210 protein-coding genes and 1 pseudogene (2 of these 211 only partly in view) are annotated in these 229,694 nt (G+C 69.5%); 78 read left to right on the top strand and 133 right to left on the bottom strand.

Annotation, left to right across the window (positions count from 1 at the left end; translation table 11 throughout):
- The 9 genes from tatC to BOX37_RS11680 form a co-directional block, all read right to left on the bottom strand.
- Positions 1-628, bottom strand: partial view of a twin-arginine translocase subunit TatC gene (gene tatC, locus BOX37_RS11720; protein ID WP_071927669.1) — the 5' portion only. 326 nt of this gene lie to the left of the window's left edge; only the first 628 of its 954 coding nucleotides appear in the window; the start codon lies at positions 626-628; its stop codon lies beyond the left edge, outside the window.
- Between the two features lie 97 nt (positions 629-725).
- A complete protein-coding gene (tatA, locus tag BOX37_RS11715) occupies positions 726-998 on the bottom strand; it encodes a Sec-independent protein translocase subunit TatA (RefSeq protein ID WP_071927668.1) in 273 nt (90 codons plus the stop codon).
- A 92-nt stretch (positions 999-1,090) separates the two neighbouring features.
- Positions 1,091-2,119: a 2-dehydropantoate 2-reductase gene (locus tag BOX37_RS11710; RefSeq protein ID WP_071927667.1), complete on the bottom strand. Its 1,029-nt coding sequence runs from the start codon at positions 2,117-2,119 to the stop codon at positions 1,091-1,093.
- Positions 2,116-3,099 (bottom strand): helix-turn-helix transcriptional regulator, encoded by a 984-nt coding sequence (locus BOX37_RS11705; RefSeq protein ID WP_071927666.1) that lies wholly within the window; start codon positions 3,097-3,099, stop codon positions 2,116-2,118. Before BOX37_RS11705 ends, BOX37_RS11710 begins: the two co-directional genes overlap by 4 nt.
- A complete protein-coding gene (locus tag BOX37_RS11700) occupies positions 3,096-4,091 on the bottom strand; it encodes a helix-turn-helix transcriptional regulator (RefSeq protein WP_084759554.1) in 996 nt (331 codons plus the stop codon). The genes BOX37_RS11705 and BOX37_RS11700 overlap by 4 nt, the downstream gene beginning before the upstream one ends.
- A gap of 62 nt (positions 4,092-4,153) precedes the next feature.
- Positions 4,154-4,609 carry a MaoC family dehydratase gene (locus BOX37_RS11695; protein WP_071927664.1) on the bottom strand — a complete coding sequence of 152 codons (456 nt, stop codon included), beginning with the start codon at positions 4,607-4,609 and terminating at the stop codon, positions 4,154-4,156.
- 55 nt (positions 4,610-4,664) lie between these two features.
- On the bottom strand, positions 4,665-5,822 hold the full coding sequence (locus tag BOX37_RS11690; protein ID WP_071927663.1) for an acyl-CoA dehydrogenase family protein: 1,158 nt from the start codon (positions 5,820-5,822) through the stop codon (positions 4,665-4,667).
- Positions 5,823-5,836: 14 nt separating this feature from the next.
- The gene (locus tag BOX37_RS11685; RefSeq protein ID WP_071927662.1) at positions 5,837-6,589 is read right to left on the bottom strand and encodes an SDR family oxidoreductase; all 753 of its coding nucleotides are present in this window, start codon (positions 6,587-6,589) and stop codon (positions 5,837-5,839) included.
- A gap of 16 nt (positions 6,590-6,605) precedes the next feature.
- The gene (locus tag BOX37_RS11680; RefSeq protein ID WP_071927661.1) at positions 6,606-7,757 is read right to left on the bottom strand and encodes an acyl-CoA dehydrogenase family protein; all 1,152 of its coding nucleotides are present in this window, start codon (positions 7,755-7,757) and stop codon (positions 6,606-6,608) included.
- Positions 7,758-7,871: 114 nt separating this feature from the next.
- Between BOX37_RS11680 and BOX37_RS11675 the strand changes: the two genes are divergently transcribed.
- Entirely contained in the window at positions 7,872-8,504 is a 633-nt protein-coding gene (locus BOX37_RS11675; RefSeq protein WP_071927660.1) for a TetR/AcrR family transcriptional regulator, read from the top strand.
- A gap of 91 nt (positions 8,505-8,595) precedes the next feature.
- On the opposite strand, the gene pafA is transcribed toward BOX37_RS11675, so the two are convergent.
- The 5 genes from pafA to dop all read right to left on the bottom strand — a co-directional run bounded on the left by pafA (position 8,596) and on the right by dop (position 13,536).
- Positions 8,596-9,954 carry a Pup--protein ligase gene (gene pafA, locus BOX37_RS11670; protein ID WP_206045805.1) on the bottom strand — a complete coding sequence of 453 codons (1,359 nt, stop codon included), beginning with the start codon at positions 9,952-9,954 and terminating at the stop codon, positions 8,596-8,598.
- Between the two features lie 164 nt (positions 9,955-10,118).
- A complete protein-coding gene (gene prcA, locus BOX37_RS11665; protein ID WP_071927658.1) occupies positions 10,119-10,889 on the bottom strand; it encodes a proteasome subunit alpha in 771 nt (256 codons plus the stop codon).
- Positions 10,886-11,725 (bottom strand): proteasome subunit beta, encoded by an 840-nt coding sequence (gene prcB, locus BOX37_RS11660; protein WP_071927657.1) that lies wholly within the window; start codon positions 11,723-11,725, stop codon positions 10,886-10,888. Before prcB ends, prcA begins: the two co-directional genes overlap by 4 nt.
- The gene (locus BOX37_RS11655; RefSeq protein WP_019047503.1) at positions 11,722-11,916 is read right to left on the bottom strand and encodes a ubiquitin-like protein Pup; all 195 of its coding nucleotides are present in this window, start codon (positions 11,914-11,916) and stop codon (positions 11,722-11,724) included. Before BOX37_RS11655 ends, prcB begins: the two co-directional genes overlap by 4 nt.
- Before the next feature lie 120 nt (positions 11,917-12,036).
- Positions 12,037-13,536 (bottom strand): depupylase/deamidase Dop, encoded by a 1,500-nt coding sequence (dop, locus tag BOX37_RS11650; RefSeq protein WP_071927656.1) that lies wholly within the window; start codon positions 13,534-13,536, stop codon positions 12,037-12,039.
- Positions 13,537-13,673: 137 nt separating this feature from the next.
- On the opposite strand from dop, the gene BOX37_RS11645 reads away from it, so the two are divergent.
- On the top strand, positions 13,674-14,861 hold the full coding sequence (locus BOX37_RS11645; protein WP_084759553.1) for a DUF418 domain-containing protein: 1,188 nt from the start codon (positions 13,674-13,676) through the stop codon (positions 14,859-14,861).
- A 7-nt stretch (positions 14,862-14,868) separates the two neighbouring features.
- Here BOX37_RS11645 and BOX37_RS11640 read toward each other — a convergent pair whose 3' ends face one another.
- Positions 14,869-15,600: a TetR/AcrR family transcriptional regulator gene (locus tag BOX37_RS11640; RefSeq protein WP_240505309.1), complete on the bottom strand. Its 732-nt coding sequence runs from the start codon at positions 15,598-15,600 to the stop codon at positions 14,869-14,871.
- Between the two features lie 164 nt (positions 15,601-15,764).
- Here BOX37_RS11640 and BOX37_RS11635 point away from each other — a divergent pair, with 164 nt between their 5' ends.
- The 3 genes from BOX37_RS11635 (at position 15,765) to BOX37_RS11625 (ending at position 17,682) form a co-directional block, all read left to right on the top strand.
- Positions 15,765-16,064, top strand: a complete 300-nt coding sequence (locus tag BOX37_RS11635; RefSeq protein WP_071931405.1) for a DUF6412 domain-containing protein — start codon at positions 15,765-15,767, stop codon at positions 16,062-16,064.
- A gap of 91 nt (positions 16,065-16,155) precedes the next feature.
- Positions 16,156-17,037, top strand: coding sequence for a membrane protein insertase YidC (gene yidC, locus BOX37_RS11630; protein ID WP_071927655.1), 882 nt, complete (start codon positions 16,156-16,158; stop codon positions 17,035-17,037).
- A 102-nt stretch (positions 17,038-17,139) separates the two neighbouring features.
- Complete coding sequence (locus tag BOX37_RS11625; protein WP_071927654.1) at positions 17,140-17,682, top strand: NUDIX hydrolase; 543 nt, start codon at positions 17,140-17,142, stop codon at positions 17,680-17,682.
- A gap of 48 nt (positions 17,683-17,730) precedes the next feature.
- Here BOX37_RS11625 and BOX37_RS11620 read toward each other — a convergent pair whose 3' ends face one another.
- The 12 genes from BOX37_RS11620 to BOX37_RS11570 all read right to left on the bottom strand — a co-directional run bounded on the left by BOX37_RS11620 (position 17,731) and on the right by BOX37_RS11570 (position 27,023).
- A complete protein-coding gene (locus BOX37_RS11620) occupies positions 17,731-18,099 on the bottom strand; it encodes an arsenate reductase family protein (protein WP_071931404.1) in 369 nt (122 codons plus the stop codon).
- Positions 18,100-18,483: 384 nt separating this feature from the next.
- The gene (locus tag BOX37_RS11615) at positions 18,484-19,626 is read right to left on the bottom strand and encodes an ABC transporter substrate-binding protein (RefSeq protein ID WP_071927653.1); all 1,143 of its coding nucleotides are present in this window, start codon (positions 19,624-19,626) and stop codon (positions 18,484-18,486) included.
- A gap of 13 nt (positions 19,627-19,639) precedes the next feature.
- Positions 19,640-20,404, bottom strand: a complete 765-nt coding sequence (locus BOX37_RS11610; protein WP_071927652.1) for an ABC transporter permease — start codon at positions 20,402-20,404, stop codon at positions 19,640-19,642.
- Entirely contained in the window at positions 20,401-21,240 is an 840-nt protein-coding gene (locus BOX37_RS11605) for an ABC transporter ATP-binding protein (RefSeq protein WP_071927651.1), read from the bottom strand. Before BOX37_RS11605 ends, BOX37_RS11610 begins: the two co-directional genes overlap by 4 nt.
- 43 nt (positions 21,241-21,283) lie before the next feature.
- The gene (locus BOX37_RS11600; protein ID WP_240505308.1) at positions 21,284-22,228 is read right to left on the bottom strand and encodes an ABC transporter permease; all 945 of its coding nucleotides are present in this window, start codon (positions 22,226-22,228) and stop codon (positions 21,284-21,286) included.
- A complete protein-coding gene (locus tag BOX37_RS35775; protein WP_276207248.1) occupies positions 22,225-22,347 on the bottom strand; it encodes a hypothetical protein in 123 nt (40 codons plus the stop codon). Before BOX37_RS35775 ends, BOX37_RS11600 begins: the two co-directional genes overlap by 4 nt.
- Complete coding sequence (locus BOX37_RS11595) at positions 22,344-23,384, bottom strand: TIGR03842 family LLM class F420-dependent oxidoreductase (RefSeq protein ID WP_071927650.1); 1,041 nt, start codon at positions 23,382-23,384, stop codon at positions 22,344-22,346. The genes BOX37_RS35775 and BOX37_RS11595 overlap by 4 nt, the downstream gene beginning before the upstream one ends.
- A 28-nt stretch (positions 23,385-23,412) precedes the next feature.
- Positions 23,413-24,831 carry a dihydropyrimidinase gene (hydA, locus tag BOX37_RS11590; RefSeq protein ID WP_071927649.1) on the bottom strand — a complete coding sequence of 473 codons (1,419 nt, stop codon included), beginning with the start codon at positions 24,829-24,831 and terminating at the stop codon, positions 23,413-23,415.
- Positions 24,831-25,670: a nitrilase-related carbon-nitrogen hydrolase gene (locus tag BOX37_RS11585; RefSeq protein ID WP_071927648.1), complete on the bottom strand. Its 840-nt coding sequence runs from the start codon at positions 25,668-25,670 to the stop codon at positions 24,831-24,833. Before BOX37_RS11585 ends, hydA begins: the two co-directional genes overlap by 1 nt.
- A gap of 101 nt (positions 25,671-25,771) precedes the next feature.
- Complete coding sequence (locus tag BOX37_RS11580) at positions 25,772-26,083, bottom strand: hypothetical protein (protein ID WP_071927647.1); 312 nt, start codon at positions 26,081-26,083, stop codon at positions 25,772-25,774.
- Entirely contained in the window at positions 26,080-26,388 is a 309-nt protein-coding gene (locus tag BOX37_RS11575; protein ID WP_071927646.1) for a hypothetical protein, read from the bottom strand. Before BOX37_RS11575 ends, BOX37_RS11580 begins: the two co-directional genes overlap by 4 nt.
- A complete protein-coding gene (locus BOX37_RS11570) occupies positions 26,385-27,023 on the bottom strand; it encodes a TetR/AcrR family transcriptional regulator (RefSeq protein ID WP_071927645.1) in 639 nt (212 codons plus the stop codon). The genes BOX37_RS11575 and BOX37_RS11570 overlap by 4 nt, the downstream gene beginning before the upstream one ends.
- Before the next feature lie 113 nt (positions 27,024-27,136).
- Between BOX37_RS11570 and BOX37_RS11565 the strand changes: the two genes are divergently transcribed.
- The 3 genes from BOX37_RS11565 (at position 27,137) to BOX37_RS35770 (ending at position 30,514) form a co-directional block, all read left to right on the top strand.
- Positions 27,137-28,537: an aminotransferase-like domain-containing protein gene (locus BOX37_RS11565; protein ID WP_071931402.1), complete on the top strand. Its 1,401-nt coding sequence runs from the start codon at positions 27,137-27,139 to the stop codon at positions 28,535-28,537.
- 60 nt (positions 28,538-28,597) lie between these two features.
- Positions 28,598-29,713, top strand: a complete 1,116-nt coding sequence (locus tag BOX37_RS11560; protein WP_071927644.1) for a methyltransferase — start codon at positions 28,598-28,600, stop codon at positions 29,711-29,713.
- Between the two features lie 108 nt (positions 29,714-29,821).
- A complete protein-coding gene (locus BOX37_RS35770) occupies positions 29,822-30,514 on the top strand; it encodes a peptidylprolyl isomerase (RefSeq protein ID WP_071927643.1) in 693 nt (230 codons plus the stop codon).
- Positions 30,515-30,572: 58 nt separating this feature from the next.
- Here the strand turns inward: BOX37_RS35770 and BOX37_RS33885 are convergent, their stop codons facing one another.
- Positions 30,573-30,710, bottom strand: coding sequence for a hypothetical protein (locus tag BOX37_RS33885; RefSeq protein ID WP_156910364.1), 138 nt, complete (start codon positions 30,708-30,710; stop codon positions 30,573-30,575).
- Between the two features lie 106 nt (positions 30,711-30,816).
- Entirely contained in the window at positions 30,817-32,577 is a 1,761-nt protein-coding gene (gene arc, locus BOX37_RS11550; RefSeq protein WP_071927642.1) for a proteasome ATPase, read from the bottom strand.
- Between the two features lie 203 nt (positions 32,578-32,780).
- Here arc and BOX37_RS11545 point away from each other — a divergent pair, with 203 nt between their 5' ends.
- Positions 32,781-33,317, top strand: coding sequence for a WKL family lipoprotein (locus BOX37_RS11545; RefSeq protein ID WP_071927641.1), 537 nt, complete (start codon positions 32,781-32,783; stop codon positions 33,315-33,317).
- Between the two features lie 58 nt (positions 33,318-33,375).
- Here BOX37_RS11545 and BOX37_RS11540 read toward each other — a convergent pair whose 3' ends face one another.
- Positions 33,376-34,209 (bottom strand): tRNA (adenine-N1)-methyltransferase, encoded by an 834-nt coding sequence (locus BOX37_RS11540; protein ID WP_071927640.1) that lies wholly within the window; start codon positions 34,207-34,209, stop codon positions 33,376-33,378.
- 144 nt (positions 34,210-34,353) lie between these two features.
- Between BOX37_RS11540 and BOX37_RS11535 the strand changes: the two genes are divergently transcribed.
- Positions 34,354-35,259: a RecB family exonuclease gene (locus BOX37_RS11535; protein WP_071927639.1), complete on the top strand. Its 906-nt coding sequence runs from the start codon at positions 34,354-34,356 to the stop codon at positions 35,257-35,259.
- A gap of 212 nt (positions 35,260-35,471) precedes the next feature.
- On the opposite strand, the gene hisG is transcribed toward BOX37_RS11535, so the two are convergent.
- The 8 genes from hisG to metH all read right to left on the bottom strand — a co-directional run bounded on the left by hisG (position 35,472) and on the right by metH (position 46,938).
- Entirely contained in the window at positions 35,472-36,323 is an 852-nt protein-coding gene (gene hisG, locus BOX37_RS11530) for an ATP phosphoribosyltransferase (protein ID WP_071927638.1), read from the bottom strand.
- 53 nt (positions 36,324-36,376) lie between these two features.
- Positions 36,377-36,640, bottom strand: coding sequence for a phosphoribosyl-ATP diphosphatase (locus BOX37_RS11525; protein WP_071927637.1), 264 nt, complete (start codon positions 36,638-36,640; stop codon positions 36,377-36,379).
- Between the two features lie 203 nt (positions 36,641-36,843).
- Positions 36,844-38,658, bottom strand: coding sequence for a choline/carnitine O-acyltransferase (locus BOX37_RS11520; protein ID WP_071931401.1), 1,815 nt, complete (start codon positions 38,656-38,658; stop codon positions 36,844-36,846).
- 10 nt (positions 38,659-38,668) lie between these two features.
- Positions 38,669-39,484 (bottom strand): class I SAM-dependent methyltransferase, encoded by an 816-nt coding sequence (locus tag BOX37_RS11515; protein WP_071927636.1) that lies wholly within the window; start codon positions 39,482-39,484, stop codon positions 38,669-38,671.
- A gap of 12 nt (positions 39,485-39,496) precedes the next feature.
- Positions 39,497-40,360, bottom strand: a complete 864-nt coding sequence (locus BOX37_RS11510) for a HalD/BesD family halogenase (protein WP_071927635.1) — start codon at positions 40,358-40,360, stop codon at positions 39,497-39,499.
- Between the two features lie 180 nt (positions 40,361-40,540).
- Positions 40,541-41,179, bottom strand: a complete 639-nt coding sequence (locus tag BOX37_RS11505) for an HAD family hydrolase (protein WP_071931400.1) — start codon at positions 41,177-41,179, stop codon at positions 40,541-40,543.
- Positions 41,180-41,291: 112 nt separating this feature from the next.
- The gene (locus BOX37_RS11500; RefSeq protein ID WP_071927634.1) at positions 41,292-43,124 is read right to left on the bottom strand and encodes a serine/threonine-protein kinase; all 1,833 of its coding nucleotides are present in this window, start codon (positions 43,122-43,124) and stop codon (positions 41,292-41,294) included.
- A 217-nt stretch (positions 43,125-43,341) separates the two neighbouring features.
- Positions 43,342-46,938 (bottom strand): methionine synthase, encoded by a 3,597-nt coding sequence (gene metH / locus BOX37_RS11495; protein WP_071927633.1) that lies wholly within the window; start codon positions 46,936-46,938, stop codon positions 43,342-43,344.
- Positions 46,939-47,077: 139 nt separating this feature from the next.
- On the opposite strand from metH, the gene BOX37_RS11490 reads away from it, so the two are divergent.
- On the top strand, positions 47,078-47,962 hold the full coding sequence (locus BOX37_RS11490; protein ID WP_071931399.1) for a PAC2 family protein: 885 nt from the start codon (positions 47,078-47,080) through the stop codon (positions 47,960-47,962).
- Positions 47,963-48,065: 103 nt separating this feature from the next.
- Here the strand turns inward: BOX37_RS11490 and BOX37_RS11485 are convergent, their stop codons facing one another.
- A complete protein-coding gene (locus BOX37_RS11485; RefSeq protein ID WP_071927632.1) occupies positions 48,066-48,371 on the bottom strand; it encodes a hypothetical protein in 306 nt (101 codons plus the stop codon).
- A 277-nt stretch (positions 48,372-48,648) separates the two neighbouring features.
- Between BOX37_RS11485 and BOX37_RS11480 the strand changes: the two genes are divergently transcribed.
- The 6 genes from BOX37_RS11480 (at position 48,649) to BOX37_RS11455 (ending at position 59,195) form a co-directional block, all read left to right on the top strand.
- Entirely contained in the window at positions 48,649-49,842 is a 1,194-nt protein-coding gene (locus BOX37_RS11480) for an NsdA family TPR-like regulatory protein (RefSeq protein ID WP_240505307.1), read from the top strand.
- A gap of 131 nt (positions 49,843-49,973) precedes the next feature.
- The gene (locus BOX37_RS11475; protein ID WP_071931397.1) at positions 49,974-51,476 is read left to right on the top strand and encodes a TIGR02677 family protein; all 1,503 of its coding nucleotides are present in this window, start codon (positions 49,974-49,976) and stop codon (positions 51,474-51,476) included.
- Positions 51,473-52,846, top strand: a complete 1,374-nt coding sequence (locus BOX37_RS11470) for a TIGR02678 family protein (protein WP_071927631.1) — start codon at positions 51,473-51,475, stop codon at positions 52,844-52,846. The genes BOX37_RS11475 and BOX37_RS11470 overlap by 4 nt, the downstream gene beginning before the upstream one ends.
- Positions 52,847-52,850: 4 nt before the next feature.
- A complete protein-coding gene (locus tag BOX37_RS11465; protein ID WP_071927630.1) occupies positions 52,851-57,446 on the top strand; it encodes an SbcC/MukB-like Walker B domain-containing protein in 4,596 nt (1,531 codons plus the stop codon).
- 433 nt (positions 57,447-57,879) lie between these two features.
- A complete protein-coding gene (locus BOX37_RS11460; RefSeq protein ID WP_156910363.1) occupies positions 57,880-58,764 on the top strand; it encodes a DUF4388 domain-containing protein in 885 nt (294 codons plus the stop codon).
- Positions 58,761-59,195, top strand: a complete 435-nt coding sequence (locus tag BOX37_RS11455; protein ID WP_206045804.1) for a hypothetical protein — start codon at positions 58,761-58,763, stop codon at positions 59,193-59,195. Before BOX37_RS11460 ends, BOX37_RS11455 begins: the two co-directional genes overlap by 4 nt.
- A 154-nt stretch (positions 59,196-59,349) precedes the next feature.
- Here the strand turns inward: BOX37_RS11455 and BOX37_RS11450 are convergent, their stop codons facing one another.
- Positions 59,350-60,312 (bottom strand): helix-turn-helix transcriptional regulator, encoded by a 963-nt coding sequence (locus tag BOX37_RS11450; protein WP_071927628.1) that lies wholly within the window; start codon positions 60,310-60,312, stop codon positions 59,350-59,352.
- 94 nt (positions 60,313-60,406) lie between these two features.
- On the opposite strand from BOX37_RS11450, the gene BOX37_RS11445 reads away from it, so the two are divergent.
- Positions 60,407-61,543, top strand: a complete 1,137-nt coding sequence (locus BOX37_RS11445) for an epoxide hydrolase family protein (protein ID WP_071927627.1) — start codon at positions 60,407-60,409, stop codon at positions 61,541-61,543.
- A 114-nt stretch (positions 61,544-61,657) separates the two neighbouring features.
- On the opposite strand, the gene BOX37_RS11440 is transcribed toward BOX37_RS11445, so the two are convergent.
- From BOX37_RS11440 to BOX37_RS11415, 6 genes are all read right to left on the bottom strand, one after another.
- Positions 61,658-62,176, bottom strand: a complete 519-nt coding sequence (locus BOX37_RS11440) for a M15 family metallopeptidase (RefSeq protein WP_084759551.1) — start codon at positions 62,174-62,176, stop codon at positions 61,658-61,660.
- Positions 62,173-63,519 (bottom strand): MFS transporter, encoded by a 1,347-nt coding sequence (locus BOX37_RS11435; protein ID WP_084759550.1) that lies wholly within the window; start codon positions 63,517-63,519, stop codon positions 62,173-62,175. The genes BOX37_RS11440 and BOX37_RS11435 overlap by 4 nt, the downstream gene beginning before the upstream one ends.
- The gene (locus tag BOX37_RS11430) at positions 63,516-64,607 is read right to left on the bottom strand and encodes a PLP-dependent cysteine synthase family protein (RefSeq protein WP_071927626.1); all 1,092 of its coding nucleotides are present in this window, start codon (positions 64,605-64,607) and stop codon (positions 63,516-63,518) included. The genes BOX37_RS11435 and BOX37_RS11430 overlap by 4 nt, the downstream gene beginning before the upstream one ends.
- A 99-nt stretch (positions 64,608-64,706) precedes the next feature.
- Positions 64,707-65,087 carry a putative copper homeostasis (lipo)protein LpqS gene (gene lpqS, locus BOX37_RS11425; RefSeq protein ID WP_071927625.1) on the bottom strand — a complete coding sequence of 127 codons (381 nt, stop codon included), beginning with the start codon at positions 65,085-65,087 and terminating at the stop codon, positions 64,707-64,709.
- Between the two features lie 115 nt (positions 65,088-65,202).
- Positions 65,203-66,579: an AarF/UbiB family protein gene (locus BOX37_RS11420; RefSeq protein ID WP_071927624.1), complete on the bottom strand. Its 1,377-nt coding sequence runs from the start codon at positions 66,577-66,579 to the stop codon at positions 65,203-65,205.
- 105 nt (positions 66,580-66,684) lie between these two features.
- Positions 66,685-68,361: a fumarate hydratase gene (locus BOX37_RS11415; protein WP_071927623.1), complete on the bottom strand. Its 1,677-nt coding sequence runs from the start codon at positions 68,359-68,361 to the stop codon at positions 66,685-66,687.
- 257 nt (positions 68,362-68,618) lie between these two features.
- On the opposite strand from BOX37_RS11415, the gene BOX37_RS11410 reads away from it, so the two are divergent.
- Positions 68,619-69,206, top strand: coding sequence for a MarR family winged helix-turn-helix transcriptional regulator (locus BOX37_RS11410; protein WP_240505305.1), 588 nt, complete (start codon positions 68,619-68,621; stop codon positions 69,204-69,206).
- A gap of 12 nt (positions 69,207-69,218) precedes the next feature.
- On the opposite strand, the gene mftD is transcribed toward BOX37_RS11410, so the two are convergent.
- Both mftD and mftE read right to left on the bottom strand, forming a co-directional pair.
- Complete coding sequence (gene mftD, locus BOX37_RS11405) at positions 69,219-70,457, bottom strand: pre-mycofactocin synthase MftD (protein ID WP_240505304.1); 1,239 nt, start codon at positions 70,455-70,457, stop codon at positions 69,219-69,221.
- Positions 70,454-71,158 (bottom strand): mycofactocin biosynthesis peptidyl-dipeptidase MftE, encoded by a 705-nt coding sequence (gene mftE / locus BOX37_RS11400; RefSeq protein WP_071927622.1) that lies wholly within the window; start codon positions 71,156-71,158, stop codon positions 70,454-70,456. The genes mftD and mftE overlap by 4 nt, the downstream gene beginning before the upstream one ends.
- A gap of 63 nt (positions 71,159-71,221) precedes the next feature.
- Here mftE and mftR point away from each other — a divergent pair, with 63 nt between their 5' ends.
- The 6 genes from mftR (at position 71,222) to BOX37_RS11370 (ending at position 76,600) form a co-directional block, all read left to right on the top strand.
- Entirely contained in the window at positions 71,222-71,821 is a 600-nt protein-coding gene (mftR, locus tag BOX37_RS11395; protein ID WP_071927621.1) for a mycofactocin system transcriptional regulator, read from the top strand.
- Between the two features lie 110 nt (positions 71,822-71,931).
- Entirely contained in the window at positions 71,932-72,837 is a 906-nt protein-coding gene (locus BOX37_RS11390) for an STAS domain-containing protein (RefSeq protein WP_071927620.1), read from the top strand.
- Between the two features lie 10 nt (positions 72,838-72,847).
- The gene (locus tag BOX37_RS11385) at positions 72,848-73,231 is read left to right on the top strand and encodes an STAS domain-containing protein (RefSeq protein ID WP_071927619.1); all 384 of its coding nucleotides are present in this window, start codon (positions 72,848-72,850) and stop codon (positions 73,229-73,231) included.
- Complete coding sequence (locus BOX37_RS11380; protein ID WP_084759549.1) at positions 73,221-73,634, top strand: ATP-binding protein; 414 nt, start codon at positions 73,221-73,223, stop codon at positions 73,632-73,634. Before BOX37_RS11385 ends, BOX37_RS11380 begins: the two co-directional genes overlap by 11 nt.
- Entirely contained in the window at positions 73,627-74,250 is a 624-nt protein-coding gene (locus BOX37_RS11375; RefSeq protein ID WP_071927618.1) for a SpoIIE family protein phosphatase, read from the top strand. The genes BOX37_RS11380 and BOX37_RS11375 overlap by 8 nt, the downstream gene beginning before the upstream one ends.
- Before the next feature lie 10 nt (positions 74,251-74,260).
- Positions 74,261-76,600 carry a SpoIIE family protein phosphatase gene (locus tag BOX37_RS11370; protein WP_071927617.1) on the top strand — a complete coding sequence of 780 codons (2,340 nt, stop codon included), beginning with the start codon at positions 74,261-74,263 and terminating at the stop codon, positions 76,598-76,600.
- A gap of 9 nt (positions 76,601-76,609) precedes the next feature.
- On the opposite strand, the gene BOX37_RS11365 is transcribed toward BOX37_RS11370, so the two are convergent.
- The 5 genes from BOX37_RS11365 to BOX37_RS11345 all read right to left on the bottom strand — a co-directional run bounded on the left by BOX37_RS11365 (position 76,610) and on the right by BOX37_RS11345 (position 80,062).
- On the bottom strand, positions 76,610-77,209 hold the full coding sequence (locus tag BOX37_RS11365) for a hypothetical protein (protein WP_071927616.1): 600 nt from the start codon (positions 77,207-77,209) through the stop codon (positions 76,610-76,612).
- A gap of 10 nt (positions 77,210-77,219) precedes the next feature.
- Complete coding sequence (locus BOX37_RS11360) at positions 77,220-77,531, bottom strand: hypothetical protein (protein ID WP_156910362.1); 312 nt, start codon at positions 77,529-77,531, stop codon at positions 77,220-77,222.
- 303 nt (positions 77,532-77,834) lie between these two features.
- On the bottom strand, positions 77,835-79,031 hold the full coding sequence (locus tag BOX37_RS11355; protein ID WP_071927614.1) for a cation:proton antiporter: 1,197 nt from the start codon (positions 79,029-79,031) through the stop codon (positions 77,835-77,837).
- A 4-nt stretch (positions 79,032-79,035) separates the two neighbouring features.
- On the bottom strand, positions 79,036-79,518 hold the full coding sequence (locus BOX37_RS11350; protein WP_071927613.1) for a cation:proton antiporter regulatory subunit: 483 nt from the start codon (positions 79,516-79,518) through the stop codon (positions 79,036-79,038).
- 64 nt (positions 79,519-79,582) lie between these two features.
- Positions 79,583-80,062, bottom strand: a complete 480-nt coding sequence (locus tag BOX37_RS11345; protein ID WP_071927612.1) for a cation:proton antiporter regulatory subunit — start codon at positions 80,060-80,062, stop codon at positions 79,583-79,585.
- A 206-nt stretch (positions 80,063-80,268) separates the two neighbouring features.
- Between BOX37_RS11345 and BOX37_RS11340 the strand changes: the two genes are divergently transcribed.
- Positions 80,269-80,604, top strand: coding sequence for an STAS domain-containing protein (locus BOX37_RS11340; RefSeq protein WP_071927611.1), 336 nt, complete (start codon positions 80,269-80,271; stop codon positions 80,602-80,604).
- A gap of 61 nt (positions 80,605-80,665) precedes the next feature.
- Here BOX37_RS11340 and BOX37_RS11335 read toward each other — a convergent pair whose 3' ends face one another.
- Positions 80,666-81,703, bottom strand: coding sequence for an LLM class F420-dependent oxidoreductase (locus BOX37_RS11335; protein ID WP_071931393.1), 1,038 nt, complete (start codon positions 81,701-81,703; stop codon positions 80,666-80,668).
- 151 nt (positions 81,704-81,854) lie between these two features.
- Here BOX37_RS11335 and BOX37_RS11330 point away from each other — a divergent pair, with 151 nt between their 5' ends.
- The 3 genes from BOX37_RS11330 to BOX37_RS11320 all read left to right on the top strand — a co-directional run bounded on the left by BOX37_RS11330 (position 81,855) and on the right by BOX37_RS11320 (position 84,839).
- On the top strand, positions 81,855-82,514 hold the full coding sequence (locus tag BOX37_RS11330; protein ID WP_084759548.1) for a cyclodeaminase/cyclohydrolase family protein: 660 nt from the start codon (positions 81,855-81,857) through the stop codon (positions 82,512-82,514).
- A gap of 324 nt (positions 82,515-82,838) precedes the next feature.
- Positions 82,839-83,591 carry a L,D-transpeptidase gene (locus tag BOX37_RS11325; protein ID WP_071927610.1) on the top strand — a complete coding sequence of 251 codons (753 nt, stop codon included), beginning with the start codon at positions 82,839-82,841 and terminating at the stop codon, positions 83,589-83,591.
- Between the two features lie 117 nt (positions 83,592-83,708).
- Complete coding sequence (locus tag BOX37_RS11320; RefSeq protein ID WP_071927609.1) at positions 83,709-84,839, top strand: DUF8176 domain-containing protein; 1,131 nt, start codon at positions 83,709-83,711, stop codon at positions 84,837-84,839.
- Between the two features lie 27 nt (positions 84,840-84,866).
- Here the strand turns inward: BOX37_RS11320 and BOX37_RS11315 are convergent, their stop codons facing one another.
- Positions 84,867-85,718, bottom strand: coding sequence for a bifunctional 5,10-methylenetetrahydrofolate dehydrogenase/5,10-methenyltetrahydrofolate cyclohydrolase (locus BOX37_RS11315; protein WP_071927608.1), 852 nt, complete (start codon positions 85,716-85,718; stop codon positions 84,867-84,869).
- A 170-nt stretch (positions 85,719-85,888) separates the two neighbouring features.
- On the opposite strand from BOX37_RS11315, the gene BOX37_RS11310 reads away from it, so the two are divergent.
- Positions 85,889-86,761 (top strand): YdcF family protein, encoded by an 873-nt coding sequence (locus tag BOX37_RS11310; protein WP_084760780.1) that lies wholly within the window; start codon positions 85,889-85,891, stop codon positions 86,759-86,761.
- Positions 86,762-86,808: 47 nt separating this feature from the next.
- The gene (locus BOX37_RS11305) at positions 86,809-87,606 is read left to right on the top strand and encodes a putative protein N(5)-glutamine methyltransferase (protein ID WP_071927607.1); all 798 of its coding nucleotides are present in this window, start codon (positions 86,809-86,811) and stop codon (positions 87,604-87,606) included.
- A 192-nt stretch (positions 87,607-87,798) separates the two neighbouring features.
- Here BOX37_RS11305 and BOX37_RS11300 read toward each other — a convergent pair whose 3' ends face one another.
- Positions 87,799-88,626: an SDR family NAD(P)-dependent oxidoreductase gene (locus BOX37_RS11300; RefSeq protein ID WP_071927606.1), complete on the bottom strand. Its 828-nt coding sequence runs from the start codon at positions 88,624-88,626 to the stop codon at positions 87,799-87,801.
- A 30-nt stretch (positions 88,627-88,656) separates the two neighbouring features.
- The gene (locus BOX37_RS11295) at positions 88,657-90,231 is read right to left on the bottom strand and encodes a succinic semialdehyde dehydrogenase (RefSeq protein ID WP_071927605.1); all 1,575 of its coding nucleotides are present in this window, start codon (positions 90,229-90,231) and stop codon (positions 88,657-88,659) included.
- A 145-nt stretch (positions 90,232-90,376) separates the two neighbouring features.
- Here BOX37_RS11295 and BOX37_RS11290 point away from each other — a divergent pair, with 145 nt between their 5' ends.
- From BOX37_RS11290 to BOX37_RS11275, 4 genes are all read left to right on the top strand, one after another.
- A complete protein-coding gene (locus BOX37_RS11290) occupies positions 90,377-91,057 on the top strand; it encodes a TetR/AcrR family transcriptional regulator (RefSeq protein WP_071927604.1) in 681 nt (226 codons plus the stop codon).
- A gap of 69 nt (positions 91,058-91,126) precedes the next feature.
- The gene (locus BOX37_RS11285) at positions 91,127-91,828 is read left to right on the top strand and encodes a response regulator transcription factor (RefSeq protein ID WP_071927603.1); all 702 of its coding nucleotides are present in this window, start codon (positions 91,127-91,129) and stop codon (positions 91,826-91,828) included.
- Complete coding sequence (locus BOX37_RS11280) at positions 91,825-92,865, top strand: HAMP domain-containing sensor histidine kinase (protein WP_071927602.1); 1,041 nt, start codon at positions 91,825-91,827, stop codon at positions 92,863-92,865. The genes BOX37_RS11285 and BOX37_RS11280 overlap by 4 nt, the downstream gene beginning before the upstream one ends.
- A gap of 554 nt (positions 92,866-93,419) precedes the next feature.
- Positions 93,420-94,718 carry a DUF4153 domain-containing protein gene (locus BOX37_RS11275; RefSeq protein ID WP_240505303.1) on the top strand — a complete coding sequence of 433 codons (1,299 nt, stop codon included), beginning with the start codon at positions 93,420-93,422 and terminating at the stop codon, positions 94,716-94,718.
- Between the two features lie 80 nt (positions 94,719-94,798).
- Here BOX37_RS11275 and recD read toward each other — a convergent pair whose 3' ends face one another.
- The 3 genes from recD to recC are packed head-to-tail and all read right to left on the bottom strand — an operon-like array spanning position 94,799 to position 103,700.
- Positions 94,799-96,775, bottom strand: coding sequence for an exodeoxyribonuclease V subunit alpha (gene recD / locus BOX37_RS11270; protein ID WP_071927601.1), 1,977 nt, complete (start codon positions 96,773-96,775; stop codon positions 94,799-94,801).
- Entirely contained in the window at positions 96,772-100,131 is a 3,360-nt protein-coding gene (locus BOX37_RS11265) for a UvrD-helicase domain-containing protein (RefSeq protein WP_084759547.1), read from the bottom strand. Before BOX37_RS11265 ends, recD begins: the two co-directional genes overlap by 4 nt.
- Positions 100,132-100,139: 8 nt before the next feature.
- Positions 100,140-103,700, bottom strand: coding sequence for an exodeoxyribonuclease V subunit gamma (recC, locus tag BOX37_RS11260; RefSeq protein WP_071927599.1), 3,561 nt, complete (start codon positions 103,698-103,700; stop codon positions 100,140-100,142).
- A gap of 189 nt (positions 103,701-103,889) precedes the next feature.
- Here recC and BOX37_RS11255 point away from each other — a divergent pair, with 189 nt between their 5' ends.
- The 4 genes from BOX37_RS11255 to BOX37_RS11240 all read left to right on the top strand — a co-directional run bounded on the left by BOX37_RS11255 (position 103,890) and on the right by BOX37_RS11240 (position 107,606).
- Positions 103,890-104,096 carry a hypothetical protein gene (locus BOX37_RS11255; RefSeq protein ID WP_071927598.1) on the top strand — a complete coding sequence of 69 codons (207 nt, stop codon included), beginning with the start codon at positions 103,890-103,892 and terminating at the stop codon, positions 104,094-104,096.
- Positions 104,097-104,179: 83 nt separating this feature from the next.
- Positions 104,180-105,076, top strand: a complete 897-nt coding sequence (locus tag BOX37_RS11250; protein WP_084759546.1) for a serine hydrolase — start codon at positions 104,180-104,182, stop codon at positions 105,074-105,076.
- Positions 105,077-105,209: 133 nt separating this feature from the next.
- Positions 105,210-106,628, top strand: coding sequence for an NAD(P)/FAD-dependent oxidoreductase (locus BOX37_RS11245; protein ID WP_071927597.1), 1,419 nt, complete (start codon positions 105,210-105,212; stop codon positions 106,626-106,628).
- Positions 106,629-106,796: 168 nt separating this feature from the next.
- A complete protein-coding gene (locus BOX37_RS11240) occupies positions 106,797-107,606 on the top strand; it encodes a hypothetical protein (protein WP_071927596.1) in 810 nt (269 codons plus the stop codon).
- A 261-nt stretch (positions 107,607-107,867) separates the two neighbouring features.
- Here BOX37_RS11240 and BOX37_RS11235 read toward each other — a convergent pair whose 3' ends face one another.
- From BOX37_RS11235 to BOX37_RS11220, 4 genes are all read right to left on the bottom strand, one after another.
- Entirely contained in the window at positions 107,868-108,539 is a 672-nt protein-coding gene (locus BOX37_RS11235; RefSeq protein ID WP_071927595.1) for an urease accessory protein UreD, read from the bottom strand.
- Positions 108,529-109,236, bottom strand: a complete 708-nt coding sequence (ureG, locus tag BOX37_RS11230) for an urease accessory protein UreG (protein ID WP_071927594.1) — start codon at positions 109,234-109,236, stop codon at positions 108,529-108,531. Before ureG ends, BOX37_RS11235 begins: the two co-directional genes overlap by 11 nt.
- Positions 109,237-109,261: 25 nt before the next feature.
- On the bottom strand, positions 109,262-109,912 hold the full coding sequence (locus tag BOX37_RS11225) for an urease accessory protein UreF (protein WP_071927593.1): 651 nt from the start codon (positions 109,910-109,912) through the stop codon (positions 109,262-109,264).
- A gap of 181 nt (positions 109,913-110,093) precedes the next feature.
- Positions 110,094-111,578: an MFS transporter gene (locus tag BOX37_RS11220; protein WP_071927592.1), complete on the bottom strand. Its 1,485-nt coding sequence runs from the start codon at positions 111,576-111,578 to the stop codon at positions 110,094-110,096.
- A gap of 91 nt (positions 111,579-111,669) precedes the next feature.
- Here BOX37_RS11220 and BOX37_RS11215 point away from each other — a divergent pair, with 91 nt between their 5' ends.
- Together BOX37_RS11215 and BOX37_RS11210 are read left to right on the top strand one after the other, a co-directional pair.
- Positions 111,670-112,335 carry a TetR/AcrR family transcriptional regulator gene (locus BOX37_RS11215; protein WP_071927591.1) on the top strand — a complete coding sequence of 222 codons (666 nt, stop codon included), beginning with the start codon at positions 111,670-111,672 and terminating at the stop codon, positions 112,333-112,335.
- 83 nt (positions 112,336-112,418) lie between these two features.
- A complete protein-coding gene (locus BOX37_RS11210) occupies positions 112,419-113,093 on the top strand; it encodes a class I SAM-dependent methyltransferase (RefSeq protein WP_071931388.1) in 675 nt (224 codons plus the stop codon).
- 135 nt (positions 113,094-113,228) lie between these two features.
- Here BOX37_RS11210 and BOX37_RS11205 read toward each other — a convergent pair whose 3' ends face one another.
- Entirely contained in the window at positions 113,229-114,452 is a 1,224-nt protein-coding gene (locus BOX37_RS11205) for a DUF418 domain-containing protein (RefSeq protein WP_071927590.1), read from the bottom strand.
- Positions 114,453-114,713: 261 nt separating this feature from the next.
- Here BOX37_RS11205 and BOX37_RS11200 point away from each other — a divergent pair, with 261 nt between their 5' ends.
- From BOX37_RS11200 to BOX37_RS11170, 7 genes are all read left to right on the top strand, one after another.
- Positions 114,714-115,700, top strand: coding sequence for a zinc-binding dehydrogenase (locus tag BOX37_RS11200; RefSeq protein ID WP_071927589.1), 987 nt, complete (start codon positions 114,714-114,716; stop codon positions 115,698-115,700).
- A gap of 170 nt (positions 115,701-115,870) precedes the next feature.
- The gene (locus BOX37_RS11195) at positions 115,871-117,094 is read left to right on the top strand and encodes a cytochrome P450 family protein (protein ID WP_071927588.1); all 1,224 of its coding nucleotides are present in this window, start codon (positions 115,871-115,873) and stop codon (positions 117,092-117,094) included.
- A 125-nt stretch (positions 117,095-117,219) separates the two neighbouring features.
- A complete protein-coding gene (locus tag BOX37_RS11190) occupies positions 117,220-118,356 on the top strand; it encodes an ABC transporter ATP-binding protein (protein WP_071927587.1) in 1,137 nt (378 codons plus the stop codon).
- A 31-nt stretch (positions 118,357-118,387) separates the two neighbouring features.
- Positions 118,388-119,758 (top strand): ABC transporter substrate-binding protein, encoded by a 1,371-nt coding sequence (locus BOX37_RS11185; protein WP_206045803.1) that lies wholly within the window; start codon positions 118,388-118,390, stop codon positions 119,756-119,758.
- A complete protein-coding gene (locus BOX37_RS11180) occupies positions 119,755-120,621 on the top strand; it encodes a metallophosphoesterase (RefSeq protein ID WP_071927585.1) in 867 nt (288 codons plus the stop codon). The genes BOX37_RS11185 and BOX37_RS11180 overlap by 4 nt, the downstream gene beginning before the upstream one ends.
- 2 nt (positions 120,622-120,623) lie before the next feature.
- Positions 120,624-121,568, top strand: coding sequence for a carbohydrate ABC transporter permease (locus BOX37_RS11175; protein ID WP_156910727.1), 945 nt, complete (start codon positions 120,624-120,626; stop codon positions 121,566-121,568).
- Entirely contained in the window at positions 121,558-122,370 is an 813-nt protein-coding gene (locus BOX37_RS11170; RefSeq protein ID WP_071927584.1) for a carbohydrate ABC transporter permease, read from the top strand. The genes BOX37_RS11175 and BOX37_RS11170 overlap by 11 nt, the downstream gene beginning before the upstream one ends.
- 13 nt (positions 122,371-122,383) lie before the next feature.
- Here BOX37_RS11170 and BOX37_RS11165 read toward each other — a convergent pair whose 3' ends face one another.
- The 5 genes from BOX37_RS11165 to BOX37_RS11145 all read right to left on the bottom strand — a co-directional run bounded on the left by BOX37_RS11165 (position 122,384) and on the right by BOX37_RS11145 (position 126,130).
- Positions 122,384-123,301 carry a LysR family transcriptional regulator gene (locus tag BOX37_RS11165; RefSeq protein WP_071927583.1) on the bottom strand — a complete coding sequence of 306 codons (918 nt, stop codon included), beginning with the start codon at positions 123,299-123,301 and terminating at the stop codon, positions 122,384-122,386.
- A gap of 107 nt (positions 123,302-123,408) precedes the next feature.
- Positions 123,409-124,077, bottom strand: coding sequence for an O-methyltransferase (locus BOX37_RS11160; RefSeq protein ID WP_071927582.1), 669 nt, complete (start codon positions 124,075-124,077; stop codon positions 123,409-123,411).
- 63 nt (positions 124,078-124,140) lie between these two features.
- Positions 124,141-125,145, bottom strand: a complete 1,005-nt coding sequence (locus tag BOX37_RS11155) for a hypothetical protein (RefSeq protein ID WP_071927581.1) — start codon at positions 125,143-125,145, stop codon at positions 124,141-124,143.
- Complete coding sequence (locus BOX37_RS11150; RefSeq protein ID WP_071927580.1) at positions 125,142-125,474, bottom strand: type VII secretion target; 333 nt, start codon at positions 125,472-125,474, stop codon at positions 125,142-125,144. The genes BOX37_RS11155 and BOX37_RS11150 overlap by 4 nt, the downstream gene beginning before the upstream one ends.
- A 116-nt stretch (positions 125,475-125,590) precedes the next feature.
- Positions 125,591-126,130, bottom strand: a complete 540-nt coding sequence (locus tag BOX37_RS11145; RefSeq protein WP_071927579.1) for a YbaB/EbfC family nucleoid-associated protein — start codon at positions 126,128-126,130, stop codon at positions 125,591-125,593.
- A 261-nt stretch (positions 126,131-126,391) separates the two neighbouring features.
- Here BOX37_RS11145 and BOX37_RS11140 point away from each other — a divergent pair, with 261 nt between their 5' ends.
- Positions 126,392-127,702, top strand: a complete 1,311-nt coding sequence (locus BOX37_RS11140; RefSeq protein WP_084759544.1) for a lipase family protein — start codon at positions 126,392-126,394, stop codon at positions 127,700-127,702.
- A gap of 48 nt (positions 127,703-127,750) precedes the next feature.
- Here BOX37_RS11140 and BOX37_RS11135 read toward each other — a convergent pair whose 3' ends face one another.
- From BOX37_RS11135 to BOX37_RS11125, 3 genes are read right to left on the bottom strand one after another with little or no spacing between them, the layout of a single operon-like run.
- The gene (locus tag BOX37_RS11135) at positions 127,751-129,472 is read right to left on the bottom strand and encodes an urease subunit alpha (protein WP_071927577.1); all 1,722 of its coding nucleotides are present in this window, start codon (positions 129,470-129,472) and stop codon (positions 127,751-127,753) included.
- A 33-nt stretch (positions 129,473-129,505) separates the two neighbouring features.
- On the bottom strand, positions 129,506-129,817 hold the full coding sequence (locus BOX37_RS11130) for an urease subunit beta (RefSeq protein ID WP_071927576.1): 312 nt from the start codon (positions 129,815-129,817) through the stop codon (positions 129,506-129,508).
- 9 nt (positions 129,818-129,826) lie between these two features.
- Positions 129,827-130,129 (bottom strand): urease subunit gamma, encoded by a 303-nt coding sequence (locus tag BOX37_RS11125; protein ID WP_071927575.1) that lies wholly within the window; start codon positions 130,127-130,129, stop codon positions 129,827-129,829.
- Positions 130,130-130,366: 237 nt separating this feature from the next.
- Between BOX37_RS11125 and BOX37_RS11120 the strand changes: the two genes are divergently transcribed.
- Positions 130,367-130,957, top strand: coding sequence for a 3'-5' exonuclease (locus BOX37_RS11120; protein ID WP_071927574.1), 591 nt, complete (start codon positions 130,367-130,369; stop codon positions 130,955-130,957).
- A 354-nt stretch (positions 130,958-131,311) separates the two neighbouring features.
- On the opposite strand, the gene BOX37_RS11115 is transcribed toward BOX37_RS11120, so the two are convergent.
- From BOX37_RS11115 to BOX37_RS11045, 15 genes are all read right to left on the bottom strand, one after another.
- A complete protein-coding gene (locus tag BOX37_RS11115; RefSeq protein WP_071927573.1) occupies positions 131,312-132,628 on the bottom strand; it encodes a ferredoxin reductase family protein in 1,317 nt (438 codons plus the stop codon).
- Between the two features lie 219 nt (positions 132,629-132,847).
- Entirely contained in the window at positions 132,848-133,624 is a 777-nt protein-coding gene (locus BOX37_RS11110) for a tyrosine-protein phosphatase (protein WP_071927572.1), read from the bottom strand.
- A gap of 213 nt (positions 133,625-133,837) precedes the next feature.
- Entirely contained in the window at positions 133,838-134,668 is an 831-nt protein-coding gene (locus BOX37_RS11105) for an alpha/beta fold hydrolase (RefSeq protein ID WP_071927571.1), read from the bottom strand.
- Positions 134,669-134,670: 2 nt separating this feature from the next.
- On the bottom strand, positions 134,671-135,879 hold the full coding sequence (locus tag BOX37_RS11100) for a cytochrome P450 (RefSeq protein ID WP_071927570.1): 1,209 nt from the start codon (positions 135,877-135,879) through the stop codon (positions 134,671-134,673).
- A 3-nt stretch (positions 135,880-135,882) separates the two neighbouring features.
- Positions 135,883-138,063 carry an AMP-binding protein gene (locus BOX37_RS11095; RefSeq protein ID WP_240505302.1) on the bottom strand — a complete coding sequence of 727 codons (2,181 nt, stop codon included), beginning with the start codon at positions 138,061-138,063 and terminating at the stop codon, positions 135,883-135,885.
- An 8-nt stretch (positions 138,064-138,071) separates the two neighbouring features.
- Positions 138,072-138,809: a thioesterase II family protein gene (locus BOX37_RS11090; protein WP_206045802.1), complete on the bottom strand. Its 738-nt coding sequence runs from the start codon at positions 138,807-138,809 to the stop codon at positions 138,072-138,074.
- Positions 138,806-140,056, bottom strand: coding sequence for a cytochrome P450 (locus BOX37_RS11085; protein WP_071927568.1), 1,251 nt, complete (start codon positions 140,054-140,056; stop codon positions 138,806-138,808). Before BOX37_RS11085 ends, BOX37_RS11090 begins: the two co-directional genes overlap by 4 nt.
- Positions 140,053-140,946, bottom strand: coding sequence for an SAM-dependent methyltransferase (locus tag BOX37_RS11080; RefSeq protein WP_071927567.1), 894 nt, complete (start codon positions 140,944-140,946; stop codon positions 140,053-140,055). Before BOX37_RS11080 ends, BOX37_RS11085 begins: the two co-directional genes overlap by 4 nt.
- A 2-nt stretch (positions 140,947-140,948) precedes the next feature.
- Entirely contained in the window at positions 140,949-141,206 is a 258-nt protein-coding gene (locus BOX37_RS11075; protein WP_071927566.1) for an acyl carrier protein, read from the bottom strand.
- A 12-nt stretch (positions 141,207-141,218) separates the two neighbouring features.
- A complete protein-coding gene (locus BOX37_RS11070; protein WP_071927565.1) occupies positions 141,219-142,211 on the bottom strand; it encodes an acyl-CoA desaturase in 993 nt (330 codons plus the stop codon).
- Positions 142,212-142,339: 128 nt separating this feature from the next.
- Entirely contained in the window at positions 142,340-143,569 is a 1,230-nt protein-coding gene (locus tag BOX37_RS11065; protein WP_071927564.1) for an MFS transporter, read from the bottom strand.
- A complete protein-coding gene (locus BOX37_RS11060) occupies positions 143,547-145,811 on the bottom strand; it encodes a hotdog family protein (RefSeq protein WP_206045801.1) in 2,265 nt (754 codons plus the stop codon). The genes BOX37_RS11065 and BOX37_RS11060 overlap by 23 nt, the downstream gene beginning before the upstream one ends.
- Before the next feature lie 29 nt (positions 145,812-145,840).
- The gene (locus BOX37_RS11055; protein ID WP_071927562.1) at positions 145,841-152,947 is read right to left on the bottom strand and encodes a type I polyketide synthase; all 7,107 of its coding nucleotides are present in this window, start codon (positions 152,945-152,947) and stop codon (positions 145,841-145,843) included.
- Between the two features lie 79 nt (positions 152,948-153,026).
- A complete protein-coding gene (locus BOX37_RS11050; protein WP_071927561.1) occupies positions 153,027-153,641 on the bottom strand; it encodes a GDSL-type esterase/lipase family protein in 615 nt (204 codons plus the stop codon).
- A gap of 13 nt (positions 153,642-153,654) precedes the next feature.
- Complete coding sequence (locus BOX37_RS11045) at positions 153,655-154,863, bottom strand: NAD(P)/FAD-dependent oxidoreductase (protein ID WP_071927560.1); 1,209 nt, start codon at positions 154,861-154,863, stop codon at positions 153,655-153,657.
- Positions 154,864-155,076: 213 nt separating this feature from the next.
- Between BOX37_RS11045 and BOX37_RS11040 the strand changes: the two genes are divergently transcribed.
- Positions 155,077-155,607: a PaaI family thioesterase gene (locus BOX37_RS11040; protein ID WP_084759542.1), complete on the top strand. Its 531-nt coding sequence runs from the start codon at positions 155,077-155,079 to the stop codon at positions 155,605-155,607.
- 1 nt (position 155,608) lies between these two features.
- Here BOX37_RS11040 and BOX37_RS11035 read toward each other — a convergent pair whose 3' ends face one another.
- The 5 genes from BOX37_RS11035 to BOX37_RS11015 form a co-directional block, all read right to left on the bottom strand.
- Positions 155,609-157,375, bottom strand: coding sequence for an AMP-dependent synthetase/ligase (locus tag BOX37_RS11035; RefSeq protein ID WP_071927559.1), 1,767 nt, complete (start codon positions 157,373-157,375; stop codon positions 155,609-155,611).
- Positions 157,372-158,952, bottom strand: a complete 1,581-nt coding sequence (locus BOX37_RS11030) for a PfaD family polyunsaturated fatty acid/polyketide biosynthesis protein (protein ID WP_071927558.1) — start codon at positions 158,950-158,952, stop codon at positions 157,372-157,374. Before BOX37_RS11030 ends, BOX37_RS11035 begins: the two co-directional genes overlap by 4 nt.
- Positions 158,949-159,848 carry an alpha/beta hydrolase family protein gene (locus BOX37_RS11025; RefSeq protein ID WP_071927557.1) on the bottom strand — a complete coding sequence of 300 codons (900 nt, stop codon included), beginning with the start codon at positions 159,846-159,848 and terminating at the stop codon, positions 158,949-158,951. Before BOX37_RS11025 ends, BOX37_RS11030 begins: the two co-directional genes overlap by 4 nt.
- Positions 159,848-160,369 carry a DUF4442 domain-containing protein gene (locus tag BOX37_RS11020; protein ID WP_071927556.1) on the bottom strand — a complete coding sequence of 174 codons (522 nt, stop codon included), beginning with the start codon at positions 160,367-160,369 and terminating at the stop codon, positions 159,848-159,850. Before BOX37_RS11020 ends, BOX37_RS11025 begins: the two co-directional genes overlap by 1 nt.
- A 98-nt stretch (positions 160,370-160,467) precedes the next feature.
- Complete coding sequence (locus BOX37_RS11015; protein ID WP_071927555.1) at positions 160,468-161,406, bottom strand: LysR family transcriptional regulator; 939 nt, start codon at positions 161,404-161,406, stop codon at positions 160,468-160,470.
- A 349-nt stretch (positions 161,407-161,755) separates the two neighbouring features.
- Between BOX37_RS11015 and BOX37_RS11010 the strand changes: the two genes are divergently transcribed.
- From BOX37_RS11010 to surE, 7 genes are read left to right on the top strand one after another with little or no spacing between them, the layout of a single operon-like run.
- The gene (locus BOX37_RS11010; RefSeq protein ID WP_071927554.1) at positions 161,756-162,979 is read left to right on the top strand and encodes a cytochrome P450; all 1,224 of its coding nucleotides are present in this window, start codon (positions 161,756-161,758) and stop codon (positions 162,977-162,979) included.
- Between the two features lie 38 nt (positions 162,980-163,017).
- On the top strand, positions 163,018-164,307 hold the full coding sequence (locus BOX37_RS11005; protein WP_071927553.1) for an ABC transporter substrate-binding protein: 1,290 nt from the start codon (positions 163,018-163,020) through the stop codon (positions 164,305-164,307).
- Between the two features lie 27 nt (positions 164,308-164,334).
- Complete coding sequence (locus tag BOX37_RS11000) at positions 164,335-165,318, top strand: sugar phosphate isomerase/epimerase family protein (RefSeq protein WP_071927552.1); 984 nt, start codon at positions 164,335-164,337, stop codon at positions 165,316-165,318.
- Positions 165,315-166,229, top strand: a complete 915-nt coding sequence (locus tag BOX37_RS10995; RefSeq protein WP_071927551.1) for a carbohydrate ABC transporter permease — start codon at positions 165,315-165,317, stop codon at positions 166,227-166,229. Before BOX37_RS11000 ends, BOX37_RS10995 begins: the two co-directional genes overlap by 4 nt.
- A complete protein-coding gene (locus BOX37_RS10990) occupies positions 166,216-167,031 on the top strand; it encodes a carbohydrate ABC transporter permease (RefSeq protein WP_071927550.1) in 816 nt (271 codons plus the stop codon). Before BOX37_RS10995 ends, BOX37_RS10990 begins: the two co-directional genes overlap by 14 nt.
- Before the next feature lie 5 nt (positions 167,032-167,036).
- Positions 167,037-168,227, top strand: coding sequence for an ABC transporter ATP-binding protein (locus tag BOX37_RS10985; RefSeq protein WP_071927549.1), 1,191 nt, complete (start codon positions 167,037-167,039; stop codon positions 168,225-168,227).
- Positions 168,202-168,912, top strand: coding sequence for a 5'/3'-nucleotidase SurE (gene surE / locus BOX37_RS10980; RefSeq protein ID WP_071927548.1), 711 nt, complete (start codon positions 168,202-168,204; stop codon positions 168,910-168,912). Before BOX37_RS10985 ends, surE begins: the two co-directional genes overlap by 26 nt.
- A gap of 38 nt (positions 168,913-168,950) precedes the next feature.
- Here surE and BOX37_RS10975 read toward each other — a convergent pair whose 3' ends face one another.
- From BOX37_RS10975 to BOX37_RS10930, 8 genes are all read right to left on the bottom strand, one after another.
- Positions 168,951-170,462 (bottom strand): class I adenylate-forming enzyme family protein, encoded by a 1,512-nt coding sequence (locus BOX37_RS10975; protein ID WP_071927547.1) that lies wholly within the window; start codon positions 170,460-170,462, stop codon positions 168,951-168,953.
- Complete coding sequence (locus BOX37_RS10970) at positions 170,459-171,667, bottom strand: NAD(P)/FAD-dependent oxidoreductase (RefSeq protein ID WP_071927546.1); 1,209 nt, start codon at positions 171,665-171,667, stop codon at positions 170,459-170,461. The genes BOX37_RS10975 and BOX37_RS10970 overlap by 4 nt, the downstream gene beginning before the upstream one ends.
- A 30-nt stretch (positions 171,668-171,697) precedes the next feature.
- On the bottom strand, positions 171,698-172,627 hold the full coding sequence (locus BOX37_RS10965; protein ID WP_071927545.1) for a PDR/VanB family oxidoreductase: 930 nt from the start codon (positions 172,625-172,627) through the stop codon (positions 171,698-171,700).
- 327 nt (positions 172,628-172,954) lie between these two features.
- Positions 172,955-173,830 (bottom strand): siderophore-interacting protein, encoded by an 876-nt coding sequence (locus tag BOX37_RS10955; protein ID WP_240505301.1) that lies wholly within the window; start codon positions 173,828-173,830, stop codon positions 172,955-172,957.
- Between the two features lie 263 nt (positions 173,831-174,093).
- Positions 174,094-175,203, bottom strand: a complete 1,110-nt coding sequence (locus BOX37_RS10945; RefSeq protein ID WP_071927541.1) for a glutamate--cysteine ligase 2 — start codon at positions 175,201-175,203, stop codon at positions 174,094-174,096.
- A 127-nt stretch (positions 175,204-175,330) separates the two neighbouring features.
- A complete protein-coding gene (locus BOX37_RS10940) occupies positions 175,331-176,656 on the bottom strand; it encodes a hypothetical protein (RefSeq protein ID WP_071927540.1) in 1,326 nt (441 codons plus the stop codon).
- 59 nt (positions 176,657-176,715) lie between these two features.
- Positions 176,716-178,125 (bottom strand): hypothetical protein, encoded by a 1,410-nt coding sequence (locus BOX37_RS10935; RefSeq protein WP_240505300.1) that lies wholly within the window; start codon positions 178,123-178,125, stop codon positions 176,716-176,718.
- Entirely contained in the window at positions 178,125-179,402 is a 1,278-nt protein-coding gene (locus tag BOX37_RS10930; protein WP_071927539.1) for a glycosyltransferase, read from the bottom strand. The genes BOX37_RS10935 and BOX37_RS10930 overlap by 1 nt, the downstream gene beginning before the upstream one ends.
- A gap of 176 nt (positions 179,403-179,578) precedes the next feature.
- Here BOX37_RS10930 and BOX37_RS10925 point away from each other — a divergent pair, with 176 nt between their 5' ends.
- Positions 179,579-180,889 carry a glycosyltransferase gene (locus BOX37_RS10925; protein ID WP_071927538.1) on the top strand — a complete coding sequence of 437 codons (1,311 nt, stop codon included), beginning with the start codon at positions 179,579-179,581 and terminating at the stop codon, positions 180,887-180,889.
- On the top strand, positions 180,886-181,746 hold the full coding sequence (locus BOX37_RS10920; RefSeq protein WP_071927537.1) for a glycosyltransferase family 2 protein: 861 nt from the start codon (positions 180,886-180,888) through the stop codon (positions 181,744-181,746). Before BOX37_RS10925 ends, BOX37_RS10920 begins: the two co-directional genes overlap by 4 nt.
- A 6-nt stretch (positions 181,747-181,752) precedes the next feature.
- Here the strand turns inward: BOX37_RS10920 and BOX37_RS10915 are convergent, their stop codons facing one another.
- Together BOX37_RS10915 and BOX37_RS10910 are read right to left on the bottom strand one after the other, a co-directional pair.
- Complete coding sequence (locus BOX37_RS10915; protein ID WP_071927536.1) at positions 181,753-182,559, bottom strand: ABC transporter permease; 807 nt, start codon at positions 182,557-182,559, stop codon at positions 181,753-181,755.
- Positions 182,556-183,521 (bottom strand): ATP-binding cassette domain-containing protein, encoded by a 966-nt coding sequence (locus tag BOX37_RS10910; protein WP_071931383.1) that lies wholly within the window; start codon positions 183,519-183,521, stop codon positions 182,556-182,558. Before BOX37_RS10910 ends, BOX37_RS10915 begins: the two co-directional genes overlap by 4 nt.
- A 454-nt stretch (positions 183,522-183,975) precedes the next feature.
- On the opposite strand from BOX37_RS10910, the gene BOX37_RS10905 reads away from it, so the two are divergent.
- From BOX37_RS10905 to BOX37_RS10895, 3 genes are read left to right on the top strand one after another with little or no spacing between them, the layout of a single operon-like run.
- A complete protein-coding gene (locus BOX37_RS10905) occupies positions 183,976-185,409 on the top strand; it encodes a condensation domain-containing protein (RefSeq protein ID WP_071927535.1) in 1,434 nt (477 codons plus the stop codon).
- A 6-nt stretch (positions 185,410-185,415) separates the two neighbouring features.
- Positions 185,416-186,873: a condensation domain-containing protein gene (locus BOX37_RS10900; protein ID WP_071927534.1), complete on the top strand. Its 1,458-nt coding sequence runs from the start codon at positions 185,416-185,418 to the stop codon at positions 186,871-186,873.
- Positions 186,854-188,206: a condensation domain-containing protein gene (locus BOX37_RS10895; protein ID WP_071927533.1), complete on the top strand. Its 1,353-nt coding sequence runs from the start codon at positions 186,854-186,856 to the stop codon at positions 188,204-188,206. Before BOX37_RS10900 ends, BOX37_RS10895 begins: the two co-directional genes overlap by 20 nt.
- A gap of 52 nt (positions 188,207-188,258) precedes the next feature.
- Here BOX37_RS10895 and BOX37_RS10890 read toward each other — a convergent pair whose 3' ends face one another.
- Entirely contained in the window at positions 188,259-188,720 is a 462-nt protein-coding gene (locus tag BOX37_RS10890) for a VOC family protein (protein WP_071927532.1), read from the bottom strand.
- Positions 188,717-189,304 carry a DinB family protein gene (locus BOX37_RS10885; protein ID WP_071927531.1) on the bottom strand — a complete coding sequence of 196 codons (588 nt, stop codon included), beginning with the start codon at positions 189,302-189,304 and terminating at the stop codon, positions 188,717-188,719. Before BOX37_RS10885 ends, BOX37_RS10890 begins: the two co-directional genes overlap by 4 nt.
- Positions 189,305-189,365: 61 nt before the next feature.
- On the opposite strand from BOX37_RS10885, the gene BOX37_RS10880 reads away from it, so the two are divergent.
- Positions 189,366-190,337: a helix-turn-helix transcriptional regulator gene (locus BOX37_RS10880; RefSeq protein WP_071927530.1), complete on the top strand. Its 972-nt coding sequence runs from the start codon at positions 189,366-189,368 to the stop codon at positions 190,335-190,337.
- Between the two features lie 26 nt (positions 190,338-190,363).
- Here BOX37_RS10880 and BOX37_RS10875 read toward each other — a convergent pair whose 3' ends face one another.
- Positions 190,364-191,206 carry a TetR/AcrR family transcriptional regulator gene (locus BOX37_RS10875; protein ID WP_071927529.1) on the bottom strand — a complete coding sequence of 281 codons (843 nt, stop codon included), beginning with the start codon at positions 191,204-191,206 and terminating at the stop codon, positions 190,364-190,366.
- Positions 191,207-191,272: 66 nt separating this feature from the next.
- Between BOX37_RS10875 and BOX37_RS10870 the strand changes: the two genes are divergently transcribed.
- Together BOX37_RS10870 and BOX37_RS10865 are read left to right on the top strand one after the other, a co-directional pair.
- The gene (locus tag BOX37_RS10870) at positions 191,273-192,997 is read left to right on the top strand and encodes a right-handed parallel beta-helix repeat-containing protein (protein WP_071927528.1); all 1,725 of its coding nucleotides are present in this window, start codon (positions 191,273-191,275) and stop codon (positions 192,995-192,997) included.
- A gap of 30 nt (positions 192,998-193,027) precedes the next feature.
- Positions 193,028-193,480 carry a flavodoxin domain-containing protein gene (locus tag BOX37_RS10865; RefSeq protein ID WP_071927527.1) on the top strand — a complete coding sequence of 151 codons (453 nt, stop codon included), beginning with the start codon at positions 193,028-193,030 and terminating at the stop codon, positions 193,478-193,480.
- Between the two features lie 192 nt (positions 193,481-193,672).
- On the opposite strand, the gene BOX37_RS10860 is transcribed toward BOX37_RS10865, so the two are convergent.
- From BOX37_RS10860 to BOX37_RS10850, 3 genes are read right to left on the bottom strand one after another with little or no spacing between them, the layout of a single operon-like run.
- Positions 193,673-194,926, bottom strand: coding sequence for an amidohydrolase family protein (locus BOX37_RS10860; RefSeq protein ID WP_071927526.1), 1,254 nt, complete (start codon positions 194,924-194,926; stop codon positions 193,673-193,675).
- A gap of 43 nt (positions 194,927-194,969) precedes the next feature.
- On the bottom strand, positions 194,970-195,917 hold the full coding sequence (locus BOX37_RS10855; RefSeq protein WP_071927525.1) for a PDR/VanB family oxidoreductase: 948 nt from the start codon (positions 195,915-195,917) through the stop codon (positions 194,970-194,972).
- On the bottom strand, positions 195,917-196,624 hold the full coding sequence (locus BOX37_RS10850; RefSeq protein WP_084759539.1) for a helix-turn-helix domain-containing protein: 708 nt from the start codon (positions 196,622-196,624) through the stop codon (positions 195,917-195,919). The genes BOX37_RS10855 and BOX37_RS10850 overlap by 1 nt, the downstream gene beginning before the upstream one ends.
- Before the next feature lie 127 nt (positions 196,625-196,751).
- Here BOX37_RS10850 and BOX37_RS10845 point away from each other — a divergent pair, with 127 nt between their 5' ends.
- The 8 genes from BOX37_RS10845 to BOX37_RS10810 are packed head-to-tail and all read left to right on the top strand — an operon-like array spanning position 196,752 to position 204,906.
- Positions 196,752-198,008 carry an amidohydrolase family protein gene (locus BOX37_RS10845; RefSeq protein ID WP_071931381.1) on the top strand — a complete coding sequence of 419 codons (1,257 nt, stop codon included), beginning with the start codon at positions 196,752-196,754 and terminating at the stop codon, positions 198,006-198,008.
- Positions 198,009-198,022: 14 nt separating this feature from the next.
- Complete coding sequence (locus BOX37_RS10840) at positions 198,023-198,781, top strand: ABC transporter ATP-binding protein (RefSeq protein ID WP_071931379.1); 759 nt, start codon at positions 198,023-198,025, stop codon at positions 198,779-198,781.
- Positions 198,778-199,593: an ABC transporter permease gene (locus tag BOX37_RS10835; RefSeq protein WP_084759538.1), complete on the top strand. Its 816-nt coding sequence runs from the start codon at positions 198,778-198,780 to the stop codon at positions 199,591-199,593. Before BOX37_RS10840 ends, BOX37_RS10835 begins: the two co-directional genes overlap by 4 nt.
- A 37-nt stretch (positions 199,594-199,630) precedes the next feature.
- Positions 199,631-200,812 carry a substrate-binding domain-containing protein gene (locus BOX37_RS10830; protein WP_071927524.1) on the top strand — a complete coding sequence of 394 codons (1,182 nt, stop codon included), beginning with the start codon at positions 199,631-199,633 and terminating at the stop codon, positions 200,810-200,812.
- 11 nt (positions 200,813-200,823) lie between these two features.
- Positions 200,824-202,137: an FAD-binding oxidoreductase gene (locus BOX37_RS10825; protein WP_071931378.1), complete on the top strand. Its 1,314-nt coding sequence runs from the start codon at positions 200,824-200,826 to the stop codon at positions 202,135-202,137.
- Positions 202,134-202,907: a creatininase family protein gene (locus BOX37_RS10820; protein WP_071927523.1), complete on the top strand. Its 774-nt coding sequence runs from the start codon at positions 202,134-202,136 to the stop codon at positions 202,905-202,907. The genes BOX37_RS10825 and BOX37_RS10820 overlap by 4 nt, the downstream gene beginning before the upstream one ends.
- Positions 202,904-203,518 carry a pyridoxamine 5'-phosphate oxidase family protein gene (locus tag BOX37_RS10815; RefSeq protein WP_071927522.1) on the top strand — a complete coding sequence of 205 codons (615 nt, stop codon included), beginning with the start codon at positions 202,904-202,906 and terminating at the stop codon, positions 203,516-203,518. Before BOX37_RS10820 ends, BOX37_RS10815 begins: the two co-directional genes overlap by 4 nt.
- Positions 203,515-204,906, top strand: a complete 1,392-nt coding sequence (locus tag BOX37_RS10810) for an amidohydrolase family protein (RefSeq protein ID WP_071927521.1) — start codon at positions 203,515-203,517, stop codon at positions 204,904-204,906. The genes BOX37_RS10815 and BOX37_RS10810 overlap by 4 nt, the downstream gene beginning before the upstream one ends.
- Positions 204,907-205,110: 204 nt before the next feature.
- Here BOX37_RS10810 and BOX37_RS10805 read toward each other — a convergent pair whose 3' ends face one another.
- The 20 genes and pseudogenes from BOX37_RS10805 to BOX37_RS35225 form a co-directional block, all read right to left on the bottom strand.
- Positions 205,111-205,878 (bottom strand): DUF6390 family protein, encoded by a 768-nt coding sequence (locus BOX37_RS10805; RefSeq protein ID WP_206045880.1) that lies wholly within the window; start codon positions 205,876-205,878, stop codon positions 205,111-205,113.
- 29 nt (positions 205,879-205,907) lie between these two features.
- Positions 205,908-206,981, bottom strand: coding sequence for a hydrogenase expression/formation protein HypE (hypE, locus tag BOX37_RS10800; RefSeq protein WP_071927519.1), 1,074 nt, complete (start codon positions 206,979-206,981; stop codon positions 205,908-205,910).
- Positions 206,974-208,086, bottom strand: coding sequence for a hydrogenase formation protein HypD (gene hypD / locus BOX37_RS10795; protein WP_071927518.1), 1,113 nt, complete (start codon positions 208,084-208,086; stop codon positions 206,974-206,976). The genes hypE and hypD overlap by 8 nt, the downstream gene beginning before the upstream one ends.
- Positions 208,083-208,421 (bottom strand): HypC/HybG/HupF family hydrogenase formation chaperone, encoded by a 339-nt coding sequence (locus tag BOX37_RS10790; protein WP_071927517.1) that lies wholly within the window; start codon positions 208,419-208,421, stop codon positions 208,083-208,085. Before BOX37_RS10790 ends, hypD begins: the two co-directional genes overlap by 4 nt.
- Before the next feature lie 16 nt (positions 208,422-208,437).
- Complete coding sequence (locus BOX37_RS35235; RefSeq protein WP_084759537.1) at positions 208,438-211,107, bottom strand: carbamoyltransferase HypF; 2,670 nt, start codon at positions 211,105-211,107, stop codon at positions 208,438-208,440.
- On the bottom strand, positions 211,104-211,346 hold the full coding sequence (locus BOX37_RS10760) for a HypC/HybG/HupF family hydrogenase formation chaperone (RefSeq protein ID WP_071927516.1): 243 nt from the start codon (positions 211,344-211,346) through the stop codon (positions 211,104-211,106). Before BOX37_RS10760 ends, BOX37_RS35235 begins: the two co-directional genes overlap by 4 nt.
- Positions 211,347-211,349: 3 nt before the next feature.
- The gene (locus BOX37_RS10755) at positions 211,350-211,871 is read right to left on the bottom strand and encodes a hydrogenase maturation protease (protein ID WP_071927515.1); all 522 of its coding nucleotides are present in this window, start codon (positions 211,869-211,871) and stop codon (positions 211,350-211,352) included.
- Position 211,872: 1 nt separating this feature from the next.
- Complete coding sequence (locus BOX37_RS36080) at positions 211,873-211,992, bottom strand: DUF6893 family small protein (protein WP_387616454.1); 120 nt, start codon at positions 211,990-211,992, stop codon at positions 211,873-211,875.
- A gap of 17 nt (positions 211,993-212,009) precedes the next feature.
- Entirely contained in the window at positions 212,010-213,344 is a 1,335-nt protein-coding gene (locus BOX37_RS10750) for a hypothetical protein (RefSeq protein WP_071927514.1), read from the bottom strand.
- Positions 213,341-213,979, bottom strand: coding sequence for a DUF6084 family protein (locus BOX37_RS10745; protein ID WP_071931377.1), 639 nt, complete (start codon positions 213,977-213,979; stop codon positions 213,341-213,343). The genes BOX37_RS10750 and BOX37_RS10745 overlap by 4 nt, the downstream gene beginning before the upstream one ends.
- The gene (locus BOX37_RS10740; RefSeq protein WP_240505299.1) at positions 213,979-214,611 is read right to left on the bottom strand and encodes a DUF5947 family protein; all 633 of its coding nucleotides are present in this window, start codon (positions 214,609-214,611) and stop codon (positions 213,979-213,981) included. The genes BOX37_RS10745 and BOX37_RS10740 overlap by 1 nt, the downstream gene beginning before the upstream one ends.
- Positions 214,608-215,534 carry a NifU family protein gene (locus BOX37_RS10735; protein WP_071931375.1) on the bottom strand — a complete coding sequence of 309 codons (927 nt, stop codon included), beginning with the start codon at positions 215,532-215,534 and terminating at the stop codon, positions 214,608-214,610. Before BOX37_RS10735 ends, BOX37_RS10740 begins: the two co-directional genes overlap by 4 nt.
- Before the next feature lie 5 nt (positions 215,535-215,539).
- On the bottom strand, positions 215,540-217,336 hold the full coding sequence (locus BOX37_RS10730; RefSeq protein WP_071927513.1) for a nickel-dependent hydrogenase large subunit: 1,797 nt from the start codon (positions 217,334-217,336) through the stop codon (positions 215,540-215,542).
- Positions 217,337-217,348: 12 nt separating this feature from the next.
- Positions 217,349-218,404, bottom strand: a complete 1,056-nt coding sequence (locus tag BOX37_RS10725; protein ID WP_071927512.1) for an NADH-quinone oxidoreductase subunit B family protein — start codon at positions 218,402-218,404, stop codon at positions 217,349-217,351.
- A 53-nt stretch (positions 218,405-218,457) separates the two neighbouring features.
- The gene (gene hypB, locus BOX37_RS10720) at positions 218,458-219,246 is read right to left on the bottom strand and encodes a hydrogenase nickel incorporation protein HypB (protein WP_071927511.1); all 789 of its coding nucleotides are present in this window, start codon (positions 219,244-219,246) and stop codon (positions 218,458-218,460) included.
- Complete coding sequence (hypA, locus tag BOX37_RS10715) at positions 219,201-219,578, bottom strand: hydrogenase maturation nickel metallochaperone HypA (protein WP_071927510.1); 378 nt, start codon at positions 219,576-219,578, stop codon at positions 219,201-219,203. The genes hypB and hypA overlap by 46 nt, the downstream gene beginning before the upstream one ends.
- Positions 219,579-219,628: 50 nt before the next feature.
- A complete protein-coding gene (locus tag BOX37_RS10710) occupies positions 219,629-220,348 on the bottom strand; it encodes an energy-coupling factor ABC transporter ATP-binding protein (protein WP_071927509.1) in 720 nt (239 codons plus the stop codon).
- Positions 220,345-221,106, bottom strand: coding sequence for a cobalt ECF transporter T component CbiQ (gene cbiQ, locus BOX37_RS10705; RefSeq protein WP_071927508.1), 762 nt, complete (start codon positions 221,104-221,106; stop codon positions 220,345-220,347). The genes BOX37_RS10710 and cbiQ overlap by 4 nt, the downstream gene beginning before the upstream one ends.
- Positions 221,107-221,469 carry a PDGLE domain-containing protein gene (locus BOX37_RS35230; RefSeq protein WP_338039864.1) on the bottom strand — a complete coding sequence of 121 codons (363 nt, stop codon included), beginning with the start codon at positions 221,467-221,469 and terminating at the stop codon, positions 221,107-221,109.
- 39 nt (positions 221,470-221,508) lie between these two features.
- A pseudogene (locus tag BOX37_RS35225) lies at positions 221,509-222,162 on the bottom strand (energy-coupling factor ABC transporter permease); the annotation flags it as partial.
- A gap of 118 nt (positions 222,163-222,280) precedes the next feature.
- On the opposite strand from BOX37_RS35225, the gene BOX37_RS10690 reads away from it, so the two are divergent.
- A complete protein-coding gene (locus tag BOX37_RS10690) occupies positions 222,281-222,634 on the top strand; it encodes an ArsR/SmtB family transcription factor (protein ID WP_071927507.1) in 354 nt (117 codons plus the stop codon).
- A gap of 19 nt (positions 222,635-222,653) precedes the next feature.
- Here BOX37_RS10690 and BOX37_RS10685 read toward each other — a convergent pair whose 3' ends face one another.
- From BOX37_RS10685 to BOX37_RS10675, 3 genes are all read right to left on the bottom strand, one after another.
- Entirely contained in the window at positions 222,654-223,271 is a 618-nt protein-coding gene (locus BOX37_RS10685) for a YdcF family protein (protein WP_071927506.1), read from the bottom strand.
- A 142-nt stretch (positions 223,272-223,413) separates the two neighbouring features.
- On the bottom strand, positions 223,414-223,935 hold the full coding sequence (locus BOX37_RS10680; protein WP_071927505.1) for a hypothetical protein: 522 nt from the start codon (positions 223,933-223,935) through the stop codon (positions 223,414-223,416).
- Between the two features lie 407 nt (positions 223,936-224,342).
- A complete protein-coding gene (locus BOX37_RS10675) occupies positions 224,343-225,284 on the bottom strand; it encodes an acyl-ACP desaturase (protein ID WP_071931374.1) in 942 nt (313 codons plus the stop codon).
- 143 nt (positions 225,285-225,427) lie between these two features.
- Between BOX37_RS10675 and BOX37_RS10670 the strand changes: the two genes are divergently transcribed.
- Positions 225,428-226,696, top strand: coding sequence for a sensor domain-containing diguanylate cyclase (locus BOX37_RS10670; protein WP_071927504.1), 1,269 nt, complete (start codon positions 225,428-225,430; stop codon positions 226,694-226,696).
- A gap of 77 nt (positions 226,697-226,773) precedes the next feature.
- Positions 226,774-227,982 carry an MFS transporter gene (locus BOX37_RS10665; protein ID WP_071931373.1) on the top strand — a complete coding sequence of 403 codons (1,209 nt, stop codon included), beginning with the start codon at positions 226,774-226,776 and terminating at the stop codon, positions 227,980-227,982.
- A 39-nt stretch (positions 227,983-228,021) separates the two neighbouring features.
- Here the strand turns inward: BOX37_RS10665 and BOX37_RS10660 are convergent, their stop codons facing one another.
- Positions 228,022-228,390 carry an ArsR/SmtB family transcription factor gene (locus BOX37_RS10660; protein ID WP_071927503.1) on the bottom strand — a complete coding sequence of 123 codons (369 nt, stop codon included), beginning with the start codon at positions 228,388-228,390 and terminating at the stop codon, positions 228,022-228,024.
- Between the two features lie 87 nt (positions 228,391-228,477).
- Between BOX37_RS10660 and BOX37_RS10655 the strand changes: the two genes are divergently transcribed.
- On the top strand, positions 228,478-229,694 hold the 5' portion of the coding sequence (locus BOX37_RS10655) for a heavy metal translocating P-type ATPase (protein ID WP_071927502.1). The gene runs 763 nt beyond the window's last position; the window shows 1,217 of its 1,980 coding nt (coding positions 1-1,217); the start codon lies at positions 228,478-228,480; the stop codon falls past the right edge of the window.

The following is a 229,694-nucleotide window of genomic DNA, read 5'->3' as shown; positions in this document are numbered from 1 at the left end:
CCACCAGGTTCAGCCCGATGACCACCAGCGGCGTCTCGAAACTGACGCCGAAGATGATCAGCAACTGGACGATCATGCTGAAGTACTCGGAACCGCTCAGCGCGGTGATCTGCACGTTGTCACCGATGGTGAGCAGGAACTCCAACGCGTGCGAGACCACCGCGTACGCGAGTACGGCGCCGGCCACGAACAACACACTGCCCGAGGTCACGAATCCGACCGCGTACTTGCGCTCCTTGGCGTAGAGCCCCGGGGTGATGAAGGCCCACAACTGATACAGCCAGAACGGCGCGGCCATCACCACACCGGCGGTGAAGCCGACCTTCAACCGCAGCATGAACTGTTCGAACGGGCCGGTCGCCAGCAATCGGCAGGCCCCGTCGGGACTCAGACTCGCGCGGGCCGATTCGGGCAGCGCACAGTAGGGCCCGCGCAGGATCTCGCCCAGGCTCTCGAGGCCGAACAGCGATTGCGCGTACCAGACGAAACCGAAGATCGTGGTGACCGCGATCGCGGCCAGCGCGAGCAACAGCCGGGTGCGCAGTTCCTGCAGGTGCTGAACCAACGACATGGTGCCGTCGGGATTCGTCCTGCGCTTGCTGCGCCGGGGATCGAACGGAATGCGCATGGTGAGTGGTGGCCTCTAACCCTCGGTTCGGCGGATGCTCGGCAAAACAGCACTGCGCCCCGGAGCGGTCACAGCCACTCCGGGGTGAACTTCGAGGTCAGAGCGTCTTCTGGCCCTGCTGTGGTTCGGCGACCGGCGGCTGCGGCTGCGCGGCCGAGGCCGACAGCTGCTGCGGCGGGGCCGGGGTGGCGTCCTGCGCGGGGGTGGTGGTCGGGGTCGCCGACTCCGACTGCATCTGCCCGACCTCGCTCTTGAAGATGCGCAGCGACCGGCCGAGACCGCGCGCCGCGTCCGGAAGCCGCTTCGCGCCGAAGAGCAGGACGAACAGCAACGCGATGATCAGCAGGTGCGTCCAGCTGAACGTGCCCATTTTCAGATACCTCCCAAGACTGTGGTGGTTACCGATGCTACCCGTCCGCGAGCTGTCGCGAGTGCTCACCCGCAGCATTGTTCGCCACGCGTTCAACCCTGGACAGCGCTGGCGGCACCGGTCAGCTCGGCCAGCAGACGGCTTCCGGTGAACCGTCGACCGTCGCCGGACTCGGCGATCCTGATCAGTTCGGTGAGGCGGCGGTTGACCGGGGTCGGCTGCCCGACCATCTCGCCGAGGCGCACGATTTCCCCGCACAGCCACGCGATTTCGGTACGGCGTCCCAGGGCGAGGTCATCGGCCATCGACGAGCGGGCGAGCGGATCGATGGCCAGGACGCGGCCGAACACGCGGCGGAACACGCCGTCGGGCACCCGCAGCAGATGCACCATCAGTTCGGGTGGCACCGGGGTCAACTGCGCGGGCCGAATTCGTGCGGTGTTCATCACCGCGAGGGCTTCGGCCTGGGCCAGCGCGAGGCAGCGCCGGTAGTCGCGTTCGGCCAGTTCCTCGCGCAGCGGCCTGCCCGAGAGGGCGTTGATCGGGTTGTTCAGGTTGAGCAGGAGCTTGGCCCACTGCACCGGGCGCAGGTCACGGTGGCGGCGCAGCGGCAGCCCGGCGGCCCGGAACCGGTCGGCGAACCGGTCGACCACCGGATCGTCCTGGATCGCGACCCCGCCCTCGCTGGCCCGGTGGAACCGGCCGCGACCACGGTGCACGACATTGAACATCACCATCCCGGCCAGGACGATGGTGGTCGGCAGGATCTCCCGGATCAGGCTGGCGTTGCCGATCCCGTTCTGCAGGCTCACCACCGGGGTACCCGGACGCAGCCTGCCCGCGACCGCGCGGGCGGCCTCGGCGGTATCGGCCGATTTCACGGTGATCAGGACCAGATCGGCCAGTTCCGGTTCGTCGGGTTCCAGGGCCAGCCCGAACCGGTCCGCCGACACCTCGGTGGCGCCGCCGTCCAGGTCGGTCAGGCACAGGCCGTGCTCGGCGATGTCGTCGAGCACCCGCTGACGCCCGACGAAGATGACTTCCATGCCCGCGGCGGCCAGGTGACCGCCGATGAACACCCCGATGCTGCCCGCACCGAGGACCAGTACTCGCTGGCTCACGCCGACTCGGTCTCCCCCAGTAGTCCGGCGGCCGCATAGGCGGCCAAGGCGGCGTCGGCGCGGTCGCGCACCGCCGACACCAGGTCCGGTGGGCCGAGCACGCGCACGCCCGTCCCGAAACCGAGCAGCAGGCGCGCCATCCAGTCCGGCGAGGCGAAGCGCATGCCCGCCTCGATGCTGCCGTCGGGTCGCGATTCGATGCGGTGCATCGGGTACTGGTCGAGCACCCAGGCGTAGTCGGCGCGGATGCGCAGGCGGGCCAGCGGGACGTCGGGGTCGTCCTGGAAGAGGTCGAGCGCGGCCGCGTCGGCGGCGGCGTGACTGGGTGGGCGGGCCGGTTCGTCGAGTTCGGTGGCGTCCTCGATCCGGTCGAAGCGGAACAGGCGAACACCCTCGGCCTGCCTGCACCAGGCCTGCAGGTAGCTGTTGTTGTCGACCAGGACGACCCGGATCGGATCGACGGTGCGTTCGGACACCTCGTCCCGGCTGGCCGAGTAATAGACCAAGCGCAGGGCATTGCCGTCGGCGAGCGCTGCGCGCACGGTGGCCACGACCGGCGCCTCGGCGGGCACGGCGAGTGGTTTTCCGGTGACGACGGCGTCGCTGCTGGCGATCGCGGATTCGATCTTGGCGATCGCGGCGTGCGCGGCGGTCGGGTCGACCATGCCGGGCATCTCCACGATCGAGCGCAGGGCCACCAGCAGGGCGGTGGCCTCGGTGGAGGTCAGTCGCAGCGGCCGTTCGATCCCCGCGGAGAAGGTGACCTCGATGCTCTCCTCGGAGAACGACAGGTCGATCAGGTCGCCGGGCCCGTAACCCGGCAATCCGCACATCCACAGCTGGTTGAGGTCGCTCATCAGCTGTTTGGTGGTGACACCCAGTTCCGCAGCGGCCTCGGCCGCGCTGATCCCCGGGTGCGCGAGTAAGTACGGCACCATGTTCAACAGGCGCGAAAGACGTAGGGACAAGCGCGAACTCACGACGCCACCTCCGTGTGGTCGAGTACCGACCGTAGCCGGTTCATCACATCGGCGCGCAGTTGTGGTGGATCGAGCACGAGAACGTCGGGTCCGAGGCCGGTGATCAGCCGGGCCACCCAGTCGCGGGAGCGCACCGGGACCTCGAGCACAGACCCCGGTCTGCCGCCCAGGTCGCGGGTGCTCACCTCGGTGCCGATGCGGCGCAGTTCGCGGCCGCGGCCCTTGGCGACCCACACGGTGGCCGAACCGGTGACGGGCGCGTCGCCGGTGACCCGGTCGACGATGACCCGCAGGTCGGCGTCCTCGGGTTTGCGCACGGCGTTGACCGGCCCGTACGGAGTGACCTGTCCGCCGATGCGGGAGAGCCGGAAGGTACGCACGGCGTCGCGTTCGCGGTCGTGGCCGACCAGGTACCAGCGTCCGTGCCGGGTCACCACGCCCCACGGTTCGACATCGCGGGTGACGAACGGGTCGGTGACAGCGCTGTGGTGGCCGAACCGCACCGCCTGCCCGGCGTCGATCGCGGCGAGCAGCTCGCGCAGCACCGGTTCCGAGCCGCGGGTTCGGGCGGGGACGGCGGGCACCGAGACCCCGACATTGTCGGTTTCGACGGTGACCCCGGCGGCGCGCAGTTTCAACAGCGCGCCCTCGGCGGCACCGGCCAGCTCGGGTGAGGCCCACATCTGCACCGCGACGGCGACCGCGGCCGCCTCCTCACTGGACAGATCGATATCGGGCAGTTCGTAGGCATCGCGATTGATCCGGTAGCCCTCGAGGGTCGAGAACCGGCCGACCGGCCCTACTTCGAGGGGTATGCCCAGGTCACGTAGTTCGTTCTTGTCGCGCTCGAACATCCGGCTGAACGCCTCGTCGGTCGCGGAGTCCTCGTAACCGGCCACGCTGGCGCGAATACGTTCCGCACTCAGGAACTGCCTGGTCGACAGCAGCGCGATGACCAGATTCATCAGCCGCTCGACCTTCGATATCGCCACTCGATAGAGGGTAATGGTCGCGCCTGCCCGGCCGCGCGGCGGAGTCCGCGCCGCCGGCCGGTTCAGCGCAGGTAGCGCGCGATGGCGTCGGCGACGCAGGCAGGCCGCTCGGCGCCCTCGAGCTCGATGGTGACGAGGCGATGCGCCTGCACCCCGCCGCGTACCTCGGTGACCTCGGTCAGGGTGATCCGGCCTCGGATCCGGCTGCCGACCGGAACCGGCGTCAGGAACCGGACCTTGTCCAGGCCGTAGTTGATCGCCGCGCTCGCGGCACTCACGGTCATCAACTGCTGGGTGATCGGCACCATCAGCGACAGCGTGAGGAAGCCGTGCGCGATGGTCGTGCCGTACGGCCCGGCCGCCGCGCGCTCCGGATCGACGTGAATCCACTGGTGATCGCCGGTCGCCTCGGCGAACCGGTCGATGCGCTGCTGGTCGATGGTGATCCAGCCACTGGGTCCCAGTTCGGTCCCGACCGCGGCCCGCAGGGCATCGAAGTCGGCGAAATCGGTTGTCATGCGGCTCCTTCGAAAGCTCGGCGCGCGGTGTGCGCACGAGTTACACCGGTCATTCTCACAGGCCCATGTTCTTGGCGATGATCATCTTCATCACCTCACTGGTGCCACCGTAGATCCGGTTGACCCGGTTGTCGGCGTACAGGCGAGCCACGGGGTATTCGGTGATGTAGCCGTAGCCGCCGTGCAGTTGCAGGCAGCGATCGATCACCCGTGAGGCCATCTCGGTGCAGAACAGTTTGGCCGAGGCCGCGTCGGCAGGGGTCAGCTCGCCGCGGTCGAGTGCTTCCAGCGCCCGGTCGACGACCGCCTCGGCGGCGTCGACCTCGGCGCGACAGGCCGCCAGTTCGAACTTGGTGTTCTGGAAGTTGGCCACCGGCTGACCGAACACCGAACGGCCCCTGGTGTATTCGAGTGCGAACCGGATCGCCGATGCGGCCTGGGCGTAGGCGCCGACCGCGATGGACAGCCGTTCCTGTGGCAGGTTCTGGCCGAGATAGGTGAACCCCTGGTGCACCTCGCCGAGCAGGTCGGTCACCGGCACCCGGACATCGGTGAACGACAGTTCCGCGGTGTCGGAGACCTTCAGCCCGAGCTTGTCCAGCTTGCGGCCTACGCGGTAGCCGGCCAGTGCGGTGTCGACCACCAGCAGTGAGATGCCGTGGCGGCGATCGGATTCGGTGGCGGGCGCGGTGCGAGCGCACACGATCACCCGGTCTGCGTGCACCCCGCCGGTGATGAAAGTCTTGGCGCCGTTGAGCACGTAGTGCGTGCCGTCGTCGGAAAGCTTTGCGGTGGTGCGCATTCCGGCCAGGTCGGAGCCGGTGCCGGGTTCGGTCATCGCGATGGCGAACATCAGCTCACCGGAGACGAACCCAGGCAGCCAGCGCTGCTTCTGCTCCTCGGTGGCCAAGGTCTTCAGGTAGGGCAGGCACAGCCCGACGTGCACGCCCGAACCACCGAACGACACCCCCGCGCGGGCGGTCTCCTCGATCAGGACCGCCTGGAACTTGAACGAATCGATCCCGGCGCCGCCGTACTCCTCGGGCACCTCGATGCCGAACACGCCCAGCTCGGCCAGGGTGCGGTAGAACTCGCGCGGCACGATGCCCGCCTCGTACCACTGGTCGTACACGGGCACGACCTGCGATTCGACGAACGCGCGCACCGTCTCGCGGAACGCCTCGTGCTCGTCGGTGAAAACTGTTCGCTGCATGGGATTCTCCCGAGCTAGAGACGGCGTCCGCCGTCGACGTACACGGTCTGGCCGGTGACGAATCCGGCGTCGGCGGAAGCGAGGAAGGCCACCACCTTGGCGATGTCGGCGGGTTGGCCGACGCGGCGCAGCGGGGTGATCTCGGCGGTCTTGGCCTGGAGTTCCTCGGCGCCGACTCCGATCCGGGCCGCGGTGGCCGCGGTCATCTCGGTGGCGATGAAGCCCGGCGCCACGGCATTGACGCGAATACCGAAGGGGCCCAGTTCCATCGCGAGGGTGCGGGTCAAGCCCTGGATGCCCGCTTTGGCGGCGGCGTAGTTGGCCTGGCCACGGTTGCCCAGCGCCGACACGCTCGAGGTGTTGACGATGGCGCCGCCGCCGCGTTCGACCATGTGCTTCTGGGCGGCCCGGCAGCACAGGAACGCACCGCGCAGGTGCACCGACACGACGGTGTCCCAATCGTCGACCGACATCTTGAACAGCAGGTTGTCGCGCAGCACGCCCGCGTTGTTCACCAGCACATCGAGCGAACCGAGGTCGGCCACCGTCCTGGCGACCGCCGCCGCCACGGAGTCCTCGTCGGCCACATCGCACCCGATCCCGATCGCGGTGCCGCCCTCGGCGTTGATCCTGCCCGCGGCCTGGACCGCGGCATCGGCGTCGAGGTCGACGACCGCGACGGCCAGACCGTCGGCGGCGAGCCGCGCCGCGGTGGCCGCGCCGATGCCGCGGGCGGCGCCGGTGATGAACGCTGTCTTCGTGGTCATGAATCGAACTCCTGTGTCAGACGATGGCGTTCACGCCGGTGAGGGCGCGGCCGATCAGCAGTTTCTGGATCTGGGTGGTGCCCTCGTAGAGAGTCAGCACGCGGGCGTCGCGCAGGTATTTGGCAACCGGGTATTCGTCGATGTAGCCGTAGCCACCGAACACCTGGATGGCGTTGTTGGCCGCCTTGACCGCGGCCTCGGAGGCGAACAGTTTGGCCATCGATGCGGCGGTGCCGAACGGCTCACCCCGGTCGACGAGATCGGCGGTGCGCCACGCGAGTAGACGGGCGGCGTCGGTCTCCACCGCGATGTCGGCGAGCAGTTCCTGGACCAGCTGATAGCCCGCGATGGGTTTGCCGAACTGCTCGCGTTCCCCGGCGTACCGCACCGCCGCCTCGAGGCAGGCGCGCGCCAGTCCGACACAACCCGCCGCGACGCCCATGCGCCCCTTGTCCAGCGCCGCCATCGCGATGCGGAAACCCTGGCCTTCGGCCCCCAGGCGCGACGCGTCCGGTATCCGGACCCGGTCGAGGACCAGTTCGGCGGTGGCCTGGCCGCGCAGACCGAGCTTGCCCTTGATCTCGGTGCGGCCGAAACCCGGTGCGTCGGTGGGGACGAGGAACGCGGTGACCCCTTTCGGGCCCGACCCCCCGGTCCGCGCGAAGACCAGCGCGACATCGGCCCAGGTGCCGTTGGTGATGAAGATCTTGGTGCCGTCGATGATCCAGTCCGACCCGTCACGAGCGGCCCGGGCGATCAGGTTCGCGGCATCGGAGCCGGTACCCGGCTCGGTGAGGGCGAAGCACCCGAGCTGCTCCCCCGTGCACAATGGCGGCAGGAACCGATGCTTCTGCTCCTCGGTGCCGTACGCGGCGATCGACTTGGCGACCAATCCGAGGGAGACCGACACGATGCCGCGTACCGCGCTGTCGCCGCGGCCGAGCTCCTCGAGCAGCAGGCAGTAGTCGAGCGCGTCACCGCCGGAGCCGCCGTACTGCTCGTCGATCCCGAGCCCGAGGAAGCCCAGCGCGCCGAGCTTGCCCACGATCGCCGGATCGACCGATTCGTCTCGATCCCACTGCGCCGCGAACGGAACGACTTCCCGGTCCACCCAGGTGCGGGCGAGGTCGCGCAGATCGCTCTGCGCGGAGGTGAGTTGGAGATCCACGAAGCCACTCCTGAACCGAACGTCGTTAGGTTTACTCGGGCACCGTATCCTAACGGCGTTCGGTTTATCAAGAGCCGGTGATACCGTTCGAATCCCGACCGAGAGGAGTGGCGCATGGCGAGGCCGCGCGTACCGCTGTTGAGCCGCGAGCGCATTCGCGAGGCGGCGCTCGCCCTGATCGACCGCGACGGCCTGGCCGAGGTCTCCATGCGCAAGCTCGCCGCCGCACTCGGCGTCCAGGCGGCCTCACTGTATGGCCACTATCCGAACAAGGACGACCTGCTCGACGACATCGCCACCGGCATCATGAGCCACGTCGACACCTCGGCCTTCGACACCGCCGGGTGGGCCGAGGCGCTGGCCGCCTGGGCGCGCAGCTACCGGTCGGCACTGGTCGCGCACCCGAATTTCGTGCCCTACCTGGCCGCGGGGCCGGGCCGCCGGGCCGAGAACCTGCGTGCCGCCGACGCCGTGCACGGCGGCCTGGTCGGCGCGGGCTGGCCGCCGCGCTACGCCACCATGATCGGCGCGGCCACCCGCTACCTGGTGATGGGTTCCACGGTCGGCTCGTTCGCCGGTGGTTTCGCCGACGACGTGCAGGTCTACCGCGACCGCTACCCGCACCTGAACCAGGCGCACCTGCTGCGCGCGGTCGCCGAGGAGATCGACGACGACAGCTTCGAATTGGCCCTGACGTCGTTCATCGCCGGGCTCGACGCCACCTACGCGGCGGTGGTGGCCCACTGAGCGGCCCCACACGCGACGAAACCGGTGGCGCCTACGCGATCGCTCCCATGCGCCACCGGTCTCGTCGGATCCCCCCGTCCAGGGGGTACGCCTACATCGAGGCGATCAGCCGGTCGACGCGTTCGTCGACCGAGCGGAACGGATCCTTGCACAACACGGTGCGCTGCGCCTGATCGTTCAGCTTGAGATGCACCCAGTCGACGGTGAAGTCACGCCCCGCCTCCTGGGCGGCGGTGATGAAGTCACCGCGCAGCTTGGCGCGGGTGGTCTGCGGCGGGGTGTCCACCGCGGCGTCGACGGCGTCGTCCTCGGTGATCCGCTTGGCCAGGCCCTTGCGCTGCAGCAGGTCGAACACCCCGCGACCACGCTTGATGTCGTGGTAGGCCAGGTCTAGCTGGGCGATCTTGGGATCGGAGAGCTCCATGCTGTAGCGGTCCTGATAGCGCTGGAACAGCTTGCGCTTGATCACCCAGTCGATCTCGGTGTCGACCTTGGCGAAGTCCTGCGCCTCGACCGCGTCCAGAGTGCGGCCCCACAGGTCGACCACGGCGTCGACCTGCGGATCGCGGTCGCGATTGCGCAGGTGCTCGACGGCACGGGCGTAGTACTCGCGCTGGATCTCGAGCGCGCTGGCCTGGCGGCCACCGGCCAACCGGACCGGACGACGACCGGTCAGGTCGTGGCTGACCTCGCGGATCGCACGGATCGGATTGTCGAGGGCGAAATCGCGGAACGACACCCCCGCCTCGATCATCTCCAGCACCAGCGACGCCGTGCCCACCTTGAGCATCGTCGTCGGCTCGGCCATGTTCGAGTCACCCACGATCACGTGCAGGCGCCGGTACTTCTCGGCGTCGGCGTGCGGCTCGTCGCGGGTGTTGATGATCGGGCGCGAGCGGGTGGTCGCCGAGGAGACGCCCTCCCAGATGTGCTCGGCACGCTGCGAGAGGCAGAACGTGGCCGCCTTGGGCGTCTGCAACACCTTGCCCGCACCGCAGATGAGCTGGCGGGTGACCAGGAACGGGAGCAACACGTCCGAGATGCGGGAGAACTCGCCCGCGCGGACCACGAGGAAGTTCTCGTGGCAGCCGTAGGAGTTGCCCGCGGAGTCGGTGTTGTTCTTGAACAGATAGATGTCGCCGCCGATGCCTTCCTCGGCGAGACGCTGTTCGGCGTCTATGAGCAGGTCCTCCAGGACCCGTTCACCGGCCCGGTCGTGGGTGACCAACTGCACCAGGCTGTCGCACTCCGCGGTCGCGTACTCGGGATGCGATCCGACGTCGAGGTACAACCTGGCACCGTTGCGAAGGAAGACATTAGAGCTACGGCCCCAGGACACCACCCGGCGGAACAGGTACCGGGCCACCTCGTCGGGGGACAGCCGACGGTGACCGTGGAAGGTGCATGTCACACCGAACTCGGTCTCGATCCCCATGATTCGTCGCTGCACCTCATCGACACTACAGCCATGACCAGTACCCGCGCGGCGCTCCTGACATCGGATCTGCATACGTGTTCGCAACGATTCGGACAGCGAACGACCGGCAGGCACACGACGAGGTCGGGCCCGTGAACCGGAGCGGTTCGCGGGCCCGACCATGATCGTGACGGCGGCTACTCTCCCGCGTCGTCCTCGGGTTCGGGCAGCGTCGCCTCGGTCGTCGGTTTCACGGCCGCCGTGGCACCCAGTGCCTGCTCCAGGGCAAGCCCCTGCAACCGGCGGAACGCCCGTCGCGGACGCTCCTGCTCGAGCGTGGCCACCTCGAGCGAGGCGACCCCGAGCGAGCGCTTGTCCTTGTCGGCCTCCGGCTGACCGGCCTGCAACGCTCCGATGGCCACCTTCAACGCGTCGTCCAGGGACAGACCCGCGGTGTAGGTGGACTTGAGCGCGTTCAGGATCGGCTCGGTGGTCCCGCCCATCACGACGTACTCGCGTTCGTCGACGATGGACCCGTCGAAGGTGATCCGGTACAGCACCGAGGTCGGCGCCTGCTCCGGATAGCCCACCTCGGCCACGCAGATCTCGACCTCGAACGGCTTGAGCTGATCGGTGAAGATCGACCCGAGGTTCTGCGCGTAGAGGTTGGCCAGCCCACGTCCGGTGACATCGCGCCGGTCGTACTGGTAGCCCTTCAGGTCTGCCTGCAGGATGCCGCCCCGGCGCAGGGCCTCGAACTCGTTGTACTTACCGACCGAGGCGAAACCGATGCGGTCGTAGAGTTCGCTGACCTTGTGCAGGGTCGCCGACGGATTCTCGGCGACGAACAGCACGCCCTTGTCATACACCAGCACGATCACACTGCGACCTCGACCGATGCCCTTGCGGGCGAGCTCGGTCTTGTCGCGCATGATCTGCTCGGCAGACGCGTAGTACGGCAGCGTCATGCGTCGGCACCCCCATTCTGTTCGGTCTCGCGGTCGGCGAGGATCGCCGCGGCGATCTCACCGAGCCGCTCCTCGGTCACCTCGACCGCTCCTTCGGCATCGATGCGCACCACCGTCGGGTAGATCCCGCGCAGCACGTCGGGACCGCCGGTCGCGGTGTCGTCGTCAGCGGCGTCGACCAGCGACTCCACCGCGATCCGCAACGCCCGGTCCTGGTCGAGTCCGTGCCGGTAGAGCTTCTTGAGCGAGGACTTGGCGAAGGTCGAACCGGAACCGACCGCGGTGTAACCGAACCGTTCCTCGCTGCGCGAGCCGACCACGTCGTAGGACACGATCCGCCCGGCCCTGTCGGGGTCGGTGACCTGGTCGTCGAAGCCGACGAGCAGCGGAACGACAGCCAGCCCCTGCATGGCGGCGGGCAAGTTTTCGCGCACCATCCGCGACAGCTTGTTGGCCTTACCGTCGAAGGTCAGCGAGACGCCTTCGATCTTCTCGTAGTGCTCGAGTTCCACCGCGAACAACCGCACCATCTCGACCGCCAAGCCCGCGGTACCCGCGATGCCCGACGCGGAGAAGGTGTCGGTGATGTAGACCTTCTCCATGTCGCGCGAGGCCACCAGGTTGCCCTGGGTGGCGCGCCGATCGCCCGCGATCAGCACCCCGCCGCGGTAGCTGACCGCGACGATCGTGGTGCCGTGCGGCGCGAAATCGGCGGTCAACTCGGAGGCACCGAACCCGTTACCGGGCAACAGGTTCGGTGCGTGCATCCGCAGGTGTTCGGTGAAGGAGGAGAGAGCCTGCCCCGCGTGGAGGCGCAACGGATCACCTGGGGTCACTGGCCGCCCTTCTGCACATATGCCCGCACGAAGTCCTCGGCGTTCTCCTCGAGCACATCATCGATCTCGTCGAGGAGGTCGTCGGTCTCCTCCGCGAGCTTCTCGCGGCGCTCCTGCCCTGCCGCGTCGACGCCCTCGGGACCCTCGTCCTCGTCGCCACCCCCGGCGCGTTTGGTCTGCTCTTGTGCCATGGCAGCCGACCTCCTCTTTCCTCATCACGATGTTCGTGCTCGTCCCTCAACCCTACCGAGCGGATCCGACAAGGTGGTCTATTAGCGATCGGATTGTCGCCCGGTCGTGCCCGGACCCGGTCAGTGCGTGAGCTGTTCGACCAGCTCGGCGGCGGACTCCGCGGCGTCGAGCAGCTTGCCGACATGCGCTTTCGTGCCGCGACGGGGCTCGAGGGTGGGGATGCGAACCAGCGAATCACCACCCAGATCGAAGATCACCGAATCCCAACTGGCGGCGGCGATATCGGCGCCGAAACGGCGCAGACACTCTCCGCGGAAGTACGCGCGGGTGTCGGTGGGCGGATTGGTCATCGCGTCGAGCACATCCTGCTCGCTGACGAGCCGCTTCATCGACCCGCGCGCCACCAGGCGGTTGTAAAGGCCCTTGTCCAGGCGCACATCGGAGTACTGCAGATCCATCAGGTGCAGTTTCGGGGCGGCCCAGCCCAGGCCCTCGCGGCTGCGCATGCCCTCGAGCAGGCGCAGCTTGGCCGGCCAGTCGAGCAGGTTCGCGCATTCCATCGGGTCGCGCTCGAGCAGGTCGAGCACCATGCCCCAGTTGTCGACGATGTCACGCACGCGCGGGTCGTCGTTGCCTTCGCGGTGCACGAACTTGGCGACCCGCTCGTGGTAGAGCCGTTGCAGCGCAAGGCCGGTCAGCTCGCGGCCGTCGGCCAGCGCCACGGTGGCGCGCAGGGTCGGGTCGTGACTGATCTGGTGCACCGCGGTGACCGGACGGGCCAGCTGGAACTCCGAGAGGTCCTCACCGGCCTCGATCAGGTCCAGTACGAGCGCGGTGGTCCCGACCTTGAGGTAGGTCGACATCTCGGCCAGGTTGGCGTCGCCGATGATCACGTGCAGGCGCCGGTACTTGTCGGCGTCGGCGTGCGGTTCGTCGCGGGTGTTGATGATGCCCCGCTTGAGCGTGGTCTCCAGGCCGACCTCGACCTCGATGTAGTCGGCGCGCTGAGACAGCTGGAAGCCCGCGTGGTCACCGGACTGACCGATCCCGACCCGGCCGGACCCACAGATGACCTGGCGGGAGACGAAGAACGGCGTCAATCCGGCGATGATGTGGCTGAACGGCGTATCGCGGTTCATCAGGTAGTTCTCGTGAGTGCCGTAGGAGGCGCCCTTGCCGTCGACATTGTTCTTGTACAGCTGCAGGCGGGGTGCGCCGGGCACGCTGGAGGCGTGCCGGGCGGCGGCCTCCATCACCCGCTCGCCCGCTTTGTCCCAGATGACCGCGTCGAGCGGGTCGACGACCTCGGGCGCTGAGTACTCGGGGTGGGCGTGGTCGACGTAGAGCCGGGCACCGTTGGTGAGGATCATGTTCGCCGCGCCGACCTCGTCGGCGTCGATCACCGGGGCTGGCCCGCTCATCCGGCTCAGGTCGAAACCACGCGCGTCACGCAGCGGGGATTCCACCTCGTAGTCCCAGCGGGTGCGCTTGGCACGCGGTACGCCGGCGGCGGCCGCATAAGCGAGAACGGCCTGCGTGGAGGTGAGAATCGGGTTGGCCGTCGGCTCCGTGGGGGTCGAGATGCCGTACTCGACCTCGATTCCGATGATGCGCTGCATGTTGTCGAGCCTAGGCGACGCGCGGCGAACCGCACCGACATCTCGGCACAGCGGGGGTTCTCCTCCTCCGAGAGGAGGACCCCGCGTGGTCCTCGCGGTCGATCCGCGACCAGGACCGGGCCGCCGATACTCGGAGGATGACCGAAGCCGTCGCACCCGCCGTCAGCGCGAGCACCGGCCAGCGGCCGCCCAGGATGATCGCGCTGGACGTGCTGCGCGGCATCGCGATCCTGGGCACGCTGGGCACCAATATCTGGATCTTCACCGACCCCGAGGGGATCATCGGCTACCTCGACGGTGTCAGCGCGGCTGCCGAGACCGGCTGGGACTGGTCGGAACGGGTACTCCAGCAACTGGCCCAGGGCAAGTTCCTCGGGCTGCTCACGGTGATGTTCGGCATCGGGCTGGCCATCCAGCAGGGGTCGGCCCAGCGGGCGGGCAGGCGATGGCCGGGTGGATATCCGTGGCGGGCGGCGCTGCTGTTCCTCGACGGACTGCTGAACTTCCTGTTCATCGCCGAGTTCGACGTGCTGATGGGCTACGCACTGACCGGTCTGGTGGTGGCATACCTGTTGGCGACCAGTGAGCGAGCGCAGCGACGGTGGGTGATCGTCGCCGCCTCGATCCACGTGGCGATGCTGACGCTGATCGCCGTGGCCCTGGCGTTCGAACCCACCCGCCAACCCACGGCCGCCGAACCGCTCGACCCCAATCCCTACGCGGACGGCTCCTTCTGGGACCTGGTGCTGTTCCGGCTCGACCACGCCGCGATGTTCCGGCTGGAAGCGATCTTCGTGCTCCCGATGTCGGTGGCGCTGTTCCTCATCGGCGCCCGGCTCTATCGCGCCGGGGTGTTCCGACCCGAGGGCACGCGAATCCGCAAGCGGCTCATGGTGATCGGATTCGGCCTCGCGGCACCGGCGGATTTCGCACTCGGCGTCTTCGGTGGCGGCGATCTGATCCTGTTCGCCCGCTACGGCACCGCACCGTTCGTCGCACTGGCCATTCTGGCCGCGGTCGCGCAGTTCTACCTGGGCCGGTCGCGCGTCGGTTTCGCCGGTGCCCGGCTCACCGAGGTCGGCCGGGCCGCGCTCAGCTGCTACATCCTGCAGAACCTGATCGCCGGAATCCTCTGCTATGGCTGGGGTTTCGGACTGGCGGCACGGGTGTCGGAGTCGGCGCGGGTGCCCTTCACGATCGGCATCTACCTGATCGTCGTCGTCGCGATCACCGTGTTCGCCCACCTGTGGCTACGCCGCTTCGACCGTGGCCCGGTCGAGTGGCTGTGGCACCGCACCTACCAGCTGGTACGGCCGGGCGGTTGAGCGCTGATCAGCGCAGCCGCTCCGCAGGCGGTGGCGCGGCGTCGGGGGCGATGAGCAGGTCGGCGACCAGCGAGTCGCGTTGCAACGGGACACCGAGACTGCGCGCGTTGCCTTCGAACAGCGACAGCACCGATTCGGTCAGGATCCCCTGTACCTGCTCGGTGGTGAGCACCGGCTCGGGTTCGGCCCGCCAGCTGGCGACGACGCCGTCGACGAGGCCGACCATGCCGAATGCCATCGGCCGGGCGCGGGCGGGATCGATGCCGAAGCGGGCCAGGGTGGCGGCGAACATGTCGGCCAACTGCCCGCCGACCTCGCGCCCCGCCCCGGCCAGGGTGGCGGGCCCACCGTCCTGGGGCGCGGCATCGCCGAGGAAACGGTGCAGGTTGGGATGACGGTCGATCCAGCCGAGATAGGTGCCGACGGCGCCACGCACGGCGTCCTTGAGGGTGCCGTCGGGCTGCAGCGCGGGCAACAACTCGGCGAGCAGTAGTTCCAGGATGCGCCGGCGGGCCAGTGCGTCGAGTTCGGCGCGACCGCCCACATGCCGGTAGACCACCGGACGCGGCAGGGCGAGGTGTTCGGCGATGAGCTGCACGGAGATCTCGAGCCCGTGTTCCTCGATCACCTCGATGGCGGCATCGACCATCTCCGCGCGACGGCGGGCCTTGTGCCCGTGCCAGCGGGTGGCGCGCCCGTCACCGACGGGCTGCTCGGCCTGGGTGGAGGGTGCAGTCACGAGGTCAACGATACGCGTACCGGCGTTGACCGTGACTTCATGTCCCACCAACTTTGGTGTTACTTGAAGTAACAGTTAACGGGTGGGGCGGTCTCGACTGAGACGGTACATACGGTACCCCGCTCGCGCCTCGTTCGTCAGTGGTGACCGGTAGGCTGCACAGCATGCACTCACGGGCAGCCGTCTTGGCGTACGCGGTTCTCGCGTGCGTCCTGCCCGCCTTCGTGCTGCTGACCGCGCCGGGCGGGGAAACCGCCCGCATGCTCGCCTTCGGCGCCGTCGCGGCGGCCATGGTGTGCGCGCTCGCCGCGGTCACCACCCGCGCGCGGGTGCCTGTCCGGGTCGCCGTCGCGGGTCCACCGCGTTCCGCGCAACGACGCCTGCGTGGTTCCTTTCTGCCGCAGAGCAATCCGGACACCGCCGGTCGTCCACGTCCTCGAGCACCGGGAATCGATCACCGCTGACAGTCGCGCGCCCTCGGCGCCACCTGTCGGCATCGCGTGATCCCCTCCCTCTCGTGCGTCCGCGCACGCTCTACGGACAGGTCGTTCCGTCATGCTCGATTTCGTGTACTTCCCGGTGTCGGCCGTGCTCTGGTGCTGGCACCGATTGCTCGCCTATCCACTCGGCGCCGCCGACGGCCTCGCCTGGCTGCTCGCCGTCGTCGCCCTCGTCGTCACCGTCCGCGCCCTCCTGATCGTCCCCGCCGTTCGCCAGGCCCGGTCCCAGGCGACACTGCGTTCCCTGCAACCACAGATGGACGGCCTCCGCCGCAAGCATCGCGATGATCCCCGCGCCCAGGCCGAACAGATCAGGCTGCTGCACCGCGAACACGGCGTCAGCCTGTTCGCCGGCTTCGTCCCGCTGATCGCCCAGGCCCTGGTGTTCCTCGGCCTGTTCCATGTCCTGCGCTCCTTCGACCGCACCGGCGCGTACGCGGTCGGCCCGTTCACCTCGACCGACACTCCGCTCTCACCCGAGGTGAACAGCGCCACCGCCAACTATCTGTTCGGCGTGCCAGAGGTCCGCGCGTTCCTCGACGCCAGGCTCTTCGGTGCCCCGCTGTCGGCGACCTTGTCCGGGGCCGGCGAAACATTCGCCGCCGTAGCCCTCCTGGCGATCCCACTGGTGGTGATCGCGGCCCTCGCCACCCATTTCACGGCCCGCCTCACTCCGTCGGGGCAGGACGGCACCGCCGCGATCATGCGGAACCTGGCGCTGTGGGTGTTTCCCGCGGGCGCGCTCATCGGCGGGGCGATCCTGCCGGTGGTCGTCTTGGCGTACTTCGCCACCAACGCGGTGTGGACGTGCGCCCAGCAGTATCTGATCCATCGCTCGCTCAGCGCGAGGGCAGCCGCCGCGGCGACCCTGGCCACCGCGACCGCCCGAGCCGCCGCGCCGCGTCCCGGCGTGAAACCACAACGGCGGAAACGATGATTCGCCCCCGTGCCGATCCGCTCGCGGCGGGAGGTGACCGCGACACGGCCCCGCGGGAGCCGCTCCACACCGCGCTGACACCACTCGCGTTACCCTCGGGCGGTGTCAGCGCATCCGGAGTCCGAACTTCTCGCCGTCTACGACGCCGACCTTCAGGTGATCGGCACGGCCGATCGGGGCACCGTCTATCGCGACGGACTCTGGCACGCCAGTGCGGGTGTGCTGGTGCGCTCCACCGACGGCAACCGGATCTATGTGCACCGGCGCACCGACACCAAGCTCGTCTTCGCCGGAATGCACGACTGTCTGGCCGGTGGCGTGGTCGATGCGGGCGAGGACCCCGCCGACGCGGCGATCCGGGAACTGCGTGAAGAGCTCGGCATCGAACTGCCCACGGGCACCACACTGCCGTTGCTCGGCACCGTCTCCTGGGACGGCAGCTGGGCAGGTACGCCGATGCGTTGTCACCTGTTCGGCTACGAGGTGCGCTCCGACGGCCCGCTCCACCATCAGCCGTCGGAGATCGCGGACGGCTGGTGGTGGACCGATGCCGAACTGCGTGCGCACCTGGATGATCCGACGTGGCCGTTCGTTCCCGACACCAGGGTCCTGCTCGCGGATCTGCTCGTCGACGACGGCTCCTGATACCGGACCACCGGTGGGTCCGGCCGCGGCGCGGCGGCTCTCGGCGAATCAGTCGAGCGAGCGCAGTGATTCCTCGTCGCGCGCGACCACCGCACCGCCGTCCGCGGTGAGCACGATCGGGCGCTGGATCAGCTTGGGGTGTTCGGCCAACGCGGCCAGCCACCGCTCCCGGTCGGCCGGGGTGCGCCCCCACGCCGCCATCCCGAGGTCCTTCGCGATCTGCTCCCCGGTGCGGGTGATGTCCCACGGCTGTTTGCCCAGCCGATCCAGCACCGCACCCAATTCTTCGACCGTCGGCGGGTCGTCGAGGTAGCGGCGAACCGTGTATTGGATCCCGGCCGTATCCAGATACGCGGTCGCGTTGCGACTCTTCGTGCAGCGCGGGTTGTGCCAGATCTCGGTCTGTCCAGAAGTCATCCTCGCAGGGTAATGGGCACTCAGGTGCGCGAGCTGTTCGCCGTGATCGCCCGCGGCGACGAGCGGAACGCCGATCAGCACACGACGACGGCCCACCGGGGCTTTCCCGATGGGCCGTCGTGGTGTCGGCTCAGGCGGCGGCGCTTCCGCTCTGGATCGCGGTGAGGATCAGGTCGATGAGCACGGCGGCCAGCACTGCGGATGCGGATCCCATGGGCGTCTCCTAGGTCGAGTTCGAACAACGAGCCGAAGTCTCGGCCGCAGGCATGTCCGGCACGTGAACTCCGGTTACCAACAGCGACCCCGAACCATGATGGGACACCGAGCATTCCGCCGAACTGCGGTTATTCCGAACCGCACCGCGTGCGATCCCGCACACGGTGCCTACTTGCCACCCTCGGTCGGGGTCACCTGCACCGGCTGATACCCGGTCCCCGCGACATCGATGCCCTCGGCCTTCAACTGATCGAGCGCCTTGGTGACGTACTCGGTGGTGTAGGCGTCCGGACCCGGGTCCTTGGTGAGCACCGTGGCGCCCTCGGCGTTCTTGGTGTCACGGGCGATCTGCACCGTGGCGTCCCACGCGGCCTCGTCGATGGCCCCGATCCCGGCGGGCGAAGGCCAGATCAGCTTGTTCACCTCGTTGATCTGCCATTCCTGATGTCCCGCGCCGAGAGTGGCGCCCGCGGCAACAGTGAGGTCGCGGCACTTGTCGAGGTTGTCGCGGCAGAAGGCCCAGCCCTCGAGCGAGGCGACCAGGAACTTCACCGTCTGCTCCTGATAGGCGGTGTCGCCGAGTTTCTCGGTATTGGCCCACAGGGCGTCCTGCAGCATCGCGACGCCTTCGTCGTTCCAGTCGATGGTGCGGAAGTCCTCGGCGGTGTAGAGCTGGCCGGTGGCGGGGTTCTTCGTCTCGAGCAGCTGGGCGTACTCGTTGTAGGACATGGCCTGGGCGGCGTCGATGTCCCCGGCGAGGAAGGCGTTCATGTCGAACTGCTGCTGGACCAGAGTCACGTCCTCGGCCGGGTCGATCCCGGCCTCGGTCATCCCGGCGAAGAGCTCGAATTCGTTGCCGTAGCCCCAGTTGCCGACCGTCTTGCCGCGCAGGTCGGCGGGCCCGGCGATGTTGTCGGACGCGAACGACACCTGCAGGGTGCCCGAACGCTGGAACACCTGGGCGATCTGGGTGATCTGCGCACCCGCCTCCCGCGAGGCCAGCGCCTTGGGCACCCAGGCGACCGCGTAGTCGGCCTGCCCCTGGGCCAGCACCGTCTGCGGCACGATGTCGGTGCCACCGTCGAGGATCTCGACCGACAGGCCCTGCTTCTGGTAGAACCCCTGGTCGACGGCGGCCAGGTAGCCGGCGAACTGCCCCTGTTTGAACCACTGCAGCTGCAGTGTCACTTTCGTGAGCCCGTCGGCGGTCGTCTCCGAACCGCCGTCGGTGGTGCTGCAGCCGGTCAGCGCGGCAGCGGCGACGGCGGCCGCCACCAGACAACTGCGCAATCGAAATGCGGTCTTGCTCATGGATGGATCTCCCTCATCGGATCGTGGACAGCAGGGGGGTTCGGGGACGGCGGGCGAGCTGTTCGACGAGCAGGACCGCGGCGAGGAAGACCAGGCCGACGATCATGGCGCCCACGACATAGGCCCAGGCTCTGGGATAGGCGGTATTGGCCGCGGCGGAGGTGATCCGGCTGCCGAGGCCGTTCTGCAGCCCGCCGAAGTACTCGGCGATGATGGCGGCGATGACCGCGCCCGGTGCGGCGATCCGCAGTCCGGTGAACAGGTGTGGCAGGGCCGCCGGCAGCCGGACGGTGCGGGTGATCTGCCAGCCGGAGGCGGCGTAGGAGGTCATCAGATCCGACTGCACCTTCGGCACCTGACGCAGTCCGCGCGCGGTACTCACGAAGACCGGGAAGAACACCACGATGGTGACGACGAGTCGGCGCGGCGTCTCGGTGGTGGTGGAGTACATCGAGTTCAACAACGGCGCCAGCGCCACGATCGGCACCGCGGCCGCCGCGGCGGCGAGCGGGGTCAGCAGCCCGTCGACGACCTCGAACCGCACCGCGAGGATCGCGGCGGCGATGCCCAGCACCGTCCCGGCGACGAACCCGACCAGCGCGTTCGTGCCCGTGGCCACCGAGGCGTCGAAGATCCGACCCGCGTTCTCGGCGAACTGCGTGGCGATCGCACTGGGTGCGGGCAGCAGGAACGAGGGCACGCCCGCCACCACTGTCAGTACCTGCCACAACCCCAGCACGACGACACCCACCACGATCGGGGGCAACCACGTCCTCATGGCACATCCCGTCCAGCCACGGCCTGGTCGTCGTGCTCGCCGCGCAGGGCCGCGCGCACCGCGGCGACCGCGGCGAAGAACTCCTTCGACGACCGCACATCGGTGTCGGCATCCCGACCCCAGCCGCCGGTCGACACGATCTCGCTGATCCGGCCGGGCCGCGCGGAAAGCACCACCACCCGGTCCGACAGGTAGACCGCCTCGGGAATCGAGTGCGTCACGAACACGACCGCCGCGCCGGTCTCCCCCGCGATCCGCAGCAGTTCGCCCTGCATCCGCTCCCTGGTCATCTCGTCGAGCGCGCCGAAGGGCTCGTCCATGAGCAACAGCGACGGTTTGCGCGCCAGCGCGCGGGCGATGGCGACGCGCTGCTGCATGCCGCCCGACAGCTCGGCCGGATACCGGTCGGCGAACTCGGTGAGCCCGGCCATCTCCAGCAGTTCGGCACTGCGGGCGCGCCGCTGCGCCTTGGGTACCCGGTGCAGTTCCAGCGGCAGTTCCACATTGGCGGCGACGGTGCGCCAGTCCAGCAGTCCGGCCTGCTGGAACGCGATGCCGTAGTCCTGGTCGACGCGCGCCTGGCGGGCGGTCTTGCCGTGCACGGTCGCGGTCCCGCTGGTCGGGGTCTCCAGGTCGGCGATGATCCGCAGCAGGGTCGACTTGCCGCAGCCCGAGGGCCCGATGAGCGAGACGAACTCCCCCGCCGCGACGGTCAGCGAGACATCGGACAGTGCCGTCACCGATCCCGCGGCGAAGGTCTTGCCGATGTGGCTCAGGTCGACCGCGGCCGAGACCGCGGGCGCCGGGGTGTCGGGGTCGGTGACTGTCGTGGACATGCGTACTTCTTCCTGGATCGTTGTCGAAGGGGTGCCGCGGCCGTCATCGGCCGGTGGAGGCTCCGGTACCCGGCGGATGGCTGTAGCGGCGCAGTGCCAGTTCCACCAGCGCGACCAGCCCGGTCAGCACCACGCCGAGCAGCGCGGCGGCCAGGACCGCGGCGTAGAGCCGGGCCGCGTCGCCGGTGGCCTGCTGGGAGAACACGATGATCTGCCTGCCGATGCCACCGGCCGTGCCGGTGGAGATCTCGGCGACCACCGCACCGATCACCGCCGCGGCGGCGGCCAGCCGGAGGGCGGGCATCAGCGAGGGCACCGCCGCGGGGAAACGCAAGCGGGTCAGCGTCGCCCACCAGCCCGCCGAGCAGCTGCGCATCAGTTCCACCGAGGCCGCGGGTGGCGACTGCAGTCCGCGCAGCATGCCGATGGCGACCGGGAAGAAGGCCAGATAGGCCGCGATCACCACGATGGACATCCACGGCTGCCACGGCTGCCCGCCGATGGCGAGCCTGCCGCCCCAGCCCGCGACCAGCGGCGCGAGCGCGATCAACGGAACCGTCTGCGAGAGCACCACATACGGCAGCAGACCGCGTTCGAGCCAGCCGAAGCGCTGCATCGCCACCGCCAGCACGACACCGACGATGGTGCCGAGCAGCAGCGCCAGCAGCGACAGTCCGAGCGTGAACGTGCCGGTGCGCAGGAGGGTGGTCCCCACCGTGCCGGTGCCGTCGGCCTCGCCGAGTACGGTCACCACCGCCCAGACGTGCGGCAGGGCGCCGTCCCCGGTGCGCGGCAACACCCGGGTTCCCGCGATGCTCACCCCATCGGCGGGAACCAGCACCTTCACCAGCTCCCAGATCACCGCGACCAGCGCGAACGCACCGATCGTGTAGGCGGCGCGCACCAGCCGCGTCCCGGTGCGCGTGCGCCGCCGTACCCGCTGCGGCGCCGGCGTGGTGACCACTTCGTCGAGCGCTGTCACGGTCACTTCCGCTCTCCCACCGGGTCGTGGGTCCGGCGGATATGTCGGTGTCCGGCGAGTGCGGCGGTCACCGCCGCTGCGACAACGCCGACCGTGTACACCGACCACAGCGCGACGACGCTCATGATCGCGCCTCCTGCGTGGCGGTGACGGGCTCGTGCAGCCGGGGCAGAACCTGTTCGCCATAGGCCTGCAGAGTGGCCGTCTTGGCGTCGTGCTGCAGATACACCGCGAACTGGTCGACCCCGAGTCCTTCCAGTTCCCACAGCCGGGCGAGTTGTTCGTCCGGGGTGCCCAGCAGACAGAACCGGTCGACGATCTCGTCGGGCACGAAATCGGCGTGTGTATTGCCCGCGCGCCCGTGCTGGTTGTAGTCGTAGCCGTGCCGACCGGCGATGTAGTCGGTCAGCGCGGCCGGAACATCGCCGCCCGCACCGTATTTCGCGACGATGTCGGCGACGTGATTGCCCACCATGCCACCGAACCAGCGGCACTGCTCGCGCGCGTGCGCCAGCCCCGCCGCCGACCCGTCGGTGACATAGGCGGGCGCGGCCACACAGATCTTCACCGAGCGCGGATCGCGCCCCGCAGCCTCGGCCGCCCCGCGCACCGTGGCGATGGTCCACGCGGTGATGTCGGGATCGGCCAGCTGCAGGATGAACCCGTCGGCCACCTGACCGGTGAGCTCGAGTGCCTTGGGCCCGTACCCGGCCACCCACACCTCGAGACGGGAGTCGGCCGCCCACGGGAACCGCACCTCGGTATCGCCGATCCGGGCGCCGCGACCGTTGCCGAGTTCCCGGATCACCTCCACCGCGTCACGCAGCGTCGCCAAGGTGGTGGGCTTGCCGCCGAGGGTGCGCACCGCCGAGTCGCCGCGCCCGATCCCGCAGATCGTGCGGTTGCCGAACATCTCGTTGAGCGTGGCGAAGGTCGACGCGGTCACCGTCTGGTCCCTGGTCGCCGGATTGGTGACCATCGGACCGACCACCACCTTGCGGGTGGCGGCCAGGATCTGGCTGTAGATCACGTACGGCTCCTGCCACAGCAGATGCGAGTCGAACGTCCACACATGCGAGAACCCGTGCGTCTCGGCCACTCTGGCCAGTTCGATCACCCGCGAGGCGGGCGGGGTGCACTGCAGGACCACACCGATGTCCATGGGCACTCTCCGTTTCCGATAGCAGTTCTTACAGAAGGTTCTGCGACAGCCCGCGCCGCACGAAGCGGCCGTGTCCGGCCCGCCCGTGATAGGCGCCGTCGTCGACGATCACCCGGCCGCGCGAGAGCACGGTGTCGACGTGACCGTCGATCTCGAAGCCCTCCCAGGCCGAGTGGTCCATGTTCATGTGGTGGGTCTTGCCGAGGCCGATGCTGGTGTGCCCGTTCGGGTCGTAGATCACCACGTCGGCGTCGGCGCCCGGACTGATCACGCCCTTGCGCGGATACATCCCGAACATCCGCGCCGGGGTGGTGCAGCACACCTCCACCCAGCGTTCCAGCGAGATCCGTCCGTCCTTGACGCCCTGGAACAGCAGATCCATGCGGTGTTCCACACTGCCGATCCCGTTCGGGATCTTGCTGAAATCGCCCAGGCCGAGCTCTTTCTGGTCCTTCATGCAGAACGGACAGTGGTCGGTACTGACCGCGGTGACGTCGCCGGTGCGGATGTAGCGCCACAGTTCGTCCTGATGACCCTCCGACCGGGCGCGCAGCGGCGTCGAGCACACCCACTTGGCGCCCTCGAAGCCCGGTGCGCCCAGCTGCTCTTCGAGCGAGAGGTACAGATACTGCGGACAGGTTTCCGCGAAGACGTTCTGGCCCGCATCGCGTGCGGCCGCGATCTGGTCCATCGCCTGTTTGGCCGACACGTGCACCACATACAGCGGAGCGCCGGTCAGCTGCGCCAGCATGATCGCGCGGTGGGTGGCCTCCTCCTCCATCTGCCACGGGCGACTGGTCCCGTGGAAATAGGGAGCCGTGTCCCCCCGGGCCAGCGCCTGCTCCACCAGTACGTCGATGGCGATCCCGTTCTCGGCGTGCATCATCAGCAGCGCGCCGAGGTCACCGGCGGACTGCATGGCGCGCAGGATCTGCCCGTCGGTGGAATAGAAGACACCCGGATAGGCCATGAACAGCTTGAAGCTGGTGACCCCCTCGCTGACGAGTTCGGCCATGCCCTTCAGGGATTCGTCGTTGACGTCACCGACGATCTGGTGGAAGCCGTAGTCGATCGCGCACTGCCCGGCCGCCTTCTCGTGCCATTCGGCCAAGGTGTCCTGCACTCGCTGGCCGGGCTTCTGCACCGCGAAGTCGACGATGGTGGTGGTGCCGCCCCAGGCCGCGGCTCTGGTCCCGGTCTCGAAGGTGTCGCTGGCCTCGGTGCCGCCGAAGGGCAATTGCATATGGGTGTGCCCGTCGACACCGCCCGGAATCACATACTTGCCGGTCGCGTCGATCACCGTATCGGCGCCGGCGGCCAGATCGGCACCGAGGGCGGTCGAGCCCGGTTGCAGCACAGCGACGATCGTCTCGTCTTCGATCAGCACGTCGAGCAGCTGGGATCCGGTGGCGCTGACCACTGTCCCGCCGTGGATGAAGGTGCGCATCAGGGGTTCACCAACGGTCCGTAGGCCTCGGGGCGACGGTCGCGATAGAACGCCCACCGGTCGCGGACCGTTGTGATCAGATCCATATCGAGATCACGAACAACCAATTCCGGATCGGTGTCGGAGGCGACCTCGCCGACGAACTTGCCCTCGGGGTCGACGAAATAGCTGGTGCCGTAGAAATCGTCGTCGCCGTATTCGCTCTCGACACCGACCCGATTGATCGCGCCGATGTAATACTCGTTGGCCACCGCCGAGGCGGGCTGTTCGAGCTTCCACAGATAACTCGACAGCCCGCGCGAGGTCGCCGACGGATTGAAAACGATTTCCGCTCCCGCCAGTCCGAGCGCGCGCCAGCCCTCCGGGAAATGGCGGTCGTAACAGATGTAGACGCCGACCTTGCCGACCGCGGTGTCGAACACCGGCCAGCCCAGATTGCCCGGCCGGAAGTAGAACTTCTCCCAGAAGCCGTTCACCTGCGGGATGTGGTGCTTACGATATTTTCCCAGGTAGGTGCCGTCGGCGTCGATGACGGCCGCCGTGTTGTAGAGCAGACCGGCCTGCTCGCGCTCGTACACCGGCAGCACCATCACCAGGTTCAGCTCGGCGGCCAGCGCGGCGAAGCGCTCGGTCGTCGGGCCGGGCACCGATTCGGCGTAGTCGTAGAACTTGGTGTCCTGTAGCTGGCAGAAATACGGTCCGTAGAACAACTCCTGGAAGCAGATCACCTGCGCGCCCTGCGCGGCTGCCTGCCTGGCGTAGTCCTCGTGGGCTTTGATCATGGATTCTTTGTCGCCGGTCCATGAGGTCTGGACCAGGGCCGCTCTGACGATTCCCATGCTTTGTTATACTGCACCCACTCCTGATTCCGTTGTGTTACAAGACTGCGGAAACAGTTTCGGTACCGTAAACCTTCGCGCCACACCGGGATCGGCGGGTGCTAGAGGTGGCGAATCTCCGGCCAGAGCTGCGACCACGGGCGCACCGGCCGCTCACACCACCAGATCGTCACATCGCGGGTGGCCCCTTGGTAGCCGAGCCGGGAATCCGCTCGGCCGACCTCGGTCACCGCGTCGAAGTGCTTGCGCAACTCATCGGCCTGCCCACCCACGTAGTGCACCGCGCTCGCCGTGTCGGGCGGAGTACCGAAGTAGCCGTAGCCGCGACTCGGGCTGTAGACCGCAGGCCAGCCGTACCGATCGCGGTAGGTCTCCAGCGCCCCTGCCTGCCAATAGGATTCGGTGACGATCACCGCGTCCGTTCGCTCGGCGGGGTGCGTGAACAGTAGGCGAGGTCGGTGGACTCGGCCAGTTCCGGCCAGCCGAACTTGCCGTGCAACAGCAGGTCGACCAGTACGGGGCCCTGATCGGCATAGCTCACCGATAGGTGCTGCCCCGCGGCCAGGAAGGACAACTCGTCACCGAAGAAGCCGTACTGCCCGAGCACCGCGAACAGGGCCAGCCCCGACACCAGCGCGACGGCGCCGACCCAGCGGGTCGCGAACGGCGGAACGTCTTGTGTGACAGCCGGTTCGGGAATCGTGGTGGTCGTGCTCATCGCCCGTCGTTTTTCCTGGTCGCCGCGTCGTACACGCGGGTGAGATGAGAGATGTAGTGGCGCACATCGAAATCGGACTCGCGGACCGCGCGCTGGGCGACACCGTCGATCGAGTCCCGGATCAGTCGCGCCAGCATCGTCGGGTCGAAGTCGCCGAACACACCGGCGCGCTGCCCGTCGGCCAGCAATTCGACCAGGGGGGCGATGGCTTCGCGGTCGCCCTCGACCGTGCCGAGAGTCGGCGAACCGTCGGCGTTGCGCAGGTTCACCACGATGTCCGCGCACGCGGCCACGTAGCTCTTGTTGGCGTCGATGAAGCGCAGGTTCGACTCCAGATAGGCGTGCAGGGCGGCGCGCGGCCCCTGTTCGGCCGCGGCGACGATGGTCGGCACCATGAACTCGGCGCCGGCGACGAACAATTCGATGACGACCTGCGACATCAACTCGTCCTTGCCGTCGAAATGGTAGGAGATCACCCCCTTGGAGATCCCCGCGTGCTCGGCGATCCGTGCCAGCGACGCGTGACCATAGCCGACCTCGGAGATCACCTCCACGGTCGAGGCGATGATCTGCCGCCGCCGCGCCTCCTCGATGAACGACCGCCGTTGTCCATCTGGATTATTTTCTGGCCGCATGGTCAGAAAATAGCACAATCTCGTTGTGTAACAACTTGGCGGAAACAGTTTCCATGTCGTAAACCTTGGCGCTCGAGCAGCGCTGCGGGCCCTTCTACCCGCAGAATGGGCCGATGACCGAAGCCTCGCCGACCGCGCTGCCCGCGGACTTCGCCGGGGACCTCGACGACCGCACCGCCGCGGGCATCGCCGCCGCGGTCGGTCGCCGAATCCGCTCCGGCGCACTGGCGCCGGGCACTCGGCTGCCGACCGTGCGCGCGGTCGCCCGCGATCTGCGGGTGTCTCCCGCGACGGTCAGCCAGGCCTGGCGGGCACTCGCGGCGACCGGTGCCATCGTGGCCCGTGGGCGCGCGGGCACCTTCGTCGGCGAGTCGTTGCCACAGACACCACTGGGCCGCTACCAGCGGCTGCATTCCCCGTCCGACAACGCCTTTCGCATCGATTTGTCCCGTGGCACGCCCGATCCGGCGCTGTTGCCCGACCTGGCCGCCGCCCTGCACGCGCTGTCCCGCGACACCGCGCCGGGCGATCTGTCGGCGCACTATCTCGGCGAGGCGGTGCTGCCCGAGCTCGCCGAGACCCTGCGCGCGGAGTGGCCGTGGCGGTGCGAACGCCTCGCCGTGCTCGACGGCGCGCTCGACGCGGTCGACCGCCTGCTCGCCGCGCACGTGCGCTTCGGCGACCCGGTGATCGTGGAGGACCCCTGCTTCCCGCCGTTCCTCGACCTGCTGGCCCGCTTGGGCGCACGCCCGATCCCGGTGCCGCTCGACGAATCCGGTTTCCGCCCCGAGGAATTCGCGCGCGCGTTCGACGGTCCTGCACCGCGTGCGGTCATCCTGCAACCGCGCGCGAACAATCCGACCGGCGCCTCGCTCACCGCGATCCGCGTACGCGAACTCGCCGCGGTACTCGACACGCATCCCGCGCTGATCATCGAGGACGACCATTCCGCCGGGATCGCGGCCACCCCACTGCGCTCACTCGCGGCCTGCTTCCCCGACCGCGGTGTCTACATCCGGTCCTACTCCAAGTCGCACGGCGCCGATCTACGGCTGGCGGTGGCGGGTGGACCGGAGGCGCTGCTGGATCCGGTGGTCGAACGTCGGATGCTCGGTCCAGGGTGGTCCTCGCGCCTGCTGCAGCGGATCCTGTTGACGATGCTGCACGACGCCGACGCGGCCACCACCGTGGCCGGCGCCCGCCTCGAGTACCGCAGGCGGGCCACGGCGCTGCGCCAGGCACTGGCCGAGCACGGGATCGTCGTCGCGGCCGGTGACGGCATCAACCTGTGGCTGCCCGTGCACGACGAGAACGCCGCCATGATCAGCCTCGCCGCCGCGGGCATCAAGGTCGCCCCCGGTGGCCCGTTCGAGGTCGGCGCCCATCCCCCACGCGATCACCTGCGCCTGACCCTTGGCGCGCTCGAGGCCGGCACCGACCTCGGCTGGCTGGCCGCCGAGCTGGCCACCGCCACGGCCGCCACCCCCACCTACCGGCGGATCCGGCGGACCTGAGCGTCGTCACCGGTCGTCGATAGGGAAGAATGGGGCACCGTCGACCACCGGGAGATCCCCCTGTCCACCATCGCATGGACCGAAGACCACATCCAGCACACCGCCGACTGGCACTCCGAGAACGGCGCGCCCGCACCGCGCGCCGTCGCCGTCGTCGACGACCGGCTCGCGGCCGATCAGGCCTATCGCCGGATCCGGGCGGGCGAGGCGTTGCTGTGGCAGGGCGATTTCCACAACGGCCGTCAGCTCCTGCAGGCGTTGGGCCGTCGCGTCGACCGGAAAGCCACCATGCCGCCCACCGATGACCTCGGCGCCCTCTACGACCACGAGCGGACCAGGAAACGCACGCGCGCAAGCGTTCTCGGCAGCGTGCTGATCCGGCTCGACGACAACGAAATCGGCTTGCGCCGGGCGCCCGACGTGCGGGCCGCCTGCACCGCGGCCTACGGCCGGTCGACGAGCAGCCAGGTGGTCACCTTCCCGGAACTGCTCGGCGTGCTCGGCGCCCACCGCTGGCACGAGCAGGGCGTCGAGGTGCCCGCGCTGGGTGTCCGCATCCATCCCGCCTACGGCGTTTTCTCGCCCACCCGCAGCGAATACGTGGATCTGGTCGCCGACGCACCGCTCGATCCCGAGGTCCGCACCGCATTCGACCTGGGGACCGGCACCGGTGTGCTGGCCGTTCTGCTCGCCCAGCGCGGCGTCTCCCGGATCACCGCCACCGACATCAATCCGCGGGCACTGCGCTGCGCCGCGGACAACATCGCCCGCCTCGGCCACGCGGAGCGGATCACCGTCGAGGGTCCCACCCTGTACCCGCCGGGACGAGCCGATCTGGTGGTGTGCAACCCGCCCTGGCTCCCCGGGGTACCGACCTCGGACCTGGAACGCGGTGTCTACGACGAGGACCAGACGATGCTCACCGAGTTCGCGCACGGCCTGCGCGACCATCTCACCCCGCACGGCGAAGGCTGGCTGGTGCTCTCGGATCTGGCCGAACGCCTGGGTCTGCGCCCGGCCGAACACATTCCGCGCCTGCTCGACGACGCCGGACTGCACGTGCTCGGTCGACTCACCACCCGTCCGCGCCATCCCCGCGCGGCCGATCACGCCGATCCGCTCGCCGCGGCCCGCACCGCTGAGACCACCACGCTGTGGCGGCTGCGGGCGCGCTGAGGGTACAGGACGCGACGATCCGCTGGTCCTGGCCCGCGCGCCGGGCCCGGCTGGCAGGATGCGCGGTACATCGTCGCGCAGCATCCACCCCGAGGAGACACCGACAAGGTGAGCAGTCATCCGCAAGACCGTTCCATCGGCACCACCCGCCGCACCGCGTTCGCCCTCGGTGCCGCCGTCGCGACGCTGGTCGCGCTGGCACCGGCCGCCCAGGCGTTCCCGAACCCCTTCCAGCAGACGATTCCGGGCTGCACCCCGGCCGCCCCTGGCCTGCCCAACGGCAAACAGTGGCCCGTCGAGCCCGCCCTGACCATCGACACCGCGGCGACCCACACCGCCACGCTGGAGACCACCTGCGGCACCCTCGCGCTCGAGCTCGACGCCGCCGCGGCACCGCGCACGGTGAACTCGTTCGCCTTCCTCGCCGGCGAGGGCTACTTCGATCACACCCGCTGCCACCGGCTCACCACCGAGGGCATCTTTGTGCTGCAGTGCGGCGATCCCACCGCCACCGGCATGGGCGGGCCCGGCTACAAGTTCGACGACGAGAACCTGGCGGGCGCGGTCTACCCGGCGGGCACCGTGGCCATGGCCAACGCGGGCCCCGGCACCAACGGCAGCCAGTTCTTCCTGGTCTACCGCGACACCCAGCTGCCCCCGAACTACACCCCGTTCGGCCGGATCGCCGACGGCCTGGACGCGCTGACCAATGTCGCGAACGCGGGCGTGGCGGGCGGCGGCCCCGACGGCACCCCGGTCGCCGAGGTGGTCTTCAACGCGGTGCGCACCACCCAGTCCTGAGAAACAGCGAGGGCCGCGTCTCCGAGTGGAGACGCGGCCCTCGCCGTGGCTGGTGGGATCAGCCGGCGCTGATCGAGCTGAACAGGTTCTGGATGGTCAGCAAGATCACTTCGGTCAGGAAATCAGCGGCCGAACCGGTCATGGCAACACTCCTCGTTTTCGAGTCCTCATCAGGTGTGACGAACATCTGAAGCATGTCCTATCCACACTGCCCGGCGGAGCGTTTTCGGGAAAATAACCGACAGAACCTGAAGACGAGACAGGCCGCGTTCCTGACGGAACGCGGCCTGACCGGTGCTGACTTACAGGTACTGACCGGTGTTGGACTCGGTGTCGATCGCCCGGCTGGCCGAGGCGTTCTTGCCGGTGACCAAGGTCCGGATGTAGACGATCCGCTCGCCCTTCTTGCCCGAGATCCGGGCCCAGTCATCCGGATTCGTGGTGTTGGGCAGGTCCTCGTTCTCGGCGAACTCGTCGACGATCGAGTCGAACAGGTGCTGGATCCGCAGACCCGGGTTACCGGTGTCGAGAACCGACTTGATCGCGTACTTCTTCGCGCGGTCGACGATGTTCTGGATCATCGCGCCGGAGTTGAAGTCCTTGAAGTACAGGACTTCCTTGTCACCGTTGGCGTAGGTGACCTCCAGGAACCGGTTGTCGTCGCTCTCGGCGTACATCCGCTCGACGACCTTTTCGATCATCGCCTCCACGCACGCCTGCTTGTCGCCGTCGAACTCGCGCAGATCGCTCTCGTGCAGCGGCAGCGTCTCGGTGAGGTACTTCGAGAAGATGTCCTGCGCCGATTCCGCGTCCGGGCGCTCGATCTTGATCTTCACATCGAGACGACCGGGTCGCAGGATCGCGGGGTCGATCATGTCCTCGCGGTTGGACGCACCGATCACGATGACGTTCTCGAGACCCTCGACACCGTCGATCTCCGAAAGCAGCTGCGGCACAACGGTGGTCTCCACATCGGAGGAGACACCGGAGCCACGGGTGCGGAAGATCGAGTCCATCTCGTCGAAGAACACGATCACCGGGGTGCCCTCGGACGCCTTCTCGCGGGCCCGCTGGAAGATGATCCGGATATGACGCTCGGTCTCACCGACGAATTTGTTGAGCAGCTCGGGGCCCTTGATGTTGAGGAAGAAGGACTTGGCCTCCTTGGCATCCTGGCCCCGCGACTCGGCGATCTTCTTGGCGAGGGAGTTGGCGACCGCCTTGGCGATCAGGGTCTTACCGCAGCCGGGCGGACCGTAGAGCAGCACACCCTTGGGCGGGCGCAGCGCGTACTCACGGAACAGATCCTTGTGCAGGAAGGGCAATTCCACCGCGTCGCGGATCTGCTCGATCTGCCTGCCGAGGCCACCGATGTCGGTGTAGTCGACGTCGGGAACCTCTTCCAGCACAAGGTCTTCGACCTCGGCCTTGGGGATGCGCTCGAACGCGAAGCCCGCCTTGGTGTCGACCAGCAGTGAATCACCGGGACGCAGTTTGCGAATCGGGGCATCGGGATCGTCGAGGTCGTCGAACTCGGCGAGCTTGGACAGCGGACCCGAGAGCCAGACCACCCGCTCCTCGTCGGCGTGCCCGACCACGAGAGCACGGCGACTGTCGTCGAGAATCTCACGCAGCGTGCCGATTTCACCGATGGCGTCGAACTTGCCGGCCTCCACGACCGTGAGTGCCTCGTTGAGTCGCACGGTCTGGCCGTATTCGAGGGTGGCAGCATCAATGTTGGGCGAGCAGGTGAGGCGCATCTTGCGACCGGAGGTGAACACGTCGACCGTCTGGTCATCGTAGGTGTTGATCACGATGCCGTAGCCGCTGGGCGGCTGGCCGAGGCGATCGACCTCTTCCCGCAAGGCGATCAGTTGCTGGCGCGCTTCCTTGAGCGTGTCCATCAACTTACCGTTGCGGATGGTCAGCGAATCGATCCTGGCTTCCAATTCGCGTGCGCGATCCGGCGAGTCGGCGAGTTGCCTGCGGAGAGCAGCCGCCTCGGCGCGTACCGCCTCGAGCTCTCGCCAGGCCGCCGAATCCGAATTCTCGTTGGGGCTCATGATGCTGCTCCTCCCAGTCCCGGTCTATCAACGCTACCGGGCGCGGTCCGTTCTCGCTTTCCGACATGGTTTCGTCGTGATCACATCTTGTACGGGTTCACACGGCGATGGGCCCGTCCGTGCACATGTTAGGCTCCCCTAACACCCCATCTCCGGGGTCGTCGGCGAGCGCGCTCGCCATCGAGCCGAAAGGTTGCTGAGCCATGCTCCTTCCTCCCCGTACTCTCCGTGTCACCATCGCTACCGCTGCTGCGGCACTCGCCGTTACCGTCGGGCTGACCGGTTGCGGCGACTCCGACGATTCCTCGACGAACGCCACCAGCAGCAGTACCAGTATCGCCGCCGCTCCGTCCAGCGATTCGACCACACCGGCCGCGCCGTCCGGTGACAACGCCGACGCCCCCACCGCCGATTCCCTGACGGCGACCCTGGCCATGCTGTCGGATCCGGCCGTGTCCGCCGACGACAAGACGGCGCTGATCGTCAACGGCGAGGCCCGCCGGGCCAACATCGACCAGATGAACGGCCAGCTGGCCAACTACGGCGCCCTCACCTATGACGTCGCCAACGTCGCGACCAGCGGCGACACCACCACCGCGGATGTCACCATCACCTCGCCGCACGGTACCGCGCCCGCCTTCCCCGTCACCTTCGAGAAGGTCGACGGCGAGTGGCTGATCTCCGACAGCTCCGGCTGCCTGCTGCTGGGCTTCGCACAGGCCCCCTGCGTGCCTGCCTGACGACTCGTCCGCGCCCCGGGGTAGTTGCGTCACACCCCGGGCCAGCCCGGCTCCCCCGTCAGCCCTTGGAGGGGCGGCGCTGCGGCTTGGGGGTCACCGTGCCCTCGGCCAGGCGGCGAGCGCTCACCAGGAAGGCCGTGTGGCCCTGCATCCGGTGCTCGGGGCGCACCGCGAGACCGACCACGTGCCAGCCACGGACCATCGATTCCCAGGAGCGCGGTTCGGTCCAGCACTCCTGTTCGCGCAGCGCCTCGACGACCTTGGACAACTGGGTGACCGTCGCCACATAGACGATCAGCACGCCGCCGGGCACCAGCGCCTTGGACACCGCGGGCAGCGCGTCCCAGGGCGCGAGCATGTCGAGCACCACGCGATCGACCTGTTCGCCCTCGTACTGCGCGACATCGGCGACGGTCAGCGACCAGTTAGCCGGACGTTCGCCGAAGAAGGTCTCGACATTGCGCACGGCGTGCTCGGCGTGGTCGTCGCGGATCTCATAGGAGATCACTTCGCCCGCCGGACCGACCGCGCGCAGCAGCGAGCAGGTGAGCGCGCCGGAGCCCGCGCCTGCCTCCAACACGCGCGCGCCGGGGAACACATCGCCCTCGTGCACGATCTGCGCGGCGTCCTTGGGGTAGATCACGGCCGCGCCGCGCGGCATCGACAGCACGTAGTCGACGAGCAGTGGGCGCAGGGCCAGGTACGGGGTGCCGTTGGTCGACTTCACGACAGTGCCCTCGTCGGTGCCGAGGAGGTCGTCGTGCTTGATGCCGCCGCGGTGGGTGTGGAATTCCTTCCCCTCCTCCAGCACCACCGTGTAGAGGCGCCCCTTGGCATCGGTCAGCTGCACCCGGTCCCCGATGGCGAATGGACCGGTCCGTCTGGCCGTCATGGATCTCCGTTTCTTCTGCGAATGAAAGCCTCAGCCTGCCAGGTCGGCGCGATCACCCACCGCACGGGGTGACCGCACACGCTGATGCCGTCTGGCCCGAATCCTCAGCGATCGGTGTCGGTGGCGGCGGTTACCCTGCGGAGTATGTCAGTGCCCGTGCCCGTTTCCCTTGCCGACAACCCGACCGATCGACCGTCGCCTCGGTCGCGCCCGGCGCTGTCGCCTTCGCGGGCAAGCGATTTCAAGCAGTGTCCGTTGAAGTACCGGTTGCGGGCGATCGATCGGATCCCGGAGCCGCCGTCGCGGGCGGCGGTGCGCGGGACGGTCGTGCACGCGGTGCTGGAGGACCTGTTCGGACTGCCCGCCGCCGAGCGTGATCCGGCGCGGGCGGCGCTGCTGGTCCCCGACGCCTGGGAGCGGGTGCGTGGCGAGCGCGACGGGCTCGACGAACTGGTCGCCGAAGGCGGGCCCGAAGCGCTGTTCGAGGAGGTGCGGCGACTGGTCGCGAGCTACTACGAGCTCGAGGATCCCCGCCGCTTCGAACCGCACTCGCTCGAGGAACGCGTCGAGGTCGACCTCGACGGCGACATCCCGTTGCGCGGGTTCGTCGATCGCATCGACATCGCCCCCAACGGCATGCTCCGCGTGGTCGACTACAAGACCGGGCGCTCCCCCGGCCCGATGCACGAGGCGCGCGCGCTGTTCCAGCTCAAGTTCTACGCGCTGATGATCCTGCGAACCCGCGACATCGTGCCCGCCCAGCTGCGGCTGATCTACCTGGCCGACAAGATCCTGCTCACCTACACTCCCGACCGCGCGGAACTGGACCGCTTCGAGCGCATCCTCACCGCACTGTGGCGGGCCATCATCGACGCCGGTCGCACCGGCGACTTCCCGCCCACTCGCGGATCGATGTGCCGCTACTGCGACTTCCAGCACCTGTGCCCGGAGTTCGGCGGCACACCGCCACCGTATCCCGGCTGGCCACAACAGGATTCGGGCCCGGTGCCGGTGGGGATACCGGAGGTTCCCCCCACCGAGGACATCTGAACGACCGTGCCTCGGTCGAGGTGAGCGCAGGCGACTACTGCAGTCGGCGTTCTTCTTCCTCTTCCAGGCGGCGGCGTTCTTCCTCGCGCTCGACCTGTTCCTTTTCGATCTTCTCTTCGCGTTCGTTCTTGTTCGACATTTCCGCCCCAATCACCGATTGTTCGGACCTATCCGAGCTCGAGCCTACTCGGACAGGTCCGAACCGGATCGGGTCAGAAGGCTCGGCAGGAGCGGATGTCGGTGGCCAGAATCGCCTTGGCGCCCAGGTCGGCGAGGCGGTCCATCAGGTCGTTGCCCTGTTTGCGCGGGACCAGCGCGCGTACGGCGACCCAGTCGGGGTCGGTCAGTGGCGATACCGTCGGCGACTCCAGGCCGGGGGTGATCGCGGCGGCCTGGTCGAGCAGCGCCTTGGGGCAGTCGTAGTCGAGCATCAGGTACTGCTGGGCGAACACCACACCCTGGACGCGGGCGATGAGCTGGTTGCGGGTGCGGTCGTCGCGATCGGACCCGGTGCGCTCGATCAGCACGCCCTCGGAGTCGCACAGCGAGTCGCCGAAGGCCACCAGGTTGTGCTGGCGCAGGGTGCGCCCGGAGCCGACGACATCGGCGATCGCGTCGGCGACGCCGAGCTGGATCGAGATCTCCACGGCGCCGTCGAGGCGGATGACCTCGGCCTCGATGCCGAAGCGGGCCAGATCGGCGCGGACCAGGTTCGGATACGAGGTCGCGATCCGCTTGCCTGCCAGATCCTCGACCTTCCATTCCGTCCCGGCGGGCGCGGCGTAACGGAAGCTGGAGCGGCCGAAGCCGAGGGAAAGGCGCTCGCTGACCGGCGAGCCGGAGTCCAGGGCCAGATCGCGGCCGGTGATGCCGAGGTCGAGCTCGCCGGAGCCGACGTAGATGGCGATGTCCTTGGGCCGGAGGAAGAAGAACTCGACCTGGTTGACCGGGTCGAGAACGGTCAGCTCGCGGGAATCGGTGCGTTTGCGGTAGCCGGCCTCGCTCAGGATGGAGACGGCGGATTCCGACAGTGAGCCCTTGTTGGGAACTGCGACGCGCAACATGGGATGGGGTCCTTTCGGGGAAGCGGAGACGTGTCGACGGGACGGATCAGCCGTCACAGATGTCGGTACACGTCCTCGAGCTTCAGCCCGCGACCCACCATCATCACCTGGACCCAGTACAGCAACTGGGAGATCTCCTCGGCGAGGGCCTCGTCGCTCTCGTGCTCGGCGGCCAGCCAGATCTCGCCGGCCTCCTCGAGCACCTTCTTACCCTGGAAATGAACCCCGGCGTCCAACGCGGCCACGGTGCCCGACCCCTCGGGGCGGGTCTGGGCACGGTCGGTCAGCTCGGCGAACAGGGATTCGAAGTTCTTCACGGTGGATGATTCTTTCACACGCCTTCTCGGCGGCGCGGGCGCCGCGTGTTCGCGGCCGGGCCACCGCTCAGCACTCGAGACTCGCGCCTGCGGCGCATGCGCTTCGAGCGCTGAGCGGACCCGGCCGCGAACCGACCGCTTCGCGGCCGCCGCTCCTCGAGGTCGCGGGTGCGGGGCCGGTCAACGGCGGTCAGCCTACGGACTCAGTCGGCCAGGAGCTGACGCAGGTCGGCGACCGCGGTGCGCAGGTGGTCGGCGAAGGCGTACATCTCGTCGGAGACCGACTTGGGGGTGGCCAGGTAGATGTTCCAGCGGTCCGGCAGCAGCACGTAGGCGATGCCGATGCACTTCGGGCTGGTGGAGCCGAAGCCGAAGTAGCGGATGTACTGCGAGGGCGCCGAGCTGGTGCTCAGGTAGTCGTCGCGCATGATCGTCCAGCCGGGGCTGTCGAACAGTGCGATCCGCTCGTCGGCGACGCCGAGTTCCTCGCCGCGACGGCGCTGGATCCATTGCAGTTCCCACAGGTGCTGCTCGGGCGCCTGCCCGGCCTGGCACTCCTTGGCCCGGCCCACGTGCGCGGCCGCGGCGGTGCGAGCGGCGGCGAGCTCGGCCTCGCGATCGACCGACTCGTCGACCATGGCGTCGACGAAGGCCACCATCTCCGGGGTCACCACGCGCATGGCCTCGGTGCGGCCGTTGCGGAACTGCCGGGTCGCGATGGACTCGTAGGTGGCTCCGGTCAGCCCCTTGCTGCGCCGGTGGGCGAGCTGGTAGCTGAGCTGAGCGAAGGCGTCGGGTGAGATGCCGAGCTTCTTGGCGGCGCCGGTGCCGAAGTCGTCGAACGAGACCAGCGAGGTCGCGGTGTCGGCGGCGAAGCGGGCGAAGTCGGCGCCGGCCGCGGCGATGTCGGCGCGGGCGGCCGAGTCGAGGACGAACTCGATCGGCTCCACCGAGGGCAGTCCCTGGGCGCGCGCGCCGCTGGTCTCGGCGTGATCCTGGGCGGGCCGCTCGAGCAGGGCGTCGACGAACGAGAGCACGGTGGTGCCGTCGAGCCCGCAGTGCTCGATGTTGATCCCGGCCTGGCCGTCGGCGAAGACGATGAACGACACCGACTTGTCGAAGTAGCGATTGGCGCTGTCACCGTGCAGCAGCTGATCGCAGGCGTGCAGTTCGTCGCGCGGGGCGAAGTCCTCGAGACATACCGAGAACAGCGCCGTCTCGATCGTGTCGAAGGCGGCGACATTGGCGGCTTCGGTGCGCAGGGTGGCCCGGCTGCGCGCCCACTCGGCACGTGCCTTGGTGGTCAGGTGACCCACCGAGGTGTCGGTGGCCGCGGGCTTGGTACCGCCCTTGATCACCGCGCGCAGCCCGTCGACGACATCGTCGAAGGCGTACGGCGCGCCGTCGGCGCCGATCACCTCCATCCGGAAGATGTTGCCGCGGTAGAAGACCGCGATGTGGCGGGCATCGGAGGGGCCGGGCCATTCCGCGCTGTAGGGCTTGCGGACGGTGTCCTGCACCTCGCCCGGGATCCGGGTCTCGGAGAACAGGTACTCGTTCTGCCACATCGACAGCTGCTGCCCCCGCTGGGTGACCGGCGGGACCGTCTCGGTGTCCAGCGCCAGCTTGTAGTCGACGGCGGCGCCGATGATCGCCGCGGCCCGCTCGGCCTGCCCGGCCACCGTCGAGGCGGCCAGCGGGGTGTCATCGCGGAACAGGAACACGAAGTTGGCGTTCAGCGCGATTCGGTCACGACGACCGAGGTAGCGCGAGGGCCAGAACTCGTCGAGCCAGCTACCGACCCCGGGGGTGGCGTCGTAGTCGGCCAGCGCGGCGTGCAGGGTGCGCCCGGCCCCACCGGGGCGCAGCAGCTCGGCTACCGCGCCCTCGGTGGTGGCGTAGTCCTCGGCGCCGAGCAACGGCTGACACCACCGCAGGAACCGCGCGCAACTGTCCTCCAGTGTCGGCAGCGGCACCCGGGGCAGGGTGTCTTCGGCGGCGAACGTGGGTTGGTTCAAATCCAAGTCCTCAGGTTTCGATGGGATGCGGGCGGGACAGGAACAGGTTGGCGTAGAGCCAGCCCTCGGCTTCGTGATCGGTGGTGTCGATTCCCTTGGCCGCCAACGCATCCAGCACCTGTTGACGTTCCTGCGCGGAGGCGAAGCGACGCTGCTGGAACATACCGGGCCGCTGCTCACTGCGGTAGCCCAGCGCGGCGAGCTCGGCGGCGATCGGGTCGAAATCGAACATCCGCAACACGAAATGCGCCATCCACGGTCGCTTGCGCGGATCGGCCTGCGCGACCCTGGACAGGGTTTTCTCGGTGATGTAGCCGACGCACCCGGTGGAGATGACCAGATCGGCCGAGGCGAGCACACGGCGCTGCGCCTCGGTCGGCTCGGTGGCCTCGAGGTCGGCGTGCACGTAGTCGTGCAGGAATCCGGCGGCGTGGGCATAGGTCAGCGCCGGGCGTGCGGCGTCCATCCCGACGAAGCGTACGTCGGGAATCTGGTCGGCGCGCAACCGCTCCCGGTCCGCGGCGATCAGCCCGACCCGGTCGGTCTCGGCGTGATCGCGATAGTGCCCGGCGAGTTCCTCGACGGTCGTGTCCGTCCGCAACAGTGCCGCGTTCACCCCGTAGGAGCATCCGAGATCGAGGACGGTCGGAATCCGGCCCGGTCGCGCCGCCCGCAACTGCCGCAACTGCTCCTGGAACAACGGCTTGGCCAGTTCCGGAATCCGATAGTCCAGGTCGTTCATCCGGGCGAAGTACGCGCGCGGATCAGGGCTTTCGTAGATGTCGTCGAAGGATGCTTTGCCAGTGGTGTGCAACGGAACGGACATGGGCGGTTCCTCTCAGTCGAGCAGTCGGTCACCTCGGACGGCGTCGGCCGCGGCGGCCACATGGTCGGGCAGAACACGGCCGAACAGCTGCCTGGTGCGTTCGACAGTGCCGATCACCCCAGGCCGGTCCGTGTAGGCGAAGATCGCCGAATGTCGTTGACCCGCACCGGCCACCTCGGTGACGCGATGCAGGGAGAAGCGGCCCTTGAACAGCTGCAGGTCGCCGGGGCGCAGTGCCAGCGCGCGGATGAGCCGCCCGCCGTCCCCGGTGAGCACGGCACGCACGTCGTCGAGATGCTCGGCGTGCGGGTCGCGGATGTTGGGGCAGTACTCGAAGACGCCACCGGTGTCCGGGCGCCGGGTGAGCATGCTGACGGTGAATTCGTTGGTGTCGAAGTGCCAGGGATGCGACATGCCCGGCTCGACCACGTTCAGGCACAGCCCGGCCAGCGGATCGGCGAATTCGTGCAGTTCGTCGAGTTCGAAGCAGTCGGCCACGAAACGCTGGAACACCGGATCGGTGTAGAGGCGCTGGATCAGCGCCTCGGCGGGGATGCGGTCGCGGGCCACGAAGGCGTTGCCGCGGTCGAGCACGATCCGGGCCGGGTGATCGTCGGGGAGGTCGGTGTCGAGCGGGATGTTGTAGGCGTTGACCCGTTCGGACTTGTAGTGGGCGTGCGGGGCGATCCGCTCCCCCTCCACGCGGAGCGTGTCGAGCAGCTCCGGGCGGATGAACTCCCGCAGCACCGTACAGCCGTCCTCGGCCAGTTCGGCGCGGGCGGCCTCGACCGCGGCGCGCCGACCCGGACCACCGAGATCGGTGAGCGGATACCGTGCGATATCGACGATTTCGTCAAGCCCCCGCGTGCCTGTCATGGATTCATTTTGCGGGAAATTTCGATGACACGCCCGGGGTTTCGGTAAACAACTCGTATCCCGAACAGATCACAAGACTGCGAATTCAACTGTGCGGCAACAGTTTTCGCGAATGACACTACGGTTTCGGAATTATCACGGTAGGCTATTTCGCCCTATCGCGCTGCGCCGCCGATATGTTCAGACACGCGCGGCGAGGGCGACGCGCAGATCGGGGACCGACAAACCGACCAGCGACTCCCGGAATACCCGCCCCGGCGCCTCGGGAACCGCGATCTCGCACGGAATCACGATCAGACCGCAACCCGCGCCCTGTGCCGCGAGCGCGCCGGTGGGTGAGTCCTCGATCGCCACGCAGTCACGGGGATCGACGCCGAGCAGTTCGGCGGCCCGGCGATAGATGTGGGGTTCGGGCTTGCCGTGCGCCACCTCGTCACCGCAGACCGAGGTGTCGAAGAAGTCCCGGCCGAGGGTGTCGAGTCCGTACTCGGTCAGCGAACGCTTGGTGTTGGTCACCAGCGCGCAGCGCAGCCCGGCCTCGCGCACCATCGCCAGCGCGTCCTTGGCGCCCGGTCGCCACGGGATCGGACCGAGCATCAGTTCGGTGACCCGGCGCTCGAGGAACTCCCCCGCCGCGACCAGGATCTCCGGCGTGGTCTCGACGCCGATGCCGTCGAACAGCATGCGCAGCGCGTTCGGCCCGGAAGCGCCGATCAGGGCGTGGCGGACCGCGTCGGTGAGTTCACTGCCGTGTTCGCGGGCGAGTTCGCGCACCGCGATGTCCCACAGCTTCTCCGAATCGAGCAGCGTGCCGTCCATGTCCCACAACACCGCGGCCGGTCGCGCGCTCACCTGTCACTCGCCTCGTTCTCGTCTGCTCACCGAAGAAGCCCGGCGGTCGCCGGGCCCGGTCAAGGGTAACGGGTGCGCCTCAGACGCCCGATCCGGCGATCCGCAGGCCGCCCGCGTCGCCGGTGACCTCGATCCAGCGGTTCTCCGAGGTCACGGTGCCGTTGGTGAGGTGATAGGTCAGCGTGACCACCGCCCGGTTGCGGCCGTTGGGGGTGATCGAGCCGACACTCACCGACCGCACCGTCGACCAGAACGAGGAGTACTGACCGTAGCCGCCGGTCTGGGCCTGATAGCCGGGGGCCAGCTGAGCCCACGCCCCGCCGACATTGCCCGGCAACATGCCGTAATACCCGGCGATGAACTGGTTGATCCGGTCCGGCGAGGGAGGTCCGGCCGGGGTCGTGGTGGTGCTGGTGGCCGACGGTGTCGAGGTGGGGGCGCCGGAGGTACTGGTCGGCGTCGGTGAGGTGCTCGCCGGGGCGGCCGAGCCGTCGGGGGCGGGCGGGACGGGTGCCGGGACGGTGATGGTCTCCTGTTCGGGGACGATCACCACGGTGCTCACCTTGCCGTCGACCATCGTTGTCACGGTGACCGCGGGCGGCGGTGTCTGGGCCTGCTGGCCGGGGTCGGCGCCCCGTTCCCGGGTGACGACCAGGACGACCAGCATCACCGCGAACGCGGCGACGGCGGCGGCGAGCAGCAGGACGGCGCGGCTGTTGGTCGCCGAGTCGCTGCGCGCGGGCGGGGTGGGGAAGACGGGCGGGCGGCCCGATCCGGTGGGTGCGGCGTCGTGGTCGCGGTCGGATCCGGCGGTTGCCGTGTTCGCGCGCACCGCGGCATCCGAGCCTGGCGTCTGCGCGAGCTCGCCCGCGGATCCGGCCCCCGCACCGGCTCCGCCGGAACGCGGCGAGGACGATCCCCCGGTGATCGCCGAGCGGGCCGCCTTGGCGAAGGCGAGACCGCTGCCGAGCAGTGCGGCCGCTCCCGACTTCGCACCGTCGGTCCCAGCGCCCTGCCCCGGCCGTGGCAGCAGCGTGGTGGCCGCCTCGCTCACCGGAAGCACCTTGGTCAGCGAGGCGGGCAGCGACGGAACCCGCCCCGCCGCGACATCTTCCAGCGCCAGCCGGGCCGCAGCCATGGTCGGGCGGTGCTCCAGGTCCGCGGTCAGCAGCCACATCAGTACCGGGCCGAGCGGGCCCGCGTTCTTCGGCTCCGGCACCGTTCCGCGCGCCACGGCGTGCAGCACCGCCAGGGGGTTGTCGCCCTCGCCGAACGGCGGGGCGCCCTCGACGGCGGCGTAGAGCGTGGAGCCCAGGGCGAAGACGTCGGCGGCGGATTTGGGCCTGTCGCCGCGCGCGATCTCGGGCGCCAGGTAGGCGGGGGTACCCGCCAGGAACCCGGTCGCCGTCACGGTGACGTCGCCGGTGGCATGCGAGATGCCGAAGTCGGTGATCTTGACGGTGCCGTCGTCACCGACGAGCAGATTGGCCGGCTTCACGTCCCGGTGCATGATCCCGGCGTCGTGCGCGGCCGACAACGCCGCGGCGGCCTGGGCGCCGATGCCGGCCACCTCGATCGGCGGCAACGTCGCGCCACCGGCCAGCTTGGCGGCCAGGCTGGGTGCGTTCATGTATTCCATGACCAGCCAGGGCTGGCCGTCTTCCTCGGCCACGTCGAAGACGGTGATGGCGTTGGGATGATGCAGACGCGCGGCGATCCGGCCCTCGCGCATGGCGCGCAGCTTCGCCTCCAGCGCCTGCGAGCCGGTGAGGCCGGGTGCTAGCAGCACCTGCTTCACCGCGACGGTGCGGCGCAACCGCACGTCGGTGGCTCGCCACACCACCCCCATCGCGCCCGTGCCGATCGGGTCGGTGAGTCGATAGCGTCCCGCGATCAACCGATCCGATGTCATGACTTGCGCCCCTCCTGCTTACCGCCGAGTCGTCCAGCCCTCCGCGCCACAGCGGGATGAAACTTCGAAAATCCTACGTGCTGAACTGCTTTGCCCCGGTTCCAGGGCAGTCCGGGCGAAGGACACGCCGTCGCATCGTGACCAGACTCACAGGCCGCACAACGACGATCGGATCGGTCCCACCGGACCGATCCGATCTGCCGTCATGCGCAGTGTCTCAGGCGTTGAAGTATTTCGCCTCCGGATGCAACAGCACGAACGCGTCGGTCGACTGTTCCGGATGCAACTGCAGTTCTTCCGACAACTGCACCCCGACCCGGCCCGCGTCGAGCAGATCGACCAGTTTGGCGCGATCCTCGAGGTCCGGGCAGGCGCCGTAGCCGAAGGAATACCGCGCACCGCGATAACCGAGCTTGAAGAACTCCTGGATGTCGGCCGGATCGTCGGCGGCGACCGACTGCCCGTCGAGGGTGAGTTCCTCGCGGATCCGGCGGTGCCAGTACTCGGCCAGCGACTCGGTCAGCTGCACACCGATGCCGTGCACCTCGAGGTAGTCACGGTAGTTGTCGGCCGCGAACAACGCGTTGGCGAAGTCGGCGATCGGCTGGCCCATGGTGACCAGCTGGAACGGCAACACATCCACCTGCCCGGTCGCACGAGCCCGCTCCCGCGAGCGGATGAAGTCCGCGATGCACAGGAACCGGTCGCGCTGCTGGCGCGGGAAGGTGAACCGATACCGCTGCGGCGCATCGGGTTCGGGCTCGGTGAGCACGATGACCTCGTCGCCCTCCGACACCGCGGGGAAGTACCCGTACACCACGGCCGCGTGCTGCAGCACGTTCTCGGTCGCGAGCCGGTCGAGCCAGGCCCGCAGCCGCGGACGGCCCTCGGTCTCCACCAATTCCTCGTAGGAGGGACCGTCACCGGCACGCTGACCACGCAGCCCCCACTGCCCAAGGAACAGGGCGCGTTCGTCGAGCAGGCCCGAATACTCCTGCAGCGGCAGACCCTTGATCACGCGGGTGCCCCAGAACGGCGGGCTCGGCACCGGCAGGTCGGCCGCCACGTCGGACCGCTCGGGCACCACCACCGGCGCCTCGGCGGCCTTGCGCTCGGCGGCGATGCGCTGGGACCGCTCGTGACGGGCCTTGCGCTCGGCGGCCTTCTTCTTGGCCGCGATCGCCTCGGGGCTGTCGGGATCGAGGCCACCGCCACGCTTGACGGTCATGATCTCGTCCATCAACCGCAGACCCTCGAACGCGTCGCGGGCATAGCGCACATCGCCCTCGTAGACCGCGGTGAGGTCGTTCTCCACATAGGAGCGGGTCAGCGCGGCGCCACCGAGCAGCACCGGGTACTGCTCGGCCACACCCTTGGCGTTGAGTTCCTCGAGGTTCTCCTTCATCACCACCGTCGACTTCACCAGCAGCCCGGACATGCCGATCACGTCGGCTTTCTTGTCCTTGGCGGCGTCGAGGATGGTGGCGATCGGCTGCTTGATGCCGAGGTTGACCACCTCGTAGCCGTTGTTGGACAAGATGATGTCGACCAGGTTCTTGCCGATGTCGTGCACGTCGCCCTTGACCGTGGCCAGCACGATCCGGCCCTTGCCTGCGTCGTCGGTGGCCTCCATGTGCGGTTCCAGGTGCGCGACAGCGGTTTTCATGACCTCGGCCGACTGCAGCACGAACGGCAGCTGCATCTGACCCGAGCCGAACAGCTCGCCGACGGTCTTCATGCCCGAGAGCAGGGTCTCGTTGATGATCTGCAACGGCGGCACCGACTGCATCGCCTCGTCCAGATCGTCGCCGAGGCCGTTGCGCTCACCATCGACGATGCGCCGCTCGAGCCGCTCGAACAGCGGCAGCGCGGCCATCTCCTCGGCGCGCGAGGCCTTCGACGAGGCCGTCGAGACGCCCTCGAACAGCGCCATCAACTTCTGCAGCGGGTCGTAGTCCTCACTGCGACGGTCATAGATCAGGTCCAGCGCGGTCTGCCGGTGCTCCTCGGGAATCCGGCTCATCGGCAGGATCTTCGAGGCGTGCACGATGGCCGAGTCCAGCCCGGCCTCCACGCACTCGTGCATGAACACCGAGTTCAGCACCTGGCGGGCGGCCGGATTGAGACCGAAGGAGATATTGGACAAGCCCAGGGTGGTCTGCACCTGCGGGTGGCGGCGCTTGAGTTCGCGGATGGCCTTGATCGTCTCCTCGCCGTCCTTGCGCGACTCCTCCTGCCCGGTGCCCAGGGTGAAGGTCAGCGTGTCGACGATGATGTCGGACTCGAGCAGACCCCAGTTGGTCGTGATGTCTTCGATCAACCGTTCGGCGATGGCGACCTTGGCCTCGGCGGTGCGGGCCTGGCCCTCCTCGTCGATGGTCAGCGCCACCACCGCGGCGCCGTGCTCGGAGACCAGCCGCATGATCTGCTGGAACCGGGAATCCGGTCCGGCGCCGTCCTCGTAGTTCACCGAGTTCACCGCGCACCGTCCGCCCAGGTGCTGCAACCCCGCCTGCAGCACCGGCGGCTCGGTGGAGTCGAGCATGATCGGCAGCGTCGAGGAGGTCGCCAGGCGCGAGGCCAGCTCGTTCATGTCCACGGTGCCGTCGCGGCCGACGTAGTCCACGCACAGGTCGAGCATGTGCGCGCCGTCGCGGGTCTGATCCTTGGCGATCTCGAGGCAACGCTGCCAGTCCTGCGCCAGCATCGCGTCACGGAAAGCCTTGGAGCCGTTGGCATTCGTGCGCTCACCGATCATCATGATCGAGGCGTCCTGCTCGAACGGGACGGCGGTGTACATGCTCGACACGGCCGGTTCGTGCTCGGGTGTGCGACGTTCGTCGATCGCGGGCAGGCGGGTCTCCACCTCGCGCACCGCCTCGGCGACCTGGCGGATGTGTTCGGGCGTGGTGCCGCAGCAGCCGCCGACCAATGCCAGACCGAACTCCGAGACGAAGCCGCTCAGCGCGATCGCGAGTTCCTCGGGGGTGAGCGGGTATTCCGCGCCGTTGGCGCCGAGCACCGGCAGACCGGCGTTCGGCATCACCGACACCGGAATCTGGGCGTGCCGCGACAGGTGCCGCAGGTGCTCGCTCATCTCCTCGGGGCCGGTCGCGCAGTTCAGGCCGATCATGTCGATGCCCAGCGGTTCCAGCGCGGTCAGCGCCGCGCCGATCTCGCTGCCGACCAGCATGGTGCCGGTGGTCTCCACGGTGACGTGGGTGATGATCGGGATCCGGCGGCCTGCGGCGACCATGGCCCGCCTGCTGCCGGTGATCGCGGCCTTGACCTGCAGCAGGTCCTGGCAGGTCTCCACGAGGATGGCGTCGGCACCGCCGTCGAGCATGCCCAGCGCCGCCTCGGTGTAGGCGTCGCGCAGCTGGGCGAACGGCGCGTGGCCCAGGGTCGGCAGCTTGGTGCCAGGGCCCATCGACCCGAGGACGTAGCGCGGCGTGCCGTCGGCGGCGGGGCCCATCTCGTCGGCGACCTCGCGGGCGATGCGGGTGCCGCGCTCGGACAGATCGCGGATCCGGTTGGCGATGTCGTAGTCGGCGAGGTTGGGCAGGTTGCAGCCGAAGGTGTTGGTCTCCACCGCGTCCGCGCCCGCCGAGAAGTAGGCGCGGTGGATCTCGGCCAGCACGTCGGGGCGGGTGTCGTTGAGGATCTCGTTGCATCCCTCGAGGCCACGGAAATCGTCGAGCGTCAGGTCCGCGGCCTGCAACATCGTGCCCATCGCACCGTCGCCGATGACGACACGCCGTCGAAGCGTGTCGAGGAGCGTGGTATCGAACACGGTGGGCAAGGACGCAGACATGCATTCCAGACTAGAGGGCGCCACCGACGCGGCAGACCACTGTGGGTGAATCCAGTGGCCCCGGCCACAGCGCGCGACGCGTTCTGCCAACAGCGCCGGTCACCGCAAAACAATTCGCACGAGACACTAGGCTGACGTGGTGGATGCCAGTGACACCCCCGAGACGGAATTGCCGACGTTGCGTCATCCCGTGCTGGTTGCGGCCTTCGAGGGCTGGAACGACGCCGGTGACGCGGCCAGCGGCGCGGTCGAACACCTCGAGCTGATCTGGGATGCCGAACCGCTGGCCGAGCTCGATTCCGAGGAGTACTACGACTACCAGGTGAACCGTCCCACGGTCCGCCAGGTCGACGGGGTGACCAGAGAGATCCAGTGGCCCTCCACCATGCTGTCGGTGTGCTCGCCGCCCGGCAGCGACCGCGATGTGGTGCTGCTGCGCGGGATCGAACCGAACATGAAATGGCGCAGCTTCTGCGACGACCTGCTCGAGTTCATCGAGCAGCTGGGCGTGGAGACGGTGGTGATCCTCGGCGCGCTGCTGGCCGACACCCCGCACACCCGCCCGGTACCGGTGACCGGTTCGGCCTACAGTCCCGAGGCGGCCGAGCGGTTCAATCTGGAACAGACCCGCTACGAAGGCCCGACCGGGATCACCGGCGTGCTGCAGGACCAGTGCGTCAAGGCCGGTGTACCCGCGGTGTCGTTCTGGGCCGCGGTACCGCACTACGTGTCGCAGCCGCCGAATCCGAAGGCGACGATCGCGCTGCTGCACCGGGTCGAGGACGTGCTCGACATCGAGGTGCCGCTGGGCGAGCTGCCCAAGCAGGCCGAGGAGTGGGAGGCCGCGGTCAACGAGATGACCGAGGGCGACGAGGAGATCAGCGAGTACGTGCGCTCGCTCGAGGAGCGCGGTGACGCGGCGCTCGACCTGAGCGAGACGATGTCGAAGATCGACGGCGACGCCATCGCCGCGGAGTTCGAGAAGTACCTGCGCAGGCGAGGTCCCGGCAGTTTCGGTCTGTGAACCGATTCCGCCGGGACTGCTCGGATGTCGTTGTCGCAGGTGGACGGGCGCGGGGCGGGCCGTTACCGAGATGGCGGTTCGGCATCGGCGCCGGTGGCCACGGTCAACGCTCCAAGGTGAGCACCTGGGCGGCTGCCTCGTGCGCCAGCTTCGCGATCAGCAGGTCACGCGGAATCGTCTGGCCGGCAAGGTGATCCAAGGACGGCACCACCACGTGGTGCGCGTCGGCCCGCTTCAATTCCTGAGTGAGCTCGGCGAATGCCGCACCGTCACCCGCGGTCGATTCATGGAATGTCGCCGCAAAACACATCCCCGCGGTGCGCGCGAGGGTACGTAGCGCATCCTCCAATTGGTCGCCCTGGCCATCGGCCAGATCGTCCCGCAAGTATCCATAGATCAACGCTTCCACCCGAACCTCCGTTGGATTGGGATCGCTGTTCTGTTGTCGGATCCCCCCGCGCCGCGCGGTGCGCCGCGCGGGGGTACTGCGTTGCCCCGCAAGCTCTCCTGCGGGGCGGGTGTCCGGTCTGACCGAAGCACCTGCTTACAGCATGCGCATTTTCGGCCTCCGGCAGCAGATGTCACACCGATGACATCTACGTGCCCTATTCGAGACGCCGAACGTTAACTGGTGGAATACTACCGCCGTGACCGCAACTGATGATCGACCCGTCTGGGCTGTCCGGATGCGCTCGGAACGTGACGCGAGGGGGTGGTCGCAAGCCGATGCCGTTCGCGCCATGCGGGCCAAGTCCTCCCACAACCTGCCGACGGACAGTACCTTGCTACGCAACTGGCGCCGTTGGGAATCCGGGGAATCGCGCCCCGACGAGTTCTACGCCCCGATCATCGCGGCGGCGTTCGACACCGTCACCGCCGCGTTCTTCCCCAAGGCCCGACCCAACCGCGATGACGAGCTGTTATCCGCCACCGGCATGGACACCCTCGAATTCATCGGCAGGCTACGGATGTCCGATGTCAACAGCGCAACCCTGGACGCGGTGCGGATCACCGCCGAGCGGCTCTGCTGCGAATACGCCTACGCCGATCCGCACGATCTGCACGCCGAGGGGACGGCGTGGCTGCGCCGGATCACCTCGCTGCTCGACGGCAGACTCACCCTGAGCCAGCATCGGGAGATCCTCGTCCTGGCCGGCTGGGTCGCGTTGCTGGTGGGTTGCGTCGACTACGACCTCGGCCGTCGCGCCGGCGCGGAGGCCACTCGCCGGGCCGCGGATTCGCTCGGCCGGGAGGCGGGCAATGTCGAGATCGTCGGCTGGGCCGCGGAGATGTCGGCGTGGTTCGCGTTGACCCAGGGCAACTTCCGTGGCGCGATCGATGTCTCGGAGAAGGCGATGGCGGGCACCACGTCGATGGGTGTCGGGGTGCAGCTGGCCGCTCAGCGCGCCAAGGGCTGGGCCCGGCTCGGCGACCGCCGCGCGGTGCAGACCGCCCTCGACGACGGTCGGTCGATCCTGGCGCGGATGGGCCATCCGGCCAACCTGGAGAACCATTTCGTGGTCGACGCAACGAAATTCGACTTCTACGCCATGGACTGCTGCCGGGTGGCCGGCCAGGACCGGCTCGCCGAGCGCTACGCCCAGCAGGTCATCCGCGACGCGACCAGACCCGACGGTTCGGTACGCAATCCCATGCGGGTCTCGGAGGCGCGGCTGACCCTGGCCGTGGTCGCCGTGCGCGATCGCGATCTCGAACGCGCGGTCGAAGAAGGCGTGGCGGCGTTCACCGCGGGCAGGCGCTCGCTGCCCTCGCTGGCCTGGATCGCGGGTGAGGCGGCGCGCGAGATCATCGAACGCTATCCCGGAGACCCGCGCACCCAGTCGTTCCTCGACCAGCTGCGCTCACTCAACGCCGGGTGAGCGCGGCGGCGATGCCACGCCGAGCCGGGACGGGTCCGGCGGAGTCGTCGGTGGCCACCACTACCCTCTCTACGGTGACCGACTCCGCCGACGGCCTGCCCAGCGCCGTGCCCGCCCTGTGGGACGAGCGTCTGCGGTTGTTCTCGTTCGCGACCGCGGAGAAGCGCGCCGACTACCTGCGGGTGCTGCGCGCCTTCGACAGCGCGCGTGCCGCCTACGTGGTGTTGTTGCACGCCGACGACGTCGCCGAGTGGATCGCCAGGGCCGAGAGCGCCGTGTATGGCGACGGGGCGGCGGGCGTGCCGCTGCCCGCCGTCGAGATCGGCCCGCTGCTCGAGCAGCTGCACCGTTGGGGCGTGCTCGAACGCAGCTATGACGGCACCCGCGCGGCCACCCTGGCCGAGTACCGCAACCGGCACTACGTCTACCAGTTCGCGCAAGCGGGCTTCCAGGCGTACCGGGCGGTGGCCGGGGTGCTGGCGGCCCGCATGGACGACGCCTCGCTGTCGCGGCTGGTGCTGCCCGAACTGCTCGCCGACCTGCGCACCCTGGCCGCGGCCAATCGCGACGGCGACGCCGAGCGCGTCTACACCACCTTGCGCAGGCTCGACGCCGCGCTGACCGACATGGCCGCGCGCGCCGCGCACTTCTACCTGTCGCTGGGCGATCTGGTGCGCACCACCGAGATCACGCCGGAGTCCTTTCTCGCGCACAAAGACGCCTTGCTGGCGCACATGCGCGAGTTCAGCATGGATCTGGCCCGGTTCGCCCCGCGGCTGGCAGCGGCGATCGGCGAGGTCGAGGACACCGGTGCCGACGCGCTGATCCGCCGGGCGGCCGGCTGCGACGAGCGGGTACTGGTGAGCCCGGCCGAACGCGAGGCCGACTGGCGCTCGCGCTGGGACGGGCTGCGCACCTGGTTCGTCGCGGCGGGCGGCGAGTCCAGCGAGTCCTGTGAGGCCGACCGGCTGCGTGAGGCGACGATGAGCGCGATCGCCGCCGTGCTGTCGCTGCTGCGGCGCGTCACCGAGACCCGCCGTGGCGGCGTCAGCCGCGAGTCCGCGTTGCGCCACCTGGCCGCGTGGTTCGTCGACACTCCGACCGCGGGCAGCGCGCACGCGCTCTACGACGCGGTGTTCGGCTTGGGCAGGCCGCGCCACCTGGCCCTGGAACATCCCGATGCCGAGTTGATCCCGACGAGCCGCTCCTGGTGGGACGCGCCACCGTTGGAGATCTCGCGCACCCTCGCCGAGACCGGTCGCGCCCCCACCGCGGGCGCACCGGCGCGGATCGCGCGCAACGACGCGGGCGTGCGCCGATTGCGCGAGGCCCAGCTGGCCGCGCAGCGCGAGCGGGCGGCCGCGGCCGCGTCGCTGGCCACCGGCGCGGTGCACGAACGGGTGCTCGACGAGCGCGAGACCGAGGTGCTGTTGCGCCTGCTCGACGCCGCCTCCACCGCGTGGGTGCCGGTGAGCGGAACCGTCGATGGCACCACGGGTTCGGACAACGGGGTCACGCTGACCGTGCGGCCGTGCGACGGGTCGACCGTCATCCGCACCGCGGCCGGCCTGCTGCACCTGAACAACCGGCGCCTCGAGGTGCGCGCCGCGGCCCGGCGGGGGGCGGCGCGATGAGGCAGCAGCGCCGCATCGATGCCCTCGCCCTGGACAGCTATCAACGCGCGGCCCGGGTGATACTGGCCAATCACCTGGTCACCCGGGTATTCCCCGATCGGATCGCGCTGCCGCTGATCCGCCGGTGGGCCACCGAGCTGCGCGAGGACCTGGCCGAGCTGTTCGGCTATCGACTCGAGGTCACCGAGACCACGGCCCGGCTCTATCCCGTCCACGATCGGCTCGACGACGGCAGACCCGCACGCAGCGTCAACGACCGGGTCTTCGATCGTCGCCGCTACGCCTACCTCTCGCTGGCGTTGGCGGCGCTCGGCCGGGCCGGTGACCAGATCACGCTGTCCGAACTGGCCGAGCACGTGGCCGACTACGCGAGCCGGATCGACGGGCTCGACCTGTCGACCGAGCGGGCCGCCGATCGCGACGCGTTCGTCGACGCGGTCGGCTGGCTGGGCGCGCGCGGCGCGCTGACCCTGGCCGATGGCGACGCGGGCGGTTGGGCCAGCGACCCGGAGGCGGGCGAGGCGCTCTACGACATCGACCGCCCGGTGGTGTTCGCGCTGTTCCGGCCGCCGCGGGCGTTGCAACACCTGCACACCGTGCGCGGTCTGCTCGCCGAGGACACCGAGCAGACCGCCGCCGACCAGGCCCGCCGGGTGCGGCGGGCGCTGGTGGAGCGGCCCGTCGTCTACCTCGCGGAGCTCTCGCCCGGCGAGCGCGCGCTTCTCGGCCAGGACCGGGTGATCGCCGAGGTCGAGTACTGCACGGGTCTGCGCGCGGAACGCCGGGCCGAGGGGGTCGCACTCATCGACACCTCGGGGCGGCTGTCCGACACCAGGTTTCCCGGCACCGGCACCCTCGCCCAGGTGGCGCTGCTGTTGATCGGTGAGATCGCCGATGTGGTGCTCGACATCGATCATCCGGTACCGCATCGGCCCGACGTCGCCGCGGCCGAAGACCTGCTGCTCGATCAGCTCGACGCGGCCATTCCCGAGGCGGGGGTGTTCGCCCCGCTGGCCGAGGACGCGCAGACCCTCGATGCCGCCGAGTCCGACGAGGAATCGCCGGACACGGAGCCGAGCACCCATCCGTTCCTCGACGAGACCTGGGTACGCGCGACCGTCAGCGCGCTGACCGATCGATACGGCGCGACCTTCGCCGCACAGTGGCAGGCCGATGTCGGCGCGCTCACCGACGAGGTGCTCGCGCTGCTGGCCCGATTGCGCCTGATCCGGCCCGTCGAGGGCGGACTGCTGGTGCTGCCCGCACTGGCCAGGTACCGGGGCGCGGTGGTCACCGTGCGGGTCCGTCGGACCGAGGAATTGTTCGTCACCGCCGCCGAGACCGGCGGCACCGCAGCGGGAGGGAACTGAACAGATGACGCTCATTCACGGCGGAGTGCGTTTCGTCCCCACCCGCGCGGGCATCGTCAACCTCTGGGATTACCGTGACCAGGAGTTCTGCTTCGCCGACGGCCGCCTGGTGCTGCGCGGACCCAACGGGTCCGGCAAGACCAAGGCCCTCGAGGTGCTGTTCCCGTTCGTGCTCGACGGCCGGATCGAACCGCGCAGGCTCAATCCGTTCGCCGGTGAAGAACGCACCATGAAGTCGAATCTGCTGTATCGCAAGCAGGAGTCGGCGTACTCGTATGTGTGGATGGAGTTCGCGCGCGGCGACTGGGACGACCCCGAGGTGGTCACCGTCGGCATCGGGATGCGCGCCACCCGCTCTTCCGACAAGGTGACCCGCTGGTATTTCGTCGCCGACGGCCGCGCCGGGGTCGACTTCTCCCTGATCGGTCCCGACGACCGCCCGCTGACGCGCAAGCAGTTGGCCGAGCAGATCGGCAGCGATGCCATCGTCGATCGGCCGGTCGAGTACCGCGCCGCGATCGACGCGCGCATGTTCGGGCTCGGCGTGCAGCGCTATGACCAGCTGATCAACCTGATCCTCACGCTGCGGCGCCCCCAGCTCGCCAAGAACCTCGACCCGCGCGGGCTCTCGCAGGCCCTCACCGACGGTCTGCGGCCGCTCGACGAACAGCTCATCCTCGACGCGGCCCGTTCGTTCAGCGATATGGAGGAGGTCGGGCGCACGCTCGACGGACTCGTCCAGGCCGACACCGCGACCCGCCGGTTCGTCGATGTCTATCGCAAATATCTTGCGGTGCAGGCGAAGACCGATGTCGACCAGGTCCGCGCCCGCCTCGACGCGGTCACCAATGCCTCGACCGCGCTGTTCGCCGCGACCGCCCTGCGCACCCGCCGCGAGACCGACCGTACCGCCGCCGAGACCAGGGCCGAGGACGCCGACCGCGCCTACGAGCAGGCCATCGCCGACCGCGAGAACCTGCAGCGTTCCAGCGCCTACGAGGGAAAACAGCAACTCGACGACCTCGCCGACGCCGTACGCCGCCTCGAGACCTCCGCCGCCGCCCACCGCGACAAGGCCGCCGAGGCCGGGCAGACCCTGCAGCGCCGCGCCGCCGAAGCCGAACGCGCCGCCGAAGCCGTCCGCACGGCCGGTGCCGCGCTCGTCCGCGGCGAAGACGCCCTGCGCGCCGCCGCCGAGGAAGCCGGCATCGAGTGGACCCCGCCGAGCGCCGAGGGTCGTGGCGACCAGTTCACCACCGCCGTGCGTGGCCACGCCGAGGAACGCGACGCCGACGTCCGCGCGGTCCGCACCGCGGCGGGCAAGTGGGAATCCGCCGCCGCCGAGCGCACCCGCGCCGAACGCCTCGCCGAACGCGCGATCGAACTGCGCGAGGCCGCCGCCGCCGAAGTCGCCCATGCCGAAGCGGCCGTCGCCCTCGCCCGCAGCGAATCCGCCGCCGCCCTGCGCACCTGGTGGACAGCGCACACCGAGGTCTTCGCGGCGGTGGCCCAGCCGACGGAATCGGCAACCGACAGCCGGTCCGGCATGTCCAGCACCGATCCCCAGTATCCGGCGAACAGCCAGGAAGACGCCGGCCCGCGCTCACCCGCCGTCGGTAGCGGCACCGGTGCCGGTCAGGCGCGCGAAGCTGCTGGCGACCGAGGCGACTCGGCCATCGGATTGCTCGAGGCGCTCGAGGCGGCTGTTGCCGGGGTCGGCGTCGACGACATCCCGTCCGCGCCGGAAGTGCTGGCCGAATATTGCGAACCACTGCAGGAGCAGATCCGCACCCGCCGTCAGGACGCCCGCTCCCGCGCCACCATCGCCGCCGGGCGGCGCGACGCCCTCGCCGCCGAGCGCACGCAGATCGCCGCCCAGCACGACGACGCTCCCCCGCCGCATCCCGCGAGAACCGGTGTGCGCGAAGGACTTCCCGGCGCACCGCTGTGGCGTCTGGTCCGCTTCGCCGATTCGGTCTCTCCCGCCGAGGCGGCGGGAATCGAAGCCGCCCTGCAGTCCAGCGGCCTGCTCGACGGCTGGATCTGCGGCCCGACCCTGCCCGCCGACATCGAGTCCGAGCACTTCTTGCTCCCCCTCCCCGCCGACCAACGCCCCACCGGCCGCACCCTCGCCGATGTCCTCGTGGTCGAAGAGGACTCCCCCGAGCTCACCGTCCCCACCGACACCGTCGCCGCGGTGCTCGCCTCCATCGCCCTGCACGAGGTGCGGGGCGCCACCGATTCGGCGGTACCCGCCACAGCCGGTGCAGGTCTTGCCGATCCGGCCGCAGCCGATCCCGACGCCGCGCCCGGCACGACCGGTGCCGCACACCCCGACGAGACCGGAGGCCCGACCGGGCACCGCACCCGCGCGGACCAGATGTCACCGCCGCCCGCTCCCACCCAGCGCACGCCGGGCCGCACCGGCGATCCCGCCCTCTCCGAACTCGCCACGCAGGCACACGGCATCGTCATCGGCGCCACCGGCGCCTTCCGCACCGCCGTACTCATCGGCCGCCATCACAAGGCCGAGGCAGAGTTCCTCGGTGCCACCGCGCGGGCGCGTAGGCGGGAGTCGCGGCTCGTCGAGATCGAGGCCGCCATCGAAGCGGCGGTGGCCGAGTTCGAGGCAGCGAAGACCGACGAGGCCGGGGCCACTGCGGAGTTGGCCGCGTTGTCGGCCACCGCGAAGGCACTGCCGCGCCCGGCGGCGGTCACCTCGGCGCTGCGGGCGGTCGCCGAGACCGCGGGCCTGATGCGCTCTCGTGTGGAGGCCGCCGCGCAGGCCGAACGCGAACTCGACCAGGCGGTCGCCGAGGTCGCCGTGCAGGACAAGAAGCTGCGGGCCGCCGCGCAGGCGCACCGGACCCCGCGTGAGGCACGGGAACTCGACGCGCTCGCCGCCGCGATCCGGCATTTCGAGAACACCGGCACCGGGCTGCTGCGCCTGCGTGCCGAGCACGAGCGGGAGCGCGAACGCGAACGCGAGGGCGCCGACCGGTACGACGAAGCCCGGGCGCTGGCCGAGGCGTTCGCCGAGGAGGCCGAGGCCGCCCGGCTCGGATACACCGAGCAGCAGCGCAAGCTGGAGACGCTGCGCGAGGCGTTGGGCGCCGGCGCCGCCGACATCGACCGCGAGCTCGACCAGGCGCGGGCCGCGATCGAGGCCGCCAAAGCCGAGCAGCGGGCCGCGCGCAAGGCCGCGAACGCCGCGATCGAGGCGGTCGGCGATGCCGAGGCCGCGTATCGCACCGCCAACGAAGCACTGGCCACCGCGCTCACCGAGGTCATGGCCGAGGTCCGTTCACTGGCCCCGTACGCCCGTCCCGACCTGCTCAGCTTGCTCGGCGCCTCGGTCGAACACCGGTGGCCCAGCAGCGATGCCGCCTGGTCGACCCCGGAGCAACTGCAGTACCGCATCCTCACCGCGGGCCCGGAGACCGATCTGGTCGTGCTGCCCGACGAGGTGGCCGCCCTGTTCGCCGACCTCGACGCCGCGACCACACAGGTCCGCGCCACCGAGGCCGGACGCAAGTCCACCCGCTCGGCGGTGACCAGCGCGCTGCAGGAGTTCGACGCCGCGCTCACCGCGTCGGGCCGCGACTACCGGCTGCACTGGGACGCCGCCGACGGACTCACCGTGGTGGCCGTGCACGACGAGAACGGCCAGGCCGCCCTCGCCGAGTTCGCCGCCCGCATCGACGCCGCCCGCCGCGATCAGGAACTGCTGCTCACCGACGCCGAACGCCGCATCCTCGAAGACGCCCTGCTCACCGGCCTGGCCCAGCAAATCCACGAACGCACCACCGATGCCCGCGAACTCATCTCGCGCATGGGGGCGGAGATGAAGCAGCGCCGGATGTCCTCGGGCAACACCATCGGCGTGCACTGGATCCTGGCCGACGGCCTGTCCGAGGCCGCACGTGCCATGTGCAAGCTGCTCGACCGCGACACCGCCGCGCTGAGCCCGGAGGACCTGGGCGCGGTCCGCGCGCATTTCGCCGCCGAGATCCGCGCGTCCCGCGCCGCTCATCCCGAGCGGTCCTACCCCGAGATCCTGGCCGCCACTCTCGATTACCGCACCTGGCGGGTGTTCTCGTTCACCCTGATCTCCGGCGACGGCACCGAGGACAAGCTCACCGTCGCCCGCCACAGCGCCCTCTCGGGTGGTGAACAGTCGGTCTCGCTCCACCTTCCGCTGTTCGCCGCGGCGCACGTCATGCTCGATTCGGCCGACCCGCAGGCGCCGCGCCTGCTGGCCCTGGACGAGGCCTTCGCCGGGGTCGACGACAACGGCCGCAGCGAATTGCTCGGGCTGAGTGTGCAATTCGACCTCGATCTGTTCATGACCGGCTACGACCTGTGGATCACCTACGGTCACGTCCCCGGCTGCGCCCACTACGACCTGGCGCACTCGACCGCGGAGAACACCGTCAGCGCCACCCTGCTCGTCTGGGACAGCGGCGAACTGCTCGCCGAGCACGACGGCGGCGACCTCACCACCGCCCTCGGTTCGCCCAACCGCCGCCGGGTTCCCAACACCATCGAAGGCGGACTCACCCTGGAGGGCATGCCCGGCACACCCGCCCCGGTCGGCTGAAACCTCGCTCCCGCCAACCTGACTTGACGCGTTCTCGGGCACGGAAAACAGGGTGGCCAGGCAATTGCCAGACCCCACAGACCGACCGGTTGATTTCTCCGGAAGAATACCGAATCGAATTTCCCGGAATCGGTTGCTCGAAATCCACAGTGCTGTCAGGATTTCGCTCACGCGACGACACCGACACCGGTCGGGGCGCCACGGTCAGGGTGCGGCAATGTCCGTACGCGTCAGCAATTCTCAGGGGAACGTCGTGAGATATCGACACATTCAGCACCTCACCGCACCTGTGTACCGACAGGTTTCCGGTATCGAGTGGGGTGAATCGTCAGCGGGCGAGCACCCGGCGCGGCCGCCACACGCCTCGATGCGCTGAGTTCGCTGGCGAACTCGGCCGTCCTGCCCGATGAAGGTGCCGGAGATACTCACTGTGATGGCCGCGTGGCCGTTGCTGGCTCGTCTGCGCCGGGCCCGCCCTCGTGCCGAACCGGCGCCCACCTTCCCTTGCCGACCGCCGGATGTGACCACCATGCAGCTTCCCGACCCCCTGCGCGACACCACGCGCCCGCTCGAGTCGGCGCTCGCCGAGGCCGACGCGGGCCGCTTCACCGGGATCCTGCGGATCACCGGCGAGCCAGGCGGTGACCTCCGCTTCGTCGACGGCCGGATCGTCGCCGTGACCACCGGTGGCGCACCGGGCTTCGATCAGCAGGCCGGTGATCGACCACTCGGCGCCGCGCGCACCCGCCTGCTCCGGATGACAGCGACCGTCGACGGCACGTTCGCGATCGCGGCGGGCTGGATCGATCGCTGCCACTGGATCGCCACCGACCCGCGCGTTCTCGGGGAGGAAGACCCCGGCTACGAACCGCACTGGCTGCTGGCCGAGACCGAACGACGACTCGCCGCGCTGGCCAATGCCGGGTTCTCGCCCTACCGGAACCTGTTGGCGCTCAGCGACTTCGGTCGGGCCGAACGCGACAGGGCCAACGGCGTCGCAGCCGAGATCCTGCGCCTGGCAGACAGCACCCGCAGCTGCCGCGATCTGGCGTTCCTGCTGGGCCGCCCGCTCTACCCGGTGACCGTCGAGGTCGGCCGACTGCTCACCACCGGGCACCTCACCGTGCCCACCCTGCCCGTCGACCGGAATCCGGCCACCCGGCCGGGCACGGTCGACCCCGCCCTGCCGCGGCGTCGTCGTGGCGCCAGCGGCATCAACGACACCCTGCGGCCACGTCCACCGCAGGCCGCTCCACCGTCCACGACCGCCGTGGACGAGCACCGTGCGCCGCCGCGGCGCACCGAGAGGATCACGTGAACACCAACAACACCGCCCCCGCCACCATGACCGAACGGCTCGGCGGCCTGGTCAAGGCCCTGCGCACCGAAGTGCCCGACTGCGTCGCCGCGGGCGTCATCGACATGTCGACCGGCATGCTGCTGTCGGTGGAAACGGTCGACAACCACCCGCCGGAGGTCCTCGACCTGCTCGCCGCCGCCACCCTCGATCTGTTCCAGGGCCGCAATGTGGTGATGATCGAGGACATCTGGAAGGAGCGCCGCGGCATCCGCAGCGACGAGCACTACTTCCAGGAGATCCTGGTCAACTCCAACAACCTCACCCACCTGTTCCTGCGCGCGGAAAGCCGCGACGACCTCGTCGTGGTGGTGGTGTGCCGCAAGACGGTCAACGTGGGCATGCTCTTCGCCCAGTCCCGCCGAGTGCTGAAAGACACCGGGCGCCTCTAGCCCGCGCGCCGGAGCACACGCACGACGAAGTCGCCACTCCTGACCTGGACTATTGCTCACCAGGTGGTGGTCACGTTCACTTCCCGGGTTCGAGGCCGCCACCAGAACTTGGTGATCAACGGTCCAGCATCGAGCCGGCCGCTCCCGGATGCGGTCAGCCATCCACCGCCTCCGCCAGCCGCGCTGCCAGCTGACGCAAACGTGCAGTCAGTTCCGGGGAGTCGTGGACGCGGAAACGCACGCCCAGTGACAACAACTGCACCGCAAGCCATTCGGGATCGTCATCGCGGGTGCCGACCAGCCGGCAGGCAGTGTCGCCGTCGGGAACGAGAGTGCCCGGTTCGGCACCGAGTCGACCGGCGACGCGGCCGATGGGCGCATCGATGGATACCTCAGCCCGGTATTCCGGTGTGCCCCAATCGGTTCGACGACCGGCGACATAGTCGGCCGCGTCGGCGGCCGGCAGTTCCCTGGCGACGATGCGGGCGCCGGTGGGGTGCGGACCGTCGATCCGGTCGGCCCGGTAGCTGCGCCAGGCCGCGCGATCGAGGTCGTAGGCGACGAGGTACCAGCGCCTGCCCGCTGCCGCGACGCCGACCGGTTCCACATGTCGCCGCGTCACCGCGCCCGCCGCGTCCTGGTACCCGAAGCGCAACCGTTCGCGATTGCTCACGGCCGCGGCAAGGGCGGTGAGCACCTCGGTGTCGACCGTCGGGCCCTCGCCCACGCGCACCGCTACGGCACCGCCGACCACCCGTACCCGCCTGCGCAACGTGGCGGGCAGCACCTGTTCGAGTTTGGTGAGTGCCCGCACCGACGCTTCCTCGATCCCGGCCACCGCCTGTCCCGCCGCCACCCGCAGGCCGACGGCGACCGCGACCGCCTCCTGCTCGTCGAGCAGCAGCGGCGGCAGCGCCGACCCCGCGGTGAGCCGGTAACCCCCGCTCGCGCCCAGTGTCGCCGCCACCGGATAGCCCAGTTCACGCAACCGGTCGACATCGCGACGAACGGTGCGATCGGCGACACCGAGCCGCTCGGCCAGCTCACTACCCGGCCATTCCCGCGGCATCTGCAGCAGGGACAGCAACCGGAGCAGGCGGGCGGCGGTGTCGGTCATGGCTTCGATTCTCTCGCACATCTAGGACGGAAACTGTCCTAGATGGCTCCTAGAGTCGATTTCACACCGACACCGAGATCGAGGAGTTCGCCCCATGAACAGCATCCGCCCGTTCCGCATCGACATCGCACAGGCCGAGATCGACGATCTGACCGACCGGCTCAGCCGGGCGCGCTGGGCCGCGCAGCTGCCGGGCGAGGGCTGGGACCGGGGTGTACCCACCGCGTACCTGCGCGAGGTGGCGCAGTATTGGGCGAACGAATTCGACTGGCGCGCACAGGAAGCCGCGCTCAACGCCTTCCCGCAATTCCTGACCGAGATCGACGGTCTCGACGTGCATTTCGTGCACGTCCGCTCCGCCGAGCCGAACGCGGTGCCACTGCTGCTCACCCACGGCTGGCCGAATTCATTCGTCGAGTTCACCCGCGTCATCGGCCCGCTGACCGATCCCCGCGCCCACGGCCTCGATCCCGCCCTCGCCTTCCATGTGGTGATCCCCTCGGTGCCCGGCTTCGCCTTCTCCGCCGCGCCGACCGACACCGGAATGACGACCGCGCGGGTGGCCCGGATGTGGGCCACTCTGATGGAACGGCTCGGCTACGACCGCTACGGCACCCAGGGCGGCGATCTGGGCGCCTACATCGCGCCAGAGCTGGCCGTGGCGGCCCCCGAGCACGTGATCGGCGTGCACCTCGACGGCGGGATCGGCATGCCGAGCGAGGACGACGTGCCCGCCATGTCGGCCGAGGACCAGGCCCAGTGGGCCGAGATGCAGCAGTGGATGACCGGCGGCACAGACCATCACGCCCTGCTGAAGGCAGCCCCGCAGACCTTCGCGCTGGGCTGGAACGATTCGCCGGTGGCGCTGCTGGCCTGGATTCTGCAGAAGTTCCAGGAGTTCACGCCGATGGCCGAGGTGGCCGAGGACGTGATCGACCGCGACCACATCCTCACCAACGTGGCCCTGTACTGGTTCACCCAGACCGCCGGCTCCTCCTCCTGGCCGATGTACAACGGGCTGCGCGAGGGCGGATTCGGCTGGCCGATCGGCCAGAACCTCGTGCCGACCGGCGTCTACGGCGGTGGGTCACCGCTGATGCGCAAGCTCGCCGAGCGCGACAACAAAATCACGCACTGGCCCGAGGAGAACCCGGGCAACCACTTCGTCGCCATGGAGGAACCGGCCGCGCACGTCGCCGACATCCGTACCTTCTTCGCCACGCTGCGCTAGGAGCCGAGCCACCCTCGGACGCGGGTCAACCGAGCACCGAAGGCACGATCGGCGCGGAGCCGGAGTTCCCACGATCCGGCTCCGCGCTGACTCATGTCAGGCACGGGATCACGTTCAGCGCAGGCTGGCGTCAGGCGCTCGGGGTGGGCACGGCGCCCCAGGCGCGGTGACCAACTCGAAGTGCCACCACTCGTTGTCGAAAGTCCGGCAAAGCCCCCAGCGGTAACCGTTGTTCTCCAGCCACTGCGCGCCCACCTGGGGGCCCACGTCGATCGCGTGGCCGGAGACATGGGTCGACTCCTCCGGCGGCAGCACCCAGCGGCGAGCCTCTTCGGGGCTGCCGTAGGTGGCCAGGCCGTCGTTCCACAGCCATTGCTGCTGCTCGTAGGTGCGGTGTCCGGAGGTGATCGACAGCGGCACCCCTTCGGCGTGCGCCTGGCGCTCGGCGACGGTGTAGGCCACCGCCAGTGAGGGGTCGAGGCCCTCCGTGCCCGCGGCCGACTGGGTCTGCTCGCGCAGCTCGATCGAGCCCGGCTCGGCAGCGGCGATCCCGAGGCCGACGGCGGTCACGGCCGCCGCGGCCGTCGTCGTCAGGAGAATCCGGTCGGCCGCGCGGCCGAGCACAGTGGTCATGCCCGAATCCTATCGACCAGCTCCCGGATCGCGCCCTGCGGCCGATCCGGCTCCCGGTCCATGCGCACCGGCCAGCGCCCGGGCGCGGCGGTGTAGGCGGACAGGGCCGAATTCCGGCGATGGCGTCCCCGTTCCGGCCGCAGCGCACGCCCCACCGCGACCGCGGTCAGCGCGCCGATCAGCGCGATGCCCAGCCACACCAGCCGGTCGGCACCCGCCGACCTGGCCGCGCCGAGCACCGCACCGGTGGCCAGGTTCCCCACCAGGATCGCCACCCCGACGATGGTGTTGTAGAAGCCGTAGTGGGTGGCCACCAGCTTGCCGTCGGCCATCGAGACCACGGTGTCCATCTCGAACGGGAACACCGCCGCCGTGCCCAGCGCAAGCACCGCGGCCGACACCAGCAAGGCGCCCGCCGCGACCACCGGTCCGACCCCGTCCGGTTCCGGCACGAGCGCGAGTGGCAGGAAGGCCGCGGCGAGCACGCCGAGCCCGACGACCAGCCCGCGCTCGGTCCCCCACCGCCGCCGGAACCAGGCGGTGATCCGCCACTGCCCGGCGATGGCGACCACGCCCGACAGTACGAACACCGCCGCCGTCAGCGCCTGCGCCCCGGCCGCACCGGCGACGAACTCCGCCTGCAGCGGCAGCGCCAGATACACCTGGAACGACAGCACATACGAACCGCCCATCGCGACGGCGAAGGCGAGGAACCGCCGGTTGCCCGCGATCGCACGCCAGTCGCCCAGCACCGAGCCACCGCTGACGACCCCGCGACGCTGCGGGAGCGCGCACAGCTGCGCCACGGTGAGCACCGCGAACACCGCGGCGGCCACCATCGCGACCCACCGGAAGTCCAGGCCGAGCAGGGCGATACCGACCAGCGGACCGGCCAGGATGCCCGCCTGATAGAACACGTTGAACACCGCGAAGGCCTCCACCCGACGCTCACCCGCCTCGGCGGCGAGATAGGCGCGCACAGCCGGGTTGAACAACGCACCGGCGAAACCCGTTGCGGCGGAAGCGACCAGAAGCATCGGCAGCGACGACGCCACCACCAGCGCGGCGAAACCCGCTGTCCGCAGCAAACACCCGGCCACGATCAGCGGTTTGTAGCCGAGCCGGTCGGCCAATGTCCCACCGAGCAGGAACATTCCCTGCTGGGAGAAGTTCCGCACGCCCAGCACCAGCCCGACCGCCCAGGCCGCCAGGCCGAGCGGTCCCGCCAGATACCCGGCCAGGTACGGCATCAGCATGTAGAAGCCGAGATTGATGCCGAACTGGTTGATCATCAGCAGCCGGGCGGGCAGGTCGAACCCGGCGAAGGCTCGCAGCGTTCTCATGAGACCACCGGTCCGGCCGCGGCCGGATCGACCACGACCGGGCACCGCGTCCAGCTCTGGACCACCCGCTCGCCTGGATGCGCGATGACCTCCGGCTCGCGCGGCGGCGGCCCGGCGAGCAACCCGTGTTCGCCGCAGTAGGTGTCGTTGTACACGGTGTCGAAGTAGCGGTGCGGTCCGTCGGGGAACACCGCGGCGATCCGGGTGTCCGGCGCGGCGGTGCGCGCGGCCCAGCCCGCCACCAGCGCGACCGCGCCGACGCTCCAGCCGCCGGTGACGTAGTGCGTAGCGGCCAGCGTGCGGCAGGCCCAGACGGCTTCGGCCGGCGCCACCCAGTGGACCTCGTCGAAGGCCCCGTAGTCGACGTTGGCGGGCCGGATGCTGGAGCCGAGCCCGCGCATCAGCCGCGGGCCCGCCGGTTGCCCGAAGATGGTCGAGGCCACCGTGTCGACCGCGATCAGCCGCAGGTCGGGGTGGTGCCCGCGCAGGTGACTCGCGACACCGGCTGAGTGGCCCCCGGTGCCGACCGCGCACACCAGCACGTCGACTCGGCCGATCTGCTCGATCAGCTCCTCGGCCAGGCTCGCGTAGCCGTCGGGGGCGTCGGGGTTGCTGTACTGGTCGGGGCACCAGGCCGTGGGATCGGCGGCCAGGGCCGCGGCGACGTGCTCGCGGCGGGCCTGCTGCCAGCCACCCACCGGATGTGGCCGTTCGACCCGGTCGACCCGCGCGCCGAACGCGGTCAGCATGCGGTCCACGATGGGCTCGAGGCCCGGATCGGTCACCACCGTCACCGGGTGGTTGTACACCAGCCCCGACAGCGCGAGACCGAGACCGAAAGTGCCGCTGCTGGATTCGATGATCCGGGCACCGGGCATCAACTCGCCGCGCTGCTCGGCGCGGCCCACCATGTGCAGGGCGGCGCGGTCCTTCATCCCACCCGGGTTGAATCCTTCCAGCTTGGCCCAGAACCCCCGATCGGGTCCGGACAGCGGCGCACCCACCCACATCACCGGGGTGTTGCCGACGAGGTCGTGCGGCCGGTCGGCGATGGCGCGAGCGGTCCTGTCGAGCACGAATTCCTGCATGTCTGTCGCTTCCTGAGTCGGCCGCCACGGACGGCGGCACGGACGAGCACGGGCACGCGGACACCGGCCTACCGTCCGGGCAGGCCTGTCGCTGACCGGTCAGCGTCGGCAGATGCAGAAATGCGTGAGGATGTCGCGGCCGGGGCGCGACCACAAGACGGCACGCGGGGGTCCACGCCCGGCGAGCGCGGGCAGCCCCCAGGCCGCCACCACGACGAGCAGGATCGCGATGAGGGTGACGAGCAGAACGAGCGCGCTGTCCGACCCCGCGACATCGGGCAGGCAGTGGTCGGGTAGCGGGTGGTCGGGCACCACGACATCGGCGATGTCCGCGACCATCGCGACCGTGCCGGACCCGACGTGGTGGTCGTCGTGATTTGCTGCGGTGCAGTCGATCAGCAGGGCGCACAGCGTGGTGAGGACCACCAGCACCGCGAGTGGGCGGGTCCGGCCACGAAAGCCGTCGGCCGAACGTCGCACTTCGCTCCTTCCCCACGCAGGTGCCGGTCGCCGACCAAGCTACTACAGCATTACGTAGAAGCAGGTCAGCGCTCCGGAAGCGAGCGGGACGGCGCCGGTGCGGGATTCGCGGCGGTCAGCGCGAGCGGCGCCGCCACTGCTCGCACTCGCGGCCGATCGCGGTGTGCGCGGGCTCACCGTAGAGCCATTCCCTGGCCAGCAGGTGCCAGTTGGCGGTGACCCGCAGCTGGCCGAGGGTGGCGAAGGTGAACAGGTCGGCGCGCCGGGAGAACACGTGCTCGGGCGGCAGCATCTGGCTGTGCATCCCCTGAAACTCCACCGAGCGCGGGTCGACGGCCAACAGGATTGCGCCGGTGGCCAATTCGGGGGTGATGGTGACCACCTCGTCGAGCAGATGCCAGCCCGTCGCCGCCCAGACATACGCCTGGCACTCGGCCACGGTCACCCCGGACTCCGGGTCGATGATGCCGCGGCCGACCCAGGCGTCGTACACGTCCTCGGGCCTGCCCTCGGCCGCCGCACGCAGGCACGAACGCTCGAATTCGACGTGCACCGGGTCCATTTCGTTGTAGAGGCCGAAATCGACGAAGGCGAGTCTGCCGTCATCGGCGAGCAGGACATTGCCCGGGTGCGGGTCGCCGCAGAACTCGTAGTCGGCGAACAGGGAGCCGATGTAGAAGCGGTAGATCAGCTCACCGAGTCGATCACGTTCGGCATCGGGCAGCGTCTGGATGTGCGAAAAGGGTCGGCTCTCGACGAACTCGGTGACCAGGACGTTGTGCGAGCAGTATTGCTCGAGTGCGTCCGGGACGGTGATGAAGGGATGGCCACGATAGCGCTGCGCCACCCGATGCTGGGTCCGCGCCTCACGCAGATAGTCGAGTTCGCTGCGCAGATTCCCCGCGATCTCCTCGAGCACGCCGGTGTCGGCCATCGTCGGCAGAATGGATTTGCCCATCTTGGACAGGAACTCGAGATTGCTGATGTCGGCATTGACCGCGCGTTCGACCCCGGGATACTTCACCTTCACCGCGACCGTGCGACCGTCGCGCAGCGTCGCCCGATGCACCTGACCGATCGAGGCCGAGGCGATGGCGGTCTCGTCGAAATCGGCGAAAGTCCGTGCCAGCGGGCCCAAATCGCCCTCGATCACCGCGCGCATCTTCGCGAACGGCACCGCCGGTGCCCGGTCCCGCAGCGCGGCGAACTGCTCCCGGAACTGCTCGCGATAGGCCTCCGGCACGAAATCCAGATCCAGCACCGACAGCATCTGCCCCAGCTTCATCGCCGAGCCCTTCATACTGCCCAGCACCGCGACGATCTGCTGCGCCGTCTGCATCGCCGAGCGCTCCGCCAGCACCTGCCTGGCTTCCTCGGTTCGCCCGATCATCGACAACCGCCGGCCCACCCCGCGCACCGCCTGCTCGGCAGCCAACTGCCCCAGCTTCGCGCTGCGCACGACCCGGCTCCCCGGCACCCCGGTGGCAGCCATCCGCACCTCCTCAGGGCACACCGCACCCATCGAGCGATAACCTTAACCGCCCGCTCCGGCGCCGACCGGCCATTTCCCGATGACGACCGGTCGTGCACGGTGAGACTAGACGCGTTCCTTGGAGCGGGTCCGCACACGCAGGGCGAGGGGCTTGGACGTTTCGGCGAAGAAGTCGTTGCCCTTGTCATCGACGACGATGAAGGCCGGAAAATCCTCGACGTCGATCTTCCAGACGGCTTCCATGCCGAGCTCGGGGTACTCGAGAACCTCGACGTTCTTGATGCAGTCCAGGGCCAGGCGGGCGGCGGGGCCGCCGATGGAGCCGAGGTAGAAGCCCCCGTGCTCGTGGCAGGCCTTGGTGACCTGGGCGGAGCGGTTGCCCTTGGCGAGCATGATCATCGAGCCGCCCGCGGCCTGGAACTGGTCGACGTAGGAGTCCATCCGGCCCGCGGTGGTGGGGCCGAAGGAGCCGGAGGCATAGCCGGAGGGGGTCTTGGCCGGTCCCGCGTAGTAGACGGCCATGTCGCGCAGGTACTGCGGCATGGGCTCGCCCGCGTCGAGGCGTTCCTTGATCTTGGCGTGGGCGATGTCGCGGGCCACGACCAGCGGGCCGGTGAGCGACAGGCGAGTCTTCACCGGGTACTTCGACAGTTCGGCGCGGATCTCGTCCATCGGGCGGTTGAGGTCGACCTTCACCACGTCGCCGCCGAGGATGTCGGCGGTCTGCTCCGGCAGGTACTGGGCCGGTTCGGTTTCCAGCTGCTCCAGGAAGATGCCATCCTTGGTGATCTTGGCCAGCGCCTGCCGGTCGGCCGAGCACGACACCGCGATGGCGACCGGGCAGGAGGCGCCGTGCCGGGGCAGGCGCACCACGCGCACGTCGTGGCAGAAGTACTTGCCGCCGAACTGCGCGCCGATGCCGAACTCGCGGGTGAGCTGGAAGACCTCTTCCTCGAGCTCGAGATCACGGAAGGCGTGGCCGGTGATCGAGCCCTCGGTCGGCAGGTTGTCCAGGTAGTGCGCGGAGGCGTATTTGGCTGTCTTCAAGGCGAATTCGGCGCTGGTGCCACCGATGACCACGGCCAGGTGGTAGGGCGGGCAGGCCGCGGTGCCGAGCGAGCGGATCTTCTCGTCGAGGAACTCGAGCATGCGCTCGGGGTTCAGGACCGCCTTGGTCTCCTGGTAGAGGAACGACTTGTTGGCCGAACCGCCACCCTTGGCCATGAACAGGAACTTGTAGACCGGGTTGTCGGGGGTGCCCTCGGTCGAGTACAGCTCGATCTGCGCGGGCAGGTTGGAGCCGGTGTTCTTCTCGTCCCACATGGTGATCGGGGCGAGCTGGGAGTAGCGCAGGTTCAGCGTGGAGTAGGCGTCGAACACACCGCGGCTGATCCACTCGGCGTCGTCGACGCCGGTCAGCACGCCCTCGGACTTCTTGCCCATCACGATCGCGGTGCCGGTGTCCTGGCACATCGGCAGCACACCGCCCGCGGAGATGTTGAGGTTCTTGAGCAGGTCCAGCGCGACGAAGCGGTCGTTGCCCGAGGACTCGGGATCGTCGATGATCTTGCGCAGCTGGCGCAGGTGCGCGGGGCGCAGGTAGTGGCTGATGTCGTGGATCGCCGTCTCGGTGAGCAGGCGCAGCGCCTCCGGCTCGACCTGCAGGAACGTGCGGCCGTTGTGCTCGAAGGTGCTGACCCCCTGCGTCGTCAGCAGACGGTACGGCGTGTCGTCGGCGCCGATCGGCAGCAGATCGGAATAGCGGAACTCCGGCGCGGTCACGACAGCGCACTCCTTCGGGCAGGGCGGGCACCGCGACAACCGCGAGGCGCCAACCAGGGCTGGTCACAAAGCATCGGCAGCCTATCGACCGCCCGCACCGGCACCCCCGATTAGGCAACCCTATGCCCGTACGGCACCATCCCTAACCAAGATCGAGGTTGCACGTTCAACACAAACGGTGCTACCCATCTCCGTGGACGGTGGCGGGCGTGCACCGTTGCAAACCGAAGCTTGCACCGAGAATCTGGAGCGCGATCGTGACCGATCCACAGTGGCTCGATGATGTCGAAATGCGCGCCTGGCTGGGCTATGTGCGGACCCGTGATCTGATCGCCGCGGCGATCGGACGTGACGCGGGCCGCACCGCCAACCTCAGCTGGGTGGAGTACTCGGTGCTGGTCTACCTGGCCGACGCGCCGGGTCAGCGACTCACCTTCGCCGACCTGGCCAGTGCGCTGGAATGGTCGCAGAGCCGCCTCTCGCACCAGATCACCCGCATGCAGAAACGCGGACTGGTGACCCGCGAGACGATGCCCCACGACGCCCGCCGCACCGTCGCCCGGCTGACCACCGCGGGCGGCCAACTCCTCACCACCGCGGCGCCGGCCCACGTGCGCAGCGTGCGAAGACACATGATCGATGTTCTCGACCGCGACCAGCTCGCGGCCCTGGCCGAGATCTACGAGGTGCTCATCAACCACCACCGCAGCGCGGCGACCGACTGCGGTGCCGCAGGTGAGGACGAGACCGACGCGATCCCCGCGGACCTGACCGATGAGGACCTGACCGACCCGCCGCCGGACAGCGACGGCGCACCACTGGCCGAGGTCGCCGCCGAGCAGTGACGGCGGCCGTTCCTACTGCGACACAGGCACTTCCATGGACTTGCCGTTGGTCGCGACGTCCTGATGGCCACGCTCGTCGTGTCCCACCCCGAGCGCCCGTTCGAACCCCGCGGGGACGACGATGTCGTCGCGAGTGAGATCGGCGACCGAGGTCTTGCGCAGCCCGAGCAGGGCGGAGTCGATGCCGCCGCGCAGGATGTCGAGGACGTTCTCCACACCGGCCTGACCGTTGGCGGCCAGGCCCCACAGGTAGGCACGGCCGATCAGGACGGCGCGCGCGCCGAGGGCGACGGCCTTGACCACATCGCTGCCGCGGCGGATGCCGCCGTCGAGCAGGACCTCGATCTCCGAGCCCACCGCGTCGGCGAGCACGGGCAGGGCGCGGATGGCGGCGGGAGTGCCATCGAGATTGTTGCCACCGTGGTTGGACACCGAGATGGCGGCCACGCCGGCCTCGACCGCACGCCGGGCGTCGTCGACCCGCATGACGCCCTTGAGCACGACGGGACCATCCCACTGCTCGCAGATCCAGGCGACGTCGGCCCAGTCGGGTGCGGGAGTCTGCATCCATTCGCCGTAGGCGCCGAAGAAGCCGGGCGCCGCGCCGCCGCCGACGGCCATGTTGGGCGCGGTGAGATCGGGGATGGAGCCCGAGCGCAGGTAGGTGGCCAGCCAGCGCGGGCGGGCCAGGGTCTGCGGGGCGAACTTCATCATGGTGCGCAGGTTCAGCGATTCCGGGATCACCGGGCTGCCCCAGTCGCGCCCGTGCGAGAACGACCAGTCCAGGGTGAGGATCAGGCCCACGGCGCCCGCCTGCTTCGCCCGGGCCATCCGCTCGAGGATCTGGTCCTTGTCGCCGCACCAGTACAGCTGGAAGAAGGTGGCCGGATTGGCCGCGATCACGTCTTCGATCGGCTTGCTGGCGAACGAACTCAGACCCATGGCGATGCCGCGGGCGGCCGCGGCCCTGGCGACGGCGACCTCACCGTCGGGATGCACCGCCTGCACGCCGGTCGGCGAGATGAGCACCGGCATGGAGATCTGCTGACCGAGCACGGTGGTGGACTGGTCGCGCTCACCGATCGGGCCCGCACAGTGTGGGGCAAAACCGAGTTCGGTGAACGCGGTCTGGTTGTCCTCGATGGTCTGGCCGCGTTCGGAGCCCGCGATCAGCGCGCCGTACACCGATTTCGGCAGGCGCTTGCGGGCGCGACGCTGCGCCTCGGCGACGGTCTCGAACCAGGGATTCATCGAAGGGGTCCTTCCTCATGATCCTGTGGCCACCATCGGCCCAGGTCGTTCAACAACGCGGTGGTCGCCGCGGTCAGCAGCGCGGCACCTTCCTCGGCGCAGGCCCCGGTGGGGTCACCGAGAATTCCGTTCGGGCTCACCGCGCGCACGCCGCCCGCGCGCAGCAGCGGCAGCAGTTCGGGCAGGGGGCGCCGGTCGCCCGGTTCGGCCAGTTCGGCGCGCACCCGCTGTGGCGCCAGCGCCAGCTGCAGCGAGGTCTCGGACCGGCCCGCGTGCGGATCGCCGCCGTAGCCGGGCGAGAACAGTCGCACATCACGCGATTCCGCGCGCAACAACTCGACCGCGCGGCGCAGCGGCTCGATATTGCCGCCGTGGCCGTTGACCAGCGCGATCCGGGTGAAGGTGTCGGTGGCCGAGCGGCACAGTTCCACCACGAGCAGCTCGAGCGCGGCCCGCCCGATCGACAGCGTGCCGGCGAACCCCGCGTGCTCGCCGCTGGCGCCGTAGGGCACCGGCGGCGCGATCAGCACATCGGTGCGCTCGGCAGCGGCCCGCGCGCACAGGGCGGCGGCGATGTCGCTGTCGGTCGACAGCGGCAGATGCGGCCCGTGCTGCTCGGTCGCACCGAGCGGGATGAGCAGGATCACTCCCTCGGCGGCCCATGCGCCCGCCTCGGGCCATGTGAGGTGCGCCACGAACATATCCCGAACATTAACGACAGTCACTGACATAATCAAGGCCCGCCGAGTCCCTACGCTGTATCCATGCCCGCCCCGATCCCGCGCACCCATCGCGGTCGTCCCCCGCGCACCACGCGCCGCGAACTCGAAGTCATCGCGATGAAACTGTTCGCCGAACACGGCTTCGACGACGTCACCGTCGAACGCATCGCGGCCGAGGCCGGAGTCAGCGAGCGCACCTTCTTCCGGTACTTCCCGAGCAAGGCCGAGGTGCTGTGGCACCAGTTCGACAACGAGGTCGACGACCTACGCGCCGCCTTCGCCGCGGTACCCCCCGACGAGCCGATGATGGCGGCGGTGCGCCGAATAGTGGTGACGGCCAACCGCTACCGCGCCGAGGACATCCCCGAGCTGCGCACCAGGATGAAGCTGGTCTCCGGCGTGCCCGCGCTCTCGGCGGGCGCGGGCGCGCACTACGACGCCTGGGAGCGCGCGGTCGGCGAATTCGCCGCGAGCCGCCTCGGCACCACCGCGGGCGCGCTCGTCCCGCTGGCGGTCGGACGCACCACCCTGGCCGCCGCGCGGGCCGCCTTCGACGCCTGGCTCGAACGCGGCGACACCGACCTGACCGTCTACCTGGACGAGGCCCTGCGGGCGCTGGAGCGCGGATTCGCTCCGGAATAGGCGACAACCGGCAGGTTTGGGCAGCACCACCGGTGGGGTATGAGTAGGCTCGGGTCCAAACGCGCGCCGTGCGCACCGCAGAAAGTCCGTCGAAAGGGGCAGGAGTTTCCATGTCCGAGGTGTCCATGAGTCTTTCGGCGGATTCGCTGCCGGCACGCCCGGTAGACAGCCTGCTACCCCAACTGGTCGAACACCTCAGGCAGAACCGCACCGCCCTGCGCGAGGAATGGGCCCGGCGCATCACCGAGGCCCAGCTGCTCACCGCGATGACCCCGGAGGAGATCTTCTCCGAGGCCACCTCGATCTTCGACAACTACGTCGAGGTGCTCGAGACCGGCAGCGTCGAGGCACTGCAGGCCTACGCCCGCGACCTGTCCGAGCGCATCATCCCCCGCGGCGTCGAGACCGACGAGGTGCTCGGCATCGTCGCCCTGCTGCGTGACGTGCTGGCCCGCTCGCTGTTCTCGAAGTACCAGTCCAACTTCGAGATGCTCAACCAGGTGCTCGACGCCTACGAGCCCGCCGCCAACCGCATCGCCAACACCGTGAGTGTGTCGTTCGTGCAGGAGCGCGAGCGCGTCATCAGCCGCCAGCAGGAAGCCATCCGCGAGCTGTCCACGCCGGTGCTGCAGGTGCGCGAGCAGCTGCTCATCCTGCCGATCATCGGCGTGCTCGATTCCCAGCGCGCCCGCCAGCTCACCGAGCAGTTGCTGCGCGCCATCCGGGCCAATCGCGCCAAGGTCGTCGTCATCGACATCACCGGTGTGCCCGCGATCGACTCGGTGGTGGCCAACCACCTCGTGCAGACCGTCGACGCGTCCGGCCTGATGGGCGCCAGCGTCATCATCACCGGCCTGTCCTCGGAGATCGCGCTCACCCTGGTGACCATCGGTCTCGACCTGTCCAAGATGAACGCCGTCGGCGACCTGCAGGGTGGCATCGAGGAGGCGGAGCGCCTGCTGGGTTACGAGGTGTCGAGAGGCAACGAGCGCCTGGTCGAGCGGGACGGGCGCTGATCCGTCCACCATGCCCGTACCTATTCTCAAACAGGGCACCTTCCTGATCGCCTCGGTGCAGTCGGCGCTGACCGACGCCGATACCGAGCGCCTGCAGGAAGACCTCATGAAGCAGGTCAGCCGCTATCGCGCGACCGGCATCATCGTCGACGTCACGGCGATCGACATCATGGACTCCTTCGCGGCGCGCTCGCTGCGCACCATCGCGCACATGACCCAGCTGCGCGGCGCCGAGACCGTCATCGTCGGCCTACAGCCCGAGGTCGCTTTCGCCATGGTCCAGCTCGGGCTGACCTTCGAGGACATGCACACCGCGCTGGATCTGGAGGAGGGCCTTGCCTGGCTGAACCGGCATCCGCGCAGCCGACGAGACGGTCGTGACAGTGGCCGCTGAGCAGGTCGCGATCGGGGTCAAGGTGTCCGAAGACATCGTGACGGCACGCAAAGCCGGACACGAGCTGGCGGCGCATCTCGGCTTCACCCTCACCGACCGCACCATGATCTCGACCGCCATCTCCGAAATCGCCCGCAACATCACCAGCTACGCGGGCAGCGGCGAGATCCGTTTACTGGTGGATCTGCGCGAAGGGCGCAAGGCGCTCGTCGTCCAAGCCGAGGACCAGGGACCGGGGATTCGCGATATTCCGCGGGCGTTGGAGGACGGCTATTCCACCGGCCGTGGCCTCGGTCTCGGCCTGCCCGGCGCGCGCAGGCTGATGGACCGCCTGACCATCGATTCCGCTCCCGGCCGCGGCACGTTGATCGAGATGTGGAAGTGGGTACCCGACGGTGCATGAGGACGGGATCATCGGCCGCACGGAATGGTCGACGGCCGGTCGGGCACTGCCCGGCCAGGACGTCTCCGGTGACCGTGCCGTCGTCCTGGACACCGGCGACGGCGGCGCGCTGTTCGCCGTGCTCGACGGGCTCGGGCACGGCGTCGCCGCGGCCGACGCCGCCGATCGCGCGGCGGGCATCCTGGCCGACAACCGTGGCGAACCCCTGGATGTGTTGATGGTGCTGTGCCATCGCGCGATGGTCGAGACCCGCGGCGCCGCGCTCTCGCTGGCGCTGATCGGGCCGGGCGAGACCCTGGAGTGGCTCGGCGTCGGCAATGTCGAATCCCGGTTGCTCACCCTCGGTCCCGCCGGGCCGGAGCTGCGCGCGACCATGCTGCTGACGGGCGGCATCGTCGGCTACCGGCTGCCCTCGCACCTGCAGCCGCAGACCCTGCCGATCCGGCCGGGCGACCTGCTGCTGATGGCCACCGACGGCATCGTCGCGGTGGGCCCCGAATCGATCGATCTGGCCAAACCGGCCACCGCCGTCGCGGGTGACCTGCTCGCGCGTGACGCCAAGGACACCGACGACGCCCTGGTGCTCGCGGCCCGCTTCCGCGGAGCCTGCCCATGAAAGGTTGCCGATGAGCGCTGTCCTGGCCGCATTTCTCGACGACTACTCGGCTGCCCTGGGCCGCCACGTCGCCGCGCCCGGCCAGGACGGCCTCACCGAGGGCTACGACCTCGGCAGGCGGGCCCTCGTCGAGGGCATCAGCCTGCTCGATCTCACCGAACACCATTTCCGCGCGGTCGCCGAGTACGCGGGTACCCCGGTGGATCCGCGCAGCGCCGAGGTGGCGCTGGAATTCCTGCTGCAGACCATGGCCGCGCTCGACATCGCCACGCGCGGCTATCTCGACGGCACCCGCCGCTACGAACAGCAGCGCGAGCGCGCCGAGGACCTGGCCGGCCGCGACGCCTTCCGCACCGCGCTGGTCGAGTCGCTGCAGGACGGCTTCTTCGTCGCCGACGACCACGGCACGATCGTCGAGGTGAACTCGGCTTTCGGTGTGCTCACCGGCTACGGCGCCGAGGAGGTGCCGTTCCCGCTGCCACACCCGTGGGCCCTGTCGGATCGCAAAGGATATCCCCAGATCGGTACGGAGGCGTCCCGTTTCGTGACTCCGGTGCGCCACCGGGATGGCCGGGAGCGCTGGCTCGCGGTGAGCGCGAGCTCACTGGTCAAGCAGGAGAACGACGAGCGGATCTTCGTCGGCACCGTGCGCGACGTGACCGCCGAACACGACGCGCAGGCGCGCGATCAGGCGGCCTCGCGGCTGGCGACGGCGGTCGGTGCGGCGACGAGCATGGTGGAGGTGCTCGCCGTCGGACTCGACGAGCTGCGCCGGACCATGGGCGCGCGCACCGCGCTGGTCGCGGTCTGGCCGAGCCGGACCGGGCAGCCCGACCTGTACTCGTGCGGTGAACCGCCGTCAGCGGAGCCCGACACCAACGGCGACACAACACAGTTCACCGTGACACCGGTGCAGTCCGGATCGCGGGCCGCGCAGACGGTGACGATCGACGACGAGGTCAAGGCACTGCTGGATCGGGCACGCAGGCAGTCGGCCCGCGGCCTGTCGGCGATCACCGGCGACGACGGTGGCGTCGAAGCGGTGGTGGCGCCACTCGGCGAGACCGGCGATGCCGCGCTGTGGGTGCGTTTCGGCGCGCCGCGGGCGGTCAGCGCCGCGGACTGGGCGCTGTACTCGCTGCTGGTCGGCCATCTCAGCGTGGCGTTGCAGCGGGCGCGCAACTTCGATCAGGCCCGCGCCACCTCGCTCACCCTGCAGCGGGCCATGCTCGGTCCGATCGAGTTGCCGCCCCGGTTCTCGGTGCACTACGAACCCGCGCTGCCCCCGCTCGAGATCGGCGGCGACTGGTACGACGTGGTGCCGCTGCGCGACGGCACCATCGGCGTGGTCGTCGGCGACTGCGTCGGCCGTGGCCTGTCCGCCGCCGTGGTGATGGGCCAATTGCGGACAGCGGCAAGGGCTCTGCTGTTGCGCGGGGCCGGTCCGGCACAGCTGCTCGCCGAGCTCGACGCGGTCGCCGCGCGGATTCCCGGCGCCATGTGCACGACGGTGTGCGCGGCGGTGCTCGATCCCGAGCGCGGGATGGTCCGCTATTCCAACGCCGGCCACATGCCGCCCATCATCGCCCCGCCCGGTGGTCCCGGTCGCATGCTCGAGGGCGGACGTGCCGTGCCGCTGGCCACCTTCGACACCCCGCGCCGCCCCGAGGCGACGACCGCGCTGCCGCCCGGTGCCACGCTGGTGCTGTTCACCGACGGGTTGGTCGAGCAGCGCGGCTACGACATCGCCGAGGGCTTCGTCAAGATCGCGGAAGTGCTCAGCGAGACCGGCGCCGCGCTGCCCCGCGACGTGGCCGATGCCGTGCTGTCGCGGCTGTGTCCGCCCGCGGGCTACGACGACGACGTCGCCATGGTCGTCTACCGCCAGCCCCCCGCGCCGCTGAGCCTCGACATCCCCGCCGCCGCGGCCGAGCTGACCGGCCTGCGCCGCAGTCTCTACCGCTGGTTCGCCACCGCCGCCGTTCCGCACGATCTGGCCGCCGACCTGGTCGCGGCCGCCAACGAGGCGTGCAGCAACAGCGTCGAACACGCCTACCGCGACAGCACGCCGGGCCGGGTGCGGCTCACCGCCACCTGCGAGGGTGACCGGGTGGTGATCGAGGTCGCCGACGGTGGCCGCTGGGTCCCCACTCCCACCGACCCCGGCTATCGAGGTCGCGGCGTGGAGATGATGCGCGTGCTCACCGAGGAGCTCGAGTTCGACCATGACGAGAACGGCACCCGCGTCCGCATGTGGGTCACCCTGCCGTCGATCACCTTCCCCACCGCCAATCCGCTGCGCGGCTCGACCCGGCCTGCCGCGGTGTCCGCGGGACAGCATGCCGGCTGAACCGGTTGCTCAGCGAGCGGCGGTACTACCCAGGACGAACAATTCGGGAACCGGCTGACCGAGCAGCGGGGTCGCGGGAGTCGCCGGGCGGCGCCGCAGGACCGTGCAGCGGCGCACGAGAACGGTGCCGCAAGTGCGGATGGTGGTGGTGATCAGGTCCTCGGCGAGCGGGAGGTCGTCCTCGCGATAGGCGTAGACCGAGAACCGCACGACGCGGGGATCGTTCGGCGTGTCCGACTGCAGGATCGCCTCGGTGGGGCAGCTCGACAGCAGCATGATGGCGGCGGCGAAGCCGGTGCACGGGTCGCCGTCACCGATCGCACGACCGGCCGCCACCGCGGCGAAAGTCGTTCGCAGGCAAGGCTGTACGGGTATCTCCTGGGACTGCTGGATCCTGGTCCAGCGCAGCAGCGCCGGGTGGTCGGCGATATCGGGCCTGGCGCGCCAGCGTCGGCGGCCACTGGCGAGCAGGCGGGCCGCGGTCAGGTCCCACGCGTGGGGATCGTCGATCTGCGCCACGATCCGCAGGCGACGACATTCGTCCGCGCCGGGAGCCACCGGTTCGATCGCGGGGGGCGTCGGCCCGGCCGCGTGTCCCTGGGTCTGCATCACGAGCCCCCTACCGTGCGAAAGTGCCGAACGAGTGCCGTCCGCGGCGCCAGGCCATCCGGAAGGCCACGACCGACGCGATCACCGACAGGCACACCACGGCCGCGAGCACCGCGAACACCACCGCGCCCGGCCAGCCCACCCCGGCGTTGCGCGCGATCAGCGCGGAGGCGGCGATGGGGCCGACGGTGGCCAGAACCGGGATCAACAAGATCAGTCCGAGGGTGACCAGGGCCGAGGGCGTCATGGTCGATTTCGCTGCGAAGAAGCCGGGCCGGAAGATCACTCCATTCGGCCCGGACTGCCGTGTGACTGTAGCCATTTCCGCCCTCTCCGTTACCCGAATGGGACCCAGCGAACCATGGGCCACAAACGTACAGCCCGAATCGTGCCCAGAGCGGAGTTCGTCACGAAACAGTGATAACCCTAAATTGCCACTTATTCAGCACTCGCTAACATTCGCAGCTCAGGCCAATAAATTACGATTGCGGGATGTTTGCTTGTGGTGGATTATATTCAGATCGCGTAACAATTCCGAGCACCGTTTCACCGCGAGTCGCGTTATCTTTCTCCAGCCGCGGTATGGGGTGGCGCGCAGCCGCCGGCGGCGACCATGGCCCCGTCCTCACTCCGCGCCGGAGTCCACCCGCACAGGTTGCTTGCCGTCGAGCAGCCGCATCACCGGCTCGACGATCCGCGCCGCGATCGGCCCGATCACGGCCATGAGCAGCACGTAGGTGGTGGCGAGCGCGGCGAACTCCGCGGGCACCGCGCCGGCGGCGACCGCCAGACCCGCGATGACGATGGAGAACTCACCACGCGCCACCAGCGCGGTTCCGGCGCGCGCCTGGCCGAGCCGGGACGCACCGGCGCGTTGGGCCGCCCACCAGCCGGTGGCGATCTTGGTCGCGGTGGTGACCACGGCCAGCAGGATGGCCCAGCCGAGCACCGGCGGAATGCTGCGTGGATCGGTACTCAGCCCGAACAGCACGAAGAACATCGCCGCGAACAGGTCGCGCAGTGGCTCGAGGATCTTGGTGGCGTCGTGCGCGGTCGAATCGGAGATCGCGATTCCCAGCAGGAACGCGCCGACCGCCGCCGAGACCTGCACCGCCGAGGCGAGACCGGCCACCAGCAGCGCCGAGCCGACCAGCTTGAGCAGGAAGATCTCGCGATCCTCGCTGGCCACGATCGCCGAGACGTACCGGCCGTAGCGCAGGGCGACCACGAGCACCACCGTCACCGCGGTCAGCGCGATGCTCACCGTGGTCAGGCCGGTCACGAAGCTGACACCGGCCAGGACCGCGGTGAGTACCGGGAGGTACACCGCCATCGCCAGATCCTCGAACACCAGGATCGACAGCACCACCGGCGTCTCCCGGTTGCCGAGCCGGCCCAGGTCGTTGAGCACCTTGGCGACGATGCCGGAGGAAGAGATGTAGGTCACCCCCGCCATCGCGATCGCGCCCGTCGGCCCGAGGCCGAGCATGAGCGCCACGATCACACCGGGTGTGGCGTTGAGAACCACGTCGAGCAGGCCGGCAGGCCACGACTTACGCATGCCGGTGACCAACTCCCCCGCCGTGTACTCGAGGCCGAGCAGCAACAGCAGCAGCACGACACCGATCTCGCTGGCGAGATGGATGAACGGCTCCACCTCGTGCAACTCGATCAGGCCGCCGGTGCCGAAGACCAGGCCACCGAGCAGATAGAGCGGGATGGGCGACAGTCCGACGCGTGCGGCGACGCGCCCGAGGACGCCCAATCCGAAGAACACCGCCCCCAGCTGGATCAATGCCAGCGTTGTCCCCGTGAGCTGCACCGGCTCAGCCGTCGGAAAGGATCGAAGCGGCGGCGTCGAGCCCGGCGTTCGTCCCGACGACGACGACGATGTCACCGTCGGCGAACACGAAGTCCGGTCCTGGCGAGGCGAATACGTCTCCGGATCGAAGCACCGCGACAATCGACGCGCGGGTCCTGGTGCGCATTTCGGTGTCGCCGAGGCGACGCCCGGAATAGGGCGAATTCGGTGGCATCGACAGTGACCTGGTGCTCACTCCGTCGAGTTCGCGATGCTGTTCGCGCAATTGCGCGACCAACTGCGGTGCGCCGAGCAGACTCGCGAGCGTGCGCGCCTCGACCTCGGACAGCGGAATCTGCACCGTGGTGTCCGGGTCCCCGATTCGGGTGAAGATCAAGTCCGTGCCGCCGTCACGATGATCGACGACGCCCATGCGGCGATCCACCTTCGACAGCGAGAACTCTTTTCGCACGCCGATTCCCGGCAGGGTAGTCACATCTACATTCATTTTTGGATCACCTAACCTCAGCTAGGTGGCACATTACCGTCCCTTTACGCTTCGTTCCGGGTGCTCAACCCGCGGCCAGCAGCCTGCCGGCCGCGTCCAGACCGTGCTCGGTACCGACCACGACCACGAGGTCACCGGCGATGAAGGCGAAATCCGGGGTGGGCGACGGCGATACCTCACCGGCGCGAACCACCGCGACGACCGATGCCTCGGTGCGGGTTCGCATCTCGGTGTCGCGCAGCGGGCGCCCGTCGAACGGGCTGCCGCGCTCGATGGCGAACTGCCGGGTCGACAACCCACCGGTGCCGAGGGTGTCCTGGGTCTCCTGCACGACCTGGGGCGCGCCGAGCAATCCGGCCAGCACGCCGATCTCGGCACTCGACAGTGGAATCGAGGTCGTCGAGTCGACGTCGCCCGCCCGCGACACCACGAGATCCACCGACCCGTCGCGATGCTCGATCACGCCGATCCGGCGACGCGCGCCCGCCAGCAGAAAGTCCTTGCACACGCCGATCCCCGGTAAAGGCGTCACATCGATGTTCACGCCCACACAGTACGACGGCACCGGGAAAACAGCAGCCCTGCCCTGCGCGGGCCGAACCTCGGCACCCGAAACCGTCGCCGCACGCCTGCGCACGACACCCACCTGCGACAGTGAGCGCGACCGATGGCTTGCGTATTCCGGCGAAGTTGTGTGTTGTTGGAGAGGTGACCAACTCATCCGGAGACGCGTATCCACTCACGGACACGATGACCACCACGACGGCGGTACACGACGGCGTCACGGTGCTGACGGTGACCGGCGAGGTCGATCTGGCCACCGCGCCCGCGCTGGACGCCGCCATCGAGACCATCCTGGCCGACAAACCGGCGACGTTGGTGATCGATCTGACCGCGGTCGGGTTCCTCGCCTCGGCGGGAATGGCGACCCTGGTCGCCGCCCATCAGCGCGCCGGTGACACCACCGCCATCGCGGTGGTCGCCGACGGGCCCGCCACCAGTCGTCAATTGAAGATGACGAGCCTGGACCAGGTGTTCGCGATGCACACCACCCTCGGCACCGCCTTGGCGTCGTTCAAGTCCTGACCTGAGCACGCGCGCCGCCGTCCGGAGAACGCTCCGGACGGCGGCGCGCCGTGTCGGTGGGTCAGCAGAGGCCGCGCAGCTGCTCGATCAGCCTGACCCGGCCCGCGGCGTTCTCGGCGAGCGGCGTGACGTTGAGCGTGGTGACGCCCGCCTCGGCGAAGGCCGCCACGCGCTCCTTCACGAAGCTCTCCGGACCGATCAGCGACACATCGCGGACCAGCTCGTCGGGCACGGCCTTGGTGGCGGCCTGCTTGTCACCGGCCAGGTACAGCTCCTGGATGCGGTCGGCGGCCTCGCCATAGCCGTACTTGGTGGCGAGGGTGTGGTAGAAGTTCTTGCCCTTGGCACCCATGCCGCCGATGTAGAGCGCCAGGTGCGGCTTCACGAACTCGAGCAGCGGGGTCACGTTCTCGCCGATCGCCAGCGCCGGGCCCGCGAAGACATCGAGCTTGCCCAGTGCCGGATCGCGCTTGGCCGTGCCCGCCGCGACCGCGTCGCCCCACACGTCCTCGGCCTTCTCCGGCAGGAAGAAGATCGGCTGCCAGCCCTCGGCGATCTCGGCGGCCAGCTCCACGTTCTTGGGACCGAGCGCGGCCAACAGCACCGGAATGCGCTCGCGGACGGGGTGATTGATCAGTTTGAGCTCTTTGCCCAGCCCGGTGCCGCGATCGGCGGGTAGCGGGATCTGGTAGTACTTGCCCTGGTAGTTGAGCTTCTCGCGCCGCCAGACCTTGCGGCAGATCTCGACGAGTTCGCGGGTGCGCCCGATCGGGGCGTCATAGGGCACGCCGTGGAAACCCTCGATGACCTGGGGACCCGAGGCGCCGATGCCGAGGATGAAGCGGCCGTCGGAGACGAAGTCGAGCCCGGCCGCGGTCATCGCGGTGAGACTGGGGGTCCGGGTGTAGAGCTGCAGGATGCCCGAGGCCAGCTGCACCCGCTCGGTCCGCGCGGCCAAGAAGCCCAGCGCGCTCACCGCGTCGAACGAGTACGCCTCCGGCACGAAGACGATGTCGAGTCCGGCGCGTTCCAGGTCGGCGACCTCGGCCGCGACCTCCTTGAACCCGCCCGAGTAGTTGATGCTCAATCCGATCCGCATGCCACCCAACATAGCCCCGGCGGCCCCGCTCACCCCGACCGGTCGGTCTGTCGGCACAGGTGCTGGTCGGGCGGGGTGCGCGGGTGGGCACCCGGTAGCGTTGGCGGTGATTCCCAGCGCAGTTCTCGCCGCATCGAAAGGCCTCCCCGTCGTGTCGCAGCCCACCGTCTCGCCGCAGCAGCTCGCCCCCTCCTTCGCCGCGGTGACCATCGAGCACTATCTGTCGGAGCTGGCCGCCAAGGTGCCCGCACCCGGTGGTGGCGCCGTGGCCGCGCTGCACGCGGCGCAGGCCGCCGCGCTGGTGGCGATGGTGGCGCGCTACACCACCCGCGCCAAGGATGCCGAACACCGTCCGGTCGTCGACCGGATCATCGAGGCCGCCGACGCCGCGCGCGCCCGGTCACTGGCCCTGGCCGATGCCGACGCGGCCGCGTTCACCGCCGTCGGCGTCGCCTACAAGCTGCCCAAGGACACCGACGCCGAACGCGGCGCCCGCACCGCGGCGATCAACGCCGCACTGGTGGAGGCGGCCCGGGTGCCCGCCGCGGTGGTCGACGAGGCCGACGAGATCCTCTCGCTGGCAGCCGAACTGCTGCCGGTCGGCAACCCCAATGTGGTCACCGACATCGGCGCCGCCGCCGACGCGGCCCGCGCCGCGGCGATGAGCTCCCAGCTCAACATCGAGATCAATCTCGGCTCGCTGCCCGCCGAACTGGGCGACGCCTTCGCCGCGGCGCTGCTGCGCGTCGAGACGGTCACCGCGCGGGCCGACGCCTTGCACGCCGACGTACTGCACGCCGTACGCGGCTGAGTCGGACTCGTACTCGCCCACGGCACCCGGCGCCACCGAGCCGGTCGCCGACGGTGATCACGTCATGACGAGATCACTGCCGCCAGAACCGAATTCGACGCCACTGCCGCGCTCGCCCATGTCGAGGCGGCGTCCTGGCGCCGTGCGCCGACCGAGGCCGAAACGGCCGGTATCGAACTGGGAACGATTCGCGCACCCCTCACCAGCGCGAACACAAGACGACACACCGTCGGGACGGTCGGCCGTTATCACTTCGATAGGTCTAGTTGATCATGGCGGCTTAGACTTGGTGTCCGCCTACGAGTGACCGAAGGGGTGGCGTTTATGAGGAGCGCACTTCGTTTCCTGTTCGTCGCGACCATGGTGGCAATACTGGCCGCGTTCTGGTCGGGAGCCGCGTCCGCCGCTGCGATCGGAGGAACCCCGACCGCGACGGTCACGTCGATATTCCCGGCGAACGGGCAGGTCGTCGGCATCGCCGCGCCGGTCACGTTCACCTTCGCGTCCCCGGTCACCGACCGGGCCGCCGCCGAACGCGCCACCGCGATCCGGGCCACCGACACCCTGTCCGGCACCTTCTCCTGGGTCGACGACACCCAATTGCGCTGGACCCCGAACGGAACGCTGCCCACGAATTCACCGATCTCGGTGCAGTTCGGCAATCAGCGCACCCAGTTCCAGACCAACGGCGGCGTCTACGCCGAAGCCAATCTGTCGGCGCACACCTTCACGGTGAGCATCGGCGGGCAGGTCGTGCGGAACATGCCCGCGTCCATGGGCAAGCCCGGTTTCGAGACACCGACCGGCACCTTCACCGTGTTGGAGAAGTTCCGCTCGCTGGTGTTCGACTCGCGCACCATCGGCATCCCGCTCGATGATCCCGAGGGCTACATCATCGACGGCGAATGGGCCGTCCGCCTCACCTGGGGCGGCGTATTCGTGCACTCGGCGCCGTGGTCGGTGGATTCGCAGGGCTACGCCAATGTGAGCCACGGCTGCATCAACCTCTCGCCCGAGAATGCCGCCTGGTATTTCGAGAACGTCGGCATCGGCGATCAGGTCTACATCCATTGGTGAGTTGACGAATTCCCTCGTGGCATTCTGCGTTCCCACCGCCCGCGCAGTATCGTGCCCGTAACGAAATCGTTGCGGGACACGAGACCCTGACGGCGACAGCCTGATGAAGGTGGGGCGATGGATCGACCGGATGCGCACAGACCGATCGGTGCTCGAGAGCACGATCCTGGATCGGCCGATGCTCCGTTCGCGGCGCCCATCCCGATCCGCCGAGCCGGTCGCGACCTCGGCGCCCCGCGGCCACGCAAGCCGAGCGAGCAGAATCAGCCGCGCCGCGCCGGTGCCCGGCACCGCGTCGAAGGCGGGCCGATCACCCCGGCCGGGATCCCGGTGATCTCCCTGTCGTCGAACGACCGGCTCGGCCATCTCGTCACCGAGGACGCCTACGCGACCGACCGGTTGCCCGTCGTCGGCGGACGGTTCGATCCCGTCGCGCGCCATCCGCTCGCCGATTCCGCGGCCACCGACACCGCGTTCGCGATCGAGGAACCCGACAACGGTCCCGACACCGACAAGCTCCCGATCATCACCCCCGACTTCCCCCCGCCCGACGTCCACGACGCCTGGCCGGACCCGGTTGACGACGAAACCGACCGCCCCGCACCGCGCGCCCGCGACACCTGGCCGGTCCCGGCCGCCGACGAACCCGACTGCCCCGCACCCGATTACGGGGGCGACGACGAGGTCTACACACGAATGATCGACCGGTCCCGGCGGCGCCGCGCCCCCAAATGGGTCGCACCGCTGGCCGCTTCGGTAGCCGGCGCCGTGCTGATCGGCGGCGCCTACCTCCAATTCCGTGGGCCCGCACCGGAATCCGCGGCCGCGAGCAGTCCGCTCGAGCCCGCGCCGCCGAGCGCGACCGTCATCGCGGCGAGCTGCCCGACCGAGCAGATCGGCGACAGCCTCCGGAGCAACGGTGCCGGCGGCACCGACAGCGGTATCGCGGCGATCCTGGCGTTCCAGCACGCGTACTACGTCGCGCGCTCCGGTGACGAGGCCCGCACCCTGGTGGCGAGAAATGCCGCACTGCCCTCGGGCGCCGCCATCCAGGCCGGCATCGACACCATTCCGGTGGGCACCACGCACTGCCTGGAGATCGCGCCGGGGCCCGCCGACGGGCAGTACCTCGTGACGATCACCGAGTTCCGGCCGGACGCGGTGCCGATCGTCTACAACCCGCAGCTGGTCGACACCGCCACGGTGGGCACCAAGACGCTGATCACCTCGATCGGACCGGTGCGCTAGACCCGATCGAGGTCGGCCGGAATTCGTTCAGGCGCGCGACTTTTCCGCCGCGACGACCACATGGCGCATGAGCAGCGCGGTGGTGACCGGGCCGACGCCGCCGGGGACGGGGCTCAGTGCCGCCGCCTTGCCGGTGACCGAGGCGGCGTCGACATCGCCGACGATGCCACCGCCGACGGCCTCGTTGGTGCCGACGTCGACCACCACGGCTCCCTCCCCGATGTGCTTGCCGGTGACCAGCCCGATCCGGCCCGCCGCGGCGACGACGATGTCGGCGGGTGTGGTGACCGCGGCCAGATCGGCGGTGCGCGAGTGCGCGACGGTGACCGTGGCGTTCTCGGCGAGCAGCAACTGGGCCAGGGGCTTGCCGACGACATTGGAGCGGCCGACGACAGTGACCAGCCGGCCCTGCAGCGCGATGCCGTGATGCTTCAGCAACTCGACCACGGCTGCGGAGGTGGCGGGCACGAATCCGTCGAGGCCGGCGGCGAGCAGGCCGAGTGAATGCGGGCTGACGCCGTCGACATCCTTCGCGGCGGCGATCGCCGAGCTCACGTCGTCCAGACCGACACCGGCGGGCAGCGGGGTCTGCAACATGATCGCGTCGACAGCCGGGTCGGCGCTGCGCGCGGTCAGTTCGGCGCGAATGGTCTCGGCGCTCGCGTCGGCGCCGAGATCGATGCGCTCGCACGCGATGCCGAGCCGTTCGGCGGCCTTGCGCAGGGAGTTCACGTACCAGGTGCTGGCCGGGTCGTCGTTGGCGACGATCAGCGCCAGCGTCGGCGCGGTGCCCGCGGTGGTGAGCGCACCCGCGCGCTCCTTCGTGTCGGCGTTGATGGCGGCGGCGAGTTCCTTGCCGGTCAGCGAAGCGGTATCCACGGTGAGTCACCTTATCCGCCGGTGCCCGTGCCCCGTGCCGCCGGGCCGCGACGCGCGGAAGGCCGTCGAGGTCCACGGTGACGGTGAGGGGCGGTCGTAGGGTGTTGGCTGCTCTGCCATCAGCTCTGCCAGCACGTACCGAACCGTTCGCGGGAAGGGTGTCGACTGTCGTGACGATCTCGAGGCATTGGAAACAGCTGGTCGGCGCTGTGTTCACGGCCGCCGCCCTGACGACCGCGACGGTCGGCCCCGCCACCGCCGAACCGGACGTGACCGCGCTCTACAACTCCGCGCAACGGCATTTCACCAACGGCGACGACAATGCCGGTCGCGCCGACCTGCGCGCCCTCATCGCCGCCGCTCCGCACGACGCGGACGCGCTCGCGCTGCAGGCCATCTGGTCGCACTACGCGGGCGACGCGGGTGCGGTCGGCGACGCGCTGCACCGGCTCGGCGCGGTCGACGCGGGCAAGGCCGCGGGGACCGCGAATGTGCTGCACGCGGTCACCGCCGCCGCGTCGACGCTGCCCAATCCGCTCCCGGCGCTGGTCGGTCCGCAGACCGGCATCGTGGTGCTCGGCTACGGTCTGCTGCCCGACGGCGCGCTGCGGCCGGAGCTGGAGAACCGGCTCACCGCCGCCTGGCTGCAGGCGGTCGCCGCACCGTTCTCACCGGTGGTCGTCACCGGCGGTAATCCGCGCAACGGGGTCTCCGAGGCCGAGGCCATGCGGCGCTGGCTGGTGGGGCGCGGGCTGCCGAACGAGCGGATCCACGTGGAGGACCGGGCCGGGTCGACGGTGCAGAACGCGCTGTTCAGTACGCGGCTGCTGCGTGATCTGGGCGCGACCAGCGCGGTGGTGGTGACCTCCCCCAATCACATCCGCCGCGCGGTCGCCGATTTCATCGTCGCCGGTACGCATGTCGTCGGGGCGATGACCTCGCTCGAACAGCTGGTCTCGCAGTTGCCACCGCCCCCGCGCAGTGCCCAGCGCGGGATCTACCTGGACGCCACCCGCACCTTTCAGCTCGCCACCTCTCGCTGATCCGAAGACGCGCGTAATTCGCTTGCCCGGCACGGGACAATCGCTCCATGGGAACGCTGACCGAGGTGACCGTCGCGCTGCGTGGTGCGGGCTGCGTGTTCGCCGAGGACGAGGCCGCGTTGCTGCTCGACGCGGCGGCCGATGATCGCCTGCGACTCGACGACCTGGTCGCCCGGCGGGTGGCGGGAACGCCGCTGGAGTACCTGCTCGGCTGGGTGGAGTTCCGTGGGATGCGGGTCGGCGTGCGGCCCGGGGTGTTCGTGCCGCGTCAGCGCACCGCGTTCCTGGTCGAGCAGGGGCTGGCGTGTGTCCCGGACGGTACCCCGGGAGCGTGTGTGGTCGACCTGTGTTGCGGCTGTGGCGCACTCGGTCTCACCGCGGCCACCGAACTACGCGCCCGCGGCTGCGATGTCGAACTGGTCGCCGCCGATGTCGACCCGATCGCCGTCGAGTGCGCGCGGGAGAATCTCGCCGCGCTGAACGCACCGGTCTTCCGCGGCGATCTGTTCGACGCGCTTCCCCTCGATCTGCGCGGACGGATCGATGTGCTGCTCGCGAACACCCCCTATGTGCCGAGTGCCCGAGTCGCGGATCTACCGCCCGAAGCACGCGACCACGAACCACTCGTCGCCCTCGACGGTGGTGCGGACGGTCTCGACGTGTTTCGCCAGGTGGCCGAGGGGGCGGCCGAATGGCTCGCCCCGGGTGGCACGGTCCTGGTGGAAACCGGCACCGGCCAGGTCGACACCGCGTGCGCGGTGCTCGTCGAATCCGGGCTCACTCCGCGAGTGGAACACTCCGAGGAGCACCACGCCACCGTCGTCCTCGGAACCAGGGCGCTGTAAGCCCTCGGTCCATCCGCGCCGGCCAGCATTCGCCCACACAGACGCGCGCCGCACGGCGCGGAGGCCGAGATTCGCCGAATATCCACTGCGGCAGCGGTTCCCAGCGACCAGGGGATCGTCCGAGCACGGCGATACCCCAGCCGGACCACCGCGTCAGCAGCCGGTCGGACAGGGGCATCGTGTACCGCGGGCCTACTTGCGTCCGGTGAAGTGGTCCATCGAGTGGTACACGCCGACCGCGTTGAGGTAGAGGTCGCGCACCTTGATCGGCAGCAGGCCGGTGAGCGCGCGGTTCATCCGCGAGGTCCACGGCAGCACCACCAGCGCGCCGCCCTTCTTCATCTCCGACCAGGAGGTGTCGACGACATCGTGCTGCTCGAGCATCGGGGTGAACAGGATGCCCTTGGCACCGTCGAACATGCCGGTGTTGATGTAGGTCGGACAGACCGTCGTGAACTTCACGTGGGCGTGGCCGGCCTGCTCGAGCTCGAGGCGCACCGAATCCGACCAGCCCAGCGCCGCCCACTTCGAGGCCGCGTAGACGGCCATGCGCGGATTGGCGACCAGACCGGCCGAGGACGCGATGTTGAGCACGCGCGCCTGACCGGCGCCGGCGACCATCCCGGGCAGGAACTCGAGGGCGATGTACATCGGGGCCAGCGAGTTGATCGCCATGGTCTTGTCGATGTCGGCGCGGTTCTCGGTTTCCCAGAAGTAGGTGTTGCCGCGCACGATGCCCGCGTTGTTGACCAGGATGTCGATGCCGCCGACCTCCTTGCGCACCTCCTCGGCGGCCTCGCGGATCGACTCCTGCGAGGACACGTCGACGACGTAGTGGTGCACCTTGCCGCCCGCGGCGGTCAGCTGTGCCGCGGTGTCACGCAGGGCGATCTCGTTGACATCCCACAGCACCACCGCGTCGGCGCCCTCGGCGACCGCCTTCTCCGCGAACAGCTTGCCCAGGCCCATGGCGGCGCCGGTGACCAGCACCCGCTTGCCCGCGACCGTCTCCAGTTTCATGTAATCGATTCCCCTGATTCCCGCTCGTCGCTACTTCTGGCGCAGCGTCTTCATGACGCCGAAGACCAGCGTCATCGTCTTGGCCCACATCTGCTCGGACATGCCGGGCAGCGGCGCGATCGGCAGCACCCGCTGAACCGCGATGGTCTGGGTGTCGATGTACTTGAGCAGGCCCTCGGGACCGTGGCGACGGCCCTGACCGGAGATGCCGAGCCCGCCCGAGGGCGCGTCGATGCTGCCCCACGCGGCGATGAAGCCCTCGTTGACGTTCACCGATCCGGCGTTGATGCGCGCGGCGACGGTCTTGCCCCGTTCGGCGTCGCGGCTCCACACGCTGGCGTTGAGGCCGTAGGCGGTGTCGTTGGCGGCCTCGATGGCGGCCTCGTCGGAATCGACCTTGTACACCGAGACGACCGGGCCGAACGTCTCCTCGCGATAGACCGTCATGCCGGGCTTCACCTCGGCGAGCACGGTGGGCTCGTAGAAGTAGGGGCCGAGGTCAGGGCGGGCACGGCCACCGGCGAGCACCTTGGCGCCCTTGGCCACGGCGTCGTCGACGTGGGCGGTGACGGTGTCGAGCTGACGCTGGAAGGTCAGCGAACCCATGTCGCGGCTGTAGTCCAGTTCGCCGCCCAGCGACATGTTCTTGACATTGCCGACGAATTCGGCGACGAACTGGTCGTAGACCGAGGCGTCGACGTAGATGCGTTCCATCGACTCGCACAGCTGACCGGCCGAGGAGAAGCAGGCCCGCACGGCCAGCTTGGCGGCCTTGGAGACATCGGCGTCGGCCAGGACCAGCAGCGGGTTCTTGCCGCCGAGTTCGAGGGAGTAGCCGATCAGCCGCTCACCGGCCTGCTGGGCGATGGTGCGGCCGGTGGCGCTGGAGCCGGTGTAGTCGACGTAGTCGGCGCGCGCGATCACGTCGCCGCCGATCTCCCGACCGCGGCCGAGCACCGCCTGCCACAGGCCACGGGGAAGGCCGGCGCGTTCGGCGGCGTCGATGGCCCACAGGGCCGAGAGCGCGGTCTGGTTGTCAGGACGCGCGACGACGGCATTGCCGGCGATCAGCGCGGGCAGCGCGTCGGAGGCCGACAGCGCGAGGGGGTAGTTCCACGGCGAGATGACCGCTACGACACCCTTGGGCCGGTGGCGCACGTCGACGGAGGTGAGCACCGGCAGCACCCCGCGCGGCTTGCGGTCGGCGAGCAGCTTGGGCGCGACGGCGGCGTAGTAGCGCGAGTTGAGCGCGACGTCGCCGACCTCGTCGAAGGCGTGCGGGCGGGACTTGCCGGTCTCGGTCTGCACGATGTCGAGGATGGTGTCCTGCTCGGCGAGCACGATGTCGTGGAAGCGGCGCACGATCTCCACGCGCTGCTTGACCGGCACCTTGGCCCAGTCGCGTTGCGCGTGGCGGGCGACGGCGAAGGCGCGCTCGATGTCGTCGACGGAGGACTGCGGCAGATCGCCGATCTTGTGGCCGGTGGCCGGGGCGAAGACCGGGACCGACGGCGCGCCACCGGCGACGGCGCGATCCAACAGGGGCTGAACCAGCGCGGTCGGCAGCGCGGTGGGTTCGGCGGTCAGCTCGGGGGCTGTCGTCATTGTCGGCCCTTCTCCTCTGGCAGATGGGTCACGCGGAGCAGTCGCGCGGGTTCGGCTATTTGCTGAACACCAGTGTTAGATTAATGGTTGAGCCCGGTCCCGTGTCAAGCTTTCCACGGGTGTCCGACGGTTGTGAGGAGGTGCGATGTCCGGTGATTCCGCCGCGGTACGCCGTGGCCGCCCGCCGCAGACCGAGGAGCAGGCCGAGGAGGTCCGCGCCAGGATCGTCGACGCGACGGCCGCGGTGTTCGCGCGTGAGGGCTCGCGGGGATTGAGCGTCGCGCAGATCATCGAGCAGGCCGGGCTGGCCAGGCCCACTTTCTACCGCTATTTCGGCAATGCCTCCGAGCCGCTGCGCGCGGTGCTCGACGCGTCCAACGACGGTCTGGTCGGTGGGATCAGGGCGGCGCTGGCCGGTACCGACGAGCCCGTCCAGCTGGGTATCCGGCTGATCGATGCCTACGTGGACTGGGCGCGCGGGCACGGCCCGATGCTGCGGCCGCTGTTCGCCGAGCTGCACGATCCCGGCTCACCGGTCTCGGCCTATCGGGAACGCGCGCTCGACGACATTCGCGATCTGGTCCGCAAGACCTTCGGCGAACTCGGCCGTCCCGTGCCCGCCGCGCTGGACCTGGACGCCGCGCTGCACGTGTGCGAGTACGTCGTCTACCGCCTGAGCGCGGGCACCGAACCCGGCAGCGATCCCGACCCGGCACTGGCCACCGAAGCCAGGATCACCATGATCCGGGTCCTGCTGGTCACCCTCGGCACCCGCGACGACCTGGCCTACGCCATGGAACTGCCTGGCTTGTTCCCCGACCCGTAGGTCTCGGTCCACACAGAATCTCCACATGTGGCGACGGAACTCTCCACACCCGCTGGCTAGGGTCGGAGCATGGAACTCAGTGGGGGCGCGACAGGACAGGCCGGGCGCCGCGTCCTGGTCGTGGACGACGAGGTGACGATCGCCGAATCGGTGGCGGCGCGGCTGCGCGCCGAGGGGTTCGCGGTCGAGGTGGCACACGACGGGCCCGGCGCGGTGGCGGCGGCCACGGCGGGGGAACCCGATCTGGTGGTGCTCGATGTGATGCTGCCCGGCTTCGACGGGATCGAGGTGTGTCGGCGCATCCAGGCCGAGCGGCCCGTGCCGGTGCTCATGCTCACCGCACGCACCGAGGAGACCGATCAGCTCATCGGGCTCGGTGTCGGCGCCGACGACTATCTGACCAAACCGTTCTCGATGCGACTGCTCACCGCGCGGGTGCACGCGCTGCTGCGACGGGTTGATCGGGCCGCCGATCGGGGCGAGGTCAGCATTGTCGTCGGCGATCTGCGCATCGACCTCGATCAGCGGCGAGTCTGGCGAGGTGAGACCGAAGCGCGGCTCACGCCCTTGGAATTCGACCTGCTGGCCCGGCTCGCGCAACGGCCGCGGGCCGTGCTGGCCAGAGAGCGGCTGCTCGCCGACATCTGGGACTGGTCCGATGCCGCCGGTACCCGCGCGGTCGACTCCCACGTGAAAGCGTTACGCCGCAAACTCGGTGCCGACCTCATCCGTACCGTGCACGGTGTCGGTTACGCCCTGGACGCGCGATGAGTACCACCGAGTCCCCGGCTTCGCGGCTCGATCGCGTCGCCGACCGGCTGCCCCGGCCGCTGGATCCGCTGCGGTCGATCAAGTTGAAGCTGGCCGTGCTGATGGTGAGCTCCGGTGCGGTCGCGTTCGCCTACTTCTGGTTCCGCATCGGTTGGCTGCCCACCTTCACCACGCTGACCGCGATGATCATCGCGCTGGTCACCTCGCAGTTCCTCGCGCACGGCATCACCCGGCCACTGCGCGAGATGACCGCGGCCGCGCGGCGGATGGCGCACGGCGACTACAGCTTTCGGGTACGCGCCTCCTCCCGCGACGAGGTGGGACAGTTGGCGCTCGCGTTCAACCAGATGGCGGCCGACCTGGCCGCCGCCGATCAGCAGCGGCGTGACCTCATCGCCAACGTCTCGCACGAATTGCGCACGCCGGTCACCGCCCTGCACGCGGTGCTGGAGAACATGGTCGACGGGGTCAGCGAACCTGATCCCGCGACACTGCGCACCGCACTGGCGCAGACCGAACGGCTCGGGCTGCTCGTATCCGAGCTGCTGGATCTGTCCAGTATCGAAGCGGGCGCCTCGACACTCGACCGTGAGAGCCTGCCGCTCGCACCGCTGCTGGCTTCGGCGATCGCCGAAGCCGAGGTGATGACGGCCGCGCTCGGTCGCGGCGTCCGCTTCACCACGATCGTCGAGCCCGCCGGGGCGCACGTGCTGGCCGATCGGGCCCGCCTGCACCAGGTGCTGTTCAACCTGCTCGACAATGCGGCCAGGCACGGACCGGCCGGGGGCGAGGTCCGCGTCGTGGCGACGACCACCGAGGGCGGCGCCACCGTCCTCGACATCTCCGATGACGGACCCGGGATCCCGGACGCCGACCGTGCCACCGTCTTCGACCGTTTCACCCGCGGTGGCCGCACCGGCGGCGGCGGCACCGGCCTCGGCCTGGCCATCGCCCGCTGGGTCATCGACCTGCACGGCGGCACCATCGCCGTCGCCGAACCCGGCTCCCGCATTCGGGTCGTCCTGCCCACGGACTGACCGACCCAGCTCCCTGATCATCTTCCCCGGCTGCCCTTCGGTTCCGGGGCGATCCCGCACACCCGTCGAAGGGAACACCCATGTCCGAACACACCTCTCCTCATACCGACGACACCCCTGGCGCCGACACCACCGGAGCCGTGACCACTGGTGCCGTCCCCTCCGCGACCACCATGTCATCGCCCGACATCCCATCCGTGGCAACGCCTCCGTCGTCGGCAGGCCCACCCATCCCACCGGCCCCCAGTCGCTGGAAACGCGTCGCTCGGCCGCCGAGCGTTCTTCCCGCCGCTGCAGCGGTCGGGGCCATCGGCGCGACCGTGCTCCCGCTCGATCGCCCCGGCCTCGGCTGGCTCCTGACCGGAACCGCGATCGTCGGCGCCCTCTATGCCGTCGACCATCGCGCCCGATCCCGTACGCCCGTCGATACCACGACGGAATCAAAGACGGCGGAACACCACCCGGCTATCGCGAAGCCCACCTCCACCGATAGTTCACCAACGTCCGTCGGTGCCACCCCGGCGACCACCTCAGCGGCAGTCGGTGCTGCACCGGTGCCCGTGGCGAAGGGGACAGCAGACGAGAGTGTTGCCACGGTGGCGCTCGGGGGCACCGCGTCGGAAACAATTGCCGCTCAGCCGCCCACGGCTCGGGATCGGTTCTGGTGGGCGGCTGCGGCGCTCGTACTACTCGGGGTCGGGACGTTCCGGGCAGCGGGGTGGCTGTTCGTGTTGTGTGTGCTGGGCGCGTGTGTGGCCGGGTCGCTCGCGGTCTTGGGGCGGCGAACGGGGCGCGGGCTCGCCCACGACATGGTCGCCGTGCCGTTGGCCTCGTTCGGGGCGGTGCCGTGGGCGTTCTCCGGGTTGCGCGAGGTGCAGTCGGCGCAGGTGTCGAAGGTGCGGCGCTTCGGGGTTTCGGTGGCGGTGACAGCGGCATTGCTGGTGGTGTTCGTGCCGCTGCTCGGTGGGGCGGACGCGACCTTCGCCGGCTTGTTGAACGGATTGGCACCAACGGTGGACGCCGCGACGGCCTGGCAGTGGATCCTGCTGTTCGCCGTGCTCGGGGCGGGCGCCCTTGGCGCGCTGTATCTGCTCGCGGGGCCGCCCGCCCGCGCGGCGGAAGCGTCGCGCCCCGTGCGGTTGTGGGCGCGCAGTGAGTGGGTGTTGCCGGTCGGCGCGCTGACGGTGTTGTTCGCGGTGTTCCTCGGCGCGCAGTTCGTCGCCCTGTTCGGTGGCGACGACTATGTCCAGCGGACCGCGGGCCTGACCTATGCCGAGTACGCGCGCAGCGGGTTCTGGCAGTTGTCGGCGGTGAGCATCCTGACCTTGGCCGTGATCCTCGCTGTCCTGCACTGGTCCGCGCGCGACACCGCGGCCGACCGCCGCTGGCTGCGCATCCTGCTCAGCGCGGTGAGCGTGCTGGCCCTGGTCATCGTGTGCTCGGCGCTGGCCCGCATGTGGACCTACCAGCAGGCCTACGGATTCACGGTGCTGCGCCTGCTGGTGACGATGTGCGAATTGTGGGTCGGCCTGGTGTACGTCCTCACGCTGGTCGCCATCGCGCGCCTGCACTGGAACTGGGTGCCACGCGCGGCCGTCGGCACGGCCCTCACCACCCTCATCGCCCTGGCTCTGCTCAACCCGGAACACCTTGTCGCCGAACGCAACATCGACCGCTGGGCGAAGGGCGAACGCCTCGACACCGCCTACCTGCGCACCCTCTCCCCCGACATCCTCCCGGCCCTGAACCGCCTCCCCACCCCGATGCGCGCCGACATCGAGACCCCCATCCGCACCGACCTCGACGCTGACCCCTGGTGGTCGTGGAACCTGTCGCGCAGCTCCGCCCGGTGAGACCGCCCACGGCGAACCAGGTGGCCTCGGATGCGCACCCGCCCGCCATCGCCTGTCGACATCGTGTCATCGCCGGCCCGCTACGGACGCGGCGAGGTACCCGACGCCGACGACGCGGTGCGCGACAGCCCGCTGGCGCGCAGGACGCGGCGGCCGATGGCGGCGCGGATGGCGTCCTCGGTGCCGATGACGCGGACGTGGGTGCGGGCGCGGGTGATGGCGGTGTAGAGCAGTTCCCTGGTGAGCAAGGTGGATTCGGGTTCGGGCAGGACGACGGAGACGGTGTCGTACTGGCTGCCCTGGCTGCGATGGATGGTCATCGCGAAGACCGTGACCACGGCGGGGAACTGGGTGGGGTGCACCAGATAGGGTTCGCTGCCGCGTTGCAGGGCCGCGCGCAGGGAACCGTCGGGGCGACGGATGATGACGCCGGTGTCGCCGTTGTAGATCCGGGCCTCGTGATCGTTGGCGGTGACCAGCAACGGCTGGCCGGGATACCAGACCGCTTGCGGCCCTTCCGGTCCCGCGCCACCCGCGGCCGCCCAGTCGGCCGCCATTCGGTCCCAGCGTTCCACCCCGAAGGGGCCCTGCCGGTGAGCACAGAGCAGTCGATGCGATTCCAGGGCGGTGAGCGCGCCGATCGCGTCACCCGCGTCGGCGGCGGCGGTGACAGCCAGCGACGCGGTGATCACGTCGGCGCGCACCGCGGCGGTGTCGTCGGGTGCGCACAGCGATACGTCCGCACCCCCGGCCCGCAGGATCGCCAGCGCCGCGTCGGCGTCGCCCGCCCGCACCGCCACCGCGAGATCCGCGATCCGCCCACCGAAGCGCCGTCCGCGGGTGAGCCGCACGATCCCGCCCCGCAGCCGCCGCTGTTCCAGCCCACTGAGCGAGGCGCCCACCACCGCACCGTCCGCTCCCGGCTCACCATCCACGCCGGAACGACCCGGCCCCGAGATGCTTTCGGCGCCCACGTGACCCGGAACGCTCGCCACTTCGCCCAGGGCGGGGTTCGGTGCGGCGCTGATCGGCCCGGCGACCAGGTCGGCGAGGACCGCGCCGGCGTCGACCGAGGCGAGCTGGTCCGGATCGCCGACGAGGACCAGGCGGGTGTCGGGCCGCAGGGCCGAGAACAGGTGGCTCATCATCGTGAGCGACACCATCGACGTCTCGTCGACCACCACCACGTCATAGGGCAGCCGGTTGTGTTCGTGGTGGCGGAATCGCGTGGTGCGTCCGCGTTGCCAGCCCAGCAGGCGGTGCAGGGTCGAGGCGGTGAGTTCGGGTAGACCGAGTTCGGTGGCCTGTTCGCGCACAGCCTCCTGGAGGCGCGCGGCGGCCTTACCGGTGGGGGCGGCGAGCGCGATGCGCAACGCGGGCAGTTTCGGGGTGGCGGCGCGATGGGCGGTGAGCAGGGCGAGGATGCGCGCGATGGTGTGCGTCTTGCCGGTACCGGGACCGCCCGCGACCACGGTCGTCCAGTGGGTCGCGGCGAGCGCGGCGGCCAGGCGCTGGCGGTCGGGGCCCGCGCCCAGCGGCTCGGCGAAGAGCCGATCCAGTTCCGCCCGCACGAGCGCGGTGTCGATCACCGGATGGTCGAGGCTGCGTTCGGTGAGGACCCGCCGCAGCGTCTGTTCCTGTCGGTAGTACCGGTCCAGATAGAGCAGCGCCCCACCCTCGGCGTCGGCTTCGACGATCCGCAACGGCCGCAGCGGTCCGGCCGGTCCGCCGCAGATCAGCGGGCTGCGTCGCAGTGCGGTCAGCACCTGGTCGGTGTCGGGCCACGGGAGGCTCGCCGGGTCGATTCCCGTGGCGGCGTCGCGAGTTTCGTCGGCGTCGATACCGATCTCGCGCATCCGCGCCAGTTCCAGACAGACCGAACCGGAGCGCACCGCGCGCACCGCCAGCGCCGCCGCGAACAGCACGGCTTCACTGTCCTCGCGCCCCATCCGTCCCAACCGGACCGCGACATGCACATCGGCGGCCGAGAGGACCCCCGCCTCGTTGAACACCCGCAGCAGCCCGGTCCCGCGCTGCGCCACCTGGATCGAAGTCATCGCGTGTCTCCCGCCAGCAGGTTCGACAGCGCGACAACGAGTTCGGCGGGCGGATACCAATCGAACACACCGTGCCCGCGCGGGGTCGCCGCGCCGATCATGCCGCGCACGAACAGATACCGTGCGCCGCCGAGATGCCGGGCCGGATCGTAGCCGGGCAGCCGCCAGCGCAGATACCGGTGCAGCGCAACGGCATACAGCAGGGCCTGCAGGGGATAATGCGAGCGGATCATCTCCGCGACCATGTGCTCGCGGCGGTAGTGCTCGACGGTGAGGTCGCCGGTGCCGAGGCGGTTGGTCTTGTAGTCGACGATGAGATAGCGGTGCTCTCCCACCGCGTCGGGCACCCGCAGGACGGCGTCGATACTGCCGGTGAGATAGCCGCGCAGGACGGTGTCGGGCAGGGCGGCCAGGTGCTCGGCGTAGCCGGCCAGGTCGTCGTCGGCGGGCAGATGGGTGCGCAGCAGGGCCGCCACCGCGTGCATCCCCGCCGCGCGCGGAGCGGGGTTCTCCCCGCCGCCCAGCGGCAGTTCGAAGTCCAGTTCGTTGAGCCGGTTCCTGGTCGCGACGTCGGCCAGCGAGCCGAAATCGGTCGGGGTGCGCAGCACTTCGAGCAGCGCGGTGGCCAGCAGGTCCACGTCGAGTTCGGCCATGGTGTGTTCGACGGCCTCGACACAGCGGGCGTGTACCTCGGCGGCGAGATCGGGTACAGAGGTGTCGACGGTCTCGAGGACACCGTGCACGAGCGTGCCGAATTCGGCGCCGTAGGGCAGGTCGTTCATCAGCGAGGAGGCCGCCGTGCCGCCGGTCGGTGCGTCCAGTGGCGCCTCGGTGGGTTCGTCGTCGGGGCCGGGTCCGTCCTCGGGTTCGCCGTCGCTCACCCCGGCGGTGTCGTGCGCGCCCGCGGTGAGCGCCGAGTACGAGGTGCGCCGCCAGTGCTGGTCGAGGGTGCGGGTGAACCCCGCGGCGGCCAGCTCACCGGTCGGGAGTTCGGTGCGCACGCGCCGGGGCGCCACGTTCTCCGGCCGGTCCACCGCGGTCACCGAGATGACCTCGGCCGCGGGTTGGGCCCACTCGGTGAGCCGTTGCGCCGCGGCGGCATCGGCGGGGATCTCCGCGCGGCGCGGGACCTGTGCCGAGCCCGGCCGTCGGCCCAGGATCATCCGGTGCAGGGGCGCGGCGGCGGTGGTGATCGCCGGCGCCCACCAGGCGACGACCTGACACATGGCGCGGGTCAGCGCCACGTACAGCAGCCGCAGCTCCTCCCCCGATTCTTCTGCCTCACAGCGCAATTGGCGCTCACCGTAGCCGGGCGCCTCCTTGCCGCCGAGATCGAGGACGCGGGTGCCGTCGTCGTCGTGGAACAGCAGCGTCGCCGGATACGGGTTCTTGGCGCTGTCCCACGCGAACGGCAGGTAGACGATGGGGAATTCGAGTCCCTTGCTGGCGTGCACGGTGGCGATCTGCACGGCCGCGGCGTCGCGGTCGAGCCGACGGCTGCGTCCGCTCACGCTGCCCGCCTCCGGGTCGCGCACCCGGTCGGCGAGCCAGCGGGTGAGCGCGGTCAGGCCGAACCCTTCGGCGAGGGCGACCTCGTCGAGCAGTTGGGCCAGATGGCGCAGGTCGGTGAGTTCGCGTTCGCCGTTGTCGACGGCCAACAGGCGCGGCGCCAGATCGGTCTCGGTGGCGAGCTTGTCGAAGACCGCGGCGAACCCGGCCCGACCGAACACCCGGGCCGCCTCGCGCAGCTGGGTGGACACCCGGCCGACGAGATCGGCACCGCCGGTGTCGATCTCGGCCACGGTGACGCCGAGGATCGGCGTGCACGCGGCCAGCCGCACCCGATCGCCACGGTGCGGTTGTTCCAGCGCCCGCAGCACCCACAGCCAGTCGGTGGCGGCGGGGGTCGCGAACACACTGGTGCCACCGGCCAGGACGGAGGCGACGCCGACCCGGTCCAGCGCGGCCCGCACCACATCGATCTGGGTGCGGGTGCGCACCAGGACCGCGAGGTCACCGGGTCCGATCGGTCTGCGTACCCGCCCGTCGCCGACCTCGGTGAGCGCGTGATCGGTGCCACGCTCGGGCCCGGCCTCGATGGTGGCGCCGGATTCGAGCAGGGTGACGATGTCGGCGGCCAGATCGTCGGCGACCTTGGCCCGCTGCCTGCCGACCGAGGGGAACCCCGACCGGTTGCGCGGCCCGGCGCCCGTGCGTGGCAGCACCCGTAGCCGCAGCGGGGTGATCACCGCCGGATCGCCGTCCAGGCGGGTCGCCGGACGCGTCGGCGCCACCGGGTAAACGCTGATCTCGGGATGGCCGAGTTCCGCACCGCCGCACAGGTGGTCGACCGCGCGCAACAGACCCGCGTCACTGCGCCAGTTGCGGGTGAGTTCGCTGCGCCGCTGCGCGTGCGCGACGGCGTCCAGATAGCTGAGCACCTCGGCGCCACGGAAGGCGTAGATGGCCTGTTTCGGATCGCCGACCAGCACGAGGGTGGCGTGTTCGTGGAAGGCACGGCGCAGGATGTCCCACTGCAGCGGATCGGTGTCCTGGAACTCGTCGACGAGCGCGACCCGATACCGCTGCCGGATCCGGGCGCGGGCGCGTGGTCCGTGGTCGGGATCGGCGAGCACGTCGTGCAGCAGGACCAGCAGGTCGTCGAAATCGCGCAGGCCGGCTTGCCGTTTGCGGCGTTCGGTCTCCGCGCGGACCGCGGTGGCGAAAGCGACCCGCTCGCCCGCCGCGCCGTCGGTGCGCGGCGCGAGTTCGGCGTGGCGGTCGTGCACGGCGGCCAGGGCGAGGGTGCGCGCGTCGCGCAGGGTGAAGGGGGCGCGGTCGCGGGCGTAGCGGGCCAGGTACAGGTCGTCGGCCACGGTGACGACGAGTTCGTCGACCGATTCGACCAGTCGCGCGCCCGGATCGTGTTCCCCGGCCAGGCCGAGTTCGTCGAGCATCCGCTGACAGAACGAGTGCGTGGTGGCGATGGTGCCCGCGTCGAAATCGGCCAGGGCGGTGAGCAATCGGTGCCTGCGCAGCCGCACGGTCGCGGCGTCGGTGTCGGCGAGGGCGCGGACCAGGTCGTCGTGATGGGACCGCGCGGTGTCCGGTTCGGCCAGGGCGGCGGCCACCGTGACGAAGCGCTCCCTGGTGCGTTCGCGCAGTTCCTGGGTCGCGGCGCGGCTGAAGGTCACCAGCAGCAACTCGGCGATCCCGATCCCCGCCTCGGCGACATAGCGCACGGCCAGCCCGACGATGGCGTGCGTCTTGCCGGTGCCCGCGCTCGCCTCGAGTACCGTGGTGCCGGTGGGCAGCGGCCCGGCCGCGTCGAAGGCTTCGGCCGCGGGCGCCGACATCGTCCCCGTCACGGCTGACCCGCGCTCTCGGCAGCGAGCAGCGGCGCCCACCAGCGGCGAGCCACCGCGCCGAAGCGGGTGGATTCCGGTTCGCCCGGTCGCGCCGGGTCGGCGGCGAAGCGCTCGAACCGTGGTGCGCGGCCCCAGACGTAGCGCAGGTAGCGGTCGGTGTGGTCGCCGAACTTGTCGGGCCCGTTGGGGCCGCCATCGAAGGCGTGTTCGGCGGCGAGCAGCGCGTCGGCGACGCTGTCGCCCCGGAAGCGGCGTTCGGCGTAGGCGGCGGTGGCGGCGGGTGCGATCGGCAGCGGTTCGCACATTCCCTCGTCACGGAGCCGGACCAGGTCGCGCAGGACCGTCAGCGCGGCGGGCGCCTCCGGGGCGACGAGCACCGATCGGGTGACGGGTCTGCTGCGGAACTGACCGCGGCCGGTGCTGATCGCCCGCCAGGACCGATCCTCGGTGGCAGCCAATGCCAAGAGCGAAACCCAGGCCGCGAGACGGTGTTTCGGGGCCAGACGGGAGTAGGTGGTGCGGACCAGGGTCTCGCCGCGGACCTCGGGTACCGTGCCGGCCAGGGTCCGGCCGTTACCCAGATCGAGGGCGATGTCGACGGCGCGTGGCTCGGCCTCGTAGTCGGGCAGTGCGGTGCGCACGAGGGTGTCGACCGTGCCCTCCACCTCGTCGAGCACCGCGGCACCGAAAGCGAAGGGCGGCAAGGTACCTCGTCGCCATTCGGCGGCTCGCAAACCCGCCGGGTCGGCGCCGGTGAGACGCGCGGTCAGCATTCGTTCGCCCAGATCCCACTTGGCCAGCCCATCGAGTTCGATCGGGAGCTGATCGGCGATGTCCTCGGATTCCTCGGGCACGCGCAGGCCGAGGCGCTGCCACAGGAACGCGCGAACCGGATGCTCGGCGAACGAGATCAGTTCCGCCAATGCGACATCGGCGGCCGGGGCCGGGGGCAGCGGTGCGCTGAGCAGCGGCGGGCGCGGGTGTGCGGGCCGGGCGGCGGCGCGGGCACCGGCCAGGGCGACGGTGTCGAAACTGCGCGGACGGTCGGGGGCGAAATTGCGACGGTCGAAGGCCTGCAACGGATGTCGGATGTGCACGGCGGGCATCGCGACCGGGCCGACATGGGCGGCGAGCACGTCGAGCAGTTCGGCCACCGGGACCGCGGGTGGCCGGGTCGCGCCGGTGACCGGGTCGGCGCCGGTGTGCAGCACCAGCAGCTTGTCGCCGGCCGCCATGATCGCGTCGAGCAGGAGCTGGCGGTCCTCGCTGCGGGCATCGCGTTCGCCGACCAGCGGGTCGCGGGCGAGCAGGTCGTCGCCGTCCACGGTGCCGGGGCGGGGGAACACGTCGTCGTCGAGACCGAGCAGCACGACCACCCGGTGCGGCACCGACCGCATCGGCACCAGCGTGCAGACGGTGAGTTCGCCGGTGCGGAAATTGGCGCGGCCGGGACCACCGGCCAGGCGGCTGGTGAGCAGCACCGCGACATCGGCCAGCCGCAGCGGGGTGTCACCGGCGTGCTCGGTGGCGGCGACGATCTCGCGGCGGGCCTCGGCACGGATCCAGGACTGCGCGACCGGCACATCGGTGAGCAGGTCGACGGCGCGCAACAGCACGGTGGTCCACTCCGCGGCCGGACGCGGACCGCGCAGGTCACGCAGGCAGACCGCGAGCCGGTCGACGAATTCGGCGAAGCGACCGGCCAGGTCGACGTCGTTGGAGTCGACGTCGTCGAGCGGCAGCGCCAGATCCAGCCAGTCGTCGCCGGATTCGTCGGCCGTGACGCCGAGCAGGATCCGGTCGACGGCGGCATTGAGGGTGTTCTGCGCAAAGTCGACCAGGCCGAACGCCTCGCGCTGGCGCTGTCCGATGCCCCACCGCGCACCCGATTCGGCGGCCCATTCACGCAGTCGTTCGATGTCGTCGTCGTCGAAACCACAACGGCGGCGCACGGTGTCGCCGGCCGCCAGGTCGAGCACCTGCGTCACCGTGACGCGGCCGTCGGCCAGTTCCAGCAGCTCGATCACCACCGCCAGCATCGGGTTGGTGACCGCCCGCCCACGATCGGCCAGCCGCACGCGCAACTGGTGCGCCGGATGTTCGCCCTCGACCGGCACATCCACCGCGCCCGCCCCGCGCTGCCCGAACGCCGCCCGCACCAGCGGCGCGAACGCTTCCACATCCGGGCACATGATCAGCACATCCCGTGGCTGCAGCCCCGGGTCGTCGGCGAACGTCCTCAGCAGCAGATCCCGCAACACCTCGACCTGGCGAGCGGGACCGTGGCAGGCGTGCACCTCGACGCTGCCGTCGGCCACCGCGCCCGCACCCGGCGTCCGATCATCACGGATCGCGGTCTGCACGGCACCGAGCAGCGTCGCGTCGTCGATCGCCGCGCAGAGGTGGATGTCGCTGTCCAGCAAGGGGTTCAGCCGCTGTTCCAACTCCCGAACGTCCCGCGCCAACCCGGACAGCAGGGGGTGGGTCACCACGTCAGCGGAGTGATCGTCGGCGCGCGGACGCAGTCCGGTGAGTCGCGCTTGCCCTGCCGCGGAGGGCGCGGCCGCTCGACCACCCGCAGACACGACCCCGTCCTGGACCGCGCCGCCGACTTCCGCATCGGCAGTCGCCGCCGGCGCGGCGGCACCCACAGACCCGGACGCCGCCGCGCCGTCGCCGGGTGGATGATCCACTGACACACCGCGACTCGCCGCGCGGGTTCGGCCCACCAGCACGCCACCCGCATCGGGCCCGTCGCTCCGTTGGCACACGGGCTCGGCCAGGGCGGTCCACATGGTCGGGCTCGGGTGGGCCAGCCAGAGGTGGACGTCGCGGTGGGCGGACAGGGCGGTGAGGACGGCGAGCTGGTCGGCGGGCAGGCGGGTGAGGCCGAACAGGGAGACACGGGCGGGGAGATCGACCGAGTCGGGTTCGGCGCGCAGGCGGGCGCAGGCGTCGGCGAGGCGTTCGGCGGGGCTGGGGGCACCGATCACCGCGCGCAGGGCCCGCCACAGCTGGGGTTGCCAGGCGAGGTCGTCGGGGACTCGGCCGCCCGCGCCGTCGGTCTCGGAGCCGACCGACCAGTCGAGCAACAGCTGTGGGCGCTGCGCGGCGTAGGAGTCGAAGAGCGCGGCGAGGTGGGCGGCGGTGGCGTAGCGCCTGCCGACGCGGTGGCTCGGGCCGGGCAGACCGAGGTGCCGGGCCAGGACCGCGGCCCACGGCTGGTCGGCGACCTCGTCGATCACCCCCAGCACAGTCCACACCAGCCGCTGTCCACCCCACGGGTCATCGGCGGGGGAGACACCGCCGGCCGCGGCCAGCACCTCGGCCACCAGCGCCGATGGCGCGGGGAAGGCGATGTTGGCGGCGATGCCGTCACCGGTGCCCGCCACACCGAGCACACCGGACAGCCGCTGCGCCAGCCAGCGCTCCACCCCTTTGGCGGGGACAGCGACCACCTCGGTCGCGAACGGGTCAGCGGGCGCGACGCCGAGCAAGCTCCCCAGTCCGTCGGCCAGCGCGTCGGCGCGTTCGGCGCGATGGAGGTGCAACGGCATCCGTCGTTTATACGCCCAGCGACCAACCCGCAATCCCTCGGCCCCGCCGCAACCACCGGGCAGGGCAAGTGAAATAGGCCACACCGCAAGACGTCCCGGCCATGCCTGCGCGGCCGCTCGGGGCCCTCGTGGGATCGTTGCTCCTCGGGTGGGACAGTACGGCCGCGGGCGAAAGGCTGGTTTCGGTTCATGATCGCGCAGGTGATTCCCTTGGTTCCCGGCGGCGGATTCGTCGTCCGACGGGCAGGCGACCGCTGGGAGTTGATCAATTCCCGACGCTACGGACCTGATCAGGTACTGCACACATGGCCGCTGGACCGGCACGGCGAGGCTTTCGAACACTGCCATCGGCTCAACGGCTGCGCCATCGCGACGCCGCACGCCGCCCGTCACTGAGTGCAATGGCGATGTGGCGCAAGGGCGCTCTAACACATTCCGGTTGCCACCTCAAGTAGTGCGCTCGAGCGCCCGGTGTGCGAGTGTGGTCCCTCGTGCGTGACCGTTCCCCCGCCACCCGCGTCGTTTCCCGGGTCGCTGCAACCGCCTGCCTGCTCACCGCCGCGGCCGTCCTCACCCCGGGCGTCCCCGTCCTGGTGAGTTCGGCTCAGGCCGCTCCGCCCGCGCTGACCCAAGCGTGCCTACCCGGTTTCGACTGCGATATGAGTTCCCGGATCGCCAAGGTGAACTCCTATCTCGCCGGCCGTCCCGGTGTCGTCGGCTACGTGCTGCGCGATCGCCAGACCGGCGGGACCTACGCCAACGAACACGCCGAGAACCAAGTGTGGACCGCCTCCACCATCAAGCTGGCCATCGCCGCCGACCTGCTCAACCGAGCCAGGGTCGGGGCCATCGGCCTGTCCCCCGACGACCGCCACAACATGGAGGCGATGCTGGCCACCTCCAACGATCACGCCACCGACGTGCTGTGGAACAAATACATCGGCTTCGACCGCCTCGCCTACAACAACGCCTTCCGCGGCTACGGCATGACCAGCCTGATCCCGCAGCCGACCGACACCGCGCTGTTCCCGGACTGGTCGTTCCAGAAGTGCACCGCCGCCGATCTGGACCGGCTGATGAACACCATCCTCGACACCATGCACCCCGACGACCTGAACTATCTGCTCGACCGGATGCGCTCGGTCGACTCCAACCAGCACTGGGGCGTGTGGGGTGCCGGTTCGCGGATGCGGCCCGGCCTCAAGAACGGCTGGTCGGCCGAGGCCGACGGCTGGGTGGTGAACTCGGTCGGCGTCGCGGGCAACGGTGAGCGCTACACCCTCGCCATCATGAACGCCCTCGGCAGCGACGGCGGCTACACCGAAGGCGCCGAGACCGACACCAAGGTGGCCGAGCTCCTGCTCGCCGGTCGCTGACGGGTCCGTCCCGTATTGTCGATCTTGTCGTTCGGAACCGGTGTCTCGTGACGACGCCGGTCCCGGAGCCGACTACGGTTGAGCCTGTCACCACCACTGTGGGGCGCACCCCAGTCTGTCGAGGAGCGAGGCGATGAGCACTCAGTCTGTCGGGAACCAGCGACACCGTGTGGTGGTGATCGGTTCCGGGTTCGGCGGTCTGTTCGGCACCAGGCATCTGCGCCGAGCCGACGTCGATGTCACGCTGATCTCCAAGACCTCCACCCACCTGTTCCAGCCGCTGCTGTACCAGGTGGCCACCGGCATCCTCTCGACCGGCGAGATCGCGCCCGCCACCCGGCTGGTGCTGCGCAAGCAGAAGAACGCGCAGGTGCTGCTGGGCGATGTCATCGATGTCGACCTGGCGAACAAGCAGGTCACCTCGCGACTTCTCAACCGCGACACCGTCACGGCCTTCGACAGCCTGATCGTCGCCACCGGCGCGCAGCAGTCGTACTTCGGCAACGACCACTTCGCCACCTACGCCCCCGGCATGAAGACCATCGACGATGCGCTCGAACTGCGCGCGCGCATCCTCGGCGCGTTCGAGCAGGCCGAGCTGGCGACCACCCCGGAGGAGCGCGACCGGCTGCTCACCTTCATCGTCGTCGGCGCCGGTCCGACCGGTGTCGAACTGGCGGGTCAGATCGCCGAACTCGCCGACCGCACCCTCGACGGCACCTTCCGCACCATCGACCCGCGCGACGCTCGGGTCATCCTGATCGAGGGCGCGGGCGCGGTACTCGGCCCGATGGGCCCCAAGCTGGGCGCCAAGGCGGCCAAGCGGCTCGAGAAGATGGGCGTGGAGATCCAGCTCAACGCCATGGTGACCGATGTCGACGCGCACGGCGTCGTCGTCAAGGACGCCGACGGCACCACCCGCCGGATCGAGGCCACCTGCAAGGTGTGGTCGGCCGGTGTGCAGGCCAGCCCGCTGGGCAAGATGATCGCCGAACGCTCCGAGGGCACCGAGGTGGACCGGGCCGGTCGCGTCATCGTGGAGCCCGACCTCACGGTCAAGGGCCATCCGAACGTCTTCGTCGTCGGCGACCTGATGTCGGTGCCGGGTGTGCCCGGTCAGGCGCAGGGCGCGATCCAGGGCTCCACCTACGCGGCAAAGGCCATCAAGGCCGGACTCACCGGGCAGGCGCCGGCCGACCGGGCACCGTTCAAGTATTTCAACAAGGGCTCGATGGCGACGATCTCGCGCTTCGACGCGGTCTGCCAGATCGGCAAGCTCGAGTTCAGTGGCTTCCTGGCCTGGCTGGCCTGGCTGGCGCTGCACCTGTACTACCTGGTCGGATACCGCAGCCGCATCGTCACCGTGATCGGCTGGTTCGTCTCCTTCCTCGGCCGCAACCGTGGCCAGATGGCCGCCACCGAGCAGTGGATCTTCGCGCGGTTGGCGATCGAGGAGGTCAACGCCGATCGGGCCGAAGCCGACGAGCTGGCTGCGCAGGTGGGTGCACCGCCGGAGAAGGACGAGCTCACCGCACAGCGCGAGGTCGGCTAGCCGATCACCGTCATCGCAGGCCGGGTGGTTCATCGAACCACCCGGCCTGCGGGCGTCGCCAGGCACCACGATTCCGGGTCGCCCGCGTTTCGGACCCATCCGAGTCCGGGACCGGTCCGAATGTCGGAGGTCATATGTGTGACCAATCCCCAGGATGAAAGGTGATCTATGGCGACGGGGAAACACAGGGCACCGAGCCCGCAGCGACAGAAAGTCGGTTCGGTCGTCGCGGCAGGCGCGGTCCCCCTGGTCATGGCCCTGATCGGCACGGGCACCGCGAATGCCGATCCCGCGCAGACGACGGTGACCCAACCCGAGCATCCGGCCGGACCGGAGCTCGACGCGGTGGCGCCCAATGCCACGCCGTACGTGGGCCAGCAGATGCCGGAGAACACCCGCAGCTCGCTGCAGTGGTCGCGGACGGGACCCGAGACGAGCTACCTGTCCCCGGTCGGTCCGCTGCACGCGCCGACAGCGGTCGAGCCGGTGCCGCCGATCCTGCCGCCGCCGGGCCAGTTCCGCTTCGGTGACCAGCAGGTGCCGGTGCCGGACTTCGTTCCGGTCGATGCCTCGATCCAGATCAACGACGCCGCGGCGAACACCGAGGCCAACCTGGCGACGTTCCTCGACTCGGTCGGGCTCGAGCGCAGCCGCTCGGACCGGATCGCGGCCGAGACCCTCGGTAGCGCTGCGCGCGGCGCGGCGGTCGGTTCCACCGTCGCGATTCCGTTCGCGATGGCGGCGAGCACGATGGGTGCGGTCGCCGGGCTCGTCGCGGGCGTGCCGCTGCTGCCGATCGGGCTGGTCGCGGGTCCGATCCTGGGTGGCATGGTCGGCTACATGGCGGTGTCGGTGCCCGCCACGGTCGTCGGTGCCGGGGTCGGTGCCGCGGTGGGCGCGGCGAGTGGTTTCCTGGCCCCGCCGCGCGCGGCCGCGCCGGGTGAGATCGCCGACGAAGCGGTGTTGGTCAACGCCTGACCCGCTGGTGCACAGAGCGAGTGGGAGCCGAGCATCCGTCGGCTCCCACTCGCCGTTTCCGCCGGTCTCGGTGACGGCACCGGGCCCGCAGGTCGATCCGGGTTCCCGGGGAACAGGTTCGACAGAGTGCCCCGCCGGTCGGCTCGGCCCCGCCGACGGTCCGCCGAAAGACGAGCTCGGGGACTCCGTCCGCAAGGTCGACCGGCGGTCACGCAACCGATCCTGTCGACGCACCAGCGGGTCCACTCCGTATCGGTGGACTCAGCCGACCGTGACCGGAACCTCCGCACGCAGGCGGGAGCCGGTGCTGGTGGCGAGTGAGCCGCCAGCGGCCAGGGGCAGTCGTACGGTGTCGACGCTGCCCGACCAGACGGGACGATCGTCGGGGTAGACCAACTCGCTGTCGAGTGCGCGGGGTGCGCGCAGGCGGTCGTCGGTGACCGTGCCCGCCCCGAGTTCGAGGCGGTGCCGCAACAAGGGGATCTCGCCCAGGTCGGCGATCACGTCACCGCGCCAGCCGCCGCCGTCCTCACCGCTGCGGCCGAGCTGTACTCGTTCGCGCAGGCGCAGGCGTGCGTCGGGGGCGAGCAGCACAGCGGTCACCGTGTGGTGATGTGCGCCACCGGCCACGATGGTCGGCTCCGGATCGAAATCCAGTTCGGCGCCCTCGCCCACCTCGAACCGCCAGTGCGCCACCGACAACGGCGTGGCGGTGCTGGGCAAAGCGATCGTCGCCGCCACCGAGCGCACCACCAGGCGCGCGCCGGGCCGCACCACGATGCTGATGTCGAGTTCGTCCCCACCGAGCGGGGTGGCCGCCGTGCCGATCAGGTGCACGGTGTCGACGCCGGTGTGCCGCCCGGCCAGACCGCCGACCGCGTCGATGCGGGGCAGCCTGCCCGGTGCGGCGACGATGCTCAGTTCAGTGCGCAACGCCGGCGGCCGCGTCCTGCTCGGCGGCGGCCCGCAGTTGCTCGCGCACCCAGGCCAGGACCGGGGTGGCGGCCGGATCGTCGGTCAGCGAGACCAGGGCGGTCGGGCGGCCGTCGCGCACCTTCGCGGCATCGCGTTCCATCACACCGAGATCGGCGCCGACCAGCGGGGCCAGATCGGTCTTGTTGACCACCAAGAGGTCGGAGAAGGTGACGCCGGGGCCGCCCTTGCGCGGCACCTTGTCGCCGCCGGCGACGTCGACGACGAAGATCTGCACGTCGATCAGACCGGAGGAGAAGGTCGCGGTGAGGTTGTCGCCGCCGGACTCCACCAGGATCAGGTCCAGCGGCGGGTTGGCCGCGACCAGGTCGTCGATGGCGTCGAGGTTGGCGGTGATGTCGTCGCGGATGGCGGTGTGCGGGCAGCCGCCGGTCTGTACGGCGGTGATCCGCTCGTCGGGCAGCACGGCGTGGCGACGCAGGAAGTCCGCGTCCTCGGTGGTGTAGATGTCGTTGGTCAGCACGGCGAGGGAGAGCTCGTCGCGCAGCTGCCTGCAGAGAGCGGCGACCAGCGCGGTCTTACCCGACCCGACCGGGCCGCCGATGCCGATGCGCACGGCCTCGCCCGGCGCGCGGTGGCGCTTGGGCCGGTCGTGGCTGTGATCGTGCGGTTCGCCGTCGATCAGATGGGGCGGCATGGGGACTCCTTCGTCATGGGATGGATCAGGACGCGAACAGGGGCATGTCGCGATGCAGGTGACGTTCGGCCAGGGCGTCCTGCACCGGGTCGGAGAGCGCCGCGAGGCCGAGGGCGGCTTCTTCGGCGATCCGGTCGCACAGGGGCGCGAGGCGCATGGTGCCCGCGGCGATGGCGGCGGGGTCGAGCGCGAGCAGTCGTTGCGCGGCGGTCGCGGCGCCGGTGAGCGTCGTGTAGACCACGACGCCCGCGAGTTCGTCGGTACGGGCACCGCAGGCGAGGCCGACCATGCCGAACACCGTCGAGAGATGCGGCCGCGCACCCGCCGGCGCCCAGTCATGGTGCGGCCACAGCTGTTTCGCGAGCCGCAGCAGCCCGCGCCCCTGCGCGCGCGAGGCCGCCCGTGCGGCGGGTGACGGGGTGCGGGCGTCGGCTTCGAGCTCGGCGCGCTCGGGGGTGAGCGCACCGCCGCAGACCGCGGCCGCCAGCGAGGCCGTCACCAGGCCGGTGGTGGCGATCCGCCGCCGCAGGTACAGCTCGACGCTCGCGTTGTCGCGCAGCAGCCCCGACGACACCGCCTCTTCGACGCCGCCGGAGTGCACGTGCCCACCGATGGGCAGGCGGGAATCGGCCAGCGCGAGCACTGTCGCCAGACCCGCCGCACCCTCGTTTCGCATCCGACGATCCTATGCAACGGAACTGGACAGCCGCCCGCTGAGGCCACCCGAACCACCCGCAGTGGCGCCCGTCACCACCCCCGGTGGTCGTCGGGTCCGGAACCTGCCGCGCAGCCGAGCAGACGACTCCTTCGCCAGTGCGCGGGGCCGTGGGCCACCCGGCCGAGCGCCGAGCACCCGCTCAACGCTCGGAGCCGATGCGGTCGCTACGAACCGACCGCCACGCAACGGCCGCCATCGCGAGCAGCAGCAGGGCGCCGCCCGTCGTGGCGACGTGCATGCCGCTGACGAAGGATTCGCGCGCGGCGTGGACGAGCCCGGCGTCGCCCCCGGAGTGGGCCAGGGTGTCGCCCAGCGTTTCGCCGAAGTTCCCGCCGGACCGGAACACCAGGGCGGCCAGCGAACCGAGCAGGGCGAGCCCGAGCGCATTGCCGAGTTCGAAGCTGGTCTCGGAGATACCGACCGCCGAGCCCGCGCGTTCGGCAGGCACCGCCGACACCGCCACGTCCGAGACCAGCGTGAACGAGATGCCGTAGCCGACACCGGCGATCGCCGACCCGGCGACGTACCACAGCAGCCCGCCGTCGACCCCGACACCGAGCAGCATCAGGTTGCCCACCGCCGAGAGCACGAGCGCCAGGGTGAACGTCGCCCGCACACCGAGCCGCAGGCTGATCCTGGCTCCGCCCATCGAGCAGACGAACACCGCGATTGCCATCGGAATGCCCAGCAGCGCGGCCTGCAGCGCGTCACGTCCGGTGACCGACTGCAGGTACACGCTGGTGAGGTAGCTCAGCGCGGCCAGCGACATCATCCCGGCCATGCTCGCCCCGATCGCCACCCGGAACAGCGGACGGGTGAACAGGCTCAGATCCAGCAGCGGCTCGCTGAGCTCGCGCTGCCTGCGCACGAACACCACCAGCAGCGCGACGCCGAGCGCGGCGATGAGCAGCGAGACCGGATCGAAGCCCTCGGCCGCGATGTGCTTGATGCCGTAGATCAGCGGGAGGATGCCGCCGATCGAGAGGGCGACGCTGGGCAGGTCGATCGGCCCGAGCGCGGCGGAGCGGTGTTCGGGCAGCAGGAACGGTCCGAACAGCAGCAGGATCGCCAGCACAGGGATGTTGATCAGGAAGACCGAGCCCCACCAGAAGTGGTGCAGCAGCAGGCCGCCGATGATCGGCCCGACCGCCGAACCACCGGCGAAGAACGCGGTCCAGATGCCGATCGCGGTCGCGCGCTGACGGACGTCGGGGAACAGGTTCGAGATCAGCGCCAGGCTCGACGGCAGCAGGGTCGCGCCGCCGATGCCCATCAGCACGCGCGCGATGATGAGGATCGCCGAGCTGGGGGCGAACGCGGCGAGCACGGAGGCGAGGCCGAAGACGGTGGCGCCGACGAGCAGGATGTTGCGCCTGCCGATCCGGTCGCCGAGGTTGCCCATCGTGATGAGCAGGCCGGCCAGCATGAACCCGTAGATGTCGAGGATCCAGAGCTGTTGGGCGGCACTGGGATCCAGATCCAACGTGAGTGTCGGCATGGCGAGGAACAGCACCGAGATGTCCATCGACACCAGCAGCACCGGCAACAACAGCACGCCCAGCCCGAGCCACGCGCGGCGTCCACCGACGGCCGCGGTGGACAGCGCCGGTTCCAGCTTCGTCATTCCGACATCCTTCCAGGGGTTTGCGTACGCCGTACGCAGGGAATGGGTACAGTGTACGCATGAATGGGCAAAACGGGAAGTGAGTCATGGGATGACTGATGCGAAGCTCACCCGAGCCGCGATTGTCGACGCCGCGATCGTCCTCGCCGACGCCGACGGGCTCGACGCGGTGTCGATGCGCCGCATCGCCGACCGGCTCGAGGTCGGCACCATGTCGCTGTATCGGCATGTGGCGAACAAGGACGAACTCATCGCGGACATGACCGACGAGATCGCCGCCCAGCACCCCTACCCCGACCCCACCGGCCAGGCCTGGACGTGGCGAGACCGGGTTCGCATCGCGGCCGAGATCGACTGGCAGCTCTACCAGCGCCACCCCTGGGTCCTGCTCACCTTCGCAGTCCCCCGCTACAGTTTCGGCCCGCAGGGTCTGGCCAGCCTCGCCTGGCTGGTCGAGGGCCTGCGCGAGCTCGACGTCTCCGCCCGCGAGGCCACCACCATGGCCTTCTCGGTCTGGAACTACATCTCCGGCGCGAGCCTGCCCGTTGTCGGCGGCGCCCTGCTCGCCGAGCGCCGCACCGCCACCGACGACACCAACGGCCTGCGCGACCTCCTCGAAGGCCGCCCCCAGTTCCCCGTCCCGCCCGCCCTGGCCGACCTGGAGGGCGCAGGCGTCAGCGACCTCACCTCTCAGGACCTCCTCACTCTCGGCCTCGAGGCCCTCTGCGACGGCTTCGCGGCCCGCGCCGCCCGCTGACGGCTCGAGTGGGACACGCCCCCAGGGCCTGGTGATCAATCGACCAGAACGCGGGAGGGGGTGCGGTGGTGGAGACTGGAGTCATGACCGACGCGCAGACGCCCGCCGATCGCCGACTGGCCGCGGAATCGTTGGCGGCCAACGATCCGACGGGGTGGTTCGAGCCGCTGTATGCCGAAGCGGCGGCGGGGACTTCGGTGGTGCCGTGGGATCGGGCCGAGCCGAATCCACTGCTCGCCGACTGGCTGCGCGATCGGGCGCTCGGGTCGGGCGTTCGCGGTCTCGTCATCGGTTGCGGATACGGCACCGATGCGGAATTCGTTGCCGCCCAAGGTATCCGCACCACCGCCTTCGACATCTCCCCCACCGCGATCCGTGGTGCGCGGGCCCGTTTCCCGCACTCCCCGGTCACCTACAAGGTCGCCGATCTCCTGCGTCCGCCCGCCACCTGGCTCGGCGCGTTCGACCTCGTCGTCGAGTCGATCACGGTCCAGTCGCTGCCGCCGGAGGTCCGCGCCACCGCGATCGCGAACATCCGCGAGTTCCTCGCTCCCGGTGCCACTCTGCTGGTGATCGCCGATATCAGCACGGTGCCCGCGCCGGGCCCGCCGTGGCCGCTCACCGCCGCCGACATCGATTCCTTCGCCGACGCCGATGTCACCCCGGTCCGCGTCGAACGCCTGCCCCGCGCCGATGTCCCCGGTCTGCACCGCTGGCGAGCCGAGTTCCACCGCGCGGCCGACAACGCCCCGATCTGATCGAAACACACAGCTCCGCAACAGTTTCGGGAAGCCGAGCGACCTGACATCCATCCACCGTCCGGCTACCGGCGGCGGGCACCTCCGGCCGGAAACCGGGCGGGAAGCCGCCGGCAGCTCGACCAGCCGGATCCGTCAGCTGTTCGAGGTCGGTGACTGTTCAGCGGGCCGACGCCAGGGCGGAATGCTCAGGTAGGTCGCCGCGCGCAGCACCCATTCGACCGGTCCGTACGGATGACGGCGCAACCACCAGGCACTCAGTGCGAGTTGTGCGGCGAAGGTGAGCAGGCCGATCGCGATCACACCCAGCGGGGCGATGTCGTCGGCCAAGGCGAAGCCATACCCGGTGTAGACCACCATGAGAACGACCGATTGCCCGATGTAGTTGGTCGCCGCCATCCGTCCCGCGGGTGCCAGCAGTCCGGTGGCACGGGCGGTGCGGGCGGAGTGAGCGGCCAGCACGATGGCGGCGATGTAGGCGAAGGTCATCGCCGGGTTCACCAACTGCTGCAGTCCGGTGATCAGCGAGGGGGCGTTCCACCACGACATCTTGTCGGCGAAGGTCAGCGCCGAGATCGGCAGTCCGAGACCGAGACCGATCACCAGGAAGCGCGGCGCCCAGCGACGCAGCGTGTCCGCGTCGTCGAAGAGGTTGCGTTTGCCCGCGGCCATGCCGATCAGGAACATGCCGAGGCTCGGCACGCCCTGGGTGATCCAGATGACCAGGAGGAAGATCGGCGCGAGACCGGCCTGGGCGTCGAAGGTCTCGGCGAAGCTGCCGGTGTAGCCGGCCGAGATGGCAGGCAGGTCGAGGAACTGGCCGAGCGCGAGAATGCTGCTGTTGTCGCCGGGGAGGAAGGTCCACGCCGACCAGAGTGTGTACAGCAGCACACCGGTGATCACCGCGGTGCGCGGTCGCAGTTTCCGCAGGGTGATGAGGATCAGACACAGGAACGCGTACAGCGTGAGGATGTCGCCGATCCACAGCAGCCAGACATGCATCATGCCGATCACCATCAGCGCCGCGCACCGCCGCAACAGCCGACGCGTCGGCGCGATCCCCGCGCGCTGAGCGGCCGCGATCTGCAGCGTGAACGAGTAGCCGAACAGGAACGCGAACAGCAGATAGAAGCGCCCGGTGAAGAGGGCGTCGACCGCCGCGCGTACCACCTGGTCGACGGCCCCGTCGAACTGCGAGACCGGTTTGTCCTTGGAGCCGACCACCGACCACAACGTGGTGGCCACGATCGCGTTGGTGATCAGGATGCCGAACAGGGCGAGCCCGCGCAGCATGTCGACCTCGGCGATACGGCTACCGGAAACGGGTGCGGTCGAACGGGTTCCGAGTGCGTCGGCCATGAAGATCAGGGTAGGGATGCCGCGGCGGCGGGGACATCCACCAGCTGGGGGATTTCCGCGCCGAACACCCCTACTCACGCGTCAGTCCTGCGGCGTATTGACATCGCGGTCCAGCGCTGGTGACCGAGCTCGACGAACTCGGACACGACGGCGCCGGAGAGAAGCGAGGGTCAGCTCGCCTGAGCGACCGCTTCGCCCCGCAGTGCCACAATGGAGGGCGAACGTGCTCGGGCGGGACTCGTAACCACCACGGAGGCGGACATGCAGGCTGTTGTCATCGACCGGTTCGGCGATCCGAAGGACGTGCTCACCGCGCAGGCGGTGCCCACCCCAGAACCGGGGCCGGGTGAGGTGCGGGTGGCGACGACGCTCTCGCCGATCCACAACCACGATCTGGCGATCATCCGCGGGGTCTACGGCTACAAACCACCACTGCCCGCGATCCCCGGCACCGAGGCGGCCGGTGTCGTCGACGCGATCGGCCCCGGTGCCGACCGGCTCGAGGTGGGCCAGCGGGTCGCGGTCGCCGGTACCCGCGCGGCCTGGGCCGATTTCTTCCTCACCCGCGCCGAGCAAGCCGTCCCGATGCCGCCGTCGGTGCCGGACGAGACCGCCTGTCAGCTGCTGGCCATGCCCCTGAGCGCGCTGATGCTGCTCGACGATCTGCGCGTGGAACCCGGCCAGTGGATCACGGTGAACGCCGCCAACGGCGCGGTCGGCCGCCTGGTGAACCTGTTCGCCCAGCAGCGCGGCGTGCGGGTGCTCAGCCTGGTCCGCGGCGCCGCCTCGGTCCAGGCGCTCACCCAACTCGGCTACGGCCCGGTGGTCGACGCCGAAGCGCCCGGCTGGGCCGAGCGGGCCGCCGAGCTCACCGGCGGCGAACCGATCGTGCGGGCCGTCGATCAGGTCAGCGGCCAGGCGGCGGGCGCGCTCATGTCCCTGCTGGCTCCGCGCGGTGAACTGATCTCCTTCGGCGCGCTGTCGGGCAAGCCGCTCGTCATCGACACCGGCGCCGTCATCTTCAAACAGGCTGTGGTGAAAGGCTTCTGGGGCCAACAGCGCAGCGCGGAGATCGACCGGGCCGACTACCTCCGCCTGGTCACCGAACTCGTCGGCCTCGCCGCCGACGGCACCCTGCGCCTCGACGTCCAGGCCGAATTCCCCCTCGACCAGGCCGCCGAAGCCGCCGTCACTTCCGAAACCCCCGGCCGCAACGGCAAAGTGGTCCTGCGCGCCGGCGCCCGCTGACCCTGATCACCATGCGGCGAGTAGCGCCGCCAAGGCAGGCCACCCGGTCGCCACCAGGGCCGTTCGACGGCGAACATCGACGCACGCGTCGACGATCGCTGACGAATCATGTTTCGCGGCAGTCTTTTTCGGAATCGGAGTACCCGGTGCGAGTCGGTACCGTCGATGGTATGGCCGACCTCTCCGCTCCCACCCGCATCGAGTCCATCGGCGCCGACTTCTTCGACGATCCGCACGCCCACTACCGCCGCTGGCGTGCCGACGGACCCGTGCACCGGGTCCGCTTCCCCGACGACGTCGTGCGGTGGGTGGTCGTCGGCTACCCCGAGGCCAGGGCCGCGCTGGCCGATCCACGCCTGCGCAAGGACATGGCGAGCGCCGCCGCGATCCTGGACAACAAGCGGCAGGTGCCGCCGACCGATCCGCAGTCGCTGGCCCTGCTCACCCACATGCTCAGCACCGACCCGCCGGGTCACACCCGGTTGCGGAAACTGGTGAACAAGGCGTTCACCACCCGCCGGGTCGCGGCGCTGCGCCCGCGCATCGAGGAGATCACCGAAGCGCTGCTCGAGGCGATGGCCACCGCCGACGAGGTCGACCTCATGGACACCTTCGCCAATCCCCTCCCGGTGACGGTGATCTGCGAACTGCTCGGCGTGCCGTTCGCCGACCGCGACGACTTCCAGTCCTGGACCAGGTCGCTCATCGGTGTGCCCGGCGAAGCCGACGAGGAGCGTTCGGCGGCCGCGGCGGCGATGACCCGCTATCTGTCGAATCTGGTGCGCGCCAAACAGTCCGAGCCTGCCGATGATCTGCTCTCCCAGCTGACTCTGACCGACGACGACGGGGACCGCCTCACCGATCCCGAACTCGTGGCGATGGCGTTCCTGCTGCTGGTCGCGGGCCACGAGACCACCGTCAACCTGATCGGCAACGGCGTGTACGCGCTGCTGCGCGACCCCGAGCAGTGGGCGGCCCTGCGCGCGGACCCCGAGGCTGTCCCGGCCGCGGTGGAGGAGTTCCTGCGTTTCGACGGCCCGGTGGACATGGCGACGGTGCGTTTCACCGCGGAACCGGTCACGATGGGCGGCACCGAGATTCCCGCGGGCGAACTGGTCTATGTCGCCCTCTCGGCCGCCAACCGCGACCCGGCCCGCTTCCCCGAGCCCGACGCGCTGACCATCGACGGCCCGACCGCGGGGCATCTCGCCTTCGGCCACGGCATCCACTTCTGCGTCGGCGCCCCGCTGGCCCGGCTCGAAGCCGACATCGCCTTCACCCTGCTCCTGCGCCGCTTCCCCGCACTGCGCCTGGCACCCACCGCCGACACCGCCCGCTGGCAGACCAGCACCCTCATCCGCGGCCTGCTCGACCTGCCCGTCCTGCTGCGCTGACGCCGGTCCGCCGATCCGTTCGCCACCCGCCTCGATCGGCCGATCGGCATCGACTATCGCCACCGCATCCACCCGCTGCGCCCCTCGACACTGAAGCCACGAGTCCACCGGTGTGAAGGAGCGACGTGGCCCGGCTACAGGTCGACGCGGTATCGAAACGATTCGACACCGCCTATGCGGTACACGAGGTGAGCCTCGACATCGCCGACGGGGAATTCCTGGTCCTGCTCGGTCCGAGCGGATGCGGTAAATCCACGCTGCTGCGGATGATCGCGGGACTGGAGGAACCGAGCGCGGGCCGCATCCTGGTCGACGGCGTCGACGTCACCGACGCCGCGCCGCAACGCCGGGACCTGGCGATGGTATTCCAGAGTTACGCGCTGTATCCGCACCTGTCGGTGGCGCGCAACATCGGGTTCCCGCTGCGCGCACGGCGCAGGCCGCGTGCCGAGATCGCCCAGCGAGTGGGCGAGGTGGCGGCGACGCTGGAACTCTCGGCGCTGCTCGATCGTCGTCCGGTGGCACTGTCGGGTGGGCAGCGGCAGCGCGTCGCGTTGGCCAGGGCCATGGTTCGCGATCCCGGTGCCTTCCTGATGGACGAGCCGCTGTCCAATCTCGACGCCAAACTGCGCAGCGCCACCCGCGCCGAACTGATCGCGCTGCACCAGCGCCTCGGCGCGACCTTCCTCTACGTCACCCACGACCAGATCGAGGCGATGACGATGGCCACCCGCATCGCCCTGCTCAACGAGGGCCGGGTCGAGCAGTGCGGCACCCCGGCAGAGCTCTACGACCGGCCCCGCTCCACCTTCGTCGCGGGCTTTCTCGGCGCGCCGCCGATGAATCTGTTCCCCGCCGTCGTCACGGTGGGCGAGGACGGGCTGCACGTGGTCGCCGACGGTGTCGACGCGGCCCTCGACATCGCCGCACCGGCAGACGAATCCGGCACTCGCGCCGTGATCGCCGGCATCCGCCCCGAACGACTGCGCGTCGACCTCGGCGCGACCGCGATCCGCGGACGGGTCCGGATGGTGGAGAACCTCGGCAGCGAGGAACTCGTCCACCTCGACACGGGCCCGACCGAACTGTGCCTGCGCACCCCGCGCCCCGCGAAGGTCAGCGTGGGCGAGGACATCGCGTTGCGGGTCGACCCCGCCGACATCCACCTGTTCGACCCGGACACCGGCCTGCGCCTGAGTTGGCAAGCGTCGCACCCGGAGCCGACCCCGAGTACCGACTCGACCGCTGTACCCGTCGCCTGATCTTCCGCACCACCCGATGAGGAGAACCACCATGAAACGCACGCTGCCCGTTCTGGGCGTGGTGTTCGCCACCGCCGTCGCGCTCAGCGGCTGCGGGCTGGGCGGCACCGAGGCCACCGACCCCGCTGCGACCGCGCAGATCCCCGAGCTCGCCCCCGACCAGCAGGTCGACATCACCTTCGAGTCCTACAGCTACGGCGTCGCCGGCGCGTGGACCGAGACCTTCGACGAGCTCATCGGCGAGTTCGGCGAGAAGTACCCCAACATCAAGGTCACCGCTCAGAAGCCCCAGGGCAACAGCCCCAACCCGGCCACCGACACCATCTCCAGCATCCAGAACCAGCTGGTCGCCGGCACCCCGCCCGATGTCGCCCAGCTCGGCTTCAGCGACCTGGACTTCACCATCAACCAGCTGCGGGCCAAGCCGCTCGACACCCTGGTCGGCGCGGACGAGGTGGCCGCCAACTTCAACGGCTCCCCGCACGCCTACGCCCCGCGGGCCCGCACCCTCGACGACTGGGAGGGCCACACCTACGGTGTGCCGTTCGTGTTCTCCACGCCGGTGCTGTACCTGAACGCCTCGCTGTTCACCGAGGCCGGTCTCGACCCGGCGAACGTTCCGGCCACCTGGGCCGAGGCCGCCGAGGCCGCCAAGACCATCACCGACCGCACCGGCAAGGGCGGGGTGTACATCGACTGCCTCACCAAGACCGCCAAGGACTGGTGCTTCCAGTCGCTGGTGCGCTCCAACGGCGGCCGGGTCATCGCCGAGGACCGCAGCACGCTCACCTACGCCGAGGCGCCCGCCGTCGAGGTGACCCGGATGGCGCAGGATCTGGTCAACGCGGGCAGCATGCCCAAGCTCAACCAGAAGCAGGGCTACGAGGCGTTCGCCCGTGGCGAGATCGCGATGATGCTCGAGACCAGCGCGCTGCAGAGCCTGTTCGTGAGCGGCGCCAAGGACAAGTGGGACCTGCGTTCGGCGCCCATGCCCGGCTTCGGCAGCAAGCCGATCGTACCCACCAATTCCGGTGCGGGCCTGCACATCCTGTCCGACGATCCCGCCAAGCAGCGGGCCTCCTGGGAGCTGATCAAGTTCCTCACCAGCGAGGAGTCCTACATCAAGATCGCCACGAAGATCGGCTACCTGCCGCTGCGCACCGGACTGCTCGACCAGTCCGACGGGCTGAAGGACTGGGCCGAGGCCAACCCCTTGCTGAAGCCCAATGTCACCCAGCTCGCCACGATGGAGCCGTGGGTATCGATGCCGGGCAACAACTACCTGCAGATGCGCGACGGCATGATGGACGCGGTCGAGGCGGTCGTGTTCCAAGGCAAGGACGCGCAGTCCACCCTGTCCGCGGCCCAGGCCGAGGGCAACAAACTCCTGCCGACGACATGAGCGCCCGCAGCGAGCTGACCATCGTCCAACTCACCGACACCCACCTGCGTCCAGCTGGTGAACTCCTGCGCGGCGCGGTCGACACCCACGCCAATCTCACCCGCGTGCTGACCCTGCTGCGCGAGGCGGGCCGGCCCATCGACGCGCTGGTGCTCTCCGGTGACCTCACCGACGACGGCTCCCCCGAGGCGTACCGGCGGTTGCGCGAAGCCGTCGAGCCGGTCGCGGCCGAGCTGGACGCCCAGATCGTCTACGCCATGGGCAATCACGACGAGCGGGTGGCCTTCGCGGTCGAACTGCTCGACCGCGAGCCCGGCACGGTCGATCCCGACCAACCACACGACCAGCACACCGAGATCGACGGCTTGCGCGTCATCACCCTCGACAGCACGACACCACACCGCCACGACGGGTATCTCGAGCCCGAGCAATTGGTGTGGCTGGCAGCGCAATTGCGCGAACCTGCCCCGCGCGGCACCCTGCTGATCCTGCATCATCCCCCGCTGCCGTCCTCGGTCCCGGCGACCGATCTGCTCAAGCTCGACAATGCCGACGAGCTGGCGGCCGTGGTGGCGGGCACGGATGTCCGGATGATCCTGTGCGGGCACAACCACCTGACCGCCGCGGCCGCACTGGCCGGGATCCCGGTGTGGATCGGGCCTGCGCTGGCCTATCGCCTCGATCCGATGGCACCGGTGGGCAGGCAGCGCGGCTTCTCCGGATTCGGTTACAGCCGCGTCGATCTCGTCGGTGAGACGATCCTGGCCACCGCGATCGAGGCCACCCCGGCCGAGGCGGTCTACGACCGGGCCGAGGACGAGATCCTGGACCAGATCGTCGCCCACGTGGCACAGGCGCGGTGACAGTGTTCGTCCTCGACGAGACTCCGGCGCCGGTCCGTACCGATGCGGCCTCCACGGCGCCTCGGTTCACCCGGCGCCGGGTCGCCCGGCTCGCCGCGCCCTATCTGTATCTCGCCCCGGCGATTGTGCTGCTGGTGGTGTGGACCTATCGACCGCTGGCCCAGGCGGTGCAGCTGTCGACCTACTCGTGGAACCTGCTGCCGACCGCTCCGATGATTCCGGTCGGCACCGCCAATTACGCCCGGTTGCTGGAGCTTCCGTCGTTCTGGTCGTCGCTGGGCCGCACCGGCGTGCTCATCGGCGCCCTGCTGCCGTTCACCGTGGTCCTGCCGGTGCTGATCGCCCTGGCGAGCAGGCGGATCCTCGGCCGGTCCCGCACGATCTACCAGGCGCTGATCTTCGCCCCGTTCCTCATCGCCCCCGTGGCGACGGCCGCGGTCTGGCGGTGGTTGCTCCATCCCGGCTCCGGTTTCGTCGACCAACTGCTCGGCACCGGGCACAACTGGGTCTACGACGCCTCCACCGCGCACCTGGTGATCATCGTGATCACCGGCTGGCAACTGCTCGGCTTCGCGGTGCTGGTGGTGTGGGCCGGGCTGGCCGGAATCAGCGGCGACTACGGTGAGGCCGCGCAGGTCGACGGCGCCTCCCCTGGCCAGATCCGGCGCTGGATCACCCTGCCGCTGCTCTCGCCCACCCTGGTGTTCTTGGTGCTCACCACCGTCCTGCTCACCCCGACGCTGACCTTCCCGCTGATCGACTCGATGACCCAGGGCGGCCCGTCCCAGTCGACCACCAACATCTACTACCTGCTGTGGGACTACGCCTTCCGCTCCTTCGACGCCGGCCTGAGCGCCGCGGCGGGTGTGCTGCTGTTCGTCGGGTTCGGAGTGCTGGCGGCGGTACTGGTCTGGATCTCGGAAAAGGTTGCCTTCCATGATGATTGAGCGTTTGCGTGGAGTGGGCAGCCATCTGCTGCTCGCCGGGACCGCGCTGGTGTGCGCGTTCCCGATCTACTGGCTGTTCGCGACCGCGCTGCGCAGGCCGCAGGACGTGACCTCACTGTCGCCGGTGCCGTGGCCGCTGTCGATCGACAACTTCCTCGACGCCGCCGACAAGGTCGACGTCCTCGGCCTGATCGCCAACACGTTCTTCGTGGCGATCCTGTCCGCGACCGCTCAGCTGCTGATCGCGCTGCTGGCCTCGTATGCCTTCGCGGTGTACACCTTTCCGCTGCAGCGGGTGCTGTACCTGGCCTTCGTCGGGATCTGGCTGGTGCCGTTCCAGGTCACCATGCTGCCCAACTTCATCCTGCTCACCCAGCTCGGACTGATCAACACGTTGATCGGCGTCGTGCTGCCGACGATGTGTTCGGCGTTGGCGGTGTTGCTGCTGCGCCAGCACATGGCGGCGTTCCCCAAGGAGCTCATCGCCGCGGCGCGGATCGACGGCCGCTCGTCGTGGTCGATCCTGTGGACGGTGGTGGTGCCGAACCTGCGGCCCGCCCTCGCCGCGCTCGGCATCCTGCTGTTCATCAATTCCTGGAACGAGTACTTCTGGCCTGCGGTGGTGTTGCGCCAGTCCAATTCCGTGCTCCAGCTGGGCCTGCGCAGTTTCATGGGAACCGAGGGCGATCAGTGGGGTCCGATGATGGCGCTGGCCGGGCTGGCCTGCCTGCCGGTGCTGCTGTTGTATCTGGTGCTGCAACGCCAGATCGTCAATGCCTTCGTCCGGTCGGGACTCAAATGAGTCGTCGCGGGGCTCAGGCCGTGAGGACCGGCAGACCGCGGGCCGCGTCGAGGCAGTCCAGGAACAGCGCGACCGCGGGGTTGGGGTCCTCGGCGCGCCACACCGCGTACACGTCGAGGGTGGGGACCGGGTCGAGCAGCTTCACCGCGACCGAGCTGCTGTGTGCCTCGCCCATCCCCTCCGCGATCGCCCGCGGCAGCGAGGCGAAACCCACCAGCGGGCGCACCGACACCATGTGCGCGGTGGCACCGGGATCATCGGCCGAATGGGTGACGGTGAGCGTGATCCGGGTCGCGGCGGCCGAGCGCAGGATGGCGTCGTACATCGCCGGACACTGCTCGCGCGCGAACAGCACACACTGCTGGTCCTGCAGTTCGGCGAACGGCACCGCGGCCCGCTCGGCCCAGCGGTGCCGCTTACCCACCACCGCGACCAGCGGAATCCGGTGCAGCACTCGGCGATATCGGAACTCCGCGGTGGCGGGGTGACCGTAGACCAGCGCCACATCCAGGGAGCCGTCGGCCAGCGCCGCCAGCTGCGGGCCGGTGCGCTTCTCCCACAGCGTCACTCCCACATCGGGATGACGTTCGGTCAGCCGAGTCAGCGCGTCGGGCAGGATGTGCCTGCTCGCGGGCAGGTTGTAGCCGATGCTCAGGCTGCCCGCGCGGCCCTCGGCGGTGGCCTTGGCGACCTGCGCGGCCCGGTCGAGCTGGGCGACGATCTGGCGGGCCTGCACCTCGAACTCCCGGCCCGCCGGCGTCAGGCGCACCTCGTGGGAGGTGCGGGCGACCAATTGCACGCCGAGCGAGCGCTCCAGTTTCTGTAGCTGCGCGCTCAGGCTCGGCTGGGTCAAGTGCAGCCGCCGCGCGGCGCGACCGAAGTGCAGTTCCTCGGCGATGGTGATGAACGAGACGAGGTGTCGGAACTCCATGACGCGGCTCCTTGTCGAATGCCTCCACGCTATCGACGGCGGATAACCCGTGGTGAATCACCGATGCCCCGCAGTCGCCCCCGAGGTGTCCGCCGCGTGAAGCGTGCTCAGGAAGCGGGCCCGTTGACGATCGCGTAGGCGAATCCGTCCCAGCCCTTGGCACCGACCGTCTGGACCACCGTCGCGTCCAGACTCGGTTCGGCGGCGAGCAGTTCGATCAGTTCGCGGCTCGCGCGCACGTTCGGGTCGTCGGACTGCTCGTCGACGACCGCGCCGCCGCGCACGACATTGTCGACGATGATCACCGAGCCCGGCCGGGTCAGGCGCAGCGCCCACTGCACGTAGTTGGAGTTGTTCACCTTGTCGGCGTCGATGAACACCAGGTCGAACGGTTCGGTCGCATCCTCGGCGACACCGGGCAGGGTGTCCAGCGCCGCGCCGACCCGGATGTCGACCCGCGCGCCGACACCCGCGCGGTCCAGGTTCTCGCGCGCGACCTTGGCATGACGCGGCTCGAATTCGAGGGTGACGACGAGTCCACCGTCGCCGACCGCGCGCGCCAGCCACTCGGTGCTGTACCCGCCGAGCGTGCCGATCTCGAGTACTCGCCGCGCACCCGCCGTGCGGGCCAGCAGATTGAGCAGCTTGCCCTGCGGCGGGGAGACGTCGATCGCGGGCAGCCCGGCCTCCGCGTTGGCCGCCAGCGCGGGCGAGCCCTCGGTACCGACGAGAGTGTCAACGACATAGGAATCGACATCAGCCCAGGTATTGGTCATGCGGGCAAGTCTGCCACCGCGGTCCGGTCGGCGCCGGATTCGGCACCGCCCGATTGCCGTCGCTCACACCCCGGCCGCGGCCGTCTGCGCCTCGTAGACACCGCGGATGATCTCCTTGGCTGCACCGGCGAGCGCCTTGACGTCGACGAGTTCCTTGGCCATGGTGATCAGCAGCTGCGAGACGGTCATGCTCGCCATCGAGATGTCGAACAGCGCTCGCGCGATCAGCGCCGGAGTGGCGGTGCCCGCGGAGGCGATGAGCAGCGCGGTGATCTCGGCCAGCATGCCAGCCAGCGAGCTGAGCACCTCGGTGATCACCCCGCGCACCGCCTCGACGATGCGCAGCATCGCGTCGTTGACCTTCGCCAGCGCCTCGGCCAGTGCGGCCTTCTCGGCGATGCTCGCGGCCAGTTCCGTCGCCTTGGCGCGGTAGGCGTCTCTGGCGGCGCCGATCCATTCGGCGGTGCCCTGCTCGATCTGGGTCGCCCACTGCTGCGCCACGTCGGTGAGCCGCTGGGCGATAGCGGTCCACGAGGCCGAATACGCCTCGACCATGTCGGGGTTGCCCGCCAGCGAGTCCAGCGTCTTGCGCAGCGGCTCGACGTGTTCGAGCATCCAGCTCATCAGCTGGCTGCCGAGGAAGTTGAACGGGTCGAACTTGGCCAGCGTGGAGCCCTTGGCGATGGCCGTGCCCATCTTGGCCAGCTCACCCCACTGCCCCGCCGTCCCGGCGGCGCTGGTGATGGCGGCGATCTTGTCGGTGATCGAGGAGTCGCTGGTGAAGGCGTTGACCAGGTTCGACGCGCCTTCGAAGGTGTCACCGGCGAGGGTGCCCTTCATGATTCCGCCGTCGGCCGCGTCCTCGCCGTCGGCCAGGCTGGTGCGGCCGACGTTGCGCAGGAAGGGGTTGGTCTCCTGGTAGTACTCGTCGCGGAAGTCGGTGCCGTCCGCGATCAGGTCGTTGGCGGGCGCGGGGGCGTCGTCGAAGGTGTCGAGGTCTTCGCCGGGCACCCACACCCCGGACTCGTTGAGGAACGATCCCAGCTCTGTCTGTTCGGCCACGGTCACACCCGCTCCGCGATCTCGGCCGCCTTGGCGGCGATGTCACCGGCGAAGGAACCGTCGCGGTTCTCGAAAGCGTCCGCGGCGGTGCGCAGTTTGCCCGGCATGGCACCGGTCAGCTCGTCGAGGGTGGTGAGGGCCTCGGTGATCGAGTCGTGCAGGTCGGTCAGCGTCATGGCGGCGTAGGGGCGCACGAGCATCCCGTAGCCGTCATCGGCGTGAGCGAGATAGCTCGCGGCTTCCAGGGCCCCGGCCAGGTCGACGGCCACCGCACCCACCTTCGCCGCGTGGGCGCGAATCGCACCCGGCTCCACCTTGATCTGCTGGCTCGTCATTCGCCGTCCCCACTCTCTGCACGGCCGCCGCGGCGGCGGATTTGTTCGAGTCGACTGGTTGGACGCGCGTGGGGGCCGTTCGGTTCCCACGACTGTGCGACCGGTACCGCGTGGACTTACTGCAGCCAGGATCTGCGCTGGTAGAACAGGTCTTCCTCGGTCGGTTCCTCGGGAGCGACCACCCGGTCACGATCGGGCTTGCGGGTCGCGAGCACATCGGACGCGGTAGCGGCGGGCCACGGCGCGGCGGGCGGGGTCGGGGGCGGCGTGGGGCCCTGCTCGGCCGGCGTCGGCTCGGGATCGGGGAATCGCTCGGCGTACTGGCCCACGATGGCCTCACCCGCCTCGTCGGTGCCGACCAGGTCGTGCACCAGCCCGGTGACGCGCTCGCGCAGCCGGGCCTGGGCGCGGCGCGTGCACGCCATCAGCTCGCCGGCCACCGCGGCCGGGTCCATCCCGCGGACCGCGGGCGCCAGCGTGACGGCGGTGGTCACCCCGTTCGCGTCGACGGTGACACCGATTCGCCCGTCGGCCGAGGTCTCGGTGACGCTGACCTCGCTCATCCGACCGTGCAGCGCCTGGTACCGTTGCGCTTTACGCTCCAGGTCCTCGGCCCAGCGCGACAGTTCGTCGGCGGCGTTGTTCAGGTTGTCCATCGACCCCTAGTCCCCTCCTGCCGGCGCTCCCGGCGTTCCACGGTCAGGGCCGCATCGCTCCCGCCCCGCTCAGCTCGGCGCCGAGCGTACCCGACCCGGATCGCACGCCAGGACTCCCGGCGCCCGTCCCTTAATTGCCCCGACAGTAGTAACGATGTTACCGTTCCGGGGTCGCAGACCGGTGACACGCATCACGGCTGGTTGATACTGCGACGCAGCGCACACCCGCGCACCGACGTTGTGACATCAATGGAGAGTTGCATGCGAAGAACACGATCGCTGGCCCGCCTGGCGACAGTGACGGCACTGGTCTGTCTGGCCGCGGCGGCCGGACACGGCGTCGGCGCCGGACAGGCGGCGGCCACACCGGTCGGCGCGTTCTACACCCCGCCCGCGCAGATCCCGCAGGAGCCGGGCGCGATCGTCAAGACCCAGCCGATGACGATCCTCGCGACCGCACCGACGGCAGCCGGATGGCCGACCCAGGCACAGCACGTCATGTACACCTCCCGGTTGCAGGATGGTTCGCCCGTCGCGGTGACCGGCACCTACATCGAGGCGTCCAACCCGTGGCAGGGTCCGGGTCCGCGGCCGACCGTGGTGATCGGTCCCGGCACCTCTGGTCAGGCCGACCGGTGCGCGATGTCGGTGGCGTTCTCCACCGGCGTCTCGGTGACCGCGGATCCGGCGCTGGGACTGTCGGCCAATCAGGAGCTGCCGGCCTCGGCGGTGTGGAGCGCGCTCGGCGCCCGCGTGCTGGTCACCGACTACATCGGCCTCGGCACCCCGGGAATCCACACCTACGCCAACCGATTCGAGAGCGCACACGCGGTTCTCGACGGTGCCCGCGCCGCCAACACTCTCGGCGGGGTCGGACCCGAGACGCCGGTGGTCTTCTGGGGCTACTCGCAAGGTGGTGGGGCCACGGCCGCGGCGGCGGAGCTGCAGCCGCAGTACGCGCCGGAGCTCACGGTCAAGGGCACCTGGGCGGGCGGCCCGGTCGCCGATCTCTCGGCGATCCTGGAACTCATCGACGGCGCGCTGATCGGCGGCGCCATCGGCTACGCGGTCAACGCCATGCTCGCCCGCTATCCCGAGCTGGGCCGCGCGATGGACCGGGTGATCACGCCGCAGGGCCAGGACACGCTCGCGACACTGAGTGAGACCTGTGTGGCCGACCTGATCTTCCGCCACCCGTTCCTGGAGACCAACACGCTGACGGTGGACGGGCGTTCGCTCAGCGAGCACCTCGGCGACATCCCCGAGGCCGCACCCGTGCTCGCCGAGCTGCGCCTGGGCAGCCGGGCACCGGTCACGCCGGTCCTGATCACCAGCGGCCGCAACGACGACACCGTCCCCTACGGTCAGGCCCGCCGCCTCGCCGAGGAGTGGTGTGGTCAGGGCGCCGCCGTCACCTTCCGCACCAACGAGCTGCCGCCGATCCTGCCCGGCACCACGATTCCCAACCACTTCGGTCCCGAGCTGATCGATGCTTTCGGCCAGGACAACGCGATCGTCTACCTGCTCGACCGGCTCGCCGACAAGCCGATCAGCGGCTGCACGTTCGACTGATCCCACCAACGACAACGCCGCCGACCACGTGGTCGGCGGCGTTCGTCGTCAGAACAGGAAATAACGCTGCGCCATCGGGAGTTCGGTGGCGGGCGCCTCGGTCCAGACCTCGCCGTCGACGCGGACAGTGAAGGTGTCGGGGTCGACCTCGATGTTCGGCATGGCGTCGTTGTGCGGCATGTCCGCCTTGGTGACCCGGCGAACGTTCTTGACCGGAACCAGCTTTCGGCGCACGTTCAGCCGGTCGGCCAGGCCGTCGGCGATGGCGTGCTCGGAGACGAAGTGCAGCGACGTGGCCGCGGCGGCCGGGGCGGCGGCGCCGAACATCGGGCGCGGCAGCACCGGCTGCGGGGTGGGGATGGAGGCGTTGGCGTCACCCATCGCGGCCCAGGCGATCATGCCGCCCTTGAGCACCGCGTGCGGGCGCACACCGAAGAACGCCGGTTCCCACAGCACCAGGTCGGCGAGTTTGCCGACCGCCACCGAGCCGATCTCGTCGTCGAGGCCGTGCGCGATGGCCGGGCAGATGGTGTATTTGGCGATGTAGCGCTGGACCCGGGCGTTGTCGGCCGCGCCGTCGCCGGGCAGCGCGCCGCGGCGCTTCTTCATCACGTGCGCGGTCTGCCAGGTACGCATGACCACTTCGCCGATGCGACCCATGGCCTGGGAGTCCGACCCGATCATCGAGATCGCGCCCAGATCGTGCAGCAGGTCCTCGGCGGCGATGGTGGACGGCCGGATCCGGGATTCGGCGAAGGCCAGGTCCTCGGGGATCGACGGGCTCAGATGGTGGCACACCATCAGCATGTCGAGATGCTCGTCGAGGGTGTTGACGGTGTGCGGCCGGGTCGGATTGGTCGAACTGGGCAGCACGTTGAGATGCGAAGCGACAGTGATGATGTCGGGCGCGTGGCCGCCGCCGGCACCCTCGGTGTGATAGGCGTGGATGCCGCGGCCCGCGATGGCGGCGAGGGTGTCCTCGACGAACCCGGCCTCGTTGAGCGTGTCCGAGTGCAGCGCCACCTGCACCCCCGCCGCGTCGGCGACGGTCAGGCAGGCATCGATCGCGGCCGGGGTGGAGCCCCAGTCCTCGTGCAACTTGAAACCCGATGCGCCACCACGCAATTGCTCCCACATGGATTCCTGGCTGACCGTATTGCCCTTACCGAGCAGCACGATGTTCATCGGCCAGTGGTCGAGCGATTCCAGCATCCGGGCCAGGTGCCAGGAGCCAGGGGTGACGGTGGTGGCCTTGGAGCCCTCGGCGGGGCCGGTGCCGCCGCCGACCAGGGTGGTGATGCCACCGCCGAGCGCCTCCTCCATCAGCTGCGGACAGATGAAGTGGACGTGACAGTCGATGGCGCCCGCGGTGAGGATGCGGCCGTTGCCCGCGATGATCTCGGTCGACGGACCGACGACCAGGTCCGGGTGCACACCCGACATGGTGTCGGGGTTGCCCGCCTTGCCGATGCCGCAGATGCGGCCGTCGCGGATGCCGACGTCGGCCTTGATGACGCCCCAGTGGTCGACGATCACCACGCCGGTGATGACGGTGTCGGGAGCACCGTCGGCGCGGGTGGCGCGCGACTGGCCCATCGATTCGCGCAGCACCTTGCCGCCACCGAAGACGGCTTCCTCACCGGCCAGACCGGGTCCACCGCTGCGGTCCTCGGTGATCTCGATCAGCAGGTCGGTGTCGGCGAGGCGGATGCGGTCGCCGGTGGTCGGCCCGAACAGTTCGGCGTAGCGGGCACGGCTCAGTTCGCTCATCGGCTCTCTCCCGGAGTGCGGATCGGGTGGGTGTCAGGCATCCAGGCGCCCCGGCGGGTTCGGGCTGATGCCGTAGACCTCGCGGGTGCCGCCGAGCGGGACCAGGGCGACGCGTTGCGGCAGCCCTGGTTCGAAGCGCACCGCCGTCCCGGCAGGGATGTCGAGGCGATGGCCGTGCGCGGCGGCGCGGTCGAAGTCGAGCGCGGCATTGGCCTGGGGGAAGTGCACGTGGCTGCCCACCTGCACCGGCCGGTCGCCGGTGTTGACGACATCGAGCTCGACGCGGATCGCGCCCGCGTTCAGTTCGATCGTGCCCTCGGCACAGAGATACTCACCGGGAATCATGGCCCTCGCCTATCCGATCGGGTGGTGCACGGTGACGAGCTTGGTGCCGTCGGGGAACGTCGCCTCGACCTGCACGTCGTGGATCATCTCCGGCACACCGTCCATCACGTCGTCGCGGGTCAGCACCGACCGCCCCGACGACATCAACTCGGCCACCGTCCGCCCGTCCCGCGCTCCCTCGAGCACGTGATCGGTGATCAACGCGACCGCCTCCGGATGATTGAGCGCGAGTCCCCGCGCCTGCCTCCGGCGCGCCAGTTCGGCCGCGTAACTCAGAAGCAGTCGTTCCTGCTCGTGCGGCGACAAGCGCATCGATTCTCTCCTCGGCGGGGGTCGTGGTCGGTGAGCGACATTCTGGCATGTCCCCCTGTCGGGCGCCTGTCCAGTGCCGTCGCACACACCCGGTCCCGGTCGCTGATGGCAGGCCCGCCGGGGCCGCCGGTGGCAGCAGGCCTGCCAAGGGGTCGATCCGATCGCGCTGCTGCGAGATCTCGGTGTCCGGAGAAATCCGGTGGAGGGCGGGTGGGTCGAGGACGTAGCGTCGGGTGCATGAACACACCGGCCGGACTGCTCAATGTCGTCGATGTGGAGGCGACCTGCTGGGCGGGGCCGACGCCGCCGGGGCAGGTGAACGAGATCATCGAGGTGGGGATCACCGTGGTCGATCTCGGGACCCGAGCGCGGGTGAGCAGGCATGGGATTCTCGTGCGGCCCGCGCGGTCGCGGGTGAGTGAGTTCTGTACCGAGCTGACCGGGCTCACCCAGGAGCAGGTCGACGCCGGGGTGGATTTCGCCGAGGCGTGCCGGCTGTTGGCGACCGAGTTCGAGGCCGGGTCGCGGCCGTGGGCGAGCTGGGGCGACTACGACCGCAAGCAGTTTCGCGCCCAGTGCGCGGCGACGGCGGTGCGATATCCGTTCAGTGGGCGGCACACCAATGCCAAGCAGGTCTTCACCGAGTCCTACGGGTTGCGCAAGCGGCCGGGCATGGCAGCGGCGCTGCCACTGGCCGGGTTGACGCTGGTGGGGCGCCACCATCGGGGCGAGGACGACGCCTGGAACATCGGGGCGCTGGTGGTCGACGTCCTGGGCCGTGGTGATTGGCGGGTGACCACCGACGAGACACATTCCGCGTCACGGTGACACCCGGCCGGATGGCGTGCTCCACACCCCGGCCCAGTCCCAGTCCCAGTCCGGTCTCGACCGTGTCGACGACCTGACCGACGACCGCGGCGATGACCGCGCGCAGGGTCGACTCCGCCACGCCGACGGCACCGAGCACCCGCACCGCCGCCTCGACGATCTGCCCCTCGCGCTCCGCTGCCTTGACGTAGACCACCTGTTCCTCCTGGTTCCGCCGATCGAGTGGCGCACGCGGCGGCGACCGGAGGCTTCGGTCAGTTGGTCGCGAGCGCGAACCAGGTCGCGGCGGCGAGCAGGACGAGCGCGATCACGACGACCGCGCGGGTGGTGTAGATGTGGCGCACGATGCTCCGTTCAGACGAAGTTGAAGCGCTCGGTGTGGATGCGCTCGGCCGGGATGTCGAGGGCGGCGAGCGCGTCCTCGACGGCGGTGACCATCGGGCCGGGACCGCAGATGAAGTATTGGCCGCGCCGGTGACCGGGCGGGAGGTGCCGTGCCAGCATCGCGCGATCGATGAAACCGTGCTCGGCATCCCACTCGGCGGGCGCACGCTCGGGCACGAGGACGAAGGTGAGGTCCAGTTGTGGTGCGAGCGTCAGGATCTCGTCGTGGAGCGTGGCGTCGTCGAAGGAGCGCACCGCGTACAGCAGCAGCACCGGGCGTCGGTCACCGCGGTCGGCCATGGTGCGCAGAATGCTGGTCATGGGCGTGATGCCGACACCGCCCGCGATGAGGACGAACACCGCGCCTTCGTGGCGATCGGGGCTGAACACCCCGTGCGGCCCGTCGACGTAGGCGCGGGTGCCCGGCGCGATCGCGCCGACCGTGGCGGTGAAGTCGCCGAGCGCCTTGATCGTCATCTCGACGCGCTCGCCGCCCTCGGCGCTGGAGGAGAACGAGAACGGGTGGGCGGTGATCGAGAACGCCGACCGGTCGACGACCAGCCAGCCGAACTGCCCCGGCTCGAACCGGAATCCGGCATGACCGACGGGCCGCATGCGCAGGGTGTGCGCGTTCCCGCGCTCGGCGACCACCTCCTCGATCGCCCACGGCCTGCGCATCCGTGCGATCGGCCGCACGACCCGCACCCACAGCAGCAGCGCCACCAGGCAGACGGTCATCACCACCCACAGCCACTTCTTCCACGGCTGATCGAGGTAGTAGCCGACGAGCAGCATGTGGGCGAGCGCGAACGCGACGACCAGCACCGACAGACTCCCGTGCAGCACGTGCCACACCTCGTAGCGAATCCGCAACCGCCGCCGCCAGATCGAGGTGGCGACCACGATCAGCAGCAGCACCGTCGCGGCCACCGCGAACCGCGCCCGCGGCGGCGCCTGCGCGAGATTCAGCAGTCCGATGATGTCGGTCCCCGCGATCTGCAGCAACACCGGATGGGCCAGCACGAAAGCCAGTGCGACATAGGACACCTGGCGATGGAACTGGACCAGCGCGTCCTCGCCGAAGGGCGCGGCGACCGCCTGGAACCGGGCGACCAGCGCGAATTGCATGCCCAGCATCGACATCCCGAGGAACCCCAACGCGACGGAGAACTCCGTCAGGAACCCCCGCCCCGGCTCCGCGATCCCGATGACCGCGAAGATCAGCGGCACCACCGCCACCGCGAGATACAGCCCCAGCCACGCCACCCCACGAAGGATCAGCGACATCGGATTCCTCCCGGCTCCCCCGGCGTCGCGACCCGACCGCCCGCACGCCACGAAGCTCGCTCCGAATGGAGTGTCGCCGAGGCGGATCTCGCCGCCATTCGTTCCTCTTCGCCGCGCCGAGATGTCCGACCTAGCCGAGCTCGAATGGCCGTACTGTACTCGCTGAGCAGGCCTTTTCCTCGGTACGACACCCCTTTGACGGCGGCGTGGTGGGGCGGATCAGCGCGGGGGCGTCAGGAGGTTGTCCGCGAGGCGTTCTCGGGTGGCCTGGTCGAGTCCGGCTCGGGTCGCCCAGCCGACCGCGCCGCCGTGTTCGGCGTCGAGGTGGGCCAGGAACTGGCGCATGGTCGACGCGTCGGCGGCGAAGACCCAGGCGGGCAACCGGTCGACGGCCACGCTGCCGGCGCGGGCGGTGCGGGCGCGGGCGCTGCGGGCACGCAGGGCGGCGATGTTCGGGGTGGTGGCGGCGTAGTCGGCGACGATGTCGTCCGCGCGGACGCCGACGAGGGCGAGGAGCAAGGCGATCACCACGCCGGTGCGGTCCTTGCCCGCGGCGCAGTGGACGAGTGCGGGCAGATGCTCGGCGGTGGCCAGCAGGTCCAGTGCGGCGGCGATGTTGGCGGAGCTGTGGTCGAGGTACTGCACGTAACGTTCGACGATATTGCCCTCGGGCGAGACCGCGGCGAGGTCCAGCCGGACCCGGTCGGCGCCGTGGACGTGGGTGTTGTGGACGGTGACACGGTCAGCCATCCGGCCGGAACCGTCGGTGGTGATCTCGCCGGGGGCGCGCAGGTCGATGATCGTGCGGAGTCCGCAGTCCCCCAGCAGGAAGTCCACGTCGTCGGTGTCCAACTCGGTCAGCAGATCCGAGCGCAGCACCCGCAAACGACGCACCCGCCGCCCGTCCGCGGTCCGCAATCCACCCAGATCGCGCGCGTTCACCGCCCCGCGCAGTGGTAGTCCCCGCCCTGTTGTCGAGCTGTCACCATCGGTCATCACAATACCCGTTCTCCCGCACCTGAACACATTCCGGTCGACGGTATTCGACGCCGGAAGCGACTTTTCCGAATCGCGCGCGTGGCCAGTCCGCAGCGATGAGGTACTCGCGCGTTTCCGCAGGTCGATGGTTCGGTGGCAGCAGTTCGATCGGAAAAGGCAATGGCTGGATCGGATTGTTCGATGTGCGTTCGCCGGGAATTGACCGCCAGGTCAGATCCTGGTGTGGTCGATCTCGGCCAGGAATTCCCGTAACAGCGCGGTGATCGCGGCGGGCTGTTCGAGACTGCTGGAATGCCCGCAGTCGGCGAGGGTGTGCAGTTGAGCGGACGGGATCAGATCCGCGAGGCGTTCGGATCGGGCCGGGGGCGTGGCGATGTCGTCGGCACCGACCACCACCAGGGTCGGCATGGTGATCGCCGGGATCTCGTGGTCCACCGGCAGGCGATCGGCCACACCGCGCACCGCCTCGCGCACCGCGCGACGACTCCGGCTGCGCAGGCGGGTGGCCCACTCGTCGAGGAGGTCGGCGTTGGCCGGGTCGGCGCGGAAACGCGGGCCGAACATGTGCGGGGTGATCTTGTGCAGGATCGGGCCGCCGCCGACCAGCCGCCAAGCCAGGGCGAGGCGCTTGTATTCGCCGATCTTGTCCGGCTCCTCGGCCTCGGCGCTGGTGTCGAGCAGGGTGAGGGAGCGCAGGAGCTGGCCGTGGCGCGCCGCGAGGCGCTGACCGATGAACCCGCCCATAGACAGCCCGACCCAGTGCACCGGGCCGATCCCGAGCGTGCGGATCACGCCGACCGCGTCGCCGGTGAGGGTCTCCATGTCGTACCCGTCCGCGGTGGGCGGGGTATCGCCCTGCCCCCGCCAGTCGAGGGTGACACACCGGTAGTCGCCGCGCAGGGCATCGATCTGGGACCGGAACATCCAACCGCCGAACAGCAGGCCGTGTCCGAACACGATGGTCGCCGCGTCCGGCCGGGCGCCCGGTGCTCCGGTGTCGGTGTAGGCGATCGGAGTCCCGTCGATGACGACAGTCGGCATGGCTACACCGTCACCGTCAGCGTCGACAGACCACGCAGATTGATCCGGCCGTTCCAGGTCAGCTCGTCAACCGTGGCGTCCGGAAAGCGAGCGACGAAGCGCGGGAACACTATTCGGGCCTCCATCCGGACCAGTGCCGCACCGAGGCAGTGGTGGATACCCGCGCCCAGTGCCACATTGCGATGGGCGGTGGGGCGATCGAGCCGCAGTTCATCGGCATCGGCGCCCCAGAAATCGGGATCGCGGTTGGCGGCGGCCAGTGCGCCGATCACCCAGCTCCCCGCGGGGATCTCGACGTCACCGATGGCCAACGGCGCCACGGTGATCCGGCGCATGAGGTGGACGGGAGTGTCGAATCGCATCAGTTCGTCGACCGCGTTGGCGGCCAATTCCGGTTCGTTCCGCAGCCGTTCGGCCTGCTCCGGATTGCACAGCAGCGACAGGATTCCGCTGGCGAGGTGGGTCACCGTGGTCTCGTGCCCGGCGATGTAGAGGAACATCACCTGCGAGATCAGTTCGTCCTCGCTGAGCACGTCGCCGTCGTGTTCGGCCTCGATCAGCGCCGTGAGCAGGTCGTCGCCGGGGTTGTCGCGCTTCCACCGGATCAGCTCGCGCACCATCGCGAACAGTTCCTGATTGGCCGCCCGGATCCTGGCCTGGGTCTCGGGACTGGCGAACGGTTCGAACACCAGCACGACGATCTCGGTGAGCTCGCGCAGTCGGGTGTGGTCCCCCACCGGGATGCCGAGCATCTCCGAGATGATCGTGAACGGCAGCGGGAAGGCGAGTTCGCCGACGACATCAGCGGTGCCCGCTGCCGCGATGCGTGCCAGCGCCTGCGCCACCAGTTCCTCGACCCGCGGTTGGAGAGCCTCGATCGACCGGGGCGTGAAGGCCTTCGACACCAGGCGCCGCAGCCGGGTGTGGTCGGGCGGGTCCTGGTCGAGCATGGACAGCCCGCCCATCACCCTGCTCTCCTTGCGCACCTCGGCGCTGCCGCTCTTCCACGCGGGCAGGTGCCGCAGGTGCTGTTCGTCGACCGAGTGCGCCGAGCGTTGCAGTGCGGCCACGTCGGCGTGCCGGGAGACGAGCCAGAATCCGAGCGGGTGTTCCAGCGCCGGGCCCGCGGCGCGCAGCCGGGCGTAGTGCGGGTAGGGGTCCTCGGTGAAGCCGGGGGCGAACGGGTCGAACACGTAGGCGGCGGTGCTCATTGTCTACTCCTGTTTGCCGAGTGCCACGTTGCGCATGGTGACCAGTGCGGTCGCGCAGAGGGTTTCGTCGTCGCCGTCGACCGAGAAGACCTCGACGGTGGCGATGGTGAGCAGCGCGCCGGGTTTGACCACGCGGCCCCGGGCCACGACCGTCGGCCCCTTGGCCGGGGCGAGGATCTTCACCGTGTAGTCGATGGTCATGTTCACCCAGCCGGGCGGCAGCAGGGTGCCCGCCGCGGAACCGCCGGCGAAGTCGGCCAGCGAACCGAGCACACCGCCCTGGAAGAAGCCGTTGTGCTGGGTGAGTTCGGTGCGGTAGGGCTGCACGATCTCGGCTTCGCCGGGGGCGATCCGGCCGAACTCGAAGCCGAGGTGTCGCGCGGCGGGCATGCTGAGCACGGCACCTTGGACGGCCGCGGCGAAATCGGGGTTGGTCGCTTGCCAGGTCGGCATGGCGGTCGACTCCTTCGGTGTGGGTTCGGTCGGCTGGTCGGTCGGGCGTGGCACCCAGATGGTGAATCCGGCATCGAGATATCGGATCCTGGCCGCCGCTCGCATGATCTTTCCGCTGCTGGTCCGGTGCACCTCGTCCGGCGCGGTCAGCACCACGTCCCCGATCGCGAGATCGTGCTCGCGCAGGACGGCCGCACGGATGGCGCCCGCGATGTCGGCGCGATCGGTTCCGGTGTGGTCGCGCCGGATCTCCTGGACGACGATCAGCTTCTCGCCGTCTCGGCCGGGCACCGAGAACGCCGCGCCACTGCCGGGCCGCAGTGCCGGATGCGCGCGCTGCACGGTGTGTTCGATGTCGTGCGGGTAGTAGTTTCGGCCGCGGATGATGATCATGTCCTTGATCCGGCCGACGACATAGAGTTCGCCGTCGACGAGCAGGCCCAGGTCGCCGGTGCGCAGGTAACCGCGCTCGGGGTCGTCGGCACGACGTGCGTGGAAGGTGGCGGCGGTGGCCTCCGGCCGCTGCCAATAGCCTTGGGCGACATGGTCACCCGCGACCCAGATCTCACCGATGCGGTCCGGTGCGGACAGCTCGCGGGTATCCGGGTCGACGATGCGCAGGTCCTCGCCCGCCAACAGCAGTCCCGCACCGACGAGCGTGCGGCCACGGTCCACCGTCGCCGCGACGTATCGGCGTTCGGCGAGCGCGTCGACATCGGCGTCGAGCAACCGTGGACCGCGGCCCTTCACGCTGGCCGAGACCAGTAGGGTGGCCTCGGCGAGACCGTAGCAGGGGTAGACCGCCTCGGCGCGGAACCCCAGTGGCGCGAAGGTTTTCGTGAAGCGAGCCAGGGTGTCGGCGCGGATCGGCTCGGCGCCGTTGAAGGCCACCTGCCAGCTGCTCAGGTCGAGGTCGGGCAGGCCGGCCGCGGTGGCGCGGGCGACACAGGCGTCGAAGGCGAAGTTCGGACCGCCACTGGTGTGCACGCGGTACCGCGAGATGGCTTCCAGCCACAGCAGCGGGCGCCGGATGAAGGCCAGCGGCGACATCAGGACGCTGGTCGCACCGACGTAGACCGGTTGCAGCACATTGCCGATCAGGCCCTGATCGTGGAAGAACGGCGCCCAGCCGACCACCGTCGACGCACGGTCGTGGCCGAAGCTGCGCCGGATCATCTCCTCATTGGCGGCCAGGTTCCGGTGAGTCACCATGACGCCCTTGGGCGCGGAGGTGGAGCCGGAGGTGTACTGCAGGAATGCGACCGAGTCCGGATCAGGCTTGGTCGCGGTGAAACCGGTTTCCTGCGTGGGCAATTCGTCGACAGCGAGCCAGTGCTCGGCGGTACACAGCGTTTCCAGGACCGGGCGCAGCAGCGGTAGCAACGGCCCGACGGTGAGCACGGCCGTGGGCGCGCAGTCGCCGACGATGGCACGGGTCGCCTCCTGCACCCGGTCGCGGCGCGGCGGGTTCACCGGCACGGCGATGACCCGCGCGTAGAGGCAGCCGAAGTAGGCGATGACGAATTCGGCGCTCTGCCCGAACACCAGCAGCGCGCGATCGCCGGGCGCGCACCGGCTGCGCAGCGCAGCGGCCACAGCCAGTGCCCGGTCGTGGAGTTCGCGGTAGGTCAGGGTGGTGTGCTCGACGCCGGCGTCGTCGAGGAAGCGGTAGGCGATCCGGTCGGGTTCGTCGACGGCGCGACGCTGGAGTATGTCGGTGAGCAGCTGCACGTCGGTCCTCAGTTCAGGGCGGCGGTCATGATCGCCGCGATGGCCTCGCGATGCCGGTGGTGGAACAGGTGGTCGCCGGAGAATTCGTGGATCGCGAAGGCGCCGTCGGTCAGTGCGGCCCAGGCGGCGACCTCGTCAGGGTCGGCGATCGGGTCCTCGGTGCCGTAGAGCGCGGTGATCGGGCAGGCGAGTCGCGGTTGCGGCTGGTGGGCGTATTCCTCGGAGAGCTCGAGATCGGCCCTGGTCAGCGGGAGGGCGTAGCGCAGGAAGCTCGTGCTGCGCCCGGCCGCGCCCCAGGCGCCCATCGCGGCCATGGCGTCGGCGAAGTCCTTGTCGGGCAGGCGGTGCAGAACCGCGCGGCTGGCCGCCAGGTGCGGTGCGCGGCGACCGGAGACGAACAGGTGCGCCGGTGGCCGATCCGCGGTGGTCAGCGCGCGGGCCAGTTCGTAGGCGATCAGGGCGCCCATGCTGTGGCCGTAGAGGGCGACCGACCGGTCACCGAATGCGGTGCACTGCGTGGCCAATTCGTCGACGGCCGCGCCGACCCGCAGCAGTGGCTCCCGGTCGGCGACGTCCTCGCGCCCGGGAAGCTGGACCCGCACCACGCCGATCTCGGGCCCGAACAGGCCGAGCCAGCGATTGAACGACGATGCCCCGGCACCCGCGTGCGGAATACACAGCAGCCGCATCGTCGGCGATTCCGCCTCGCCGCGCAGCCAGGACCTGGTCAGCCCGATCCCGGTCATCGCGCCGGCCGCAACTCGACCGGCAGGCTCTTCAGTCCGCGAACGATGAAGCTGTGGTCCTGCCAGTCGAGTTCGCCATCGCGGGCCACCGGGGTCAGCGAATCCTGGAAGAGGTGCGCGAAGGCGACCTCGGCCTGTAGTTCGGCGAGCAGGCCGCCGAGGCAGCCGTGCATGCCGTGGCCGAACGCGAGATGGCCACCGTCGGTGCGGGTGAGGTCGAACTCGTCGGGGCGCGCGAAGACGGCCGGATCGCGGTTGGCCGCGCCGAGACACACCATGACCTGGTCGCCCGCGAAGATCCTGGCATCGTCGATCTCGATGTCGCGGGTGGCCAGCCGCTTGGTCAGTTGCAGCGGGCAGTCGTAGCGCAGCGCCTCGGTGACGGCCGCCTCGACCGCGTCGGGCCGCTCCCGCAGCAGCGCGGCTTGGTCGGGGTGGCGCAGCAGCGCGAGGGTGCCGTTGCCGATCAGCGATTTCGTGGTCTCGTTGCCCGCGACGAAGCACATGATGCAGAGGAAGATCAACTCCTCGTCGCCGAGCGCGTCGCCGCCCGCGGTGCGCGCGGCGAGCAACTGGCTGATCAGATCGGCCCCGGGACTCGCCTGCCGTTGGGCCAGAACAACCTCCAGCGCCGCGGCGAACTCGTCGACCACCTCGCGGACCCGCTCGAAGTCCCCGGCCTTCATCAGGCCCGGTTCGAGCAGGAACCGGATGTCGTGGGTCCACGGGCCCACCTTGGCGCGCAGCTCTCCCGGCAGGTCCATCCACTCGCACAGCACAGCCACCGGCAGCGGCGCGGCCAGATCGGCGATGACATCGAGTCCGCCTGCCCGGCGGGCGGGCGCCATCAGGTCACCGGCGATCCGGGTGACCAGCGGGCGCAGCGCGGCGACCGACTTGGTGGTGAACACCCGGTTCACCAGGCCGCGCAGGCGGGCGTGATCGGGATTGTCGGTGAACACCAGCGACTTTCGGCCGAGGCGTTCGATCCGGTCCACATCGTCGTGGCCCAGCCGCTCGGCCTGCCTGCGCACCAGGCTGGGAATCAGACCGGCGCCGAAGGACCGGTCGTGCAGAACCCCGCGCACGTCGGCGTGCCGGGTGAGCACCCACATGCCGAGCGTCCGGTGCACCGGTTCGGCCTCGCGCAACTGCCGGTAGACCGGATACGGATCGCGGCGGAATTCGGCGCCGAACGGATTGAACCGCACCCGCGGCCTGGCCTTGTCGGCCGAGTGCACCGTCATGCGGATCGTCCCCCACCGGAGGCGAAGAACCCGGAGTCATAGGGCGCCAGCACGAGTCGCAACAGCCCGATCTTGCCCATCCGGAAACCGAGCGCCGAGAGTTTGAGGTAGCGCTCGTAGCGGGCCAGCACCTCGGCGCCGACGAGTTCGGTGGCCTCGGCGCGATGCGCGCGCAGCCTGCGGGCCCACTGTTGGCAGGTCCACGCGTAGTCGAGGCGACCGTTGCTGATCGAGCGAACCTCGAACACGCCCTCGGCGGCGGCGGTGATCTCGGCCAGCGTCGGCAGGTCGGCGTCGGGGAAGATCTCCTGCTGCATGAACGTGCTGGCCTGGTCGCGGTCCATGTTGGCGTAGACGATGGTCTGCAACGACAGCACGCCGTCGCCGGTCAGCCAGTCGCGGCAGCGGGTGAAGAACTCCCGGTACACGCGGACCTTCTCGGCCGTCGAGTCGTCGGGGCGGGCGAAGTGCTCGAACGCGCCGATCGAGATGATGCCGTCGAAACGTGTGCCCGGTTCGTAGTGCAGCCAGTTCTCGGTCCGCACCTCGACGCCGGGGTAGTCGCGCGAGCGCACGTAGGCGGCCTGCTCGGGACTCAGGGTGAGCCCGACGGACTCGGCGACGCCCAGCTCGGAGAGCCGCTGCAGGATCGCGCCCCAGCCGCAGCCGATGTCGAGGACCGCGTCGGCCCGCTCGGCGCCGATCGCGTCGAGGTGGTGGCGCAGTTTGCGGTCCTGGGCGAGTTCCAGTGTGTCGTCGGGGCTTTCCCGTAGCGCGCACGAGTAGGTGAGGGACGAGTCGAGCCAGAGCTGGTAGAACTCGTTGCCCGCGTCGTAGTGGTGGCGGATCGCGGCCGCGGCCGCGGTGGTCCGCGTGGTGTCGAGCGTCATCGTCAGCCCACGCTCGGGCGGCTCTGCGTGTGCAGGTAGGTGGCGACGGCGTCGAGATTCGGGTTCTCGAACAGATCCTCGGGTGCCAGATCGACACCGTAGCGGTCCTCGACCTCGATCAGCAGCGCGACGGCGACCGCGGAGTCGATGCCGAGCCGGTCGAAATCGGCGGTGGGATCGATGGTGGCGGCGGGAACCTCGAGCAGGCTCGCGAGGTATTCCTGACACCAGGTGACAATGGCTTCTTTACTCGTGTCCACGATGAGAATTCCTCAGGCAGGACCGGCGGAGCCGGCGCGGGCGGAAAGTCGTTTGGCCGCCATACGTTCGGCGGAGGGCATCTTGAGATCCCAGGCGAGACCGCAGACAGCCAGTGCTTTGATGAGCCAGAAACCGGGGTCGAGCCGATACCAGTCCAAACCGAAGGACGGTGACTCGGGAAAGGCGTGATGGTTGTTGTGCCAGGACTCCCCGAGCGTGGCGAGTGCGAAGACACCACCGTTGTGACTGTTCTCGCGGGAGTCGTAATTGCGGGTGCCGAACATGTGCAGGAACGAATTGATCGCCCAGACGATGTGCTCGAGCACGAAGATCCGGACCAGTCCGCCCCACAGCAGGCCGCTCACCGCACCGGTCCAGCTCATGGTCACCAGTGCGCCGATCACTGTCGGGATCAGCAGGCCCAGCGCCACCCAGTAGTAGTAGAGCCGGGCGATACGGACCAGGGCGCGGTCCTTGATCAAGTCGGGGGCGTAGTGCACCACGTTCGGGTATTCGTGGCGGCGCATCCACAGGAAATGCGAGTGAGCCAGGCCGCGCACCGCGCCGCGCAGACCGTCACCGGCGAGGTTGGGCGAGTGCGGATCGCCTTCACGATCGCTGTATTCGTGGTGGCGCCGGTGCAGCGCGACCCAGGAAACCACCGGGCCCTGGCCGGCCATCGAGCCGAGGACCGCCAGGACCCATGTCACCCACGGTGTCGCCTTGAAGGTGCGATGGGTGAACAGGCGGTGATAGCCGACGGTCACACCGAGACCGGTGACCAGCCACATCGAGAACAGCAGGAGGAATTCGAGCAGGCCGAAAGGGCGGACGAACAGGAACGCCATGGCGACGACCGTGCCGATGATCGGCAGAATGTCGAACAGCAGGAAATGGCGTCGTTGCAACCGGTGGATATAGGGACTACTGATCGTTTTTCTGCGCGGACCGGGCTTGTCGAGATCCGGGAACGAATTCGCGTCCGGAGCGTTGTTTTCCATCATCACGCAACTACACCTTCATCGGTACCGAGAAACCGAGCGGAACAGCTGGACCCGCTCACCGTATCCATGCTCTCCACGGCGCGGAAAGCACTGTCGCCGATTGCCGATCGACGGATCGGAATCGCTTATCACGCGGACACCGCGTCTTCGTCGACGGAGCGTCGGTCCTGCGGGCGTGCGGGCCGTCGGTGGCGGATCAGCGACAGTGTCACGCTGATCGCGGCGAAGCCGGTGGCGAACATCCACAGGTGGCCCGCGCCAAGGATCGCGATGACCGCGCCGCCGATGGCCGAGCCGAACGCGGCGCCCAGATACATCGCCGATCCGTTGAGCGACAACAACATCGGTGCCTGCTCCGGGTCGGCGGTGGCGATCATGCTGTGCTGCTGGGCGGGCAGGAACGCCCAGCCGACCACGCCCCAGATCACGACGAACACGACCGTGGTGACCAGGGTGTGCGCGGCAATCGGCTGCCAGGCCAGGTTGACGGTGAACAGCGTCAGGCTGCCGAGCAGCACCGGCCGCGAACCGTAGCGGTCGACCAGCAGGCTCCCGCCCCACAGTCCGATCAGCGCGCCGAGGCCGTGCGCCATGATCAGCGCCCCGACGTACCCCGCGCCGACAGCCGGTGCGTCGGCATAGATCGGGCCGACGTAGGTGAAAATCATCAATCCGGCCGTCAGGCCCGTGATCGTCACCGCCAGCCCGAGCCACACCGGGGTGTGGCGCAGCGGTGCCAGGCGCTGCCGCAGCGACACCACGGGTGTACCGCCGCCCGCTGGAACCGTCAGTGCGACACCGACGGCGGCGACCAGCGCCATCACCGCGACGAAGACGAACGCCATCCGCCACGACGACAGGCCGCTGACCCACACCCCGATCGGCACACCGGCCACCGTGGCGATCGAGATGCCACCGAGCACGATCGCCAGCGCCCGCCCACGGCGATCCGCGCCCACCATGCTCGCCGCCGCGGCACCCGCGAGCGGGACGTAGAGCCCCGCGACGCACCCGGCGGCGATGCGCGCGATCGCCATCACCCACGGCGACCAGGCAGCCGCCGCGAGCAGATTGATCGCGACGGACAGCGCGATCGCGGTCAACAGCAACCGACGCGGTGAGCCCACCCGCAGCGCGGTGATCACGATCGGCGCCCCGAGGGCGTAGGCGAGGGAGTACCCGGTGACGAACAGTCCGGCGGCCGCGACGGACACCTCCAGCTCCGCCGCCATCGGCGCGAGCACCCCGGCGACGAGGTAGTTGTCGGTGCCCGCGCAGAACGCGCCGAACGCGAGCACGAGCACCGGCAACCACCGCGCCGATTGCCTATCGGCGTCACCAGGGTTCGGCGTGGGCATCGCGCAGCTCGACGGCGACATCGGTGAGCTCGTAGATCCGCATGCTCGGTTTCCACACGCTCGCTTCGCCGATCACCCGGATCCGGCCGCGGCGACGTTCGACGCTCTTGATGTGCACTTCCAAGGTCATCTCCGCGTCGCCGGACAGGATCTGCCCGCGATAGCGCCACGACAGGGGGACGCCGACGGGGACAACGAATTCCGGTGCCTCCAGTTCGGCCGCCAGGCCCGTGTCGACGGCCCACTCCTGCATGGCCTGCAGGACCGCCTCGACACCGAGGGATCCCGGCATGACCGGGTCCATGAAGAAGTGGTAGCCGAAGAACCAGTCGTCGGGACCGACCGGGCGCACCGCGCGCAGGTAGCCGTGGCCGTAGGTCCCGCCGCCGTCGACGACCTCGATGGCGTCGAGCATGGCCAGGTGCCCGCTCGCGCAGGCCATGCCGGTGCCCGCGGCACGCCGGGCGGCCACGTCGATCACCCGGACGACGGGCCGGGTGGCCTGGCTGTCCAGCCACGGCGGCACGAGTTCGCCGTTGTCGAGGCCGTTCTGGTTCGCCAGTGCACGGGCGTTGAAGAATCCGAACAGTGATTCGCCCGCGTAGAACGGTTCGCCGTCGACGGCCAGTTCGTAGGCGAAGGTCTGCAGCACCGCGCCGGTCAGCACGGTGGTGTCGAGCAGGCGACTGGTCTGCTGGATCGTCTTGTCGCGCAGGTCGACTTCGCGCAGGACCGTGGCGGTACCGTCGAGATTGCGCAGGCTGTAGTCCTCGGCGGGCGCGGTGAGGGTGGCGCCGAGGAAGTAGCCGAGCAGCAGCGCCGACTGCAGGGAGGTCTCCATGTACACGACATTGGGCATGGAGGCATTGGCCGATTCGGCGTAATACCAGGCATCGGCGGGCGAGTCGTATTCGGTGTGCCCGGTGCCGCCGGTCAGTGTCCCGCGCTCGCCGTCCACCGCCATCACCCGGTCGCAGAGCTGGAGCCCGTGATTGGGCATCCGGGTGGCACGGCGGCCGGTGTAGGCCGAGAATTCCGGGCCGAGCGCTATGCCGAGATCACCGCGCGCGCTGTGGGTCATGTGGAACTCACCGAGCAGTGCGCGCTGTCCGAAGACGTTGCGGCGGCCGAAGAATCGGGGAATCGCTCCACCGGCCGCGGGACCGATCGGCAGTCCCGGCGCCTCCCTGATCTCGAGCGTCAGCCCGTATACGCGGGCCACGACCGCTCCCCCACTGCGGATTTCGGCATTGATCCGCAGCCAGGGACGCGGCAGCAAGTCGATCTGGACCACCTCGGCGACCAGTTCGGCCGGACCGGTCACCGAGGTGGACAGCTGCAGTTCGAAGGCCTCACCGGCCTGGAATCGCGCACCGGCCAGGCACAGGTGCAGACCGGCACGCAGCGCCAAGACCTGCGCGGCCTGCCACCCGATCTCGGTCGCCGCGACGGCGAGATCGGGGCCGTCGATCCGGCAGGTCGCCGCCAGCCGGCCCCGCGCCCACTGCCCACCGCGCCCTTCGACGTCGAGGACCTCGACCAGACGGCCGTGGGCGCCGTCGGTCAGCCGAATCTCGGGGTTGGCGCCGTCCTGGTCGTAGGCCGGACCGAACACGGCCGCGATCTCGCCGCGGGCCAGTGCCGCGAGCGCCGACCCGTCCATGGCGGTGATCGGGGTGCGGGCCAGCATCTTGAACGCGTTCATGCTGGTCGCCGGTGCCGGTAGGTCGAACGTCACCGGATGGCCCGGTACGGCGGAGACCGTGAGACCAGATGCCGGGGTGTAGTCGATCGTGGCCGCGAGGATCTGCTCGGCCACGGCCGTCGACCGGCCTGGTGCCGTGGGCCCGTGCGTCGCCGTGGTGCCATTCGGTGCGCTCGGCCCATCCGCTGCCGTCGGTCCATGCGGTGCCGCCGTCGGCCCGAGCGTTGCCGTGGAGTCGGCCGACGGCACGCTGTGGCCGAGCGCACCGATGGCCTGCCGTTGCCAGGCGGTCTGCACCGCCATCGCGGACAGGTGCGCGGCGACCAGTTCGGAGCGCACCTGCTGCACCAGTTGGGAGATCGGGTCCGCGCCGAGCTGCGCGGACGTTGGACCGGTTGCTCGCACAGCTGTGGGTGTGGGTGTGACGGTCGGCTGAGGCGAGGGGGCCGGGTGGGCATCCGGCTCCAGTGCCAGGGTCCAGGCGAGGACGTCGAAGGGCTCGCCGTCGAAATCGAGGGCATCCAGTGGGGTGGTCATCGGATCTCCATTCCGCACATCGACGGTGCTCATGCCAGCTGCTCGCGCAGGCGCACTGCCTCGGTGAACTTCGCGGTCATCTCCGGGGTGGCGATCACCGCGAGATTCGAATAGCGCTGCAGGACAGCGCCATTCGGGTCGTGCGCGGTGGCGGTCACCGTGACCGTGTTGCCGTCGGGATGAGCTCGCAGGTCGTCGACCACCACCACGAAGGGGCTGTCGCCGGGCAGCGGCGCGAAGTACTCGACGCGCCCGATGGACAGCGGCAGGCAGGCCGAGTTCATGAACCACACGCCCAGCAGCGCGCCCGCCTGGATGACGACGTCGGCCAGCGCCGGGCTGTGCAGAATTCCCGCGTATTCACCCGCGCCGATGCGGGTGTCGGGCAGTCGGCATTCCACCACCAGGCGGCGGTCCGCACGGTCGAGCACGCGACGGACGCCCTGCAGCAGCGGTCCGTGGAACAGGTGGGCGTCTCGGTAGACGTCGAGTCCGTTCTCCGGTCCGACGCCGATCGGGTAGCCGGACCAGCCGGCCGGCACCGAGGTCGGCCCCGCTTCGGGTGCGAGGACGAACGTGCCGGTGAAATGCGCCGGCGCCAGGGTCTTGCCCGGTTCGTCGCTGCGGATCCACGCGGTGACCCGCAGCCGGTCGTCGACGACCGTGCCCGCCTGCACATCCAGGTGGTAGGCCCGTTCATCGCCACCGTCGTAGACGATGCCGCGCAGTACTTCGAACTCGGCGCACTCCACGACCCGCAGACCGGGGTTGGCCCGCTCGAGCGCATTGATCGCCCAGCCGAGCCCGGCGGCGGCCGGGAACACCGGGAACCGGCCGACGCGATGATCGAGGATCACCGGGTCGACGGCCAGCGGCGCGAGGTCACGGTAGGTGGTGAAGGCCCGGGTGGGCGCGAGGACCGTGGCGGCGGCGAGCGGGGCCGCCGGGCCGATCAGCACCGAGACGTCGTCGGCGCGTGCGGGGGCGAACTGTTCGGCGAACATCCTGGCCCCGGCGTCCATGCCGAGCAACGCGATCCCGCGGGCGAGGAAGACCTCCCGCAGTTCCGGGGTGACCATGCCGCCGTCCCAGGCACCCCAGTTGACAGTGGTGACGTGAGCGGCCAGACCGTGGCGCCGCCAGCTCACCGCTGCCCGGTTGAGGGCCTCGTTGGCGACCGCGTAGTCGGCCTGGCCCGGATTACCGTAGACCCCGGCGACCGAGCCGAACAGCACGATGTGGCCGAGTGTGGCCGCGCGCAGGGCGGCGACGACGTTGTGGAGTCCGTCGAGTTTGGTCGACAGGACGAGACGGATGTCAGTGTCCGACTTGGCGTTGAGCAGGGAGTCCGCCAGTGCGCCTGCCCCGTGCACGATGCCGGTGACACGCCGGGCGTCCTCCGCCAGCGCTTGTTCGGTGGCCGCGGCGTCGGTGATGTCGACGGCGAGGTAGCGCACCCGCGCTCCGGTCTCGGTCACCGCCTCGATGGTCGCGCGAATCTCGCGTTGTGCCAGCAGATCTCGGGTCAGGCGGTCGATCTGTTTGGGCGTCGGCTGCTCACCCGCGGCGCGCACGGCCGCGATGGCGGCGGACTTGAGCGCATCGTCGGCGACCCCGACTGCCCATTCCGGTTCGTCGTCGAGCGAGGTACGGCCGAGCAGGATGAACTCGCACGGTCGCCGAACGGCCAGTTCACGGACGCACCGCGCGGTCACGCCCCTGGCCCCACCGGTGACGACGAGAACATCGTCGGCGGTGAGCGTCAGGTCTGCCGTACCGGCGACTTCAGTGGTGCCTGCGAAATCGGTAGTGGCAGCGCCCCCGGTGGTGGCAATGCCCGCTACCGGTTGGGGTCGCAGGGTCCATCGGCGCAGGTCGGCGTCGACGCCGACCTCGCGCACGTCGAGCGCGGCGTCGTCGAGCTCGGCGAGTACGGAGTCGACCAACACCTCGCCGGTCAGCTGCGGCGACAGGTCGAGAGCCCGGCAGAACAGTGTGGGCGTCTCCTGGGCGAGGGTCTTGACCAGTCCGCTGACACCGCCGACGACGGCCGCGGCGGCCGGCCGGTTGCCCTGATGGCCGAGCACACCGTCGATCCGGGTGAGCGTGACGAACGCCGCGCGGGTGCCGGATTCGGCAGTCGCCACGAGGCGGTCGTGCAGCAGCGTCGCGGTGTGGATGGTGTCGGCGAGGCGATGTCCGCCGACCAGCCACTGACTGTCCGGCGGCAGCACGGTCAAGCAGAGGTCGAGCCGGGCAACACCTTTCAGTGCCGTGTCGATCGCCGTGGTGACGGTGGCGCTGCCCCACGCGGCGACGCCGGAGTCCTGCGCGGCGGCCACGGTGGCCGTGTGCACGGTCCAGCCGTGCCGCGTGAGCCCGTTCGCGAGCATCGCCGCGGTGTCGTCACCATGGTCGACGATCAGGGCGACCCGCTCGGCCGCATACGGCTCGACCACCCGGTCGATCCCGGGCAGGGCGCCCGGCGCGATCCGCACCAGCACTGGAGCGTCGTCCACGCCGGCGCGGTTGGGCACATCGGCGAGGTTCTCGACGCCACCGAGGTTCCCGAACTGCTCGCCTGCTGCCGGGACCGCAGACACCGGTGCCGCTGCGCCGCCAACGTTCGCGAACTGTGCGGCTTTCGGCTGGATGTGTGCGGAGGCTGCCTTACCGGAGTTCTCGGGCTTCCGCGCTTCCGGGGCAATGGCGGGCGCGGAGTCTGCCGCGCTGCCGATGACGAAACCGACGATGTCGTTCAGCGTCCGCAACTCCGCGACCTGCTCAGGGCCGACCGTCGGCACACCCTCGACGCGCTCACCCACCGCACCCATGATCTGCACCCGTTTGATCGAGTCCACTCCGAGATCGGCTTCCAGATCCATCGACTGTGCCAGCATCTCCGGCGGGTAACCGGTCTTCTCCGACACCACCTGAACCAACACCGACCACACCGCGTCGGGATCGAGCGACGCACCGATCGTGGCGGCACCCGCCGATGCCGAGCCCGCTGTCGACCCCGACACTGCCGAGGCGGCGACAAATCCCACGATGTCGTTCAATGTCCGTAGTTCGGCGACCTGCTCGGGACCGACCGTCGGTACTCCGTCGACGCGCTCGCCGAGCGCACCCATGATCTGCACCCGCTTGATCGAATCGACGCCAAGGTCGGCTTCCAGATCCATCGACAATGCCAGCATCTCCGGCGGATAGCCGGTCTTGTCCGACACCACTTGCACCAGCACCGACCACACCGCGTCGGTGTCGGGGCCCGCGCTCGGCGCGGAACCGCCCGCCGGTGCGGCGCCGGACGCCGTCGAGCTCGAAACCAACGACGCGGCGATGAAGTCGACGATGTCATTCAGCGATCGCAGTTCCGCGACCTGCTCGGGACCAACCGTCGGGACTCCGTCGACGCGCTCGCCGAGCGCACCCATGATCTGCACCCGCTTGATCGAATCGACGCCTAGGTCGGCTTCCAGATCCATCGACAGCGCCAGCATCTCCGGCGGATAGCCGGTCTTCTCCGACACGACCTGCGCCAGCACCGACCACACCGCGTCTGCATCGAGCGCGGGACTCTCGGTCACCGGCGCGGCAGCCGGCGACGGAACGGGGTCGGGGATCGGCTGCGCCTGCGGAACAGGCGATTCCGACAAGGTCTTGGGCGCAGACGGCGACGAGGCACCCGGCGACTCGAGCAGAGCCGTCGGCAGGGCGGGCGTGCCGTTGCCGTTGCCGTTGCCGTTGCCGTTGCCGTGAGCAGGCTCGGTGTAGAAGGTCGTCGTCTCGTGAGTCGGTGCCTGCTCGAGCCCTGCCAGTGAGGCCAGGATCTCGTTCACGCGGATGTGGGTCTGGCCGATGGCCAGGCTCTGCTCCTTCACGGCGTGCACCGTGGCGTGCAGCCGGTCGTCGGCACCGCCGGTGCGCTGCGCTTCGCGCAGGACCGAGACCAGCCCTTCGGCGACCTCGAGCTGACCCTCCGCATAGCGACTGTGAATCGCCAGATGCTGCTGCGTAGCCGAATCCAATCCCATTCCCACGTACCGGTTCTCGGAAGCACTCGCGACCGGAACCGCCGGAACACGCTCCGGCGCGGAGAAGGCGAGAGGGGCGGGCGCGTCACCATTGGCAGACGCAGCGACAGTGGCGGGCACCGCGGCAACCCCCGCACCAGCCTCCGTTTCGGCACGCCGCCCGGCAGCCGCCTCGACTTCGGCGCGTACTCGGGCATCCACCTCCGCTTCGGCGACCATCCGCGCCTGCTCGACCGCGGCCGAGACCGCTTCCAGCTCGATCGGCTGAGCGATCCCCGTGCGGTAGAGCTCATGACGCGAGTCCGGCACGAAATCACGCCCGGTCAGCCGGACCACCATGCCCTGTGCCTCGGGCTCGACGAACGCCGGCGCATCGTGGCGATGCACATCCACGATCGGTGCGCCGAGCACAGCCAACTGCACCGCGGCCTTCTTCAATGCCACATCGCTGTCGCCGGTCGGCCCCTGATCGGTGGCGATGGCGATGACCTCCGCGCCGAGGGTCCGGCGCACCAGCGAGGTGAGCGTGGCCTTGGGCCCGAACTCCACGAAGACATTGCAGCCGTCGGCCCGCATGGCCTCGAGCCCGTGCACGAATTCGACGGTCTCGAGCAGCTGCTCGGTGAGCACGCGGCGATTCGTCGCGACTCGCGAACCGTACTCGGCATCGACGGAATTGGCGTAGACCCGAATCTTGGGCGCCCGCACCGACACGCCCTTGACCGCCGCGCGGAACGGCTCGACCGCGTGCGCGACGTAGCGCGTGTGGAAGGCACCCGCCACCGGCAGTTCACGCACGGTCAGCTCACGCGCACGGCAGGCCACCACGAACGCCGCGACCGCCGCGGTCCCGCCGCCGACCACCACCTGGTCGGGCGCGTTGTGATTGCAGACGCTCACGTCGGGATGCCCGGCGAGGATCTCGGTGACCTGCTCGCGGGTGGCCTGCACCGCGGCCATGGTGCCGGCATCGGCATCGGTCTCGACGGCCATCGCCGCGCCCCGAGCCTTGGCCAGGGTGAAGTAGTCGGCGGTGTCGAGGGAACCGGCCGCCCACAGTGCGGTGAGCTCACCGAAGCTGTGGCCCATGAAGCCGGCGCAGGTCAGGCCGCGCTCGGCCAGGAAGCGGTACTGGCCCACCGACAGCGCCGCGATCGCGGGCTGGGCGAACTCAGTGCGCCGCAGGGTCGTTTCCTGGGCGTTGCGCTCGTCCGGATCGAACACCGGCGGCGGGAACACCACCGCGCCGGGCGCGCGGGGCGCGTCGGCGAAGACCGCGTTGGCCTCGTCGAAGGCGGTGGCGACGGTCGGGTTGTTGAGCACCGCGGCCAGTCCCATGTCGACGTACTGGCTGCCCTGCCCGGCGAACAACGCGCCGATCTTCAGGTCCGGCAGCGCGCGGCGGCGGAAGAACACGCCACGCGGGTGATCCCACTCCTCGGCCTCGGGATCGCTGGTCAGCTCGGCCACCGCGAGGTCACGCAGCGCCGCCGCTTCCCGCTCGTCGCGCGCCACGAAACCCACGCGGGCGTGCTCGGCCGGGATCGCGGTGTCGTCGACGGGATCAGCGCCCGAGCTCAGCAGGCTCGCCAGCTCGGCCGGGGACGCGGCGTGCCACAACCGTGCCCGCGCGGTGCGATGCATCGTGCGCAGGTGTGCGCGGTCGCCGGTGGTCTCCTCCAGTACCGCGTGAAAGTTGGTGCCGCCGAATCCCATCGCCGACGCGGCGGCGCGCCGCTGCGGCCGGCGCGGATCGCGGATCCACGGCCGAGTCCTGGTGTTGACGTAGAGCGGGGACGCGGCGTCGATCGCGGCGTTCGGCGCGGCGACATTGATCGTCGGCGGCAGCACCTTGTGGTGCAGCGCGAGCGCGAGTTTGATCAAGCTCGCCGCGCCCGCGGCGCCCTTGGTGTGGCCGATCTGGGACTTCACACTGCCGACCGCGGCGTACCCGGTCTCCTCGGTGGCCTCGCGCAGCACCGAGGTGAGCGCGGCCAGTTCGGTCTGATCGCCGACCCTGGTGCCGGTGGCGTGCGCTTCGAACAGTCCGATCGAGGCGGGCGAGCAGTCCGCGTCGTCGTAGGCGCGGTGCAAGGCGGCCTCCTGGCCCTCCGCGCGCGGGGCGTAGATGCTCTTGAAGCGCCCGTCGCTCGAGGAGCCGATGCCCCGGATCACCGCGTACACGCGGTCGCCGTCGCGCTCGGCGTCGGCGAGACGCTTGAGTGCGAGCATGCCGATGCCCTCGCCGACCAGCGTGCCGTCGGCACTGTCGTCGAGCGGCCTGATGGTGCCCGAGCGAGACAGCGCCCCGACCTTGCTGAAGCACATGTAGCCGAAGATCGAGTTCTCGGTGTCACAGCCACCGGTGAGCATCATGTCGGCGCGCCCGGAGACCAGTTCGCTGATCGCCACGTGCACTGCGGAGAGGGAACTCGCGCACGCCGCGTCGACGGTGCAGTTCATTCCACCCAGATCGAGCCGGTTGGCGACCCGGCCCGCGATCACATTGCCCAGCAGACCGGGGAACGAGTTCTCCTCCCACGACGGGAAGGCTGCCGCGTATCGCTGTGCGATCTGCTCGGCGTCGGCCTGGGTCAGTCCACAGCTGCGCACGACCTCTTTGAGCACCGGCGTCGACAGGCGCGCGGCCAGCGGGTGCGACAAGGTGGTCGGCCCGGCGACGCCGAGGACCACGCCGGTTCGCTCGGGCCGATACCACTGCGACCCCGGCGCACCGGCATCGGCGAGCACATTGCGCGCCACGAGCAGGCTCAGCAACTGCACCACGGTGGTGACCTCGAGCTGATTGGGCGGCAGCCCGAACTCGGTGACGCTGAACGGGACCTCGGGCACGAAACCGCCACGGCGGCAGTAGGTCTTGTCCGTCGCGGTCGGGTCCGCGTCGTAGTAGTCGTCGAGATTCCAGTGCGTCGCGGGGACATCGGACATGCAATCGGCCGCGTCGACGACGTTCTGCCAGAAGTCGCGGAAGTTCGCGGCCATCGGGAACAGGCCGCTCAGGCCGACGATCGCGACCGGCGTGTCGGCCAGTCGTCGGGTCGCGGCCTGATCATCGCGGAGCCGTAGGTGGTCGTTCATGTGCTACCCCTGTCTGGAGCTGCCGATCTGGTCAAGGCAAAAGCTCTGATCGCCGTTGATCAGCGAGAACTGTTCCGAACTAGCGGAGTCGCGCGACCCGCATGATGCGTACCTCGTCGATGAGGTCGGCCATGGCCTGGCCGATGACCTGATGGCCTGCCGGGCTCGGATGCATACCGTCCGGGCACCACATGACCGGATCGGCGGTGATCGGCGCGTGCGCCAAATCGAGTCGCACGAGCGCGAATTCGTCGACGAGTTCGTCGAGATAATCGTTGGCTTCGGCGAAGCGCGACCGGAGGACGGCGCGGAAGACGTCAGGTAGGCCGGGCAGGCGGTCGGGGATGTTCGGCCAGTTCGTGGTGAACACCAATCGATCCGGACGGGCCAGCGCGGTGTGGATCGCCCGCAGATTGCGGCGGAACCGATCCGGGTCGTAATCGGTGACCAGGTCGTTGCCACCGACGATCACCCCGACCAGCGGGGAGGAATCGCCCGACACCGCGGGCAACTGCCGATCGACCACGTCGTGCGTGGTCGCGCCGTAGGAGCCGAGATTGCGAATCGGCCCGGAAATTCCCAGAATGTTGATCACCTCGGCGACAAATCCCGCGAAGGAGCCGTCGGCGCGTACCGCACCGCCGCGCCCCTCCGCGAAACTGTCGCCGACAACGATCAGATCGAAGTCCGGCATAGCGTCTTGGTGATCATGCCGAAGCCGTGGCGCCGAGCAATTTCGCGATCCGCTCAGGCGCGAAGAATTCCTCGCCGGTCATGCCGCCGCCGATCATCGCGAAGAAATCCTTGGCGTATTCTTCGTTGGAACCGAGCGCGCGGAACACCGCCAGCAATTGCGGAGTCAATTCCAGGGTGGAGATCGAGCAGGTGAATTCGAAGCCCGACTGCGACTTCTCGTCGCGCTCACGCTGGTAGTCGGCCAGCGCCTCGGTCATCGGGCGCTCGCCGGTGAGCCCCTCGTGCACGCGCTCGGCCAGCAGCGCAGCGTAGTCGAACGCGTCGGAGATCCCGAGGCCGGTCAGCGGATCCTTGTGGTAGGCCGCGTCGCCCACCAGCGCCCAGCCCTCGCCGAAGGACTGGCGACGGTAGTTGTCCGGATACCGCATCGGATAGAAGCGGTCCTCGCGCTTGCCCTTGCTCACCAGTTCCTCGGCGAATTCGGGGACGATGTCGCGGGCGATGCTCAGGAAGTTGTTCTCCACATCGCCACGGAAATCGGGGTACGCGTCGAGCTTGCGCATGACCGCGACCAGGGTCCGATCGTCGTTGGTCGGCCAGATGCCGATCTGCTGACCCGCACCGATCCGGCTGTGGAACTCGGTGTGCGACAGGCCGCTGTAGTAGGTGTAGTAGACGAAGCACTCGGCCCCGACCTTGGTATATGTCTCCGCACCGACGGCATCGGCGACGAACGAGTTGGTGCCGTCGGCACCGATCACGATGCGGGCGCGCTCCTCGGTGACCTCGCCACCGGCCACCGCGCCGCGGATGCCGACCACGACACCGTCCTCGATGATCAGCTCGCGAACGGTGTAGTTCTCGCGCACCTCGGCGCCGGCCGCGCGGGCACCCTCGACCAGGATCGTGTCGAGCTCGGTGCGCCGCGGCGCGTAGGTGACATCGATGCCGTTGATCGGTTCGGCGAAGCCGGAGATCACGATGTCGTGGTAGGACACCGTCATGTGCCCGATCGGGGGCACCCCGGTGGCGATCACCTGGTCGAGCAGACCCCAGTCCCGCAACCGGGCCAGCCCGCGCTGCTGGATGTAGTGCGTCGAGATGGTGTCGCTGGGGAAGGTGGCCCGGTCGACGACGAGGACCCGATGGCCCTGCCGCGCCAACAACATCCCGACCGGCGAACCCGCACACCGCGCGCCGACGACAATCGCGTCATACATCAGGTAACTCCTCGGTAAATGAAACACTTATGAGCCCGAAAACGATCCTACGGACACGATCGACTCGCGCCGCACACCGATTTCCAAAGGGACTAATTGCATAGGCGTTGTCAAACAATGGCGCGAACTATTCGCGATCCGGCTGCGCTGCCGAATAGTCGAATTCAGCTTCCGTTCACCACGAACGATGGTGAGATGTGCGCTAATTGGGACATGCCTACTGGAAATGAATCAGCCCCCGGAATCGCCGCCGCTCAGGCGCGGCTGTCCACGATTCCCGATGCGGCGGCGCCGGATTACGACCAGATCCGCCGGACCGTCGACACCGTCGTGCCCTTCGTCAACCTGGTGGGAGTGCGCATGATCGAGCTCGGTCCCGGCTCGGCGGTCGCCGAGATCCCGGAGTCACCACAGATGAGCAACCACCTGGGGACCGTGCACGCCGGCGCGCTGTTCCTGGCGGCCGAAGTCGCCTGTGCCGGTGCGTTCTCCGGCATCATCGCCCCCCGTATCCTGCACGTGCGCACCTTCGTGCTGCGCGAGACCAAGGCCACGTTCTTCCGACCCGGCCACGGCCGTCTGCGCGCCGAGGGCACCGTCTCCTCCCCGGTCCTGGCCGAGGTGATCGGGCGCAGGACCGAGGAGCAGTTCGACATCACCGGCAAGGCACTGGTGCGCGACGAGGGCGGCGCCTTGATCGCCAAGGTGGATCTGGCGTATTTCTGCTGGCTGGCCGCGGCCTGACTCAGCCCGGGTAGAGCGCGGCGACGGTCGTGGCGAGATCCGCCTCGATCGCCGCCCGCCGCAGCCGCAGCGACGCCGTCAGGTGGCCCTGCTCGATCGTGAAGTCCGTGGGCAGGACGGCGAATCGGCGAATCGACTCGGCCCGGGAGACGAGCTGGTTCGCCGCGTCCACCCCCGCGGCGATCTCGGCGACGAGCCGCTCGTTTTGGGTCGGGACGCCGTCGGTCAGATCGACCCCGTGCCGGTCCGCCCAGCGCTGCAGTGCCACCGGATCCACGGTGATCAGGGCGGCGACATAGGGACGCCCCTCCCCGACGACCATGCAGTTGCTGACCAGCGGATGCAGGCGGACCCGATCCTCGAGCGGCGCCGGCGCCACGTTCTTGCCGCCGCTGGTCACGATGATCTCTTTGCGCCGCCCGGTGATGAACAGGAAGCCGTCCTCGTCGAGATGCCCGAGATCACCTGTGGCCAGCCAACTCTCGCCAGTACGCCCGCCATCAGGCCAGTAGCCGGGGAAGACCTGCGGGCCGCGGACCAGGATCTCCCCGTCGCCGGCGATGGATACCGTCGTTCCCGGCACCGGACGACCGACCGAGTTCGCCCGATTCGCTTGCGGCGCACTCATACTCACTGTCGACGATGCCTCGGTCAGGCCGTAGGCGCCCAGGATCTGCACATCGATCCCGGTGAAGAAGTCCGCGGTCGACGGATCGAGCGACGCACCACCCGCGATCACGTAATCGATTCTGCCGCCGAGCATTCCGCGTAGCTGCCGATGGATCTCGAGGTCGATGGTCGCGGTGGACTTCACCCCGGTACGGCGGGCGTGGCCGACGGCGATGGCCGCCGCTTCCGCGGCCTCGTAGCGCGCGCTGCCGAACGCCTGGCGCGCGCCCTTGCGGATCTTCTCCAGGACGTAGGGGACGCCGATCAGGAAGCTCGGCCGGAAGACCGGGAGTTCACCGGGCAGTTCGGCGGGCGTGGCCACCAGTCCGGTGCGGACACCGGCGAGGACGCACCCGAACTGCACCACTCGCCCATAGACGTGGGCCAGCGGCAGGAACAGCAGGGTCGAGGCGGGATCGTCTGCTGGGCCGTGGAATACGGTGTCGAGCAGCTTCACCACATTCGCCGCGGCGGCGAAGATGTTGCGGTGGGTCAGCAGGCAGCCCTTGGGGACACCGGTCGTGCCGCTGGTGTAGACGATCGTGGCGATGTCGTCGGCACGCACCCTCGCGCGCCGCTGGTCCACCACGGTGTCCGTGCTCGCGGTGCCCCGCTCGATGATCTCGGGGAACGAGGCGCCGAGCAGCCAAGCCCGGTCGCCGAGCGCCTCCCCCGCGACCCCGGCGATCAGCTCACGCTGTTCGTCGGTCGTCACGAAGCTGGCACTGGGCCGGGAGTCGGCCACGATGTGGTCGATCTGCTCGGCCGAAGAGGTCGGATACACCGGCACGGTGACCGCGCCGACGCTCAGCACCGCGAAGTCCGCGGCCGACCATTCGAAACTGGTCCCGCCGAGGATCAGCACGCGCTCGCCCGGCCCGATCCCGCTGGCCATCAGGCCTTTCGCGAGATCGAGGACGAGCCGGGCGAATTCGTCGTAGCGCACGTCGAGCCAGCCGTCGGCGCTCTTGCGGCTGAACACGATGTCGGCCGGACCGGCGGCGGCCCGGTCGAACACCACGTTCGCCAGATTGTCCTCGTCGGCCATCGTCACCAGCGGCGCGACCCGATACTCGCGCACAGCGTCCGCGGTGGTCATCGCGACTCGATGGTGGTCAGCGGAGCGGGGACGTAGGTCGAGCATCGGGCGGGCAAGCGCACCCCGGCCGCGCGCAGCTGGCTCACCCGGGTGGTGAACGCGGCGCCGCGCATGATCTGCTCGCCGACCTCGGCGACGTGGCGATGCGCCGGTGCGGCCAGGTAGGTCCCGGCGACCCAGTCGTTGAACGCGCCCATCGCGGGCCCGCACCAGATCTGGTAGTCCGCGACGCGCTCCGGTGTCGCGGCGGTGCTCCAGCCCGACGACCGGCCGAGGTACCAACGGAAGATCAGGGCCATCCGCCGTTTCGGGTTCCCCTCGGCCCGCTCGATCTGCTCGGGATCGCGTGCCCGGAAGTACTGCTGGCACTCGGCCCACACCTGCTCGAAGGACCGCTGCAGGATCCGCTGCTCGAGTTCGGCGCGCTCGACGGCGGGGATCGACTCGACCCCGTCATAGGCGCGGTAGGTGTCGTAGAGGCGCCGGGCCCGGCTGGGGAACATGGTGCCGCGCTGCAGGACCTGCACGTCGACGCCGAGTTCGAACATGTCCGAGGCAGGTGCCATCGTGGTGTCGGCGACCCCGGCCGCGGCCAGCAGCCGCTTGGCCGCGTCGGACTGCGCGGCCTCGACCGTGGCCTGGTTGATCGACCCGGTGACGACATAGGCGGCACCCATCGCGAAGGCCGCGGCGGCAGCCGTCGGGGTGCCGATGCCACCGGCCGCGCCGATCCGGACCCGCTGGGCGAAGCCGTGTTCGCGCTGGATCCGTTCGCGCACGGCCAGCAGCGAGGGCAGCAGCACGACCAGCGGACGGCGGTCGGTGTGGCCGCCGGAATCCGCCTCGGCGGTGATGTCGTCGGCCATCGGGATCGAGGACGCCAGCTCGGCCTGCTCGGCGGTGATCTCGCCCGCCTCGTGCAGTCCGCGCACCAGATGCGGTGGTGGCGGGCGCAGGAACAGCTCGGCGACCTCGGCCCGGGAGACCTTGGCGATCACGCGGTGCCGGGTCGCCACGCGGCCGGTCCGGTCCCGGTGCAGACCGGTCAGCCGGTAGCGCACCACCTGCGGGGTCAGGTCGAGGAAGGCCGAGGCCTCGACGCAGCGCACGTCATGGCGCAGGCAGGCCTCCACGATGGCCCGTTCCAGGGCGGGTTCGCTGGGGCTGTGGATGAGATTGCAGGCGAAGGGTTTTCCCGGTGCGTCGCGCCCGATGGTGGCCAGCGCCTCGTCGATCCGGGCGGGGAGCACCCCGGCGGCACCGAACGAGGCGAGCAGCCCCGCCCGCGCCATCGCGACCACCAGCGGGGCCGAGGCGATCCCATTGGCCATCGCCCCGCTGTGGTAGGCGTAGCGCACGTCATGATCGGAACGAAAGCTGTTGTCGCCCAGGGCTTCCGGGCGCAGCGCCGGAGCGGCGGCCAGCACCTGGGCGCTCCGGGCGGCGGTGGCGTCAGTGGTCACCGCGACACCCTGCTCGTCACGTATCACGAACACCGGCTCGTCCAGCGTCGACAGTGCGCGATAGATGGCGTCATCATCCCTGGCCGGAGCCGAGGTAGCGATCGAAGTCGTCACTGCGCCGACCCTTCTCGCAGCTGGGGCGCGCGACCGTCGATGATCCAGGCCGCCACCGCCGGCGCCACCTTGTCGCTGTCCTTCACCCAGGACGCGTGGCCGATGTGGGTCATGCCCGAGGACCGGTCGATGTGCCAGCGCACCGGCTTGGCCACGGCGATCCGGCGGCACAGGAAACGCACCGTGGACTGCGGGCCGAGCGGGTCACCGTCGAGGGAGATCACCAGCACCGGCACGGCGAGCAGGCCGAGCAGCTGATCGTAGTCGCGGGTGCTCCCGCTGGGCCGGTAGTGGCCGGTCCGCAGATGCCGCGCCCAGTCGAGCATCACGCCCGCGGTCATCGGGCCGATGCCGCTCCCGCCGGGCCAGCGGCCGCGCAGGCGAGTGACCACGCCGACCCACAGTCCCTGGGCCAGGACCGCGAGTCGGCGGCTCGGCTCGAACGAGCGCCAGTAGACCGACCCGGTGCCGATGGTCGTGACGCTCGCGACCCGGTCCGGCTCGGCCGCGGCGAACAGCAGCGCGAGCTGGCCGCCGAGGCTGTGCCCGAACAGGTGCAGCGGCGCCTGCGGGAACTGCTGCCCCAGTTCGGCGGCCACCGCGGGCAGGTCGGTCTCGAGCAACGCGCGATAGCCGAAGCCAGGACCTTCGCCGAGGGCAGGAGTGCTGTCGCCCTGGGCACGCAAATCGAGCACGGCCGCCGTGAGCCCGGCCGCGTGCAGCGCCGTGATCAGGGGAAGGTAGTACTTGGCCTTGATCGCCATGGCGGGCAGCACCAGCACCACTGGTGCGGCCGGGTCCGCGTGTGGCAGCACGCGCAGCGCGAGGGCGGCGCCGTCGGCCGTGGTGACGGTGCTCGTCTCCAGGTTGACGAGATCGGTGTGGTTGTCGCTCATCACGCCTCCGCGACCAGGGTGCACACGTAGTCGAGGGTGACCTTGCCGACCAGCACACCCGCGGCGTCGTACATCAGCGCCTTGGCGTCGACGTCCAGCCGCTGCGCGCCCTTGGCCGCCAGCACGGCCGCGACATCGTTCGGGTCGATCACGCCGACGGCCCTGATCCGGCCGAGTGCGGGCTTGCGGAACGAGAGCCGCGCGTCGCGCAGCACCAGGGTGTCGATCGTGGACAACCGCGAAGCGAGCGCGCCGACAAAGGCACACGCGCCCGCGATGTCGGCGGCCAGGAACTGCGCACCGGCGTGCACCGTGCGCAGGTGATTGAGGATGTACGGCTCATCGGGCAATTCGACGACCGCCCGCTGCGGGCCGATCTCGGTGATCTCGGCGCCGGAATGGGTACCGAACGGCACCATTTTGCTGACGATGCGCTGCAAGCTCAGGAAGTCTGGATTGTCCGGGTCGATCGACTCGAATACCGAGCCCAACGCGGCGGAGGTTTTCAGATCAGATGCCATGTACCGATTCCAGCAGAGCCACCGTCGATTTCGGATCTCCATTGACGATACGAATCGACCGAATGTTTCCGGTGCCGCACCGGGTGGAATTCAGGTGATCAACTGGCCAACGGTTCGCCGAATACCTTGCCACGCGCCGTGGATTGTAGATAATTGCGGGTGGCATCGAGGCTGTCGAGAAATACCTGCACCACCTCGTTGGAGGTGTCCACGCGCCAGGCGACCTGGAGTTCGACGACCGGCTCCGGATCCACCAGCGGCACCACTCTCAGCCCCATCGGACGGGGCTCGTCGGTGCTGATGAACGAGGCGAACCCCAGGTATCGGCGAGCGGCGACGATGATCTCGGTGGCCACCGAGTCGTTCATGTACTCCGCGACCCGGGGAAACGCGCCCGCTCGCTCGCCCGCGGTCATGATGGCGTCGTACATCGCCGGGCTCACCTCACGGTTGAACATCACGCACGGCGTCTCGGCCAGCTCACGAATCGAGATCGACGGCCGGTCGGCCCACCGGTGTCCCTGCCCGACCAGCGCGCCGATGCGCATCGGTAACAGGCACCGCGACAGCACCGATCCGCCGTTGGAGGCGCCGCCGTAGAGCAACCCGACATCGAGCTCACCGCGGGTGAGCGCGGTGAGCTGCGGGCCGGAGCGACCCGAGCTGAGTTCGGTGGTGATATTGGGGTAGTGCGCGTGCAGTTGGGCCAGTGACCTGGGCATGATGAGCTGGCCGGCCCGGCCGTTGAAGCCGATGCTGATCCGGCCCATCCGCCCTGCCGCGATGTCGCGGACGGTGCTCGTGGCCAGGTCCACCTCGCCGAGGATCCGCCGGGCGTCGGTGCGGAACGCCTCGCCCGCGGGGGTCAGCTGCACCACTCGCGAGGTCCGCGACACCAGTTCGACGCCGAGGTGGCGTTCCAGGCGCTTGAGTTGCTGGCTCAGTGACGGTTGGGTCAGGTGCAGCCGGGCGGCCGCCCGCCCGAAGTGCAGCTCGTCAGCGATGGCGAGAAATGCCTCGATATGCCGTGTCTCCATGGTGCGCGCCTCACGTATCAGGAACGTGCCTCGTCTGAGATATGCACCTGTATAGCCGCACCGCGCGTCGCCACGGAACGTGACCGTGACGGGCAGGTGAGCAACGACCGAATTCCTGCTCCCCGGTCGGCGTGTTCACGTCACCCGATCGTCATCTGGACCGGCGACCGAGATTGCGAACACGAACGATTCGGCAATCGAATCGCTGACGCCGAATCACTCAATGATCGACCCTAGCGATCCATCTCGGACGGGAATTGATCAATACTTCGTTTCGCGTTGCCGCTGACGTCGACCGAGTGGAACACTTTTTTCGCGGCCAGGAATTGAAAACCCAAGGAGCTCCACAATGACGACCACGGTTGCCAGTCAGCACGACGCCGAATCAATCTTGGCCGAGCTGTTCGCCCCCGATACCCGCCCCGACCCGTATCCGGTCCTGCGCGCGCTGCGCACGGAGTCCCCGCTGATCGTCAAGGGCGGCGATCTCGTCATCATCGCCAATTACGCTGATTGCCAACAGGTGCTGCGCGATCCCAGCGTGCGCAACGACCCGAAGCTGTCGCGCCTGGGCAAAGACCATCCCGAACGGCCGGAATCCCTGCTGTTCCTCGATCCGCCCGCCCATACCCGCATTCGACGCTTGGTCTCGAAAGCCTTCACCCCCAGGGTGATTCGTGCCTCGCAGCCGCAGATCCACTCGATCGTCGACGATCTGGTCGCCGGGATCGCGAGCAAGTCCGAATTCGACGTGATCTCCGATTTCGCCCTGCCGCTGCCGGTACGGATCATGTGCGCGCTGTTGGGGATTCCGCTCGAGGAATTCGACGACTTCGAACCCGCCGCCCGCAGGCTCGGCCGAGTCCTGGACTTCAACCTGGTGGTGCACAACGACGACCTCGACGATGCCGAGGGCGCGCGCAACGAGTTGATGAACTACCTGAAGAACCTGATCACCCGTCGTCGCGGCGATCTCGGCGAGGACCTGCTCTCGCGCCTGATCCAGGTCGAGGAGGAAGGCGAGGTGCTCAGCGAGGGCGAGCTGCTGGCCACCTGTGTGCTGCTGATGGTCGCCGGACACGAGACGACGGCCAACCTCATCGCCAACGGCGTGCACGCCCTGCTGCGCCATCCCGAGCAGCGTGCGCGGCTCGCCACCGATCCCGAACTCGGCATCAGCGCCACCGACGAAGCCCTGCGCTACGACGCGCCCATCCAGTTCGTCATGCGCATCGCGACCCGCGAGATGCAGGTCAGCGGAACGACGGTCACCCCGGGCACCGCCATGCTGGTACTACTGGCCGCGGCCAATCGCGACCCCGCGCACTACCCCGACGCCGACCGCTTCGACGTGACCCGCGGCGCCGCCGACCATCTCGCGTTCTCCGCCGGAGCGCACTTCTGCCTGGCCGCGGCGCTGGGCCGGGCCGAGGGCGCGGCCGCGCTGTCGGCCTTCGCCGGCCGCGTCATCGACCCCGTGCTGGTTCCCGATTCGGTGCACTACCGCCCGAACGTGAATCTGCGCGGCATCCAGACCATGTCCGTCACGCACGGCGGAGTCCGACTCCGCTGATGCCCGATCCGAACGCCTCTTCCACGAGAAAGCCAGTCATGACATCGCACCACCACGGCCTGCGGGCCGGATGGGGGATCGTGCTCGTCGCGGTCACCACGCTGCTGGCCGCCTGCGGCCAGAACAGCTCGACCACCACCGATCCCGACGGACCGGTGAGCATCACGTTCCTGTCCTACTCCTACGGTCAGCCCAACGCGGTCGGCAAAGGGGTCGAGAAGCTGATCGCCGAATTCGAGGCGGCCAACCCGAACATCACGGTGCGTCCACAGTCGGTCCCGACGGCCGACGCGCTGATCAAGCTGCAGAGCGAGGTCGTCGCGGGCAACCCACCCGACGTCGCGCAGATCGGCTGGAGCAAGGTCAACCAGGCCGCGCAGACCCTGCCGCTGCGGCCATTCGAGGACATCGCCTCCGCGCAGGACTGGAGCGACACCATGGCCGGTTTCGTGCCGTCGGTGTTGAAGGCCACCCCCACGGGCACCGACAAGCCGGTCTCGATGCCGTTCCTGATGGCGACCCCGGTGATCTTCTACAACGCCGACCTGTTCCGGGCCGCCGGCCTGAACCCCGATCAGCCGCCCGAGACGATGGCGCAGCTGAAAGAGGCGGGGCTGGCGATCGCGGACAAGACCGACGCGGAGGGCGTCTACGTCTCGGCGGCCGACCCCGGCAAATCCGACTACCTGACCCAGTCGCTGGTCAACAGTGCCGGTGGCGCGCTGGTGTCGGACAGTGGCGAGGTCACGGTCGACTCGGCACCGGTCATCACCGCGCTGTCGACGGTCCAGGACCTGACCACCTCCGGCGCACAGCCCGGCGTCGACTTCGCCTCGGCGATGGGCGCTTTCAGCGCGGGCAAGCTCGGCATGCTGATCACCACCGCGGGTGGTCTGCTCACCCTCGACGAAGCGTCCAAGGGCAAGTTCACCCTGCAGGTCGCACCGTTCCCGTCCTTCGGCGATCAGCCTGCCCGGCCCACCTTCTCCGGCGCCGGGCTGACGATCCTGGCCAAGGACGAGGCCAAGGCGCAGGCCTCGTGGAAATTCGTGCAGTTCCTCACCAGTGAGGAGAGCTTCAAGGTGATCGCCGCGGAGATGGGCTACCTGCCGCTGCGTACCGCCGCCGCGTCCGCCGCCGATCCGCGCCTGGGCTCGGCGGTGCAGCAGCTCGCCGATCTCATGCCGTACACGGCCTTCCCCGGCAAGCAGTCCAACCAGGGCGTGGTGATTCTGCAGGACGAGGCGGTGGAGCCGATCGTGCTGCGCGGCGCCGATCCCGCCGACACCTTGAAGGCCGCCGCCACCAAGATCCGCTCGCTCAACTAGTCACACCACCCATAGAGAGACAGCAGGTTGTCACACAAGGTTTTCGCCGCCACGCCGTCGGAGAGCATCCCGAACGGTGCCGCCCCGAACAAGATCGGTCTCACGGTCAATCCGTGGGCGGGCAAGCAACTCCTGAAGTCCGATTTCGAGGAGATGCGCGAATTCCTCGACGAGGCCGCCGCCGCCGGATTCGGCTACGCCGAGATCGGCGGTTGCGGGCTCGGTGTGGTGATCGGCGGAAAGGTACAGCGCGCGCGCATCGACGCGTTGCGCGCTGCACTGGCCGGGTGCCCCTTGCAGCTCACCCTGCACAGCTCCTGGCATTCCTCCGGCCGCACCGGCAATCTCCTCGATCCCGCGAGCGCACGGGCCCAGTCGCTCGGGCTGCTGGCGGATCTGGAGATCGCCGGTGCGATCGGCGCCGAAGTGCTGGTCTATCACGCCGGGGTGTTGCCCAATCGCTACAGCGACGGCGAGGAACTGACCGCGGGCATGGCCACCGAACGCACCATGCTGCGTGATCTGGCCGAGGAGGCGGGCGCGCGCGGGGTCATGATCGCGGTCGAGAACCGGGCACCGACCCCGGCGGTGCTCACCCGCCGCTCCTACGGGATGCGGCTGGACGCGGTAGCCGAGCAGGTGGCCCTGATCGACCATCCCGCCGTGTCGATGTGCCTCGACATCGGCCACGCCTTTCTGGCGGCCAGCTACCTGAACTTCGACTTCTCGGCCGCGATCGCCCAGGTCGCCCCCGCTGTCGGCCACATCCATCTGCACGACAACTTCGGCCGGATGGCGCGCAGGCCCGAGGCCGGCCCCTACGAACTCGAGCTGCTCGGCGAAGGCGATCTGCATCTGCCGCCCGGCTGGGGCGCGATCCCGCTGACCGAAGTGTTCAGCACCGCCTTCCCCCGCGATCCGGCGATCATCGTCGAGATGGGCCACGCCAGGCACTACGCCGAGGCGCTGGCGACCACCCGCGCACTACTGGCCGTGCGGAACGGCTCATGACCCTCACCCTCGCGCCGCCCAAGCCTCGGGCCGACGGCCGCACCCAGTCCGGCGTCGCCTGGCTGTACTTCTCGCCGGTCATGCTCTCGATCATCGTCTGGGTCTACGGCCCGCTGGTGTTCACCGCGGTGCTCAGCTTCCTGGACTGGAATCTGGTCGCGCCCGACATCGAGTGGAACGGCCTGACCAACTACCACACCCTGCTCACCCAGCCGGAATTCGGCAACGCGGCCTGGAACACCGTGAAGTACGCGCTGTGGGTGCTGCCGTTCGCGACCGTCGTCCCGTGTGCGCTGGCCATCGCCCTGTGGAAGCGGCCGGGCCGGACCAGCGAGTTCTACCGGATGCTGCTGTTCCTTCCGGTGGTCCTCGCGCCGGTGGCGAACGCGCTGTCCTGGCAGTTCATTCTCGACCCACTGCACGGCACCTTGAACCAGGTCCTCGGGATCCTCGGCGTCGAGCCGGTGAACTGGCTCGGCGATCCGGCCACCGCGCTGCCGACCATCGTCGCGGTCACGGCGCCGAAGGTGGTGGCGCTCAACACCTTGCTCTTCGGCGCCGCCCTGGCCAACGTCGATCGCCGGACCGTCGATGCCGCGCGCCTCGACGACGCCACCGAGGGCGAGATCACCCGCGCGATCATCCTGCCCCAGCTGCGGCGCCCGTTCATCCTGCTCGGGCTGCTGTCGATGGTGGTGGTCTGGCCGTGGCTGTTCACCAATATCGGCGTCCTCACCAGGGGCGGACCGAGCGGTGCCACCGACAACGTCTACTACCGGCTCTACACCTACGGCTTCACCTTCTTCGACGCGGGCACCGCCTCGGCGGCCGCCATCGTCATCGCGGTCGTCTTCGGTCTGCTGCTGACCTTCAGTTCCCTGCTCTCGAGGAGATTCCGTGCGACGCGGTGACGCGATAGGTCGGCACGCGCTGGTGATCACCGCGATCGTGGCGATGTTGTTCCCGGTGGTCCTGGCGCTGGCCACGTCGTTCAAACCGGTGACGACGATCTTCGATCTCAATCCGATCCCGGTGCCCGCGAGCCTGGAGAACTACGACCTGGCGCTGGGCCGGTTCCCGATCGGCCGGTTGCTGTTCAACACGTTCGTGATGGCCATCGGCGTGACCGTGACGACGATTCTCGTCGCGCTGCCGGGGGCGTATGCCCTCGTGCGTTTCGACCGGGCCCGCGGGCGCGGTCTCGTGCTGGTCGCCGTCGGCGCCTCGCTGCTGATTCCGCCGCAGGCGTTGATCATTCCGCAGTTCCTGATGACCACGCGGCTGGGTTGGCAGGGCCACACGATCGGAGTGATCATTCCGCAGCTGGGCGTCAGCGCGCTGGCGCTGCTGCTGCTGCGCGACCACATTCGCGCGATACCGCAATCGCTGATCGGCGCGGCGGTACTCGAAGGCGCGACGTCGTGGGAGATCCTGCGGCACGTGGTGCTCGGCCTGCTGCGCCCGGCGCTCGGCGCGGTGGCGATCCTGCTGTTCATCAGCACCTGGAACGAGTTCCTGTGGCCGCTGCTGGTGATGCCCGATCCGGAGGACACCACGATCCAGCCGGGTCTGGCGCTGTTCCTCGGCCCGGAGAGCTCCCAGTACGGGCCCATGCTGGCCGCCTCGATGCTGGCCTCGCTGCCGGTCGTGGCGATCTATGTCCTGGCGTCGCGACGCATCGCGGACGCCTTCCTTCACTCAGGGGTGCGGTAAACGAAATGACCAGTCTCAGTGTGACCGAACCCGCGACCGTGAGCACCGCGGCCGACCTGTCGGCCGGTGTGCTGCTCGACGGCGTCACCAAACGCTACGACGACGACAGCCCGGCGCTGGACGTGGATCGCCTGCACATTCCGGGGCAATCGCTGACGGTGCTGGTCGGTCCGTCCGGGTGTGGCAAGTCGACGGCACTGGGCGTGGTGTCCGGCCTGATCCCGCCCACCGACGGGCGGGTGCTCATCGACGGCACCGACGTCACCGACGTGTCGCCGGGACGGCGCGGGGTCTCGATGGTGTTCCAGGACTTCGCGCTGTATCCGCACATGACGGTCGAGCGCAACATCTCGTTCGGCCTGCGGTTGCAGGCCAAGCACGATCGAAAGTCCGGGCTCGATCGCGTCGAGATCGAACGCCGGGTGGCACAGGCGTGCGACAGCCTCGGACTCAGCGAGCTGCGCCATCGTCGGCCTGCGCAACTCTCGGGTGGTCAGCGCCAGCGCGTCGGGCTGGCCCGCGCCATCGTGCGGCAACCGAAGGTGCTGCTGCTCGACGAGCCGCTCTCGGCGTTGGACGCTCAGCTGCGCCAGCAGGCGCGAGTGGAGCTGGTGCGGTTGCACCGCGAGCTGGGCAACACGGTCGTGCTGGTCACCCATGACCAGCTGGAGGCGTTGTCGATGGCGACCCACCTGGTGGTGATGAACAATGCCAAGGTGCTGCAGGTCGGCAGCCCGGCGGAGGTCTATCGGCGGCCGCTGGACCTGTTCGTCGCGACCTTCCTCGGCAGTCCGCCGATGAACTTGGCGACGGTGACGCTCAACGAGACCCACGACGCGCTGACCGGCCCCGGATTGACCGCGTGGCTGGCCGAACCGGTCCTCGATGTGCCCGACGAGCTTCGACTCGGCTGGCGACCTGGGGACGGCACCCTCGAATCCGACAGCGCGACAAGGCCATCGGGGCTCTCGGTGCACGGCGTCGTCGATCTGGTCGAGTTCACCGGCGACACCAAGATCGCGCAGTGCACCGGCCCGTCGGGCCGCTGGGCAGTGACGGTGCCCGCCAACGGACCGGCCCCCGCGGTCGGCGAATCGGTCCGCGTGCACGTCCCCGCGGACCGACTGCACCTGTTCGACCCGGCGACCGGGGCACGAGTCGAGGCCGCCGATGCACCTGCTGATCACCAACGATGACGGCTACCGCGCGCCCGGGCTCCGGGCGTTGGCGGAGAGTGCGCGCGCGCTCGGGGTGGACGCGACCGTGGTCGCCCCGAGCGCGCCGATGTCGGGGGCCGGGCAGTCCCGGCGCAGCGGCGTCGCGGCGGACTGGGCATGGGCCGAACCGGTCGCGGGGATCCCGACGATCCAGGTGAATTCGACCCCCGCGGCGTGCGTGGTCTTCGCGCTGACCTCGGGCCTGGTGGCACCGGTCGACCTGTGCCTGAGCGGAGTGAACGCGGGCGAGAACCTCGGCGCCACCCTGAATGTCAGCGGCACCTATGGGGCCGTGCGGGAAGCCGCCGCGCGCGGAGTGCCCGGCATCGCGTTCTCGCGCGAGTTCGGCGGGCCCTGGGCCGAACCCGAGGGCTGGGACTGGACCTGGGTGCCGGATGCCACCAGCCGGATCCTCGCCACGCTGCTGGCCGCGCGCACGGGCTGGTTCACCGCCAACGTCAATCTCTCCGGCACCGACCGTGGCGCCGATCCGGCCTACACCAGGATCAGCCGCGCCCTGTACTACACCGACACCTACGACCTCGCCCGCGGCATCATCCGCAGCTCGATCGGCTACCGCCTCGAGGACCTGGCCCCCGACGACGACATCACCGCCTTCGCCGAGCACAAGCGCACCAGCATCACTCTCGTGCGGCGGGACTGAACCGCACTGCCGACCGGTGCTCGCGCACGGTCGGCGGATCACCCGCGAGCGACGGGCGCGAACGCCGCCGACCGCAGTGCGGACTTGACGATCTTGCCGCCGGGATTACGCGGCAGCGGCTCGGTACGCACCGAGAAATACTGGGGCACCTTGAAATCGGCGAGAAGTTCACGCAGGTGTCCGAGAACGGCGCGCTCGTCGAACTCGACACCGGGCAGCGGGACCACCACCGCGCCGACCTTCTCCCCCATCATGTCGTCGGGGACTCCGACGACCGCGGATTCGCCGATGCCAGGGGCGCCGGCCAGGGCGTTCTCGACCTCGACGCAGTACACGTTCTCGCCGCCGCGGTTGATCATGTCCTTGGCGCGATCGGCGATCGAGAGCAGACCCCGATCGTCGAGGCGGGCGAGATCACCGGTGCGCAGCCAGCCGTCGACGAAGCTCGCGGCGGTCGCCTCCGGGTTGTTCCAGTATCCGGCGACGACATTGGCGCCGCGGATGAGTAGTTCGCCGACTCCGCTGACCGGGTCGGGCGCGTCGATGGCCAGGTCGACGATCGGTGCGGCGAATCCCACCGACTCCGCGTGCGCGAGGGCCCACTCGTGCGGCAGATAGGTCGAGATGGACGAGGTCTCGGTGAGGCCGAACCCATTGGCCAGGCGGGCGTTCGGGAAGTGCGCGGCGATCTGGTGAACCAGGGCGGGGGCGACCGGCGCCCCGCCGTAGGCAACGCGGTCGACTCCGCTCAGATCGAATTCGCCGATGTTGGGTTGCCGGAAGGCCAGGTAGTAGATGGCGGGAGTGTTGGTGAGCGAGGTGATCCGCTCCTCGACGATCGAGCGCAGGAATTCCTGGATTCCGAAGCGCGGCAGGATGATCGTGGCACCGCCGATCGCCAGCTGGGGGATCAGCTGGCTGTTGCAGGCGGTGACATGGAACAGCGGCACCGAGACCAGATTGCGCAGGATCGCGCCCTCGTCGGCGGCGATCCCGGCCAGTCTGCGGACGTTCTCGACGGTGGCGAGCAGGTTGCGGTGCGTGGTCATCGCGCCCTTGGGGCGTCCGGTGGTGCCGCTGGTGTAGAAGATCGCGGCCAGATCATCGAGGTGGGCGTCGTCATAGACGTACGGGGCACCGTGCGGCAGCACGCCGCCCGGAGGCAGGGTGAGCGTGGCGGCGGAATCCGCGAGGACATAGGCGATCTCGGGCTCGGCGAAGCGCGTGTTGACCGGCACCGTTACAGCGCCGGCGAGCATCGTACCGAGAAAGCCCACCACCCAATCGGTTCCGGCATCGAGCAGACAAGCGACGCGGTCTCCCGGCCGGACACCCTGGTCGCGCAGTCCGCCCGCGACGCGCGTCGCACGCTCCCACAGCTGCCGGAACGACAGCCGCTCGCCACCCACCTCGACCACGGCTTCGCGCGCGGGCCACCTCTCGACGGTGCTGCGCAGCATGGCGATCAGCGACTCGGGCAGGTCCGTGTACTGCGCGACCCCGTGCTCGTCGCGGTGGATCCCGCCGGTCTCGAACGGCTCGACGATCACGACGATTTCCGGCCCGCCGCGTCGAACAGGGCCCGCATGTTCGCCTCGGCGAAGAACTCGCGACCGCTGAGCCCACCGGCCATCATCCGGAACCACTGCGTGGTGTGTGCCGGGCTGCTGGGCAACGCCCGCATCACCTCGACGTGCTTGTCCGGCAGGACCAATCGCGAGGACTCACAGGTGAACCGGTACATCGGCTTGCTCGACTTGTCCCGCTGCGCCTGGTAATCGGCGAGCGCTTCGCTCAGTGGTCGCGCACCGGACAGGCCCTCGTGTGCCCGCTCGGCGAGCAGGTCGGCGTAGGTGAACGCGTCGCTGATGCCGAGACCGGTGAACGGGTCCTTGTGGTAGCCGGCGTCGCCGACCAGCGCCCAACCGGGGCCATGTGATTCACGGTAGAAATTCTCCGGATAGCGGGCGATGGTGAACCGCTCGGCGCGTTCGCCGGAATCGAGTAGTTCGGCCAGGTCGGGGGCGGTCTCCTTGAACGCCAGGTGGAAGTTGCGTTCGACGTCGGTGCGGAATTCGGCGAACCGGTCGACGTACTGCACGCACCAGATCAGGGTCTTGCCGTCATGGGTCGGCCATCCGCCGACCGCCTGCTCGTCGCCGATGCGCAACTGGCTCTGGATGTCCAGGCCGGTCCAGTAGGAGTACGCGGTGAAGGTCTCCCCTGCGATCACCTCGTACTTCTCGGCACCGGTGAGCTTGGCGACGGTCGAGGCGTACCCGTCGGCGCCGATGACGAGGCGGGCGTGCTCGGTGACGAGGTGACCGTCGCGGTCGCGCCCGACGATCCCGGTGACGGTCTCGCCCTCGCGCACCAAGTCGAGCACGGTGATCCCCTCGCGCAGGTCGACTCCGGCCGCGCGGGCCGCGTCCTGGAGCAGCGCGTCGAGCACGATGCGCCGCGGCGCGTAGGTCTCGGCGATGCCGTCGATCGGGTCGGCGAAGCCGGCGAACCGGGCGTCCCCGTAGGACATGGTGATCGAGGTGATCGGCGTACAGCCGGTGGCGATCAGCCGGTCGAGCAGGCCCCAGTCACGCAATCGCGCGAGACCGCCTTGGCGCAGCATGTGGGTCGAGACGGCATCCCGGGGAAAGCTCGCCTGATCGACGCAGAGCACGCGGTAGCCGCGCCGCGCGAGCAGCATCGCGACCGTGGCACCAGCGCAGCGCGCCCCTACGACAATGACATCGTGCACAATTCCGGCCTTTCAGCAGCACAGGGGTTTTCAGGCGTCGAGCACGAGACGATCCGTGCGGGCCCGGGAGACGCAGATCATCATGGTTTCGCCCGATTCCCGCTCCTGCGGGGTCAGGATCGAGTCGCGGTGGTCGATCTCGCCCTCGAGGACCGGGGTCTCGCAGGTCGCGCAGGTACCCTCCCGGCACGACCACAGCACATCGGCACCGGCGCGCTCGAGCGCGTCGAGGACCGTCTCCTCCGCGGGAACCTCGATGGTCCGGCCGGAGCGGCGCAGGACCACTGTCATCGGACGGTCGGGGCCGGTCTCGATCTCCCTGGGGTGAAATCGCTCCACTCGCAACACATCCGGAGCGCAGGACTTCTCGACCGCGTCGAGCAGCGGCTCGGGACCACAGCAGTAGACGAGGGTGCCTGTCGCCACCGGATCGAGGATCTCGGCCAGCGGGATCAGCCCGCACTCGTCCTGAGGGTAGCGGCGCACCCGTTCGCCGTAGGCCGCCAACTCACCGGCGAAGGCCATCCGCGCTGCACTGCGCCCCCCGTAGTGCAGCTGCCAGGCGGCACCACGCCGGTCGAGCTCACGCATCATCGGCAGCAGCGGGGTGATCCCGATCCCACCCGCGATCAGCACATACCGGTCGGCGGCGGCCAGGGGAAAGTTGTTGCGCGGCTCCCGGATCTCGAGCAGCGTGCCCGGGCGCACCTTCTCGTGCAACCACGCCGATCCACCCCGCCCCTGCTCTTCCAACAGCACCGCGATCCGATAGCTGTCCCGGTCGCCGGGATCACCACACAGGGAGTACTGCCGCACCACCCCATCGGGCAGCACCACATCCACATGCGCCCCCGGTTCCCAGGGCGGCAACGGTGCCCCCGCCGGGTCGATGAGCACAAAAGACAACACGCCTTCTGCCTCGTAGGAAATGGACCGAATTCGCACAATCGCGCTGATCACACGAACGAGTCTGGCAGGATCACCCGGCCTACAGCGGATTGATTTCGTCCACGAATGGCCGGATTACGAAGTCGGCGTCACGAGCCTCTCGGCGGATGCTGCCGCCGCCGAGACGCCGAGGACGGACAGGGCGTGGTTGGGGAACTTGCGACCGGGTAAGTGCGCATCGACCGTCACCGATCCATCGAGGAGGGCCATGTCGCCGCTGTCGAAGCACCCAACACCGCCGGTACCAGGGCCGGAGCCGACGACACACGTGCCGGGACGGCCGCCGACCACGTCGGTTCCCGCAGTCGGTTCCGTTGCGGTGGCCCGACGGTCGTCGGGTCAGTCCTCCTCGACGAGCGGCTCGCCCGCGGCGGCGCGGCGCACCTTCTCGCGACCGTTGTCTTCCTCGGTGCGCCCCTTGCGCCAGTAGCCGGTGAAGGTGATCGACTGCTTGTCGATCGCGCGGTCTCGGACGAGGTGGCGCCGGGTGAACTTCACCAGGTCCGATTCGCCGGAGATCCAGGCGTAGGGCGCACCGTCGGGGAATTCGGCGGCGCGCACGGCGTCGACCACAGCCTCGCCGCGCGCCCGGTCGCCGCGAGGCACCCACTCGATCCGCACATCACCGCTGGTCTGGAACCGCTGCTCGTCCTCGACGCCGGCGACCTCGACGAACGCACGCAGGGTGGTACCGCACCCGAGCTGTTCGACGATCGCGCCGATCGCCGGGATCGCCGTCTCGTCACCGACCAGCAGCTGCCAGGCGGCACCGGCCTGCGGGCTGTAGAGCGCGTGCGGCGGGCACAGGAACCCGATCTCGTCACCGGCAGCGGCGCGCGACGCCCATTCCGAAGCGGGTCCGGCGTGCTCGGGGTGCAGGACGAAGTCGATGTCGAGCTCACCGAGTTCAGGGCGCACGGCCCGGACCGTATAGGTGCGCATCGGCGGACGGGTGTCGTCGGGCATGGCCAGATACTGCTGATACCAGCTCATCACCCCCGAGTCGGCGTCCAGCGGCGGCGGCACCACCGGCCGTTGCTGGCCCGGCAGCGGAAAGAACACCTTCGTGTACTGGTCGGGCCCCACATCGACGAGCGCGGCGGGGTCGTCACCGAGCAGCGTGATCCGCACCATGCGCGGGGTCAGCCGCCGCATTCGCCGCACCCGCAGCGACACGTAGGCCATGGTCGGACGTCGCACAGTCTCAGTTCCCATTAGGCCAGGCTAACCTCTCCTGCCACGATAATGCGAGCACGCCGGTTCGACCTGTGCGAATCCACGGGGCGCGGATCAGCGGCGGCACTCACGATCGGCGCGTCCAGATCTCCAACCGCGACGAAGACCAGCGAAGAGCACGGCACCGGAACGAGGTCCTCAGCCGCGATGCGACCCCCCTGACGAACGAATACGTTCACCCTCATCGCGCGGTCGCGGACGCGGTAGCAGCCTCAGCGGCCGATATTTTCGAGACCGCCGGGTCAGTCGCAGCCTTCGAGGGTCGCCCCAGCCAGCTCCTCGACCACATCCGCAACGGCACGACGGGCACGCATCGTCTCGACCTGGCGCCGGGCGCCGTTACCCCGCGCGCTCACCGCGTCGATCGCGGCGAGGACGAACGGGAGGTCGCCACTGGCACGCAGTGCGGGCTCGATTCCGGCGACGAGCTCGGCCAGCAACATACGGTGCGGCAGGACCCGGCCATCGACGGGATCGAGTCCATCGCCGTCCAGACCTGAGTGCGCGGAGTTCCAGTAGGCGGCACGCAGGATCTCGCCCGGCACCGGTGGCGCTGGTTCGCCCCGGGCGATCCGCGCGCGACCCATCATGACGATGCCCCTGATCAACGCGGCCAGCAGCGCGGATTCCTCGGCAGTCGCGGGAACGTCGCTGACGCGGATCTCGACGGTCGGGAAGGTCTCCGAGGGGCGGACGTCCCAGTACACCATCTTGTTGTCGAGGATGTTCCCGCTGGCGCGCATCATCGCCACGATCCGGTCGTAGTCCTCGACGGAGCTGAAGTGCGGCGGCGGACCGGCACTGGGCCAGCGCCGCCACAGAATGCTGCGCCAGCTCGCGTAGCCGGTCTCGCTGCCGCGGTAGATCGCGGAATTGGCGGTCAGGGCCAGCAGCATCGGCAACCAGGGACGCACGTGATTGCTGACCGCGACGGCGGTCTCGCGATCGGGTACTTCGACGTGCACATGGCAGCCGCACAGCCCCTGCTCATGGGCGAGCATGCCGAAGGTGTGCGCGATCCGCTGGTAGCGCGGTGTATCGGTCACCGGATAGCCCTCGGGCACGGTGGGCGGCACCGCCACGGCCAGGAGGCGGACGCCGTGGTCGGCCGCACACTCGGCGACGCGGCGCCGCGCGGTGCGCAACTCCCCCAGCAGTTCGCCGATGTCGGAGTGCACCGAGCTGCTGGTCTCGACCTGACAGCTCGTCAACTCCAGCTGCAGGTCGATCCCGGCGCGCTTCGCTGTCTCGGCGACCTCGGTGTTCTTCGGCGCCGGCGCACCAGTGGCGGGGTCGGTGAGCAGGAACTCCTCTTCGACGCCGACGGTCGGCACCTCGACCTGCCCGCCCATGCCGATCCTCCTCCGCGACAGCACTTCCCGGTTCATTGGTGCCTCGGACCGGGCAATGCCGCCGATACCCGAGGGTGCTCGGGCGGTACCCGCGACCGCACCGCTCAAACAGCGCGGGGACGGCCACCTACCAGCTGGTGCCGCCGAGGCCCCAGGCCTCGAGTTCGGCGGCGATGTGGGCGCGGAGTTTGTCCTCGTCGCCGAAGTGGTCGGGGTGGATGCCGAAGAAGGTGATGGTGAGCTTGTCGTCGTACTCGACCGCCCAGGCGGCGACCGCGGGGCCCTGACGACGGCGTTCGGCGGCGCTGCGACCCTGCATGATGGCGCGGATGGCGAAGGATTCGGCACGTCGACCGGCGATCTCGATGACGCTGTCGGGAGCGGCGCCCAGATTGGAGACGGTGGTGTCGGGGCCCGCGATCGCACGCATCATCGTGGCGATCACGCGGTCGGGCAGCAGGCGGACGAGCGGTTGCAGGTTGTCGGTGAGTTTGTCCTGTCCGGCGGCGGCGTAGCGAGTGAACGCCTCTTTGCTCAGCGTTCTGATCTGCTGGAGGCCCGCGTCGGGGGCGATGGGGTCCAGCACCCGGATCCAGACGCCACCGGAGGCATTGGCGCGCTCGTCACCGGCTTCGCGTTTGCTCACCGCGATGCAGACACGCAGCCCTTCGGGCCCGACCGGTGCGCCGGATCGCTGCACGATGCCGCCGAGCAGAGCGGTGAACAGGCTGTTGCCGGTGCCGTCGAACGCGCGGGCCTGTTCGGTCCAGCGGGCCCGGTCGACGTCGACGATGGCGAGGGTGGTGTCCGGGCCGTCGGTGGCCAGGTCGCGCACGCGGGGCGGGCGGGCCGCGGCGGGAGTCCGGTTGTCGCGGGTGCGCCAGAGTTCGGTGGCGATCACACGGGCGGCCGAAGCCGCCGCGCCGAGCTGGGCGAGCGCGTCCTTGGCGTCCGCGCGCCAGCGTGGGCGGGCCAGGACCTCGGCTTCGGTGGGCAGGATGCTGGCCGAGCTGCCCGCGTTCGCGGCGGCGAGGGCGTTGTAGAGGCCGTGGCCGTCGGCGACCATGTGTGAGATCAGCAGCGACAGGGCGAATTTGCCCGAGGTGGTGCGCACCCCGATCAGTTGCCAGCCGCGACCGCCGATGGGGTCGAGGTCGGCGGCGCGCAGGGTGCGGTCGGCCCACGCACCGATCTCGGCGTCGGCGATCGGGTCGGGGTCGATCCGCAGCACCGGCGGATGCGGTGAGCGCACCCACCGGTGGCGCGCGAACGGCACGACCGCGCGCACCACCTTGCGGCTCAGCGATCCGGCGGCGAGCTGGTCGCTGAAACGCGCCAGCTCGGTGGGGTCGGGTTCGGTGCCGAACACCCACGCGTACTGGATCGGCGCCGACCAGCCGAAGAGCTGTTCGGCGAGAAGATATGACTCGTCTGCCCCGGCAACACGGTTCATTTCGAAAGGCTAACCAGGCTCGGGTGCCCCCGCATCTCGGCGGAGCCCGAAAGCGAGCTTCACCACATCCGGTGCTCGACACCCCAGCCGTCGAGCTCGGCGGCGAGCAGTTCGCGCAGGTCGTCCGGGCGGGGGAAGTGCTGCTCGTCGAAAGCGGCGACGGAGAAGGTCCACACGTCACCGGTGCGCATCGCCCAGGACTGCACGCCGTCGCCGAAACGGTAGGGCTCGGCCGGATCGACGCCCTGCGCGATGCCGCGGAAGGCGACCGCGCTCGCGGAAATGCCACCGAGGCACCGGAGTTCGTCGGCGAAGTCGCCGAGGTTGGAGGCCACCACATCGGGCATGCCCGAACCCGCGGTCGCCGCGCGCACGACCAGCCCGGTCGGCAGCAGGGACACCAGCGGCAACAGGTGGACATGCGGCGCGCGCTCCCCCGCCGACAGCCGGGTGAAGGCCTCCTTGCACTGGCGACGCAGTGGGCCGAGGTCACCGCCGGGCGGCAGGTCCTCGGTGAGCAGCACCGAAACTCCCGCGGTGGCGTTGCCGCGGGCGTCGTCGTCCTGGCCGCGTCTGCTCACCGGAACACCCACTTTCAGCGCTGTGCTGTACCCGGAGGCGCGCAGGGCACCGGCCAGGATGGCGATGAACAGCGTGTTGGTCGTTCCGCCGTGCTGCCCCGCGACCGACTCCCAATGCGCCGCGTCGACGCTCACCGTGGCCCAGGAATTCCGTGCCAGCGGGGAACGCACGTGCGCCCGCGGTGTGGCGGGGCGTTCGTCGCCGGGAGCGTCCGAACCGCGATGGCGTGTGAATGCCACCGCGGCCCGGCCGATTCCGAGTCCTGCGGCGGCGACCTGGCCGACACCGTCCACAGCGTCCAACGCGGTGTCGCGCACGGCATCGACAAGCCGATCGGCCGACCAGGAGATGACCGGTCGGCGGTAGCCCGCATCCTCCGCAGCGGCGGAGGGTGGCGGGCTGTCGACAGGCGAGTGGGCCAGTGGGTCGGTGGGGGTGCCGGTGAGGGCCGCTGCCGCGGCGGTGACCATGGTCCGGCCGTCGGCGATCAGATGGAGTGCGGTCAGCGACAGGACGAAGCCACCGTCGGCGATCGGGGTTCCGCGCAGGCGCCACGCCGGCCCACGTTCGGGGTCGAGAGGCGAGCTGTACAGCTCTGTGCCGGACCAGGATTCGACTTCATCGACCAGGATCTCGCCCTGGTCGACGAGCAGTTCGGGTGCGAAGTCGGCGTGTACCCAACGGTGTCTCGCGAAGGGTGTCCGCGCCCGGATCAGCCGGCGGTTGAGCACGCTGTGGCGCAGTCGCTCAGCGAAGGTCTCGAGGTCGGCACGCGGCGGGACCGCGGGGAACCGCCAGAGGATCTGCAGGACCACCGACCAGCCGAAGGCCTCGCGCACCAGCCAATAGGTGGTGTCCTCGGGCTGCATACGCGCCACAGCCGCCATCAGCGATCACCTCGCCGGGCCGGGCCGCCTTCCTCGGCATGTTCTTCGATCAGGTCGGCGCAGTGGCGTACCGCCTGTTCGGGGGTGATCAGTTCGGCGGCCAGCTCGCGCGCGGTCCGCGCCCGTTCCGGGGTGAGGACGGCGGTCATCTCGGTGACGAGGGTGTCGGCGGTCAGGCCCTTCAACCGGGTGGCCGAGCCGATGCCGTGGCGCGCGCACTGGGCACCCCAGTACGGCTGGTCCGAGCCCACCCAGCACACCAGGCTCGGAATCCCGGCGCGCAGCACCGCCGCCGTTGTCCCGGCGCCGCCGTGGTGCACCGCCGCCCGGCACAGCGGCAGGATCCGTTCGTGATCGAGCGCGCCGACGACCCGCACGTCGGCGCGTTCGGTCACCTCGAGCCCGGCCCAACCGTTGCTGATCAGCGCGCGCACGCCCAGTCGCGCGCAGGCTCGCACCATCGCGTCCACCACCGCCGCCGGATCGGGCACCGGCATGCTGCCGAATCCGAAGTAGACCGGCGGGGTACCCGCCGCGATCCACTCCAGCAGGTCGGTGTCGCCGGTGTCGGCGCCGATGCGGGCGCGCTGCTCGGCGGCCAGGCCGAGGAATCCCACGAAGGGTCGCAGGTCGGACCACTCGTCCACCAGTTCCGGACACAGTCGCGGATCGTAGGCCTGGATCTCGAGCCGGTCGGTCGGCGCACGCGGCACCGTTCCGGCGACGCCGAGTTCGCGGCGCAGCGCGTTCTGCCGGTCCTTGGTCAGCAGCCACATCGCGCTCTCGGTGAGCCACCAGCTCGCACGGTTCGCCACCGGCGGCAGTCCCGACAGCGCGGCGGGCACCGGCGAGACGGAGCCGTTGGGCCGGATCGGCGCGTGGTGCAACGAGATACACGCCGCGCCGGTGGCCTCGGCGAAGGGCGCCGCGATCTGCTCGGTGACGAAACCGGTGACGATGGCCTGAGCACCGGTGTGCAGTTCGGCCATGTCCGCGACCGCCTGCGACCACCCCAGATCACGGACCTCGGTGAAGGCCTGCCACCGCTGACGCGGTCCGCCGGTGCGCAGCTTCGTGCGCACCACCTCGGAGTTCATGTGCGCGTGGGTGTCGTAGCCGAACGGCGCGGTCGCCAGTCCGGCCGACGCGACGAACTCGCACAGATTCGGCGGCGCCCCGACGAGCACATCGTGGCCGCGACGCTGCAGTTCCGAACCGACGACCACAGCAGGCTGGACATCTCCGCGTGTTCCGTTGAACGCGAGTAGAAACCTCATCGATCTCCCTGCCTCGAGATACGAGCACGGTAGGCGAAACAGGCAGCAATGGACCAGCATCCCCCCGCCATCTGTGAGATGGAGCACCCGGCGCCGCGCTCACCGCGCGCGTTGCCCGCCGATCTGGTTACGGTGGATTTTCTCGACCCCCTGGTAGCCGTACTGCGAGGAGCTCGATGGAATTCGTACTCGCGTTCACCGGCAGCCGCGGTGACGTGCAGCCCGGCTTGGCGCTCGGCGTGCAATTGCGGGCGCTCGGCCACGACGTGACAATGGCCGTTCCGCCGAATCTGGCCGATTTCTGTCGACGTGCCGGAATTCCCACCCGGGAATTCGGCGCCGACACGAAAGAATTACTCGATTCCGCGCTGGTGTCGAGTGAACTGAAATCGGCCAACCCGCTCACCCGCCTGCGCGCACTGGCCCGGCTGACCGTGCGCGACGGTCGCCGGACCCAGACCGAACTCCTGGAACTCACAGCGCACGCGGACGCGCTGATCGGCGGCAGCGTCGGTCAGGAACGACTGCTGAACGTGGCCGACGCGCGTGGCATTCCCTACGTACCCCTGCACTACTGTCCGTTGCGCCGCAACAGCGTCGCCTCGCTGCTGCCGCTGCGCGCGGCGCCGGGCCGCGCGCACCATCTCAGCTGGACCGCGCTCGAGCAGCTGACCTGGCTCGCGACCCGCTCGGCCGAACGCGAACTCGCCGCCGACCTCGGGCTCCCACCGCCGACGAGCCCGCCCGCCACGCGGATCGCCCAGCGCGGGGTCCCCGAGATCCAGGCCTACGACCCCGTGCTGTTCCCCGGGCTGGCGCAGGAGTGGGGGCACGACCGGCCGCTGGTCGGATTCCTGGACCTCACCCCGCAGACCCGCGCCATGATCGGCGAGGACAGCACCGATCTCGATGACTGGCTCGGTGCGGGGTCACCGCCGCTCTACGTCGGTTTCGGCAGCATGACGATCGCCGACCCGGACCGGCTGGCCCGCACCTTCACCGAGGTCGCCGATGCACTCGGGCTGCGTCTGCTGGTCGCCGCGGGCTGGAGTGAGTTCATGGCGGGTGAGTCCAGTGACCGGGTCCGCGTGGTGCGCGCCGTCGATCACGCGACGGTGCTGCCGCGCTGTGTCGCGGCCGTGCATCACGGTGGCGCGGGCTCGACCGCCGCCGCACTGCGCGCCGGAATCCCGGCGCTGGTCTGCTGGATCGGGGCCGATCAGCCGATGTGGGGGCGCAGGCTCGACGCGCTCGGCATCGGTGTGGGTCTCCCGGTCACACGGCTCGACCGCGTCACCCTCACCCGCGCGGTGCGCGAGCTGCTTCGCCCCGAACGCGCCGTCGCCGCGCGGCGCGTGGCGTCGGCGATGGTGGCACCGCACGAGGCCGTGCGCGCCGCAGCCGCGCTCGTCGAAGTCTCGGCCCGCACGCCTGTCGGTGCAGGCCCGTACCGCCCGTCCCGCCCGTCCCGTGGAGGAGTCCGATGAACCCGCCCTCGCTGTCCGTGGTGATCCCCGCCTACAACGAGGAGGAGATCATCGGCGAGTGTCTGACCCGGCTGGCCGAGCAGCGTGAGCACATCGCCGAAGTGCTCGTGGTGGACAACAACTCCACCGACCGCACGACCGAGATCGTGGCCGAGCAGGCCGCGCGCTGGCCCGCGATCCGGTTGATCGGCGAAGCCGAACAGGGACTCGTCCACGCCCGCAACCGCGGCCTCGACAGCGCGGTCGGCGATCTGATCGCCCGCATCGACGCCGACACCCTCGTCCCCCCGGACTGGGCCCGCCAGATCGTCGACTTCTTCGCCGCGGACACATCGGGCCACTGGGCCGCCGCGTGCGGTCGCGGCCAGGCCTACGACCTCCCCTACGGCGACACCGTCGGCACCCTGCGCCAGCGGTGGCGCGAGCGAAAGGCGCACCGGGTCAAGCAGGTTCCCGTGCTCTACGGCTCGAACATGATCCTGCGACAGCACACCTGGGCACTGATCCGTGACCGGGTCGCCATGCGCCGCGACGTCTTCGAAGACGTCGACACCGGCCTCTGCGTCACCGAGGTCGGTGGCCGCAACGCCTTTCTCCCCACCATCACCGTCGGCGTCGCCCCCCGCCGCATGGCGACCGGGATGGTCTCCTTCACCCGCTACATGTCCTGCCTGCCCCGCACCCTGCTCCTGCACAAGCGCTACGGCCTGGCCCTCGGCGCCGCCACCGTCTACCTCCCCCCGATCATCGTCCTGCACGCCGCCCGCCTGGTCCTGCTGCGCACCTACGACACCCGCACCGGCCGCTTCGCCCCCACGGAGTTGTTCCGCAAGACACCCGAACGCGTTGCGCCGTAGGGCGGTTCAGGTGCGGCGCATGTAGACACGGACGGTCAGCGGGGCCATGACGGTGATGACCGCCAGGGCGCCGAGCAGGGAGATGCCGATTTCGGGGCCGTAGTGGCCGTCGGCCAGTTCACGGACGGCGGTGACCAGGTGGGACACGGGATTGACCTCGGCGAAGGCCTGCATCCAGCCGGGCATTGTCGAGACCGGCACCAAGGCGTTGGAGACGAAGGTGAGGGGCATCAGGACCAGCATGGAGACGCCTTGCACGGTGGACGGTTTGTCCATCAGCACGCCCATCAGCGCGAAGATCCAGCTCAGGGCGAAGGCCACGACCATGACCAGCAGGCAGGCGATGAACAGGCCGAGGGCACTGGCGGGACGGTAGCCCATCGCCAGGCCGACCAGCACCGTCATGACCGTGGCGACGGCGTAGCGCACCATGTCGGCCAGCAGCGAGCCGGCCAGTGGCGCGATCCGCGCGATCGGCAGCGCGCGGAAACGGTCGAACACACCCTTGTTCATGTCCTCACGCAGCTTCACCCCGGTGTTGACCGAGGCCGCGACCGCCACCTGTACCAGCACACCGGGGATGAGGATGGGTAAATAGCCGGTGACCGTGCCCGCGATGGCGCCGCCGAAGATGCTGGAGAACATCACCGTGAACACCACCGGCAGCGCGACGACGTCGAACAGCTCCTGCGGATTGTGCTTGATCTTGAGCAGGCCGCGCCGCGCCATCGTCGAGGCGTGATACACCGACTGCGACACCGAGATCCGGCGAACGGCCTCGGGGGTGCCGATCCGCTCGGCTGCGGTCCTCACGCGGGCTCCGGGACGCGCAGCGGGTCGGTTGGTCCGGTGATCGCGAAGAACACCTCGTCCAGGCTGGGTTGGGCGAGGCCGAGTTCGCGCACCTCGATCCCGGCCTCACGCAGGGCGATCAGCATTTCGGGCAGGGCCGAGGTGTCGGCGGCCGCGACCGTGAGGTGCCCGTCATCGGTGGTGAGGACGGCCTCGGCGCCGGTGTATCGGTGCACGAGCGTGGCGGCGGTGGGCAGGTCGGCCGGGGCCACCCGCAGGGTCAGCGCGGCGGCACCGACGGTGGCCTTGAGTTCGTCGGCGGTGCCGTCGGCGACGACCCGGCCGTGGTCGATCACCACGACCCGGTCGGCCAGTTCGTCGGCCTCGTCGAGGTATTGGGTGGTGAGCAGCACGGTGGTGCCCGTGCGCACGAGTTCGCGCACCGTCGTCCACATCTGCACGCGCGTGCGCGGATCGAGGCCGGTCGTCGGTTCGTCGAGGAACAGCAGCGGTGGCCGTCCGATCAGGCTGGCGGCCAGGTCGAGCCGGCGGCGCATACCGCCGGAGAAGTGTTTGAGCGGCCTGCTCGCGGCGGACTGCAAGCCGAACTCCTCGAGCAGCTCGTCCGCGCGCCGGGCGGCGCGGGCACCGGAGGAGCCGAGCAATCGGGCGAAGATGGTCAGGTTCTCGGTGGCGGTGAGATCTTCGTCGACCGAGGCGTACTGGCCGGTGAGCCCGATCAGCGAGCGCACCGCCGTGGCGTCACGCACCACGTCGTACCCGAACACCCGCGCGGTGCCCGCGTCGGGACGCAGCAGGGTCGCGATCATCCGGACCGTCGTCGTCTTGCCCGCCCCGTTGGGGCCGAGCACGGCGCAGACAGTGCCCATGGGCACGGTCAGGTCGATGCCGTCGACCGCGCGGAACGCGCCGAAAGACTTGGTCAATCCCCTGGTTTCGATCGCCGATTCGAATTCGACCATCGTCACCTCCTCATCGGTCGGCGCCGAATAGTCGACGAATTCCGTACGGGAGTGCGGTCGCACCACTGCGAACTTCTGGCAGCTTATGTTCTGCGCGAAGACGGCGGCAACCCCACATCGTTGGCCGGCCGCGTATCGATCGCCACATTGTTGATGAGATATCGCCGGGAAACGTGTTGTTCATCCGTCGCTGATCCGACCGAAACGTCGAAATAGGCTGCCACACCTCAAATATCGCCATAGCCAGGTGATATATCCAATCGGAAACATCGTGACGAAGGCCACCGTCGTCCGGCAGGAACTATCTTCCGGTTACCCCTACGCTCGTTTCATGCCCGTCACCGGGCAGACGCCATCGGTCCAGACAACGTCGACGTTGTGGCACCGCCGGGCGAGCATGGGGATTCACAGTGTTTTCAGCTTTCGGTCAGCAACATGGTTGGGGCGCATTCGTATGGAATTCACAGAGCTAGCCGACTATCCGCTTCGGGCGGGGACACTCATCGAATGGGTGCCGGTCACCGGACGGTCGAGTGCGTGGCGGCGAGACGATCGCCCGCTGAGCCACCTGCACGAAGAACATTGCGTCCGGTCGGGCGGATCATCCGGTGGCGAAAGCTCCTGGCTCGGCACGATCTTCGAGATCCCGCTGCCATTCGACGAGGCCGCGGTCCGCACCACGTTGCGGCGGTGGATGACCCGCCACGACGCCTTCCGCACCACGGCCGCCGCCGACGCGGCCGCACCCGACCGGTTCGTGCGCTACACCTGCCCCGCCGAGGACCTCCGCGTCGCGGCCCGGCGCGTCGGGCACCTGCGCACCGGGACCCGGGTGTATCAGCACCTCACCGACTTCTTCGGCTCCCGGCTCTCGCCCACCGAGTGGCCGCACTGCCTGCTCGCCACCGTCAGCGACACCGAGCTGACCGGCGACCGCACGGGCTTTCTGCTGGTCTTCGGCGCCGACCACTCCGTGATGGACGCCTACTCGATGATGTTGGCCATCAGCGAGATCCAGCGCATCTACCGCTCGGTCGTCACCGCGACGCCCGCCGAACTCCCCGAGGTCGGCAGCTACATCGATTTCGGCGCGCACGATCGCGCCGTCGGCGCGGCACTGACCGAGACCGATCCAGCGGTCACGGTCTGGCGACGCTATCTGCGCGACGGCCAGTTCCCGGCGTTCCCGCTACCGATCGCGCCGCGCGCCAAAGCGTCGCCCCGGTTGCATCAGAGCGGGCTCTCGTCCTGGGTGCTGACCGCGGAGCAGGCCGAGCAGCTCCAGGCTCGCAGCCGCCGGGCCGGGCATTCTGTCCAGACCGCGGTGTTCGCCGCACTCGCCGCGACCCACCGCATCCTGGTCGGCTCGGAACCGCTGCGCTGCGCGATGCCGGTGCACACCAGGCAGACCGCCGCGCACGTGCACGCCATGGGCTGGTACGTGGGACTGCTCCCCCTCGAGATCGACCACGCGGGCGCCGACACGCTCGAGGAACTGCTCGCCCGCACCTCGACGGCCATCGATACCGCGAAACCGCTGGCACACCATCCGTTTCCGCGCATCGCCGCCCTACTCGGCTGCGACCAGGTGCCGCGGTTCGTCGTGTCGTATGTGGATGTCCGCCATGTCCCCGATGCCGCGCAGTGGCAGCAGTGGAACGTGCGCCCGCTGCGCAGCGGCGAAGAGTCCGATGACGAGGTGTACTTCTGGATCGCCCGCTCACCCGGTGGACTGGCGGTCTCGGCGCGGTTCCCGAGCAATGAGGTCGCGGCCGCGAATGTGCACCGGTTCATCAACACCTTCACCGCGATGCTGTCGACGGTGACCGCCGTGGGCGAACTGGTCGACCGTCGCACCGCTGTCACGCCGGCCGCCGGAGTGAGCTGAGGGCCGATGATCATCACCGCACTGCGCAATTGGCGCCCCGCGGCGGGTGCCCTGGTGGAATGGCAGCCGACCGAGGCGGCCCGCCGGGCCGCCTCCACGGCTGCCGCTGATCCCGATCCGGGAACGTTCCTGCAGGACAATCACCTTCGCGGCGTGCATGCCCGCGCCCAGACCGGGAGACCGCACACCGCGTATCTCGCGGTGACGACCGAGGTCGACGGCGCGCTCGACGCCGAGGCGATGAGTCGGGCGCTGCGCCGGTTCGTCGTCCGCCACAGCGGGCTGCTGACCTGGTTCGCCACCGACGGTGCCACGGTGACCAGGCACGGCGTCGATGCCGATCGAATCGCGTTCGAGGCCCACACGACCGGTCACACCCTGGGCGACAACGAGTTCCGCGACTACGCGCTCGCGCGGATCGCCCGGGAGGCCGTGGCGACGAGCTGGCCCGGTTTCCTCCTCGGCGCGGTCACCCGCACGAATTCGTTCACCCTCTACTACGCCACCGATCATGCGCTGAGCGACGGCGCTTCCCAGGCGCTTGTCCTCACCGAGATTCTCGACTTCTACGACAACGAGAAGTCCGGGCACGCGCTGAGTCCCTACACCGCCGCGCCGACCGGCGGATTCCCCGACTACGCCCGCACCGAACACGCACGGGCCCAACAGTTCTCCCCGTCGAGTCCCGAGATCGCCGAATGGGTCGACATCTTCCGCCACCACGGCCATGTGATGCCCCGCTTCCCCCTCGATCTGGGTCTCGAACCCGGGACCACCGTGCCGATGCACGGCATCGAATTCGATGTGCTCGACCGGACCGGTTCCGCGGCGTTCGCCGAGGCCTGCCGTGCCGCGGGCGGACGGTATGTGGCCGGGGTGCTCGCCGCGGTCGCCATCACCGATCGCGAGCTCGCCGGACGCGACGAGTACTACGGCATGACGGTGCTGAGCACCAGGGGATCCGGTGAGTACCTGCTGGCGCAGGGTTGGCTGTGCAACTTCGCGCCGGTGGCCTTCACCGTGCGCGGCGCGACCTCGTTCACCGAGCTGGTCACCCGTGCCAACGAAGCCTACGATCGCGCGATCGCGCTGTCCGAGGTTCCCTTGCAGGCGGTGCTGGGCGCGCTACTCGCCTCCGGCGCCGACCCGGCTGCCGTGACAGCGAGCCCGAACATGCTGTCCTACATGGATTTCCGTCGCTTCCCCGGCGCCGGGACCACGCCGTACGAACGGGGCATGCTGTTCACCGGGGAAGGCGAGACGGCGAACGCGTCGATGTGGTTCAACCGCGACGCCGAGCATCTCTATCTCGGCTGCCAGAGTCCGGGGACACCGTTCGCCCAGCAGCAACTCGCGCGCTATCACGCACACCTGCGCGGGGTGTTCGATGCCGTTGCCGCCGACGGCGACTACCTCATCGGGACCGGCGATCGGGAGGTGGCGGTTGCGCGTCACCACGGTTGATCGCTACGCACCCGAGCCTGGCACTTTCGTGCACTGGACTGTGCGGGACGACGGCACCTCGATCGAGTCGCCGGTACCGCCGTCGTTCAACCAGCTCGTCCATCTGGTCGGCGCCGAGAGCGGAAACACTTGGCTGGCAGCGGCATTCGATGTCGATGGGCCGCTGGATCGGGCGGCATTGGCCGACGCCTACCGGGCGCTGATCGCCCGCCACGGCACGCTGCGCAGTTCCTTCGTCCCCACCTCGACGGGTCCGCGCCGAGTGCTGCGTCCGGCATCGGTCCGGCTCGAGGAACAGCCCGGCACCGCGCACCGCTCCGGTGCCGCACTGCGCGAAACACTCTGGCGACACTGCAACGATCGGTGCGCGCCGTTCGCCGAGCGGGCGTATCTCCTCGCCGCGATCGACCGGCCGGACACCGCCACCATCGTGTGCGCCTTCGATCACGCGCACGTCGACGCGTACTCGATCGCCGTCGTCATCGAGGATCTGCGGCTGCTCTATCACGGCGCCGAACCCGAAACCTTGCCTCCGGTCGGCGATTTCGTCGACTATTGCGCCCAGCCGGTCGAGTTCCGCGACGACGATCCACGTGTGGACGGATGGCGGGAGTTCTTCGGCGACCAGGGAGTTGTCCCGCCGTCGTTCCCGCTCGATCTGGGCCTCGCGCGGGGACAGTCCGCGCCCCAGGCCGTGGAGTTGCGCCGGATGCTCTCGGCCGGGGAAACAGCGGACTTCGAAAGCTGGTGCCGCACCAACGATTCGGGGCTTTTCGCCGGTCTGTTGACAGCGCTGGCCCACGGCGTGCGCACGGCGGGCGGCGGGGACCGGACCCGACTGCTGTTCCCGATGCACACGCGGAACGAACCACGGTGGGACACGGCGATCGGCTGGTTCACCACCAATGCCCCGGTCGCCGTCGACGCGTCCGGCACGATCACAGATTCCGTGCGCCGCACCCAGTTCGCCGTGCGCACCGCGATCGAGATCGGCGCGGTCCCGCTCGCGGATACGCTGCACGCGCTGGGTGGGCTGAACCTACAGCGAAGTGACATCTTCATGGTGTCCTATATCGACTACCGACGCCTGCCCGGCGCCCGCGCGCGCAACGCGACCCACGTCTCCAACACCAGCACGGCCGACGACGTGCAGGTCTGGTTCTCGCGGAGCGCGGACGGGCTGGCGCTGCGCGTCCGCTATCCGGCCACAGCGAGGGCGCGCGCCGTTGTCCTGCCCTTCCTGAACGAGGTCGAGCAGATCCTGCACGCCTGCGCCGCGCGCGGCGTCCTCACCACGACGGGCTCATCGACCGCGCCCGCCGAGTCTGTCTGAACCTCACCACGCACCGTCGACGAAATCCGCCAGTTCCGTTGTCAGCGGCGGGTCAGTCCAGGCAGAACTCATTGCCCTCAGGGTCCGCGAGCACGATGAATCCAGCGCTCATCGGCAGGTCGGGCTCGAACCGGCGGAGTCTGGTCGCCCCCAGTGCGACCAGACGCCGGCACTCGACTTCCAATGCCGCCATTCGCTCATCCCCCTGCAGCCCCGGCGCGGCACGGACGTCGAGGTGGACGCGGTTCTTGGCAACCTTGTCCTCGGGCACTTGCTGGAAGAACACGCGCGGGCCGTTCCCGTCCGGATCTTCGATGGCCGAGTTGGTGTTGCGTTGCTCCGGTGGCACCCCGATCCCGGCGAGGAACTCGTCCCACGCGGCGAGCGGGTCGGCGCCCTCGGGTACCTCGACGCCGGGTGGGCCGGGGTGGACGTAGCCGAGTGCGTCGCGCCAGAAGGTCGACAGGGCCCGTGGATCGCGGGCGTCGAAGGTGATCTGGATTTCGCGGCTCATCGAGGTGCTCCGTTCGTGGCGGGATGGGTGTGCTGGTAGAGGTCCCGCAGCAGCGAGACCTCCGACAGATGGTGGATCAATTCGCGGTGGATGTGCAGCACCAGCGCCGCCATCGGCAAGTCCGGAAACGGTTCCTTCTCCCCGACCGGGACCCGCAACTCGGCCTCGCCGAGACCGCGCACGCCGGTCAGCCAGGTGTCGAGTTGGGTGTCGAGTTGTTCCAGCGCCATCTTGGCGGTGCCCGCGTACTCCCAGGTTCGGTAGTCCGCGGCGGGTGCGCCGAAGTGCGCCGCGTTGCGCATGGCCAGCACGCCGACGATGACGTGACCCAGGCGCCAGGCGATGGTGGTCATCGGCGCGGGAACCGGCTCGGGGAAGGCGAAGTCGATGGTGAAGTCGCCCGTTCCGGCCTGCACGGGGACGGTCGCGGTGCCGCGTGGTCGCACGTTCCACGCGTCCGGCACCGCTGACCAGAAGTACTCGTCGTCGGTGAGTCCGTCGAGCCGGGCGCGCATCTGATGATTCCAGTGAAACTCCCACTGATCGCGCAGCGTCTGGTTCCAGTCGAGTTCGTCGATGTCCATACCGCCACCCTGTCACCCCTAGCGGACAGGATCGGTCCGCTATCTCTGGCAAGGTGAAAGGGTGACAGCGAGCGACGAACGCGGGACGACCGAGCGGGTGCTCACACTGCTCGGTCTGTTGCAGCAGCGTGCGGTGTGGACCGGTCCCGAGCTCGGTGATCGGCTCGGCGTCACCACCCGCACCGTGCGCCGCGATGTGGAACGGCTGCGCGCCCTCGGTTATCCGGTGCAGGCGGGTCAGGGCGTCGGTGGCGGCTACCGGCTCGGTCCGGGCCAGGACCTGCCACCGCTGCTGCTCGACGACGAGGAGGCCATCGCCACCGCGGTCGCGCTGCTGGTCGGTGCCGGTGGCGCGGCATCCGGTTCCGGCGACGCCGCCCTGCGGGCGCTGACCAAGCTCGACCGGGTGCTGCCCACCCGACTGCGCCACGAGGTGCGCGCGCTGTCGGGCTCGGTGGAATCCTTCGGCACCGGCCACCTCCCGCTGGACCCCGACACGCTCATGACGCTGGCGCGGGCCTGCCGCGACGAGGTCGAGATCGGTTTCGACTATCCGTCCGCGACGCAGCCGCACCGACGGGTCGAGCCCTACCGCCTCGTCGCCTCGGACCGACGCTGGTACCTGCTCGCCTACGACCTCGACCGCGACGACTGGCGGAACTTCCGGGTCGACCGGATGACCGAGGTCGCCACGCGAACCTGGCGCTTCCGCCCCCGCCCCGCACCGGCCGCGGCAGCCTATGTGCAGGAGAGCATCGCGAGCCGCGCCTACCCCCACCAGGCCCGCTTCCTCGTTTTCGCCTCCGCCGAGACCATCCGTCCCCTGATCCCCGCCGCCGCGGCCGTCGTCCGCCCCCGCGAGGACGGCCACTGCGAAGTCCTCAGCGGCGCAGCCGATCTCGACGCCGTCCTCTTACACATGCTCATGCTGGGCCCCGATTTCGAGGTACTGGACCCACCGGAACTCGCCGCCCGCTGCCACGAACTGGCCCGGCGCCTGCTGGGAGCGGGGAGCTCCACGGCACCGGAATGAGCGGGTGGCCCCCGAGGACCGCGCGGTCAGGTGTCGTGGCGGCGACGGTAGGCGCGCTGCTGGCAGGCGCGGGAGCAGTAGACGCGGGGGCGGCCCGGGGTCGATTGGTGTACAGCGGTTCCACAAACGGGGCAGATTACATCACGTGTTTCGTCACGGTAGCGCGTGATGAGCACGTCGATGCCGTCGAGGAGGCGGGCGAGGCCGAATTCGAAGGAGTCCTCCGGGGCGTCGTAGCCGCCGGCCTCCCAGAGCGCGGTGAGGGTGGGATAGGAGCCGAGGCGGTCATAGAGGGAGTCACGGGCGCCCCACCATTCCTGTTCGCCCACGCCGCTGCGGCGTTCCTGGCGGGCGGTTTCGACCAGAGTCTGCGCTTCGGCGTCGACGAAGCGGCCGACCAGTGTGATCGCGGCGATCACCTGCGCGGGCGGGAGGCCGGTGTCGGCGAGGGTGCTCAGCATGTGCTCGTAGACCGCGATGCCGTGCGGACCGGGCAGGTGCCTGGTGCCACGCACCTCGGCCATCCAGGGATGGCGCTTGCGCAGTTCCCAGCCGCTGCGGGCACATGATTCCAGGCGTGCCCGCCAGCCGCCGCCGAGGGGCGCGAGCGGGTTCTGACCCTGCACGGCGTCGAGCATGAGGTCGATCAGCTGGTCGCGGCCGGGAATGTGCCGGTAGATGGACATGGTGGTGAAGCCGAGGCGTTCGGCGACCTTGCGCATGGACAGTCCGTCGAGCCCCTCGGCGTCGGCCAGCTCGATGGCGGAGTCCACGATGCGGTTCGGACTCAGCCCGGGACGCGACTGACGCGCACCGTCACCCCACAACAACTCCACCCCGTGGTCGGGGTCCTCTGCCTTGCTCACCATTGCCACTCCTGCCGTCTATGGTGTTATATCTTGTGTACACCGCAGACACGAAGAAGGGGCGTTCAGTTGTCGGAGTTCTTTGTCGATCCGAGTGGGGACGATTCCTGGCCGGGTAGCGAAACCCAGCCGTTCGCCACGCTCGACCGGGCCGTGCGCGCCGCGAGCGAAACAACCGGCGCGGTCGTCGTCCAGCTCAGGGCCGGCTGTCACATCCTGACCGACCCACTCGAAATCACCAGGGGCGATATCACTTTCCAAGCCTACGGGTGCGCTACGGCCGAGCAGGAGGAGGCAGTTGTCAGCGGCGGCCGCCGGATCAGCGGCTGGCAGCATCACGAGGGCAGTTGGGTGGCGGAGGTGGGCGAACTCGACACCAGGCACCTGTCGGTCGATGGCCGGCGGGTCGAGCGGGCCTCGATCGAGGCGCTTCCGGGCGACGCGACGTGCACAGGCACGGGTTACGTCACAGACGTCACGGTGGATTGGCGCAGTCCAGCCGATGTGGAGTTCGTTCACCGTGGCGTCTATCCGTGGACCGAGGCCCGCTGCGCCGTGGCATCGACCACCGTCGACGCCGACGGCACCACCACCGTCACCATGGCGCAACCCGCGTTCGGCCACGCCCACACGCTGTACCACTTCGCCTGGGATGGTCACGTCTCGCGCGGCCCCGGCCTGCCCACTCGCATCGAGAACGACCCGACGTTTCTCACCGAACCCGGCACCTTCGTCCTCGATCGGTCGCGCCTGGGACGTCACCTCCTGCGCTATCTGCCCCTGCCCGGCGAGGATCCCGAACACACCCTCGTCGTCGCGCCCGTGCTCGAGATGCTGGTGCGCGTCACCGGGGTCGCCGACATCGCCTTCCGCGGAATGACTTTCGCCGATGCGACCTGGTTGCGCCCAGCCGCCGAGGGATTCCTCCACTACCACGGCGGCCACTACTACACCGGCGGCAAGGTCGAAACCGTCACGATCGAGGCCGATCGATCCTGGGTCACCGTCCCCGGTGAATCATCGGTGATCCCGGCCTGCGTCCGCATCGAGAACAGCACCGGCGTGCGCATCGACGGGTGCCGCTTCACGCACCTCGGCGCCACCGGGCTCGGTCTCACCGGCGGCGCGGATCTCGTTGTGCGCGACTGCGATTTCGACATCCTCGCCGCCTCCGGCATCACGGCCACCGACAGCCGCGACGTCGTCGTCGAGGACAATCGCATCCACCACATCGGCATGGACTATTCGGGCGCGCCAGGCATCGCGATCAGCGAGACCAGCGCGTGCACCGTGGCGCACAACCACATCGCCCACACCCCGCACTGCGGCATCGTCGTCGGGTCCGCCCGCGGCACCCGCATCCTGCACAACCTCGTCACCGACACCATGACCGCACTCGCCGACGGCGGCGGCATCTACCTCTCCGGCAGCCAGGGCGACGATGCGGACAACGGCGCGCTGGTCCGCGGCAATGTCATCGAAGACGTCCACACGCCCTATAACTTCGGCCTCTACACCGACTACGGCGCGGCCTGGGTGACGGTGGAGGACAACGTCGTTCGCCGGGCCGACAGCAGTTCGGTTCTGCAGGTCTTCCCGCCGCTGGACAACGTCGTCTACCGTCGCAACTTCTGGGACGCCGACCCGGTGGGCAGCGACGATGTCCCGCCGGGCGTCGTCTACGCGGACAACACGACCCTCGCCGACCCGACCGCGCTGGACGCCGCGACCGCCACCCTTCGAGCCATGGCCGGGCCACGGCGAGACGAAGTCGACCACCTCGAGTTAGGGTAGGCTTACATTTCCTGACGAAAGGGGTCGTGCGTGCGCGTCATCATCTTGTTCGGATCCGAGATCGGCACGGGCGAGGCGGTCGCGGACCATCTCGCCGACGAACTCCGCGCTCATGACGTATCGGTGTACGACATGATGGACTTCGATCCGGGCGACCTCGAGCTGGGCGACTTCCACATCATCGTCTGCTCCACCTACGGTGACGGCGACCTCCCCACCGGCGCCGAACCCTTCTTCGAGCAACTCGACGCCACCCGCCCCGACCTGACCGGCCTGCGCTTCGCCGTCTTCGGCCTCGGCGACAGCGTCTACGGCGACACTTTCAACCGCGGCGGCGAGATCGCGGCCGAGAAACTCGCCGCCCGCGGCGCCGTCCAGGTCGGCGAACACGCCCGCCACGACGCCTCCACCGAGATCAAGGCCAAGGACATGGCCGCCGAGTGGGCCACCCGCCTGCCGATCGACTCCTTGGTCAACGCCTAGCGCGAATCGGCTCGGCCCGAGCCGGTTCCGCACAGACCTCGGGCGGCGCGAGGAAGAAGGGATGGTCGGTGTCGGCGTGGTCACACTGACCGACGCCCGGCGCACACGCCGGGCCACTCGGCACGAACCCAGTCAGCTCGAGGAAACCGCTGACAACGTGCGCGGTACGCCGCGCGCTGGCCGTGGGACCGGTCAGCGCGCGGATGCGGTGAGTCTGCGGGTCAGGGCAGAGGTGATCTCGCGTTCATCCACGCCGACCAGGTGTCCGTCGCGGACGACGACCCGGCCCGCGACGACGACGTGTCGGGGCCGCCGTCCAGGACTGGCCCAGAGCAGACCAGCGATCGGCTCGGCGACCCCGGCGTCGGCGACCCCGGTCTCATCCCAGACGCACAGGTCACCGCCGGTCACGGAGGCGAGTTCCGGTCGGCCGAGTCCGATGGCCGACCCCGCGGTGGCCATGGTCAGCGCGTCGAGGGCCGAGAGTGGTGGTCCGACCAGGGGCGACACCTGCATGGCGAGCCGAGCGTCGGCGAGGAGGTGCCCAGCATCGTTGCTGCCGCCGCCGCTGGTGCCGAGTCCGACGGTGATACCTGCAGCGCGCAAGGCGGCGACGGGGGCGATACCCCAGCCCATCGGCAGATCGCAGCCAGGCGCGTGCGTGGCGGTGACGCCCGCGGCGGCGAGCCGCGCGATCTCGGCAGCGGTGACATCGCACAGGTGCGCCACGGTGACATCCGGTGCCAACCAACCCCATTCGTCGAGCAGATCCAGCGGACGCCGACCGTACCGTGTCATGGCGATCGCCACGTCGACCTGCTCGTTGGCCTGGGTGCGCCGCCGCAGTCCGCGCCTGCTCGCGACCTCGGCCATCAGCCGAAAGGTCGCTTCGCTGTCGGAATGCACCCCGGCGGGCCCGACCGCGACCTGCACCATCCCATCGGCGCTCAACCCGGTCGGCGCGAGCGCCTCGGCGATGAGATCCGCACTGTGCGCGGCACTTTCGGGATCGTCCCCGGCCGATCCGCGCACGAAGGCGAGCCGCCCGCCGAGGTCGCGTGCGGCCCGCTCGGTCGCGCGGGCGAGCGGCACGGTGTCCTCGGGGGCGAGGGTTGCGGGCCAGGTCAGATGGTGGTCGGCCACCGTCGTCACGCCGCACAGCAGGGCCTCGGCCATCCCGACCCGCGCCGCCGCGTAGACGAGTTCCTCGTCGACCCCCGCCTCGGCATAGGCCGCGGCCATGGTCGGCAGCCAGGTCGACATCGCGACCCCACGCGTGCCGGGCAGCGTGCGGAATGCCGACTGGAGCAGGTGGTGATGGGCATTGACGAGGCCGGGGGTGACCACACACCCTTCGGCATCGAGGACGTCGTCGGGACCGGCGACAGCCAAGTCCCCTTCAGTGACCGGGGCACCGAGGATCGCGCGCGCACCGCGCACATGCATTGTCACGAGCCGGCCCGATGCCGGGTGCCTACGCCGACCCCCATCACAGCTCCAGCACCAGTCGGGCGCTCGCGCTGCGCGAGACACAGATCATCATCGACTCGCTCTCGGCGCGTTCGGCCGGGGACAGCACCGAATCCCGGTGGTCGACCTCACCGCTGACCACCTCGGTCTCACACGTCCCGCAGGTACCTTCCCGGCACGAGGCCACCGTGGCCACCCCCTGCGCCTCGACCGCGGCGAGGATGGAACTGCCCGGGTCGACAGTGATGGTGAGCCCGGAGACTGCCAGCGAGACCTCGAACGGCGCGGCGTCGGCGGCCACGTCCAGCTCGCGGGCGACGAACCGCTCGGCGAACACGTCGACTGCGAGCTGCCCCGCGCACGCCCGCTCGGCGGCCTCGATCAAACCCGGTGGGCCACAGACATAGACGGCGGTGCCCGGGGCGAGGCCGGCGAGGACCGCGGCGAGATCGAGACGACCGTCGCGCGCGGTGCGCTGGATCGTCGCCGCGGGATACCGCTGGGCCACCTCGTCGGCGTAGGCCATACTCGGCTCGTCGCGCCCGGTGTAGATCAGGCGCCACGGCCGGCCACCGCGCGCTGCCTCGGCCGCGAGCGCCAGAATCGGCGTGATCCCGACACCGCCGGCGATCAGCACGTATCCGAGGGCGCGCACGAGCGGAAAGTGGTTGCGCGGCGGGCGAATCGACACGGTCGCACCGATCGCCAGCGCGTGCGCGAGCACCGATCCCCCGCGCCCGGCGGCCTCGCGCAGGACTGCGATCCGGTACGTGCCGGTGTCGGCCGGGTCCGAGCACAGGGAGTACTGCCGCACCACGGCCTCATCGAGCAGCAGGTCGATGTGCGCGCCGGGGGTCCACGCGGGCAACGGGGCGCCGTCGAGGCGGGCCAGGGTGAACTCGTCGATGTCGTCGGCCAGTCGGCGACGATCCCGCACGAGCACGGTGAGCAGGTCGGAGGTGTGCATCAGGGCCTCTCGTCGGGCCCCGCCGCGATCCCAGCCACGGAATCCGCCTGGCGCCCGGCCGCCTTCACGACGATCAGCCTGGCACGCGGGCAATCCACCACACGCCACCGGTGTGGTGTGCCGCCAGTGTAGTAGAGGCCGTCGCCCTCGGCGAGGCGAGCCAGACCGCCCTCGGCCAGATCGACGACGATCGACCCGGCCACCACGTAGACCCATTCGTCTTCGACATGCTCGAAATATGGCCCGAACTCGGTGTGCACCTCCTGGAACTCCTGCGGGTAGAACGCGGCGCGATCGCGCACCAGCAGTCGGCTCGAGCCCGCCTGCGCGCCGCGCCCGGCCAGGCCGCGCGGCAGCCGCAGGCCCTCGCCGGCGCGCACCACCTGCGCGCCCGCGTCGGTGGCGGCGTCGTGGTCGCGGGTGTCGGCGGCCAGCATCAGGTCCACCTGCGTGGTGTCGAGCGCCGCGGCGAGCCTGGCCAGGGTCAGCATGCTCGGCCTGGCCAGTCCGCGTTCGAGCTGGCTCAGGAACGGATGGGAGATCTGAGCCTGGCCGGCCAGTTCAACCAGGGTGAGCCCCCGTTCGCGGCGGCGGCGGCGGAGTTCGGCGCCGAGCGCGAGTTGAGCGTCGTCGGGCACTGGCCCACCCACTTTCTGCACCGGCGCGCCGCGCCGTCGAATTAACACGACCGACGCGGACTCGGTCATCTGCCGGAAATACGGTCGCTGAATAGTGACAAATGTTGATCACATCAACATCGACTCTATCAGCTACAGCCTCGCCGACCAGCCACGGACGAGCCATCACCTTTCCTCCACCTGCCAAAGGATGACCATGGAACATCCACTGCCGCACCGTGTTTCGCGGCTGCGCGGGGCTACCCTGCCCGACGGCGCCGTGGTCGACATCGACATCGGACGCCACGGCGGGCATGCCGTGGTCACCGCCGTACGCCCGAGCTCCCCGCTCGGCGAACACGCCGACCAGGTCATCGATCTGCGTGGCTTCGTCGTGCTGACCGCGCCCGCCGAACCCCATGCACACCTGGACAAGGCACTGTCCTGGGACGTCCTGAACCCGCCGTTCGGCGACTTGGACGCGGCCATCGAATCCTGGCGCGGCGGCAGTGCCGCGCTGACCGAGGAGTCCTTCCACCAGCGGGCCACCGCGGCGGCCCTGGCCCTGCTACGCAACGGCACCACCGCGATCCGCACGCACGCCGACATCCTCGCCGACCCCGATCCGCTGCGCGGGATCCGCGCCATCGATCGCGTGCGCCGCGAGCTTGCCGGGCTGCTCGACATCGAGATCGTCGCGCTCACGCCGCCCTCGGCCGATGCCGCACTCTTGCATGCCGCACTCGACGCGGGCGCCGATCTGGTCGGCGGCGCACCCCATATCGCGCCGGACCCGAGCGCCGAACTCGCGCGCCTGCTCGCAGTGGCCGAGACCCGCGGTGTCGGCGCCGACCTGCACGTCGACGAATTCCTCGACGGCGCGCACCACACCATCGCGCGCTTCGCCGAGCGCGTGCAGGCGTGGCCGTCGACGCTGACCCGCACCGCCGGGCACTGCTGTCGGCTGGGCACGATGGACCACGCGGAGCTGGCCGAGTTGCTGCCCACGGTGACGCGCAGCGGGCTCGGCATCGTCAGCCTGCCGATCACCAATCTGTATCTGCAGGGTTGGGACCGGCCGGTCGCCACGCCGCGCGGACTCACCGCGCTCGCGGCGCTGCTCGCCGCGGCGGTGCCGGTGGCCGCGGGCGCGGACAACGTGCGCGACCCGTTCAATCCGGTCGGGCGCAGCGACGCGCTCGAAACCGCGTCCCTCCTGATCACCGCGGGGCACTTGCCGCCCGCACAGGCCGTGCACCTGGTCACCGACGGCGCACGCGACGTGCTCGGCCTGCCCATGGCCGGTGTGCGGGTGGGCGCCCGCGCCGAACTGCTCGCCGTACGCGGCACCGGACTGCTCGACATCGTCGCCAATGCCCCGGCCGACCGCATCGTCATCCGCGACGGCGCGATCGTCTCGATCAGCCGAACCGACTATCGCACAGCGTATTCCGCTGAATTGGAGGTCCTGTGACCACGACTCCGACCATGCAGCAAGCGGCACCGCGGCCCGGCAGCCAGGTGCTCGGCTTCGCATCGACCGAACTGACCTATCCGGGTGGCACGGTGGCACTGCGCGGTGTCGACCTGACGGTGCGCGCGGGGGAATTCGTCAGCGTCGTCGGGCCGTCCGGCTGCGGCAAATCGACACTGCTGCGGATCGCGTCCGGTCTCGAATCGGCGACCGGCGGCTACACCCAGATCGGGGCGAACCGGATCGGCTACGTCTTCCAGGACGCGACCCTGCTGCCCTGGCGCACCGTCCGGGACAATGTGGCCTTGCTGGCCGAACTCGACCGGGTCGGCAAGGCCGAACGGTATCGCCGCGCCGACGAGGCGATCGAGCTGGTCGGGCTCACCGGGTTCGCCGATCATCTGCCGCGCATGCTGTCGGGCGGAATGCGGATGCGGGTGTCGCTGGCGCGCTCGCTCACCGTCGATCCGGAGCTGTTCCTGTTCGACGAGCCGTTCGGCGCGCTCGACGAGATCACCCGGCAGCGGCTCGGCGACGAGATCACCGAGCTGTTCGCCGCCCGGCGCTTCGCGGGTCTGTTCATCACCCATTCGGTAGCCGAGGCGGTGTACCTGTCCACCCGGGTGGGGGTCATGTCTGGACGGCCGGGCCGGGTGGTGGCGGAGTTCGAGGTCCCGTTCGACTTCCCGCGTCGACCCGAGATCCGGTTCACCCCCGAGTTCACCGCGCTCGCCGCCGAGGTCTCGCGCACACTGCGAGAGGCGCACGCATGAGCATCGACACGAAAGTCGCGGCGCCGAAGCGGAACTGGAAGCCGAGCACGTTCATCGCCCCAGCGGCGGTGGCGGCGGTGGTCCTCGGCGCCTGGTACATGGTCACCTACGCCGTGCTCAGCCCCGACCGCCGGTTCCTGATGCCGCCACCGCACGAGGTGGTGACCGAGGGCCTGTTCGGTCCGTCCGCGCCCGCCATGTTGGAAGCGTTGCAGCGCACCGCGACCGTGGCCTTCACCGGACTGGCGATCGCCGTGGTGCTCGGCATCGTCTGGGCGGTGCTGATGGCTCAGGCGGGCTGGGCCGAGATCGCACTGTTCCCCTACGCGGTGGTGCTGCAGTGCATCCCGATCCTCGCGCTGGTGCCGCTGATCGGGTTCTGGTTCGGGTTCGGTTTCACCGCAAGGGTTTTCGTGTGTGTCCTGATCGCGCTGTTCCCGATCGTGTCGAACACGCTGTTCGGGCTGAAGTCGGTCGACAAGGGCATGCGCGAACTGTTCGCGCTGCGCGCCACGCCCCGGCTGACGGTACTGCGCAAGCTGGAATTCCCCGCCGCCATGCCCGCGATCTTCGCCGGTGTCCGGATCTCGGCCGGGTTGGCCGTGGTCGGTGCGATCGTCGGCGACTTCTTCTTCAAGCAGGGTGATCCCGGCATCGGCATCCTCATCGACAACTACCGCTCGCGGCTGCAGTCGCCGCAGCTGTTCGCCTCGATCCTGTTGGCCTCGGCGCTCGGTGTCGTCGTCTTCGCGTTCTTCAGCTGGCTCTCGCGCCGGATGGTCGGCTCCTGGCACGACACCGCGCGCAACTGAATCGTCTCGTCCCCGCTACACCCCCTCGGGAGCAATCATGTCCACTGTCCCCCACCGCTTCTCCCGCACGCTGCGCGTCGGCGCGTGTGCCACCGCGCTCAGCCTGGCCGCCCTCACCGGGTGCGCCGACTCCGGCGACACCGCCTCTTCCGGCTACGACGGCCCGATCGGCTCGGTCGATCTCGCCGAGGTCTGCCCGGCCAAGATCGTCGTGCAGACCGACTGGAACCCCGAAGCCGAGCACGGCAGCCTCTACCAGATGCTCGGCCCCGACCCGGTCTACGACGCCGGGAGCAAGAAGGTCACCGGACCGCTGTTCACCCAGGGCGAGTACACCGGTGTCGACCTCGAGGTCCGCGCGGGCGGCCCGGCCATCGGCTTCCAGTCGGTGACCTCGCAGATGTATCAGGACGATTCGATCCTGCTCGGCTATGTCGACACCGATCAGTCCGTGCAGTCCTCGGGCACCAACCCGACCACTGCCGTGTTCGCCTCGCTCGAGATCAATCCGCAGATGATCATGTGGGACCCGGCCACCTACCCGGACGTGCGGACCATCGCCGATCTCAAGGGCACCGGCGCCACGGTGCTGTACTTCGAGGGCTCGACCTACATGGACTACCTGACCGGCGCGGGCATCCTGGACAAGGGCCAGGTCGACGGCAGCTACGACGGCTCGCCGGCCACCTTCGTCGCCGCGGGCGGCAGCAAGGCCCAGCAAGGTTTCGCCAGCTCCGAGCCGTATCTCTACCAGGAGGAGATCGCGCAGTGGAAGAAGCCGGTCGCCTATCAGCTGCTGCACGACGCGGGATTCCCCGTGTACAAGTCCGCGCTCGCGGTGCGCTCCGGTGAGCTGGAGGCCAACGCGAGCTGCCTCGATCGCCTGGTCCCGGTGATGCAGCAGGCCGCGGTCGACTACTTCGCCGACCCGGCCACCGCCAACGAGGTGATCCTGCAGGCGGTCGAGAAGTACGACACCGGCTGGGTCTACAACGCGGGCAACGCCGAGTACGCGACCGAGACGATGCTGTCGACCGGCGTGGTGGGCAACGGCGACAATGCCACCGCCGGCGACTTCGACACCGCGCGCGTACAGCGCGTCATCGACATCACCGGCCCGGTGTTCGCCGACCAGCAGGTCTCGATCCCCGCGGGGCTGACACCCGAGCAGCTCGCCACCAACCGCTTCATCGACCCCAGCATCGGCTTCACCTCGTGACGGGGGCCGTGATGACCGAGGCCGGACGCCCGGAATTCGGACCGGATCAGCTCGACGCGCTCCTCGACGACCTGCTCGCGCTGCTCGGCCCACGCGGGGTGAGCACCCTGGACCGGGCACTGGACCGGGCAAGCCGGGACGGCTCCGGGATGAGCCCGATCCTGTCGGCGCAGCATCCGCTGGGCAGGCCGGATGCCGTCTGCTACCCGAAGTCGGCCGAGCAGGTGCCCGCGATCGTGCGGGCGGCGGTACGCCACGGCGTCCCGATCACCGCCCGCGGCAAGGGCACCGGCAACTACGGGCAGGTGGTGCCCCGCTTCGGTGGCCTGGTGATGGACATGACCTCGCTGGGGCGGGTCACCGCCATCACCGACACGACCGTGACCGCGCAGGCGGGCGCCAGGATGATCGCGCTCGAACAGGCGGCCTGGGACGTCGGGAAGCAGCTGTGGATGTATCCCTCGACGGTGCAGTCGACCCTCGGCGGATTCCTCGCCGGTGGGTCGGCGGGCACCGGCACCATCGTGCACGGGCGCAACCACATGGGCTTCGTCGAATCGCTGGATGTGGTGTTCGCGCACGAGGATGCCGAGATCGTGCATCTGGAAGGCGCTGCGGCACAACCGATGGTACACACCTACGGGGTGGCCGGGATCATCGTCGCGGCGACCGTGCGCATCGAGCCGCTGCAGGACTGGCAGTGCCTCTATGCCAGTTTCGATTCCCACTACGCGGCGTTCCCCGCCGCGTTCCGCGCGGCCGGGATCGAGCCGAAGCCGCGCCTCATCTCGGCCGACTGCGCGACGATCGTCGACGCGCTGCCGTCGGACCCCGCGCTGGTGCGCGGGCGCGCCAATGTGCGCGGGATCATCGACGCGGCCGCGCTCGACGAGACCGTGGCGGTGCTGGAGGCGGCGGGTGGGCGGATCGAGGCGGTCCGTTCGGGGTTGGCCCAGACCGCACGGCTGAGCACCCTGTCCTACAACCATCCCACCTGGTGGCTGCAGAAAGCGGTACCCGACACCTACTTTCACATGGAGTGCCAGGGTGACGCGCTGGTGACGCGGCTGCGGGAGGTGGAAGAGGTCTACGAGGGCGGGATGCTGCATCTCGAAGTGGGCCACGAGACGATGTTCGGGATGATCAACGGGGTCTATCACGATCCCGGGCAGGTCTTCGCCGGGGTGCCCGCGCTCGAAGCGCTGGGCGTGCGGGTGCATTCGCCACACCAGTCCTATGTCGACCTCGACGCCGATCGGGTCAAGGCCATTGCCGGCAGCACCGACCCCAAGGGGCTGCTGAATCCAGGGCGGTGGCAGCAATGAGCATCGCGACAAGACATTTCGCCGACCTCACCACAGCGGAAATCGGTGACGCGCTGCATCCCGACTCGGTCCTGATCCTGCCGACCGGCGCGATCGAACCGCACGGCCCGCACCTGCCGCTGCGCACCGATCTGGTGATGGCCGAAGCCGTCACCGCCGCGGCCCACGAGCGCGCGGTCGCCGAGGGACAGGACACGTGGCTGCTACCCGCGCTGGCCTACACCAAGTCCGACGAGCACGCGAACCTGCCGGGGGCGATGTGGTTGCGGGCGGAGACGATGCTGCGGACCGTGGTCGACCTGGGGCGCAGTATCGCCGCGACACCGGCGCGGCGGCTGCTGTTCGTCAACTGCCACGGCGGGAACTCGGCGCTGCTCGAGGTGGCGCTGCGCGAACTGCGTCGCCGCTTCGATCTCCAGACCTTTCTCTACGCCGCGCCCGCCAAACCCGGGCCGACCGAGTCGGGTTTCGGTATCCACGCCGGCTGGGCGGAGACGTCGATGATGCTGCATCTGCGTCCGGACCTGGTGGACATGAGCGCTGCGAAATCGGTTGTCCCGCAGTCGATCGCTGGGCACTCGCACGTCGGCTTCGGCAAGCCGGTCCGCTTCGGCTGGCTCGCCGACGATTTCGCGGAGTCGGGCGTGATCGGCGATCCGACCGGGGCCAGTGCCGAGATCGGCGCCGATCTGTTCACCGAGAAGGTCGGCGCGTTGACCGCGGCCATTCCGGAGATCGCGAGCTTCGATCCGGGCCGGGTGCGCCGATGATCACGAGCAGCACGGTCTTCGGGCACGACTGCGACCCGGCGGAGTACGCCGACATCGACCCGGTGCGCCTGTTGTCGATGTGGATTCCCGCTCCCGGCGCCGCTCCGCCGCCGCTCATGGCGCTGGCCACGGTCGCCGAGGACGGCTACCCGCGGGCCCGCCACGTTCTGCTGAGCGAATATCGCGACGGCGCCGTGCGATTCCACACCGATGCCACCTCGGCCAAGGTCGCCGAACTCCGCGCGACCCCCCGGGCGGCGGTGACCGTGGCCTGGCCGGAGATCGGCCGGCAGGTCAGCGTGTGCGGCGACATCTCGTCGTCCGAGCCGCAGCACGATCGGACCGTGTACGCGCGGCGCGGACGCTACCTACAGCTGCTCGCCTGGTTGAACACCCCCGAGGTCGCCGCGCTCGACCCCGAGCGCCGCCATGCGACGTGGGCGCGGTTCGACGCCGAGCATCCCCAACTCGAGCCGCCGCCGAACTGGCTCGGATTCTCGCTCGAGCCAAGGGAATTGACGTTCTGGCGTGGCGATCCGCTCGGGCCGTCCCAGCGCACGCGCTACCGGCGTACCGATGATCGATGGACTGTGGAGGTACTTCCCGGATGACCGCGCTGACCCTGCGCAATGCGACCCTGCTGCCGGTCTCCGGTGCGCGCGACTGGCTGCACGGCTGGATGACCGTCGACTCCGACGGCCGGATCTCGGGGATCGGCGAGGGCGAGCCGCCACCGTCCGATGGCGAGATCATCGATGTGACAGGCAAATTCGTCGCACCGGGCTTCGTCTCCGCGCACAGCCACATCTACACCGGCGGCATGCGCGGCGTCGCACCCGACAGCACGCTCTATCCGTGGGTCACCCGCAATACCGAGATGCTGCTGACCGCGCAGGCCGAGGACCTCTACTGGCTGACCCTGGCAGGGTCACTGGACTTCCTGTCCAACGGCGTCACCTCGGCCTACAACTTCACCCAGAGCCGGGTGCTGTCGCTGTTCGACTACACCAGCTCGACCATGAAAGCGGCGGCAGTCCAGCCGGTCGAGTTCCTCACCCGCCAGATCGACGCGAGCGCCGACGCGGGCATCCGCTTCGTCGCCAGCGTCCGCCTCGACGACGAGCAGTTGCCCGAGGACGAGGCGCTGTCGGTGTTCGGCGAGGTGATGGACTACGCGAAAACGACGGTGCCGCCAGATCATTACCTTGGTGGATCCGTGTACGGCGCCGTGCAGTGGTCGAGTTCGGCGAAGACCGCTCGCCGCGAGCGGGCCATGATGGACCGCCACGGCGTCACCAATCAGGCCCACTTCGTCGAGACCGCCGAACAGCTCGACATCCAGCAGGCCAAGTTCGACTGGTACGACGAGGCAGGCACACTCGGCCCCGATTTCGCCTTCGGCCATTTCGTTCATCCCACCGACCGCATGCTCGAGCGGGCCGCCGGGGCGGGGTGCTCCATGGTGTGGCAGCCGCTCTCGAATGGACGCCTCGGTTCCGGGATCGCCGATATCCCCCGAGTCCTGGACGCGGGAATGCGGGTCGGCATCGGCCTCGATGACCAGTCCTGCACCGACGTCGCCGACCCCTTCGAGAACATGCGCGCCGGGCTGTACACCCAGCGCGCCCGACACAGCGATGCGTCCGTGCTGAGCCCGGCGGACATGCTGGGCCTGCACACCCTCGGCGCGGCGGCCGCAATCGGCGTAGACGATCGGGTCGGCTCCCTCGAAGTCGGCAAATACGCCGACTTCGTCGTCGTGGACCCCCGCAACCCCGACACCGGCCCGATCTGGAACCCCGTCGCCACCTACGTGCTGGCCTGCACACTGCGCAATCTCGACGCGGTCTATGTAGGCGGGCGCGCGTCCTGGTCGTCGGGTCGCTCGACACATCCACTCGCCGAGCGCGCTGTCGACGAACTGCACGAGCGGATGGTGCGCGTTGCCGGGGAGAGCGGATTCCATCCCGCGGTGCCGCATCGAGCCCACCCGCGATAGTCGGCACACAGCAATCGAGCAGCGACTCGAGCGTGGTCAGCCCTCAGAGCTACCTGCGCTGTCGGCCACAGTCCGCCGGGCTGCCCGCGTAGCGGTGGTGCTTGCCGAGCCTCAGGGCTCGATGCGTGGTCGGTCCGCCGCATCCAGGCGGTGGGCGCGGTGAGCCCGGTCGGAAACTCGGTGCCGAGCGATGTGCGCCGAGCATCAGCAGGGCAGTGCAGGCCACGTGCCGGCCGGGCGGGTCGCCTGGGGGTGGTGCGCGGCGCTGTGCTGGCGGGTCAGGCGGCGGTTCGTGACCGTGAGTTGGCGGGTGGTGCTGGTGGCCAGGTCGTTCAAGCGGGCGGGGGTGAGGCGGGCGCAGACTCGGTTCCAGTGCAGGGCGACGCGGTCGCCTGTGCGTAGGCCGGCCGCGAGGTCGGTGTCGTCGACGGCGACCTGGCGGAGTTCGGGTTCGGACAGAGCCAGCAGTTGACCGTCACGGATCAGACGGCGGCAGCGAACGACAGAGCCGGTGGTGTCGTTGGCGACGATGGTCGCCGGAGTTATGCGGCAGCTGTCGAGTATGCGCAGCGGGTGTTCGCCGGTCCCGCGGTCGAGCAGGCGGGACCACGGGTAGATCGCGAAGACGTGGAAGCCGTGGTGAGCGGCGGCCTCGTCGACGAGGTCGGCGGTGAGGTGCGACCAGTACTGTCCAGCGGTTGGACCGAGGAGGGCGAGCAGCTCGGTGATGAAGGTAGTGGAGTCGAGGTCGGCGCCGACACCGCCGCCGAGCCAGTAGGACTCGACGAGGCGGTGGTCGAGTGGATCGGTGATCCCGGTCAACTTCGCCATGACCCGCAGGTAGGGCCAGGCACCGGAGAACTCCCGGGCCAGCGCGCGGATCTGCGCCTCGCAACCACCGCGGAGCGCCTCGGCGTCGCGGGGGCCGCAGTAGCCGAGGCGGTTGGGTGCGTAGGCGTAGCGGGCGAACAGTTCGGTCCCGTCGATGATCGAGCCTCCCGTCAGCAGATCCGTGGCAGTTGTTCCCCGGCAGGCAGATCCACCACCCTGGTGCCACCCAGTGCCGTGCGCGCGACCACCATGCCGGGATGTTCCTCGACGCAGACGCCGATGGCTTCGGCGCGGACGCCCAGTGGATGCTCGCGCAAGGCGGAAAGCACGCGGTCGGCGTCTTCGGGTGCGACGAAGGCGACCAGTTTGCCCTCGTTGGCCACGTACATCGGGTCGAGGCCGAGCAACCCGCACGCGTCGCGGACCGCATCGGGCACCGGGAGTTTCCGTTCATCCAGTGCGACACCGACTTTGGCGACACCGGCGATCTCGTTGAGAGTGGCCGCCACGCCACCGCGGGTCGGGTCGCGCAGGACGTGCACGTCCGCACCGGTGGCCAGCATCGCCGCGACCAGCCCGTTGAGCGGTGCGGTGTCGCTGCACACGGTGGTGCCGAATTCGAGTCCCTCGCGGCAGCTCATCACCGCGACGCCGTGCACCCCGATGTCGCCGCTGACCAGGACCACGTCACCGGGCCGGGCCCGCTGCGGCCGAATGTCGACGCCGTCGTCGACGACGCCGATGCCCGCGGTGTTGATGAAGATCCCGTCACCGTGGCCTGAGTCGACCACCTTGGTGTCGCCGGTGACCAGCGTGACCCCGGCCGCGAGCGCGGCGGTGCCGACCGCTTCGGCGACCCGGGCGATCTCGGCCAGGGCGGTGCCCTCCTCGAGAATGAACGCCGTGGACAGCGCGATCGGGCGCGCACCCGACATGGCCAGGTCGTTGACCGTGCCGTTCACGGCCAGATCCCCGATCGACCCGCCGGGGAACACCAGCGGCTTGACCACGAACGAATCCGTCGAGAACGCCAGCCGCACGCCGCCGAGGCTGAGCACGGCCGAATCGCCCATCCCCGCGTCGGCGGCGGCGCCGAACGCGGGCAGGAACAGGTGCTCGATCAGCTCCCCCGACATCGCGCCGCCACCGCCGTGACCCATCACGATGGTCGGCGAGTCACGCAGCGGCATCGGACAGACCCAGCTGTCCATGTCGAAGGTCGCCGCCGCGTTGTCCTCACGCATGAGCCACCTCCGCGGGCAGGTCGAGGCGGCGGTACAGGTAGTAGGCCGCGCACGCGCCCTCGGAGGAGACCATGGTGGCGCCCAGCGGGTTTCGCGGCGTGCACTGCTTGCCGAACGCGGCGCACTCGTGCGGCTTGATCAGTCCCTGCAGCACTTCGCCGGAGCGGCAGATCGAGGATTCGGCGGTGTGCAGATCGCTCACCGAGAACCGGTCCTCGGCATCGTAGGCACGGTAGCGATCCGAGAGCCGCCAGCCGCTGCTGGGGATCACGCCGATTCCGCGCCAGGCGCGATCGGTGACGTCGAAGACATCGGTCAGCATCGCCTTCGCGACCGCGTTGCCCTCGGCGCGGACCGCGCGGGGGTAGGCGTTCTCCAGCTCGTGCCTGCCGTCCTCGAGCTGGGTGACGGTGCGCCGGATGCCTTCGAGGATGTCGAGCGGCTCGAAGCCGGTGACGACCATCGGCACCCCGTACTTGTCGGCCAGCGGCGGATACTCCTCGGTGCCCATCACGCTGCAGACGTGCCCCGCGGCCAGGAACCCCTGGACGCGGCAGCTCGGCGACTCCATGATCGCGGCGATGGCCGGCGGCACCAGCACGTGCGAGACCAGCAGCGAGAAGTTCTCGATGCCGAGCTTCTTCGCCTGGTAGACGGTCATCGCGTTGGCCGGCGCGGTCGTCTCGAAGCCGATGCCGAAGAACACCACCTGCCGGTCGGGGTTCTCGCGGGCGATGGTGAGCGCGTCCAACGGCGAGTACACCACCCGCACGTCGCCGCCCTCGCTCTTGACCCGGAACAGGTCGCGTTCGCTGCCCGGCACCCGCAGCATGTCGCCGAAGGAGCAGAAGATCACCCCGGGCTGCGCGGCGATCTCGAGTGCCTTGTCGATCACCTCGAGCGGGGTGACACACACGGGACAGCCAGGGCCGTGGATCATCTCGATCGCGTCCGGGAGCAGTTGGTCGATGCCGTGACGGATGATCGAATGGGTCTGTCCGCCACACACTTCCATGATGGCCCAGCGATGCGAGGTGGCCGCGTGGATCTGGTCGAGCAGCTTCTTGGCCAGGTCGGGGTCGCTGAATTCGTCGAGATACTTCATGACGTCACCTCCGTGTCGTCGCCGGAGCCGGACGCTGCCGGTCGTGCCGTGGGATCGGGCAGGCCCGACTGCTTGGCGGCGAGGGCGAACCCGTCGCCGAACTCCTCGTCGAGCACCCCGAGGTGCTCGAACTCGGCCAGTGTGCGCAGCGCCGATTCCTCGTCGAGACGCTGGATGGCGAAGCCGACGTGGACCACCACGTAGTCACCGACCGCCGCGTCCGGAATGTATTCCAGACACACATCTTTGTGCACGCCGCCGAAGTCGACGACCGACATCACCGTGCCGTCGCGTTCGTGCAGGCTGAGCACCTTTCCCGGAACTGCCAGGCACATCGCTGCTCTCCTTTCCTCAACCCGCGCCAGCGAGTAGTTGCCCGAACGCGAGGCCACCGTCGTTGGGCGGCAGTCTGCGATGCGTGATGATGGGAAATCCGTTGTCGCGCAGCAGAGTGCGTGCCGCCGAGAGCAGCAGCGCGTTCTGGAACACGCCTCCCGAGAGCGCGACGGTGGTCGGGGGCGGGGCGAAGTCCCGGGCGAGGTCGAGGACCAACCGGGCCACGGCGTGGTGGAAGCGGGCCGCGATCACGGCGGCCGGAACGCCGTGCCCGGCATCGCGGACGACCGCGGCGACGACCGGGGCCGGATCGATCACGGCCGGGTCGGCGGTGTGGTCGAGGGCGAACCGATAGGTGCCCGCGCCCGGGTCGACGCCGCGGGCGATCGCTTCCAGTTCGATGGCGGCCTGGGCTTCGTAGTCGACGGTGTGGCGGACACCGGCCAGGGAGGCCACCGCGTCGAAGAGACGGCCCATGCTCGAGGTCGGGGTGCAGCCGAGGCCGGTGTCGAACTGGTGGGTCAGCACAGCACGTTCATCGGCGGGGCAGGCGGCGACCGAGGCGATGGTGTCGGACCAGGGCAGGTCGGCGGATCGCAAGTGGGCCAGCGCCATGCGGTAGGGGCGGTGCACGCTCGTGTCGCCGCCCGCCAGCGGCACATATCGCAGGTGCGCGAGTCGCCGATACCCCTTGTATCCGGCCGCCAGCACCTCGCCGCCCCAGATGGCGCCATCGGGCCCGAATCCGGTGCCGTCGAAGGCGATTCCGGCGACGGTCTCCGCTGCGCCGAGTCCGTGTTCGCCCATGACAGCGGCGATGTGCGCGTGATGGTGCTGCACGGTGCGCACCAGGCGGCCCTCGGCATGTGTGCGCGCCCAGGCGGTCGACCGGTAGCCAGGGTGCGCGTCGACGACGAGCTGTGTCGGCGCTACTCCGGTCAGCTCCGCGAGATGCTCGGCCGCGAAGCCGAAGGCGCGCAGGGTGGCCAGGTCGTCCATGTCGCCGATGTGCTGGCTGAGCCAGGCGTAACGACCGTCACCGACCGCGCAGGTGTTCTTGAGGTCCGCGCCGACGGCCAGGGTGGGTGGAACCGGAACGGGCAGGGTCAGCGGGAGCGGCGCGTACCCACGCGAGCGGCGCAACGGAAGTTCGATGCCGTCGACAACGCGTAGGACCGAGTCATCGCACGGTGTCAGGATGCGGCGGTCATGCGAGAGCCAGCCGTCGGCGAGGCCGGCCAGACGAGTACCGGCGTCTTCGTCGTCGTAGCAGATCGGTTCGCCACCGAGATTGCCCGAGGTCATCACCAGCACCTGCGGTCCAGGAGGGTCGCCCGGGAGACCGAACAGCAGCAGGTGCAGCGGGGTGTAGGCCAGCAGCACACCCAAGTCGGGGTTGCGGGGTGCGACCGAAGGAGCCAGGGCGATCGCGCCACGGTCCAACCCTCGTGATTCGGGACGGCCTGGTGCTTCCGCACCGGTGGGTGTGGCAGTGCCGCGAGCGTATTGACCGTGGCCTTCGCGCGCTGCCGAGGGGCTGGAGTCGGCCCGATCACCTTCGAGCAGGTCACCAAGGCCGACGATGCCGCGTCCGACCGGGGATGCGAGTGCATGGGTTCGGGACCCGAGCGTGGCGTGCGACGTGGCCGCGTAGGAGATGGGGGCCTTGCGGGCGAGCAGGACGATAGGTCGTTGGGGCCCACTGAGCAGTGCCGCCGCGATGTCGTCGACCTCGGCGATAGCGCGCGCGGTGGCCAGGTCGGCGACCATGACGGCGAACGGCTTGTCGCCACGGCGTTTTCGGCTGCGCAAGGTGGCCACGGCGTCTTCGTTGGTGGCGTCGCAGGCAAGGTGGTAGCCGCCGATGCCCTTGACCGCGAGGATTCCCCCTTCGCGCAACAGCTCTCGTGCGGCGGTCAGTGCCGCGGCGGCATCGGAGGTCGGCGACGGGGCACGGTGGGCAGCGGGCAGCGAGGGGTTGGGACCGTCGGAGGTCGGCTGCACGCCGTCGTTCGAGTGGGTGGCGCCGGCGGTCTCGGGTTCGCTGCGACCGGAGCGAGACAGCCGCGAGCGATCGTCGGTGGTCGCGGCGGACAGCGGTACAGCGGTGTAGGTCAGGCGGGGCCCACAATCGGGGCAGGCGATGGGTTGGGCGTGGAAGCGGCGGTTGGTGGGGTCGGTGTATTCGGCGGTGCAGTGGGAGCACATCGGGAAGTCGGCCATCGAGGTGCGAGAGCGGTCGTAGGGGAGGTCGGTGATGATGGTGAAGCGGGGTCCGCAGTTGGTGCAGTTGATGAAGGGGTGGCGATGGCGGCGATCGGTGGGGTCGGCGAGTTCGGCGGCGCAGTCGGCGCAGATCGCGACATCCGGGGAGGCGAGGGTGCGGCCACCGTCGGCGCGGGTGGTGTCGACGATGTGGAAGCCGGTGCCGCCCCGCACCGCGACGGTGATCCTGTCGATGGATTCGATGACGGCCAGTGGGGGTGGCCGGTCGCGGAGTCGGCGGATGAACTCGTCCAGATCGGCGGGGGTGCCTTCGATGTCGATGATCACCCCGGAGCTGTCGTTGGCGACCGAGCCGGACAGCGACAGTTCGGCGGCGGTGGTGTAGACGAAGGGCCGGAACCCGACGCCCTGCACCACCCCGCGGACCACGAGGTGACGACGCTGCCGCTCGGCACTCACGGCTGCTCACCTCGCCCCATCAGGTTCAGCCCGGCCAGCGCGGCGGCGGCCCCGGCCTCGTCGGTCTTCTCCACCGCCAGCCCCATGTGGATGATCACCCAGTCGCCGGGACCCACCGGGTCCTGGTCCAGCAGGCCGATATTCACCTTCCGGTTTTCCCCGGACACCGTCACCAGCGCGAGCTGACCGTGATAGCCGTCGAGAATTTCCACGACCTGTCCGGGAATACCGAGGCACATGGCTCACTCCTCCGGTCGACACGACGGCGCGAACGGCTCGGGCGCATCGTCGACCGGACCGCTCGGGTCGGCAGCCAGTCGCGCGATGACCTCGGCCACGACGGCGACCGCCCGGTCGAGAGCGGCGGTGACGCGTTCGGACAGACCAATGCCCTCGTCCACCGAGGCGACCTGGCAGCCGACCACAACGGTCGGCGGGAGGGTTCCGCCCAAAGCTCGGACGCTCGCGAAGACGGCGTCGGGGTTCATGGCGTGGGCGTCGAGCCGGGCCGCGCCGGCCGGGTCCGGTTCGGCGTGGAAGACCGCGAGGGTGCCGGGGGCGCCGCGGTCGGGGACGGCGTCGACGAGGATCAGGGCGTCCCAGGGGTCGAGGAGGTCGTAGGCCAGGTGCATGCCGCGGATCCCGTAGTCGACCACCCGCACGGGGTCACCGTGCGGCGGGAGTCGTCGCACCACTTCGGGCCCGAAACCGTCGTCGCCGAGGAAGATGTTGCCGATCCCGGCGACGAGCACCCGCGCCGTCATCTCACATCCGGCGCATCTTCAGGTAGCGCTGCAGGTCCGGTATCGACCGGACGCCGAGTATCGCGGCGGCGAACGCCACCACGGCGGCACACGCCACCGCGATCATTCCTATCGTGGCCATGATTGACCCCTTCTCTCTCATTCTCGTGGGCTGTCGAGTGGTTCGATCTCCTCCGGGGCGAAGTACAGGTAGCGGCCGTACCATTCGTGCAGGTCGGCGGCGGGGTCGTCCTCGATGACCACGCCGACGTGTGCCTGCCCGTCGACGTCCTCGTGCACGGTGACGACCCGTGCGATCCGGCCGTCGTAGAACAGATCGTGGGCATCGGCGCGTCGCGAGGGGTGCAGGCGCACGCGGGTGCCGTTGCCGACCCGGACCACGCCGACCAGGATCGCGTCGGTGTCCGGCCGAACAGCGTTGTCGGCCAGCGGGTCCCACCAGTCGACCCCGTCGGGTACCTCCGGGATCAGCGCGGCGGTGTCGGCATGCGGATCGCGCAGGACGCCGTGCAACCGTTGCAAGGCCTCCGGCGTCATGGTGTCGCAGCGGTCGATGAGCTGCGCGGCCCGCTGGTCGGTCGCGCGGGCCTGGGCCTTCTCCTCCTCGGTCATGGTCATGACCCGCAGGGTGAGGATCTCGTCGATTTCGGTGGAGTCGAACAGCGGCCCCTCGCTCTGCTCGGCGATCTCGGGATGGTCGTAGAGGATGATCGGCGAGACCAGCACGATGCTGTGGTCACCGGGCGGTCCGGCCAGGACCGGGAAGCAGCGGTGCTGGACACAGCGGGCCACGGCGGCTTCGGCGTCGGGTGGGGGTTCGAGCAGCGAGACGAACTGGCCGTCGTCGAGTTCGGCGATGACGTGCGCACCGATCAGGGAGCGGGCGATGGCGTCGTGCTGGTCGGTCGCGGGGGCGCCGGTGTTGCGGAGGATGACGCTCAGACACACGAAGCGCTCGTCGCGCTCCACACTCATCTGGATCTCACCGTCGAGGTGTTCCCGATGCCGGACCACCCGCCCGGCCGCGGAACCGTCGGGGCCGGGGATGGCCTCATACTCTGTTCCGCCCGGAATCGACAGTGGTGCAGAAGAATCGGTCAAGGTCAGCGGGCCGACCGAGTGCTCGCATTCCACCGCCTCGTCCCAGCTGATCCACGATCTGCCGTCGACGACGAACTCGGCGACCGGCGCTCCCCCGGCATCCTCGACCGTGCGGCGTTGCAGTTGCAGGAACCGAACGGTCAGCGTGAGCACGGTACGTCCGCCGGCATCGAGCAGGCATTGTGCCGAGAGTTCTGAGTCCTCACCGAGCCCCGCGCCAGCCGCCCCGGCGGGACCGAGCACACCGAACTGCCAGCGCGACTGGTTCTTTCGCGAGTTCGCCCGATACGGGTACAGCAGGTAGCCCTCGTAGAGCACCGCGTCGGCGACCGCGCGTGCCCTGGCCCGCGACCTCGTCGGCTCGGCGGTCATGAGCTGTCCTCGAGCAGGCGCAGCACAGCGTCGTCGAAGCCGAGCAGCCCGTGACCGGACTTGTAGGCGGCGAGCGCCTCGACGGTGTCGCGTTGCAGGCGCAGCCACCCCGCATCGGGGAAATGCGCCGACATCAGGTCCTCCCAGACCGAGACCGGCATCTCGAACTTGTCCTCGCGGTCCCACGGAATCTGCTGTACCGCGAAACCCGTTGTTCCCCTGATGAATACCGTGCCGCTGAACAGAAAGATCAGCGGCACGGTGCCCTCGCGCAGGGCGTGCAGGTATTTGGACCCGCTCACCTCGAAGTCGTAGGTGCACGGCATCGGCAGGTCCACCTGGGCGCCGCCGTGGAAGCCGGGAACCATGGTGGCGCAGTGCATCCAGAGGAAGGAGCGCTGGGTGTCGCGCCAGCGTTCGCGTGGCCCGAACAGGTCGATCAGGCCCGCGCTCTCCTCGTCGGTGTAGCCGCGCCGGTGCGGTTCGATCCGCACCTGCGCCCGCAGGGCGATCGCGTGCACGGGTTCCTCGCCGAGCATCGCGATGCCGATCCGCGCGGACAGCGTGGGGCTGGCCGCGTAGGGCTCGGGCTGGATTCCCAGCACGGCGAAGGTCGTCGAGTAGGCCGGGCACATCACACACCACCCGGGCGCGCCCGTGCCGACACCGCGTCGAAGAACTCGTCGAGGTATCGGTGCACGTCCTGACCGCCGTCGAAGCCGCGCCACAGCATTCGCATCCGGCCGACGAATTCGTAGCAGGCATCGATGGGCAGCAGCAGGCAGGCAGCCTCGGCGGTGCCGCGCTCGGGGACCCGGATCATCAGCGCCTCGACATCGGGAACGGCCACAGCGATCTCCGGGTGCCGGTCGAGCACCGTGCGCCACTCGTCGAGGGGCAGTTCGGATTCGGTGGCGCCCATCGGTCCCGGATAGAACGCGACGGTGCGGCCCAGCGCGGAGTTGTCGAAGAAGAACGCCAGACCGACGGGGATCTCGAGCGCGTCCCATTCACCGTGGCTGATGGTGAAGCCGGGGAACCGCAGGTAGCGGTCGGGCACCGCGCGATAGCGCAGGGTGGCGTTCTGATCGGTGAACAGCAGGTAGCAACCCCGGCAGACGCACAACAGTTGACGCCCTTCGACATTCACCACGTGCTGATGCTCGGCGGCGATGGTCTCCGCGCACATCTCACACCGCTCGCCCGCCGCAACGGCGGGCTTGCGATCGACGGTGAGGCGCCGCAGCACCCCCAGCGGAGAACTCAACCGGCCACCTCCATCGGAACGGCCACCGACAACTCCCCGGCACGCACCAGCACCGGCAGCGGTTCCAGATGCCCTTCGCCGTCGACCCTGGCGCCGGCGTGGACGGCGTCATAGTGGGCCAGACAGGTCGGGCAGCGCAGCACCGCATCGCCGACGGGGAACCCGACCCGGCGCTGCAGGGCGGCACCGGCCAGCGAGTGATCACAGGACGGGCAGTGGTCGCGATAGACGAACAGGTCGTCACCGACGCGGCAGGCCAGCACCGTCTGACCGCCGATGACGAAGCCACCGACCTCGCCCGCACCCAGTTCCGCCAGCTCCGGGACGACAATCCAGCTCCCGTGCGCTTCCACCGGATGGGTATCGGCGTGCACCCGGGCGAACAGCGAGTCGGCGGAGATCAGCGAATCCGTCGACTCCGCCTGCGCGGCAGCCACTTCGATGGACTCGATCTCCGGGGCCGCCGCGCGCACCGCGTCCTCCACGGCCAATTCCAGGGTCACCGAGGACGACGGACAGGTACGGCAGCTCCCCGACAGTTCGAGGCGCACCACACCGTCGTGCACGTCGAGCAGCTCCACATCACCACCGTGTGAGCCCAGATACGGGCGCACGCTGTCGAGGGCCGCGCGCACGCGGGTGTCCACGTCGTGCGGGTGCAATCCGTGCACGAGCAGCAGGCTCGCGATCAGGTCGTCGGCGACAAGCCGTTCGCGCGCACCCGGATCGACCAACTCCAGGATCCGCGCCAGGCCGGCGCCGTAGAGGTCGGAGACCTCGCGCACCAACTGCTCGGCGCGCTCCCGGGCGACGACGCCACCGGCCGAACTCGCGTCGAGCAGGGTTTCGATCCGGTCGCCCGCTCCGCGCCATCGGTCCGTGTCGATCGCTGCCTCGTCGTGCTCCCCCAGCCGATCCGGCATCACCGCTACTCCCCGGTGAGGGTCTGTGTCGGCGAGTGCAGTTTGTCCAGCGACTTGCCGTTGCCGAGGTACATGTGCACCCCACAGGGCAGGCAGGGGTCGAAGCTGCGCACGGTGCGCATGATGTCGATGCCCTTGAAGTGCTCGCGGTCGTTCTCCTCGAAAATCGGCTGGCCCTGCACCGCGTCCTCGTACGGTCCCGGCGTACCGAAACTGTCGCGGGGGTTGGCGTTCCACGGCGTCGGCGGATACGGGTGGTAGTTGGCGATCTTGCCGTCCCGGATCACCATGTGATGGGACAGGACACCGCGCACGGCCTCGGTGAATCCGCAGCCGATGCCTTCGTCGGGCACCTCGAAGTGCTCCCAGGTCTTGGTTCGGCCCGCCCGGATCTCCACGAGCGCCTGCTCGGCGAAGTGCAGTGCACTGGCCGCGGCGTAGGCCTGGAAGTAGGTGCGGGCGCGATTGCGTTCGATGGTGTTGCTGCCGAACTCCGGGATCTTCCATTCGAAGCTGACCGGACCCTTCAGCGCGGTCTTGGGCAGGTTGATCTGCACGCTGTGCCCGGTCGACTTGACGTAGCCGATGTCGACCAACCCGGCCAGCGCCGTGGACCACAGCCGGGCCAGCGGCCCGCCGCCGGTGTCCAGAGCCAGATGGTCGGTGCCGTCGAACCAGCGCGGCGACATCACCCAGCTGTACTTGTCGTCCATGTCGCGCTTCTGCGGCTTGGGATTGGTGTGCTGATTCCAGGGGTGGCGCCGGTCGACCGGATTGCCGAGCGGATCGGTCTCGACGAACATCTCCTGATCGGTCCAGTCGTCGTAATACGAACTGCCCAGAAGGATTCGGATACCGAGATTGATGTCGACCAGGGAGGTGGTCACCAATTTCCCGTCGACCACCACGCCCGGGGTGACGAACATCCGCCGACCCCACTCCTCCATGTCCTTGTACTCGAAATTGCACACCTCGGGATCCTGGAACGAACCCCAGCAACCCAGCAGGGTGCGCCGCAATCCGACCTGTTCATAACCCGGCAGCGCCTCGTAGAAGAAGTCGAAGAGGTCGTCGTGCATCGGCACGACCTTCTTCATGAACTCGACGTAGCGCATCAGGCGCGTCATGTAGTCGGTCATCAACTGGATCGTCGCGACCGTTCCCACGCCGCCCGGATACAGCGTGGAGGGGTGTACGTGCCTGCCTTCCATCAGGCAGAACATCTCCCGGGTGTAGCGGCTGACCTGCAGCGCCTCCCGATAGAACTCGCCGGTGAACGGATTCAGCGCGCGCATGATGTCGGCGATGGTGCGGTAGCCGTGCTCGTCCGAATGCGGGGCCAGGGTCTTCTCGGCCTGCGCGAGGACGCCCGGATTGGTCTCGGCGACCATCTTCTCGCAGAAATCCACGCCGACCAGGTTCTCCTGGAAGATGTTGTGATCGAACATGCATTCTGCGGCCTCGCCGAGATTGACGATCCACTCACCCAGGTGCGGCGGTTTCACGCCGTAGGCCATGTTCTGCGCATAGCACGAACAGGTCGCGTGATTGTCGCCGCAGATGCCGCAGATGCGGCTGGTGATGAAGTGCGCGTCGCGGGGATCCTTGCCCCGCATGAAGATCGAGTAGCCGCGGAAGATGGACGAGGTGCTGTGGCACTCGACCACTTCGCGGTTCTCGAAGTCGATCTTGGTATAGATTCCCAGGCTGCCGACGATTCGGGTGATCGGATCCCACGCCATCTCGACGAGACGGTCGGGCTCGATCCTCTTGTGCGACGGCTCGGGGATGATGGCAGTCATTCCAATCGCCTCCTACCAGGTGCGGGTGGCGCCGGATTCCAGCTTCTCGCCCTTGTGCCGCCAGCGCGGTTCCTTGTCGACGGTGCGTCCGGTGATGTGCCGCAGGCTGCGGATCACCGACCCGTACAGTCCTGATGCCGTCGAGGAGATCTTCCCGCCCGGGGGTTCGTCCATGAACGGCATGAATTTGTCCGGGAATCCCGGCATGGTGCAGCCGATGCAGATGCCGCCCACGTTCGGGCAGCCACCGACGCCGTTGATCCAGCCCCGCTTGGGGACGTTGCATTTGACCACCGGACCCCAACAGCCCAGTTTCACAATGCATTTCGGGGAGCCGTACTCGTCGGCGAAATCACCTTCCTCGTAATAGCCCGCGCGATCGCATCCCTCGTGCACGGTGGCGCCGAACAACCACTTCGGTCGCAGCGCCTCGTCGAGGGGGATCATCGGCGCCTGCCCGGTGGCCATGTAGAGCAGGTAGGTCAGCGTCTCGGACATGTTGTCCGGGTGGACCGGGCAGCCGGGCACGCAGACGATCGGGATGTCGGCCTTGGATTTCCAGCCCCACCCCAGATAGTCGGGCACCCCCATCGCGCCGGTGGGATTACCGGCCATGGCGTGGATGCCACCATAGGTGGCGCAGGTACCGACCGCGACCACCGCGGTGGCTTTCGGCGCCAGCCGGTCGAGCCATTCGCTGGTCGTCATGGGCTGACCGGTGGCGGGGTCGTTGCCGAATCCGCACCAGTAGCCCTCGTCGTGGAGTGCTTCGTTGGGAATCGACCCCTCCACTACGAGCACGAACGGTTCGAGTTCGCCGCGATCGGCTTTGAAGAACCATTCGAGGAAATCGTCGGCGCCGCCGGTCGGACCGCATTCGAAATCGATCAGCGGCCAGTGCACCGCGATCTGTGGGAGGCCGGGAAGGGCGCCGAGGGCGATCTCCTCGATACTGGGCTGCGTGGCAGCGGTCAACGCGACCGAGTCTCCGTCGCAACTGAGACCGGCGTTGATCCACAAAACGTGGATCAGGGTCTGTTCCGCTGTGATTGCTTCCTTGGTGGGCATGGGCTGTGCCACTTTCTGAAGCGATGTGGATTTGTGATCCTGATCACAACATTCTAGGGCGCGGTCGCGTGATCATCAATAGCCACACGTTGGCTGCGCAGCCATTCGAACCACTGCGCCATGCCCTCACCGCCGGTGACCGACATCGGCACGATCTCGGCTCCCGGATTGATCATGGCCGCGTATTCGCGGCATTTCTCCAGGTCGAAGTCGACATAGGGCAGCAGATCGATCTTGTTGACCAGGACCAGCGAGGCGGCGGCGAACATGTGCGGGTACTTCAGCGGCTTGTCGGTGCCCTCGGTCACCGAGATCACCACGACTTTGCCGCGCTCGCCGAGATCGAACAGCGCCGGACACACCAGATTGCCGACGTTCTCGATGAACAGCAGGCTGCCCGGCGCCGGATCGAGGGTTTCCAGCGCGCGACGGGTCATCTCGGCGTCAAGGTGGCAGCCGGCGCCGGTGTTGACCTGGACGACCCGGCAGCCGGTCGCGGCGATCCGTTCGGCGTCGAGCAGCGTGGCCTGATCGCCTTCGATCACCGCGATGGGCGCCTCGCCGAACTCACGGATCGTGCGCTCGAGCAGGGTCGTCTTGCCCGCGCCGGGCGAGCTGGTCATGTTCAGTGCCAGGATGTCGCGGGCGGCGAGCCAGGCACGGTTGCGCTGGGCCAGTTCGTCGTTCTTGGCCAGGACCTTCTGTTCGAGAGTGATGGTCTCGGTCACCGGCAGGTGGACGTGGTCGGCACCGTGAGCGTGGTCATGCGAGTGACCGTGCTCGTGCGGGATGGTGATCACTGCTGCCGCATCGTCGTCGCCGCATCCACAGGTTGCGCACATTCTCGGCTCACCTCCATAGATCGGATTCGGAGTTCGTGCCCGGCCCTGATCTCGACATCGGCACTACCGCAGTCGCACAGGGCGATCGGCTGGGACAGGGTGAAATCGGCGCCGCAGGTCCGGCAGAGCGCGGCGCCGGGCACCTCGTCGATCTCGAGGCGGGCGCCTTCGGCGAGGGTGCCCTCGGCGGCCAGCTCGAAACAGAAGCGCATGGCCTCGGGCACCACCGCGCACAGCACACCCACTTCGACCAGCACGCTGTGCACCCGCTGACCCGCCGCGTGTTCGCACACGGCGTCGATGACACTTTGGGTGATGGCCATTTCGTGCATCGCGGTCTCGGCTCGTCGAAGGTGAGAACCTCCCCCGAGGCTACTCCCACTCAGTGCAGCCGATGCCGGGCCAGCAGATCGGTGTCGGCGAGGATCTGCGCGGCCGGCCCGTTGGCGACGATCTCGCCCGCGTCCAGGATCACCACGCGATCACAGATCCGCTGCGCGTACGGCAGATCGTGGGTCACCACCAGCAGGGTCGTCGGCAGGGCGAGCAGGATGTCGGCCAGTTCGCGGCGGGCCACCGGGTCGAGATTGGCGGCGGGTTCGTCGAGGACGAGGACATCGGGTCGACACGACAGAACGGTGGCCAGCGCGGCGCGGCGGCGTTCGCCCAGCGACAGGTGGGCCGGGGAACGACCGGCGCGATCCGACATCCCGACCGCGGCGAGGGCTTCGCGGACGTTCTCCTCGAGCTGTGCGCCGCGCACGCCGAAATTGGCGGGACCGAAGGCGACGTCCTGGTGGACGGTGGGCATGAACAGCTGATCGTCAGGGTCTTGGAAGACCACGCCGACCCGCTGTCGAACGGCGCGCACGGTCGCGCGTTCCAGTCGGGTTCCGCCGATGCGCACCTCCCCCGAGGTGGCGGTGAGTACCCCGTTGAGGTGCAGCATGAGGGTGGATTTTCCGGCGCCGTTGGGGCCGAGCACCGCGACCCGCTCCCCCGCCGCGACCTCGAGGTCGACGCCGCGCAGCGCCCAGGTGCCGTCGGGGTAGGCGTAGCTCAGCTCGGTCACGCGCACAGCGGGTGCTGCCGAATCGGTCACCGAACCATCCAAGCACCGAGACAGATGCCGATCGCCGCGACCGCGGGCAGACAACCGAGCACCCAGTGTCGACGACTGGCGCGCGCGAGGCCGACAGCGGGTACGGCACCGTCGAATCCACGCGACAGCATCGCCAGGTGCACCCGTTCACCACGTTCATAGGAGCGCAGGAACAGGGTGCCCGCGCCGCGCGCCGTCGCCCCGGCCTGCCGCAGGGTTCGCGGGTCGTCGCCGCGCGAGATCCGCGCCAGCCGCATCCGGCCCGCCTCGACGACCAGTACATCGACGTAGCGCAGCATCAGGACCACGATCATCACGATGATGCCGGGCACGCGCAGCCGGGCGAGCCCGCCGGGGAGGTCACGCACGCTCGTGGTGGCGGCCAGGGTCAGCGAGATCCCCACGCCGAGAGTGCCTTTCGCGATGATTCCCCACGCGGCGTAGAGGCCGGTGGCCGACAGGGAAAGACCGAGGAACTCGACGCGTGGGTCACCCGCGGCGAACGGCAACAGCACCGCCAGCACCACGAACGGCGCTTCGATGAGCAGGCGCGGCGCGATCCAGCGCAGCGCGATGCCGGACCAGCGCCATACGACGAGGAGGCCGAGTGCGTAGCAACCGTAGGGCCAGAACAACTCTCGTGGCGTGGCGACGACAGCGAAGACGGTGAGCACCGCGCACACGATCTTCACTTCCGCCGGCGCGCGATGCGCGGGCGAGTCCCCTGCCAGGTACAGCAGCCGGCCGGGGCCGCCCACCTACCTCGGCCCCGAATCCGACCCCGTGCCGACTGCCTCCGTGCTCGGCCGTCGCCCGATCGCCCTGACCACCGTGAACAACACCGCGAACGCGACAGCGACACCGAGCACACCGGCCAGACCGACCCACGCCTCGTCCCCGCCGATCGCGTAGTCGGCCAGCGCGGAATCGGCGAGGCGATGTTCGGCAGCGTTCTGCGCGACGCACTCCCCGCGCAACTCCTCGACACCGCCGACCTCTACCGTCACACACCCGCGCTGGGTGGTGGCGTCGAGGCCGTCGGGTTGCGAGCTCGCCGCATAGGACAGCACCCCGGCGACGAGCACCGCCGACGCGGCGAAGGCCAGCAGGAAACCCGGCACCGAGACTCGCTCGCGCAGCGAGGTCGTCTCGGTCCGCGCCGCCGCGACAGCACGCAACAGGTAGACGAGGTCGGGCCGAGCCCTCGCCACCGCGACCACCGTGATCGCGGTGATGATCCCCTCGCCGATCCCGATCAGCGCGTGGGTGAGGAGCATGTATCCGGCGACCGCGCCGACCGTCGAGCCCGCGGCGCCGCCGATCGCGTACTCGACGACAAAACCCATGGCGGCGCACACGGTTCCGATGAAGGCCGCGACGAAGGCCACGCTCCCGATACCCGCCTCGGAGCGCTTGCCGAGCAGCCCGGCCCCCAGCCGCGCGACGAGATATCCCGCGCCGACGCCGATCAGCGCCATGTTCGTGATGTTGGTACCCAGCGCCGACAGCCCACCGTCGGCGAACAGCAATGCCTGGACGACCAGCACGATCGCCACGCACAGCGCCCCGAGATACGGGCCGACCAGGATCGCGGCCAATGCCCCGCCGAGGAGGTGCCCACTCACCCCGGGCAGGATCGGGAAATTCACCATCTGCACCGCGAAGAGGAACGCGGCGACCAGACCGGCCATCGGGGCGGCACGTTCGTCGAGATCAGCCCTTGCCCGCCACGCGGCGAAACCCAGTCCGGCGACCGCGATCACGGCGAACAGCAACGAGGTCGGCGCATCGACGATGCCGTCGCTCATATGCATTGCCACGGTGATCTGGCTCACCCCTCATGATGGTACGCCCGATATATGCTCATGTGAACAGATGAATTGCTGAGGTGTCCGACTGGTTCTCTCCGCCCGGGAAAGGCACAGTGGAGTCGTGGCAGTGAGTCCCTCCCTGGATCCCGAGCACGCCAGCCGTGCCGCGTCCGCGTTGAACATCGCCGGCATCGAGCACTGGGCCGGGCGATTCGACCTGCTCTCCGACGTCAACCGGCTGCGCCTGCTGCTGTGCCTGCACCACGCGCCCGACATCAGCGTCAGCGATCTGGCCGCCGCGGTGGGCATGTCGGCCACCGCGACCTCCCAGGCCCTGCGGCTGCTGCGCCAGCAGGGCTGGGTCGCCGCCGCCAAGGACGGACGCATCGTGCGCTACCGGCTCGCCGACGACACCGTCCATCAGCTGCTGCACTGGATCGGGGCCACCCACGCCGAACCCGCCACCACCGGCTGAACCGAGCGGGCGCCCCGGCTCAGGGACCGGGGTGCGGGCTGTTCGCGCCGAAGGTCCCCACCCAGACGGGCCGGACGAACCACGGGACCCGATCGGGAGTCAGCTCACCGACCACCGCGATGTCGGCGGCGACGAAGGCCGCCGACGCGCGACCGATATGGTCGTCCGAGGTCACCAGGACCGCCCCGCGCAGTCCGCGCTCGGCCATGAGTGCGGCGGTGTGGCGAGCGTTCTGCACCGTCGAGTCCGCCCGGCCCTCGCGCAGGATCCGTTCCGGCGCGACGCCATTGGCCACCAGCCACTCCGACATCGCGTCGGCCTCGGTGATGCCGGACCGTGGATTTCCACCGGTGACGATGATCGGTGACAGCGGCGCCAAGGCCGCCTGCAACAGACCGACGCGTAGTCGCCGCACCAGTTCTTCGCGCATCGTGCCCGCCGGCGTGAGCCCGTAGCCGAGGATCACGACCGCGGTGTCGGGTCCGTACGCCCCGGGGACAACCGGGGTCCATCTCGACGGCACCTCGACGTGCACCCCGGTCGGCCACGGAACCTGCGCCTGTCCGGTCTGGGCCGCGGAACCCACCAGACCCGCCATCGCAACCACGGCCATCGCCGCTCGCCACACCGAAACCATTGCTGTCTCCTCGCGTCCGGACCGGTCGACGACGACCGGCCTTCGACGATCACGGTGCGCCGCGAGCGGCGGCCGCGCAGCGCTACGGCAACGGCCTGCGACAGCTCACAAGCCCTGGTCAGAACCCTTTGGTGTGCGCCATTCAGCACATGTCACAGGCTTGCGGACCGAAACGTAGTTCGGCGTCCTCGGCCGACCCGAGACCGCTCACCTGCCCGATGGCCGCCCAGGAAGCACCCGCCGAGCGGACGAAGCGGACGGCCTCGACGAGTCGCTGCTGGGCCGAGACCGAGTCCTCGTACGCCAGGCGCACCGGGATCAGGGCCTGCATCTCGACGCGGTGGTAATCCCATTCGGCGAGAACCAGGGTGGTGGCGCTCGTGTCGAGCCGTCCGCTGGGGCAGTGCAATCGCCGGTGCCCCGGATCGTGGTCGACCGGGTTCTCGGCGCGCAACCAGGTGCGCCCGTGCCAGCCCCCGCACGAGCACAGCGCCCGCCAGCCGATCACCTCGTCGGGTTCGCGGGCGCATCGCAGCGCAGGAGTGAGCGGGGTCGCGTCGACGGCAGCGATCGCCGCCGGCTGCGCGGTGAGGCTGGGTCCGTGCAAGCCGTCGGCGAAGATGTCGGCGACCCAGACGCGATGACAGTCGAACAAGGGGTTCATTCAGACTCCGATGTCTACACTCCACAACAGGTTCGAGCAGAGCCGAGCCGCACCCCGAGGCCGGACGGCCTCGGGAACGGTGTCGGTATGTGGCCGGACCTGATGCCGGTTGCCGACCACCAGATGTGTGGGACTACACCTCCCACGTATCCACCATCGGCCCCTTCGCGCCCCACCGCAATCACCTCGGCCCGATATTGGACACAGTCACAGCAGCGCGAGTCCACGCTTGGTCCCGGCGATCACCCCGGGCCGAGACCGGCCGCTGTCACAGGTGCGCCGGTCCGGTCATTGGGAACGGGCGTATCGCGGGAGAGAGCCGGCCCCGCCACCGGAGCCGGGCAACGACCACGGCACGAGATGACGGCGCGCGTACTGATCAAGGCTGCGCGGCGACGTGCCCGGAGTCAGCTCGCGGCGCGGGCGAGTTCGCGCGCGAGCGCCCGTTCGCGCTGTTCCTCGAAGCGGGCGGCCTTGGTCTCGAGATCGACGAGGTACTGATGCAATTCCTCGCGCGCTTGCTCGCCCGGTGCGGTGAAATCATTGCGCTCGAAGACGTTCCACGTCCGCAGGACCGGCTTCAGGACGACGTCGAGATGCTGGCGCAGATCGTAGACGCCGTGCTTGGCCAGCAGCACCGCATTACGCCGGAAGTTCGGCTGGTTGAGACCGGGCATCTGGAATCGCAGGACGACATCGGCGATCGCGCGGATGCTCTCGTCGGGGGTCAGGTCGAGGGTGGCGGCGCAGAGTTTGCGGTAGAAGATCATGTGCAGGTTCTCGTCGGCGGCGATGCGCCCCAGCATGCGCTCGGCGACCGGTTCCGCGCACAGCGCGCCGGTATTGCGATGACTGATTCGGGTGGCCAATTCCTGGAAGGTGACATAGGCGACCGAGCGCAGGAATTGCGAGCCCTTTTCCGGTTTCGCTATTCCGGCGGTCATGTGGGTCATCCGCGCCTGCTCCAGCGCGACCGGATCGACCGCGCGGGTCACCACGAGGTAGTCGCGCAGCACGATTCCGTGGCGGTTCTCCTCGGCGGTCCAGCGGCCCACCCAGGTGCCCCAGGCGTCGTCGAGACCGAAGGTGTCGGCGAGCTCACGGTGATAGGAGGGCAGATTGTCCTCGGTGAGCAGATTGGTGATCATCGCCGCCTTAGCGACCTCGCTCAGTCGTGACTGCTCGGGCTCCCAATCGATGCCGCCCATCGCCGCGAAATTGCGGCCCTCGTCCCACGGCACGTAGTCGTGCGGATTCCACGCTTTGGCCTTGGCGAGGTGGTCGTTGAGATTGGCTTCGGCGACCGGCGCGAGTTCGGTCAGGATGTCACGGTCGGAAAGGTGTTTCATCGTTCCACCCTCGGCCCTCGCGAGCGTGGCCGCCGCCGTCGCGCGCAAGACTGTGTGCATTCACAGTCGGATGCCGTGACGCCCGGACAGCAGACGCGCCGATGTCTGGTCGATCGACCTGTTAATGTCCGGCAACCCGTGGCATGATCACGGCAATCGCCGCCACGCCGCCCCGGTGTGCGGTCGAACCGGAAATCGACACCGACATGACCTTCGACGACATCGCGCAACAGTGGCTCGAGCAGCTGGCAGACCTCGGTCCGCTGCCCGCCGGTGTCGTGGCCGAGACGGTGGTCGATCTGGTCGCCCATCTGCGCGCGGGTCTGGCTCGTCCCGAGTTCGAGCCCGCCGTGGCCGAACAGGCGGGTGCCGGGCTCGTCGCCGCCGGGATCACCGCCCCCGCGGCCCTCGGCACCGCGGTGCCCATCCTGCGCACCCTCGCCGAGGCGGCACGCCCTGGCGACACCGCCGCCGCGGACACCGTGATCGGTGGTTTCTGTGCCGGATTCGCCCGCGCGCTGCAGTCCTCGACGCCCTACGCCGAGGGCTTCGAGTTGGCGTTCCGGCACGCCTCGATCGGGATCTCGCTCGGTGACGAGCACGGCCACATCCTCGACGCCAACCCCGCCTTCGAGCGGCTCGTCGGACGCACGGTCGACGAACTGCGCAGCACCGACGGCTTCATGCTGTTCCCACCCGAACGTCGCGCCGAGGTGCAGGAGCTGGTCGAATCGGCGCTGGAGGCCTCTCCCACCGGCACCCTCCACGTCGAGGGCCGTTTCCCCCGCAGCGACGGCTCGATGGTATGGACCGCGTGGACGGTGATCCGGTGCTCCTCCACTGGCGGCGACCGCCGCTATCTGCTCGGTTTCGGCGAGGACATCACCGAGCGCCGCACCGCCACCGAGCAGCTGCAGTGGCAGGCCATGCACGATCCGCTCACCGCGCTGCCCAACCGCCGACACCTGCTCGACCGCCTGCACACCGTGATCGCCGACGCGGCGCCCGAGGCCGTCGCCGGGGTGCTCGCCCTCGATCTGAACAACTTCAAAGAGGTCAACGACTCCTTCGGCCACATCGCCGGCGACCGGCTGCTGGCCGAGGTCTCGGCGCGACTCGAGGCCGCCGCCACCCGGCACGGCTGCCTGCTGGCCCGCACCGGCGGCGACGAATTCATCGTCCTGGCCGCCCCACCGGCCGACAACGACCACATCGACAGCATCGTCACCGGCCTGCACCGCGCCCTCGCCCACCCTTTCACCGTCGACGGCGCCCGCATCACCGTGGCGGTGAGCATCGGCGCGGTCCTGGCCCCCATGGCAGGCGCCGACGCCGACGCCGTCCTCGACCGCGCCGACCGCGCCCTCTACGCCGCCAAGACCGGGGGCAGCACCCACACCGTCCGCCGCTGATCCTCCGTTCACGGCGCGGCCCGTTGACGTCCGATTTCTGCCAGCGTCCCGAGCTCGCGAATTCCTACGCTCGGGAAGTGAAGACTGATCGTGTCGCAGGGACCAGAACCGGCCGACTGCGAAACCCGGTTGTTTGGTACATGTCGTTGGCGGCGGCGCTGGGGACGGCGACGGTGTATCCGCTGCAGCCGGCGATCGGCGCGGTCGCTGGGTCGCTGGGGAGTTCGCCGGCGGCGGTGGGGGTGGCGCTGGCGTGCGGGCCGGTGGGGTATCTGTGTGGGCTGGTGCTGCTGGTTCCGCTGGTCGACCGATACCCGCCGAGGCTTGTAGTCGCGGCGCAGTTCGGTTGTCTCGCAGTAGCTTTGGCGCTCAATGCCATCGTCGGGCAGGTGTGGATACTCGGGCTCGTCCTCGGCGTGGTCGGGGCCGGGTCCGCGGTGGGGGCGGGATTGAGTTCGGTGGCGGGTCGGCTGGCGGCCGCGCCGCGGCGGGCGACCGTGCTCGGCATCGTGACCGCGGGGATCTCGGCGGGGATCCTGGCGGGGCGGATCGTGGGCGGCCGGCTCACCGACACCATCGGCTGGCGAGGGACGCTGTTGGTGTTCGCCGGAGCTTGCGTCGTGATCGCGGCGACCGCGCCGCTGATCCTGCCCGCCGCTCCCGGCGCGGGGCAGCGAGGCTATCTCGCTGTGCTGCGGTCGATTCCGGGACTGTTCGCCCGGTACGCGACGCTGCGGCTCGCCGCCACACGCGGCGCCCTGTGGTTCTTCGCGTTCTGCGCCGTCTGGGCCGGCATGGCGGTCGCGCTGTCGGCTCCACCGTTCGAGTACTCGGCCGAACGGATCGGGCTCTACGCCCTCGCCGGACTGCTCGGCATCGTCGCGACGCGGGTGGCCGGCACGTGGACCGATCGCCTCGGCGCCCGCCGCGTTGTGCTGGTCGGGCTGACACTGGCCGCGGCCGCCGCGATCACGCTCGGGTTCGGCCTCGCCAGCACCGCCACCGCACTGATCTGTCTCGCCCTCTTCGATGCGGGTCTGTTCGCCGCCCAGGTCGCCAACCAGAGCACCGTGCTGGCGATCGAGCCCACCGCGCCCGCCCGGTTCAACAGCGCGTACATGGTGGTGTACTTCGTCGGCGGCAGCCTGGGGACGGCGTTCGGCGCCTGGGCGGTCGAGCAGATGGGATGGCCGGCGATGGTGGCGGTGGCGACGGGGGCGATCGTGGTCGCGGCGGCCATCACGATCGGTACGCCGACGGTGGGAGCGATGCACGACCAGGAGTGAGACACCGGCCGGGGTCCGCTCACCGAATGCTGTTGGGACTCATGGACCGACAGTGGAGTTCGGGCGGTCGGCCAGGCCAAGGCGAAGGTGTTCGCTGTGGTAGATGGCCTCGTCCAGGAGTTGGGCCACGTGGTTGTCGTAGAGGGTGTAGATCACGCTGCGGCCGGAGCGGGTGCCCGTGACCAGGCCCAGGTTGCGGAGCAGGCGTAGCTGATGGGAGACCGCGGACTGTTCCATGCCCACCGCGTCGGCGAGTTCGGTGACCGGAAGGGGTCCGTGGCGTAGTTCGGCGAGGATGAGCAGCCGGCTGGGGGTGGCCAAGGCCTGCAAGGTGGTGGCGACGTGCGCGGCGGCATCGGCGTCCAACCGACCGACCGGCTGGTCGCGACCGTCCACGCCGTGTCCCATGCGACGGAGTGTACCGTTCAGGTACACATGAATACGTCTTCATGTGTTCTGGTATCTTCAGGTCTTTCCCGATCCCGGAGGTGACTCGTGGCCTCGTCCACCGCCACACCCCTGCGTCCCGGCACCGAGCCCGCGCTGATCTCGATACGTCGGACCCGCCTGCGCGAGGTTCCCGAAATGCGCTGGGCCGCGGCATCATCGGCGCTCTTTCTACTCGGCCTGACGGCTCAGCTCGGCGGCGCGCCGTCCTGGGTGGCGACTGCGCTGTACCTGGCCTGCTACGGCGCGGGCGGTTGGGAGCCCGGACTCGCCGGGCTGCGAGCGCTACGGGCGAAAACGCTGGATGTCGACCTGCTGATGGTCGTCGCCGCGATCGGGGCGGCCGCGATCGGGCAGGTGATGGACGGCGGGCTGCTCATCGTGATCTTCGCGGTGTCGGGCGCGCTCGAAGCCGTGGCGACCGCGCGCACCGAGGACTCGGTGCGCGGGCTCCTGGACTACGCACCCGACACGGCGACACTGATCACCGGCGGCGAGGAGCGAGCGGTCGAGGCGGCAGGACTCGAAGTCGGCGCGGAGATCCTGGTGCGCCCGGGTGAGCGAATCGCAGCGGACGGCACGGTGCTCGGCGGGGCGAGCGAAGTCGACCAGGCCACCGTCACCGGCGAATCCATGCCGGTCGACAAGTGCACCGGTGACGAGGTGTTCGCCGGCACCCTCAACGGCACCGGCGTGCTGCGGGTGCGGGTCGATCGGCGCGCGGCGGACTCGGTCGTCGCTCGTATCGCGGGGCTGGTCGAGGAGGCCTCGCGGACCAAGGCGAAGACGCAGCTGTTCATCGAGAAGATCGAGCAGCGCTATTCCGCCGGTATGGTCGTGGCCACCCTGGCGGTGTTCACGGTTCCGCTGGCTTTCGGTGAGACACTGCGGGATTCACTGTTGCGGGCGATGACGTTCATGATCGTGGCATCGCCGTGCGCGGTGGTCTTGGCGACGATGCCGCCGCTGCTGGCCGCGATCGCCACCGCGGGCCGCCACGGCGTGCTGGTGAAGTCCGCGGTGGTGATGGAACAGCTCGGCACGACCACACGGGTCGCCTTCGACAAGACCGGCACGCTCACCCGAGGGGTCCCCGAACTCACCGAGATCCGCTGCCTCGGCACCGAATCCAGCGACGAGGCGATCCTGCGACTGGCCGCCGGGGCCGAACACGCCAGCGAGCATCCGCTGGCCAGGGCGATCATGCGCGCCGCACACCGACGCGGACTGGATGTCCCGCCCGCCGAGGACTTCATTGCCCAGCC

The sequence above is a fragment of the Nocardia mangyaensis genome (assembly GCF_001886715.1).
In the GTDB taxonomy this organism is placed as follows: Bacteria; Actinomycetota; Actinomycetes; order Mycobacteriales; family Mycobacteriaceae; genus Nocardia; species Nocardia mangyaensis.
The sequence above is the reverse complement of the archived record's forward strand: the minus strand, read 5'-3'. Positions and strand labels throughout refer to the sequence as shown.

Bases quoted from the DNA above. Each gene is read 5' to 3' on its own strand.
- tatA (WP_071927668.1), bottom strand. From the start codon at position 998: ATGGGCACGTTCAGCTGGACGCACCTGCTGATCATCGCGTTGCTGTTC.
- BOX37_RS11695 (WP_071927664.1), bottom strand. From the start codon at position 4,609: ATGACAACCGATTTCGCCGACTTCGATGCCCTGCGGGCCGCGGTCGGG.
- BOX37_RS11690 (WP_071927663.1), bottom strand. From the start codon at position 5,822: ATGCAGCGAACAGTTTTCACCGACGAGCACGAGGCGTTCCGCGAGACG.
- BOX37_RS11685 (WP_071927662.1), bottom strand. From the start codon at position 6,589: ATGACCACGAAGACAGCGTTCATCACCGGCGCCGCCCGCGGCATCGGC.
- BOX37_RS11675 (WP_071927660.1), top strand. From the start codon at position 7,872: ATGGCGAGGCCGCGCGTACCGCTGTTGAGCCGCGAGCGCATTCGCGAG.
- prcA (WP_071927658.1), bottom strand. From the start codon at position 10,889: ATGACGCTGCCGTACTACGCGTCTGCCGAGCAGATCATGCGCGACAAG.
- BOX37_RS11655 (WP_019047503.1), bottom strand. From the start codon at position 11,916: ATGGCACAAGAGCAGACCAAACGCGCCGGGGGTGGCGACGAGGACGAG.
- dop (WP_071927656.1), bottom strand. From the start codon at position 13,536: ATGCAGCGCATCATCGGAATCGAGGTCGAGTACGGCATCTCGACCCCC.
- BOX37_RS11645 (WP_084759553.1), top strand. From the start codon at position 13,674: ATGACCGAAGCCGTCGCACCCGCCGTCAGCGCGAGCACCGGCCAGCGG.
- BOX37_RS11635 (WP_071931405.1), top strand. From the start codon at position 15,765: ATGCACTCACGGGCAGCCGTCTTGGCGTACGCGGTTCTCGCGTGCGTC.
- yidC (WP_071927655.1), top strand. From the start codon at position 16,156: ATGCTCGATTTCGTGTACTTCCCGGTGTCGGCCGTGCTCTGGTGCTGG.
- BOX37_RS11620 (WP_071931404.1), bottom strand. From the start codon at position 18,099: ATGACTTCTGGACAGACCGAGATCTGGCACAACCCGCGCTGCACGAAG.
- BOX37_RS11615 (WP_071927653.1), bottom strand. From the start codon at position 19,626: ATGAGCAAGACCGCATTTCGATTGCGCAGTTGTCTGGTGGCGGCCGCC.
- BOX37_RS11610 (WP_071927652.1), bottom strand. From the start codon at position 20,404: ATGAGGACGTGGTTGCCCCCGATCGTGGTGGGTGTCGTCGTGCTGGGG.
- BOX37_RS11605 (WP_071927651.1), bottom strand. From the start codon at position 21,240: ATGTCCACGACAGTCACCGACCCCGACACCCCGGCGCCCGCGGTCTCG.
- BOX37_RS35775 (WP_276207248.1), bottom strand. From the start codon at position 22,347: ATGAGCGTCGTCGCGCTGTGGTCGGTGTACACGGTCGGCGTTGTCGCA.
- BOX37_RS11595 (WP_071927650.1), bottom strand. From the start codon at position 23,384: ATGGACATCGGTGTGGTCCTGCAGTGCACCCCGCCCGCCTCGCGGGTG.
- hydA (WP_071927649.1), bottom strand. From the start codon at position 24,831: ATGCGCACCTTCATCCACGGCGGGACAGTGGTCAGCGCCACCGGATCC.
- BOX37_RS11585 (WP_071927648.1), bottom strand. From the start codon at position 25,670: ATGGGAATCGTCAGAGCGGCCCTGGTCCAGACCTCATGGACCGGCGAC.
- BOX37_RS11575 (WP_071927646.1), bottom strand. From the start codon at position 26,388: ATGAGCACGACCACCACGATTCCCGAACCGGCTGTCACACAAGACGTT.
- BOX37_RS11570 (WP_071927645.1), bottom strand. From the start codon at position 27,023: ATGCGGCCAGAAAATAATCCAGATGGACAACGGCGGTCGTTCATCGAG.
- BOX37_RS11565 (WP_071931402.1), top strand. From the start codon at position 27,137: ATGACCGAAGCCTCGCCGACCGCGCTGCCCGCGGACTTCGCCGGGGAC.
- BOX37_RS33885 (WP_156910364.1), bottom strand. From the start codon at position 30,710: ATGCTTCAGATGTTCGTCACACCTGATGAGGACTCGAAAACGAGGAGT.
- arc (WP_071927642.1), bottom strand. From the start codon at position 32,577: ATGAGCCCCAACGAGAATTCGGATTCGGCGGCCTGGCGAGAGCTCGAG.
- BOX37_RS11545 (WP_071927641.1), top strand. From the start codon at position 32,781: ATGCTCCTTCCTCCCCGTACTCTCCGTGTCACCATCGCTACCGCTGCT.
- BOX37_RS11540 (WP_071927640.1), bottom strand. From the start codon at position 34,209: ATGACGGCCAGACGGACCGGTCCATTCGCCATCGGGGACCGGGTGCAG.
- BOX37_RS11535 (WP_071927639.1), top strand. From the start codon at position 34,354: ATGTCAGTGCCCGTGCCCGTTTCCCTTGCCGACAACCCGACCGATCGA.
- hisG (WP_071927638.1), bottom strand. From the start codon at position 36,323: ATGTTGCGCGTCGCAGTTCCCAACAAGGGCTCACTGTCGGAATCCGCC.
- BOX37_RS11515 (WP_071927636.1), bottom strand. From the start codon at position 39,484: ATGTCCGTTCCGTTGCACACCACTGGCAAAGCATCCTTCGACGACATC.
- BOX37_RS11510 (WP_071927635.1), bottom strand. From the start codon at position 40,360: ATGACAGGCACGCGGGGGCTTGACGAAATCGTCGATATCGCACGGTAT.
- BOX37_RS11505 (WP_071931400.1), bottom strand. From the start codon at position 41,179: ATGGACGGCACGCTGCTCGATTCGGAGAAGCTGTGGGACATCGCGGTG.
- BOX37_RS11500 (WP_071927634.1), bottom strand. From the start codon at position 43,124: ATGACATCGGATCGGTTGATCGCGGGACGCTATCGACTCACCGACCCG.
- metH (WP_071927633.1), bottom strand. From the start codon at position 46,938: ATGTCTGCGTCCTTGCCCACCGTGTTCGATACCACGCTCCTCGACACG.
- BOX37_RS11480 (WP_240505307.1), top strand. From the start codon at position 48,649: ATGCGCTCGGAACGTGACGCGAGGGGGTGGTCGCAAGCCGATGCCGTT.
- BOX37_RS11470 (WP_071927631.1), top strand. From the start codon at position 51,473: ATGAGGCAGCAGCGCCGCATCGATGCCCTCGCCCTGGACAGCTATCAA.
- BOX37_RS11465 (WP_071927630.1), top strand. From the start codon at position 52,851: ATGACGCTCATTCACGGCGGAGTGCGTTTCGTCCCCACCCGCGCGGGC.
- BOX37_RS11460 (WP_156910363.1), top strand. From the start codon at position 57,880: ATGGCCGCGTGGCCGTTGCTGGCTCGTCTGCGCCGGGCCCGCCCTCGT.
- BOX37_RS11450 (WP_071927628.1), bottom strand. From the start codon at position 60,312: ATGACCGACACCGCCGCCCGCCTGCTCCGGTTGCTGTCCCTGCTGCAG.
- BOX37_RS11445 (WP_071927627.1), top strand. From the start codon at position 60,407: ATGAACAGCATCCGCCCGTTCCGCATCGACATCGCACAGGCCGAGATC.
- BOX37_RS11440 (WP_084759551.1), bottom strand. From the start codon at position 62,176: ATGACCACTGTGCTCGGCCGCGCGGCCGACCGGATTCTCCTGACGACG.
- BOX37_RS11435 (WP_084759550.1), bottom strand. From the start codon at position 63,519: ATGAGAACGCTGCGAGCCTTCGCCGGGTTCGACCTGCCCGCCCGGCTG.
- BOX37_RS11430 (WP_071927626.1), bottom strand. From the start codon at position 64,607: ATGCAGGAATTCGTGCTCGACAGGACCGCTCGCGCCATCGCCGACCGG.
- BOX37_RS11420 (WP_071927624.1), bottom strand. From the start codon at position 66,579: ATGGCTGCCACCGGGGTGCCGGGGAGCCGGGTCGTGCGCAGCGCGAAG.
- mftD (WP_240505304.1), bottom strand. From the start codon at position 70,457: ATGAATCCCTGGTTCGAGACCGTCGCCGAGGCGCAGCGTCGCGCCCGC.
- mftE (WP_071927622.1), bottom strand. From the start codon at position 71,158: ATGTTCGTGGCGCACCTCACATGGCCCGAGGCGGGCGCATGGGCCGCC.
- mftR (WP_071927621.1), top strand. From the start codon at position 71,222: ATGCCCGCCCCGATCCCGCGCACCCATCGCGGTCGTCCCCCGCGCACC.
- BOX37_RS11390 (WP_071927620.1), top strand. From the start codon at position 71,932: ATGTCCGAGGTGTCCATGAGTCTTTCGGCGGATTCGCTGCCGGCACGC.
- BOX37_RS11385 (WP_071927619.1), top strand. From the start codon at position 72,848: ATGCCCGTACCTATTCTCAAACAGGGCACCTTCCTGATCGCCTCGGTG.
- BOX37_RS11370 (WP_071927617.1), top strand. From the start codon at position 74,261: ATGAGCGCTGTCCTGGCCGCATTTCTCGACGACTACTCGGCTGCCCTG.
- BOX37_RS11365 (WP_071927616.1), bottom strand. From the start codon at position 77,209: ATGCAGACCCAGGGACACGCGGCCGGGCCGACGCCCCCCGCGATCGAA.
- BOX37_RS11360 (WP_156910362.1), bottom strand. From the start codon at position 77,531: ATGGCTACAGTCACACGGCAGTCCGGGCCGAATGGAGTGATCTTCCGG.
- BOX37_RS11350 (WP_071927613.1), bottom strand. From the start codon at position 79,518: ATGAATGTAGATGTGACTACCCTGCCGGGAATCGGCGTGCGAAAAGAG.
- BOX37_RS11340 (WP_071927611.1), top strand. From the start codon at position 80,269: ATGACCACCACGACGGCGGTACACGACGGCGTCACGGTGCTGACGGTG.
- BOX37_RS11335 (WP_071931393.1), bottom strand. From the start codon at position 81,703: ATGCGGATCGGATTGAGCATCAACTACTCGGGCGGGTTCAAGGAGGTC.
- BOX37_RS11325 (WP_071927610.1), top strand. From the start codon at position 82,839: ATGAGGAGCGCACTTCGTTTCCTGTTCGTCGCGACCATGGTGGCAATA.
- BOX37_RS11320 (WP_071927609.1), top strand. From the start codon at position 83,709: ATGGATCGACCGGATGCGCACAGACCGATCGGTGCTCGAGAGCACGAT.
- BOX37_RS11305 (WP_071927607.1), top strand. From the start codon at position 86,809: ATGGGAACGCTGACCGAGGTGACCGTCGCGCTGCGTGGTGCGGGCTGC.
- BOX37_RS11300 (WP_071927606.1), bottom strand. From the start codon at position 88,626: ATGAAACTGGAGACGGTCGCGGGCAAGCGGGTGCTGGTCACCGGCGCC.
- BOX37_RS11295 (WP_071927605.1), bottom strand. From the start codon at position 90,231: ATGACGACAGCCCCCGAGCTGACCGCCGAACCCACCGCGCTGCCGACC.
- BOX37_RS11290 (WP_071927604.1), top strand. From the start codon at position 90,377: ATGTCCGGTGATTCCGCCGCGGTACGCCGTGGCCGCCCGCCGCAGACC.
- BOX37_RS11285 (WP_071927603.1), top strand. From the start codon at position 91,127: ATGGAACTCAGTGGGGGCGCGACAGGACAGGCCGGGCGCCGCGTCCTG.
- BOX37_RS11280 (WP_071927602.1), top strand. From the start codon at position 91,825: ATGAGTACCACCGAGTCCCCGGCTTCGCGGCTCGATCGCGTCGCCGAC.
- recD (WP_071927601.1), bottom strand. From the start codon at position 96,775: ATGACTTCGATCCAGGTGGCGCAGCGCGGGACCGGGCTGCTGCGGGTG.
- BOX37_RS11265 (WP_084759547.1), bottom strand. From the start codon at position 100,131: ATGTCGGCGCCCGCGGCCGAAGCCTTCGACGCGGCCGGGCCGCTGCCC.
- recC (WP_071927599.1), bottom strand. From the start codon at position 103,700: ATGCCGTTGCACCTCCATCGCGCCGAACGCGCCGACGCGCTGGCCGAC.
- BOX37_RS11255 (WP_071927598.1), top strand. From the start codon at position 103,890: ATGATCGCGCAGGTGATTCCCTTGGTTCCCGGCGGCGGATTCGTCGTC.
- BOX37_RS11245 (WP_071927597.1), top strand. From the start codon at position 105,210: ATGAGCACTCAGTCTGTCGGGAACCAGCGACACCGTGTGGTGGTGATC.
- BOX37_RS11240 (WP_071927596.1), top strand. From the start codon at position 106,797: ATGGCGACGGGGAAACACAGGGCACCGAGCCCGCAGCGACAGAAAGTC.
- ureG (WP_071927594.1), bottom strand. From the start codon at position 109,236: ATGCCGCCCCATCTGATCGACGGCGAACCGCACGATCACAGCCACGAC.
- BOX37_RS11225 (WP_071927593.1), bottom strand. From the start codon at position 109,912: ATGCGAAACGAGGGTGCGGCGGGTCTGGCGACAGTGCTCGCGCTGGCC.
- BOX37_RS11220 (WP_071927592.1), bottom strand. From the start codon at position 111,578: ATGACGAAGCTGGAACCGGCGCTGTCCACCGCGGCCGTCGGTGGACGC.
- BOX37_RS11215 (WP_071927591.1), top strand. From the start codon at position 111,670: ATGACTGATGCGAAGCTCACCCGAGCCGCGATTGTCGACGCCGCGATC.
- BOX37_RS11210 (WP_071931388.1), top strand. From the start codon at position 112,419: ATGACCGACGCGCAGACGCCCGCCGATCGCCGACTGGCCGCGGAATCG.
- BOX37_RS11205 (WP_071927590.1), bottom strand. From the start codon at position 114,452: ATGGCCGACGCACTCGGAACCCGTTCGACCGCACCCGTTTCCGGTAGC.
- BOX37_RS11200 (WP_071927589.1), top strand. From the start codon at position 114,714: ATGCAGGCTGTTGTCATCGACCGGTTCGGCGATCCGAAGGACGTGCTC.
- BOX37_RS11195 (WP_071927588.1), top strand. From the start codon at position 115,871: ATGGCCGACCTCTCCGCTCCCACCCGCATCGAGTCCATCGGCGCCGAC.
- BOX37_RS11185 (WP_206045803.1), top strand. From the start codon at position 118,388: ATGAAACGCACGCTGCCCGTTCTGGGCGTGGTGTTCGCCACCGCCGTC.
- BOX37_RS11180 (WP_071927585.1), top strand. From the start codon at position 119,755: ATGAGCGCCCGCAGCGAGCTGACCATCGTCCAACTCACCGACACCCAC.
- BOX37_RS11170 (WP_071927584.1), top strand. From the start codon at position 121,558: ATGATGATTGAGCGTTTGCGTGGAGTGGGCAGCCATCTGCTGCTCGCC.
- BOX37_RS11165 (WP_071927583.1), bottom strand. From the start codon at position 123,301: ATGGAGTTCCGACACCTCGTCTCGTTCATCACCATCGCCGAGGAACTG.
- BOX37_RS11160 (WP_071927582.1), bottom strand. From the start codon at position 124,077: ATGACCAATACCTGGGCTGATGTCGATTCCTATGTCGTTGACACTCTC.
- BOX37_RS11150 (WP_071927580.1), bottom strand. From the start codon at position 125,474: ATGACGAGCCAGCAGATCAAGGTGGAGCCGGGTGCGATTCGCGCCCAC.
- BOX37_RS11145 (WP_071927579.1), bottom strand. From the start codon at position 126,130: ATGGACAACCTGAACAACGCCGCCGACGAACTGTCGCGCTGGGCCGAG.
- BOX37_RS11140 (WP_084759544.1), top strand. From the start codon at position 126,392: ATGCGAAGAACACGATCGCTGGCCCGCCTGGCGACAGTGACGGCACTG.
- BOX37_RS11135 (WP_071927577.1), bottom strand. From the start codon at position 129,472: ATGAGCGAACTGAGCCGTGCCCGCTACGCCGAACTGTTCGGGCCGACC.
- BOX37_RS11130 (WP_071927576.1), bottom strand. From the start codon at position 129,817: ATGATTCCCGGTGAGTATCTCTGTGCCGAGGGCACGATCGAACTGAAC.
- BOX37_RS11125 (WP_071927575.1), bottom strand. From the start codon at position 130,129: ATGCGCTTGTCGCCGCACGAGCAGGAACGACTGCTTCTGAGTTACGCG.
- BOX37_RS11120 (WP_071927574.1), top strand. From the start codon at position 130,367: ATGAACACACCGGCCGGACTGCTCAATGTCGTCGATGTGGAGGCGACC.
- BOX37_RS11115 (WP_071927573.1), bottom strand. From the start codon at position 132,628: ATGTCGCTGATCCTTCGTGGGGTGGCGTGGCTGGGGCTGTATCTCGCG.
- BOX37_RS11110 (WP_071927572.1), bottom strand. From the start codon at position 133,624: ATGACCGATGGTGACAGCTCGACAACAGGGCGGGGACTACCACTGCGC.
- BOX37_RS11105 (WP_071927571.1), bottom strand. From the start codon at position 134,668: ATGCCGACTGTCGTCATCGACGGGACTCCGATCGCCTACACCGACACC.
- BOX37_RS11100 (WP_071927570.1), bottom strand. From the start codon at position 135,879: ATGAGCACCGCCGCCTACGTGTTCGACCCGTTCGCCCCCGGCTTCACC.
- BOX37_RS11090 (WP_206045802.1), bottom strand. From the start codon at position 138,809: ATGACCGGGATCGGGCTGACCAGGTCCTGGCTGCGCGGCGAGGCGGAA.
- BOX37_RS11085 (WP_071927568.1), bottom strand. From the start codon at position 140,056: ATGACGGTGCACTCGGCCGACAAGGCCAGGCCGCGGGTGCGGTTCAAT.
- BOX37_RS11080 (WP_071927567.1), bottom strand. From the start codon at position 140,946: ATGACGCTCGACACCACGCGGACCACCGCGGCCGCGGCCGCGATCCGC.
- BOX37_RS11070 (WP_071927565.1), bottom strand. From the start codon at position 142,211: ATGATGGAAAACAACGCTCCGGACGCGAATTCGTTCCCGGATCTCGAC.
- BOX37_RS11065 (WP_071927564.1), bottom strand. From the start codon at position 143,569: ATGCCCACGCCGAACCCTGGTGACGCCGATAGGCAATCGGCGCGGTGG.
- BOX37_RS11060 (WP_206045801.1), bottom strand. From the start codon at position 145,811: ATGACCACCCCACTGGATGCCCTCGATTTCGACGGCGAGCCCTTCGAC.
- BOX37_RS11055 (WP_071927562.1), bottom strand. From the start codon at position 152,947: ATGAACGACCACCTACGGCTCCGCGATGATCAGGCCGCGACCCGACGA.
- BOX37_RS11050 (WP_071927561.1), bottom strand. From the start codon at position 153,641: ATGCCGGACTTCGATCTGATCGTTGTCGGCGACAGTTTCGCGGAGGGG.
- BOX37_RS11045 (WP_071927560.1), bottom strand. From the start codon at position 154,863: ATGTATGACGCGATTGTCGTCGGCGCGCGGTGTGCGGGTTCGCCGGTC.
- BOX37_RS11040 (WP_084759542.1), top strand. From the start codon at position 155,077: ATGCCTACTGGAAATGAATCAGCCCCCGGAATCGCCGCCGCTCAGGCG.
- BOX37_RS11035 (WP_071927559.1), bottom strand. From the start codon at position 157,375: ATGACCACCGCGGACGCTGTGCGCGAGTATCGGGTCGCGCCGCTGGTG.
- BOX37_RS11025 (WP_071927557.1), bottom strand. From the start codon at position 159,848: ATGAGCGACAACCACACCGATCTCGTCAACCTGGAGACGAGCACCGTC.
- BOX37_RS11020 (WP_071927556.1), bottom strand. From the start codon at position 160,369: ATGGCATCTGATCTGAAAACCTCCGCCGCGTTGGGCTCGGTATTCGAG.
- BOX37_RS11015 (WP_071927555.1), bottom strand. From the start codon at position 161,406: ATGGAGACACGGCATATCGAGGCATTTCTCGCCATCGCTGACGAGCTG.
- BOX37_RS11010 (WP_071927554.1), top strand. From the start codon at position 161,756: ATGACGACCACGGTTGCCAGTCAGCACGACGCCGAATCAATCTTGGCC.
- BOX37_RS11005 (WP_071927553.1), top strand. From the start codon at position 163,018: ATGACATCGCACCACCACGGCCTGCGGGCCGGATGGGGGATCGTGCTC.
- BOX37_RS10995 (WP_071927551.1), top strand. From the start codon at position 165,315: ATGACCCTCACCCTCGCGCCGCCCAAGCCTCGGGCCGACGGCCGCACC.
- BOX37_RS10985 (WP_071927549.1), top strand. From the start codon at position 167,037: ATGACCAGTCTCAGTGTGACCGAACCCGCGACCGTGAGCACCGCGGCC.
- surE (WP_071927548.1), top strand. From the start codon at position 168,202: ATGCACCTGCTGATCACCAACGATGACGGCTACCGCGCGCCCGGGCTC.
- BOX37_RS10955 (WP_240505301.1), bottom strand. From the start codon at position 173,830: ATGGGAACTGAGACTGTGCGACGTCCGACCATGGCCTACGTGTCGCTG.
- BOX37_RS10945 (WP_071927541.1), bottom strand. From the start codon at position 175,203: ATGGGCGGGCAGGTCGAGGTGCCGACCGTCGGCGTCGAAGAGGAGTTC.
- BOX37_RS10940 (WP_071927540.1), bottom strand. From the start codon at position 176,656: ATGAACCGTGTTGCCGGGGCAGACGAGTCATATCTTCTCGCCGAACAG.
- BOX37_RS10935 (WP_240505300.1), bottom strand. From the start codon at position 178,125: ATGGCGGCTGTGGCGCGTATGCAGCCCGAGGACACCACCTATTGGCTG.
- BOX37_RS10930 (WP_071927539.1), bottom strand. From the start codon at position 179,402: ATGAGGTTTCTACTCGCGTTCAACGGAACACGCGGAGATGTCCAGCCT.
- BOX37_RS10925 (WP_071927538.1), top strand. From the start codon at position 179,579: ATGGAATTCGTACTCGCGTTCACCGGCAGCCGCGGTGACGTGCAGCCC.
- BOX37_RS10920 (WP_071927537.1), top strand. From the start codon at position 180,886: ATGAACCCGCCCTCGCTGTCCGTGGTGATCCCCGCCTACAACGAGGAG.
- BOX37_RS10910 (WP_071931383.1), bottom strand. From the start codon at position 183,521: ATGGTCGAATTCGAATCGGCGATCGAAACCAGGGGATTGACCAAGTCT.
- BOX37_RS10905 (WP_071927535.1), top strand. From the start codon at position 183,976: ATGGAATTCACAGAGCTAGCCGACTATCCGCTTCGGGCGGGGACACTC.
- BOX37_RS10900 (WP_071927534.1), top strand. From the start codon at position 185,416: ATGATCATCACCGCACTGCGCAATTGGCGCCCCGCGGCGGGTGCCCTG.
- BOX37_RS10890 (WP_071927532.1), bottom strand. From the start codon at position 188,720: ATGAGCCGCGAAATCCAGATCACCTTCGACGCCCGCGATCCACGGGCC.
- BOX37_RS10885 (WP_071927531.1), bottom strand. From the start codon at position 189,304: ATGGACATCGACGAACTCGACTGGAACCAGACGCTGCGCGATCAGTGG.
- BOX37_RS10875 (WP_071927529.1), bottom strand. From the start codon at position 191,206: ATGGTGAGCAAGGCAGAGGACCCCGACCACGGGGTGGAGTTGTTGTGG.
- BOX37_RS10860 (WP_071927526.1), bottom strand. From the start codon at position 194,926: ATGCATGTGCGCGGTGCGCGCGCGATCCTCGGTGCCCCGGTCACTGAA.
- BOX37_RS10855 (WP_071927525.1), bottom strand. From the start codon at position 195,917: ATGCACACCTCCGACCTGCTCACCGTGCTCGTGCGGGATCGTCGCCGA.
- BOX37_RS10850 (WP_084759539.1), bottom strand. From the start codon at position 196,624: ATGACCGAGTCCGCGTCGGTCGTGTTAATTCGACGGCGCGGCGCGCCG.
- BOX37_RS10845 (WP_071931381.1), top strand. From the start codon at position 196,752: ATGGAACATCCACTGCCGCACCGTGTTTCGCGGCTGCGCGGGGCTACC.
- BOX37_RS10840 (WP_071931379.1), top strand. From the start codon at position 198,023: ATGCAGCAAGCGGCACCGCGGCCCGGCAGCCAGGTGCTCGGCTTCGCA.
- BOX37_RS10835 (WP_084759538.1), top strand. From the start codon at position 198,778: ATGAGCATCGACACGAAAGTCGCGGCGCCGAAGCGGAACTGGAAGCCG.
- BOX37_RS10830 (WP_071927524.1), top strand. From the start codon at position 199,631: ATGTCCACTGTCCCCCACCGCTTCTCCCGCACGCTGCGCGTCGGCGCG.
- BOX37_RS10825 (WP_071931378.1), top strand. From the start codon at position 200,824: ATGACCGAGGCCGGACGCCCGGAATTCGGACCGGATCAGCTCGACGCG.
- BOX37_RS10820 (WP_071927523.1), top strand. From the start codon at position 202,134: ATGAGCATCGCGACAAGACATTTCGCCGACCTCACCACAGCGGAAATC.
- BOX37_RS10815 (WP_071927522.1), top strand. From the start codon at position 202,904: ATGATCACGAGCAGCACGGTCTTCGGGCACGACTGCGACCCGGCGGAG.
- BOX37_RS10810 (WP_071927521.1), top strand. From the start codon at position 203,515: ATGACCGCGCTGACCCTGCGCAATGCGACCCTGCTGCCGGTCTCCGGT.
- hypE (WP_071927519.1), bottom strand. From the start codon at position 206,981: ATGCGTGAGGACAACGCGGCGGCGACCTTCGACATGGACAGCTGGGTC.
- hypD (WP_071927518.1), bottom strand. From the start codon at position 208,086: ATGAAGTATCTCGACGAATTCAGCGACCCCGACCTGGCCAAGAAGCTG.
- BOX37_RS10790 (WP_071927517.1), bottom strand. From the start codon at position 208,421: ATGTGCCTGGCAGTTCCGGGAAAGGTGCTCAGCCTGCACGAACGCGAC.
- BOX37_RS10760 (WP_071927516.1), bottom strand. From the start codon at position 211,346: ATGTGCCTCGGTATTCCCGGACAGGTCGTGGAAATTCTCGACGGCTAT.
- BOX37_RS10755 (WP_071927515.1), bottom strand. From the start codon at position 211,871: ATGACGGCGCGGGTGCTCGTCGCCGGGATCGGCAACATCTTCCTCGGC.
- BOX37_RS36080 (WP_387616454.1), bottom strand. From the start codon at position 211,992: ATGGCCACGATAGGAATGATCGCGGTGGCGTGTGCCGCCGTGGTGGCG.
- BOX37_RS10750 (WP_071927514.1), bottom strand. From the start codon at position 213,344: ATGACCGCCGAGCCGACGAGGTCGCGGGCCAGGGCACGCGCGGTCGCC.
- BOX37_RS10745 (WP_071931377.1), bottom strand. From the start codon at position 213,979: ATGTGCCCGGCCTACTCGACGACCTTCGCCGTGCTGGGAATCCAGCCC.
- BOX37_RS10735 (WP_071931375.1), bottom strand. From the start codon at position 215,534: ATGCCGGATCGGCTGGGGGAGCACGACGAGGCAGCGATCGACACGGAC.
- BOX37_RS10730 (WP_071927513.1), bottom strand. From the start codon at position 217,336: ATGACTGCCATCATCCCCGAGCCGTCGCACAAGAGGATCGAGCCCGAC.
- BOX37_RS10725 (WP_071927512.1), bottom strand. From the start codon at position 218,404: ATGCCCACCAAGGAAGCAATCACAGCGGAACAGACCCTGATCCACGTT.
- hypB (WP_071927511.1), bottom strand. From the start codon at position 219,246: ATGTGCGCAACCTGTGGATGCGGCGACGACGATGCGGCAGCAGTGATC.
- hypA (WP_071927510.1), bottom strand. From the start codon at position 219,578: ATGCACGAAATGGCCATCACCCAAAGTGTCATCGACGCCGTGTGCGAA.
- BOX37_RS10685 (WP_071927506.1), bottom strand. From the start codon at position 223,271: ATGGTTTCGGTGTGGCGAGCGGCGATGGCCGTGGTTGCGATGGCGGGT.
- BOX37_RS10680 (WP_071927505.1), bottom strand. From the start codon at position 223,935: ATGAACCCCTTGTTCGACTGTCATCGCGTCTGGGTCGCCGACATCTTC.
- BOX37_RS10675 (WP_071931374.1), bottom strand. From the start codon at position 225,284: ATGAAACACCTTTCCGACCGTGACATCCTGACCGAACTCGCGCCGGTC.
- BOX37_RS10670 (WP_071927504.1), top strand. From the start codon at position 225,428: ATGATCACGGCAATCGCCGCCACGCCGCCCCGGTGTGCGGTCGAACCG.
- BOX37_RS10660 (WP_071927503.1), bottom strand. From the start codon at position 228,390: ATGGGACACGGCGTGGACGGTCGCGACCAGCCGGTCGGTCGGTTGGAC.